Raw genomic sequence first — 225580 nt, forward strand, 5'->3', positions numbered from 1 at the left:
GCGCGCCCCGAGTTCGCCGAGGCGGGTCTCGTCGAGCGGCTGTGCGAGCCGGAGCGGCAGGTCATCTTCCGGGTTCCGTGGCAGGACGACCGCGGACGGGTGCGGGTCAACCGGGGTTTCCGGGTCGAGTTCAACAGTGCGCTCGGTCCGTACAAGGGCGGTCTGCGCTTCCATCCGTCGGTCAACCTCGGCGTCGTCAAGTTCCTCGGCTTCGAGCAGATCTTCAAGAACGCGCTGACCGGTCTCGGCATCGGGGGCGGCAAGGGCGGCAGCGACTTCGACCCGCACGGGCGCAGCGACGCCGAGGTCATGCGGTTCTGTCAGTCCTTCATGACGGAGCTGTACCGGCACATCGGCGAGCACACCGACGTGCCGGCGGGTGACATCGGCGTCGGCGGCCGGGAGATCGGTTACCTCTTCGGCCAGTACCGGCGCATCACCAACCGCTGGGAGGCCGGGGTCCTCACCGGCAAGGGCAGCGGCTGGGGCGGCTCGCTGATCCGCCCGGAGGCGACCGGCTACGGCAACGTGCTGTTCGCCGGGGCGATGCTGCTGGAGCGCGGTGAGGACCTGGAGGGGCAGACGGCGGTGGTCTCGGGCGCCGGCAACGTCGCCATCCACACCATCGAGAAGCTGCACGCCCTCGGTGCCAACCCCGTGACCTGCTCGGACTCCTCCGGCTACGTCGTGGACGAGAAGGGCATCGACCTTGAGCTGCTCAAGCAGGTCAAGGAGGTCGAGCGGGGCCGCGTCGACGCGTACGCCGAGCGTCGGGGCGCTTCGGCCCGCTTCGTGCCCGGCGGCAGCGTGTGGGACGTCCCCGCCGACGTCGCGCTGCCGTCCGCCACGCAGAACGAGTTGGACGAGAAGGCCGCGGCCACGCTGGTCCGCAACGGCGTGAAGGCGGTCTCCGAGGGCGCGAACATGCCGACGACGCCCGCGGCCGTCCAACTCTTCCAGCAGGCGGGTGTCGCCTTCGGCCCCGGCAAGGCGGCCAACGCGGGCGGCGTCGCGGTCAGCGCGCTGGAGATGGCGCAGAACCACGCCCGTACGTCCTGGTCGGCGCAGCGGGTCGAGGACGAGTTGACGCTCATCATGAACGACATCCACGCCACCTGCCACGAGACCGCCGAGCGCTACGGCGCCCCCGGCGACTACGTGACGGGCGCGAACATCGCGGGCTTCGAGCGGGTGGCGGACGCGATGCTGGCGCAGGGCGTGATCTGACGCCGCGGGCGACTCCGGCAGCCGCGGCACCGGTCCGGCTGCCGGCGGAACGAAGGGGCACCGCCGTCGTTTGCGCCACCGTGCGACACGGGGAGGATCGCCGCACGGAATCGGCGGTGAGCGGCCCGGGGCCGCCCGCCCGGCGCTGAGGAGAGCGGTATGGAGATCGGGGTCTTCCTCCCCATCGGCAACAACGGCTGGCTCATCTCGAAGAGTTCTCCGCAGTACATGCCGACCTTCGAACTGAACAAGACCGTCGCGCAGCGGGCCGAGGAGCACGGCTTGGACTTCGCCCTGTCGATGATCAAGTTCAAGGGCTTCGGTGGTGAGACGGGGTTCTGGGACCACTGCCTGGACTCGTTCACCCTGACGGCGGCCCTGGCTTCGGTGACGGAGCGGATCAGGCTGTACGCGTCCGTCCCCGTCCTGGCCCTGCCCCCGGCGGTCGCCGCCCGGATGGCGGTGACCGTCGACGCGATCGCCCCGGGCCGGGCCGGCGTCAACATCGTCACGGGCTGGGCCCCGGCCGAGTACGCGCAGATGGGGCTGTGGCCCGGGGACGAGCACTTCGCCAACCGCTACGCGCGCGCCGCCGAATACGTCACCGTGTTACGGCAGTTGTGGAGCGACGGCAGCAGCGACTTCACGGGCGACTTCTACCAGATGGACGGCTGCGTGCTGTCGCCGCGCCCGGCGAACGGGCACATCGACGTCCTCGCCGCGGGGCAGAGCGGTACGGGGATGAAGTTCGCCGCCGAACACGCCGACGCGAACTTCATCCTGGGCAGCGGGGTCAACACTCCCCTGGCGCTCGCCCGCTCCACCGCCGTGCTCGCCGAACAGACGCGGGCGACGGGCCGCGACGTCGGTGCGCTCGCGCTCTTCATGGTCATCGCGGCCGATACGGACGCAGCGGCGCAAGCGAAGTGGCGGGACTACCACGACAACGCCGACCTCACTGCCCTCGGGTACGTGACGGAGCAGACGGCGGCGGACCGGGTGGCCGGGGACGCGTCGACCGCACGAATCGTGGCGCTGCCCGAGGGCGCCGTGAACCTCAACATGGGAACGCTGGTGGGCTCCTACGAGTCCGTCGCGCGGATGCTCGACCAGATCAGCGAGGTCAACGGCGTCAAGGGCGTCATCCTCGTCTTCGACGAATTCATCGAGGGCATGGAGGACTTCGGCACCCGCATTCAGCCGCTCATGAAGTCCCGCACCGCTGCGTCCAGGAAGAACTCCAGGAAGAGCTGAGGGACAGCGCGCGCCTCGTCGCCGTGCGTCCCGGGACGCACGGCGCGTCAGACGTCCTTCCCGAAGACGAGCACCTCCGTGGAGCCGACGCCCAAGGGTGCCAGGAAGCTGCCCTGGAGGGTGCAGCCGAGGGTGGCGAAGAGGTCGACGCAGGTGCCGCGGGGCAGGGGGGCCGGGTAGGAGCCGTGGCCCGTGCCGCCCTTGATCGCCCAGGTGCGCACCGCGTCCGGGTCCAGGCACTCCTCCGTCATGACGTCGAAGACGATCCGCCCGCCGGGGCGCGCGACGCGCGCCATCTCGAAGAAGTAGCGGGCGGCGCAGAGGAAGGTCACGGTGTTGAAGACCTTGTGGGCCTGGACGAGGTCGACGCTGTCGTCCGGCGTCGGGGCGAGGCTGGAGCCCTCGGTCGGGCGGGCGACCACGCCGAACGTCTCCACCAGGTAGTTCGCCCAGGGCCCGGCCGTCTCGTAGATCTCGTAGCGGGCCGGTGTGCACTCCTTGAGCGTCTTCTCCAGGTACCGCCCGGACCCGGGGCCGATCTCCAGGACCGTCTTCGGCCCACCGGCGTAGACGCCGAGGGCGCGCAGTTCGTCGATGGTGTGCTGGGTGGCGCCGGGCGTCCCGTTCATGACCTGGTCGATGTGGTCGCCGACCGAAAGACCGGCCGCCCGCGCGGCGCGCATCGTGGCCTCGAACGGGATGAAGTCGTCCACGCCGCCCCGGTGGGTGGTGCGCACGATGTCGAGTCCGGTGCGCGCCAGGAGGCGCTTGGCTCCGGACTTCACTGCGGATGTGGCTCTGTCGGCTGCGCTCATGAAGGGTGGCCCTCCAGGTCGTCTCCACCGGTGCGGGTTGCTTCAGCGGGGTCGCGGTCCCGCCGTGGTGGTGTGCAGCCACGGACGGGCCGCAGACGCGATGACACGGCCCGCCGCACGGCGAAACCGCGTTGTCGTCTCCCCCTTCCGGTCAGCATAGGATCGCGGGCGCGCACGCGCAGCGGGACGGTGAATTCGCCTTCGCACGAAGGGAGTTCGGGAGGGAGAGGGCCGTGGAAAACGGTGGGCAGGTGATCGACCGGGCGGAGCCCGCGGTGCTGCCGCCAGCGCTGCGCGCCGGGCTCGCGCTGGTCGCGGTGGTCGCCGCGCTGGTGGTCGTCGCGGTCGGGGGCTGGTACGCGGGCCACGGCCGGCCCGGTGCCGTGGACGCGTGGATCCAGCCCGCGGTGGACGACGCGGGGGCACCATGCCGGCGCATCGCGCTGGCCATCGACTTCTTGGGCGAGCCGATCGGAGCGGCGGTGCTCGTCGGGGCCGCCGTAGTGGGCTGCCTGCTGCTGCGGAGCCCGCGGGCAGCGGTGCAGTTCGTCGGCGGTGCCGGTGTGGCCGTGGCGGCGACGAAGCTGCTCAAGCCCCTGGTGGGACGCACCATCCACGGCGACAACCTGTCCTATCCGAGCGGGCACACCGCCTTCCTGACCGCGTTCGCCCTCACCGCGGCGCTGCTCGCGGCCGGCCGGATCGGGCTCGGCCCGCGGGCCGGGGCGCTGTTGGTGCTCGCGGCCGCGCTGGCAGCCGGCGCCGCCATGGGCTGGGCGCAGGTCGCCCTGGGCGCTCACTACCCGACCGACGTCCTCGGCGGTTGGTGCACCGCCCTGGCGGTGGTGCCGGCCACGGGGTGGCTGGTAGACCGGTGGAAGGCGGGCTGACCCGGCGTCACGCCAGTCGGCGGAAGACGGGCTTCACCGGTCGTCCGCCCAGCCAGGGCGTGGGGTCCTCCGCGTCCAGCGCCTTGCGGTAGACCGCACACGCCCGGGCCACCGTCTCGACGGTGTGCTCGATGTCGGCGTCCGTGAGCGCGCTGCTCACCACGAACGACGGCGCGAGCACCCCGCCCGTGAGGAGTTGGCGCAGGAACAGCGTGCGGTACGGCTGCGACGGCTGCCGGTTCTCGTCGAGGGTGGCGAAGACCAGGTTGCTGGCCCGGCCGCGTACGACGACGTGGTCACCGACGCCCGCGCCGGCCGCCGCCTCGCGGACCCCGGCGGCCAACCGCTCCCCGATGGCGTGCAATTGAGCGGTGACGCCCTCTTCGACGTAGGTGGTGAGCACGGCCATCGCGGCGGCCAGCGAGTGCGTCTCCGCGCCGTGCGTGGTGGACAGCAGGAAGACCCTGTCGTCGGTGTGCCGCAGCCCGCCACGCTCCATGAGTTCGCGGCGGCCGGCCAGGGCGGCGACGGCGAACCCGTTGCCCAGTGCCTTGCCGAACGTGGAGAGGTCGGGGACGACCCCGTACAGGCCCTGGGCGCCCGCCTCGGACCAGCGCAAGCCGGTGATCATCTCGTCGAAGACCAGGACGCAGCCGTGCCGGTCGGCCAGTTCGCGCAGTCCGGCGAGGTAGCCGGGCGGGGGTTCGGCGTGGGCGGCGGGTTCGAGGATCAGACAGCCGATCTCGCCTGCGTACCGGGTGAGGAGTTCCTCCGTGGCGGCCAGGTCCCCGTAGGGGAAGGCGACGGTGAGTTCGCTGGTCGTCGTCGGAATGCCGGCGGACATCGGCGTGGTGGCGATGAACCAGTCGTCGACGGAGAAGAAGGGGTGGTCGGCGCAGACGGCCACCCGGGGGCGGCCGGTGACGGCGCGGGCCAGGCGCACCGCGGCCGTGGTGGCGTCGGAGCCGTTCTTCGCGAACTTCACCATCTCGGCGGTCGGCACGGTGGCGAGGAGGAGTTCCGCGGCCTCCGCCTCCAGGACGGAGGGCCGCACGAAGTTGCTGCCGCGGTCGAGTTCGCGCCGGACCGCCTCGACGACGCGCGGGTGGGCGTGGCCGAGGCTGACCGAGCGCAGGCCGGAGCCGTACTCGACGTAGCGGTTGCCGTCGACGTCCCACACGTGGGCGCCGCGGCCGTGGCTGATGACCGGGGCCAGGTCCTCGGGGTACTGGTCGTCGCCCTTGGCGTAGGTGTGCGCGCCCCCGGGGATCAGGGCGTGCAGCCGCTCGTTCGCGGCCCGCGACCGCGGCAGGCTGAACTCTTCGCTCTCCACGGTGGTCTCAGTCCTCCTGCTGCTTCAGCACCTGGGCGAGGCTCGGCGCCCCCCGGTCCCGCCGGGACATCGAGGTGGGCGGCAGCGGCCAGTCGATGGCCAGCTCAGGGTCGTCGAAGGCGATCGTCACGTCCTCGGCCGGGTCGTGCGGGCGGTCGATCCGGTACGAGACGTCCGCGGTCTCGGTCAGCGCCTGGAAGCCGTGCGCGCACCCCGCCGGGACGTACAGCGTCACCTGCGTGTCGCCGGACAGTTCGAAGGAGGCCCGGCCCAGGTAGGTCGGGGAGTTCGGCCGCAGGTCCACGATGACGTCGAAGACCTTCCCGTACGAGCAGCGCACCAGCTTGGCTTCGCCGGCGCCGGAACGCAGGTGCAGTCCGCGCAGCACGCCCCGGACGGAGCGGGACAGGCTGTCCTGGACGAAGGCGTCCGGGTCGAGCCCGATCGAGCGGACCGCGTCGGCGTCGAAGGTGCGGCAGAAGAAGCCGCGTTCGTCGGCGTACGGCGTCGGTTCGAAGAGGTACGCACCGGCGATCGCCGGGACTTCGGTCGCCTTCATGGGGTCTCCCGCAGAGCGTGGGCGTGGGTGTCGGGGTGGGTGTCGGTGCGGCCGGGCGGCGGGAACAGGGCCGCGGTCAGGGCGGCGAACTGGTGCTCCAGCCGGCGGGCGGCCGCCGCGTTCCGCTCGGCGAGGGTCCGCCGTAGCTCCGTGGACCGCTGCTGGAGCGCCCGGAACTGTTCGAGCAGCCGGTCGGCGTCGACCTCGCGGGCGGGGTGGCAGTACGCCTCCAGCCCCATCTGGGCCATCAGCGCGTCGCTCTTCACCGCGTAGCTCAGCGCGAGCGTCGGAGTGCCGGCCTTCAGCGCGCACACCAGGTTGTGGTACCGGGTCGCCACCACCGCGTCGGCCGCCGCCGCCTCCGCCATCAGATCGGCCAGGGAAGCCGTTTCGGCGGCGCTGACCAGCGGCGAGTCCACCGCCTGGAGGATCGCGGCGACCACCGAAGCGTCGACCTCGTCGCCGGTGAGCAGCCTCACCCGTCGGCCGTCCTCGACCAGCGCGCGCACGAACCGGGTCGTGCCCGCCAGGTAGCGCCGGTGGATCTCCTCGGCCCGGGCGCGGTCGTCGTCACCGCCGTGGAAGTCCATCACGCCGACGCAGACCGTGCCGGACGGGCCCGCGGGCGCGCCCGCCTCCGGCGTCGGCAGCGCGAAGGCGAGGTCCGGGTAGACCTCGTCGTGCGCGGTGTCCACGCCCATCGCCCGCATCGCGTCACGGGACGGCGCGTCCCGGTAGGACCGGTAGGCGGCCAGCCGCGCGGAGCGGCGCACCAGGGCCCGGGTGGGTCTGCTGCCGATCGCCGCGGCGCCCACGCTGACCAGCGCGACCTTGGTGCCGAAGAGCCGACCGCTGGCGCAGAGCAGGAACAGCGCGTACGGGAAGCCCCACGGCCGCAGCGGCAGCGTGGCCTCCAGGACGCCCATGCCCGGCACGATCACTACGTCGTGCCGGCGCACCCAGGCCGCGGTGCGGAAGGCGTCGACGAGCTTGCCCAGGCCCTTGCCGGCGATCGCGCCGACGCGCGACGCGGTCCGATACTCGCCGCGGTACCAGTGCAGCCGCGTCGCGGGGATCGAGTACCGGGCGGCGACGACCTCGGGTCCGCCGCACAGGGCGTCCACGGCCGCGTCCGGGTGCGCGGTGCGCAGATACCCGAGGACGGCTTCCAAGGATCCGTCGTTGCCGAGGTTCCCGGAGCCGAGCAGGCCGAACACTCCGACGCGCACCGCCCTGTTCGGCGGCTTCACGCCCGCCTGCCTTCGCGGCCGGCGACGAGGGCGTCCACGGAGACGGTGAGCCGGCCGGGGTCGACGGGGGCGCGGTCCTCGACGCGCTCGCCGGCGCCCGGGCGGACCCGGCTGGTCAGCCAGGCGAGCAGGTGGCGGCGGCACGCGCGCCGTTCGGCCGGGGACAGCGGCGCGCGCCGGATCGCCGCGACGAAGCCCCACACGTACTCGGCGAGCAGTCGGGGCGTCGGGTGCAGCCGGCCCGCCCGGCGCGGGTCCAGGTTGACGCACCGGGAGCGCTTGGAGGGGTTCGCCCGCTCGGCGCGGGTGGGGTGGTCGCGGCGGAAGTACAGCAGCTCCGGCACCTGGTGGAAGCGTCCGTGCAGGGTGATCTCGGCGACGAAGGTGCGGTCCGCGTGGTGGTAGCTGTCGTGCGGCTTCACCCGGCGCAGCACGTTCGCCCGCATCACCCCGTAGAAGTCGTCGCCGCCGGGCTCGAACAGCAGGCTGCGGAAGCGCTCCGGCGCGTGCGGCGAGTCGGTGGCGAGGCCGTACGCGTACGGGACCTTCACCCGGCCGTCGCCGTCGATGACGGCCTGGCCGGTGTGGGCGAGGATCACGTCGGGGTGCTCGTCGAGCGCGTCGACGCAGGCCCGCAGCAGGTCCCTGGCGTACAGGTCGTCGTGGGAGGCCCATTTGAACAGCTCGCCGCGGCACTCGGTGAAGACGTAGTTGTGGTTGGGCGCGGCGCCGATGTTCCGGGGCAGCCGGAGGTAGCGGATGCGCGGGTCCCGGGCGGCGTACCGGCGGCAGATGTCCTCGGTGCCGTCGGTCGACGCGTTGTCGGAGATGACCAGTTCGAAGTCCTCGTAGGTCTGGCCGAGCAGGGCGTCCAGGGATTCGGCGAGGTACTCCTCGCCGTTGTACACCGGCAGACCGATGCTCAGCCGGGGGTGGTGACCAGTGCCGGTCATGGGGTCCTCACTTCACGGATGGTGTTGTGGTGGTGCTCGCGCAGGGCGGACCGCAGGTGCAGCCACCACACGGCGGAGCCGCTGAGCGTCGCGGCGGCCACGCCCCAGGCCGAGCCGACGGTGCCGGCGACGGCCGCCCCGCCGAGTCCGCCGCCGACGTAGCAGGCGGAGGCGAACAGTTGGCAGCGCAGGCTGCGCCGGGCGGCGCCGAGCGCGCGCAGCCCGGCCGCCGCGCCCACCCCGAGGCCGGCGCCGGCGACGCCGAGGGTGGCGGGCACGATCAGTTCGGCGGCGGCGTGCCAGACGTCGCCGAGCACGAACTCGCCGAAGCGGTCCGGCACCGGCAGCAGCGCCGCGCCCCACAGCAGTGCGCCGACGGCCTGCCCGCCGCCGAGCAGCAGGCAGAACGTGCCGAGCCGGTGCGGGGCCTGCCGCAGCACCCGGGCCGCCTCGGCGACGGTGACCAGGGACAGCCCCATCAGTACGGCGAGGAACGGGCCGAGGAGGAGTTCGGCGCCCCGGACCACGCCCACCGCGCCGACGCCGACGATCGCGCCGAGGCCGTACGCCCGCAGTTGGGCCGCGCCGCTGACGCCGACGTTCTCGACCAGGTAGCGGTAGCCGAGGTCGCGGTGGGCGCGCAGCCAGGCGCGTGCTTCGGTGGCCCGGGGCCGGATGCCGGACTGGAGGCAGCCGTACGCCGCGGCGACCGCGGCGGCGGTGCCCCAGGCGAGGACGAACGCGGCGACGTTGCCCGCGCGGGCCGCCAGCACCATGGCGGGGACGAGCGCGAGGGCCCCCAGGAGGTCGTTGACGCACGCCTTGCGCCCGGTGCCGGCGGCGAAGAACGAGAACCGCCAGGCGTCTTGGAGCAGCAGCGCGGGCAGGACGACGCCGAGGCAGGCGAAGGCGTGCCCCACGCTGCCGCCCAGCGCCAGTCCGACGGCGAGGCTGACCGCGCCGACGGCGGTGCCGACGCCGAGCGCGGTGCCCGTCGCCCGGGCCGCCGCCGCCCGCCAGGACGCCTCCGACACCCCGCTGAAGCGGACCATCAGCGGGTCGGTGGCGAGCCCCCGGGAGACGCCGAGCACCACGCCGTAGGTCACCCAGGTCAGGGTGAACGCGCCGAACGCGGAGAGCCCGAGGGAGCGCGCCACGTAGATCCCCACCGCGAAGTTGGTCATGCTGCACACCGCCTGGTCGGCCAGTCCCCAGGACAGCCGGCCGGCGACGGCCCGTCGGGCGGTCGGCCTGGCTCGGTCGGCCCCGGCCGCCTCGGTGCTCGTCTGCTCCTTCCCGGTGGTCATCGCCGTCACGCCTTGATCAGCCCGGCGGCGCTCAGGGCGTCGGCCGCGTCCGCGACGGTGTCGAACGGCAGCCCGGACCGCTCGGCGACGTCCAGCAGGGCGTGTTGCCCGTCGGCGAGGTTGAGCACCCACAGCATCGCCATCTGGGCCTGTTTGGCGTCGCTGCGGCCGCCCAGCGAGTCGTACAGCCCGCGCCGGCCCAACTGCGGTTCGCCGTAGGGGCTGAGGTTGAGGTAGCGCCGGTTGCGGTCGAGCACGGCGCATGCCTCGCGGCAGACGGCGAGGGTGTCCGCCAGTGCGGCCGGGGAGACGAAGTCCGGATCGTCGGCCGAGGTGTGGTACTCGGGGTAGCCGGCGTACGGGGTACGGCTCAGCGAGCCCACGCCGAGGTCGAAACCGGGTGAGCAGAACTGTCGCTCGTCGTATCCGTAGGGGGTGAACTCCTTGATGGTGTGCGGGCGTTCGGAGGTGGCCAGCACGTGCCGCAGCACCCGGTCGATCTCCGCGTCCCCGCGTCGGCTCTTCTTGTACGTGAGGTCGCCGCGGTCGCCGGCGCAGGCCAGCACCAGCCCGTGTTTGACCCGGTCGATCCGCTCCGCGTTGCGGGCGAGCCAGGTGATCGCCCCGATGGTGCCGGGGGCGAACAGGAACCGGTAGGTGTACCAGGGCTCGCGCTCCGCCAACTCCCGGGCCAGGTGGGTCGCGACCGCGATGCCGGCGAGGTTGTCGTTGGCCAGCGAGGGGTGGCAGACGTGGGTGGAGACGATCACTTCGTCCGGGACCCGCCCGGGGACGACGTGCTCGGCGTAGGTGAGGTGGCCGTCGGCGAGGGTGGAGTCGATCCGCACCTCGTACTCGCCGTCCGGCAGCGCGTCCAGGGTCTCCTGGGCCAGGCAGAACCCCCACTGCGGCTGGTAGTAGCTGGTGCGGTAGGGCACCCAGGTCGGGTGGTCCGGCAGGGTGTGCAGGTGTCCGCGCAGCTCGGCCAGCGGCATGGTCGCCGACACGGGGACGCTGTAGCCGAGGACGTGCAGGCTGGACGCGGCGAAGTCGACGACCCGGTTGCCGGCGGCGTCGGCGACGTAGGCGTCCCGGACGTTCCACTCCTTGGGGACCGTCCAGTCGAGGACCTGCGTCCCGGTCGGCACCTCGTGCACCTGGAGCGGTACGTACTCGTCGACGATCTCCAAGGTGGCGCGGACGCCGTCGCCGGTGATGCTGCGGCACAGCGGGTACAGCCGCTCCACCAGGGCGTGCATCTGCTCGCCCGGCCCGGTCATCGGCGCCACCGCAGGGTGTCGTCGACGGCGTCGGATTCGGTGGCGGCGCGCAGCACGGCCAGCCGGGTGAAGCGACGTTCGAAGTCCTCGCGGGTCAGCCCGTGCTTGCGGTAGGCGTCGGCGAGTTCGACGGCACCCTGCTGCACCGTCCACTCGCAGTCGAAACCGGGCACGGCGGCGCGGAACCGGGAGAAGTCCACCCGGTACGAGCGGGGGTCGGCGCCGGTCTCCCCGGTGATGACCACCCGTGAGCCGTCGACGGCCTCGGCGACCTGCCCGGCGATCTCGGCGACGGTGACGTTGTTGGCCTCGCTGCCGATGTTGAACGCCCGGTCGTGGACGGCTTCCCGGGGTGCGTCGAGCGCAGCGGTGAAGGCCCGGGCGATGTCCTCGGCGTGCACCAGCGGGCGCCAGGGGGTGCCGTCGGAGAGCACCAGGACCTCGCCGGACAGCAGCGCGTGGCCCACCAGGTTGTTGAGGACGATGTCGGCGCGCAGCCGGGGCGAGTGGCCGAAGGCGGTGGCGTTGCGCATGTACACCGGGCTGAAGTCGCCGTCGGCCAGCGCGTGCAGGTCGTCCTCGACCCGCACCTTGGACTCCGCGTACGGGGTGACGGGGCGCAGCGGGGCGTCCTCGCTCACCAGGTCGTCGCCGCCGGCGGCGCCGTACACCGAGCAGGTCGACGCGTACAGGAAGCGCCGCACTCCGGCGTCGCGGGCGAGGCGGGCGAGGCGTACGGACGCGTGGTGGTTGATGTCGTAGGTGAGGTCGGGCGCCAGGGCCCCCAGCGGGTCGTTGGAGAGCGCGGCGAGGTGGATCACGGCGTCCACCCCGGCGACGTGTTCCGCGGTGACGTCGCGCAGGTCCACCCGGTGGCCCGCCGGGTCCACGGGCGGCGGGCCCAGGACGCAGTCGGCGAACAGGCCGGAGTCGAGTCCGACGACGTCGTGGCCGGCGGCGGTGAGCACCGGGGCCATCACGGTGCCCAGGTAGCCCTGGTGTCCGGTGAGCAGCACGCGCAAGGTTCAGTCCCCCAGGTCGAGAGTGAGTTTGGTGACGGCGAACGCTTCGGCGTAACGCGCGTGGCATTCGATGCCGCGGATCCGCGCGAGCCCGAGGAACGCCTCCCGGTCGTACCAGGGCCGGTGGCGCTGCGAGGGGTAGTGCTCCTGGAGCAGGTGCACCTTGCGTTCGGCGGTCGTCGGTGACAGCGGCTGGTAGGCGGTGGGGCGGCCGAGGTCGCCGTCCCACTTGACGATCTCGTAGCCGAGTACGAGGTGGTCGCGGAAGGCGGTGGTGACGAGCTGCGCGAGGCCCCGGTGGTCCTGGTGCGCGTCGTCGGTGCGGGGGGCCAGCACGAGGTCCGGTTCGATCCGGGCGCGCAGTTCCTCGACCGCGGTCTTGGCCTCGTCCCACTGGGCCGGCAGTCGGCCGTCGGCCAGTTTGAGGACGGTCAGCCGCAGGTCGGCGCCGGGGCAGAAGGCGGCGAGGGCGGCCCGTTCCTCCTGTTCCCGTTCGGTGCCGCCGCCGGTGAGCACCAGTGCCTCGACGCGGATGCCGGGGCGGGCGAGACAGGTCGCGAGCAGCGTGCCGCCGGCGCCGATGGCGATGTCGTCGCAGTGCGCGCCCACCGCGACGAGTCGGTCCAGGCGGTCGGAGCCGAGCCGGATCACGCGGTCCTCGCCTCTGCGCCGGCGCGCTCCCACACGCTCCAGGGGCGGTCGCCGCGGGCGTAGGCGGCGTCGAGCGCGGCCCGCTCCTTCACGGTGTCCGTCGGCTTCCAGAAGCCGCGGTGCTGGTACGCCACCATCCGCCCGCGCTTGGCGAGTTGGCCGCAGCCGTCGGCGACGAGGTCCCCGCCCTCGGGGATGTGGTCGAAGATCTCCTGGCGGAGGACGAAGTAGCCGCCGTTCTCCCACAGCGGCAGTTCGCTGACCGCGGTGATGCCGCCGACGAGGCCGTCTTCGCCCAGGTCCACGCAGTGGAACGAGGACTGCGGCGGCACGACCATCATCGACGCACCGGCGTCGCGCCGGGTGAACTGGTCGATCATCTCGGGCAGCGGGGCGTCGGTGAGCACGTCCGCGTAGTTGGCGAGGAACATCTCGTCGCCGTCCAGGTGGTGGCGCACCCGGCGCAGCCGTTCCCCGATCGGCGACTCCATGCCGGTCTGCACGAAGGTGATCTTCCAGGAGGCGATGTCGGTGGAGAGCAGTTCGGTGCGCCCGCCAAAGAGCACGAAGTCGTTGGACGTCGTCTCCTCGTAGTTGAGGAAGAAGTTCTTGATGTGGTGGGCGCCGTAGCCGAGGCAGAGGACGAACTCGGTGTGCCCGTAGTAGGCGTAGTAGCGCATGACGTGCCAGATCAGCGGGCGCGGGCCGACCATCGCCATCGGCTTGGGCACGTCGTCGGCGGCGCCGCTGCGCATGCGCAGCCCGTAACCGCCGCAGAAGAGTACGACCTTCATGCTGCAACCTCTTTCAAGACGTGGCCTCGACGACGCTCAGTTCCGGGATGGGGAAGACCAGCCGGCCGCCCCACTCGTGGACGAAGGAGAGCTGCTCGACCAGTTCGTCCCGCAGGTTCCAGGGCAGGACGAGCACGTAGTCCGGTCGGTCCGTGCTGATCTGTTCGGGCGGCAGGATCGGAATGCGGGTGCCGGGGGTGAACCGGCCGTGCTTGTAGGGGTTGCGGTCGACGGTGTACGGGAGCAGGTCGGGCCGGATGCCGCAGTGGTTGAGCAGGGTGTTGCCCTTGCCGGGGGCGCCGTAGCCGACGACCGTCTCGCCGCGGTCGGCGGCTTCGACGAGGAACCGCAGGAGGTCCCGACGGACCTTGGCGACCCGGGCGGAGAACTCGGTGTACCCGGACAGCTCCTGGAGCCCGGCGGCCTTCTCTCGCGCCAGCACGTCGGAAACCCGACGGGTCGGTTCGCCGGCCGCCTCGGTCGGCCGGGCCCACAGCCGGATCGAGCCGCCGTGCGTGGGCAGCAGTTCGACGTCGACGAGGGAGAGTCCGCCGCTGGCCAGCGCACGGATCGCGGCGGCGACCGTGTAGTACTGGAAGTGCTCGTGGTAGATCGTGTCGTACTGGTTCTGCTCGATCAGGGTCAGCAGGTGCTGCACCTCGATGGAGACCCAGCCGTCGTCGGCGACCAGGGCGCGCAGGCCCCGGGTGAAGCCGACGACGTCGGGGATGTGCGCGTACACGTTGTTCGCCACGACCAGGTCCGCCGGGCCGTGTTCGGCGCGCACGCCCGCGCCGGTGGCCCGGTCCAGGAAGGCGGTGAGCGTCGGTACGCCCGCTTCCCGGGCCGCGGCGCCGACGTTCACCGACGGCTCGATGCCCAGGCACCGGATGCCGCGGTCCACCAGGTGCTTCAGCAGGTAGCCGTCGTTGCTCGCCACCTCGACGACGAAGGCGCCCTGCTCCCCGGGGTCGAGCCCGAGCCGTCCGACGGCGTCGGTGACGAAGGTGCGCGCGTGCTCCACCCAGGACGTCGAGTACGAGGAGAAGTACGCGTACTGCGTGAACGTCTCCTCCGGGGTGATCAGCGGCGGGATCTGCGCGAGCCAGCAGTCGGTGCAGACCCGCAGGTGCAGCGGGTACGCCGGCTCCGGCCGGTCCAGTTCGTCCGCGGCGAGAAAGCTCTCGCACGGCGGGGTCGCGCCGAGGTCGACGACGCTCGCCGTCGCCGTCGAGCCGCACAGTCGGCATCGTGTCATCTGCTGTCCCCATCCCTGCCCGCGCGGGTCGCCCGCGACGGGCCAGTGCTTCCACCCTTGCTCGGCGGCGGGCCGTCCCCGCCGCCGGACCGCGCCGCGATCGCGGCGCGGTACCCCTCTTCCAGGCGCGCCAGCCCGACGGCCGGGCTGAAACCCTGCTCGTAGCGGCGTCTGGCCGCTTCGCCCAACTCCCGGTTGCGGCCCGGTTCGGCCGTGATCCGGCGCAGGCAGGACGCCAGCGATGCGGCGTCGTCCGGCCGGTGCAGCAGCCCGGTCTTCCCGTCCTCGACGAGTTCGACGAAGGCGCCGTGGCCGGCGGCGACGGCCGGCACCCCGGCCGCCATCGCCTCCACGACCACCAGGCCGAACGCCTCCAGCCACGTCGAGGGAGCCACCACGGCGACCGACTCGGCGATGACCTGCCGGCACTGCTGCGGGTCGTACAGGCCGACGTAGCGCACGTCGTCCCGGCCCGCCGCCCAGGCGGTCACCTCCCGCTCCAGCGGGCCCGCGCCGGCGATGACGAGCGGTACGCCCGCTCCGCCGTCCGCGGCGATCTCGTCCCACGCGGTCATCAGCAGCCGTACGCCCTTCGCCTCGGCGAGCCGGCCGAGGTAGAGCAGGTGCTCGCCGGCGCCCGATCGGCGGGCGTCGAGGTCTGGGTCTGGCACGAAGTTGTGCTTCACCCGGAGCCGTTCGGCCGGCATGCCGGCCCGCACCAGGACGTCGCGCTGCGCCGCGGAGATGCAGAAGAACCGCTCCACGCCGGTCCACCAGCGGCGCCGGTTGACCGCGAGGCTGACCGCGAGCGGCACCGCGGCCAGCCGGGAGTTCCGGTAGCAGCCGTGTCGTACGGCGGGCAGCGGCGCCCTGCCGACGCACTCGGTGCACGGCCGGCCGTCGCGTTGCAGCGTGCCGGGCGGGCAGACCTGGTTGTAGTTGTGCAGCGTGGCGACGGCGGGCACGCCGGCGTCGGCGCAGGCGGCCAGCACCGCGGGCGACAGCAGCGGGAACACGTTGTGGACGTGCACCACGTCGGGTCGTTCGCGGCGCAGCCGGGCGGCGAGTTCGGTGCGGACCGACGGGTTCCACGGCACCAGCAGCGGCACCGCGACCTTCCCCGGCAGGGACCGGGCGGCGATGTCGTCGCTGCGCCGCTCGAACACCTCCACCCGGTGGCCGGCCGCGCGCAGCAGCGCCACCTCCTGGTCGACGACGTTGTTCTCACCGCTCGGCTGCGCCGACGAGTAGCGGTTGTGCACCACGAGGACGTGCATGCTCAAGGACGCCTCCGTTCTTGGTCCCGGCGCGGGATGCGTGGTCGAGTTCGTCGGGGGGTTGCGGACGCGATCGGGGGCGCGGCCGCTGCGGGCGCCGCCAGCAGGGACGCGGCCACCGCCAGGTGCAGCAGGTAGGGCGAGGCGTCGCCCAGCCCGGCTTCGGTGTACGAGGCGATCGCGCAGTAGCTGATCAGGAAGATCGCGCAGGCCCTGGGCAGCGACGGCGGCCGCAGCAGGGCGACGCCGCCCAGCACGAGGACGACCGCCGCCACCAGCACCACGCCCGTCAGGCCCTGTTCGTGGTAGACGGCGAGCCAACTGTTGTCGATGGGGAGCCCGCCGAAGGACTTGTCGCCCAGGCCCACGCCGAACACCTCCTTGGCGGTCGACCGCGGCTGGGCCAGCAGTGCGTCCCAGACCTTGGCCCGGCCGGTGAGGCTGGTGAAGTTCTCCTGGCTCTGGCCGCGTAGGAACCACGCCCGCAGCGCGGGGGCGAACCCGACCGCGGCCACCGCGGCGCACACCACCGTCCAGGCGAAGAACCGACGGGCGGCGGCGCTGGTCAGCACGAGCGAGCCGATGGCCAGCGCCAGCCCGATGAGCAGGCCGAGGGTGGCGGTGCGGGTGTGGGTGAGCGCGAGCATCACCAGCGACGCCACGATGACCAGCGCGGCGCTCTTCCGGTCGGTCCGCCGGCCGAGGGCGAGCAGCACGGTGAGCCCGATGATGACGGCGGCGTACTGACCGATCTGCGGCGGGGTCAGCGGCCACAGCGCGCCGACCAGCCGGCCGCCGTACAGCTCCGGCATGGCGGCACCGGGAGAGACGACCGCACCGGCCGCGACCGAACCGAGCACCGCGAAGTACATCCGTATGTGGTGCCGGACGAAGGTCAGTTCGCCGTTCCACCAGCGGCTGAGCAGCCACAGGGACCCGATGAAGAGCGCCAGCCGGGCGCAGCGGAACAGGGCGCCGAAGCCGGCCTCCAACTGGACGCTGGAGAGCACGCTCGGCACCAGCAGCAGGGTGAGCAGCAGCAGGAAGGCGCTGGGTCGGATGCGGAGCCGCAGGTTGAGTGCGAGCGCCAGGGCGAACGCGGCGACCAGCGCGCCCATGGTGACCATCTGGATGAGGGAGCGGGGCAGCGGGATGACGGTCTTCGCCCCGGCGGAGCCGAGGGTGTTGAGGACCAGCAGGCCCCAGGCGACGCCGACGGTCTTGGGCGTGCGGGCGGGCCGGCCTTCCGTTGCGTCCGCTTCGTCCGGCGCTCCACCGGGCCGCAGTTCGCCCACGTCAACCACCGGCCCGCGGGTCGAGGGTGCTGCCGGCGTCCTGGTCGTAGGGCGCGGACTGCCACTGGCCGAAGTCGAGCACCCGGCTCGGGTCGTGGGCGACGAAGGTCCACGGTCCCAGGTAGACGTTGTCGCGCCAGCGGTTGCGCTGCCGGTGGGTGATCGCGTCGGCGACCTGCTCGCCCTGGTAGGGCGACCAGTCGGGATAGGTGCCGTAGTTCGCCAGCACCGCCATCCGGTCGCACTTGACGGAGCACTTGAGGACGGACTTGTCGAGCACGAAGCGGTTGTCGTGGACGTCCACCCGCTGGGTCTTCCAGCGGCAGTCGGCGTACAGCGGCGCGGTGGCGATCGCCGGCCGGGCGCAGCGCGCGGCGCGCGGCACCAGCAGGGTGCAGTGGCCGGCGGAGGTGTTGGCGGGGCTGTTGCAGAACCGGTCGGCGTTCTCCCACAGGGTGATGCCGGACCAGTTGTCCTCCAGCACGTTCCGGTGGATCTCGATGCGGTCGGTGCGGGCCTTGATCCGCGGTTCGCCGCCGGACTCGGACACGTACACCGTCGCGAAGGGGAAGCTGTCGCCGCGGTCGGCGTGCCGCCGCCCTTCCACCCAGTTGTTGCGTCGGATGGTGTTCTTCACGATGACCGCGTTGTAGCTGGTCTCGTAGATCAACGCGGCGCCGTCGTTGGCTTCGATGAGGTTGTCCTCGAAGCGGAAGTCGTTGTTGTTGGTGTCGGCCCACAGGCCGGCGCCGCGGTTGTCGTGCACCCAGTTGCGGCGCACGTCGGCGCCGTTGACGGCCCAGAACTTGATGCCGGCGGTGCAGCCGCAGCCCGGTCGCTTGCGCTCCCAGTCGTCGGTGTTGTTGCCGGTGATCTCGTTGCCCTCGACGACCAGGCCCGTCAGGGGGCCGGTTGCCTTGTACGCGTTCATGCCGTACTGGCCGTTGCCGCGCAGACAGCTCGCGCTGACCCGTTGACGGGCGCCGGCCATCAGCCCGGCGCCGGAGTTGTGCTGGATGGTGGTGTGCTCGATCGTCCAGCCGTCGGCCGAGTCGTGGTTGACCACGCCCTCGTTGTGCGGTGCGACGAAGCCCTGCACGGTGAGGTGGCGGATGGTGACGTCGGGGGCGCTGCCGCCGAACGCGTACTGGTTGGTGCGCCGGCCGTCGAGCACCGCGCCCGGCGCGCCGAGGTAGCGGTTCCCCGGTCGGGGGATGACCTGGGAGTAGCGGTCCGGCGGGAGCCGGTGCGCGCCGGGACGCAGCCAGAACGTGGTGTTCGGGGGGTTGTTGCGGGTCTTGGCGGCGAGGTCGCCGACCACCGAGGGGTCCACCGGCACCGCGCCCGGGGGCGCCTGCGCCGGCCCGGCCGCGGGCTCGGCGCACACCCGGGCCGCGGACCGGGCCGCGGACGGCGCGCCGGTCGGCTCCGTCGGGGCGCCCTGGGTGCCCTGGGTGCCCACGCAACTGCCCGCCAGCAGGGCCGGCGCCGCCACCGGCACCGCCCAGTTCCGCCACTTGATCACCACGCCCCCTCTCCCTTCCCCTCTTCTGGACTAGTCGCGGAACCTGAGCACGGTGGTGAACTCCTGCGCGCCGTCGACGAAACCGCTGCCGACGAGCGTGGTGGTGGGCTCCTTGCGGCCGAAGCCGGCCGAGTACCAGCCGAGCGGCGGTTCGGTCTCGCCGCGGTGCGCCCGCCAGTGGAGCTCTGCGGGGAGTTCGAGCACCGCGGAGCGCTCGTCGCCGTCGCAGCTCCAGGTCAGTACGGCCCGGTCGCCCGTCAGTTCGGCGGTGACCGCCGGCCCGAGGTGGAAAGCGAGGCGCGCGGCACGGCGCGGGCCGCCGCGCACCGCGTCGACGATCCTCAACTCGCGGCGTGCGGCCGTCAGTTCCACGCTGCGGCGGTGCACCGTGCTCCCGTAGCCGTCGTGCTCGGCGCTCCAGCGGGCCGTTTCCGCGTCGGGCGCGTCACACGTGCCGGATGCATCGGACGCGTCAGATGTGTCGCACGCGTCGGCGACCAGGACGCGACTGCGGGCGTGCCGGGTCCACAGGAAGGGGCCGCCGGAACCGGACTGGTCGGCGTCGTCCAGTTGGAGGGTGTTGTGGCCGAGCGTCGAGCGGAAGTACTGCCGCCACCGCGGCTCGCCGTGGTAGCAGTACGTCCCCGGGTCCGCGAGCACGTCCACCCCGTCGTGCCGGACCTCCACGGACAGCGCGTCCGCGTGGGCGTGTGCGGCGATGGACAGGAAGCCGTGCGGGCCGCCGTCACAGCGGCACCAGATCTCCTCGGGGCCGCGCAGGATGGTGAGCCCCGCGTCGGCGAAGTGGGCCGGCCTGCGGGCCGGTCGGATGGCGGTCGGCCGCGCGGGCCGGATGAGTGCGGCCAGCAGCGGGGTGCGCACGTCGGTGCCGGTCACGGCCGGCCACCAGGAGAGCCGGCCGAAGACGGCGTCCCCGGTGGCCAGCAGGGAACCCCAGCGGTCGGTGCCGGCGCCGTCGACGACCAGGCCGTGCCCGTCGTCCGCGTCGCCCTGGCGCGGCGGCCGTAATCGACCGTCGACGACGGCCGCGAGCGCGTCGGTCATCCGCAGCAGCACCAGTCGGACGGGGTCGGGGACGGGTACGCCCGCGGCGTCCGCCTCCGCGACCGCGGCCAGCCCGAGTTCCAGTACGAGTCCGTGGTACTCGCTGGCCAGTTCGCGGTTGAGGCCGGAGGCGAACGTGTTGCCGCGCAGGTGCCGCTCCAGCGACCGCAGCGCGTCGGCGCGCCACTGCGCGGAGGTGGGGAACCAGTCGAACGCGCAGGCCGCGGCGAGCTGCCCGGCCGCCTCGGCGATGACGTGGTTGTTCGCCGAGGACCCCCGGCTGGGGAAGGCGGCCAGCCAGCGCTGGTGGTGCCAGATCTGCTGCACCGCCACCGGGTCGTCCTCGAACAACCCGGCCGCGCCCGGCCAGCCGTCGAGCAGTCGACGGATCCACACCCACGCCAGCAGCCGGATGCCCAGCTCGATGCCGCTGGTCCAGTGCACTCCGCGCAGCGGCTCGTTCGTCGCCCACCAGGACCGCAGGTGCGCGGCGACCCGCTCGGCGTACGCCTCGTTCCCGGTGACCGCGTACGCGGCGGCCAGCACGGTGAGGTGGTGGTGGCGGGACAGCTCCCAGATCTGCTTGACGTCCCCGACCGCCTCCTCGTCCCGGTAGGGCACGTCGAAGGCGTAGCCGCCCGGCGCCCGGCGCCCGGTCTTGGGGTCGTACCACCAGTCCGGGTCCACCAGGTCGGCGCGGTCCACCCCGAAGTACGTGACGTGTCCCGCCATCAGCCGGTCCGCCTCGACGACCAGGCGCTTGGCGGCGTCCGGCGGCACCGATGCGAGCGTCCCGGCGGGCAGGGCGGCGGTGAACCGGGCGCCGGTCGGCGTCGGGGCGGCCGGCACCCCCGACCGCCAGCGCCGTCGGCGCACCGCGTCGCCCACCCGGCCGCCGACCTCCTGCGGCCCCATCCGGGACAGCCGCCGCAGGTACCAGCCCGCACTTCCCGATCGCACCGTCATCGCGTCGCCGCCAGCGTCACCGGTGCGCCACTGGCCAGGCTGCTCTGCACGGCGAGGGTGGCCGCCGTGGTGGCGACCAGCGACTCCAGCGGGACCGGCATCGGCCCACCGGTCCGCACGGCTTCGAGGAAGGCGTCCAACTCGGCGCGCTGGCCCTTGTCCCGGGCCTTGGGCAGCCGCGAGCTGACCCACCGCTTGCGGCCGTAGACGGACGCGCGGACGAAGTCGTCGAGCCGTAGCGCCCGGCCGTCGGCGACCAGGTCCAGGGTCTCCTTGGGGAAGCCGCTCGGGCCGGTGGTGACGTAGCTGATGGTGGCGGTGGACCCGCCCGGGTAGCGCAGCACGACCTGGAGGTCCTCGCCCCCGGGCGTGGCGAGCGCGTAGACCGAGACGGGGTCGGCCGCCAGCAGCCAGCTCGCGGTGTCGATGAAGTGGCCGCCCTCGCCCACGAACCGGGAGCCCTCGGTGGCCTGTTGGAGGTACCAGCTCCCGTGCCCGAGCCGGCCCGCGTTCACCAGGTAGCGCACGTTCGCCGGGCCGGTGCGGGGGCCGAACCGTGCGCCGGCCTCCCGCAGCAGCGGGGCGAACCGGCGGTTGAAGCCCACCTGCAACCGGTCGTTGCCGGACTCCTCGACGGCTGCGAGCACACCGGCCAGCCCGTCCTGGTCGAGCGCCAGCGGCTTCTCCACGAACACCGTCTTGCCGGCCAGCAGCGCCCGGCGGGTCAGCTCGGCGTGCGAGCTGTGCCGGGTGACCACGAACACCGCGTCGACGGAGGGGTCTTCCAGTACGGAGTCCAGCTCGCAGCTCGCCTCGGCGAAGCCGAACTTCTGCTTCGCGTTGGCCGCGGACAGCGCCGTCGTGGTGACGACCTTGGCCAGCTCCACGCCGTCGCGCCCGGTCAGGTGCGGCAGCAGCATCGACGTCGCGTAGTTGCCCGCGCCGACGAACGCCAGCCGCACCCGGCCCTTGGCGGGCCGGGCCGGGGCGGACGCCGCGGCGCTGCGCCGCACGGCGGGCACGGCCAGTTCCGGGGCCGTCGGCTCTTCCTGCGGCGCGTGGTCGGGGTAGCGGAACAGCACGGCCACGGCCTTCAGGTCGCCGTCCTTGAGGCTTCGGTACGTCTCCACGGCGTCGTCGAAGTCGGCGACGTGGGAGATCAGGGGCTCCACGTCGATCCGGTCGCGGGCCAGCAGATCGAGGAAGCACGCCAGGTTGCGGCGCTCGGTCCAGCGCACGTAGCCGATCGGATAGTCCCGGCCCGCGAGTTCGTACTCCGGGTCGTAGCGCCCGGGGCCGTAGCTGCGGGAGAACCGTACGTCCAGCTCCTTCTCGTAGTACGCGTTCCACGGCAGGTCCAGGCGGCACTTGCCGATGTCGACGACCCGGCCGCGGTCGCGGCTCAACTCGGCAGCCAGCTCCACGGGCTGGTTGCTGCCGCCGCCGGCTGCCAGGTACACCTGGTCCACGCCGTGCCCGCCGGTGAGTTCGGCGACGGCGTTCACCACGGCCGCGGAAGCGGGGTCGCCGCAGGCCGCGGCGCCCAGGCGCTCGGCCAGCTCGCAGCGGGCCGGGTCGGGGTCGACCCCGACGACGGTGGCGCCCGACGCGGTCAGCAGTTGCACCACCAGTTGGCCGATCAGCCCGAGGCCGATGACGAGCGCCACGTCGCCGAGTTGCGGTTCGCCCTGACGCACGCCCTGCATCGCGATCGAGCCGACGGTGCCGAAGGCCGCGTGCCGGGGCGCGAGGCCGTCCGGCACCCGGGCGTAGAGGTTCTTCGGCACCCAGTTCAGCTCGGCGTGCAGCGCGTGCTCGTTGCCGGCGCAGGCCACCAGGTCGCCGACGGCCACGTCCTCGATTCCGGCGCCGACCTCCTCGACCACCCCGCACAGCGAGTAGCCGAGCGGGGTGTAGGAGTCCAGCTTGCCCATCACCTTGCGGTAGGTGGCGGGCAGGCCGTTGGTGGCCACGCTCTGCATCACCTTGGCCACCTGGTCCGGCCGGGAGCGGGCCTTGCCCAGCATCGACATGCCGGCCTCGGAGACCTTCATCAGCTCGGTGCCGGTGGAGATCAGCGAGTAGCCGCTGCGCACCAGCACGCCGTCCGGCTTGCACCGCGGCACCGGTACGTCGAGCAGCGCCAATTCGCCGCTCTTGTAGTTCTGCACGACCTGCTTCACCCGAGCTCCTCTTGTTCCTACGCCGTCTGTCACTGCCGTCGAACCGTCTGCCGCGGGTCGTCAAGCCGCCTGGCTCCGGCCGGAGCCGGAGGTCGCGCTGCGGTACCAGTACTCAAGGGTCAGCACGTGCCACAGGTGCTTGGAGAAGTCCCGCCGTCCGGCGGCGTCCTCGGCGACGAGCCGTTGGAGCGCCTCCCGGCGCAGGAATCCGGACCGTACGAGCACTCCGTCGTGCACCACCTCGCGCACCAGCGGCGCCAGGTCCCGGCTCATCCAGGCCCGCAGCGGCGCGCTGAACAGGCCCTTGGGCCGGTACACGATCTCCCGCGGCAGGATCGAGGTGGCCGCCTCCTTGAGCACGGCCTTGCCCTGCCGTCCGACGATCTTGCGGTCGCCGGGGACCGCGAACGCCGCCTTGACGACTTCGACGTCCACGTACGGCACCCGCACCTCGGTCGACGCGGCCATGCTGGAGCGGTCCGTGTAGGCGAGGTTCAGGCCCGGCAGGAACATCCGCGCATCGCCCAGGCACATCCGGTTGACGTGGTCGTCGAGGTCGTTGTCCCGGTAGACGTCCGCGTGCTCGGTCAGCACGTCCTCCACCGTCTGGGCCAGGTCCGGATCGACCAGGTCGAGCAGTTCCGCCCGGTCGTACATGGTGTAGCTGCGACGGAACGCGGTCTCCTCCGGCAGTTCGGCGAAGGACAGGAACCGCTTCGCGAACCGCACCGACCGGTACCCCCGGCGCGAAGTGGCCACCGGCAGCCGGTCCACGGCCCGGTGCAGACCGCGCCGCAGGGGCCGCGGGACGCGCTGGTAGCGCAGGGCGAGCAGATTGGCCAGGTGCTTGCGGTACCCGGCGAACAGCTCGTCGGCCCCCATGCCCGAGAGCATCACCTTGACCCCGGCCTCCCGGGCGGCCGAGCAGATCAGGAAGGTGTTGATCGCGGCGGGGTCGCCGATCGGCTCGTCCAGGTGGTACGTCATCTGCGGCAGCAGGTCGAGCACCCGCGGGGCGATCTCGATCTCGTGCAGGTCGACGCCGAACTGCTCGGCCACCCGCCGGGCGTAGCGCAGGTCGTCGGGCATCGCCTCGAACTTGGCGTCCTCGGCGCGGAACCCGATGGTGTACGCGGAGATCCCGGGCCGGTCCCGGGCCGCCAGCGCGGTCAGATAGCTGGAGTCGAGCCCGCCGGAGAGGAACGTCGCCACGGGGACGTCGGAGAGCAGGTGCCGTCGGCTGGACTCCGCGACGACGGCGGCGACGTCCGGCACCTCGCCGCTGCGGGCCCGCTCCCGGGCCTCGCGGGCGACGTCCTTGAGGTTCCAGTACCGACCGCGCTCCACCCGGCCGTCGGGTCGGCACCGCAGCCAGCTCCCCGGCGGCAGCTTCTCCGCCTCGCGGAACGCACAACGCGAGTCCGGCACCCAGTAGTACAGCAGCGAGGCCACCAGGGCGGCGTGGTCGACCTGGAGGGTTCCGCCGGTGACGGCGGCGAGCGCCTTGAGTTCGGAGGCGAACACCAGGCCCGTGCCGCGCCGCAGCAGGAACAGCGGCTTGATGCCGAGTTGGTCGCGGGCGAGGACCAGTTCACCGGTCCGTTCGTCGAAGACCGCGAAGGCGAACATGCCGCGCAGCCGGGGCAGGCAGTCGGTGCCCCAGCGCCGCCACGCCTCCAGCAGCACTTCGGTGTCGGAGGTGCCGCGGAAGCGCACGCCGGCGCCGGCGAGTTCGGCCCGCAACTCGGGCGCGTTGTACAGCTCGCCGTTGTAGGTGAGGGCGAGGCCGCCCGAGACCATGGGCTGGGCGCCGGTCTCCGACAGGTCGATGATCGCCAACCGGCGGTGCCCGAGGTGCACGTCGCCGTCGGCGCCGTCGGCCACCGGGTGGCTGTAGCGGCCGGCCCCGTCCGGGCCGCGGTGGGCGAGGACGTCGGTGAGCCGGTCGGCCACGACCCGTCCGTCCGGCCATCGGTAAGTCCCTGCGATGCCACACATGTGCTACCGCGCCTCCTGGTCGCTGTCGGGGATGCTTGCGGCCGGCGTGGACTGCGGCTCCGGCCGCGGCCGGTCCGCTCCGTTGAGCCGGGCGGACGGCTCCGGCCGCCCGGCTCGGCGTCGCCGGGCGGACCGCTCGTGGTGGCCGCGCAGCGCGGTCCGCTGCCCGTCCCACAGCGTGCCGTCGGTGCGGTCGCGCGGGTCGGGGTCGATCAGCACCACGCCGATCACGGGGACGCGCTGGTCCGCGAGTTGGCGGGCCACGGTGTGCAGCCAGGCGGCGCTGCCGTGCCCGGCGCGTACGACGAGCACGGTCTGCCCGCCGAGGTACTGGAGGTCGGTCCAGGCCGTGCCGGGCGCCACCGAGCCGACGCCGAGCCGACGCGCGTCGTGCGGCACGGTCTCGACGGCGTCCCCGCTGATCACGGTCGGGCCGTCGGGCCGGGCGCGCAGGTGCGCCCCGGGCAGCCCGTCGACGATGACGACCGGGCCCTCCTCCGCCAGGGTCGCGGCCACGTCCAGGGCGATCGCGCTCGTGCTGCGGGCGCACCCCAGTTCCAGCAGCGACACCCCTTCGCCGGCGCCGCGCACGGCGCGGGCGAGGGTCACCTTGAGCCGTTCCCGTTCCGCCCGGGCCCGCTTGCGCCGCCACGGCCGGATCCACCGGGCCGGTGGGCGGCGCGCCTCCGCGATGACCGAGGCGCCCAGGTTCGCCGCGATCTCCCGGCGCAGCACGGGGCGGTCCGCCACCACGGTGCCGACCGCGGCCAGGACGAGTCCGACGACGAGCCCGAGTGCGGTGCCGATCGCAGCGTTGGTGACGACGGCCTTGGGCAGGGAGTGGTGCACGGCGCGCGGGCCGTCGACGATCTGGGTGCCGGCGACGAGCCGGGGCGTGCCGGTGCGTGCCTCCGCCGCGCGCTGGTCGAAGTCGGTGATCCGGGAGTTGAGTTCGGCGCGGCGGGCGAAGAGGGACTCGATGCTCGCCGACGCCTTCGCGTCGCTGTCCGGCGACCGGGCGCCGATGGCCTTGTTGACCTCGGCGAGCTCCGTGCGCATGCGGTCGCGCTGGTCGAGCAGGGCCTTGGCCTCGGCCTCGGCGGCTTCCCGCATCCGCCGTACGTGGTCGGCGACGAACGCGTCGGCCAGCGCCTTGGCCCGGGCGACGGCCTGGGCGTCGCTGTCGGCGCTCACGTCGATCTGGAGCAGGTTGTTGGTCAGGCCGGTGCCCCGGTACTCCTGCATGAAGTCTTCGGGTTTGTCCGGGGAGTTGAGGGTGCGCAGGGCTTCGGCGGCGATCCGGGTCGTCCCCAAGAGTGCGACGTCGGTACGGATCAGGGTTCCGGTGTCGTTCGGCTGGTCTTCCTGGTGGGCGACCAACACCTTGGTCACCGCGCTCGGCGGCGGCGGCAGCAGGACGGCGAGCGCCACGCCGGCCAGCAGCCCGAGGAGGGCCACGGCGCTCCACAGGCGACGGCGACGGCGCACCGCCACCACGAGCGCGTGCAGGTCCAGCAGCGGAGCGGCGGGCGCCGGCTCCGTGGTCGTGCTCGTCGTCACACCGGCTCCCCCGTCGCAGGGCCACGGGCCGCGAGCGCCGGGCCGGCGCCGTCCGGCGGGAGGTCGGCGGATTCGGCGGGAAGGGCTCGCACCGGGCCGGCGACGACGGCGCCGACGACCTCGTGGCCGCCGTCCGCGCACGCCTCGGCGATGCCGGCGAGTTCCCCCGCGGTCCAACTGCCCGCGCTGAGGACGACCAGGGCGCCGGGCTCGGTGTCGCGGTCCGGCACCATCGGCTGGGATACCGAGACCTCCACCGTCCGCAGCGCGGGGCCCGTGGGCTTCCTTTCGGCCTCGGTGACGAGCTGTTGCGCGGCCCGCCGGGCGATGTCGTCGCCGTCCGGCACGACCACCAACAGTTCCCGCGCGGACGGGTGTTGGTCGCGCAGGCGGGCGCACACCCGCTGGTAGCGGATTCGCCTGCTGGCCCGGTCGCCGGACGCGTGCGGTACGGCGACGTCCCACCGGACGTGGAGGCCCAGCAGCCGGCGCAGCCGGGCTCGCGGGCCACCGTCCTGCGGCTGCTGGACGCGCCGTTGCGCGGGCACGTCGACGGTGCCCAGCAGCGTCGAGCCCAGCGCCGCGGCGATCTCCGCTTCGGTGCGCAGTCGGCGGTCCGTCCGTGCGGCGGCGAGGTGGCCGACGACCGCGACGACGACGAACAGCAGCGCCCCCGCGGCGATGAGGTGCGTCCTCGTCGGCGGCGCTGCGCCGGTGGGCCGCTCGGCGGGACCCATGACGACCATGCCCGCCTTGGCGGTCGCCGCCTCGGCCTCGTCGAGCTTCTTCATCGCCTCCTCCAGCGCGGTCCGCAGCTTCTCCAGCGCGGTGCGGGCCTGCACGCCCTCCACGGTCCGGCCCGGGTCGGCCGCCTTGGCGAGGTCGGTGATGCGGCGGCTGGTCTCCAGCACCTGTTGCCGCAGCGCCTCGGGTCCGGTGGGCGCTTCGGGATCGGTGCCGGCGCCGGCGATCCGCGCGGCGAAGGCGACGAACTGCTGGGCGGACCGGTCGGCGAGCTGCTGTGCACGCGCCGGGGTTTCCGCCGTGCCGGAGATCTTGATGATGTTCCCGTCCGTGGTCTTGGCGCTCACTCGGTCCCGTAGCCGGTCGCCGCTGACGCCCCGCCAGCCGAGGGCTGCGGCCGTGCGGTCGACCACCGCCGAGCTGGTCGCGATCTCCACCTGGGTCAGCAGCTCGCGCTGCTCCCACTGCCCGGGCAGCAGGACCGACGCCGACGCGGTGTAGCGCGGGGGAAAGAGCACCGAGGTGCCGTAGCCGACGAGTGCGCCCAGGACGGCGAGGGCGGCGAGGAGCCGCCAGCGCCGACGGAGGATGAGCCCGATCGTGACCAGCCGTATGGTGTCATCGCTCAACGACGCGGCCACTTCGCTGTCCTGATCGGGCGGCCGCCCGCCGACACCGGAGCGCGGTCGCGGCAGGCGGCGGCGTAGCCGGCGAGGAGCGAGGCTTGGGAGTTCCGCCAGGCCAGCGGCCCGTTGATGCGCTCCTGGCCGATTTCGCCCATCCGGGCCCGCTTCTCCGGGTCGTCCAGCAGCATCGCGACGAGCTCGGCGAACGCGGCCTCGTCGTTGGCGGGCGCGTAGAGCGCAGCGTCACCGGCCGAGACCCGCGCCTCCTTCAGGTCGAAGGAGACGATGGGCCGTCCCATCGCCATGTACTCCAGGACCTTGTTCATCGTCGACACGTCGTTGAGCGGATTGCGCGGGTCGGGCGAGAGGCACACGTCGGCGGTGGAGAGGTAGCGCACCAGGTCGGCATCGGGGATGCGCCCGGTGAACTGCACCTGGTCGGCGAGCCCGAGCCGCTGCGACAGCTCCACCATCGCGTCGAAGGCGTCGCCGGAGCCGACGAACACCGCGTGCCAGTCGGTCCGTCCGATCTCGTCGCGCAGCTTCGCCAGCGCCCGCAGCGCGTAGTCGACGCCGTCCTGCGGACCCATCACTCCGAGGTAGCACAGCAGGTGCTGCTTGCCGTTCTTCAACTCGTCTTCCGGATCGACGGGTTGGAACCGGTCGGTCTGGGGTGCGCTGCGCACCACGAAGACGTCGTCGGGGTGCTGGCCGCCACGGCGCACGGCGACGTCCCGGTAGCTCTCGTTCGTGGCGAGCACGACGTCCGCGGCCCGGTACGTCATGCGTTCCAGCGCGCACACGGCGCGGTACAGCAGGTCCTTGCCCCGGTCGAACCGGGACAGGTACAGCTCGGGCACCAGGTCGTGCTGGTCGAAGACGAACCGGGCGCCGCGTCGCTTCAACCACAGCGCCGGCAGGAACAGCAGGTCGGGCGGGTTGCAGGCGTGCACCACGTCGACCGGGCCGACCTTGCGGGCCAGCCGGGCCGTGTGCCACAGCGCCGTGCCGTACTCCCGCAGGTAGCCGGCGGGCCCTCCGGTGGCGGCCCGCAGGGGGTAGCGGTGGATCCGCACCCCGTCGACGACCGCCTCCGCTTCCGTGTCCCGCTTGCGCCCGCGGGGGCAGATGACGTCCACCTGCCAGCCCGCGTCGCGCAGCGTCGTGCACTCCTGCCACACCCGTCGGTCGAAGGGCACCGACAGGTTCTCCACCAAGATGAGCGCGCGCCGGTTCGTCCGGTCGCCGCCGTCTGCGTCACCAAGCAAGGCCCATGTACCCCGGTTCGGTCCGGCGCACGTCGGCGTCGGGAAGGCGGACGAGATCGATCAGCACGGGGCCGTCGCCGTGCGGCAGTGCCGAGAGGACGGCGGGGTCCTTGGTGCCGACCAGGCACACCTCGGCGTGGTCGAGCACTTCGTCGACGGAGTCCGCGAGCAGGTGCGCGAGGTGCGGCAGGCGCGTCTCGATGTACTCGCGGTTCGCGCCGAGCAGCCGGGACAGGCTCACGTTGGCGTCGTAGATCTTCAGGTCGTACCCCTTGCCGAAGAGGCGTTCCGCCAACTCGACGAGGGGGCTTTCGCGGAGGTCGTCGGTGCCGGGTTTGAAGGAGAGGCCGAACAGGCCGGCCCGGCGCTTGCCGGTGCGCTCCACCATCTCCACCGCGCGTTGCAGGTGTGCGGAGTTGGAGGGCAGAACGTGGGAGAGGATCGGCACCGCGACGTCGGCGCGCTGGGCCGCGTGGACCAGGCTGCGCAAGTCCTTCGGCAGGCAGGAGCCGCCGAAGGCGAAGCCGGGCCGCAGGTAGGCGGGGCTGATGTTCAGCTTGCGGTCGGCCAGGAACACGTCCATCACCTGGTGCGAGTCGACGCCGAGCGCCTGGCACACCGCGCCCAACTCGTTGGCGAAGCCGACCTTGAGGCCGTGGAAGGCGTTGTCCGCGTACTTGATCGCCTCGGCGGTGGGGATCGGCACCCGGAACACCTCGCCGGGCAGTCCGTCGTACAGCGCCAGCACCGCGTCGCCGCTCTGGGTGTCGAGTTCGCCGACGACGGTCTTGGGCGGGTCGAAGAAGTCCCGCACGCTGGTGCCCTCGCGCAGGAACTCGGGGTTGACCGCGACGCCGAAGTCCACCCCGGCGGTGCCGCCGACGCTCTTCTCCAGGATCGGCACGAGGAGGTCGGTGCAGGTGCCCGGGAGCATGGTGCTGCGGAAGACGACGGTGTGCCAGCCGCCCCGTTCGGCCAGTGCGGCGCCGATCTGCTCGGTGACCCGCTCCAAGTAGCTGGTGCACAGGCTGCCGTTGGGCTCCGACGGGGTGCCCACGCAGATCAGCGACACCTCGCTGTTCACGATCGCCTCGCGGACGTCGCGAGTGGCCCGTAACGCTCCGGTGCGCACCACGTCGGCGGTGAGTTCACCGATCCGTTCTTCGACCACCGGGGCCTTGCCGTCGTTGACCAGGTCGACCTTCACCTGGTTGACGTCCACCCCGATGACTTCGTGCCCCGTGCTGGCCAGGCACGCGGCCGACACGCAGCCCACGTAGCCGAGCCCGAAAACGCTGACCTTCATGCCCCGTCCCTCCGACCGGGCAGACCCTCGCGGCCTGCCGTCCGCACCCCGGCCCGCCGATGCTCCCCGCGCATCAGTAGGCCCCCTGCCCGTAGACCACCGCACGCAGCGTCTTCCACAAGATCACCGTGTCCAGGGCGAGCGACCAGTCCTCCACGTACCGCAGGTCCAGCCGGACCGCTTCCTCCCACGGCAGGTCGCTGCGCCCGCTGATCTGCCAGAGGCCGGTGAGCCCGGGTTTGACCAGCAGCCGCCGTCGGATGTCCGGGCCGTACGCCGCGGACTCCTCAGGCAGCGGGGGCCGCGGGCCCACCAGCGACATCGATCCGCCGAGCACGTTGAAGAGCTGCGGGAGTTCGTCGATGGAGTACCGGCGCAGCACCGCGCCCACCCGGGTCACCCGGGGGTCCCGGCGGAGCTTGAACAGCAGTCCCGCGCCCTCGTTGCGGTCGGCCAGCGCGGCCCGCGCCCGGTCCGCCCCGGAGACCATGGTGCGGAACTTGAGGATGGTGAACTCGCGGCCGTCCTTGCCGACCCTGCGCTGCCGGTAGAACGCGCCGCCCCGGCTGTCCAGCGACACGAGCAGGCCCACCAGCACCATCAGCGGTGCGAAGAGCATCAGCAGGACCGCCGCGCCCATCCGGTCGACGACTTCCTTGACCGCCCGGCGGCCCCCGGTGAAGGTCGGCATGTTGACCCTCAGCAGCGGTATCCCGAGCACCGCGTCGACGTGCAGCCGCGGGCCGGCGACCTCCATCAGGACCGGGGCCACCACCATCTCGGCGTCGCTGCCTTCGAGGTTCCAGGCCAGCCGTTGCAGCCGGTCCGGTGACCAGTGCGGGTCCGGGGTGACCGCGACGACGCGGTAGCCGTCGCGGCGGACGTGGTCGGCGACGTCCGCGAGCCGGCCGACGACCGGCACTCCGTCCAGTCGGTCGCCGTCGGGCCCGAGGCCGTCGGTGGTGCACACCGCGTCCACCCGCCAGCCGAGGTGCGGGAACTTGCGGGCCCTGCCGATCAGATCACGTACGGTGGCCGGGCTGCCGGCCGCGAGCACCGGTCTTAGGCACCGCCCTTCCTTGCGCTGTTTGTGCAGCCACAGTCGCAGCAGATAGCGCCCGGTCATGGTGACCAGTGCGAGGGCGGGGATCGCGACGAAGATCCAGAGTTTGATGTTGCGCGAGGTGAGGGCGATTCCGCCGAGCGCCAGCACGACGGCCGCCGTGGACAGTGCCCGGCCGAGCCGACGGAACTCCTCGGCGCCCTGGCCGAGCACCGCCGGCGCCCACGCCCGGCTCACCGCGAGCGCTCCCAGCACCAGCAGTTCGGTGCCGAAGGCGAGGATTCCCCACTTCTCGTGCCAGTTGGCCGCGTCGCGGGCCCCGAATAAGTTGCCGATCGTGGCCACCACCAAGGCGGTGGCCACCGTGTCGCCGGCGATCACGGTACGGCGGTACCGCTCTTCCCAGTCGATCGCGCCCTGACTGATCGTCCCGTCCGCCAGCCTCCCGTGCGCCGACGTGAACGGGTTGACTAATCCCCCCTGCTCCACAGACCCCCCCAGGCCATCAGCGGTTCTCCGTGTTCGCCCGACACCGTTTCCTCCCCCTGGGAGGCCCCCGCCTCCCGCGCCGTGCTGTTGCTCCCCTCGGAAGGCCCCCGCCTTCCGCGCATGACGTGCCGGCTGTTCAGTGGTGCGCTACGAACTCACCCGGCGGCGGATCGCCCGTCCTGCCGGGTACTCAACGTGCACGAGGGACCTTCGCGGCCCCGGGCGCTCCCCGCACCCGAAGCCCCTTGCGGACCCGAGAATCGATCACCCCCACGGCGGCGCGGGGGACGCAACTGCTGGTCATCCGGAACGAGAGACCAATAGATCACCATTGTTCGCCTCGTGTCCGAACATCTGAAGCACGGTCAATCTAGACCATCGAGGCCGACATGGAGAGGGGATGTGTGGAATTCGTGTTCAAGCTTTGAAACTCGCCCCGCCACCCCGTGGTCGTCCGTGACCGTTCGACGGCGACGGCATCGGCCATGAGCTGCGAAGAAGCCCCTTCGACCACCCCTGCGCCGGCGTCCGTTCGAGCACACCGCGCCCGCACACGGACGCACGATCGTCACATCTCGGCGTCGAGTTGTACGTGTTCGACCCCCTCGTCCAGGAAGTCGACCAGGGCCCGGGCTTCGGCGTGGACGGCCTCCCGCTCCGGGCCGGTGAGGGGGCGCAGCGGGCTGATGCGGAGTCGGCGGTCGCGCACGGACCAGGTGGCGGTGGTGCGTCCGTCGACGAGGACCATCCGGTGGCCCTCGACGGACAGGCCGAGGTGCGGCGCGTCGATGATCCGGCTGCGGTCGTGGTAGCCGAGGACGGCGTTGTCGAAGGCCGGCAGGAACCGGACCGGGGCAGGGGTGTCGGGGTCCGGGCGCGGTGCGTCGGGCAGGTCGAGCAGTTCCCGTCCGCGTTCGTCGCGGAAGACGACGAGTTCTTCACGGACGGCCTTGACGGCGGCGGGCAGACCGGCGAGGCCGCACCAGGCGCGGAGGTCGGCGCTGGCGGCGGGCCCGTAGGCGGCGAGGTAGCGGCGCAGCAGTTGCTGCCCGACGGGGTCCCCCTCCTCGGCGGGCAGGGGGTCGACGTCTCGTGCCAGCCAGGTCGTCAGCGGCAGGTTGCGCACGCCGGCCTTCTGTTGCCACAGGCCGCGGGGCGGGAGTTGGGCCATGGGGACGAGGCCGGCCACGAGCAGTTCGCCCAGCGCCCGGCGCGGCGGTCCGGGCCAGCGGTCTTCGAGGGCCCGTACGAGTTCGGCCATGGTGCGGGGCCGGCCGTCGGCGAGGATCGCGCGGCCGGCTGCGGCGACCTCGTCCAGGTCGACGTCGGCCAGTTCGCGTCGGTAGGTGCCCAGCACCCGCTGGCGCAGCATGGCGTCGTGGCGGGCGCGCCACGCGAGCGCGTCGTCTGCGGTGACGAGGTGCACGGTGCGGCGCATGAGGTGGGTGCGCACCACGGTGCGGCCGGTCAGCGCGGCGTCCAACTGTCCGGGCGCGAAGCCGGCCAGCCGGGACCAGAGTCCGATGAACGGCTCCTGCGGTTCCTGCGCCTGGAGTCCGCACAGGTGGGCCACCGCGGCGGGCACCGACTGGGCGCTGCGGTGGAGCAGGTGTTGGCGGGCGAGGGTGGCGCGGTTGAGGGCGCGGCTGTCGAGAACGGTCGTCGGCACGGCGGCCCGGTCTCCTTCGGTTGCGGTACGGATACGGGTACGGCTGCTGTTCGGGTGCGGCGCCGGCGCCGGCCGGGCCGCCCCGGGTGCCGGGGCGGCCCGGCCGGGCGCGGACGCCATCGGCCCTTCGGCCGGTTTCAGCCGTTGTACGGGGCGGTGACGTCCAGGACCCAGGTGACGCCGAAGCGGTCGGTCAGCATGCCGTACAGCGGCGCCCACGGCGCGGGCTCCAGCGGACGCACGACGGTCGACCCCTCGCCGAGCCTGCCCCACAGGGCGCTGATCTCCTCGGCGTCGTCGCCGCGCACGGAGACGAAGAACGGGTTCTCGCCCTGGTTCCAGGGCAGGTGGGAGGGCACGTCGTAGGCCATGACGTGGAAGCCGTCGGCGCCGGCCACCTCGCCCCACATCACCCAGTCCGCCTCGCCCTCGTGCTGGACCGCGCCCGCGTCCCGGTAGCTGACCGCGACGGTGCGTCCGCCGAAGACGGATTGGTAGAAGTCGAGCGCGGCACGGGCGGCGCCCCGGAAGTTCAGATGGGTGGTGGTCGTGACGGACACGTTCCACTCCTTGCGTCGTTGGCTTGAATGCACCGCGGCCCGTGGGGCCGAAGCGGCGTCGGCCGGCCCGGACGGCCCGGGCGGCTCGTTCGCCACCGTCGCACGGGCAGAGGACAGGTTCTGTCCTGTACTGCGGGGAGACTGGAGTCATGCAGAAGACGTCCGCACGGCTGCTCACCCTCCTGTCCCTGCTCCAGGCGGGCCGCGGCTGGTCCGGCGGGGAGCTGGCCGACCGCCTGGGGGTGACCGTGCGCACCGTGCGCCGGGACGTGGACCGGCTGCGCGAACTGGGCTATCTGATCACCACGGTCAAGGGGCCGGCGGGCGGTTACCTCTTGGAGGCCGGCCGTCGCATGCCGCCCCTGCTGTTCGACGACGAGCAGGCCGTCGCCCTGGCCGTGGCCCTCCAGACCGTGGCCACCGGCACCGCGGTGGCCGACGACGCGGCCCGCGCCCTGGCCACCCTGCGCCAGGTCATGCCGCCGCGGCTGCGCGACCGCATGGAGCTGCTGCGCATCACGGCGGTCCGGCCGCCCGCGGGCTACGACGCGCGTCAGGGCGACGGCGACGTCGACGCACGGGTCCTGCTGGACCTCAGCCGCGCCGTCCGCGGTCACGAGGAGCTGCGCTTCTCCTACGCCAGGGGCCCCGGCTACTCAAGGGCCCCGGACGCCGCGGCCACCGGCCCCGCGACTTCCGAGTCCACTGCATCCGGGCCCACCACCGTGCCGCCCACGGCTGAATCCCGTCGGGTCGAGCCCCACCACCTGGTTGCCTGGCGCCACCGCTGGTACTTGGTGGCCTGGGACCTCGACCGCGCGGACTGGCGCACCTTCCGCGTCGACCGCATCCGCCCGCGCACCCCCACCGGCCCCCGCTTCACCCCGCGCCCGCTGCCGGGCGGCAGCGTCTCCGCCTTCGTCACCGGCAGGTTCCGCGGCAGCGGCGAGACCGACGGCGGCGACGGCCGCGGAGCCGCCACCGACTGGCCGTGCCGGGGCGAGGTGGTCCTCCACCTCCCGGCCGCCTCGGTCGCGCCCTTCGCCGAGGACGGAGTCGTCGTAGAACTCGGCCCGGACCGCTGCCGGCTCACCCTCGGCTCCTGGTCGTGGACCGCACTCGCCGCCGCCTTCGGTCGCTTCGACGCGGACATCGACGTCATCGGCCCGCCGGAGCTGGCCGCCGCCTTCGCCGCCCTCGCCGCGCGCTACGCCCGCGCGGCGGCACCGCGCCGGCCCTGATCAGCGGGATCGGACCTGATCGGGGGAATGGCCCAGATAGGGGGAAAGGCCCCGATCAGAGGGAGTGGAGCAGGGCGAGGGTCTGTTGGAGCTCGTTCCGCAGCGCCCGTCCGGCCGCCTCGGGATCCCCCTGTTCGACGGCGCTGACCAGGTCGGCGTGGCCCGCGTCGCCGTGATTCGCGTCGGCGGAGCGCAGGCCGAGCAGTTCGACCAGATCGAGCAGCCGTCGCTCCAGCACCGGGACGAACTCGGCGAACAGGCCGGTGAGCACCGGATTGTGGGCCGCGTCGACCACGGCCCGATGGAGGGCGATGTCGGCCGCGACGAACGCGGCGTCGCCGTCGTTGGCGGCGTCGCGGCGCCGGGCGAGGGCCCCGTGGAGCGCGGTGACGTCCTCCTCGGTCCGGCGTTGCGCGGCCAATTGCGCCGCCTCCACCTCGACGAGCAGCCGCACTTCGTAGACGTCGGTGATGGCGGCCCGGCGGAGCTGGGTGGACCAGTCCTCCTTGGGCTTGGTCGCGATGACGAAGACTCCGGACCCCTGGCGGGCCTGCACCAGCCCGGCGCCCGCCAGTGCGCGCAGGGCCTCGCGGACGGTGGAGCGCCCCACGCCGAGCGACTTGGCGAGGGTGGTCTCACCGGGGAGCTTCGTCCCCACGGCCCACTCGCCGCCGGTGATCTGGTCGCGCAGGTGCTCCGTGGCCTGCTCGACCAAGGGGGACGGCCGCAAGGCGCCGAGTGACATACGGGGTTCACCCTTCCTGAATTCCTCAGGTTGTCTGAGGACCTGAGGTGTGGCTACTGTACCTCGCATGCTGGTGCACGAGTTCCTTCTCCTCGGCTGCCGCTGCGGGGCCCTGCACGACCGGCACCCCGCAGCGGGGGACTGGGCCGAGCCGGTCGCACGATGGCAGACCGAAGGAAGTTCCGCACATCATGGCAGCCCCCTCCCGACGCACCGCGTTCCCCACCCCGTCCGCCCCCGCCGGTGACGTACCGGCCGACGCACCGCACTGGAACCCGCAACGCCCCAGCGCGATGCCGCACCACCGCTACCGGCCCGCGCACCACCGGGTCGCGGTGCCCCTGACCGACCGCACCTGGCCCTCCCGACAGATCGAGCGCGCCCCGCTGTGGGTGCCGGTCGACCTGCGCGACGGCAACCAGGCGCTGGCCGAACCGATGGACACCGCACGCAAGCGCCGGATGTTCGACCTCCTGGTCACCATGGGCTTCAAGGAGATCGAAGTCGGCTACCCGTCCGCCAGCCAGACCGACTTCGACTTCGTGCGGCACCTCGCCACCGGCGACGCCGTCCCGGACGACGTGACCGTCTCCGTGTTCACCCCGGCCCGCCGGGACCTGATCGACCGGACCTTCGACGCCGTCGTAGGGCTCCCCCGCGTCCTCGTCCACCTCTACACCGCGACCGCGCCCACCTGGCGGAACGTCGTCCTGGGCCGCTCCCGCACCGAGGTCCACCGGCTGATCGTGGACGCCGCCGGCCAACTGGTGCGCAGGGCGGAGGAGCGACCGGACGCTCAGATCCGGTTCGAGTTCTCCCCGGAGGTCTTCAACCTCACGGAACCGGACTTCGTCCTGGAGGTCTGCAACGGCCTGACCGAACTGTGGGAGGCGAGCCCGGACCGTCCGGTGGTCCACAACCTGCCCGCCACCGTCGAGATCGCCACCCCCAACGTCTACGCGGACCAGATCGAGTACATGGACCGCCATCTGACGCGCCGCGGTTCCGTGATCCTCTCCGTCCACCCGCACAACGACCGCGGCACCGGCGTCGCCTGCGCCGAACTCGCCGTACTCGCGGGGGCGCAGCGCATCGAGGGCTGCCTGTTCGGCAACGGCGAGCGCACCGGGAACGTGGACCTGGTGACCCTGGCCCTCAACCTGTACGCGCAGGGCGTGAACCCGATGGTCGACTTCTCCGACATCGACGCGGTCCGCGAAGTGGTGGAGCACTGCAACCGGCTACCGGTCCACCCCCGCCACCCCTACGGCGGCGACCTGGTGCACACCGCGTTCTCCGGCACCCACCAGGACGCCATCGCCAAGGGCCTGGCCCACCACGCGCGGCAGGCCGCCGAGCGGGGCGTCGCACCGGAGGACGCGCCCTGGGAGGTGCCGTACCTGCCCATCGATCCGGGCGACGTCGGCCGGACGTACGAGGAGGTCATCCGCATCAACTCGCAGTCCGGCAAGGGCGGCATCGCCCACCTCCTGCGCCTCCACCACGGCCTGGACCTGCCCCGTTCGCTGCGCCCCGACTTCTCCCGCACGGTGCAGCGCGTCACCGACTCCACCGGTCGGGAGCTGGGCCACAAGGAGTTGTACGAGCTCTTCCACACCGCCTACATCGCCCCGGCCCTGGACGGCCCCGTCCTCCTGGAGTCATGGCGCGCCACCGAGCCGGCCCCCGGCGAGCACCGGTTCGTCGGCACCCTGCGCACCGACGGCGTGGAGCGCTCCTGCCGCGGCACCGGCAACGGACCGCTGTCCGCCCTCACCGATGCACTGGGCACCACGGGCGTGACCGTCGACATCCTCGGCTACGCCGAACACGCCACCGGCACCGGCCCGGACAGCCCCGCCGTCGCCTACGTCGAGTGCCGGGTGGACGGAGTGACCCTCTGGGGCGCCGGCTGGCACACCTCCGTGCTGACCGCCTCGGTCCACGCGGTCATGGCCGCCGTCAACCGCCGTGCGCAGGGCGCCTCATGACCACGGCACCCGTGCTCCAGGCGCAGGACGTGGCGGTCGTCCGCGACGGCAGCACGATCCTCAGCGAGGTGTCCTTGACCGTGCGGACCGGTGAGCACTGGGCGCTGCTCGGCCCCAACGGCGCCGGCAAGACCACCCTGCTCGCCCTGCTCGGGGCGCTCGTCCACCCCACTCGCGGCACGGTCGAGGTGCTGGGCCACCGGCTGGGCCGGGTCGACCTGCGGCAGCTGCGCTCCTGCGTCGGGCACGTCAATCCGCGACACGACCTGCGCTCGGCCCGCACGGTCCACGACGTGGTGCTGACCGGCGTGACCAACACCCTGGAACCCGTCCCCCGCTGGGCCCCGACCCCCGAACAGGTCGCCCTCGCCGACCGTCTCATCGACCTGCTCGGCCTCGGCCACCGCCGCGAGGCCCGATGGCCGGCCCTGTCCCAGGGCGAGCGGGGTCGCACCCTGATCGCCCGGGCGCTGATGCCCAGTCCACGGCTGCTGTTGCTGGACGAACCCGCGACCGGTCTCGACGTCGCCGGCCGCGAGCAGCTCGTCGAACGGCTCGACACCTTGCAGCACACCCACCCGGACCTGGCATCGGTCCTCGTCACCCACCATCTGGAGGAACTCCCCCCGGGCACGACCCATGTCCTGCTGCTGCGCGACGGCCGCGCCCTGGCCTCCGGTCCCGTCGACGAGGTCCTGACCAGCGACCAGATCAGCAAGTGCTTCGATCACCCGGTCCGACTCACCCGCACCGAAGGCCGCTGGGCCGTGACCGCGCATCCCGCGCCCCGATCGCGGCTCCGCTGAGGCGCCCGGTCACGGCGACCCGAGTTCACGCTCCCCGAGGGGCTGGAAGCAGCGCTCGACGTCGGCGTCGGTGACCTCGGTCAGCACGGCGGGGCGCCAGCGCGGGTTGCGGTCCTTGTCGACGATCTGGGCGCGGATGCCCTCCACCAGGTCGGGGCTGGTCAACAGGGCGCAGGAGACGCGGTACTCCTGTGCCAAGACCCGTTCCAGGGAGCCGAGTCCACGGGCCCGGCGCAGCGCGGCCAGGGTCACCTTGAGCGCGGTGGGCGACTTGGCGAGCAGCGTCTCGGCGGTCGCCTTCGCCGCCGGTTCGCCGTGGTCGAGCAGCCGCTCGACGACCTCCTCCACGGTGTCGGCCCCGTAACACCCGTCGATCCATGCCCGCTGCCCGGTCAGTTCGCCGGGCGGCGGTGGCTGGACGTGTCGGGCGAGCGCTTCTGGCACGGTCCGGTGGGCGAGGTCGTCGAGAAGTTCCGGCAGGGCACGGGACGGTACGTAGTGGTCGGCGAGTCCGCACAGCAGGGCGTCACCGGCCCCGACCGCGGCGCCGGTGAGGGCCAGGTGGGTGCCCAGTTCGCCGGGGGCCAGCGCCAGCAGATGGGTGCCGCCGACGTCGGGGACGAAGCCGATTCCGGTCTCGGGCATCGCGACCCGGGAGCGCTCGGTGACGATCCGGACGCTGCCGTGCGCCGAGACGCCGACGCCGCCGCCCATCACGATGCCGTCCATGACGGCGACGTACGGCTTGGGGTAGCGGGCGATCCGGGCGTTGAGCCGGTACTCGTCCCGCCAGAAGGCGGCGGACGCGGTGCCGTCGCCGTCGCGGGCGTCGTCGTGGATCGCCCGGATGTCACCACCGGCGCACAGGCCGCGCTCCCCCGCCCCGGCGATGACCACGGTCTCGACCGCCGGATCCCGTTCCCACTCCGTCAGCGCCCGGTCGATGCTGCGCACCATCTCGTGGGTGAGCGCATTGAGGGCCCGGGGCCGGTTGAGGACGATGCGGGCCGCCCGCCCCGCGGTGCTCAGCAGGACGGGCCTGTCGATGTCGGTCATCCGAACGCCTCCGTCGGTCCGCGAGCCACGACGGCTCGCAGGAGGGCGCCGCTCGACGGCGCACTCCCCGGCCGCACTGGCGGGACCGTGCCGGATTCTCACCGGCTTCCCCGCGCCGCGGTCCTCGCCGGCGACTATATGTTTGGACGTCCTACCAAATCCAGCCCGTCGACCGCCCCGGCACGCCAGCGCCGCCGACGCGTCCCGCGGTCGCTGGTTCGAGCCGGGCGACGACAACGGCTGGCAGCACACCGTGAAGGACTCATCCTCCGCCGGCCGACGCCTTCATCAGGCCCGGCAGGGCGCCGGCGACCTCGTGCAGGCGCTTCGGTCACCACCGAAAGGGTTCGGAGCCGGCCAGCCGGTGCAGGGAGAGTGGGGCGGAGCGCCACCGACGGAAGCAAGGCCGGCTTCGCCCTTCGTGCTCGCCGCGGGAAAGGAGGCTGCGGCCGTCGAAGCCGGGGCCGTACGTGCCCGTCCGGTCCAGCGCCGAGGCAGCACCCGATCACGACAGGAGGGCCGACATGGCCGTGGAACCGCACAATGGCGTGAGCGTCTCGACCTCCGAGCGCCCGAACGAACTCGTGCTCCTCGTTCCGGCCCGCGCTACGTCCCGTACTTCCTCACCGCAGTTGGCGACCGTGGCCACGCCAGCCGATCTGGTGGACCGGATGCACCAACTGAAGGTGGCGTCGGGGCTGACCTACCGACAGATCTCGGACCGCGCTCGCGAGGCGGGCGACTTCCTGCCGTCGAGCACGCTCGCCGGTGCCCTCGCACGGCACACCCTGCCGCGCGCAGAGCTGGTCGCGGCGTTCGTCCGCGCCTGCACCGACGACGAGCAGACGGTCCAGTCCTGGACCCGCGCCCGGAACGCGCTCACCCTCCGTACCACCCCGACGCCCCGCCGACCACCTACTGCCCCCGACCCCGGCGCCGGGCCCTCCTCCTCACCGGCCGGCCACCGGCGTGCCGCAGACCACGGACGTCGACCGCTGCTCGCCTTCGTCCTGGGCGCCCTCTTCGCGGCCACCGTGTCGCGGGCCGTCACCCGAAGCCCGCAACGGTTTGCTGACGGAGTCCCGGAAGCCGCCTGACGCAGGAGTCACCACCATCGCCCGCTGGAGAATCCGCAGTCACCCTTCACACGACGGCCAGGGAGAAAACGCGTGTTACGTTTCCACTTCACCCCGGAGGACCTGGCTCGCACCCGTGTGGTCGCCACCTGGGGCCCGCTGGGCGAGACCTTCTTCAGTCTGATGACGTTGCAGCAGTCCCACATGGGTTCCGCCTTCGCGGGGTGGCGCGAGCGGCTGTTCGACGACCCGCTCGCGCACCGGACGCTGCGCAACCCGGCCACCACGCTCTTCCGCGGCGGCGTCCTCGACCTCTTCACCCTCACCGGCCACGCAGCCACCCTGGACCAAGGGCTCGAAGCCCTCGTCTCCGCCCGCCCGCGCCACTTCGCAGCAGAGCTCGCGGACGCGGAGGAGAGCCATGCCTTCTACTTCCCGGCCGCGTCGTCGTGGGCGGGCGCACGCTGGGGCGACCCGGCACGCGAACGCGGCGACCGCAACGACCTCGTCAACTTTCTCCGCGAGTACCACGACACCGCCGTCCTGCCTTACTGGAAGCGCATGCACGCACGACTCGCGGCAGAGCAAGCCGCCCTCGCTCGTACCCTGGCCGAAAGGGGCATCGACGCGATGCTGGCCTCACTCCCGGCGGGATTCCGCTGGCGCCCCCCGGTGCTTGAGGTCGGAAGGGGCCCGGTGACGGGGGAATCACGCCTCGGCGGCCGCGGCATGATGCTCGTTCCGTCGATCTTCTGCCAGAACCGACCGACGTCCTACGTCAGTGCTTCGGACGAGCAGATACCCGTCCTGCTCTTCGTGCCCCTCGTCCGCAACGTCTCCGACACGGCACGCGTGCTCGCCGACGACACGGCGGAACTCGCCGCCCTCGAAGCCCTCCTCGGGCGCACCCGCGCCCGCGCCCTGGACGCCATCGGCCGGGGTCCGTGCACCACCGGGCAGCTCGCCGAGCGACTCTCCGTCTCCCTCCCCAACGCGAGCGAACACGCCACCATCTTGCGCAACGCCGGTGTCATCTCCACCACTCGCCACGGCAGCGCCGTCCTTCACACGCTCACCGCACTCGGCACCACCCTCCTCAACGGCGGATAGCTCGCTGCACCTGCGCGGGGCGACTTCGTGGATCGCGCCCGCACGGGCCAAGAAGCCCTCCCCGCCTCAACCGTCCAGAAGCCGACGAGGTTGGATGGCACCATGATCGGGCGACAGCGGGGCAAGAAGAGGCGAACTCCCGTCGGCACGCCGAGGGACATCACCCTGTTCTCGACGCCAGAAGGCTGGCGTCACAGCGTCCGCACGGTGGAAGGCGGAACGCTCTGCGGGCGCCTGGTCGACGTGCCGGTCGACGCCAGCCCAGCCGAGGCGCAGGGCGCAGCAGCGGCCGTGGTGGCGGGGCTCGCGCACGACTTCCACGGAGCTCACATCGACGTGATCTGGGACCCAGCGGGGGAACCAGGGTCCTGGACCGCCCAGGTGCTCATGGTTGCGTCCCTGCCGAACACCCGTGATTGGGCGACAAGCCCAGCGCAAGCCTGACCCGATGGTCCGGCCCACCCGGAGCGCGTGAGCTGAGCATTGGGCACGCGCGCTCCCGACCCGCCCGCCTATCACGATGGAAGACATGATGAGTGGCATCCTCCCTGCCTGGACCGCCATCACCGACTGGCTGGCGGCCCACGCACCCGCTTCGCACGCCGCCCTACAGCCAGGCGCCACCCCGTCGGACGTCCGTACCGCCGAAGCCGAACTGGGCGTTGCCCTGCCCGCCGATCTGATGGCGCTGCTCGCCGTGTGCAACGGAACGGTCGACGCCTCCGCGCTGGAGCGCGATCCGGACGAACACGACCCGGGGCTCTTCGTCGCGCAGCACCATCTGCTGCCCTTGGCGGAAATCACGGCGGTCCGCGAAAGCGTGGGCGGCCCCGAGGACTTCTGGGGTGCCTGGGTGCCCTTCGCCGTCGCCGACTACTCCCTCGCACCGTGGGGCGGCCTGGCGATCGACCCCGACGGCCGGCTCGCCGGATTCAGCCTGGCCAACGGCGAACCACCGGCACTGCTTGTCGCCCCCGGACACCGCACTCTCGCCGAGTTCCTCGACGCCCTGGCCGAAGCCCTCACCCGAGGCACCGGACCGCTCACGGGCGAGATCCAACCCGGCCTGCACCACGGTTCACCCGGCTGGGGACGACCACCGGGAGGCGGCGCGCCGTTGCCCCCTGCGCGCCCCGGGACCGGACCGACGGACTGAGCCCGGCGACGAGGCGGCCCCTGACAGCGGCTGCGTCAGCGCGCCCTAGGTGTATTGCCCTGTGAGGTTGGGGACGCGGCTGGCGGGTGGTTTGCCCGCGAGTGCGGTGCGGACCGCCGACGTACCTCTGAGCGCGGCCATTTCCTTCGTCCCCTGCACGACTCGGCATGCCCCCGTGTCCTGGTCGACGAGGATGGGCCAGCTCCCGCCGATCCTGATCTGGCGCCCCTCTTCGTCCTTCGCCGTGGGGTACCAATTGAAGCCGTAGACGCCGGTGACGGCCGGCGTGGCCCACAGACGGAGCTGGAAGCCCCACTCGTCCCAACGGTCGGTCAGGGTCCGGCCGAAGTCTTCCGCGAGCCTCCGCGCTTCGCTCTCCTCCAAGACGCTCCCTTCATCGCTGCCACCGGTGGGGGTACAGACGCTACGCCGGTGCCACCGCAGGCAAACCTCCGGCGTACGGCAATGCGACGAAGGTTGTAGTCCACGCGACCTGACACGGTCACCGGCATGGGACCTTCGCCCCGAAGCATTGCTTGGCGAGCAAAGTGATCGGCAGAGTCTGGTTCGGGCCCGTTCCAACGATCAGCGTGTGGAGGCATTCGCCCGTGCTGCGATTCCAGGTACTCGGCCGTCTATCCGTCACCAACGAGCTGAGCGACTGCACACCGACCGCACCCATGGCACGGCGCGTGCTGGCGCAACTGCTCCTGCACGCCAACAACATCGTCATGCTCGACGCGATCATCGACGAACTGTGGGGTGACAAGCCGCCGAAGAGCGCCGTCCCCACCGCGCAGACGTACATCTACCAGCTCAGACGACAGTTCGAGCCGTGGGTGGCCAAGAACAGGGTCGAAGACGTCCTCGCCACGTGCGGTGCGGGCTACATGCTTCGGGTGGCCCCGGACCGGCTGGACCTGGCGGCGTTCCTCCGGCTGACCAAGCAGGGGCGCACCGCGCTCGACGCCGGTGACGCGGCCACTGCGGGACGGCTGCTGCGGCAGGCGCTCAACCTGTGGTCGGGGCCGCCGCTCGCCGACGTGACGGCGGGCCCGTCGATCCAGGCGCACGTCGTGCGCCTCACGGAGCAACGGGCGCACGCCGTCGAACTGCGCATCCAGGCGGATGCGATGCTGGGCCGGCACCGGGAACTCGTCGGCGAGTTGAAGGCCATCCTCCTGTCCGACCCGCTCAACGAGTGGTACCACGCTCAGTTGATCAAGGCGCTTGCCTCCAGCGGCCGACGGAACGAATCGCTGATCGCGTACCAGCACCTGCGCAGCACGCTGTCGAACGAACTCGGGCTCGAACCGTCGGACGTGTTGAGGGAGTTGCATCGAGAGGTCCTGGCGGGACGCGACTCCTGGTCGGACTGGGCGGTGTCGTAGTCGTGGGAGTCCCGCTGGGACGTCCCGCCCTACCGGGGGGAGACGGTGCCGGATCGGGGATCGCCGGGGAACGATCCTCGATCGCGCAGGTGCCCACTACACCCCTCGCACAGCATTCCTATCCAGCACGGGCGATGAGCCCGATGGAAACTGCCTTGTTGACCGCGTCGAGCCGGGACCGAGCACCCAGCTTCGTGAAAATGGCCCCCAGATGACGCTTCACCGTACCCTCGGCGATGGTCAATCGCCGCGAGATCTGGCGATTGCTCATCGCCTCGCTCACCAGGGTCAGGATCTCCAACTCCCGCCTGGTGAGCATCTCCAGGTAGTTCGACGCCGAGGCGATGGAGGTCAGCACTTCGGCGGACACGTGCAGCACGATGCGAATGTCGTCTGCGCACACCGCGCGGATGCTGGCCACCAGGTCGGCCCGGCTCACCCACTTGTTCAGATAGCCACGGACACCGCAATCGAGCAGTTGGCGCACCAGCACCGGCACTTCGTCCATGCTGACGATCAGCACTCTGGAGTTCGGAGATATCGAGTGGATTGAATTCACGATGTCGGCGATCGGCTCGCCGGGGACGTTCGCGTCCAGCAACACGACGTCGGGTTGCTCCATTTTGCATTGCAAGATGCCGCACGCCCCGTTGTCGGCTTCGCCGACGACGGTCATATCGCTTTCCATTTCGAGCACTTCGCGCATCACTTCGCGCAGCAGCGTATGGCCGTCGATCAGGACTATACGCAGCCGACCTCTATGGTCAGGCCGCATGGCCCGCCCCCGACTGCACGGAGACTCTCCACACCAGTGGCGAAATTTCTGCAACGCGGCGCACCAGTAGGCGTCGAGCAAGCAGTCGAGCGTGCCCCGCGGAGCACGCGATTAAGTTGACACAAGTAACCAAAGCAATTCCGGAGGCCGCCCGTCTTTCGCCGCGCCGGCTCGGAGCAAAGGCATACGCCAGCATTTTGATGGCATCGCCGACGGCGCAACTTGCGCTTTCCACTGACACCCGTGCCACAGAATCCGCCATTGATCCCCCATATCACATGTTGGCTGGCATGTGACATACCGTAGTCCGCCGTCCAGCCCCCTGACAAGATCGACGTGTAGTGATCACGTCATAACACTGCCCCTATCGACACCCCCTAAACAGGGAGGTATCGCCGTGCAACATCCGAGAGAGAACGCTCAAGTTCAGCCACGGAGTACACCGCGACCTTTCCCGGTCTGCCCTGCTGCGAGGCTGGAACAGTTCGTTCCGTAGGAGAATTCAAGACACCCCGGGCCGCTTCGGCGCCAATGCCGCCGCGCGCGCCCCGGCCAGCCTCCCCGGGCATGCGCAGTTCCTTTCCGGCCACAGATTGTTTGAGATTGCGCACCCCCACTTCGACGCCCGAACGATAGTCGTGTACATGCCGTTGACGGTCATCTCAAAATCTGGACAAAGAAGCGTCCCGCAACATCGCCGTCACACGGATCGCATCGAGGTCGCCGGCTCGACGGGGACGGCCGGGTGCCCGTTCGGTGAGCACCCGCGCACCGCGTCGATTCGGCGTCGATTCGGCATCGAAGGCGGCGGCGCACATTTGACGAGACATCAAAAAGGCGAACGGCCCGACCGGCGGGGATCGACGGCCCGCTCGGCACCGCACTCCTGACGCACCTGTGTGAAACAAGGAAATGGATCGATGACCGGCATACCCCCTGTGACCGCGTACCCGCTGCCCACCGATGGCGATCTCCCTTCCCCCGCAGTGGACTGGAGCCTCGACCCCGAGCGATCCGTCCTGCTGGTCCACGACATGCAGCGGTACTTCCTCAGGCCGCTGCCCGGAAGCCTGAGCGATCCGCTCGTGTCCCACACGGCGCAACTGCGCGACCGCTGCACCGCTCTGGGCGTCCCCGTCGCCTACACCGCTCAGCCGGGCGGAATGAGCAAGGCCGAACGCGGTCTGCTCCACGACTTCTGGGGCCCGGGGATGCGCACGACTCCCGAAGACCGTCAGATCGTCGACGCCCTCGCACCGACCGACATCGACTGGACGTTCACCAAGCGGCGCTACAGCGCGTTCTTCAGGACCGATCTCCTCAAGCGCATGCGCACCGCGGGCCGCGATCAGCTCGTCCTGTGCGGCGTCTACGCCCACGTCGGCGTCCTCGCCACCGCGCTCGACGCCTTCAGCCACGACGTACAGCCGTTCCTCGTCGCGGACGCCACCGCGGACTTCTCGCAGGAGTACCACCGGTTGGCCCTCGACTACGCGGCCGAGCGCTGTGCCCTGGTCACCACGGTGAAACGGGTCCTGACATGACGGGCGGCGAGCCCGACGGCCGTGCGGAAGGCGGCGACCACCGCGAGACCGATGTGCTCCGCCGGGAGATCGATGTGCTCCAGCGGGATACGGACGTGCTCCAGCGGGTGCTGGCCGGGCAGGCGGACGCGTTCGCACTGCTGTACCGACCCGGCGTCACCGGCCCGGACGTCATGGAGGTCGTCGAGGGCACGGTGGCCTTCCCCGCCGCGCTCGCGGACATTCCCCTGCCGCCGGCCCCCGGCTCGGACTCGGCCGCTGAGCCACGGCACGACGTGCTGGTACTCCTTCCCTACCGGCAGCTCGTCGAGCGCGGATTCGCCTGCGTCGACGACGGAACGCCACTGGTGGCCATCGACATCACCCACCAGCAGCGGTTGCCGCTGGCCGAAGCGCTGACGCGCATCCCCCAGGTGCCGACCCGACTGTCGGGCGGCGGCTTCGACGTGGACGACGAGGCGTACGAGGAAGTGGTGCGCAGCATCGTCGAGGAGATGATCGGTACGGGCCAGGGGGCGAACTTCGTCATCAAGCGCACGTACGTCGCGGACATCACGGACCACGGCCCGCACGTCGCCCCCGCGCTCTTTCGCCGGCTCGTCGAACGGGAGTCCGGTGCGCACTGGACCTTCCTGATCCACACCGGCACCCGGACCCTCGTCGGCGCCTCACCCGAGCGGCACGTGAGCCTCGAACTCGGCACCGCCGTGATGAACCCCATCAGCGGCACCTACCGCTATCCCCCGTCGGGTCCCACGTTGGAAGGCGTGTTGGAGTTCCTGCGCGACGGCAAGGAGACCGACGAGCTGTACATGGTCCTGGACGAGGAACTCAAGATGATGGGCCGCATCTGCGACGCGGGCGGCCGGGTCGTCGGCCCGCGGCTGAGGGAGATGGCCCGGGTGGCGCACACCGAGTACCTGATCGAAGGCACGACCGACCGCGACGTCCGGGACGTCCTGCGCGAGACGATGTTCTCGCCCGCCGTGACCGGGAGCCCGCTGGAGAGCGCCTGCCGGACCATCCGCCGGTACGAACCGGAGGGCCGCGGCTACTACAGCGGCGCAGCGGCGCTCATCGGACGGGACGCGCACGGCAGCCGCGCGATGGACTCCACGATCCTGATCCGTACGGCGGACATCTCCGCCACGGGCCGCGTCGGCATCTCCGTGGGCGCCACGATCGTGCGGCACTCCGACCCCGGGTCCGAAGCGGCCGAGACGCGGGCCAAGGCCGCCGGGCTCCTGGCCGCGCTCAACGAGGAACCGCGGCGCTTCGCCGGCCACCCGAGCGTCCGCGAAGCGCTGGAGCTGCGCAACGAGGCGATCGGTTCCTTCTGGCTCGCCGGCGACGCCGGGCGCACCGGTCCGCACCCGCGGCTGGCCGGCGCCCGTGCCCTCCTGGTGGACGCGGAGGACTCCTTCACCTCGATGCTCCAGCAGCAGCTCACGTCCCTGGGCCTGGAGGTGACGGTCCGCCGCTTCGACGAGGACGGCTCGCTGACGGACCACGACCTCGTGGTGATGGGCCCCGGGCCCGGCGACCCCCGGGACACGACGGACCCGAGGATGCGGCACCTGCACGCGACGGTGGACACCCTGCTGCGCCGCCGTCACCCGTTCCTCGCGGTCTGTCTCAGCCACCAGGTGCTCGGTCTGCGGCTCGGGCTGCCGGTGCGCCGCAAAGCGGCACCCAGCCAGGGGGTGCACCAGGAGATCGACCTGTTCGGCGCCGCCGAGCACGTCGGCTTCTACAACACCTTCGCACTCGCCTGTGAGCACGACGTGTTCGCCGCGGCCGAGGTGGGCGCCGTCCAGGTGAGCAGGGACGCCGTCAGCGGGGAGGTCCACGCGCTGCGCGGCCCGGGCTTCACCTCCGTGCAGTTCCACCCGGAGTCCGTGCTCACTCACGGCGGTCCACGCATCGTGGGCACGGCCCTGGCCGACGTCCTGGATCGGGCGTCCGTCATGGCGGGCTGATCGGACGTCCCGCCCACGCCGCCCGCGGCGCCCCCTGTGACGAGTGAGGAGCCCATGCACCAGTACGTCGTCGTCGACGCCTTCTCCGCCCGCCCCCTGAGCGGCAACCCCGTGGCCGTCGTTCTGGAGGGCGACGACCTGACCGCCGAGCAGATGCAACGGATCGCCCGGGAGATGAACCTCTCCGAGACCACGTTCGTGCTGCGTCCCCGCGACCCCGACGGTGACGCCCTCATACGGATCTTCACCCCGGTCAACGAACTCCCCTTCGCCGGACACCCGCTCCTGGGCACCGCCGTGGCCCTGGGCCGCCGCGCCGGCACTGACCGGCTGCGGTTGGAGACCGCCATGGGCGTCATTCCCTTCACCCTGGAGCACGTCGGCGAACGGGTGGCCCGGGCGAGCATGAGCCAGCCGGTGCCCTGGTGGAAACCGTTCGACCGGACCGACGAACTGCTGGACGCGCTGCGCATCGGCGCGTCGGCCCTTCCCGTCGAGATCTACGTGAACGGCCCGCGGCACGTCCTCGTCGGGCTCGACAGCGTGGCGGCCCTGTCGCAGGTCAGCCCCGATCACCGCGCGCTGTCGTCCTTCGCGGACCTGGCGGTCAACTGCTACGCCGGCAGCGGGAGCGCCTGGCGCAACCGGATGTTCTCGCCGGCCTACGGGGTGGTGGAGGACGCGGCCACCGGGTCCGCGGCCGGCCCCATCGCCATCCATCTCGCACGGCACGGCCTGAGCCCGTACGGGCAGGACACCCGCATCACCCAGGGCGTCGAGATCGGCCGCCCCTCGCTCATGGAGGCGCTGGTGCACGGGCAGGGCGACCACGTCGATTCCGTCGAGGTCGGCGGCCACGGAGTCGTCACCGCCGAGGGGGTGCTCCATGTCTGAGCCCCATCTGCCGCCCGCGGCCCCGGACGGCGGCCGTCCGCACGCGACGCGGTCGGAGTCGCTCACCGGGACGCATGAGGTGCCCTTCCCCGAGTACCACGTGCCGCCGGTCGAACCGATGGGCCTGCTGGCCGCCTGGCTCGAACGCAGCGCGTCCCTCGGCGTTCGGGAGCCGCGCGCGCTGTCGCTGGCCACCGCCGACGCTCGCGGCCGCACCTCGTCGCGCGTCGTCGTCCTCGGCTCGGTGACCGAGGACGGCATCGGCTTCGTCAGCCACGCCGACAGCCGGAAGGGGCGGGAGCTGGCCGAGAACCCGTGGGCGTCGGGCGTCCTGTACTGGAGGGAGACCAGCCAGCAGATCACGCTGGCCGGCCCGGTGCACCGGCTCCCGCACTCCGACGCCCGGGCCCTGTGGGAGGCGCGGCCCGTCTTCACCCACGCGATGAGCTCCGCCTCCCGGCAGAGCCGCCCGCTGGAGGGCCCCGCCGACGTGGCCGAACTACGCGTCAGGGCACGGGCGCTGGGCGCGTCGCAGCGGGCGCTTCCGTGCCCCGAGACGTTCGCCGCCTACCGGCTCGTGCCCGCCGCCGTGGAGTTCTGGGCCAACGGCACCGACCGGCTGCACGAGCGGCTGCGTTACGAGCGCACGGCCGACGGCTGGAGGGTCGACCGGCTCCAGCCGTGAACCACCGCTCTGAGGCGGGCGGACCCCCCGGGCCTCCCCGGGGGCTCGCCCTCAGCCGGCGGGCACCGCCTCGACGACCGAGGCGTGCGAGGAGGTGTCCGCCACCCCGACGACCGTGAACCCCGCGGCCGCCAGCAGCGCTTCGTACTCCGCACGGGTGCGGCCCCGCCCGTTGAGGACCGTCATCATCAGCACGTCCCCGGTCTTGCCGGCGTGGGGCTCGTTGCCCGGCGGGATCAGCGCGTTGACGACCAGCAGGCGGCCGTGCGCGGGCATGGCCGCGCGGCACGTCCGCAGGATGCGCACGCACTCGTCGTCGCGCCAACTGGCCAGTACGTGTTTGAGGAGATAGACGTCGGCGCCGGACGGCACCGAGGAGAAGAAGTCCCCGGCCACGGCGGTCCACCGACCGGCCAGCTCGGGGAGGTCGAGTTCGTGTCCGGCGACCACGGATTCCAGATCGACCAGGGTCCCCGTCATGTGGGGGTTGCGCAGCAGCACGGTGCGCAGCAGCCCGCCGCGCCCGCCGCCGACGTCCACGGCGCTCCTGCATCCGGCGAAGTCGAAGGCATCGACCACCTTGTTGCTGAGCACCTGCGAGAAGGCGGCCATGCTGGAGTTGAACGCCCGGGCGAGCCGCGGGTCGGCGGCCACGTGGTCGTAGAAGGGGACACCGCGGATGGACTCGAACGCGTTGGTCCCGGTGCGCACCGCCTCGTGCAACTGGGCCGCCGACTGCCAGAAGACCGGCTCGCCGCGGACCAGGACGTAGTCGCGCAACGACTGGGCCGCGTCCGTACGCAGCAGTCGCGCGGACGGCGTGAGGTGGAAGCAGCCCGCCTCGTCCTCCCGGAACACCCCCTTGGCGGCGAGCAGCCTGAGGACCCGGTAGAGGTACGGGCCGTCCACGCCCGCTGCCGCGGCGAGTTCTCCGGCCGTGCGCGGACCGTCCGTCAGGTGGTCGGCTATGCGGAAGCGGGCGGCGGTGTTCAGGGCGGCCGAGTAGAGGTAGCCCAGCGAGAGTTCGAGCAGCTCGTCCGTGGCCTGTGCCGCAGCAGCGGAGCCGGGGTCGTGCCCGGCGTCGGCGCCGTGCGGGGTGTCTGCCGCGGGCCGCGGGGCCGCGGTCTCGCGGAGGGTGCCTGCCATGGGTGATCTCCCCTTTTCCTGATGTTCTCCGACTCCTCTGACCTGCGCCGGTGACGGGTCCACGGGGGCCCGGGCCGGCGCCCGCAGTCTGCCGGGGAGCCTTCGGGGGCCGTTCGAGAGTCAGGCCAGCACCGCGCCGTGTCCGTCGACCGGGACGACGGGGACGGCGTCCCTCGATCGATCCTCAATTCGGCGTCAAACGGCGGCGGTCATGATCCACGTGTCCATGCGCGTGCCACCGGAGTCACGGCCGCATGAGCCGTTCCTCAGCCGTTCCTTCCGGAGCATCCGGATCAACAGCCTCTTAAGGACACATCATGGTCACCAGAAGACGTGTGCTCGGCGCAGGGCTCGCCACCGCTGCCGTGGCTTCGACGGGGGCCGCGCTGGTCCCCGTGCTCACCAGCAAGGACGCGGCCGACACCGCGGCCAAGGCGGCCGCGCCGCCGCCCATCGTGCCGTTCCAGACGGCCATGCCGCTGATACCCGTGGCGCAGCCGACGTCCACCACCGGTGGGGTGGACCGGTACGACATCAGCGTGGTCACCGCCACCAAGCAGATACTGCCGGGCCTGAACACCCAAGTGCTCACCTACGGCGGCCAGTTCCCCGGTGCGACCATCAAGGCGCGGAAGAATCGCCCCGTCGTCATCCACCAGCACAACGGGCTCACCGTGCCGGTGGCGCGCCATCTGCACGGCGCCTCGGTGGAGCCGTACAGCGACGGCGGTCCCATGGACCTGATCGCGCCCAACAGCACGCGGGTGTACACCTATCCCAACCAGCAGCCGCACGCCTCGCTCTGGTACCACGACCACGCCCACCACCTGGAGTCGGAGAACGTCTACCGCGGCCTCCAGGGCAGCTACCTCATCGGCGACGACGTCGAAGACGCCCTGCCGCTGCCCAAGGACGCGTACGACGTGGTGGTCCAACTGCGGGACGCGCGCTTCGACGCCGCCGGTCAACTCGTCTACACCATGGGCGACCGCACCCGCACCACCGTGCTGACCAACGGCGTGCCCTACCCCTACTTCGAAGTCGCCGCCCGCAAGTACCGCTTCCGCCTCGCCAACACCTCCAACCAACGCTTCTTCACCCTCCGTCTCTCCGGCAACACCAACATGATCCAAATCGGCTCGGACGGCGGCCTGCTACCCGCCCCGCACACCACACCCTCCCTCTTCATCACCTCCGGCGAACGCGCCGACATCGTCATCGACTTCTCCACCTTCGCCCTCGGCACCCAGATCTTCCTGGAGAGCGTCGCCAGCAACGGCACGGCCGAACAGATCCTGCGCTTCGACGTGACCCGCACCGCCAGCGACCCCAGCTCCATCCCCCCGGTGCTACGCACCCTGCCCCCGCTGCCCACGCCCACCGCCCAGCGCACCATCGTGATGCGGATGGACGAGGACGGCCGGCCCAACCCCCAAGCGTTCATGGACGACAAGGTCTACGACCACAACCGCATCGACCAGCACATCCGCTTCGGCGCCAGCGAGGTCTGGACGGTCACCAACGCCAACACCAGGGCCCCGCACAACTTCCACATGCACCTGGTCCAGTTCCGGGTGATCGAACGGAACGGGGCCGCCCCGGGACCGGCCGAGGCGGGGCTGAAGGACACCGTGGCGGTCATGCCGGGCGAGACCGTGAAGCTCCAGGCGACCTTCGACACTTACGCCGGGGAGTTCGTGTACCACTGCCACATGCTCGACCACTCCGCGATGGGCATGATGGCCACGATGAAGATCGCCTGAGCTGCGGGGCGTCCGCTCGCCCGCGAAGCGCCGGGCGCGCGGTCACCGGTCCGCATGCACGGCGGGCGGTCGACGACGCGTGGGCGAGCGGACGGACGGCTCGAAACGCGGCAGGGCTCGGTCACCACGGTCCGGTGGACGGCCAGCAGATCGGGGCCGTCCGCGCGGTGACCGAGCGCAGTCGGGGCGATACCGTCGAACCCGTTCTGCCGCACGGCCACCTGCTCCCCACGCTCCAGGAGTACGTCATGAGCACCGTCGTCCCACCGCATGCGCTCCACGGCTCGGGCCCGCACAAAGTGCTCGCCCTGCACGGCTGGTTCTCCGATCGGAGCAGCTACCTGCCGCTCTTCCCGTACGTGGACACCGAACGCTTCGCCTGGGCTGCGATGGACCAGCGCGGCTACGGCGAGGCCCGCGAGCTGCCCGGCCCGTACACCACCGAACGCATCGCCCGCGACGCCCTCGCCCTCGCCGACCACCTGGGTTGGAGCACCTTCTCCGTCATCGGACACTCCATGGGCGGCAAGGCGGCCCAGCACGTCGTCGCCCTCGCTCCGGACCGGGTGCGGGCGCTGGTCGGCATCTCCCCCGTCCCCGCCTCGGGCGCCGGACTCTCCGACGCCACCTGGGAGTTCTTCGCCTCCGCCGCCGACGACCCCGCCGTCCGGCGCGCGATCATCAGCACCACCACGGGCGACCGGCTGCCGGGCCCCTGGCTGGACCACATGGTGCGGCTGTCCCTCGCCAACTCCACCCGCGACGCCCTCGCCGGGTACTTCCCCGACTGGGCCGGGACGGACCTGTCCCCGCTCGTCCGGGGCAGCGCCGTGCCCGCACTCGCCGTCGCCGGGGCCCACGACCCCGCCCTCTCCCCGGACGTCATGCGCGCCACCTGGCTCCAGCACTTCCCCCGCGCCACCCTCACCGTGCTCCCCGACGCCGGGCACTACGCCATCGACGAAGCCCCGCTCGCCCTCCTCGCCCACATCGAGAACTTCCTCGCCCCGCTCACCCCCGCGATGGGCGGCTGACCCGTCGAAGGGACCGTCCGGCGCCCGCTACCGCGCCACCGGAGACGCCCCGCCCGCGGCGGCCCGGGTGACCGCAGACGGCAGACCCGCGCGGACCGAGGTGATCAGGGCCAGGCTGGCATCGCGCGCGGCGGCGCTGCCCTCGGCGGGCGTGCTGCCCGCGCGCTGGCCGAGGACGACGCCGAGGACGAGCCGGGAGACGCCGGCGACCTCCTGGGTGGCGGCCCAGACGAGGTTGCCGCCCGCCGGGGTGGAGGAGCCGGTCTTGAGCCCGACGACTCCGTCCCGGCCCAACAGCTTGTTGGTGTTGGCGAGCCGTACGCCGCCGGGCGGCGTCACGGCGGGCGTGGCCACGATCGCGCGGAAGGCCGGGTCCTTCATGGCGGCGCGGGCCAGTTTCATCTGGTCGTCGGCGGTGCTGCGGGTGTCGGACTCGATCCCGCTCACCCCGGTGTAGGTGGTGCGGTCCATCCCGAGCGCGGCGGCGGTCCGGTTCATCTTGGCGACGAACGCCTCCTGGCTGCCCGCGTCCCAGCGGGCCAGCAGCCGGGCCACGTTGTTGGCGGAGGACACCATCATGATCTCCAGCAGTTCACGCTGGGTGTAGGAGCGTCCGGCCAGGACGGGTGCGGCCGACTCGACGGCGGAGAACGCCTCGTCGGCGGCCTGCTGGTCGGCGACGATGCTCGCGCCGGCCCCGCCGGCCTTCATCGGATGGTCCTTGAGGATCACATGGGCGGTCATCACCTTGGTGACGCTGGCGATCGGGACGGGGGTCTGCCTGCCCTTGGTGCCGAGGCTGCCGATGCCCTCGACGGCCACGCTGGCCTGACCCTCGTTCGGCCAGTCCAGATCCATGGCCACGGCGACGTCGGAGCCGGAAGGCCCTTCGTCGTCGGGCCGGGCGCACGCTCCGACGAGCAGCGCGCCGACGACCAGGAGGACGGGGAGCAGACGGCGGGGCCGGGCTCCGGGGCCCGGTCGGATGGAGCGGCGTACGGCGGACATAGAGGACACCTCCGGTGGTTCTGGGTGCGGTCGGGCACCCGGAACCACCTTCGGGGAGTCGCTCTTCGGTACCGGTGCGGCGCTGTTTCCACCGCCGCGTAGCTGCGTTGCCGTTTGGTTTCGTTCCGCGCCGACGGCCGTGCGGCCTTACGGGGCACGCGGGACGGACCCGGATACGGGCTACAGGTCGAGGGTGGCGACGGCGCCGCCGTCCGGGGCGTTGGCGAAGGCCAGCCGGGCGCCGAGCACCCCGGCCTGCCCCTGGGCGACGGTCAGTCCGAGCCCGTGCCCGCGCCCCCGTTCGCTCGCGCCGGTGCGGAACCGCTGCGGCCCCTCGTCGAGCAGCGCGGCGGGGAAGCCGGAACCGTGGTCGCGGACCGTGATCCGGTTCCCGGTGACGGTGATCCGGACGGGCTCGGCGCCGTGCCGTTGGGCGTTGACGACGAGGTTCACCACGATCCGTTCCACCCGGCGCGGATCGGTCTCCACCCGGACGTCGTCTCCGGCCGGGACCGTGACCGTGACTCCGGGGCCCGCTTCCAGACGCCGTACGACGTCGGTGACGAATTCGCCGAGCGGCACGGCGTCGCGATCGGCCCGTTCGACACCCGCGTCGAGGCGCGAGACCTCCAGCAGATCCTCGACCAGCGCGTTCAGCGCCCGCACCCGGTCCCGGAGCAGGAGGGCCACCTCGTCGTCCTCGGGCAGCAGTCCGGCGGTGGTGACCAGGCCCATCAGTGGGGTGCGCAGTTCGTGCGCGACATCCGCGGTGAACCGCCGCTCGTTCTCCAGTCTGCGCTGGAGCGCCGCGGCCATCTCGTCGACGGCGGCCGACATCTCCGTGACCTCGTCGCGGGCGCGCCCGGGGCTGCCGATCCGGGCGTCGAGGTCGCCGTCGGCGATCGCCCGGGCGGTGCGGGCACCGTGGCCCAGGCGCCGCACGACCGGTTCCATGGCCAGCGCGGCGAGCGGGACGACGACGGCGAGGGCGACGAGGACCGAGGTCACGATGGAGCGGTCCTGGAGTTGGAGGCTGCGCTCCTCGAAGAACATGTCCGTCCTGGCGGTCAGGATCCTGCCGTCGTCGACGGCGGTCGCCGCCCACATCCAGTGCACGTCGGGCTTGTCGACCTGGTACCAAATGCCGGTGTCCCCGCCCCGGCGGCGCTGTTCGGCCAGATCGCGCAGCAGCGGTGCGGGCGTCTCGTCCGGGGTGCGGATGTCGACGCCCGGCAGCCGTTTCCCCTGCCGCTGGTACCGCTCCTTCGCCGTCTCCAGTTGGGTCGCGGCCCGCTCGCGTCCCACTCTGTCCATCCGGTCCCGGTTGGCGTCCCGGACCAGGAGGGCGATCACGACGGCGACGGCACAGCAGGCGAGGGCGGTCAGCGCGGCGATCTTCCAGCGCAGGGCGCGGGGGTTGAAGAAGCCCACGGCGATCAGCCGCGGACGAGTTTGTAGCCGAAGCCGCGGACGGTCTCGATCCGGCCGCTGCCGATCTTCTTCCGCAGCCGCAGGACGCAGAGGTCCACGACGCGGGTGTCGCCCTCCCAGCCGTAGTCCCAGACCTCGCGCAGCAGCTTGCGGCGGTCGAGGACCACTCCGGGGGCGGCGGCGAACTCCAGCAGCAGACGGAGCTCGGTGGGGGTCAGGGGGACGATCTCGCCGTCCCTGCGCACCTCCATGCCCCGGGTGTCGACGCTGAGGTCGCCGAAGACCAGGCACCCGGCGCCGTCGCGCCCCGCGGCGCGGACGGGCGGGGCGGCCGGCCCGGGCGGGTGGAAGGTGGCGCGGCGCAGCAGGGCGCGGATGCGGGCGACCATCACCGCGGTGTCGACGGGCTTCACCACGTAGTCGTCGGCGCCCGCCTCCAGACCGGCCACCACGTTGAGGGCGTCGCCGCGGGCCGACATCATCAGCACGGGCACCTGGCTCTGCTCGCGGATCCGGCAGCACAGGCCGATCCCGTCGAGTTCGGGCAGCATGACGTCGAGGATCAGCAGGTCGTGGTCGCCTTCGCGGAAGGCGTCGAGACCGCCGAGTCCGTCGGCGGCCACCGTGACGCGGTAGCCGTAGCGCTCCAGGGCGAGCTGGACGGAGCGCCGGATGGCGTCGTCGTCCTCGACGAGGAGGACCCTGAGGGGGTCCGGGACCCGGGGTTCCGACACACCGCTCACTTGGCCGCCTTCGTTCATCCGACCCTCGTATCGTAATCAGTCGCCCGACCTCCTCGGCACCGGGAAGCGGGGGTCACAGCTTCAGGGACGCGGCGACGGGCAGGTGGTCGCTGCCGGTGGCGGGCAGGGTCCAGGACCGGCGCGGGGTGATCCCCTTCACCCGGACGTCGTCGATGCGGACCGCGGGGAAGGCGGCGGGCCAGGTGAAGCCGAAGCCGTCGCCGGCCTCCTGCTGGGCCGAGCGGAGCGCCGAGAAGACGGGGGCGAGCGCCGTGTCCCGGGAGGTGCCGTTGAAGTCGCCCATCAGCACGATCCGGGGCAGGGGCTCCGAACGGAGCGCCGCGGCCAGGACCCGGGCGGCCTCGTTGCGGCGCTCGGTGGTGAATCCGGCGGCGGGATGGACCCGTACCGACGCGAGATGGGCGACGTAGAGCGCGACGGGCCCCCGCGGGGTGTCGGCCGTGGCCCGTACCGCGCGGGTCCACGGCATGATCGGCACCGCCGCCACGTCCTTCAGCGGATAGCGGCTCCACAGGCCGACCCCGCCTCGTACCGCATGGTGCGGGTAGGCGCCGGCCAGTGCGCGTTCGTACACCTCCACGGAGTCCGTGGGCAGCTCCTCCAGCGCCAGTACGTGCGCGTCCACGGCCGCCAGGGCGCGCGCTGTGCCCGCCGGGTCCGGGTTGCCTTCGTCCACGTTGTGGCTCACCACGGTCAGATCGCCGCCGCCGGTGCTCTTGTCGGTGAGGGTCCCGCCGAAGAGCACCGCCCAGACCACGGCGGGCACGAGGGCCGCGACGGCCGCGAGGCGGGAGCGGCGGACGGCTGCCAGCCCGAGCAGCACGGGTACGGCGATGCCCGTCCAGGGCAGCAGCGTCTGGAAGAGGCTGCCGAGATTGCCGAACCCGTGGGGAATCCGGCCGTTCAGCGCCATCAACCCCGCCCAGAGCAGCCCGACGGCTGCGAGCACCCGGCCCCGGGGCCGGGGCCGGGCGGGGGCGCCCCGCTGCTCCGGCGCCGGGTCGGTAGCGGGCTCAACGGGTTCAAGGGCTGTCGGAGCGCTCGGCACGTGCGGTGTCTCCCCATCTGGCGTCCACCCGGTTCCGGGTACGCCACCAGCCTCGGGGAGACGGACTTCTGCCTGGCCGACGGCGTGCTTCGGCGCTCGCGCGACTCCGTATCAACCACGTATCGACGCATGCTCCAGGTTTCCTCGCGACGGGCCGTGGCAGTCGCATCTCAGACGGTTCTCGCAGCGAATGGGAGGAACGACCGTGATACTTCTGGGGCTTGTTCTGCTGATCGTCGGCATGGTGACCGGCATCGGGTTCCTGTGGACCGTCGGGGCCGTTCTCGTCGGCGTGGGCGCGGTGCTGTGGGTCCTGGGGGCCGTGGGGCGGACGGTCGGGGGCCGGCGCCATTATTGGTGAGGAGCCCGGCTCCGCGCATCGCGTCCTGAAGGAGGCGCACCTCCGGTTGCCCCGGAGTGCAGGTGGAACCCCACGTGCCCGGCCGGACACGGCCGACAATCTCGTCTCCGAGGGCCTGATCGAACGCCGCTACGGGGACGTCGAAGTCTCCCTCGCGGCCCTGCTCACGGAGGCGGCGACCACGCCCCACGACCCCGAAATCCACCTGCTCCCACCTGCTGGAGCGGTTCCCACCCGACGGCAGTGACGACGTGGCCCTGTCGGCCGTGCGCCTCCGCTCCAGCCGGGCAGCCGAGCAGGTCGTCGCCGAGTGACGAGTCGCCGTCAGCGGTCGGGTGACGAACGGCGGTGATCGTACGGTCGACGTGTGACTCCGGGTGGGCGAACCCCCGGCGGTCGGCCAGTGGAGTGGGCCTGCTCGGCGCGGGGCCGTTTCGGGAAGGAATCAACGCATCCGTGTCGGGGCACTCGGCGGAAGCACTGATGTGCAGATGTCCGAGAGCGAGAGAGGGTCGTGCATGCCTGGAACGCCGTCGATAGTGGCCGCACCGGCCGACCTGGGCCAAGACCCCCTCACCGCGCGCGACGTCGCGCATGCCGTCGGCACCGTTCTGGAACAGGTCCTCGACGCACGCCTGCGTCAGTCCCGTGCTGTCGATCCCGTCTTCGCCCGGGAGTTGGCCGACCTGCTGGCCACGCTGGTCCAGCGGGGCGGGAAGCGGTTGCGCACGGCGTTCACGCACTGCGGATGGCGTGCTGCGGGCGGGTCGGGTGACACCACCGAGGTCCTGCGGACCGGGGCCGCCCTCGAACTGCTGCAGGCGTGCGCCCTCGTGCACGACGACGTGATGGACGGATCCGTACAGCGCAGGGGCGCACCGGCCGTGCAGGTGCAGTTCGCCCGCAGGCACTGGTCCGCAGGCATGCACGGTTCGGCGGAGTCGTTCGGCGCCTCGGCCGCCGTACTCGCCGGGGACCTGGCGCTGGCTTGGGCGGACGACCTGCTGACGGAGACGGCACTCGGCACCCCGCACGGCCTCCACCTGCATCAGGAGTGGAAGGCGATGCGCACCGAGATGGTCGCCGGACAGTACCGCGACCTGCACGCCCAGGCGGCTCGTTCGTCCGGTGCCGACGAGGCGCTGACCATCGCCACCTTGAAGAGCGCTCTGTACACCGTCGCCCGGCCCCTCGCGCTGGGTGCCGCGCTGGCGGGAGCCGATGAGCACGTGCTGGACGCCCTGCGGGCGGCCGGCCGGTGCGCCGGGCTGGCCTTCCAGCTCCGTGACGACCTCCTGGGAGCCTTCGGCGACCCGGCACTGACCGGCAAGCCCGCCGACGACGACCTGCGGTCCCGCAAACTCACCTACCTTCTCGCCGTCGCCCTGCAACTCGCCGACGCCGCCGGTGATCACCAGGCCACCGCGAGACTGGCTCCGGACGCAGCCCCGACCTCCGCGTACGCCGTGGACCAGGTGCGAGCGGCACTCAGGCGCACCGGAGCCCACGACCTGGTGGAGGCGAAGATCGAAGAGCTCACGTACATCAGCCTCGGCCACTTCGAACGCACTGGCGCACACCCGGCCGTACGCCGCGAGTTCGCGGCGCTGGTCCACGGTGCCACGGGCGTTGCCCCTTGCCGTGCGGAGGAGGTCGCGTGAAGAGGGTGCCGGGGCCGACCGACCACGTCGTCGTGGTGGGTGCCGGGCTGTCCGGACTGGCCTGCGCCCTGCACTTGCTGGGTGCGGGCCGTCAGGTCACGCTCGTCGAGCGGGACGCGGGTCCCGGCGGCCGGGCCGGCCGGGTGCACTTGGGCGGATACGGGATCGACACCGGCCCCACGGTGTTGACCATGCCGCAGCTGGCCGACGAGGCGTTCGCCGCCGTCGGCGACAGCCTGTACCGCCGGGTCGAGCTGACGGCTCTGCATCCGGCCTACCGGGCGTGCTTCGCGGACGGGTCATCGCTCGACGTGCACACCGACGGTGAGGCGATGGAAGCGGCGGTCCGGCGCTTCGCCGGACCGGGTGAGGCGGCCGGCTACCGCGACCTCCGCCGTTGGCTGGAGCGCCTGTACCGGACGCAGATGCGCCGCTTCATCGACACCAACTTCGACTCGCCCTTCCAACTGCTGCACCCGGACCTGGCCCGGCTGGCAGCGCTGGGCGGCTTCGGACGGTTGGACAGCCGCATCGGCCGCTTCATCACCGACGACCGCCTGCGCCGCGTCTTCTCCTTCCAGTCGCTGTACGCCGGCGTGGCCCCGGCCCGGGCGCTCGCGGCCTACGCGGTGATCGCGTACATGGACACCGTGGCCGGCGTCTGGTTCCCGAAGGGCGGCATGCACGCGATCCCCCGCGCCATGGCGGACGCGGCGGCGGACGCCGGCGCCGATCTGCGCTGGACGGCCGAAGTGAGCACGCTGGAGCGCTCGGCCGGTCGCGTGCGCGCCGTCCGCCTGACCTCCGGCGAACGGATCCCCTGCGACGCGGTGGTGCTGACGTGCGAGCTGCCCGCTGCCTACGAGTTGCTGGGACGTCGGCCCCGTCGTCCGGTCCGTCTGCGTCATTCACCGTCCGCCGTGGTCCTGCACGCGGGCACCGACCGCACCTGGTCCCACCTCGCCCACCACACGATCTCCTTCGGCGCCGCGTGGGGGCACACCTTCGACCAGCTCACCCGCAGGGGCGAGCTGATGAGCGACCCCTCCCTGCTGATCACCCGTCCCACGACACACGACCACGCCCTGGCACCGCCGGGACGACACCTGCACTACGTGCTCGCCCCCTGTCCCAACACCGCGGTCGGCCCCTCGGCCGCCACCTGGCGAGACCTCGGTCCCCGCTACCGCGACCGCTTGGTCGCCGAATTGGAACGCCGGGGCCTGGACGGGTTCGCCGACAGCGTCCAGGAAGAACTCCTGGTGACCCCGCTCGACTGGGAGGAGCAGGGGCATGCGGCCGGCAGTCCCTTCTCGGTCTCCCACACGTTCGCCCAGACCGGACCGTTCCGCCCGCGCAATCTCGTCCGGGAGGTGGAGAACGTGGTGCTCGCCGGGTGCGGGACGACACCGGGCGTCGGCGTACCGACCGTACTCATCAGCGGCAAGCTCGCCGCCGCACGCGTGACCGGGGGAATCGGCCCCCGGCCCGCCCGCGCGCGCCCGCCCCTGACCCGGGCCGACGAGTCCTTCGTGCCGGCTTCGGCAGGTGCCGATGACCCGTCGTGAACTCGACGCGGCAGGGATCGTCGACCCCGTGCTGCGCACCGCCTACACCCGCTGCCGACAGCTCAACGCCCGTCACGGCAAGACCTACTTCCTGGCGTCCCGTCTCCTGCCGCTCGAACGCCGCGCGGCCGTGCACGCCCTGTACGGCTTCGCCCGCTGGGCCGACGACATCGTGGACGACCTCGACGCTCACCGGACGGCCAAGGAGCGTGACCGGCTGCTGCACCGGCTGGAGCACGACCTCGCGGACGGGCTGGGCACCGGCGTGGGCGACGAACCGGTGGTCCGAGCCGTCGCCGACACCGCCAGCCGGTACGACATCGACCACGCGCTCTTCGTCGACTTCCTGTCCTCGATGCGGGCCGACCTGACCGTCACGGACTATCCCACCTACGCCGACCTGCAGGGCTACGTACACGGTTCAGCGGCGGTGATCGGCCTACAGATGCTGCCGGTCCTCGGTACCGTCACGCCCCGTCAGGAGGCGGCGCCGCACGCGGCAGCGCTCGGCGTGGCGTTCCAGCTCACCAACTTCCTGCGGGACGTGGGCGAAGACCTCGACCGGGGCCGCATCTACCTGCCCGGGGACCTGCTCGCCGCCCACGGTGTGGATCGGCCGCTCCTGGAGTGGAGCCGACGCACCGGACGCCGCGATGCGCGGGTCCGCGCCGCTCTCATCGCGGCTGAGGCCCTGACGCGGAACGTGTACCGGACGGCGGAGCCGGGCATCGCCATGCTCGATCCGCGGGTGCGTCCGTGCATTCGCGCCGCGTTCACCCTCTACCGCGGAATCCTCGACGCGATCGCCGAGCAGGACTACACCGTGCTGCACCGTCGTGCGGTGGTGTCGCGCCGACGTCGTGCGGCCACGGCGGCGGCCGGCGTGCTGCACGTGGCCGGTGCCCGGTGGCGCGCCCGCAACCCGGGCCGCGTGGTTCTTGCAGGCGGTCAGGCAGTCGAGTGGAAGGGAACCGTGCGGTGAGCAGGGGGACGGGCGACGAGCATTGGGTCCCACCGTTGCGGCGTCGGCGTCGCAACCCGGACTGGGCGGCGCAGGCACCGACCTGGCGTCAGGCGCGACCGTCGCTCATCGCCGACGCGCTCAAGCGGGCGTCTGCCCGCCCGTCCGGCAACTGGTTCGTCATCGGCCCCTCCCGGAACATGCGCGCGGGCCACCGCCCGTACGGCAGGACGGTCGGTGGTGTGGAGGTCGTGCTGTGGCGCTCGGACGACGGAGGGCTGCACGCGGGGCCGGGCGTCTGCCCGCATCTGGGCGCTCCCCTGCGCGACAGCCGGGTGGTGTGCGGCACGCTGGTCTGCCACTGGCACGGGCTTGCGCTGGACGGTTCTCCGTTCGCCGGCTGGCAGCCGTTCCCCGTGCACGACGACGGCGTACTGGTCTGGGTACGGCTGGACGAGGTGGGTGGAGAGGAACCCACTGAGCTTCCCGTGGTGCCCGAGCGGCCGGCGACGGGCAGCGGGGTGGACGCGGTGTTCACGGCGGTGGGGCGGTGCGAACCGCAGGACGTGGTGGCCAACCGACTCGATCCGTGGCACGGCTCGTGGTTCCACCCGTACTCGTTCGTCGACCTGTCGGTCGTGGGGGAGCCGCAGGGCGAGGAGGACGACGCCTTCGTCGTCGACGTCTCCTTCCGGGTGGCCGGGCGCCTGGTGGTACCCGTGCGGGCCGAGTTCACGGCGCCGGAGCCGCGTACCGTCGTCATGCGCATCAGTGACGGTGAGGGGGTCGCCTCCGTGGTGGAGACGCACGCGACGCCACTGACCGGGTTGGACCACGAACGTCCGCGCACTGCCGTGGTCGAGGCGACCGTCGCCACCTCGGACCGGCCCGGCTTCGCCCTCGCCCGTGCCGCAGCCCCCGTGCTGCGCCCGCTGATGCGCCGTACGGCCGGGCGCTTGTGGCGCGACGACCTGGCCTACGCCGAACGGCGCTGGACCCTGCGCAGCACCGGCCGGTTCCCCGGGTGAGCGGCGTGGCTTTCCGCACCCGCTGCGGGCGCGGAAGGCCACCCGTCAGGGGGACGGACGATCGCCCGCGATTCCCCCGAGGGTCCGGAGCAAGCGGGAACGGCCCGATCGCGGGACCGTCCACAGCACTTGTCCCTGCACCCCCCAGTCGGCGAGCAGGGCGTTCGCAGCGAGGAAGCCGGTGGTGGCGGCCCGTTCCATGAGGGCGACGGGCAGGTCGCAGCGAATCGCGTCACCGGCCAGGGTCAGCCACGCGTGGGGCGTGCGCACGGTGGGGCGCCGGTGGTGGGAGCCGGCCTCGAAGAACGGGCAGTCTGAGCGCCACTCGTGCCGAGCGTCGACGACGCGTGCCTCGCGGGTCTCCGGATACACCTGGTGCAGCCGGTCGACGAGCATGTTCTGCACGTCCTTGCGTTCGGCCGCGGGATCGACGGCGTAGGCGTGCAGTTCCACGACCGAGCCCCCGGCCCGCGCGGCCCAGCGGGACGCCTCGCCCTCGTACCGCTCCAGGACGCTGACGTTGTCGAGCCCGCCGTAACCGCTGGTTCCAAGGAACCCGGGCCGGTCGTCGCGGACCGGTCGGTCGAGCCAGAGCCGGGACACGAGGAACGGCGGCGCGGCTCGCAGGGCGGCGACGCCATCACGCCAGTCGGCGGTGCCCAGGTCGGGTGAGGCGGCGACGGTCTGCCGCAGTCCTCCGGTGTCGAGGGCGAGAACCACGGCTTGGTGGCGATCGGTACCGGCATCGGTGCGCACGTCCGCTCCCCCGCCGTCGCGGGGACGGACTTCGTGCACGGGGGTGCTGGTGCGCACGCTCGCTCCGAGGCGCTGGAGGTAGGTGCCGAGCGGGTCCCAGAGCGCCTGGGGAAAGGGCTCGGTCGGTACGTCGAAGAGCAGGCCCTCGGCGGATCCGAGGAAGTAGATGTGGAACATCAGCTGCAGTTCCGCGGCGGACATCTCCCGCGGGTCGGCGAAGAAGCTGCGCGAGAACACCTCGAAGGCCAAGTGGTGCGCGGCTTCGGGGAAGCGAACGCTTTCCAGGAAGGCGGTGGCGGTGACGTCGTCGAAGCGTTCGTACACGTCGGGCACGCGGACGTCGAGGAGCGGGAGCGCGGCAAGGGCGTCCATGGCGGCGAGGTCCCGCCAGCCGAAGGTGGGGCTCAGGGCGACGAATCCGAGCGCGCTGAGGGGCGGGGTCCGCGGGATGCGGGCGAAGCTGTCGGTCAGGCCGCCACTGTGCCGCAGGGGGTAGTCGGGCAGCGGGGTGAGGCGTGACAGGGCGGGGTCGGTGCGGCGGAGCAAGCCGCGAAGGTTGTAGTACTGGCGGAAGAAGGCGTGGAACCCACGGGTCATGGTTGCGCCAGAGCCGTCCGCCAGCGTGGTGCGTCGACCGGCCAGTCGGCCGCCGAGTGCGTCTTCCTTCTCGTACAGGGTGACGCGGGCGCCGCGTTCGGCCAGCAGGGTGGCCGCGGCCAGACCCGCGATTCCGCCGCCGATCACCGCGACGGACGGCGCGTCCCCGTGCCGGAAGCGCGCTGCGCCGGGAGCGGGGAACAGGGTCTCGGCCTTGCGGTCGCGGCCTCGTCGGGCGGCGGGAGGGCGGCGGGCGGTCACTGTGCGCCCTCCCCCGTCGTGGTCGAACCGCCGTTGCGGGCGAGGAAGGTGTGCACGATGCCTGTCTGCCATCCGGCGACGGGGGCGACGTGCACCGAGGTCAGGCCGGCGCGGTTCAGTCGGGCGGCGAATTCGGGGGCGGTGTCGAAGGCGATGACGCTGCGCCAGAGATGGCGGTAGAGCGCACGGTCGCCGGTGAGTGTGCCCGCGGGGATGACGAGCCCTTGGCACACCGCCGTCCACAGCGCCCGGTGCACCCGAGAACCGCTGAGGCTGTACTCGTGGGCGGCGAAACGCCCACCCGGCCGCAGCACGCTTCGAACGGTCTCCAGGACCGTGTCCGGGTCGGTGACGTTGCGGAACAGGTAGGCGGCGAAGACCGCGTCGAAGGGTCCTTCGCCGGCCGTTGCGAGTTCCTCGGCAGTCAGGTGGAGGAAGCGCACGCGTGCGGGCCACGGTTTGGACAGTGCGCGGCGCAGCATGCCCGCGGAGGCGTCCACGGCCGTGACCCGGGCCTGTGGCGCGGCCGTGAGCAGGGCCCGGGTGGAAGTGCCCGTACCGCAGCCGAGGTCGAGCAGGTGGAGTCCCGCTCCGTCGTCGGGGAGCCTGAGGCGGCGGGCGGAGCGCAGCAGATCGGTGCGGTAGCCGGGGTTGAGGGAGGTCAGGTTGTCGTAGGTGTGGCAGGCGTGGTCGAAGGCGCGGGCCAGGTCGTGGTCGCGCAAGAGGCTCATCGGTGACTCTCTCCGATTCGTGCGACGGGCTGGGAGCGGCGGGGCAGGAAGGGCAGTTCGGCTGCCGTGCGCAGCATCGGCCGGGTCGGGGTGCACAGCCCGATGCCCCACTCCTCCCGCAGTGAGGTGGTGCCGTCGAGGAAGCGCAGCAGGCACTCGGCCGGGACGCGGCGGAACAGGTCGGTGAAGAAGTCCGGGCCGTTGATGCGCCCGGTGTCCAGAGCACGCAGGAGGATCGCGTCCATGGCCAGCGCCCGCCGACCGTGGGGTGCGGGAACGGTCCGGCGTCCCCGGCGCAGGGCGGAGGCGATGGCTCTGCTCTGTCGTTGCACCGCGGCGAAGGTGTAGCCGGTGGCCGGACGAGTGGCGCCGCCCGCGGTGCCGATGCGGTTCACGGCCCCGTTCCGTCGTGGGAAGCGGGCGTCGGTCATGGGGATGGCCCCTTGCTCCGTCTGCTCCACCGTGAGCGCGCCGAGCCCGAGGGTGCGGCGGCAGTAGTGGTCGAGCGCCGATTCGTACGCTTCGGTGGTCAGCACCTTGCGTGAGAACTCCGTGTACTCCACGAGCGCTCGGTCCGGCGCCAGCGGCAGGACGTAGCCAAAGGCGAGCCCGTGTGCCGGCTGGGGGACCCGGAAGTCCATCAGATCCGCGACCGCCGGATCGAACCGGTCGGCTCCGGTGCGTACGAACCAGCCCCGGAAGTGCTGCAACAAATGCGTGCGTGCCGGCGGCAGGGCAGGCAGCGGTCTTGAGTCGAACACCCGGCGGGCGTGCAGCGTCAGGCCCCGGCCTCCCGGCAGGGTGCAGCGGACCTCCGCCCCGCCGGGCACGGCGTGCACGGCCTCCACCGTCGCGCGCAGGACACGCCCGCCGTCCGAACTGGCCAGACGGCCGTGGACCATGCGTTCCAAGTCGGTGGAGCGCACCATGCGGTAGGTGAGCGGGGCCGGTTCGACGGTGACCGGGCTGCCGTCGGCTCCGTGCACGCGAAGTGCGGACCAGGAGGCGCTGACGGCCTCTTCGAGTCCGTCGACGCCCGCGTGCCAGTAGCACCAGGTCCGCTCCGCCGGACGCAGCGGTCCGGCCGGCGGCTCGACCACGGTCACGGTGGCGGCGCCGGATTCCGTCAACCGGTGCGCGAGGCTGAGGCCGGCCGCGCCTCCCCCGACGACGACCGCATCGGACGCTTCGGCGCCGCGGGGGGTCACCGTGCTCGCCGTCCGACGACGGGCGTTCCGTCCGGCCGCGTACGCAGCACCTCGGCGTCCGCCGGCAGTGCACCGACGGCACCGGCCAGCCGAGGCGGGACTTCGCCGCTGCCCGGCGGCGACGTCGTACGGACACCGTTGAGCTCCACACTGCCCTCCTGGAACAGAACTGACGACGCCGATCGGTGTGTACTTCGGGCCCTGACCCCACCGTGGATGCGGTCGATCACGAATGGCCCGCCACCGTCATCGCCGCCGTCCCGAGTCGGCGGACACCTCCCGCGCGGCGCGCGCGCCCGACGCCAGGGCGCCCTGCACGGAGCCGGTTGCCCGGTAGTCCCCGCACACGTGCCTACCCGGGCCGAGGCGGGTGGTACGGCTCAGTGGCCAGGGGGGAAGCATGGCCGGTAGCGCGCCCTCGACGGTGTAGGCGGCGATCTGCTGCCAGTCGCTCGTGTCGACGCCGTACAGTTCGGCCAGACGACGGAGTACCGCCTGTGCCCGGCCGGGGAAGTCAGTTCCCAGCACGGAGGTGGAGACCAGCCCGGTGCCGCGGGGCGCGTAGCCGGGAGCCACCTCACTGAGTGCGCAGGTGTTCAAGAGCGCTCCGGCGCTGTCCACCATCAGGGTCGGTTCGGCGGTCGGCGTACCGTCGGTGGCGTGGTAGTAGGTGGTGACGGTACGCGTGTCCGGCACGGTCAGCCCCGGCAGCAGGCGCGCGGCGGTCGCCGCGTCCGTCGCCACCACCACGTTGCGGGACGGAACCTCACTGCCGTCGCTCAGCAGCACTCCGGCGTCGGTGACCTCCGCGACGGCGGCGCCCAGGCGCACGACGCCGTCGGGCAGGTCGGCGGCGAGCCGGGCGGGTACGGCGCCGATGCCCCTCGCCGGCAGGCACAGGGACCCGCGGACCATGCTGCGCCAGACGAGGTGGAAGTAGCGCGCGGAGGTCTCCAGTCGGTCTTCGAGGAACACTCCGGACAGGAACGGCCGGAGGACGTCGGCGATCACGCCGTCCGACACTCCGGCCCGGGTCAGGGCCGTGGAGGTGGAACGGTCCCGGCGCCGTCTGACGGTGGATGCGGGCAGCACGGCGTCCCGCACGGTGAGTGCCGCCAGCGCGGTCAGGTCGCGGGCCGAGAAGACCCGTCCCGGCAACAGGGCGCCCACCGCCCCCGGCTCCCTCGTCGGATCGGCCACACGGACGGGCCCGTTCGGTGTGTGGACGATGAAGCCCGCTGTGAACGGCCGCAGCCGCAGGCTCTTCAGGTCCAGGCGTCGCTTCACCTGCGGGTAGGAGGTGTTGAACACCTGGAACCCACGGTCCAGCAGGAACCCGTCCTTCCGGTCCGTGCGCATCCTGCCGCCCACGCCGTCGGACGCCTCCAGCAGAGTCACCCGCCAGCCGGCACGGCACAGGTCCTGTGCGCACGCGAGGCCGGCCAGACCCGCACCGACGACGACGGCGCTCGGTGCCTGACGGTGTTCGTGGCTCATGTTGCTCCTCGCTCGACGCACTGTCCGCGGCGCACGGAAGTCGGGGGCTGTTCGCTCGGACCGTCGCCCCGGCCAGTACCCGGTTCGGTCAGAGTCAGACCCCGTCGACGTGACACCGAGCGGCGGCCGATCGACGACGGGTGGCACAGCCACGACCGCAGGGACCAGCGGACCACGTTCGGTCGGGCAATGCCAGGCGCCACGGCCGACTCGGATGACGACCCGTCACGGGGCGACCACCGATTCCAGGGCGGCGACGGCCTCGGCGAGTCCCGCCGGACGCGCCAGACCGGCCACCGTCTGGCCCGTCCAGCCCGGTCCGAGGGTGAGGACGACCGGTCTGCGACGGGCGCCCCGCACGCCCCACTCCATGCCGGCCACGTGCTGAGCCAACGGCCTGCTGGCGGTGGTACGGGATTGCGCCCACAGCCCCACTGCGGCGGGACCGGTCCTGCGCACCGCGGCGACGAGCGACTCGACGGGCAGGGCACCGCCGAACATCCGCACGGGAACGCCCCGCTCCGCCAGCGCCGCGGACAGCACTTCCAGCGGCAGGGTGTGGTGCTCCCCCGGTAGGCAGGCGAGCACCGTGGTGGCTCCGGGACGATCGGCGACCGCGATGGGCGCGGTGCGCCGCAGCGCGCCGGAGACGTGCCAGGAAAGGAAGTGTTCGACCTCCACGTACTTCTCCCCCGACGTCTCCCACTTGCGGCCGACGGCCTGGAGCGTCGGCACCATCACCTCGGTCCAGGCGGCGACCAGTCCGTGCTGGGCGATCGCGGTGCACAGCAGCTTGTCCAGTGCGGCAGCGTCGAGGCGCAGGGCGGCCCGGGCGATGCCCCTGCACTCCTGCCGTACGTCGCCGAGCCGCAGCCCGCTGCCCGCACGGCTACGGCCGGAAGCCGGGGAGCGCGCTGCCCCGTCGGCCGTACGCCCGGCCGAGACCGTCGTCGGTGGCTCCCCCCGGCGTGCCAGGTGTGCGGCTTCGGCCGGCGGCACACCGGTCGCCGTCCATGCGCACATCAGCTCCAGCCGCGCCACGTCCCTCGCGGTCCAGCGCCGGTGTCGACCACCTGCGCGGGCTTCGGGCCCGAGCCCGTAGCGGCGGTCCCAGGTACGGATCGTGGTGGGGGCAACTCCGAGACGCCGCGCCACCTCTCCGGTGGTCAGCCCGCCGGCCCGGGGGCCGCCTTCGCCGTCCCGGTTCTCGCCGTTTCCCATCTCCGCCCCCACGCCTTCGCCGTACGACGCACAAACGATGCATGTTGCCTGCGTCATTTGTGCGCCCAAGACTAGCCAGCACGCGCATGGCGGCCAGCCGGCGGCCCGGCGAACTTGCCGTACGGCGGACGACCTTTCGCCCCCGGCACGACACACGGCAGGAGGAATCAGGCCATGATCACGACCACGCGACCGACCGCCCCCCTCGCCCCGCCCATGGACGAGTCCCGGCACGAGGAGGATCTGGCCCGGGGCCTCGTCGCCGCCGACGACGAGGCGTTCGCGGCCATTTACCAGCGCTGGGGCTCACTCGTCCACACCATGGCCACCCGCTCCCTCGGCGACGCCCACGAGGCCGAGGACGTGACCCAGCAGGTCTTCGTCGGCGCCTGGCGCGGTCGGCACGGCTTCCGGCCGGAGCGGGGCCCGCTCGGCGCCTGGCTGGTCGGCATCACCCGCCGCAAGATCGTCGACGCCCTGGCGGCCAGGACGAGGCGCCTCGCCCTCGCCGACTCCGCCGCGCAAGACGCCACGCCCACCCGACTGGTGCAGGCCGCACCCGACGACGTACTGGACCGCGTACTGCTCTTCCAGGCCCTGTCTCGGCTACCGCGCGCCCAGCGGGAAGTGCTGGGCATGACCTTCTACGAGGACCTGACCCAAGTACAAATCGCAGAACGCACCGGTGTCCCCCTGGGCACGGTCAAGAGCCACGCCCGCCGGGGGCTGCACCGGCTGCGCACGGTGATCGACCAGGACGGCAAGGACGGCCCCACGCCTCCCTGTTGAAACGGTTCTCGTCGATGGCGTCGTTCAGGACCGAGCCGATCGAGATCGTCCTGGGATCGGCCGCCCGATCTCCGGCCCGACGCCGGGCCGGTCGTAGCACCGACGGGTCAGCTGGTGGGCTCGTCGGGGGCGGGGTGTTCGGGGTGGACGTCGTGTCCACGGGGCCGTCCCCTGGGATGCGTGCCGGCCTCGTCCGTGTCCGGCAGTTCGTCGTCCTCGGCCGGTGCACCGGGCACGGGGACCGCCAACGGATCCTCGCCCTCGTCGTCGCCTGCCTGGAGGTCCTGGGGATCCCGGGGCAGCGGTTCGTCCTGCTTCTTCCCGTCCTGACGTTCCGTCACGGTCGTCACCCTCCTGCGTGTCGTGCGGCGGGGACGCCCACGCCGCGCTCGGCGGCGATGCCGCCCCAGACTCCGTTCGTCTGCCCCGTGCCACGGGCCCAGCGGGCGCACTGCGCCGCCACCGGACAGCGTCCGCACACCTCCCGCGCTGCTCGGACCTGCTCGGCGCCGGGTCCGGTGGTGCTGATGGGGAAGAACAGATCGGGATCGGCCACGTCCGCACAGGCGGCGTCCCGCTGCCACTCCATCGCGTCACGTCCACCGGATTCGACGAACCGTGTTCCGGGATTCGCCCTCACGCCCGCCCCTCCCTTCGCTTCGTCGCCTCATCTGTCTCTTGCGGGTATCCGGAAAGACGGCCGGTAAACGGACTCCGTCACTCTCAGTGGCCTCCAGGGCGGTCCGGGGGTGGGCCGCCCGTCTTCGTCCCCGGGTACCCCCGGGGCGAGGATTCGTCCGGGCACGGCAGTGCGCTACCGCTGGGCCGACCGGCGAGGGTCGGGGCCCTTGGCCGTGCATCGAGGGATCGCCTCGTGCCCTCCAGCGTCCCCCGGCCTCGTCCTCCTCGGGGGTCTACCGTGGTACGGAGGGGGGTGTCACGAAGGAGCAGTCATGATCATCCTTGGATTGATCCTGCTGATCGTGGGCCTGATCGTCGGCCTGAGCATCCTGTGGACGATCGGCATCGTGCTCATCGCCGTCGGCGTCCTGCTCTGGGTGCTCGGTGCGTTGGGCCATGCCGTGGGCGGCCGACGACATTACTGGTAGTCGAGCCGGAGCACACGAGACGGGTTTGGTGCGAGCAGGTTGGCGCTCGGCCCCCCGCCCGCTTCGGCGCCGCCCCAAAGAGTCCTCCTCCTACGCCTTTCCTCCCGCGCCACGGTCCGTATCCGCGGTCTTCGGGTTGCGGAGCACTTCGGGCGGGGCCGCGTCGCGGGGCGCAGCGCGGACACCTCGCGCCAGGTGCGGCGGTCGTCTCCCAGCAGCAACGTCCCGGGCACAGAGGAGAGGAGGGCCGTGCGTCTACCGTCCGAGGGCGCGGGCGAGCTGCTGCTTGTTCATCGTGGACCGGCCTTCGACGTTCCGCTTCTTCGCCTCCTCGTACAGCTGGTCCTTGGTGGGGCCCTGCGCCCCGCTGTGGGAGCGCTGTCCCCCGCGCCGGGAGGCCGACTCGGGGTCGCGCAGCGACGCCCGGCTCGCCGTCTTCGACTCCCCGGCGCGGGCGCGTTCCTTGTTGACGGTGCGGGCCGCGATCTCCTCCGCCCGCCGCGGCGACTCGCCGCGCTTGCGCGCGGACTCCTTGACGTGTTCGTACTGCCGTTCCCTCTTGGCACTGGAACCTCGCGACATCTCCGCTCCTCCTCACTCCTTCACGGCTGGTGACGGTCCGCCGCCACGTACCCAGCATGGGCCGGACCGATGCACAGGTCGCAACCGGCGCGGGCGCGGCCGGCCGCGTACCGCCACCCCCACGGGTAACCGCCCCGTCGTCTCCCGTGCTTCCGGTCCGGCGGAGCACGGGCCCGACAACGAGGCGGTGTGACGGCGGGTGCCCGGGGTACCCGGCAGGACATCGTCCTCCCGCACGTGCAGGACGGACCCACGGGTGAGGGACGTCCTCGGCAGGGCCGTGTCGTGTTCCGTTCCGACGTCCTGGCGATGTGCGGCCCCGACGCCCCCGCGTCCACGCACCACTGCGGACGATCCGCGTGGTGGCCTTCCCGTAGACCGGTCGGTTCCGGGCATCACGATGGGTTTACGCCTGCAATGGTCGGGCACTCGGTGAACGTTTCCGACGGTCCCGCTTCGGATCGCCCGTCACGACTCAGGAAAGGGAGCGGTCACCATGGCGAAGGACGAGAAGGCCAAAGCCAAGGCCCAGCAGGTGAAGGGGAAGGTCAAGAAGGAGGCCGGCCGCTTGGTGGGGGACGACAGCGCTGCGGCCGAGGGCAGGGCGACCGAGGCGAAGGGCCACGCCCGGCAGGCGAAGGAGAAGGTCAAGGACACCTTCAAGCGCTGACGGGCCGGGAACGGGCTTGCGTCCCGGCCTCGGGAGTTTCGGGCTTCCCTACGACGAGCGAAAGCCAGGTACGACCAGCGAAAGCCAGGGACGCGTTCACGCTTCTGCCAGGGCCCGTCGGCGCAGGTGGGCGCAGGTGGTGGCGAGAATGCGGGAGACGTGCACCTGGGAGACCCCGAACTCGGCGGCGATGTTCTCCTGCGTCATGCCGTGGAAGAAGCGGAGGTAGAGCACGCGCCGCTCGCGTTCGGGCAGACGCTCGATCAGCGGCCTGACCGCCTCGCGGTCGACGACCACGTCCATCCCCGGATCCGGTGACCCAAGGGTGTCCGCCAGGTCGCCCGCGCTGTCGGCCGTACCGCTCAGGGGCGCGTCGAGGGAGAGCGTGTTGTGGCAGTGCAGTGCCCGAAGGCCGTCCCGTACGTCGTTCTCGGACAGGTCCGTGTGATCGGCCAGGTCCGTCACAGCGGGCTCGCGGCCGTCGGCGGACAACTCCTGGCGTGCCACGCGCACCTTGTTGCGCGCCTCCTGAACGCCCCGGGGGACGTGCACGGCCCAGGAGAAGTCGCGGAAGTGGCGCCGGACCTCACCCGTGATGGTCGGCACCGCGAAGCTCTCGAAGGCCACCCCTCGATCCGGGTCGTACCGGTCCACGGCCTTCACCAGCGCCAACGCGGCGACCTGCCGCAGGTCGTCCATCGGTTCCCCCTTCCCGCGGTACCGCGACGCGATCCGGTGCGCCATGGGCAACCACGCCTCCGTCACCTCCTCCCGCACCCGATCGCGCTCCTTCCCTTCGGGCAGCGCGACGAGGCGGCGGAACGCGGCCGACGTGTCGGGCGCGTCATCATGCGTGCGCGTACGGCGAGTTGCACGGCAGGTGGGCGTGCTCATGAGACCGCTCCTCAAGATCGGGATTCACGGTTCAGCACAGGGGGCCTCAACGGGGCCACTGGGAGCGAGCACGCGCGGCTCGTCACCTCTGGAGACGGGTCCGGAAAGGGACCTGCCCTGCGGTGTGCCTGCGTTCTGAAGCACTTCAGTCACTTGTACCTCTCCCCCACCCTTCCAAACCCCTCCCCTCCTTGCGCACCCCGCGCGCGACGTGCCGCCGAACCACTTTCAGCGAGCGGCGGACTTCAGGGAGCGGCGGAGCTGTCGCGCTCCCCGCTCGGGCCGCGGAGCGCCTGCCGGACGGACCAGAGCACGGCAACCAGCGGTACGGCCACGACCGCGCCGAGCACGCCTGCCGTAATGGCCCCTCCGACCACGGAGAGCGCCACCACGACCGGGTGCAGCCGGACGGCCCAACTCATGATCAGCGGGTGCAACAGATGGCCCTCGATCTGACCGATGAGCACGATGAGGACCACCACGATGCCCGCCACCAGCGGCCCCTTGGACGCGAGCGCGATCACCACCGCGACGGCCAGCGCGATCGGCGAGCCGATCAGGGGGACGAACGCGGCGAAGAACTCCAGCAGGGCCAGCGGCAGAGCGAGGGGCACGCCGAGCAGGGTGAGTGCGAAGCCGACGAGGATCGCGTTGGTCGTGGCGACGAGCAGCACGCCGTGGGTGTAGCCGGTGAAGGTCCGCCAAGCGGCCCGAGCCGCCACCGAGGTGCGGCGGCGGAAGCGCGACGGAAGCTCGGCGCAGAACCAGCCCCAGTACCGCTCGCCGGAGTGGATGAAGAAGACGGCGCAGAACACTGCGAGGGCGAGCACGGTCAACACCTCGACCACCCGGCCGGCACCGCTGAGAGCGGTGCTCACGATGGCGGAGCGGTGTGTCGTGAAGAAGTGTCCGAGTTCGGACTGGAGGTCGTCCAGGAAGCGCGGGGAGATCCGGAGCGGCGGCTGCTCCAGCAGGTGCACGATCCGGTCGAACCCGCTGCGGAACTCCCGTGCCAGCGTGTTCTGCTGTCCCGCGACGACCTCCCCGACCAGTGCGAACGCACCGAGGACGAGGACGACGCTGCCGGTCACGGCCACACCCACGGCGAGCGCGCGGGGCAGCTTCCGGTCCAACAGGTCTGCGACGGGCCGCAACACGGCCGTGGCCACGAGCCCCAGGAACACGGCGAGGGCGATCTGGTGGAAACGCCCGAGCACGGAGAAGGCCCCGAGGACGACGACCGCCACCACGACGACGCGCCAGGCGTACGCGGCGGCGACCCGCAGGCCATCGGGCACGCCCCGGGGCGGGGTGGGGCCGGACGGTGACACCGGCGGCTCGGCGCGGCTGGACATCCCTTTGCTGTACCTCCGCCGCCTGGTGCGACCACCTGGAGGCCGGTCGGTTCACCCGGAGGGCACCGCGCGGGTCCGCTGACCGGTCGGACCCGACTGCGGGCGATCGGGGTGCTCACCCCGTCGTGCCGTGCCGGTCGTCGGGTGCGGTTTCACGCTGCCTCGGCGAGCGCGTCGACGATGCCGTGAGATTGCCTTCGTCCGTACGGTCTTCATCGCCTCGCCCGGGGTGGGGGCCGGGCCGGCCAGGATGGCGCCGGGCCGTCGCCGCGGGCACCATCTCGCCGGCCGGTATGCGGCCTGGTCACAGGTGCGCTTGCAGGAACTCCCCGAGCGCAGTCCTGGTCATCGGACCGCTCGTGGCCGCGATCGCCTCTCCCCGGTCGATCAGCACGAGGGAGGGCGCGCCGGTGACAACGTACCGCCGTACGGGGCCGGGGCACCTCGCGATGTCGGCCCGCACGACGATCAGCCGGCCCTGGTGGGCGTCGGCCACCTCGCTGACCAGGGGATCCATTTCCTTGCATGCTGCCGCGGCCTTGGGCCACACCCCGTGGAAGTACGCGAGCACCGGAACGTCCGCCCTCGCCAGGATGAACTCGAACTCCGCTTCCTCCCGGGGTTGATGGACCCTGTTCGCCACCGGCACTCCTCGACTCATGGTGTTTCCGACCGCGGCTGCGCGCACCGCCCGTCAGCGGGCCCTGCGCACTCGGCCGGCCTTGCGGGCCTCCGCCATCATGCGGGCCTCCGCGGCCTTCCGGGATTCCTTCGGGGGGCGGCCCGCGCGGGTGCCCAGACCCAAAAACGCCGCGTTCCCGCTCTTCGTCCTGTCCTGCACCGGCGGGCGCTTCGCGCCTGTGATGCTGGTCAGCCGCTCCTCGCCGGAGCGAACCTGAGTGACGGTGGGCCGGATGCCGGCGTCCGACATCATCCGGTTCACGTCCCGGCGCTGGCCGGGCGTGACCAGCGTGACCACCCTGCCGGACTCCCCGGCGCGCGCGGTGCGCCCGCCGCGGTGGAGGTAGTCCTTGGGGTCGGAGGGCGGATCCACGTTGACGACGAGGTCCAGGTGCTCGACGTGGATACCACGGGCAGCGACGTTGGTGGCCACCAGCACCGTGATCCTGCCGTCCTTGAACTGGGCCAGCGTGTGCGTGCGCTGCGGCTGTGACTTCCCGCTGTGCAGGGCACCCGCCTGTACGCCGCTGCTCCGCAGGTGGCGGGTGAACTGGTCCACACCGTGCTTGGTGTCCAGGAACATCAGCACCCGCCCGTCCCGGGCCGCGATCTCGGTGGCCGTCGCGTACTTGTCTGCGGGATGGACGTTCAGTACGTGGTGCTCCATCGTGGCGACCGAGCACTCCGCCCGATCGACCGTGGCGAGCACCGGCTCGCTCAGGTAGTGCCTGACCAGTTGGTCGACGTTGCGGTCGAGCGTCGCGGAGAACAGCATCCGCTGCCCGCCGGGGGGCATCCGGTCCAGGATCTCCGAGACCTGTGGCAGGAATCCCATGTCGCACATCTGGTCGGCCTCGTCCAGAACCGCGATCCGCACCCGGTCCAGGTGGCAGTCCCGCCGGGCGACGAGATCGGTCAGCCGTCCCGGCGTCGCCACCACGACCTCGACGCCCTCCCGGAGCAACGCCGTCTGCCGGCTGATCGCCAGCCCGCCCACCACGGTCGCCGAGCGTAGCCCGAGCGCCTTCGCGTAGGGCGCCAGTGCCTCGCTCACCTGCTGCGCGAGTTCCCTCGTCGGCACCAGGACCAGCGCGAGGGGGCGCTTCGGTTCGGCGCGCCGGCCCGCCGTACGTGTGAGGAGGGCCAGCCCGAAGGCGAGGGTCTTTCCCGATCCGGTCCGCGCGCGGCCGAGGACGTCCCGGCCGGCCAGGGCGCTCGGCAAGGTGGCCGCCTGAATCGGGAACGGCTCCCGCACCCCGAGCTCCGCCAGCACCTCCATCAGCTCGACCGGCAGTTCCAGCGCCGCGAAGGACCCGGCCGGCGGGAGACCGGGCGCCGGCGCCCCCGGCATCGAGAGCTCGCCCCGCGGGGCCCTCGCCTGGTCGGACCTGCCTGGTCCGGAGCGGCCTGAGGCGGACTGCTTCGCCTTCATGGGGTCCTTCCTCGTTTCGGCGCCCCTGAACGGACCGGGGCCCGTACCTTGTCCGGCACGGGCCCAGGATGACTGCGAGCGTGACCACGACCTTACCAGCGCGGGCCTCGCACCGGCTGCTCCACGGCCCGGCGGCCGCCGCCGGACCCGTCGGCCCGCACGCCGTCCCCGACACGACGGCCGCTCCCAGGACATTCTTGATCAACTCGATCAGCCGAGGAAGCTCAACCGAACCTGGCGGTTGACGTGGTCCACGTTCGTGTCCGCCAACCTCCGTTAGAGCAACCTCAGCCTATCCGGATGGCAACGCACGCCAGTCCAGCCGTGGCTGTCACCTCGCGGGGCGGCCAGCACGGCTGAAGCATCCGCTCGGCGTGCGGTGGCGGGCCGTTTCCAGCCCATCACACCTGCGTCACGGCTTCCTTGCCACCCGGTCACGAGTCGTAGCGTTCGGTCACCACCATCGCCGTCCCTGCGAGTACCGCTCCCGCAGGCGCCTCAGCCCACTCGGCGAGCAGCAGCGGCTTCTCGTCCACGGACTTCAGCAAGTGAGCGATCTCCTCGGCGGTCGGCGCGACCGGAAGGGCACAGCCGACCATGTCGTGGCCTGTCGCGCTGGTGTGGTTCCCGGGCTCCTCCTCGGGATCGTCCGGCACCCAACGGCCGACCTCGATCTCCCACGAAGTCTCGTCGTCGTCTGGTTCCGGCGCTTCGATCGTCAGGTAGAAGCCGTCGGAGTCGTACGGCTCCGCGAAGAGACGACAGCTGGGGTCGTCGAGTGAAGCCCACTCGGCACCGCCCTGTGAGTGCGCGGTGACCAGCACCCGGAGGGCAGCGACCGCATTCTCCCGTTCCTCCGAGGTGAATCCCGACTCTCGTCGGTCGAGCTGCTCGCGCGTCTCGTCGCTCAGCGTGTCCAGCCCGTCGTCGTACTTCACAAAGGGGTGACCGAATTCCCAGCGGCGCTCGGTCTCCGGATCCTCCTCCGAGGAAGTTCCCGAAAAGTCCGCGAGTCCTGCCTGCAACCCGTGCTTCTCTGACTCCAGTTCGGATCGGATCGCCCTGCTGACCGTGTCGGGGAGAGCCGCCACGGCACTTTCCAGGTCGGCAAGCGCCTGGTGAAGCCGCAGGCAGACGTACTCGTACCACAGACTGTGGGCGCCGCCGAGAAGAGCGGTGCGGGCAGCTGGGTCGGTCAGCGCGGCGAGATGCGTGCCCGGGTAGTAGCCCACACGCCGTTCCCGGCGGTCGTGGATGCTGACGGGGGCGGTGGCGAAGGCGGAGATCCGATTGAGGGCGTCGACGACCGGAACCGCAAGGCGAGGCTCGGCAAGACTCGTAACAGTCTTGGACACGACGCCGTCCGGGCCTAGGTAGGTCGCCAGGATCTGGGTCTTTCCACGGGTGGCGTGCTGAGAGTAGATGGTCAAGGAAACGCCTTTCGGCCGTCCGGCACACGACGGCCGGACAGAACAGGTGCGCAGGAAGCAGGAAGAGAGGTGGTGGCGAGGGCGCGTTCCGACGCTCCGTACCTCAAGATGACCGGGGGTGGCCCAGGTAAAAGCGTTCGAATGCGTGTCGCCCGTGAGGTTGTTCACCAGCGCTTCCGATTGATCGGGCCCCGAATGCCGGGATAAGTTCCGCAGGCATGCCCCACCCGGGCCAGTCGGGCCCGGCATACGGGAAACCAAACGGGGAAGAAGACCGCATAAGCACAGGTCTTGCGTGGAAACATCGCCTGCGCTCCTGCATGCCTTCTTCCCCGGCTACGCACCTAGGCGTGTACGTGAAGCGCACTGCTCTGCGCACGGTCGGTGTATCGCCGCGCCGCCGCCGTGGCCTTCGGTATCGCCGCGCGGCCGCCAACGCCGTCACCGCCGCACCGACCTCGACCGCCGTGTTGGTTCCGGTCAACGCTCACCAGTCGACGACGTCCCCCAGTACCCCGGCGGACGTGACACCGCAGTCGATCAGGTCGATCTGGAACGCGATCAAGAACGCGGGCCTGGCGAAGAAGGGCTACACCGGCTTCATGCGGTGGGTCGACAGCCTGTCGAACTTCAACCCGATCAAGTGGGCCATCAAGGCGATGCCGAACTACATGGTCATGGAACTGATCGACTACATCATCCGCAACTACTGACCGAAAACCCACCGCAGAGCCACTGCGGCTGATTTTGCCCTGCCCGCCGGACGGAAGCCGCCGGCGGGCAGGGCCCTGCCCGATCCGAAAGGTGATTCCGTGGCCCTGACCCGCCAAACGGTCGTACGTAATCTCTGGGCGTCGCCGGCACTGTTCATCACCGCGGCCTTCATCGCCTTCATTCTGGTGCGTTCGGATAAGGCCATCAGCATCGGTTGGCTCCTCTACTGGGCTGGCTGGTTACCGCCACTAGCCGCGCTGGTAACGTGCGCGGCCAGTAAGGAAAAGCCAGGCACCGGAGGGATCTTCGCGCTCTGCGTCCTCCTCATCTTCGGTGGCGTCTTCTGGCTCAACCATGGCTGACGCCGTCCGCGCCGAGAAACTGACCTGGCAGCAGCGGGGCAAACGCATCGTGGACGACGTCATGTTGACCGTGCCCGCTGGGACGGTGACCGGCTTCCTCGGGGCGAACGGAGCAGGGAAGACGACCACCCTCCGCCTGATGCTCGGACTGCTCAACGGGCAGGGAACCACCACCTACTTCGGGCGCTCCCTGGCACAGTGGCGGGATCCCGCCCGGGTCGTCAGCGCCGTCATGGGCGGGATTGCAGGACACCCTCGGCACACCCTGACCGCACACCTGCGCATGGTTGCCGCAGGCGCCGGAGTTCCCGACCGGCGAGTCGCCGACGTCATCGAGCAAGTAGGACTCACCGGCACCGCCGACCAACACCTCGCCACGCTATCGCTCGGAATGGCGCAGCGAGCAGGCATCGCCCAGGCACTCCTGGCCGACCCGCCCGTGTTCTTCCTCGACGAACCGACCAACGGACTCGACCCCCACTCCATCCGATGGCTGCGCGACACCCTCCAGAGCATGGCGGCCAATGGGAAGGCGATCCTCGTCTCCAGCCACCTCCTCGCGGAGACACAGCAACTCGCCGACCGGGTCGTCGTACTCGCACGCGGTCGAGTGGTGGCGGAGACCGCAATCGATGATCTGGCCCGACTCGGCGGCGAAGTCACACTTCAAAGCCCTCGGGTCGGTGAACTCGCGGACCCCGTGCAACGGCTGAATGGCACCTTCGTGCTCCTCGATGACGGCAGAGCCACCATCCGAGGCATCAACCGGTTCCAGGTCGGCGACCTCGCTGCCGATCGCGGGATCCCCCTCCACTGGCTCGACGAACGCCCACCCTCGCTGGAGGACTACTACCTCTCCGTCGCCGACGAGGAGTTCCAGATCCCATGACGAAAGAGCTCCCGACGACCCGTGCCCCCAACCCCCGGACGACGGCACTGCGACGGGCCGTCCACTACGAATGGCGCCACCTCTCAGCCCTGCGCTCCACCTGGATTCTCCTGGGAGCGATCGCGGCACTGAGCCTCCTCTGGAGCAACCGCGCCCATCGGCTTGCACGACAACCTGGCACCTTCGACATGGGCAACGGTGACCGCAGTCCAGCTGGACGCCGTCACCCTGCAAATCCCTCTCAGTGCAATCCTTCTTCTGCCTCTGGCAACCGGCCCGATCACCACCGAACTCACACGAGGCACAGCTCGGACAACGTGGCTCACGCTGGCTGATCGGCCGACCGCCTTCTGCGGCAAGCTACTGATCAGCGCGGCACTTGGAGGGGCAGGTGCACTGGTCGGTGCTGCCCTAACCGCCTTGGCCATGACCACCACACTGGCCCTGACCGGACGACCTCATCCCGTATGGGGGCAGACGCTCCCCAGCCTCCTCGGCTACACACTCTTCATGATCTGCTGGCCCGTGATCGCCACATCAGTGGCAGCCCTAGTACGCAATCGCGCCGCCACAGCGATGCTGCTGGTGCTGTGGCCCCTGCTCGGCGAACGGATCACCGCACTACTTCTCCGTGTTGCCAGGCTCGATGTCCTTGCGGGCTGGCTGCCTTTCGGCGCCGGCCGAGCCGCCATGGCCGAAGGTGCCGATACTCTGCCCCAGACAGACCGACCGCTGGTGGACACCCTGGTCGGGAGCGACCTCTCGGCCGGGCCTGGAGCAGCACTATTCCTTGCGTTCACTGTCGTTGCAGCAGTTGTTGGCGCCCGGTCCTACCGCGCCGAGAACGCGAGCTGACCTCGGCGAGGAGGAGACACCAGCCGGAACGCGTCGATGGCGCGTGCTCGTCGAGGAGCCGGGGAGCCGGAGGAACTGCGTCACGCTCGCCCGACCGGGAGTGAGGGGGCTCCGGACCAGCCCGGCGAGTCCGCGCTCGTACGCCCGCACCTGCTCGCGGGCCGCGGCGATCCACGCGCCCAGCTCCCCGCCCGTACGCCAGGTCCCTCTGTAGCCCAACGGTTCGGCCTCCGCACAGGAGAGCCGCTCCAACTCGTGCGCTACGTCGTCCACGACCCCCGTCCCCTACGACCCCCCGGGTCCCCGGACCCAGTGGTGATCCTCGGACCGGGCCCTGCCGCAGCGTCGGGGGTGTGCGGCGACGACCGCCACGAAGACCCCGGGCCGGGCGGGTTTCAGAAACCGGAACTCGTTCGAAGCCCTGCCCCTGGGCCCGAGTACCACTCGGGCGGTGGAGCAAACGGTCCCGACGCGCGGCGTCCGGGAACCACGTCACCTCCGGGCGCGGGCGCGGCACTTGGCCGTGGCAGACAAGTCGGCTTCGGCAACAGTGGCTTCTCGGCCAAGTGCGGTTGGGGATCGGGGCGCGGAACGGAATTCTCCGGGTGGCGGCTGGCCGTTCTGCGGGTGGACCAGTCATCGAAGACGGCGGAACGGCAACCCGCGCGCCGTGCGAGCTCAGCCGGGCCCGCCCTGCGTGGTCGGCGTCGTGCCGAGCGCCGCGAGAGACACCGCGTTCGAAACCTTCACCGACCCCCGCCTCTGCGCAGCCTTCGTCGACCGCCTCACCTTCAACGGCACGATCATCGAGACCGGAACCGACTCCTACCGCCTCGCCAGCACCCGCGCTCGCGCCGAGGAGTCGGCCAAGGCTGGCTGACCTGTGCTGCTGCCTGCCTCGACGGCCCGCCGCCCTCCGGGCGGTGGGCCGTCCTCACCGACCCCAGTCGTTCCGCGCGACAGGCCCACTCAATCCACTGTCCGTGAAGCGGCTGCTTCGATGCCTGACGCCCGCAGCTTCCGGGCCAGGAGCTCCATCTCGGGCAGGGTCCCTGAGTACTGCCCGGTCAGGACCTGCTCCAGCACGGCCCGGACGCCGTCCAGGCCGATGCCGAGTTCCGCCCGCAGCACCCGCATGACGGCGGCGTTCTTCGCCGGCGGGGCTACCTGCAAGCTTGCCCGCCCGTGCTCGGAGAGCAGTCGGCCACGCAGTTCCTCCGGCAGGTCACCGCCACACACCGCCAGGGCAAACCCGCAGGTCGGACACGTCGACTCAACATCCCACCGCAGAGCCTCGCCCACCAGCGCCTGAACACCGCACCACTCTGCCTCAGCACCGCACCCCTGGCAGACAGCGGAGTACCTGATGGACTCGACCAAGATCGATTTTTCCATAATCCCACGCCTCCCGAGGAGAGGTTAGACGGCAGACGGCGAACGTCTCCCCGGGGCTCCGACACGTCCCCCTGACACCCGAGTAGACGATCCAGGCCACGCTGGTCCATGCGTTGACGCCATCTCTCGTGAACATTCCGAGGCGCAGTGATCACCAACTGACGCCCAAACCGGCAGACAAACGCTGCCGCTGAACATGAACAAAGCCACGGCCGTTCATCGACCGCACGCGGAGCCCTGTCGCCCATCCGTACACCCCGTACGCGGGAACCCCCGCGTTCCGGCTACCGGGTCGGGACGTCGCCGCGCGGCTGAGTGAACCGGGCAGGATCGCCTATGCACGACTGGTCCTTCACGGCCTGGCCCGATGGAACAACACTCACCTCACCAGCAACTGGAACCGGGACCGAACTGGCAACAAGGACACGCAGCACGTCTCGACCCCCTGTCCGCTTTCATCCGTGGCCAGCGCTGGCTCCCGGTGCGAGGCCGTGGCGGCACCATCCGCTTCGTCCGGCCAGACGAAGCGTGGCATGCCCCCTCGCCCCTTGAGCAGGAGCCGGCCTTGCCCCGACCGTCCTGCGGCAGCTTCGCCCCCTGTTGGACCACGATCAGGTCCTACGACGGCTGCGTGACGCCGGGTTGCCGACCTGGGGCGACCGCAGGGACAGCGCCAGGCTCGTCGCCACCCTGGGCGAGCTGGTGAAATCGGATGCCGTGGACGACGTCCAGATCGCGAACGCCGATCCCCCGGCGCTTCGCCCGCAACGCCTCCCACCCCACCTACGCGGCCATGCTGGAGGTCGGCCGTGCTCAAAAGACCATCCTCGTCGCCCGCTACCTGAGGCTTCGCGACCTTCAGCGGGGGATCGAGGAGGGCCTGAACGTGATGGAGTCCTCCAACGGCGCCAACTCCGTGATCGCCTACGACAAGGGCGGAGAGATCGCCTCGAACCGGCGCGACGAGCAGGAGATGTTCGTCCTGTACCTGCGAATCTTGCAGTCAGCTCTGGTCTTCGTAAACACCCTTATGCTCCAGGACATCCTGGGCGAACCGGAGTGGGCCATCCTCCTCACGCCCGCCGATAGGCGCGGTCTGACCCCGCTGTTCTGGTCTCACGTACGCCCGTACGGGGAGGTCAACCTCGATATGGACGCCCGCCTCAGCCTCACCGCGGTCACGGTGCCCAGCCCCCGTACGGCGGGCGATAAGGAGTCGGCCGCCGAACGTGCGGAGCGTGAGCCGGTCCACTCCCGTCACGCCCGCAGTGACGGGAGTGCGCCCTCTGTGTGATCCGCCCAACAAAAAGGAGCCGGACGACGGGCAGCCGTACCAGCGGGACTGTCCAATCCTCGAATCGGAACAGCCGGGCGGGTGCCCAAGAGGGCACGCCGCCCGGCTGCGGTCAGTCGGCCGCCGTCGGCTCTACATCCAAGACCGCCTTGCCTGCGATGCGCCGGTCCAGCAGCGCTTGGGCGGCCTCGGTGACACGCTCCCAGGGACCGTGCCAGTCGACCTCTGGGGAAAGCCTCCCTGCTGCCACGAACTCCAGCAGGGTTGACAGGTCCGGGCCGACCTCATGGACGTCACCGAATGTGTTCATCGTCTTGGACGGCCCCATGGAGACCAGCGAGTACGGCGCGAACACCGCCGGTTCGCCGGAAGCCCAGCCTATGTTCTGCACGCCCCCACCGGGGGCGAGGAGTTCCCAGGCTGCGGCCAGTTGTGAACCGCCGACGCCGTCAATGATGAGGTCCACCGGCCGGTCGATGCCTTCCAGGCCGACCACCACTTGGTGGGCGCCCAGCTTGGCCAAGCCGTCGGCGCGCGCCGACGACCCCACCGAGGCGATCACATGGGCACCCCCCAGGGCCGCGAGCTGGACCGCGTAGCGGCCGACGCCGCCGGCTGCGCCGGTGATCAGTACTCGTCGGCCCAGGATGGAGCGGGAGCGCAGCGTGCGTAACGCAGTGATGCCAGCCATCGGCAGCGCGGCGGCGTCAGCGAGGTCGACCTGGGCGGGAACTTCAGCCACCGCAGTGGTGTCCACGGCCATCCGCTGGGCCCACGCGCCGGCACCGAACGCCGTGACCCTGGCTCCTACGGACGGCCCGGTGCCGTTCGCCGCGGCACGAGCTACGACACCGGCGGCGTCGTAGCCGTGAACGGTTCCGGCCGGAAGCCGCCCGGCGAACGCCACCTCGCCGCGGTTGAGCGAGATGTGCTGGACATCGATCACCAGCTGATGCGGTGCTGCCTGGGGTTCTGGGGCCGTCCCGAGACGCAGGGACCCCTGAGCGTCGGGATCAACGAGGAGTGCGCGCATGGCCAGGAGCCTCTCTGTAGGCGTGCATCATTCGGACCGACGGTCCGTTTAATCCCACGACAGTATGCGGACTAGCAGTCCGTCCAGCCGAAGGATGCCCATGCCCGAACAGCGGGTTGTGGCTGTTTCGTGACGGTGAGTTGGTGTCCCGCCGCTCCTGGCCTGGGAGTAGAGGAGCGGCGGGACGATCCACCCGGGTTGCCGCCCTCGGGCCGGGTGGACGGTGGGCCGACCGCGGGGGCGCTACGAGGCCCTGCCTGCACTTCGCACCGTCGAACGCAGGGGTCTGGAGGGTGGTTCGTCGACGCTGGTGTGGTCCGCGGCTGTTCGCAGCTGGGTCCCGGGGGGTGTGCTTGGCGCCGCGGGCCGCGATGCTCCCTGCACGGTGGGGAGGTGGAAGACCTCGGCTCCGGGCGCGCCGAACAGGGGTTGGATCTTCCCGCGGGTCATCCAGGCTTCACACAAGTCACACGAGAATTGCGCTGCTTGGCGAGAGGAAGCCTCGCCGGCCACCGGTCTCGGCGGCACATGGTAGGCGAGGGAGTCCACGGAGAGCGGCGAGTCGCCGGTAGGGGCGCCCGTTGCGGGGGTTGCCGGCAACAGGCGCTCACCTCCTGCTCGGTCAGTAGACGCCGGCCTCCCGTAGGTCGGCAGTGACCTGGTCTTTGAGTTCGGGACAGGCAACGCCCACGGCTGCGACTACGAGCTTTCGGGCCGTGTCGATCTGAGTGCCCCAGGTCTCGCCGATCGGGTAGAACTCACCCTGCTTGGTGTCGAGGAGGTATCCGACGCTGTGTCCCTTGCTCAGCTCGGCGCACCACAGGTCGGGGTACAGGGCGATCTCGTGGTCTGCGGGCGCCGCGTCCTCCGGCCAGTCGGCCGCGGCCGTGGTGCGGGCCGCAGTCAGCCACTCCTCGGTCGGGTCGGCCTCGGGAGCGGAACTGGTCGAGGACGCCACCGCCGCAGACTTGCTGTCGCCTTCGTCGCTGCTGCCACAGGCGGTGAGTGCGAAGGCGACGAGCGCCGCGGTGAAGGCGGCCGGGATGAGTCTGCTGCGCATGGGTCCCCCACGGTGAGTGCGTGGAGATCATCGTGCACGGCGTGGGCGCAGGGCGCGGACAGCGTGTCCGGACCGTGACACGACGAAGCTCGGCTCTGCGCCAGACGTACACGTAACGCCGGCGCACTGCGGGCTCGCTTGTCGATTCGGCTAGCAGTCGTCGTACTTCCATCGACTATACGTGTCATGTTCACGGATCCATGGCTGCTGCTCCTGGTCGAGCAAGGGCGCGTCATCGAAGGCATAGGTGACGTGGGCTGTGTTGCCGTTGATCTGATCGATCTTGAAGCTCTTGATCTCGTGCCCAGTTCCACAGGAACGACACCGGATACGCAGACTGTCCGCGGTCGCCGTCAACACCTCCCCACACTCAGCGCCCTCGACAACTGCCGGGCAGGATCCGACCCGAACCGGGCCAGGACGCCCCGAGCCCTCCAGCGCAGCACGGCGCTCCGCAGCGAGCCGCCGCAGCTCCGCCACGTCGTCCCCCACCGACTCGTACTCGGAGCACGCCCACAGCAAGTTGTTGGCCGAGAACCTGACGTGCTCCGGCACCGCCTGCCCAGGCGACCCGCGCCACGGCGCGACCGTCCACCCAAGCGCCGTCCGCCACGAATCCTCGACCGCAGCGAGACGAGCCCCCACCCCGCCGGCCCCGTCAGCGCCAAGACGTCGATCCGCGGCGGGATCGGAGGAGTCCGCGAACCCGGAGACGGAGGGATGTCTCGGCCCCGAGCCGTGCGAGGGTGATCCGTCGTGTCAGGCGCCCTGCGCGGCGAGGGCTTCGATCTCGATGAGCATGTCGGGGTCGGAGAGGGCGGTGACCTCGGCCAGGAGGCTGGCCGGCCGGCAGTGGACTGCGGCGAGCTCGTCCATGAGAACCCCGTACTGTGCCTTGCACTCGGCCAGGTCGGTGGTGAAGACGCGGATCTGCACCACGTCCGCCATCGTCATCCCCGCTTCGGTGACGGTGTTGCCGAGCCTTTCGATCGTGAGCCTCATCTGGCCCGCCATGTCCCCCTTGTGGACAACGGTTCCCTGGTCGTCCCGCGCCTCGTGGCCCGCGACGAACAACAGGCTCTGGGTCCCGTCGATCCGGACGGCGCGGTTGTACATCAGCTTTCCGCCCACCACGCGCGGACCGATCTCCGTACGGCTCATCTCTGCTCCTTGACTCGTCGTTCCGCCGCTCGGACGCTCCGGTGCCATCGCGCCGTCCCGAGTGACATGCGCACGGTCCGTCACATCACGACCATCACAGGGGGAGGTTTCCGCCGCCTCGGGCTCTTCCCCTCGCGTCGTTCTGTCGTCCGGCGCCTCCGCAAGAATCAGAGATGAGTGATGAGATCTCCAAGCGGACCTCCCGGAATCCGGAGAAACCCGCTCGGCAGAGCTCGGGAAGTGCTGATTTCCGCCATGCTCGACCGCGTGGACGTCCATGTCCTCCACGCGTTGCAGCGGGCTCCGCGGGCCGCCTTCACGAGCGTCGGCGAGGCCGTCGGCGTGTCCGAGTAGACGGCGGTACGACGTTTCCACGTGCTGCGCCGCTTCGGCACCGTGAACGTGGTCAGGCGGGTTCCCGCGGTCGGTTCGTCCTCACCGATGCGGGCTGCCGCCAGAGGGCCGTCACAGCACCCGACTCCACCGCCTGTCCCCCTGGCGGACCCTCGGTCGGCGACATCCGGTCACCACCGGCTCCGCTCGACGGGACCGCGCCCGAGGCGGGTCGGAAATTCCGCGAGAACTCGGTGGAGATGTCGGATTCCGAGCTCTTCCAGGTTCTGGTGGGGGCTGGAACGGAGCTGGCCGGAAGGTGGGGCCGTCAGATCCCACCCCACGCCAGCGAGGAAGCACGTGAGTACTGTCCAGGCGACCGCGACCGCGACCACGATCGGAGCAAGACAGCGAGGGGCGGCCACGCTGGTCATGGCCTGCGTCGGCGTGTTCGTGGCCTACATGCCGGTGACCACGGTCTCCGTGAGCCTGCCGGCCATCCAGCAGGCGTTCCAGGCGACGACCGCCCAGCTCTCCTGGGTCTCGGCCGCGTTCGTGCTGCCGATGGCGGCACTGATCCTCACCGCCGGTGTCATCGGGGACGTCCACGGCCGCAAGAAGGTGTTCCAGGCGGGCCTGGTGTTCGCGACCGCGGGTGCGGTGGTCGCCCTGTCCGCGGACTCGACAGGAGTGCTGCTGGTGGGACAGGCACTGGCCGGGACCGGTGCGGCGGCGTTGCTGCCGAGCACTCTGGCGCTGATCAGCCATGCCGTACCGGACCCGAACAAGCGCGGCAGGATCGTCGGCGTCTGGGCCGCCTCGTTGATGGCGGCACTGGCCGTCGGCCCCTTGGTGGCCGGGGTGATCCTCGACCATGCCTCCTGGCGCTGGATCTTCCTGCCCGCCGTACCCGTGGCCGTAGTCACCCTGGCAGTGTCCGTGCCGTTGCTGACCGACTCGCGGGCGCCCGGCGCGCGCCGGCTGGACTGGCCGGGCCAGTTCGCCGCCGTCCTGGCCATCACCGCCCTGGTGTACGGCGTCATCGAGGGCGGTGCGAACTCCTTCACGCAGGCGCAGGTGGTGTTCGCTCTCGCGCTGAGCGCGGTGAGTCTCGTCGCCCTCGTGCTGGTGGAGCGGCGCAGCACGAGCCCGATGCTCACTCCCGAGCTCTTCCGCAGCGCGGCGTTCAGCGCCACCGCGCTGATCGCCATGATCACCTTCCTGGGGCTGATCGGGTTCTTCTTCGTCCTCAGCCTCTACTTCGGCATGGTGCAGCAGCTCGGCGCCCTCGACACGGCGTACCGCATGCTGGTGGTGACGGCGGTCAGCCTGGTGACCGCGGTGCTGGTGGCCCCGCTGATGCGCCGTGTGCCGGCACATGTCCTGATCACGGCCGGTCTGCTGCTCAGCGCGGGCGCGCTGCTGTCCCTGACCGCCGTCGGCGTGACCACCTCCTTCGCCGCGCTGTCCTGGCGGCTCGCCCTGCTCGGCCTGGGCATGGGCATGGTCATCACCCCGATGACCAACGCCGCCATCGCTTCCGTACCGCTTCGACTGGCCGGGATGGCCGCCGCCGGGAACAACGCCTTCCGCCAGGTCGGCGGCGCCCTCGGCCCAGCACTGATGGGCGTGCTGCTGACCACCCGGACCGTCAGCACGCTGCCCGGACACCTCGCCGACGCCGGTATCGATCCCGCGACGACACAGCGCATCACGGGTGCCGTGGAGTCCGGCGGACTGGGCGCGGTCAGCGGGATGGGCCTAGGACCGCTGGAGGGCCGGGCACTCGGCGCCCTCTCCGACGCCTTCCTCGACGGCCTCTTCCTCTGCCTGGCGGTCTCCGCCTCGCTGACACTGGTCGGCGCCCTCGTCAGCGTCCTCCTGCTGCGCCCGCGCCGGACTCGGGAACACTGACGGCGCCGTGCCGGGGCCATCCGAAGGGCCCGGACTCGCCGTACCAGTCCGGGAGTCCGAGGGCCGCCTACGATGGCCCCGGCCTCCCGCCCATCCCTCCTCCCCCGCTGTCCGGGCGGGCGTGACCCCTGCGGAGCACTCGTGCTGGATCCCCTCGACCGGAAACTGCTGCAGGCACTGCAGCTCGACGCCCGCGCACCGTTCAGCCGACTGGCGCAGGTGCTCGACGTCTCCGACCAAACGGTGGCCCGCCGCTTCCGGCGGCTGCACGCCACCACCCGGCTGAGGATCGTGGGCGTCACCGACGAGACCCGGCTCGGCCGCACCAACTGGCTGGTGCGCCTGGGTTGCGCCTCGGACGGCGCGGCGGACCTGGCTGCGGCGCTGGCGCGACGTCCGGACACCGCCTGGGTCGGCCTGCTCTCGGGCGGGACCGAGGTGCTGTGCGTCATGCAGCCACGCAGCGTCCAGGACCGGGACGAACTGCTTCTCAGCCGACTGCAGCGCACCCGCGGGGTGGTCTCCGTCAGCGCCCAGTGCCTGCTCCACCGCTTCTACGGCGGCCCCCTCGGTTGGCTCGACAAGATCGACGCCCTCGACCCCGAGCAGGAGGCCGCGCTCCGACCGCCGCCCGTCGAACCCGCGAACGGACCCGTCGAGCTCGACGAACCCGCCGTCCGACTCCTGACGGCCCTGCACCGCGACGGGCGGGCCACTCTCACCGAACTCCAGGCGAGCACCGGGCTCTCCGAGTCGGTGGTGAAGCAGCGGCTGGAGCAACTGCGCGCAACCGGAGTGCTCTACTTCACCGTCCAGTACGACCGCCAGACCCTCGGCAACGAGGTGGCGGCCATACTGTGGCTGACCGTGGCACCGGGAGCGCTCGCGGCCGCCGGGAGCGCCCTGGCGGCCCACACCGAGGTGCAGTTCGCCGGCGCCGTCACCGGCCAGGCCAACCTGGTGGCCACCACCCTGCACCGCACCACCGACGACCTCTACGCCTACCTCAGCGACCGGATCGGCGCACTCCACGGCATCCACACCGTGGAGACGGCACTGACCTTGCGTCAGATCAAACAGTTTGCCTGAACGGTGGTCTCCGTGCAGTGCTGGGCCGCCATCGAGCCGGCACCGCTGCGGGTCGACGCGGTGGCACCCGGCCCGGTGGACACCTCGCCATCTGCTGGGCGAGGCCGAGTACCGCGGCTGCCGCGAGGAGGTGCTCACGGGGGACACCACCGTGTGGTCCCGACCCCCGTTCAGGAACCGCCGTGAAGGACGCTCCACAGCCGTCCTTCCGGCGGCCCTCACGTCTGACAACGTACGCCCGCACACATGAGAGCTGTCAGCACATCGGACGTTTCCGCGGATACCCACCGCCGTGGAGTACGGCGGAATGGGCGGGCGCATGGGTGGCCGTCGTGGCTCCGGCGGTGCCCGCCGTACGAGTCCGTTCCGGCACCTCCGGCACGCGGCAGCGCCGGGCAGGGCCGCCCCGGCCTCACACCGTCTGTACGCAGGTGCATTGGCAGACGGCGAGCGTGCCCGCCGCCGCCTCGGTATCCTCCCGGACAGCGGCGTCGCTGATGGTTCGGGGAGCCTCGGCCTTCGCCTCTCGCGGCCACAGCACCAGTGCGGCGACGGCGCCCAGCGCGGCGAGGACGGCGAGGATCGTCCAGGTGAGGGTGAACCCCGATTCCGTGGCTATCCAGCCGGCGACGGGATAGGTGACCAGCCACGCCAGATGGGAGAGCGAGAACTGGGCGGCGAAGACCCCGGGCAGCCGGTTCGGTTCGGCCGAACGGCGTAGCACCCGTCCCGTCGGTGTGACGATCAGTGCCATCCCGCCCCCGATGACCGCCCAGACGGCTGCCGCACCCGCCCAGGTGGTGAGACCGGCCGCGCTCATCGCGACGGCGGCGGCGACGCCCGTCACTAGGACCGCGGCGCCGGTCGTCATCACCGTGCGCTCGGCGATCCGGTCGAGGACGCGGGGCAGCAGGAGCGCGACCAGCAGGGTGCCGCCGCCGGAGGCGGCGAGCATCCAGGCGACGTCGGTCTGGGTTCCGCCGAGTCGGTCGCGGACGTAGTTCACGGTGTTGACCACGACGATCGAGCCCGCGGCGGCCACCACCAGATTCAGCGCCATGATGCCGCGCAGCCTCGGCGTGGCCGCGAAGGTCCGTATCCCCGAAGTGGCGCGGTCCCACGCCCGGGTGTGCTCGCTGGGCCGGGCCTCAGGTATACGTGTCGACACCACGAACAGGGCGGAGACGGCGAACCCGACGGCCGTGCCGACGAAGAGCCAGTTGAAGGACATGAAGGACAGCGCCACACCCGCGAGGACGGGGCTCAGCAGGCTCTCCATGGTGTAGGCGACCTGGGAGGCCGAGAGCGCCCGGGTGAAGTCGGCCTCATCGGTGACGATGTCGGGAATCACCGCCTGGAAGGTGGGCGTGAACGCGGCGGACGCCGCCTGGAGCACACCGATCAGCACATAGATCTGCCAGATCTCCGTGACGAACGGCAACGCGATCACGACCAGGGCCCGGACCACGTCGAGGGCGGTGAGCAGCTTCCGCCTCGGCAGACGGTCGACGTAGGCCGCGGCCAACGGTGCGATCACGACGTACATGACCATCTTGATCGTCAAAGCGGTGGCGAGTACCGCTCCGGCGCTCGGGCCCGCGAGGTCATAGGCGAGCAGCCCCAGCGCGACGGTCGCCAGCCCGGTACCGAAAAGGGCGATGATCTGCGCACTGAACAGACGGCGGAAATCACGCAGCGCGAACAGTCCCACGACTACCTTCCTCCAGGGCAACATACCCCGACGGGGTATTTAGCTGTCATGTATATCGCATCCGCTGGAGGGATCGTCGCCGCTCGCGTCGTGGCCGGTCTCCATGGCAGGGCCTCGGGTCGACCGTGCACCGGGCCGTCCGGAGCCGGGTACCGGCCGGCGCGCGATCGACCGGGGTGCCGGCGCGGCATCCGCTGCACCATCCCGGACAAGGCCGACCAAGTGCGCAACCGCCAGAAGTGAGGCTCCCGCGGTGGCCGGCCACCCAAGTTCAACACCGAGGACTACAAAGCTCGGCACGCTGTCGAGTGCGGCATAAAACGGCATTAACCGCCTCAAAAGGAACCGAGCCGTGGCCACGAGATCCGACAAGGTCGCGGGCCGCTACGAGGCCACTGCCCTCGTAGCGGTCATCAATGAGTGACTGTGACCAGCGCAGTCAGGGATGGCGGACGGGCGACCCGTGGAGTCCTGGCGGTTCAGGGGGTGATGGCATGTTCGGTGAACTGGCCGCAGGAGCGGAACCCTAGGCGGCGGTAGACGGGCTCGCCGTCAGATGATGCCTGCAAGACCGCGATGTGGTGGTCTCGTTCGCGGGCTGTGCGGAGGGCCGCGAGCGTGATGGCACCGCCGTAGCCGCGTCGACGGTGGGCGGCCAGTGTGGAGATGTTGTAGATGCCGGCGACTCCCGCGTGGTGAAACACTTCAGCGGAGCAGACCGGACGGTTCTCCACGTAGCCCACCAGGTACCGGGCCGGGCAGTGCGCGGCCAGCGCCTGCGGGGCGGCCTGAGCGAAGAAGCGTCGGACGGTGTCAGCGGGCGGGTCCCAGTTCGCGGCAAGAACCAAGGCGTAGTCGGCAAGCTGTTCGGGCGTGGCCACCGTCTGGATGTCCAGCCCCTGGACGGTGGGTGGCGGCAGGGCGTCGTCCAACTCGGCCCACATCGCCGTCTCGCGTTCGGAGGCCGGCAGACCTGCCGCCGTCAGGAGGGTGGTGAGGTCCAGCGGCGTCGAAGCGGGCCCCACCCACCAGGAGAAACGCCGGCCGGTGCGGGCCAGCGACTCAGCGGTCTCGGCGATACGTGCCGTAGCGTCGGCGGCGGTGAATCGGGCCGCGGCAACGATGTTGAAGGTGTCGTCGTCCAGGCCGCTGTCCGCGACAAGCAGGTCACCAGCCTCCGCGACGGCAGCACCAGCCATACTCCGGTGCAGGTGACAGGCATGTTCCGCCAGGTTCTGTTCCATCCTGTCGGTCAAGTCGGCTTCATCAAGAAAATGATCACCCATGGCGATTGATCCCAGCATGACCGGGCGAAGACCGCATGCGATTTTGGGCCGTGTCGCGCTGACGACCAGCACACTCGAAACGCGCCCTTAGCGGACCGCACCGGCGGTATCGCGGCCCCTGTGGGCCACCCGTCGCACGATCGGGATCATGTGGAGCCGGGCAAGAGCGTCCGGGACGGCTGGATGGGTCCTCCTTGGTCCGGGGCGGACGCACGACGTGCCCGCAGTCCTGCCGGGTCCGGACGGCGATCGAGATCCGCTCGCTGACCCTGCGGTCGAGCTTGGCGCGCCCCATGGCACGGCTCAGCGGGAGGTAGCCGCCCAGGACGGCGGGGCACGACGGGTCGGGGGCCTCCCGGCCGTGCCCTGTGCAGCGGAGGCCGGTCGATGATGTTCACGCCGGTCAGTGGTGGCCGCGGCGATGGCTCGGGTGCACGGGGACGGCGGGCGGGGTGGCCCGTAGCGTGAACTCGGCCGTCCGGACGATGGCCTCGCGCTGGAAGTCAAGGTAGGGGCGGGGCAGTTGCCGCACGTCGGCGCGACCGCCGTGAAGGTGGCCCCGGGTCCCGGTTCGGTGGCGCCGTCCCCGGGTTCGCCCTCCGGGTGGACGTGGACATGACCGAGGTCGCCGGCCCTCAGCGCGACCAGGTGCCCGTAGTCGCCGAGATAGGACTGGAGGTCGGCGACGGGCCGTCCGTCACGGTGGACGGTGAGGGTCAGGTCGCTCGGCTCGCCGGGGTACGAGGTCTCCGTCGAGGGTGACGGTGTACGCACCGGCGCGGGCGGTGCGGGTGCCCCAGGGAGCGGCTGGGGAGCGTACGCCCCGACGACCGCGGCGGAGATGCCCAGCGTCATGACCCCGTGATGGCCGGCCGGGTGGATGCCGGCGAAGAACCGCCAGCCCCCCGGCGTCAGGGTCAGCCCGATGCTCCATACGCCACTCCGGCCCCTTTCGGGGTGCACGTGCTGGAAGCCGGTGGCGTCGCGGCGGACCGCGATGAGGTGGGGTATTTCCGCCAGGGAGATTTCCCCGCACGGCGCGTCGTCGCGGGAGCCCGCCCCCGAGCGCGGGGCCAGCCCGGAGGGCTGGGGCGGCCGAGACCGGGGCGATCCCGCGACGCAAGCCCGAGCCCCCGAGAGATGGACGAACGAAGCCATCGTGACGCGGATCACATACCCCCCGGGGGAATCAAACGGGGAGGCCGCCGGTTGCCGGAACCAGAAAAAGCAACGCTCGTACACTTTTCTGGATGGTAGTCATGTCGTCACCCACCGCAGCACCCCCAGGAGCCGGCCGGCACCTGGGGCTGGCCCTCACCGTCATCGCCTCGGCCCAACTGATGGTCGTGCTCGACGGCACGATCACCAACATCGCGCTGCCGAGCCTCAAGGAAGACCTCGACATCTCGGCCTCCGGGCTCGCCTGGGTCGTCAACTCCTACGTCCTGGCCTTCGGCGGGCTCCTGCTGCTCGGCGGCCGCATCGGCGACCTGTTCGGGCGGCGCCGGATATTCCGAATCGGCATCGCGCTGTTCACCCTCGCGTCACTGCTCGGCGGCTTCGCGACCAGCCAGGAACTGCTGATCGCGGCACGCGTGCTCCAGGGTGTGGGCGCGGCCGTGGCGGCCCCGACCGCGCTGTCACTGATCGCCACGACCTTCCCCGAGGGCGCGCCACGGAACAAGGCGATGGGGGTGTACGCCGGGATGTCCGGCATCGGAGCGACTGTCGGCCTGCTGCTCGGCGGCGTACTCACCGAGTACCTCGACTGGCGCTGGGTGTTCTTCGTGAACGTCCCGATCGGCCTGGCGGTCCTGCTCGGCACCAAGGTCCTCGCCGAGAGCGAGCGGGTACGCGGGCGCCTCGACGTGCCCGGCGCTGTGACCGGGACCGCCGGTCTCGTCTCCCTCGTCTACGCGATCACCCGGGGCGGCGAGCACGGCTGGACGAACAGCAGCACGCTCGCGCTCTTCGGCGTGGCCGCCGTCCTCCTGGCCGCCTTCGTGTTGCTCCAGTCCAAGGTCGCGGCACCGATGATGCCGCTGCGCCTGCTGGCCGACCGGAACCGGGCCGGCTCGTACGTGACGATGCTGTTCATCGGTGCCGGCATGTTCGCGATGTTCTACTTCCTCTCCCTCTACATGCAGCAGGTCCTCGGCTTCAACGCCCTGGAGACCGGTCTGGCCTACATTCCTTTCAGCCTCGGCATGGGCATGGCCACGAGCACCGGTTCGAAGCTGGTGGCGAGGTTCGCGCCGCGCACCTTGACGATTCCCGGTCTGGCGCTGGCCGCCGCGGGGATGCTGTGGTTCGGCACGATGACCCCGGACTCGTCCTACTGGGCACACCTGATGCCCGCCATGGTCATCACCTCCATCGGCCTGGGAACCGCCTTCCTCCCCATGACCCTCGGCGCGGTCTCCGGCGTTGGCCACCAGGACGCCGGCATCGCGTCGGCGCTGCTCAACACCGCCCAGCAGATCGGCGGAGCGATCGGCCTGGCCGTCCTGGCGACGGTCTCCACCACCATGGCCGACGACAAGCTGCCAAACGCGGACGGCGCCTACTACCAGGCGCTGGCCACCAAGGACACCAGCCTGCTCGAACGCGCCGCGAGCGCGCTGACCGACGGCTACACCGCGGCCCTGGTGGGTTCGGCGGCCCTGATGATCGCGGGCATCGCCGTGGTCGGGCTCGCCGTCAACGCCAAGCGCCCCCAGCCCGCTACGGCCGACCAGCCGGCCCCCGTGCACATGGGCTGACCTAGGAAGACGGCCGGGCCCGGGAGAGAACCCCGGGCCCGGCCGTCCACGTACGATCACCACCCCGGTCACCCGAGGAATGAGGAACACCACATGCCGGAGAAGACCCGCAAGGGCGAGCGCACCCGCCTGCGCATCCTGGAAGCGGCGCGCCAGGAATTCGCCCGGCACGGCTACGAACGCGCCACCATCCGCGGCATCGCGACAGCCGCGGAGTGCGACAAGTCCTCGGTCATCAAGTACTTCGGCACCAAGCAGCACCTCTTCCGCGAAGCCGTGGAGTGGCAGGCGTCCTTCGACCCGTCCGAACTGGAAGTCTCCGACCGGCAGGGCGCTGAGTACCTCCGGACCATGCTCGCGGACTTCGCCGGGCCGCAGCACGACCCGATGCTCGCCCTGCTGCGCGCAGCGATGACCAACGAGGAAGCCGCGCAACTCCTCCGCGAGAAGGCGACCGCAGGCGCGGTGGACCCGCTGGCCGAGGCCATGGACGGCCCGAACGCCCAACTGCGGGCCGCCCTCCTGTCCGCGACCCTGTTCGGCATCGCCGTCCAGCGGGAAATGCTCAAGATGCCCTACCTCGCCGAAGCCGACCTGGACGACGTACTGCGGCTCTCCGGCCCGATGCTGCGCCACCTGCTGGAGCCGCCGACGGACCGGCACCACCCGCCCACTCCCTGAGACCCGGCGCCTTCAGGCGCTGGCCACACGGCATGCTCCGGCTCTCGGAAGGTGACATGTCAACGGCCGACTTGGACTGGCGACCAAGAACGACACCCCGCGCTGGCTCAACCCCGAGGAGCAGGACGCGTGGCGCGGATCGTCAGCCTGCACGAGAAGCTGGGCGCCCGGCTGTCCCGCCACGTGCAGGCCGAGTCCGGCCTATCCGCCGCCGACTACATGGTCCTCGTCAACCTGACAGACGTCCCCGACGGCAAGCTGCGCTTCCTCGAACTGGCCAAGGCGGCGGAGTGGGAGAAGAGTCGCATGTCCCACCACATCGGGCGGATGGAGAAGCACAGGCTGGTGGCCGGGGAGGAGTGCGCCGAGGACGGCCGGGCGGCAGTCATCGCCATCACTCGGGCGGGCCGGGAGGCGATGACTGCCGCCGCACCGAAGCACGTCGAGGCGGTGCGGCGGATGTTCATCGACCCGTTGACCCCGCAGGAGTTGAAGACCTGCGCGCGACTGACGAAGCGCATCCTGCCCGGTGGCCGCCTCCCTCGTCGCTGTCACTCCCCCGGGTCTCCCGACGGAGCCCCGCATCCCGCATAACGAGCCGCGTCGCGGCAGTTCGGCACGGTGAGCGAACTGGTCACGCGACGTCACTGCTTCCTTGCTGCGCAGTGTCTGCTGCTCTCGTCAACGAGGACACAGAGGTCCCCGATGAACTCGTCGTAGTCATCCGGGTCGTCAAGGTGCTCCTTGCTGGGTGGTCCTTCGATCCACTGGCGCCACAGGCCGTCGGGAGCGAGAAACCGGGACGCATGGTCGGTGCCGAGTTCGGTGTCGAGGTGCAGCAGCGCGCCGATGGCCACTATCTGGTCGTAGTAGAGGTCGGGGCGGCGCAGGTATCGGTCGAGGTAGGCGACCAGGAGGTCGGCGTCGGCAGGGGTGCCGAAGGTGGCCAGGGCGACGCAGTACGCCTGCCCGGCGTAGGGCCCTTCGCTAGCGAGGAGGAGTTCGCCGAGGCGTTCACGGAACTCGTCTTTGTGCGCGACGGCGACGAGCCAGGCCGCGGTCTTGCGCTCTCGCCATCCGGCTTCGAGCAGGATGGTCAGTTCACTGGACGTGATGTCGCCGGCGGCACGACCGAGCTTCTTCGTGAACTCGGCACGTTCACGTCGGGACATGCGCAGGAGGCTGCCGCCGAGTTTGAGATAGCGCCGGCCGGGCGTGACATAGCGGCGGATCAGAGCGAGCAACTCGGGATCGTCCCAGGTACGGCGCATAGCCGCATCCTGGTCCTACGCGAAGCCCTTCGGCCAGCCAATTGCGCAGCCACGCTATGTGCGTTCGGCAACAGTGCCGCACCCTGGCAGGGCGTGCATCGCTGAGTTGCTCGCCCCGGCCGTGACGCACTGTCGTCACAAGCGCCCCGCTGTCCCGCATCTTGTAACCGGTGTTGAGGCAGTCGACGACGTTGCGACCGAGCCGGTCCACCGCGGCGGCCACGAGGCCGTCATACGGGCCGCGCTCGTCGCGGAGCCACGGACCGAACTTCGGACGGGTCATCGGGTCCGTGGCGCCCGAGACCTCCCAGTCGTCGACCCAGCCGATGATGTGTCCACCGATCGAAGCGGCAGCGGTGAGGACGTCCGTCCGCTGCCGTTCCGGGGAGGTCGTGGCGAGCTTCATCCGGGACGGCCGACGGACGCCGAGCAGGCACTTGCCGCATCCGTCGCAGGGTCGTTCGATCAGGTCCAGGTCCGTACCGCGCACGGTCTCTCCGTTTCGAACGCGCAGAGTACGGACATATGACGGCCGCTCCCAGGGTGATCTTGATCAGCCGAGGAAGCTCAACCGAACCTGACGGTTGACGTTGTCCACGTTCGTGTCGACGAGGCAGACCGATTGCCACGTCCCCAATTCCAACCGGCCTGCGATCACCGGCAGCGTCGCGTGCGGTGGCACCAGGGCCGGGAGGACGTGGTCGCGGCCGTGGCCGGGGGTGCCGTGGCGGTGTTGCCAGCGGTCGTCGGACGGCAGGAGGGTGTGGAGCGCGGTCAGGAGGTCGTCGTCGCTGCCGGCGCCCGTTTCGATGATCGCGATGCCGGCCGTGGCGTGCGGGACGAAGACGTTCAGCAGGCCGTCGCGGCCGTCCGCGGCCTGGAGGAGGAATCGTTCGCAGGCGCGGGTCAGGTCGGTGACCGTCTCCGTCGCGCCGGTGGTGATCTGGAGCGTCGTCGTGCTGAAGGATCCGGGCATGGGGCCATTGTCGCCGTTCGGCCGGCGGGAAGAATCTCCAAGAGCCGCGAGTTGGTAGAAGCATGAACAACTTCGGGGCGCGGGACGTGGACGTGGTCGTTGTCGGCGCCGGGCAGGCCGGGTTGTCCGGCGCCTATCATCTGCGGCGCGTCGGGCTGGTGCCGGGACGGGACTTCGTGGTGCTCGACCACTCCCCCGAGCCCGGTGGCGCCTGGCAGTTCCGCTGGCCGTCCCTCACGTACGGCAAGGTGCACGGCATGCACGCGCTGCCGGGGATGGAGCTGACGGGCGCCGACGACGCGCGTCCGTCGTCCGAGGTGATCGGGGAGTACTTCGCGGCGTACGAGGAGCGGTTCGGGCTGCTGGTGCAGCGGCCGGTGGACGTGGCGGCGGTGCGGGCGGGCGAAGGGGGACGGCTGCTGGTGGAGACCTCGACGGGAAGTTGGTCGGCGCGGGCGCTGATCAACGCGACGGGCACCTGGGACCGGCCGTTCTGGCCGCGTTACCGGGGGCAGGAGACCTTCCGCGGGCGGCAGTTGCACACGGCCGGCTATCCGGGGCCCGAGGAGTTCGCCGGACTGCGGGTGGTCGTGGTCGGCGGCGGGGCGTCCGGGACGCAGCACCTGTTGGAGATCGCCGAACACGCGGCGGAGACGACCTGGGTGACCCGCCGGCCGCCGGTCTTCCGCGAGGGGCCGTTCGACGAGAACGTGGGGCGGGCCGTGGTGGCGAAGGTGGACGAGCGGGTGCGGCTCGGACTGCCGCCCAAGAGCGTGGTGTCGGTGACCGGGCTGCCGCTCAACGACGCGCTGCGGGCCGCGCGCGAGCGCGGGATCCTGGACCGGTTGCCGATGTTCGACCGGATCACGCCGACCGGGGTGACCTGGGACGACGGCCGCACGGTGGAGGCCGACGTAATCCTGTGGGCCACCGGCTTTCGCGCGGTGCTCGACCACCTGGCGCCGCTGAGGCTGCGCGAGCCGGGCGGCGGGATCCTGATGGACGGCACCCGTGCGGTACGGGACGAGCGCGTCCATCTCGTCGGGTACGGGCCCTCGGCCTCGACGATCGGCGCCAACAGGGCGGGGCGCGCTGCGGTGCGCGAGATCAAGGAACTGCTGGAGCGGGCGCCCGCGCTGGTGTGAGGCGGACGCCCGTCGATGTGAGGCGGTACGTCCCTTGATGCCAGGCGGTACCTCCGTCGGTGCGGCGGCGCATCCGTCACGGGACGACGGGCGCCGCCGTACGGGCGTCCCTGCGGACCAGTTCCGCATAGCGCCCGTCCAGCGCGAGCAGCGTCTCGTGGTCGCCGCGCTCCGCGATCCGGCCGGCGTCCAGGACCACGATCTCGTCCGCGTCCCGGACGGTGGACAGCCGGTGCGCGATGGTGATCGTGGTGCGGCCGGCCGAGAGCGCGTCGATGGCGTCCTGGACGGCTTGCTCGGTGCGGGTGTCGAGGGCGCTGGTCGCCTCGTCGAGGATCAGCACCGGCGGGTCGCGCAGGATCGTGCGGGCGATGGCGAGCCGCTGCTTCTCGCCGCCGGAGAAGCGGTAGCCGCGTTCGCCGACCACCGTTTCGTAGCCGTCGGGGAGACCGGCGACGTGGTCGTGGATCTGGGCCGCCCGGGCGGCCTCCTCGATCTCCGCGTCCGTGGCGTCCGGCTTGGCGAAGCGCAGGTTGTCGGCGACGGAGGCGTGGAAGAGGTACGTCTCTTGGGAGACCACGCCCACCGCGCGGGCCAGGGTGTCGAAGTCCAGGTCGCGCACGTCGACCCCGTCGAGCGTGACGCGGCCGCCGGTGACGTCGTAGAGGCGGGGCACCAGATAGCTGAGCGTGGACTTGCCGGAGCCGGTGGGGCCGACGACGGCGAGGCTGCCGCCCGCCGGGACGCTCACGTCGACCCCGTCGAGCGTGAGCGCCGACTGCTGGGGGTCGTACGCGAAGTCGACGCCCTCGAAGCGCACTTCGCCGCGGACCTTCGCCAGCCGCACGGGCTCGTCGGGCTCGGTGATGTCGACGGGCAGGTCGAGGTATTCGAAGATGCGCTGGAACAGGGCGAGGGAGGTCTGGATGTCGACGCCGGTGGACAGCAGGCTGACCGCGGGGCGGAACAGTCCCTGCTGGAGGGTGACGAAGGCGACCAGGGTGCCCAGGGAGATCGTCGCCCCGCCCTGGAGGGCGAAGCCCGCGGCCCAGTAGATCAGGGCGGGCATCGCGGCCATCACGATGCCGATGGTCGACATCCGCCAGCGGCCGGCGAGGCTGGCGCGCACTTCGAGGTCGACCAGACGCTCGGACTCCGCCGCGAAGGAGCGGGTCAGCGAGTCGGCGCGGCCCATGGTGCGGCCGAGCAGGATGCCGCTCACCGAGAGCGACTCGGTGACGGTCGCGGCCATGGCCGCCATCTGCTTCTGCCGTTGGGTGGTGATCTTCTTGCGCTCGCGGCCGACCCGGCGGCTGATCCAGACGAAGACCGGCAGCATGAGCAGCGAGACGAGCGTGAGCCGCCAGTCCAGCGCGAGCATGGCGACGACGGTGGCGACCACGGCCGTGAGGTTGGAGACCAGGGAGGTGGCGGTGGAGGTGACCGTCGCCTGCATCCCGCCGATGTCGTTGGCGATCCGGGACTGGACCTCGCCCGTGCGCGTGCGGGTGAAGAACGCCAGCGGCATGCGCTGGAGCTGTGCGTAGACCGCGGTGCGCAGATCGTGCATGACCCGCTGGCCGACGGTGGTGGATATCAGGGTCTGGAGGACGCCGAAGACGCCGGTCAGCACGGCGATGAGGATCATGCCGAGGGCGAGCAGGGTGAGCAGGCCCGTACGGCCCTGGGGGATCGCGGTGTCCAGGATCGCCTTGAGCAGGAACGGGGAGGCGACGGAGACGAGGGACGCCGCGCCGACGAGCAGCCCGACGAGGGCGAGCCGGCCGCGGTAGGGGCGGAAGAGCCGGAGGATCCGCCGCACCTGGGCGGGCGGCTGCTCCGGCTGCTTCGCCGGTGGTGTCCAAGTGATCGTTTCGGGGCGCATGGTCTCCTTCGCGGGTCGTGGGCTCCGGGGCCTTCCTCTCCTTCGGCCCTGCACGGTGGGCCGGCCTCGACGCGGTCCGGCTGGCTCCTATCGGCCGCGCGGGCGCGCGCGACCTTTGCGAGCGTAGCTCACTGTTACCTATGTACACAATGAATGAGGTCCTGTTATTGTTCCCGCATGACCGCCCCCGATCCCGACGGCCTGCTGGCCGAGCAGTTGCTACGGCTCAGCAGACGGCTCCACCGCAGCCAACAGCGGCAACTGGAGTCGGCCGGGATCGCCATCACACCCGCACAGTCCCGGCTGCTGCGGGTGCTCGCGCACTACGACGAATCGCCCCGGATGGCCGACCTCGCCGCCCGTCTTGAGGTGGTGCCGCGCGCGGTCACCAGCCTGGTGGACGGGTTGGAGGCGAGCGGTCGGGTCCGCCGCGCCCCCGACCCGACCAACCGCCGGGTGATCCGCATCGAACTCACCGACACCGGCCGCGCCACCCTCCGGGCGCTGCATGTGGCGCGCCGCGCCGCCGCGGAGGACATCCTCGCCCCCCTGAGCGCCGAGCAGCGCACGGCGTTCGGCGGACTGCTGTCGACGTTGGTCGACGGCGCGGGCATGCAGGACTGCTGAAGGCCCGGCCGCGCCGGTCCTTCGGCGCGGCCGACCGCCACGGCGCCGAGAGATCCAGAGATCAGCTCCAGCCAAGAGGGGACCGTCGACCATGCCGGACCTGCCGCACCGACCGGAGGCAGCGCACCCGCAGCCCCGGCCGCCGCACCTGCCCCGTCCGCCGCACCTGCGGCTGCCGCTGCTGGAGCCCGACCCCGCCGCGCTGCGGCCGCACGAGCCCCGTAGGCCGGCGGCCGACCGCGTCCCCGACGACCTCGCCCACGGCGCCGACGTGCGCCTGCGCGACGACCTGACCCGGCTGCTCGGCCCGGACAAGGCCGACAACGTGCTGTGGAAGGTCTCCGACCTGGTGAAGTACGCGTCGGACGCCAGCCCCTACCGCTTCCTGCCCCGGGTGGTCGTGATCGCCGAGGACGTCGCCGACGTCTCCGCCGTCGTCGCGTACGCCCGCGCCGAGGGCCGGCACGTCGTCTTCCGCGCCGCCGGCACCTCGCTCAACGGCCAGGCCCAGGGCGAGGACGTGCTCGTCGACGTGCGCCGCCACTGGACGGGCGTCGAGGTGCTGGACGACGGGGCACGCGCCCGGGTCCGGCCGGGCACCACGGTCTTCCGCGCCAACGCCGCCCTCGCCCGGCACGGCCGGGTGCTCGGCCCCGACCCGGCCAGCTCCATCGCCTGCACCGTCGGCGGCGTGGTGGCGAACAACGCGTCGGGCATGACCGCCGGCACCACCCGCAACTCGTACCGCACGGTCGCCTCGCTCACCTTCGTCCTGCCGTCCGGGACGGTCGTGGACACCGCGGCCCCGGACGCCGACGAACTCCTGGCGCGCGCCGAGCCGCGACTGTGCGAACAGTTGATGGCCCTCAAGGCGGAGATCGAGGCCGACGCCGAGCTGACCGCCCGCATCCGCGCCAAGTACGAGATCAAGAACACCAACGGCTACCGGCTGGACGCCTTCCTCGACGGCCGTACGCCGGTGGAGGTCCTGCGCGGTCTGATGGTCGGCTCCGAAGGCACCTTCGGCTTCATCTCCGAAGTCGTCTTCGACACCCTGCCGCTGGACCGGGCGGTCTCCACCGCGCTGCTGTTCTTCCCCTCCCTGCCCGCCGCCGCCGCTGCCGTCCCCCTCTTCAACGAAGCGGGCGCGCTCGCCGTGGAACTGATGGACGGCAACACCCTGCGCGCCTCAGTGAGCGTGGCCGGCGTCCCCGGCGACTGGGCGCAGTTGCCGAAGGAGGCCGCGGCGCTGCTGGTGGAGTTCCGCGCGCCGGACCGGGCGGGGCAGGAGGCGTACGAGCGGGCCGCCGCCCGGGTCGTCGAGGGGCTGGAGCTGATCGCGCCGGTGCCCTCCGTGCGCAACGAGTTCACCCGGGACGCCGCGACGATCGCCGGCTACTGGAAGGCCCGCAAGGCGTTCGTGACCGCGGTCGGCGGCGCACGCCCGGCCGGGACGACCCTGATCACGGAGGACTTCGCGGTGCCGCCGGCACGGCTCACCGAGGCGTGCGAGGCGCTGCTCGAACTCCAGACGCGGCACGGGTTCGACGCCGCCGTGGCCGGCCACGCCGCCCACGGCAACCTGCACTTCCTCCTCGCCTTCGACGCCGGCCGCCCCGCCGACGTCGACCGCTACGCCGCCTTCATGGACGACTTCTGCCGGCTGACGGTGGAACGGTTCGACGGCTCTTTGAAGGCCGAGCACGCCACCGGCCGCAACATCGCGCCGTTCCTGGAGTTGGAGTGGGGCCCGCGCGCCACCGAGCTGATGTGGCGCACGAAGCAGGTCATCGACCCCGACGGGGTCCTCGCACCGCGGATCGTGCTCGACCGGGACCCGCGGGCGCACCTGCGCGGGCTGAAGACGATCCCGCGCGTGGAGGACGTCGCCGACCCCTGCATCGAGTGCGGCTTCTGCGAACCGACCTGTCCGAGCCAGGACCTGACCACCACGCCCCGCCAACGGATCGTGCTGCGGCGGGAGATGATGCGCCAGCCCGAGGGGGCACCGGTCGAGGACGCGCTGCTCGCTTCGTACGGCTACGACGCGGTCGACACCTGCGCCGGCGACTCCACCTGCAAGCTCGCCTGCCCCGTCGGCATCGACACCGGTGCGCTGATGAAGGACATGCGCCACCGCCGTCACTCGGCGCGGGAGGAGCGGATCGCGGCGCTCACCGCCCGGCACTTCGCCGCGGTGGAGACGTCGGCGCGGCTCGCGGTGGCCGCCGCCGAGCGGGTCGGCGACCGGCTGCTGTCGTCGGTGACCGGGCTGGCGCGCAAGGCGGTGCGGCCCGACCTCGTTCCGCAGTGGCTGCCGCAGATCCCGGGGGCCGCGGCCCGCGAACTGCCCCGCACCCGGCGGTCGGAGGCGACGGCCGTGTACTACCCCGCGTGCGTCAACCGGATCTTCGGCGGCCCCGGCGATCAGCGCGGGCCGGCCCGGGGCGGCGCCCGGCGCGGCCCCTCGCTGCCGCAGGCCGTGGTGGCGCTGTCGGCCCGCGCCGGCAAGCCGGTGTGGATCCCCGAGGACGTGACGGGCACCTGCTGCGCCACGATCTGGCACTCCAAGGGGTACGAGGAGGGCAATCGGCTGATGGCCAACCGGATCGTGGAGGCGGCCTGGGGCTGGACCGCAGGGGGCACCCTGCCGCTGGTGGTGGACGCCTCGTCCTGCACGCTCGGGATCGCGCACGAGGTGGTGCCGTACCTCACCGACGACAACCGTGAGCTGCACCGGGAACTGACCGTGGTCGACTCGCTGGTGTGGGCGGCCGACCACCTGCTGCCGCACCTGACGGTGGTCCGCAAGACCGGCTCGGCGGTCGTCCACCCGACGTGCTCGATGGAGCACCTGGGCGACGCAGCGCAGTTGCGGGCCCTGGCCGAGGCGTGCGCCGAGGAGGTCGTGGTCCCCGACGACGCGGGCTGCTGCGCCTTCGCGGGCGACCGGGGCATGCTGCACGAGGAGCTGACGGAGTCGGCGACGGCCAAGGAGGCGGCGGAGGTCACGTCCCGGCACTTCGACGCGCATCTGAGCGCCAACCGCATGTGCGAGATCGGGATGGACCGGGCGACCGGCCGCTCGTACTACTCGGTGCTGTTGGAGCTGGAGCGGGCCACTCGGGGCGGCAGCGCCTGAGGCAGCAACACACGGCTCGGAGCAGCACGGGTCCCAGCTCGGGTCGGGTCGGGTCGGGTCGGGTCGGGTCGGGTCGGGTCGGGTCGGAAAAGATGAGTATCCGTACTCTGATGGCGGCCCGGCCGGCCCAGAAGACTGAGTGCATGGCCAAACGAACCCGCCTCATCCACCATCTGTTGACGACCCTGGCGCTCACCGGGCTGGCGGCGGCTGCGTGGGCCGCCTGGCTGGGCTGGGACCAGCAGCGGGACGTGCAACCCGACGGGTACGCCACCGGCCCGTACGAAGCCTGGCAGGTGATCGGGCTCGTCTTCACGCTGCTGGCGCCGGTGTACTGGGCGGCTGCGCGGTCGTACGTGCCGGCGGCGGTGGTCGGCACCACCGCCGGACTGGCCGGCGCCGCCTACTACGACTGGTCGGACGACGCCAGCGGGCTCTTCGTGATCGGCGTCGGTCTCATCGCGCTGGGCACCCTGGCCGCGACCGGTCTCGTCTCGGGCCTGGTCGCGTCCTGGAAGTTGCGGGCCCGCCTGGAACCCGGCCACTGAACAGGGCCCGTCGGACACTGCTTTGCACACGGTCGAGGCACCCTCCTTGGGGGGTGCCTCGACCGCTGTTCGCGTTCTGCCGTGACCACCCGTCCCAGACGCCCTCTTGCGCATCAATGGCCCCACCATCCATCGTGCTCACCGAGGTTCACCATCAGCCGCGCACCATCAGCTCCCCTGGAGGCTCGATGAACGACGCAGCCACACCGAACCACGGCGCCGCAGACGGCGCCGACAACGATGTCTCCCCCAGCCGCCGTTCCGTCCTGCGGACGACGGCCGGGGTGGCCGGGGCCGGGCTCGCGCTCGGCGCGGTCGGCGCAGCGCCGGCCTCGGCCGCGGGCGCCGCGACCGCGGCCGGTGCCGCCGACCACCGGCCGCCACAGCAGTCCGCTCCTCCGCGCAAGGGCCCCACGATGGCGGGCGTCCCCTTCGTGCGGCGCAGCACCGTACGGGTCGGGATCATCGGACTCGGCAACCGCGGCAGCAGCATGCTCGGGGTCTTCCTCGCGCAGCCGGGCGTGAAGATCGTCGCCCTGGCCGAGCCGGTCCGGGAGAAGGCCGAGCGCGCCGCCGCGAAGGTGGTGGCGGCCGGCCAGCCCGCGCCCGCGATCTACGCGAAGGACGAGGACGACTACCGCCGGCTCTGCGAGCGCGGCGACCTCGACCTCGTCTACGTGGCCACGCCCTGGGAGACCCACTTCGCCATGGCCAAGGCCGCGATGCTGGCCGGCAAGCACGTGGGCGTGGAGTGCCCCGTCGCGATGCGCCTGGACGAACTCTGGGCGCTCGTCGACCTGTCCGAGCGCACCCGGCGCCACTGCATGCAGTTGGAGAACTGTTGCTACGGCCGGAACGAACTCAGAGTGCTGCGGATGGCGCACGCGGGGCTGTTCGGCGAACTGCTGCACACCGCCGGGGCGTACAACCACGACCTGCGCGACCTGCTGTTCGACCCGGACTACTACGAGGGCCCCTGGCGGCGGAAGTGGCACACCCGGCTGCGCGGCGACCTCTATCCGAACCACGCCTTCGGCCCGGTCGCCAACTACCTGGACGTCAACCGCGGCGACCGCGCGGTCAGCATCGTCAGCTTCGGCACCCCGGCGCTGGGCCTCGCCGAGTACCGCGCGGCGAACAAGCCCCCGGGCGACCCGAGCTTCAAGGAGACGTACACCTCCGCCGACCGCACGTTCAGCATGGTCCGCACCGCGAAGGGGCGGGTGATCCGGCTGGAGCACGACGTGTCCACCCCGCACCCGTACAGCCGGATCAACAGCCTCGGCGGCACCAAGGGCGTCTTCGAGGACTATCCGGCGCGGATCTACCTGGAGCCCGACCACAGCAACCACCAATGGGGGGATTTCGGCCGGTACGCCGACTGGGACCACTGGCTGTGGAAGGAGCACGCCAACCCGCCCGGCGGCCACGGCGGCATGGACTACCTGATGGTGTTCCGGTTGGTGCAGTGCATGCGGCTCGGACTCGTGCCTGACTTCGACGTGTACGACGCGGCGACCTGGACGGCGCCCGTTCCGCTCAGCCATGCGTCGATCAGGGCCCAGGGCGCTCCCCAGGAGATCCCCGACTTCACCCGCGGCGAGTGGCGCAAGGCCCGATCGGGAATGGATTCGGCCAAACCCGTGGAGTAAGGGAACGGCCGTCGCGGACGGCCCGCACCCGTCGCGGTGCGGGCCGTCCGCCCCGTTCGCACGACGCCCGACACACCCCTGACGCGCCCTTGACGCCCGCCCTGACCTGGCCGACTGCAATTGGTCATACAAAAGGTCCGCAGGCCGCCCGAAAACCGATTGCGCAACCGGGTCGCGGGGAGCGAACCTGTCACGGTTTGCGCCAACTTTCGATTCGTGCTGGGACGCCATGCAGATCCAAGACCTTCCGTACAAAGATCCCGGCGATCCCGACATACGGTCCGGCACGCGCTTCATGGTCTGGCTCTTCAGGAACCAGCTCGACGGCCAGGCCAGAGCGCTCGGCTGGGGTCTGCTGAACCAGCTCTGCATTGCCGCGCTCTCCGTCGGGACGGGCTTCGCCGTGCAGGCGGTCGTCGACGGGGACGGCACGCAGCTCCTGTACGCCGGCGGGCTGATCGCCCTGCTCGGCGTCGGCATCGCCCTCGGCGAGACCATGCTGCACCGGTCCGCGGTGACCAACTGGATCACCGCCGCGGCGCGGGTCCAGCAGTTGCTGGCCCGCAAGACCGCGGAGCTGGGCTCGGTGCTGACCCGCCGCGTCGCGGCCGGCGAAGTGATCGCGGTCTCCACCGGTGACGTGGAGAAGATCGGCTGGTTCGTCGAGGCGTTCTCCCGGTTCGCCGCCGCCGCCACGACCCTCTTCGTGGTCACCGTGAGCCTGCTGGTGTACCAGCCCGCGCTGGGCGTCGTCGTCGCCATCGGCTATCCGGTGCTCGCGCTGGCCGTGCTGCCGCTGCTGCCGCACGCCAGCCGGCGCGCCGACCTCCAGCGGGAGAAGGCCGGCTACGCCACCGAGCTGGCGTCCGACACCGTCGCCGGGCTGCGCGTGCTGCGCGGCATCGGCGGCGAGGAGCTCTTCCTCGGCCGCTACCGCACGGCGTCCCAGGAGGTGCGCCGGGCCGCGGTCCGCACCGCCCGCATGTGGTCCGTGATCTCCATGGTCCAGGTGTTGCTGCCGGGCGCGCTGATGCTGACGGTGGTCGCGTACGGCGCGAAGCTCGCCCTCGACGGCAAGATCACCGTCGGCGAGCTGGTCACGGTGTACAGCGCGGTCCTGCTGACCATGCACCCGCTGCGCAACATCGAGGAGATCGCGCTCGCGTACTCCTACTCGAAGCCGTCGGCGAAGCGGGCCGCCCGGGTGCTGGCCCTGCGTCGTACCCACACGACCACCGCGCAGCCCGCCGGAGCGGCCGGGGAGCTGCCCACCGGCGACCTGCACGACCCCCGCACCGGCCTGGTCGCCCCCGAGGGACTGCTGACCGCGGTCGTCTGCGGCGACCCGGATGCGGCCGGTGCGCTCGCGGACCGCCTCGGCGGCCACCCGGTGTCCGACGAGGCGCCGGCCGACGACGCCGACGAGACCGCCGACGCCACCGCCGCGAAGGCGCCGGCGTCCGTCCTGCTCGGCGGCGTCCCGCTGGACGAGCTGGCGCTGGACGACGCCCGATCCGCCGTGCTCGTCCAGGACAAGGACCCGGTGCTGCTCTCCGGCACCCTGCGGGAGCTGCTGGAGATCCCCGCTTCGGGCCAGGTCTCCGCGGCGGACGCGCTGGAGGCCGCGCAGTGCGCCGACGTGCTGCACGCCCTGGCGCAGGCGTCCGCGGGCGCCGACGGCGCCGGCGACCCGATGGAGACCCCCATCACCGAGCGGGGCCGCTCGCTCTCCGGCGGACAGCGCCAGCGCCTCGCCCTGGCTCGATCGCTGGTGACCGACCCGGAGGTGCTGGTGCTCGACGAGCCGACGTCGGCCGTCGACTCCCACACGGAGGCGCGGATCGCGGCCGGTGTGAAGCGGCTGCGCGCGGGCCGCACCACGGTGGTCTTCGCCTCGTCGCCGTTGCTGCTGGACCTGGCGGACCGCGTCGTCCTGGTGGACGGCGACGACGTGGCGGCCGTGGGCACCCACCGCGAGCTGATGCGCAGCGAGCCGCGCTACCGGGCCGTGGTCGCCCGCGAGACCAGCGACGAGGTCGAGCGGAAGCTCACGGACCGGTCGGCCGCCACGGGATCCGCCTGAGCCCGACGTCGTTCCCTCCCCCCACCTCCCCCACACCCCCGTTTCATCCACACCAAGCACGCGATCTCAGGAGGAGCGACGATGTTCCGGGTGAAGCCGCCGGCGTACGATCCGGCGGCCCCCGAGTCGGCGACGACGCTGCCGGTCGGCAGCAGCGCGACCGTACGGGCCTATGTGCGCATGCTGCTTCAGCGGCACCGGCGCGCCTTCGCCGTGTTGATCACGGTCCAGGCGATCGCGGTGATCGCCTCCATGGTGGGTCCCTATCTCCTGGGCTCCGTGGTGGACCGACTCGACGACGGCGTCGAAGAACTCCATCTGACGCGCACGGTCGCGGTGTTCGCGACCGCGCTGGTGCTCCAGGCGCTGTTCGTGCGCATGGTGGCGCTGCGCGGGGTGATGCTCGGCGAGGAGATGCTGGCCGATCTGCGCGAGGACTTCCTCGTGCGGTCGGTGCGGCTGCCCCCGGGGGTCCTGGAGCGCGCCGGCACGGGTGACCTGCTCTCCCGCATCACCACCGACATCGACCGGCTCGCGAACGCGATGCGGGAGGCCGTACCGCAACTCGCCATCGGCGTGGTGTGGGCGGGGCTGCTGCTGGTCGGCCTGACCGTCACGGCGCCGCCGCTGGCGATCGCGGTGGTCATCGCCGCGCCGCTGCTGATCGTCGCCTGTCGGTGGTACTTCCGTCGGGCGCCGGCCGCCTACCGGGCCGAGGCGGCGGGGTACGCGGCGGTGGCCGCCTCCCTCGCGGAGACCGTCGACGCGGGCCGCACGGTGGAGGCGCACCGCCTCGGCAACCGCCGGGTGACGCTGTCGGACCGGCGGATCAAGGAGTGGACCGCCTGGGAGCAGTACACGATGTACCTGCGCTCGGTGCTGTTCCCCGCGGTCAACGCGACGCACATCACGGTGCTGGGTTCGGTGCTGCTGATCGGCGGCTTCTTCGTGCTGCGGGGCTGGCTGGACATCGGCCAGCTCACCACCGGCGCACTGCTGGTGCAGATGCTGGTGGAGCCGGTGGGCATCGTCCTGCGCTGGTACGACGAGCTCCAGGTGGCCCAGGTGTCGCTGGCGCGGCTGGTGGGCGTGCGGGAGATCGAGCCGGACGCCGGCGACGACGGCATCCGGCCCGAGGGCCGCGCGGTCCGCGCCGACGGGGTGCGCTTCGGGTACCGCGAGGGCGTGGACGTGCTGCACGACGTGACGCTTGCGGTGGAGCCGGGCAGCCGGGTCGCGCTGGTGGGCCCGTCGGGCGCCGGCAAGTCGACCCTGGGCCGGCTGCTGGCGGGGATCTACGGACCCCGGACGGGTCGGGTGGCCCTCGGCGACGCCGAGCTGTCGCAGATGCCGGCCGAGCGGGTCCGGGAGCACGTGGCTCTGGTCAATCAGGAGCACCACGTGTTCGTCGGCACCCTGCGGGACAACCTGCGGCTCGCGCGCACGGACGCCGACGACCCGGCGCTGTGGTCGGCGCTCGACGCGGTCGACGCCGAAGCCTGGGCCCGGGCGCTGGAGGACGGCCTCGACACGGAGGTCGGCTCGGGCGGGTTCGCGCTGACCCCGGCGCAGGCGCAGCAGATCGCGCTGGCCCGGCTGGTGCTGGCGGATCCGCACACGCTGGTGCTGGACGAGGCGACGTCGCTGCTCGACCCGCGCGCCGCGCGCCATCTGGAGCGCTCGCTCTCCCGGGTCCTTGAGGGCCGTACGGTCGTGGCGATCGCCCACCGGCTGCACACCGCGCACGACGCGGACGTGATCGCGGTGGTGGAGGGCGGTCGGATCAGCGAGTTGGGGCACCACGACGAGTTGGTGGCGGCCGGTGGCGCGTACGCGGCGCTGTGGCGCTCCTGGCACGGCTGACCAGGCCGACCCGGCAGTACGCACGACGGTGGCACGGCCCCGGCGCCTGAGCGGTAGGCGCCGGGGCCGTGCCGTGTGCGGCGCACGCTTCGTGGGGCTCGGGCGTGCGCGGGTGGGGGTGGCTCGCGGGTGGGCGTGCTCGGGCCTCAGGCGCCGACGAGTTCCGCCTTGTTCATGGCCAGGACGACCCGGCCCTGGGTGCCCTGCTGCCCGCCGTCCTCAGTCGCGAACTGGGCCGCGCCGCCGATGAGGAAGCCGCCGATCAGCACGGGGGCCACCTCGCTTGCCGCGGGGCGCGACGCCGCCCCGTCCGGCACGACCATCTTGGCGAGCTGGCCCGCGCCACCGATCAGGAACGCGGAGGCGGCGATGCCGCTCAGGGCCAGGGCGAGGCGGCGACGGCGCATGGGCACTCCCGGGGGCAAACGGGCCGCCCGGCGGGCGGCGGCGGACGTCGCCGAGGCGGCGGCTGGAGGGACGGTACGGCCCCGCTGCCCGCGCGCGCCAGACCCCTGCGCGTACCGCCCGGGCTCCGTGGCAAAGCGGTGACGCTCCCGTGCCCGGACCGGAACGCTCCGCATCGCCCCCCGCGGCACCCGGCCGTCGGTCAGATCACGTTGAGCGCCGCTGCCCCGCCCACTCCCCCGAGCAGCATGAAGACCGGCATCAGCACCTTGATCTCCACCCAGCTCCCGGCGCGGAACCGGAGCGCCTTCGGCGGCCCGACGGGGTACCAGCGCTTGCTGCCGATCGGGATCGGCCACAGGACCGGGCAGCCGGAGACGGTGAGGGAGTCGCCGATGTCGTGCACGATCGCGCCGAGGACGATCGGCAGCCCGAGCCACAGGTACTCCTGCCCGGGCGCGGTGAACAGCCAGTCGGAGCCGTTGCCCGGCTTGTCGAGCACCCCGGCGAGGATCCACGCGCTGGTGGCGCCCAGCAGCCACACCAGGACGTCGCTGGAGACCCGCGCGGCCCGCCACAGCAGCCCCTCGACCGCGAGCACCAGGTGGACGAAGAGGATCGCGAGGACGGCCCACCGGCCGCCGGTCACGGCCAGGGCGGACGCGCCGCCGCCGATCAGGACCGCCCAGAGCCAGGTGTGCGTCAGCGTGCGGTGGCCGCCGGTGCGCCGTTTGTCGCCGGGCTTCTTGGTCGCCTGGTAGACGGCGTACGAGAGTTTGTCGACGATCTCGCACAGGGTCCGGGACACCGGGCCGAAGGACCGCGATATCGTCGCCGCCTTGTGGTCGAGGTCGGGCGCGAGCGCCGCCCCGGCGCAGATCAGCGCGCCGACCACGAGCACCGGCCAGGGCATGGGGTGACCGGCCGCGGCGGTCGCCGCGCCCACCCCGAGCCAAGCCGCCGCCCCGGAGAGTGAGTGCGCCGGTCCCATCATGGTGTGATCCCCGCCCCGTGGCCGTACGCGCACCCGGTGGCCTGCGTACGGCTGTCGCTGTTGTGGTGAAGCCAGTTGACGCGTCAGGGTACCTTTCGTGATCTTCCGATCGCCCGGCGGATCCCGAACCGGGGTGAAGGTGCGGCCCCGAGCCAGGCAAGATGGGGGCGTGACCCTTATCGATCAGCTGCCGCCGGACGCCGACCCCGATGCCCTCTTCGAGTCCTTCTCATCCTGGGCCGAGGGCCGGGGCATCTCGCTCTACCCGGCGCAGGAGGAAGCGCTGATCGAGGTGGTCTCGGGCGCGAACGTCATCCTGTCCACGCCCACCGGCTCGGGTAAGTCGCTGGTGGCGGCGGGCGCGCACTTCACCGCCCTCGCCCGTGACGAGGTCACCTTCTACACCGCGCCCATCAAGGCGCTGGTGTCGGAGAAGTTCTTCGACCTGTGCAAGATCTTCGGCACCGAGAACGTCGGCATGCTCACCGGTGACGCGTCGGTGAACGCGGACGCCCCGGTGATCTGCTGCACCGCCGAGGTGCTGGCCTCCATCGCGCTGCGCGACGGCAAGGACGCCGACATCGGCCAGGTCGTGATGGACGAGTTCCACTACTACGCGGAGCCGGACCGCGGCTGGGCGTGGCAGATCCCGCTGCTGGAGCTGCCGCAGGCACAGTTCGTGCTGATGTCGGCGACCCTCGGCGACGTCTCCCGCTTCGAGGGGGACCTCACCCGGCGCACCGGTCGCCCCACTGCGGTGGTCCGCTCGGCGACCCGCCCGGTCCCGCTGTCGTACGAGTACCGGCGCACCCCGATCACGGAGACCCTCACCGAGCTGCTGGAGACCCGGCAGGCGCCGGTGTACATCGTGCACTTCACCCAGGCCGCTGCGGTGGAGCGGGCGCAGTCGCTGATGAGCATCAACATGTGCTCGCGCGAGGAGAAGGAGCAGATCGCCGCGCTGATCGGGAACTTCCGCTTCACCACGAAGTTCGGCCGCAACCTGTCGCGCTACGTCCGGCACGGCATCGGCGTGCACCACGCCGGCATGCTGCCCAAGTACCGTCGACTGGTGGAGAAGTTGGCGCAGGCGGGCCTGTTGAAGGTGATCTGCGGCACGGACACCCTCGGCGTGGGGGTGAACGTCCCCATCCGCACGGTGCTGTTCACCGCCCTGACCAAGTACGACGGCACTCGGGTGCGCACCCTGCGGGCCCGGGAGTTCCACCAGATCGCCGGCCGCGCGGGCCGCGCCGGCTTCGACACCGCGGGCCTGGTGGTGGCGCAGGCGCCCGAGCACGTCATCGAGAACGAGAAGGCCCTCGCGAAGGCCGGCGACGATCCGAAGAAGCGCCGCAAGGTGGTCCGCAAGAAGGCCCCGGAGGGCTTCGTCGCCTGGTCGGACACGACGTTCGAGAAGCTCATCGACTCCGAGCCGGAGCCGCTGACCAGCCGGTTCAACGTCACGCACACCATGCTGCTGTCGGTGATCGCCCGGCCGGGGAACGCCTTCGACGCGATGCGCCACCTGCTGGAGGACAACCACGAGCCGCGTCGCAACCAGCTCCGGCACATCCGCCGCGCCATCGCGATCTACCGGTCGCTGCTGGACGGCGGGGTGGTGGAGCGGCTGCCGGAGCCGGACGCGCAGGGCCGCATCGTGCGGCTGACCGTCGACCTCCAGCAGGACTTCGCGCTCAACCAGCCGCTGTCCACCTTCGCGCTGGCCTCCTTCGAGCTGCTGGACCCGGCGTCGCCGTCGTACGCGCTCGACATGGTCTCCGTCGTGGAGTCCACCCTGGACGACCCGCGGCAGATCCTCGCGGCCCAGCAGAACAAGGCGCGCGGCGAGGCGGTGGCCGCGATGAAGGCGGACGGCGTCGAGTACGAGGAGCGGATGGAGCGGCTCCAGGAGGTGACGTACCCCAAGCCCCTGGAGGAGCTGCTGTGGCACGCGTACAACGTGTACCGCAAGAGCCACCCGTGGGTCGGTGACCACCCGGTCTCGCCGAAGTCCGTCGTCCGCGACATGTACGAGCGGGCGCTGTCCTTCACCGAGTTCACCTCGTTCTACGAGCTGGCGCGGACCGAGGGCATCGTCCTGCGCTATCTGGCGGGCGCCTACAAGGCGCTGGAGCACACCATCCCGGACGACCTGAAGTCCGAGGACCTCCAGGACCTGATCGCCTGGCTCGGCGAGATGGTGCGCCAGGTGGACTCCAGCCTGCTGGACGAGTGGGAGCAGTTGGCCAACCCGGAGGTGGAGACCGCCGAGGAGGCCCAGGAGAAGGCCGACCAGGTCCGCCCGGTCACCGCGAACGCCCGCGCCTTCCGGGTGCTGGTGCGCAACGCCATGTTCCGCCGGGTGGAGCTGGCGGCCCTGGACAAGGTGGGCGAGCTGGGCGAGTTGGACGCCGACGCGGGCTGGGACGCGGACGCCTGGGGCGAGGCGATGGACGCGTACTGGGACGAGTACGAAGAGCTGGGCACCGGGCCCGACGCCCGCGGCCCCAAGCTGCTGCTGATCGAAGAGGACGAGCCGCACGGACTGTGGCGGGTGCGGCAGGTCTTCGCCGACCCGAACGGCGACCACGACTGGGGCATCAGCGCCGAGGTCGACCTCGCGGCCTCCGACGAAGAGGGCCGGGCGGTCGTGCGCGTCACGTCCGTCGGGCAGTTGTGAGGGGCGGGACGGCCATGGGAGGCGTGCGATGACGAACCCGGCGGAGCGCCTGGTCGACCTGCTCGACCTGGAGCGGATCGAGGTGAACATCTTCCGCGGGCTGAGCCCGAACGAGTCGCTCCAGCGGGTCTTCGGCGGCCAGGTCGCGGGCCAGGCGCTGGTGGCGGCGGGCCGCACCACGGACGGGGAGCGCCCGGTGCACTCCCTGCACGCCTACTTCCTGCGGCCCGGCCGGCCCGGGGTGCCGATCGTCTACCAGGTCGAACGGGTCCGCGACGGCAGGTCGTTCACCACGCGCCGGGTCACCGCGGTGCAGGAGGGCCGGACGATCTTCAACCTGACGGCCTCCTTCCACCGGCCGGAGGAGGGCGGCATCGAGCACCAACTGCCGCCCCGGCTGGACTTCCCCGACCCCGAGACCCTGCCGCGGCTGCCGGACGAGATCCGGGCCCACCTCGGCGCGCTGCCGGAGGCGCTGGAGCGGATGGCGCGCCGACAGCCGTTCGACATCCGCTACACCGAGCGGCTGCGCTGGAGCCCGGCGGAGGTCGAGGAGAAGGAGTCCGACCCGCGCAGCGCGGTGTGGATGCGCGCGGTGGGACCGCTGGGGGACGACCCCCTGGTGCACACCTGCGCGCTGACGTACGCCAGCGACATGACGCTGCTGGACGCGGTGCGCATCCCGGTCGAACCGCTGTGGGGCCCGCGGGGCTACGACATGGCGTCGCTGGACCACGCCATGTGGTTCCACCGCCCCTTCCGCGCGGACGAGTGGTTCCTGTACGACCAGGAGTCCCCGATCGCGACGGGCGGCCGCGGGCTGGCCCGCGGCCGCATCTACAACCGCGCGGGCGAACTGCTCGTGTCGGTGGTGCAGGAGGGCCTGTTCCGCCCGCTGGACCGGTGAGCGTTCCAGCATCCCGAGGACCTGAGGAGACGAAGCATGACCACGTTGCACGACATCCCGCTCCAGACGCTGACCGGTGAGCCCACGTCCCTGGGCGCGTACCGGGGTTCGCTCGTCCTGGTGGTGAACGTGGCCTCGCAGTGCGGTCTGACGCCGCAGTACGCGGGGCTCGAACGGCTCCAGAAGCAGTACGCCGACCGCGGCTTCACCGTCGTCGGCGTGCCGTGCAACCAGTTCGGCGGGCAGGAGCCGGGCAGCGCGGAGGAGATCGGGACGTTCTGCTCGGCGACGTACGGGGTGAGCTTCCCCGTGCTGGCCAAGACCGAGGTGAACGGGGCGGGGCGGCACGCGCTGTACGCGGAGTTGACGAAGGCGCCCGACGGGGAGGGCGAGGCGGGTGACGTCCAGTGGAACTTCGAGAAGTTCCTGCTGGACGGGGAGGGCACGGTGGTGGCCCGCTTCCGCCCCCGCACGGACCCGGAGTCCCCCGAGGTCCTCGCGGCGATCACCGCCCGCCTCCCCGAGTAGCCTCCGCGCGCTCACGCCCACAGAAGCCCTCGCCGCTTCTGCTGCGCGGCGCCCGGCGGCGTCTGGCATTCGCGCCGTTTCCCTGTAGGTGCCCTGGTCGCTGCGGCCTGGTGGTGGGCTTGTCGCGCAGTTCCACCCCCTATGCCCAGAGGGCATGGGGGGAACCCCAGCGCCCCTGTTTCGCTGCCCCGTCACCTTCTCCGCGGGCCGGAGGCGGAGGTCTTTTAGGGGCGCGGGGAACTGCGCGAACAGCCACGGCGGACCCGCGGAGACGAACGCTCCCGCGGGGAAACGGCGAGGGTGTCCCGGGGCGCGGGCGCTCCCGCAAAGAGCTAGCGGATGGGGACGCCGGAGAGGGCGCGGGCGATGACCAGGCGTTGGATCTCGCTCGTGCCCTCGAAGATCGTGTAGATCGCCGCATCGCGGTGCATCCGCTCCACGGGGTACTCCCGGGTGAACCCGTTGCCCCCGAGGATCTGCACCGCCTGCGCCGTGACCTTCTTCGCGACCTCGCTGGCGTACAGCTTCGACATCGAGCCCTCCGCCGCCGTGAAGCGCTGGCCCGTCGCCGCCATCCACGACGCCCGCCACACCAGCAGCCGCGCCGCGTCGATCTGGGTGCGCATGTCCGCGAGTTGGAAGGCGACGCCCTGGTTGTCGATGATGGGGCGGCCGAACTGGGTGCGGGTCTTCGCGTAGTCGAGGGCGACCTCGTACGCGGCGCGGGCGGTGCCGACCGCCATCGCGCCGACGGCCGGGCGGGACGCCTCGAACGTCGCCATCGCCGCGTTCTTCACCCGCTCGTCCCCCGCTCCCGCCGCCGCGTTCTTCGCCCGCTCCCGGGCCCGGGCCAGCCGCTCGTCCAGCTTCTCCTTGCCGCCGAGGAGGCAGTGGCCGGGGACCCGTACGCCGTCCAGGACCACCTCCGCCGTGTGCGAGGCCCTGATGCCGTGCTTCTTGAACTTCTGGCCCTGGCTCAGGCCGGGGGTGTTCGGGGGGACGATGAAGGACGCGTGGCCCTTGGTGCCGAGCGCCGGGTCGACGACCGCGACGACGACGTGGACGTTGGCGATGCCGCCGTTGGTGGCCCAGGTCTTGGTGCCGTCGAGCACCCACTCGTCCTTGGCCGCGTCGTACTCGGCGCGGGTGCGCATCGCCCCGACGTCGGAGCCGGCGTCGGGCTCGGACGAGCAGAACGCGGCGAGCTTGACGTCGTCGACGTCGCCGTACATCTGGGGGATCCAGGTGCCGATCTGCTCGTCGGTGCCGTTGGCGAGCACGCCCACCGCGGCGAGCCCGGTGCCGACGATGGACAGGGCGATGCCGGCGTCGCCCCAGAACAACTCCTCCATGGCGAGCGGAATGCCGAGCCCGGTCGGGTCGAAGAACTGCTGGGCGTAGAAGTCCAGCGAGTAGATGCCGACCTTGGCCGCCTCCTGGATCACCGGCCAGGGGGTCTCCTCGCGCTCGTCCCACTCGGCGGCGGCCGGGCGGATCACGTCCGAGGCGAAGCCGTTCAGCCAGTCGCGAACCTGCTTCTGTTCGTCGTTGAGTTCAAATGCGAACTCCGCCATGTCCCCTCCAGGAATGCGAACGCCTGCCGCACGTTACTTGCGGTAACCGCAGTCTGTTACCGCGTAGTAGAGCGTGTCAACCGGTCCCGGTCGCGAACACTGCGCCCGCGCGGGGGTGTTAGTTTGCGCAGGCGTGACGCAATTGGCTCGGGCGGGGAGATCGACGATGGAGACCACACGGCAGTCGGCCGAACAGGACCGGTCGGCCGAACGGCGCCGGCGCGAACTGCTGGAGGCGGCGGACCGGGTGGTGCTGCGGGACGGCCCGGGCGCGTCCATGAACGCGATCGCCGCCGAGGCCGGCATCACCAAGCCCATCCTCTACCGGCACTTCGGCGACAAGGGCGGTCTGTACCGGGCGCTGGCCAAACGGCACACGGACGCGCTGCTGGCCTCCCTGCGCGCGGCGCTCGACGCGCCGGCGGACCGGCGCGAGCGGGTGGAGGCGACGCTCGACACCTATCTGGCCGCGATCGAGGCGCGTCCCCAGGTGTACCGCTTCCTGATGCACCCGGCCGACGACCCCGCGGACGCCCCGCACCCCGTCGGCAGCGCCGGCGCCGAGCCCGCACCGGGCACCGAGGCGCGCTTCGACGTCGGCCGGCACTCCGCGCCGCTGCTGCGACGGCTCGGCGAGGAGTTGGCGCAGGTCATCCACGACCGCGTCGACCTCGGCCCGGACGCCGAACGGCTGGCCCGCGTCTGGGGCCACGGCATCGTCGGCATGATGCACGCGGCCGGCGACTGGTGGCTCGGCGAGCGCCCCTGCTCCCGCGCGGAACTCGTCACCGGCCTCGCGGACCTGCTGTGGGGCAGGCTCGCCGCGGCCTCCGACCGCGCGGGCGGCCCCGGCTTCTGACCCGCCCCGAGCGCGCTGCGACCGCGCACCCGCCCTACGACCACCGCGACCGCGCCACCGCCCGTCGGAGCTTGCGGTGGCGCCAGCCCGAGAGGCGGTCGGCGTACACGACGCCGTCGAGGTGGTCGGTCTCGTGTTGCAGGCAGCGGGCGAAGAAGCCGGTGCCGGTGACGCTGACGGGCTCGCCCGCCACCGTCGTCCCCTCGACCACCGCCCGGTCGTACCGCGACGTCCCCGCTTCCAGGCCCGGCAGCGACAGACAGCCCTCGGGGCCGCGCACCTCCACCCCGTCGGCCGCCACCAACCGGGGGTTGACCAGGTGCCCGACGTGACGCACGTCCTCGTCGTCGGGGCAGTCGTAGACGAACACCCGCAGCCCGACCCCCACCTGATTGGCCGCCAGCCCCACCCCGCGCGCCGCGTACATCGTGGCGAACAGGTCCTCGACGAGCCCGTGCAGTTCGGGGCCGAAGTCGGTGACGGGTTCACAGGGGGCGTGCAGGACCGGGTCGCCGAGCAGGCTCAAGGGCCGTACGCGTCCGGAACTGCCGGGGATCGGCCGGTTTCGCATGCGCGCAAGCGTACGTTCCGGTCGGTGTGCACGTCCGCCGCGGTGCCGCGGTACAGGTGGCGGCCCGGACCTGGATAGGCTGGGGGCGACCGATGCAAGGAGGATCAAGGACGATGTCCAGCAACTCGGAGCCACTGACGCCTCGCGCCAAGCTCGCCGTGACAGCGGGCAAGGCAGCGGCGGCGGTGTCACGCGCGGCGGGACGCGGTAGCGGTTCGGTGATCGGCGGCCGGGTGGCGCTCAAACTCGACCCCGACCTGCTCGGGCGGCTGGCGCAGCACCTGGACGTCGTCCTCGTGTCGGCCACGAACGGGAAGACCACCACCACGCGACTGATCGCCGAGGCCCTGCGGGCTGCGGGCCCGGTGGTCTCCAACGCGCTCGGCGCCAACATGCCCGCCGGCATCACCTCCGCGCTCGCGGGCGGCTCCGACGCCAAGTTCGGTGTGATCGAGGTGGACGAGAAGTACCTGTCGGGCGTGGCGCGCGACGTGACGCCGAAGGCGGTCGCGCTGCTGAACCTCTCGCGCGACCAGTTGGACCGCGCCGCGGAGACCCGGATGCTGGCGGAGAAGTGGCGCGAGGGACTGGCGGGCACCAAGGCCACCGTGATCGCCAACGCGGACGACCCGCTGGTGGTGTGGGCCGCGTCCTCGTCCCCGCACGTCGTGTGGGTCGCCGCGGGCCAGGAGTGGAAGGACGACGCCTGGTCCTGCCCGTCCTGCGGCGGTGTGATGCAGCGCCCGGGCGACGACTGGTTCTGCGGCGAGTGCGGCTTCCGCCGACCCGCCCCGAGCTGGGTCCTCAGCGGTGACCACGTGCTCGACCCGCACGGCTCCGCCTGGCCGATCCACCTCCAGCTGCCCGGTCGCGCCAACAAGGCGAACGCCGCCACCTCCGCCGCCGTCGCCGCCTGCTTCGGCGTGCCGCCGCAGGTCGCGCTGGAGCGGATGTACCAGGTCCAGGCCGTCGCCGGCCGCTACGACGTGGTGCACTTCGAGAACCGCGAGCTGCGGTTGCTGCTCGCGAAGAACCCGGCCGGCTGGCTGGAGACGTTCTCCCTGATCGACCCGCCGCCCACCCCGGTGATCCTCGCGGTGAACGCGCGCGGCGCCGACGGCACCGACACCTCCTGGCTCTGGGACGTCGACTACACCCGGCTCACCGGCCACCCGATCATGGTCATCGGTGACCGTCGGCTCGACCTGGCGGTGCGGCTGGAGGTCGCGGGCCAGGACTTCCGGGTCTGCGACACCGTCGACCAGGCCGTCGCGATGGCGCCGCCCGGGCGGATCGAGCTGATCGGGAACTACACCGCCTTCCAGGACGTCCGCCGCCGCGTCGGCAACTGATCCGGACCCCTCCCAAGGCAGCACTGCGACGACTGAGAAAGGCTTTCGAGCATGGCCGACAGCAGCCTGCGGCTGGTCTGGGTCTACCCGGACCTGCTGTCCACCTACGGCGACCAGGGCAATGCGCTGGTCGTGGAGCGCCGGGCCCGCCAGCGCGGGTTGGACGTGATGCGCATCGACGTGCGCAGCGACCAGCCGATCCCCACGTCCGGCGACATCTACCTGATCGGCGGCGGCGAGGACCGTCCGCAGCGGCTGGCGTCCGAGCGGCTGCGCCGCGACGGCGGGCTGAACCGGGCGGCGGAGAACGGCGCGATCATCTTCTCGGTCTGCGCCGGATACCAGATCCTCGGCCACGAGTTCATCAACGACCTCGGGCAGCGCGAGCCGGGCCTCGGACTGATCGACGTGGTCTCCACCCGGGGCGAGGGCGAGCGCTGCGTGGGCGACGTCCTCGCGGACATCGACCCCCGCTTCGGGCTGCCGCAGCTCACCGGGTTCGAGAACCACCAGGGCGTCACCCACCTCGGCCCCACCGCCCGCCCCTTCGCCCGGACGGTCCTCGGCCGGGGCAACGGCACGGGCGACGGCACGGAGGGCGCGTACAACGACACCGTCTTCGGCACGTACATGCACGGCCCGGTGATGGCCCGCAACCCGCTCATCGCTGACCTGCTGCTGAAGCTGGCGCTCGACGTGAACGCGCTGCCGTCGCTCGACGACCGCTGGTACGACGCGCTGCGCAACGAGCGGATCACCACGGCGACGCAGCAGCCGGCGTAGTCCTCCTGCGTCCGGGCACCGCGCCCGGGCCGGGGGGCGTCCCATCTGCCGGACGCCCATTCGTTCCGGGGCGCCGTGCGCCGGTAGGGTGAGCGTCGATCAAACCGGACGACGTGGTCCGGGTGTCGGCCCACGTTGCAAAGGTAATTCGGGCAATGCGCATTGGTGTGCTCACCTCCGGCGGCGACTGCCCCGGTCTGAACGCCGTCATCCGTTCCGTCGTGCACCGTGCGGTCGTCGACCACGGTGACGAGGTCATCGGCTTCCACGACGGGTGGAAGGGCCTCCTGGAGTGCGACTACCGCAAGCTCGACCTGGACGCGGTGGGCGGCATCCTCGCACGCGGCGGCACCATCCTCGGCTCGTCCCGGGTGCGGCCCGAGCACCTGCGCGACGGGGTTGAGCGGGCCAAGGGCCACTGCGCCGACCTCGGCCTCGACGCGGTGATCCCGATCGGCGGCGAGGGCACGCTGAAGGCCGCGCACCTGCTGTCCGAGGGCGGGCTGCCGATCGTCGGCGTCCCCAAGACGATCGACAACGACATCGCTTCCACCGACGTCACCTTCGGTTTCGACACCGCCGTGGGCGTGGCGACCGAAGCGCTGGACCGGCTGAAGACGACCGCCGAGTCCCACCAGCGGGTGCTGATCGTCGAGGTCATGGGCCGGCACACCGGCTGGATCGCGCTGCACTCCGGCATGGCGGCCGGCGCGCACGCCATCGTGGTGCCCGAGCGCCCCTTCGACATCGAGGAGCTGACCCGCCGGGTCGGTGCCCGGTTCGAGGCCGGGAAGCGGTTCGCGATCGTCGTCGTCGCGGAGGGCGCGAAGCCCCGCGAGGGCACGATGGCGTGGGACGAGGGCGACAAGGACGTCTACGGCCACGAGCGCTTCGCCGGTGTCGCCCGACAGCTCTCCACGGAGTTGGAGCGCCGGCTCGGCAAGGAGGCGCGGCCGGTGATCCTCGGCCACGTCCAGCGCGGCGGCACCCCGACGGCGTACGACCGGGTGCTGGCGACCCGGTTCGGCTGGCACGCGGTGGAGGCGGCGCACCGCGGGGAGTTCGGCATGATGACCGCGCTGCGCGGTACGGACATCACGATGGTCCCGCTGGGCCGGGCCGTGGAGACGCTGAAGACCGTTCCGCAGGAGCGGTACGCCGAGGCCGAGTGCGTCCTGTGAACGCGTAGGCGCACGGCCGGCAGGCCCGACGCTCCGTGGAACCGCCCCCGGCCGAAGTCCCGGCCGGGGGCGGTTCTACTCTGGTTCGGCAAGCGCACCGCCTGGATGTATGCACGAATCGGGAGCCACCGGATGGATCACAGCGGGCACGGCACGTCGATGGACCTGCCGCCGTTCACGCTGGAGCGGGGGTTGGAACTCTCCCCCGAGCCGTTCTTCCTGGTCGGCGGTCTGCTGGCGCTGGCGCTGTACGGCTGGGGCGTGGTCCGCCTGGTGCGGCGCGGTGACGCGTGGCCGGTGGGCCGCACGGTCTTCTTCGTGCTCGGCGTGCTCACGGTGCTGGTGGCGATGTGCACCAAGCTCAACGACTACGGCATGGTCATGTTCAGCGTGCACATGGTGCAGCACATGATCATCAGCATGGTGTCGCCGATCCTGCTGCTGCTGGGCGCGCCGGTGACGCTGGCCCTGCGGGCGCTGCCGGTGGCGGGCCGGGGTCGGACCGGGCCGCGGGAGCTGCTGCTGGCGCTGCTGCACAGCCGGTACATGAAGGTCGTGACCCACCCCGTCTTCACCATCCCGATCTTCATCGCGAGCCTGTACGGCCTGTACTTCACCCCGCTGTTCGACACGCTGATGGGGTCGAAGGCGGGGCACATCGGGATGATGGTGCACTTCCTCGCCGTGGGCCTGGTCTTCTTCTGGCCGATCATGGGCGTGGACCCGGGGCCGCACCGGCCGGGGTACGTGATGCGGATGCTGGAGCTGTTCGCTGGGATGCCGTTCCACGCCTTCTTCGGGATCGCCCTGATGATGGCGAGCTCCCCGATGGTCGAGGCGTACGAGAACCCGCCGGCGTCGCTGGGGATCGACGTGCTGGCGGACCAGAGCGCGGCGGGCGGCATCGCGTGGGCGTTCAGCGAGATCCCGTCGGTGTTGGTGCTGATCGCGCTGGTGTACCAGTGGTACCGCTCGGACCAGCGGCAGGCGCGGCGCACCGACCGTGCGGCCGACCGGGACGGCGACAAGGAGCTGGCGGCGTACAACGCCTATCTCGCCTCGCTGCACGCCCGCGGCGAGCGACGGCCGGCCGGGCGGTAGCGCTCGACGCGGGTGTCGGGTGACGATTGGCCCACGGAGTGGTCGTCGTCCAGGGAGGACGCGCATGTCGGGTGCCACGAGAACGATGGGTGTGCTCACCGTGTCGACCGTGGTGGTCGTGACCGCCTACACGGCGGCGCTCGGGAGCAACGGTTGGCTCTGGTTCGGCTGCGTGGTGCTCACGCTGCTGACCGTCGGCGTGGTCGCGGCCCGCGGGAACTGATCTGCAAAAACGATCCGCTGGTTCCTTCGGGCCGTACTCGGGCCGTCGCGCCACGCGTCCCCCGCCGTGCCGTCGACGGTCGGCAGGGGCGCGCTGGCGGGCACCGGCGCCACCGGGGCGCGAACGGCGCGCCGTAGGTGCTCGGCCTGTTTGACGCGTCGGGTGAACCAGATGACCTTGCCCTCGTCGGTGCCGCAGGTGCCCCAGCTGTCGCTGAGGTGCGCGACGGCGGCGAGCCCGCCCTTCGTCGGGCAGGAGCTGGTCATCCGGGGCAGGCGCGGGTCGCGGTCGGCCACCGAGGTGATCAGGTGCCGACCGGTCCAACGCAGCTCGATCCGGCACGTCCGGTCGCCCGGAACGTGTCGGACGACGTTCTGCAGCAGGGCGTCGACGGCCCGGCACACCGGACCTACGTGGGCTTCGAGGTCCCAATGGCGCAGGTGCGCCGCGAGAATCCGGCGGACCTGGGGGATCCGCTCCAAGGTTGCCTGCACTTCCATGGTGTAGCGGCAGGCGGCCTCACTGTGCATGGCCGTGGCTCCTCACCGCGCCGGGCCGTCCTCTCCAACGTCGGGACCCCCGGGTGACGGAGAGTGCACGCCTAACGCTTCTGGGTCACTGACCAGGGTGACCCCGGGGGCCGTTCGCCGCAACACGTCCCCTTCCGTCGCCCGGGTGGAGCAGCCGGGCCGGCCGCGGTCGCGGGCGGCTACCAGGGGGCGGTGTGCGCACATAGGATGACCGCGTTCCCACCGCCCGTACGACAGGCCCCAGGGACGGCCAAGCCCGGCTCCGCACCGCCCGTCCCTCCTGTGAAGGAGCACCCCGCCGTGTTCTACAACGTGCTCAAGTACGTCTTCCTGGGGCCGCTGCTGCGGTTGCTGTTCCGCCCCCGCATCGAGGGTCTGGAGCACGTCCCCGAGGAGGGCGCGGCCATCGTCGCCGGGAACCACCTGTCGTTCTCGGACCACTTCCTGATGCCGGCGATCCTCAAGCGGCGCATCACCTTCCTGGCGAAGGCGGAGTACTTCACCGGGCCCGGCGTCAAGGGGCGGCTGACGGCCGCGTTCTTCCACAGCGTGGGCCAGATCCCGGTGGACCGCTCCGGCAAGGAGGCGGGGCAGGCCGCGATCCGCGAGGGGCTCGGGGTGCTGAGCAAGGGCGAGCTGCTGGGGATCTATCCGGAGGGCACCCGTTCGCACGACGGGCGGCTCTACAAGGGCAAGGTCGGCGTCGCGGTGATGGCGCTGCGGGCCGGGGTGCCGGTGGTGCCCTGCGCGATGGTGGGCACCTTCGAGATCCAGCCTCCGGGCCAGCGGCTGCCGAAGGTCCGGCGGGTCACGGTCCGCTTCGGCGAGCCCCTGGACTTCTCGCGCTATGCCGGGATGGAGAACGAGAAGGCGGTGCTGCGGGCGATCACCGACGAGATCATGTACGCCGTCCTCAAGCTGTCCGGCCAGGAGTACGTGGACCGGTACGCGTCCGAGGTGAAGGCGGAACTGGAAGAGGCGAAGAAGGCCGAACGCCGCGCGACGTGACCGTGCGAGGTGTGCGCGTGGGGCGGCCGGAGGTGTTCCGGCCGCCCCACGGGCGTGTTCGAGGCCGCGACGTTACGGCTTCGGCACCGCGTGCGGGTCGCAGGTGACGTTGCGGTCGTCCAGCGCCCCGCTGAGCAGGTACGCGTCCACGCGCTGGTTGACGCAGGCGTTGGCGATGCCGGTGACGCCGTGCGAACCGGCGTTCTTCTCCATGATCAGGCGCGAGCCCTTCAGCCGCTTGTGCAGCTCGTAGGCGCCGCCGACCGGGGTGGCGGCGTCCCGCTCGGCCTGCACGATCAGCACGCCCGGCAGCCCCTTGCCGGACTTCACGTCCACGGCCGGACCCTGGCGGGTCGACCAGGTCGCGCACGGCAGGTTCATCCAGGCGTTCGCCCAGGTCATGAAGGGGTAGTCACGGTGCAGTCGGGTGTTGTCGCGGTCCCAGCGGCGCCAGTCGGTGGGCCACTTGGCATCGGCGCACTCGACGGCGGTGTAGACGGCGTTGCCGTTCTCGGCGCGGACGTTGCCCGCGGTGTCCGCCATGTCCGGTGCCGCGGCGTCGACGAGCGCCTGCACGTCACCGGCGACGTACTTGCTCCACACGCGCGCGACGGGCGCCCAAGAGGAGTCGTAGTACGGCGCGCTCTGGAAGAAGCCGGTCAGCTCGGCCGGTCCGACGACCCCGCCGAGGGGCGCCTTCTTGGCCGCGGCGCGCAGCTTCTGCCACTGCGCCTCGACCTTCGCCGGGGTGTCGCCGATCTTGTACGTGGCGTCGTTCGCGGCGACCCACGCCTTCCAGTCGTTCCAGCGCATCTCGAAGGCGACGTCCTGGTCCAGGTTGGCCTGGTACCAGATCTTCTGCCGGGACGGGTTGACGACGGAGTCGACGACCATGCGGCGGACGTGGCCGGGGAAGAGGGTCGCGTACACGCCGCCGAGGTAGGTGCCGTAGGAGACGCCGAGGAAGTTCAGCTTCCGCTCGCCCAGCGCGGCCCGCAGCACGTGCAGGTCGCGGGCGGTGTTCGCGGTGGTCATGTGCGGCAGCATCCACCCGCTGCGCTCGGCGCAGCCGTCCGCGTACTCGGCGGCGAGCTTGCGCTGGGCCCGCTTGTCGGCCTCGCTGTCGGGCACCGGGTCGGCCTTGGGGGCCTTCACGAACTCCTGGGGGTCGACGCAGGAGATCGGGGTGGAGCGGCCGACGCCGCGCGGGTCGAAGCCCACGAAGTCGTACGCCTTGGCGACGTTCGCCCAGATCGGGTTCTTGCCGGTGACCCGGGTGGGGAAGCGCAGTCCGGAGCCGCCGGGGCCGCCGGGGTTGTAGAACAGGGCGCCCTGGCGTTCGGCCGGGGTGCCGGTGTTGCCGATCCGGTCGACGGTGATGGTGATCTGTCGGCCGTTCGGGCGCTGGTAGTCCAGCGGCACGGTCACGGTGCCGCACTGGATCGGCTTGGGGAGCCCCCAGTCGGCGGGGCAGTCCGCCCACGCCACGCCCCGGTCGGCGGCGCGTTCGGCGGCGATGTTCACGCCGCGCTCCTCCAGGTGGCCGCCGCGACCCCCGCTCGCGCTGGCGGTGGGGGCGGCTATGGCGCCCGCGATGAGGGTGCCCGCCATCAGAGTGCCGGCCGAGCCGAGCACCGCTGTGCGTCTCACGTGGAACTCCCCTTCTGTCGTCCAGTCCTTCGGGGATCCTTCCGTCTGAGGGGGCTTGGGGAACAGGTCGTACGCGTGTTCTTTACCTAACCCATAACCGGTGCGCCGAGTCCCGCTCAGCGGTGCAGTGCTGACGGTCCGTTTCGGGCGCTTCGCCTGGTCAGCCGCGGTCTTCGGCGCGCTGCGCGGCGTCCAGGACCGCCCGCAGCAGCCGGGCGTCCGGTGCGACGGCGGTGACGAGGGCGGCCGGGCCGGCGAGCGGAGTGAGGACGGCGGTGTCGCCGAGGAGCCGGGCGCGCGGCGGCTCGGTCTCGTACGCGGGGTCGACGATCAGCAGTTGGCCGACGGCCCGGTGGCCGCCGATGACGGCGCCGCCGTCCCAGCCGCCGGGCGCACCGGGGCCGTACCGGCCCTCCTGGTCGAGCACGGTGCGTCCGGCGCGTCGGACGGTGAGCCGGCTCCACACCGTGCCGGGCTCCTCCCGGTGGCGGCCGAGGACGTGTTCTTCGCGCAGGACGAGCCGGGCGGTGGGCGCGAGTTCGACGCGGGTGGCGGTGCGCAGGTCGCTGCCGCGGACGCAGACGACGGGCTCGGGCAGCCAGTGCAACCGGGCGCCGTCGCCGACGGTGAGGTGCAGGTCGTAGTGGGCGGGCGCACCGGTGGGGCCGGGCAGGGAGAGCGTCGCGGCGGCGGAGCCGACCTCCAGCCGGGCGCCCGCGCGCACCTCGGTCTCGACGGCCAGCCGGTCGCCGCCGAGCGGGGCGCTCATCGCGCCGACGATGACGACCCGCTGCCGTCCCGGGGTCAGCGATCGGGTGCGGCGCGGGGCCAGCGGCCCGGCGCCGGCGAGGACCGGCAGTCCGGTCCGGTCGGCGACGACGCGGGCCGTCGCCCGGACGCTCACGCGGTCCAGTCGGCGAGCCGGGCGCGCACCCAGTCGGCCACCGGCGCGGCCCCGTCGGGTTCGCGCAGGGAGGTGAGGACGACGGGGAGTTCGCCGCGCTGCGCACGGGCGTCGTCGGCCATCCGTCGCAGGTCGGAGCCGACGTACGGGGCGAGGTCGGTCTTGTTGACGACGAGCAGGTCTGCGGTGGTGACGCCGGGGCCGCCCTTGCGGGGGATGTCGTCGCCGCCGGCGACGTCGATGACGAAGAGTTGGGCGTCCACCAATCCGCGGGAGAAGGTGGCGGTGAGGTTGTCGCCGCCGGACTCGACGAGGATCAGGTCGAGCGGGCCGACGGCGTCCTCCAGGTCCTCGACGGCTTCGAGGTTGGCGGAGATGTCGTCGCGGATCGCGGTGTGCGGGCAGGCGCCGGTCTCCACGGCCTGGATGCGCTCGGGCGGCAGCACCGCGGCGCGCAGCAGGAAGTCGGCGTCCTCCCGGGTGTAGATGTCGTTGGTGACGACGGCGAGGGAGTGCCGCTCGCGCAGGGCCGCGCACAGGGCCGCGACCAGCGCGGTCTTGCCGGAGCCCACGGGGCCGCCGAGGCCGATCCGCAGGGCGCGCCGACCGCCGTCGGGGCGTCGGGCATCGGCGCTGACGGCGGCGGCGCGGTCGTGGCGGTGGCTGTCGAGGTGCACGGGCGGCTCCTGTTCGGGTCGGTTCTGCTTGTTGGTCGAGGGCGTCGGCAGGCGGCAGGCGTCTCGACGTCGGCGGTGGCGATGGCGGTGGCGATGGCGGTGGCGTCAGGAGGCGAAGAGGCGTACGGGCCAGGTCGCGTGCTGCTCCGCGGTGATGTCGAGCAGCGGGGCTGAGGCGGCGGGCAGGGCGTCCACCCCGCGGTGGGCTGCCGCGCCGGCGCGCTCCGCGACCTCGTCCAACTCGGGCGCGAGCCTGGCGAGCACCGCCGTCGCTTCGTAGGGGTCGAGCCCCAGCAGGCGTACGGCGGCGGTGGCGGGGCCGCTGACGGTCTCGTACGCGACGGCGCCGGCGGCGTCCTTCGGCCCGATGCCGGCGCTGAGGGCCAGCACCCCGAACACCACCGGCTGGTGCGCGCCGCGCGGGCGGGCCGCGGCGAGCGCGTCGAGGCGCGGGCCCGGCCAGGTGGCGCGCCCGGCCCTGAGCAGTTGGCGGCCGAGCCTGCGGGCGGCGGCGCGCAGCGCCGGGGACGGGGTGCGGGCGTCTGCGGCGTCGTCGAGCGCGAGCGGGTCGTGGCCGATCGTCGCCGCGGCGGCGATGGCTGCCGAGGTCAGCCCGGTCGTGTGCAGCCGGCCGCGGCAGAACGCGGCCAGGGACGGGCCGTCGTGGATGCGGCCGGCGCGCACGGCGGCTTCGGCGCCGCCCGAGTGGGCGTGCCCGCCGGCGGGGAAGCGTCCGTCGGCGAGGACGAGGAGCGCGGCCCGGCTCGTCCCGCCCTCCCCCGTTCGTTCGCCGTCGGATGTGTTCATGGCGTCCATCGCGTTTTCATGAGGTGGTCCTAGAAGAGGAAGTAGCGCTGTGCCATGGGGAGTTCCGCGGCCGGCGCGGGCTCGACGCGTTCGCCGTCGATGGTGACGCCGAAGGTGTCGGGGTCGACGACGACCCGGGGCAGGGCGTCGTTCTCGCACATCGCGGCCTTGGTGAGCCGTCGGGTGCCGGCGATGGGGACGAAGGGCTTGTGCAGGGCGAGCCGTTCGGGCAGTCCGTCGGCGATCGCCGCTTCGGAGGTGAAGGTGAGGGAGCCGGTGGACCCGGCCCGGCCGAGCGCCCCGAACATGGGTCGCGGCAGTACGGGTTGGGGAGTGGGGATCGATGCGTTGGCGTCGCCCAGCTGCGCGTACGCGATCTGTCCGCCCTTGAGCACCAGCAGCGGTTTGACGCCGAAGAAGGCCGGCTCCCACAGCACCAGGTCGGCGAGCTTGCCGGGCTCGACCGAGCCGATCTCGGCGGCCATGCCCTGCGCGATCGCGGGGTTGATGGTGTATTTGGCGACGTAGCGGCGGACCCGGTGGTTGTCGGCGGGCCCGTCGCCGGGCAGCGGGCCGCGCCGCCTCTTCATCACGTGCGCGGTCTGCCAGGTCCGTAGCACCACTTCGCCGATGCGCCCCATGGCTTGGGAGTCCGAGGAGATGATCGAGATGGCGCCCAGGTCGTGCAGGACGTCCTCCGCCGCGATGGTGGTGGGGCGGATGCGGGACTCGGCGAAGGCGAGGTCCTCGGGCACGGCCGGGTTGAGGTGGTGGCAGACCATCAGCATGTCCAGGTGCTCGTCGACCGTGTTGACGGTGTGCGGCCTGGTCGGGTTGGTGGAGCTGGGCAGGACGTGGGGCTCGCCGACGACCGAGATGATGTCGGGTGCGTGCCCTCCCCCGGCGCCTTCGGTGTGGTACGCGTGGATGGTGCGGCCGGCGATCGCGGCGAGGGTGTCCTGGACGAAGCCGGCTTCGTTGAGGGTGTCGGTGTGGATGGCGAGTTGGGCCCCGCTCCCCTCGCAGACCTCCAGGCAGGCGTCGATGACCGCGGGGGTGGCGCCCCAGTCCTCGTGGATCTTGAACCCGACGGCGCCGCCGCGCAGTTGGGAGTGCATGGCCTCGCGCGATGTGGTGTTGCCCTTGCCGAGCAGCCCGACGTTGACCGGCAGTCCGTCCAGCGCCTCAAACATCCGGCTGAGGTGCCAGGGGCCGGGGGTGACGGTGGTGGCCTTGCTGCCCTCGGCCGGCCCGGTGCCGCCGCCGACGAGGGTGGTGACCCCGGTCGCCAGCGCCTGGTGGACGAGGGTGGGCGAGATGAAGTGGACGTGCGCGTCGACGGCGCCCGCGGTGACGATGCGTCCGTTGCCGGCGATGACCTCCGTCTCGGGGCCGATCACCAGGCGGGGGTGGACGCCGTCCATGGTGTCGGGGTTCCCTGCCTTGCCCAGCGCGGTGATCCGACCGTCCCTGATGCCGATGTCCGCCTTGACCACGCCCCAGTGGTCGATGACGAGCGCCCCCGTGACGACGGTGTCGGGCGCGCCATCGGCGCGGGTGGTGCGCGCCTGCCCCATGGACTCGCGGATCACCTTGCCGCCGCCGAACACGGCCTCGTCGCCGGCGCGCCCGGGTCCGCCGCTGCGGTCCTCTTCGACCTGGACGAAGAGGTCGGTGTCGGCGAGCCGGACCCGGTCGCCGGTGGTCGGGCCGTAGAGGTCCGCGTACGCCCGTCTGCTCAGCTCAGCCACGGTCGGCTCCGCCCTCGGCGTCCAGCGCGCCGCCGGCCGCGCCGCGCAGCCCCGGCACGGTCCGCGCCCCGGCGATCGGCACGAGTTCCACCTCCACGGGGATCCCCGGCTCGAAGCGGACGGCGGTGCCGGCGGCGATGTGCAGACGCCGCCCCCAGGCCGCGGCCCGGTCGAACTCCAGGCCCGGGTTGACCTCGGCGAAGTGGTAGTGGGAGCCGACCTGGACGGGCCGGTCGGCGGTGTTGACGACCAGGGCGCGGGTGACGTCGCGCCCTTCGTTGATGCGTACGGGCCCTTCGGCGCAGCGCAGTTCTCCGGGGATCACCGGTGCGCCTCAGCCGATCGGGTCGTGGACGGTGACGAGCTTGGTGCCGTCCGGGAAGGTGGCCTCCACCTGGACGTCGTGGATCATCTCGGGGACGCCCGCCATCACCTCGGCGCGGGCCAGCACCTGACGGCCGGACGCCATCAGCTCCACGACGGTGCGCCCGTCGCGGGCGCCTTCGAGGACGTGGGCGGTGATCAGGGCGACGGCCTCGGGGTGGTTGAGCCGCAGGCCGCGCGCCCGGCGCTGCCGGGCGACGTCGGCGGCGACGTGGACGAGCAGCCGTTCCTGCTCGTGCGGGGAGAGTTGCACGGTGCCACCTCACTCGTCGGAACGGCCCCGGGGACGGGCCCCGGGGGCGTCGGGAGGTGAACACGTTAAGACGGCGCCTTTTCGGGCGCGTTAACCAGCGTTACGGCCGGGTGCACGCTCCATCGACATCACCGCGCGCAGTCCGCTCTCCAGGACGTCGACGCTGACGTTGCCGAACAGCGCCTGCTGGGTGATGAACCCCTGCGCGGTGGCGATCAGGGTGCGGGCCACGTGGTCGGCGTCGGCCTCGTCGGACATCCAGCCGTGGGCGCGGTACGCCTCGACGAGCTGCACCCAGGCCGAGCGCAGGGTGCCGTACCCCTCGTCGAGGACGGCCGCGAGCCGTTCGTTGCGCAGGGTCTCGGTCCACACCTGGATGACGAGTCGGGCGAACGCCTGCCCGTCGGCTCCCTCGACGTGGTCGTACAGCACCCGGCGCAGGACGCGGCCGATGAGCACGTCCGGGGTGGGGGGCGGATCGACGCGGGCCGCCTCGGTGAAGGCGCCCCTGACCACGTCGAACACCTCGTCGGCGATGGCCTCGATCAGCTCGTCCTTGCTGCGGAAGTAGCGGTAGACGGCGCCGGCGGACAGGCCGACCTCGCTGAGGACGTCCTGCATCGAGGTGGCGTGGAAGCCGTTGCGGGCGAAGCAGCGCGCGGCGCCGTCGAGGATCTGACGGCGCCGCGCGTCGAGGTGCTGTTGGGAGACGCGAGCCATGCCGCCAACTTAAAACGAACATTCATTCTTGACAAGGCGACCCGGCCGGAGGAGCCTGGGCCCCATCGGTAAAACGAACGATCCTTCTCTTTAATTCGCCGTCCGTCGCCCCGTGCGCCCCTTGACCTTCGGCGCGCCCAGAAGTGAGGAACCGCCGTGTCCAGCACCTCTCCCACCGTGGCCCCGCCCCGCGACCCCGGACCGAGCCCGGCGCGCCGGGCGGTCGCCGTACTGCTCCTGGTGCCGGTGGTGGTCGCGGCGGCGCTCTGGGCCTTCGCCTGGCCGGGCGCCCGCACCGCGCCGCGCGACCTGCCGCTCGGCGTCGCCGGGCCGGCCGCGGCGGTCGAACCGATCGCCCGGTCGCTGGAGCAGAAGGAGGGCGCCTTCGAGGTCCACCGCTACGGGGACGAGGCGGCGGCCCGCGCCGCGATCGAGGACCGGACGGTGTACGGAGCGGTGGTCGCCACGCCCGACGGACCGCGGCTGCTGACGGCTTCGGCGGCCAGCCCCGTGGTGGCCGGACTGCTGCGGGAGGCCGTCGCGCCCGGCGCGCCCGAAGGGCGTCCGGTGCCGGTGACCGACGTCGTCGCCGCGCCGAGCGGCGATCCGCGGGGCGGTGTGCTGGCCGCGACGGCGCTGCCGCTCACCTTCGCCGGGATCGCGTCCGGCGCGCTGGTCACGGCCTTCAAGCTGCGCCGGGGGCCGGCGGCTGCGACCCTCGCCGGCGCCGCCGTCCTCGCCGCGGTCACGGTGACCGCCCTCGCCCACGACTGGCTGAACGTGCTGACCGGGTCCTGGTGGGGCGAGGCGGGGGCGGTGGCGCTCACGGTCTTCGCCGTCGGCGCGGGCACGGCGGGCCTCGCCGCGCTCGCCGGCCCCGCGGGGATGGCGCTCAGCAGCGCGCTGATGGTACTGATCGGCAATCCGTTCTCGGGCGCTGCGAGCGCCCCGGAGCTGCTGCCGGAGCCGGCCGGGCTCATAGGCCAGTGGCTGCCGCCCGGCGCCGGCTCCCAACTGCTGCGCTCGCAGGCGTACTTCGACGGGAACGGCAGCGGAGGTGACGTGCTGGTGCTGTGCCTGTGGGCGGGGCTGGGGCTCGCCGCCCTCCTGTTCGCCCGACGCCGGGCGGGCGAAGGGGTGCCCGCCGTCGCGTAGCGCGCCGCGGGGGCGCGACTACCGCCGCCCCGGCCGCATCCGGACGATCAGCGTCCGGCGCCGGGGTGGCGGTGCTCGGCGGTCAGTCCGAAGCGTCCCCGCTCCGCGTTGCCGGGCGCGGTGGTCCCGAGCGACGAGACCGAGCTGATCACCTGCTCGTCGTCGCCGGCCCGGTCCAGCTCTTCGAGCCGTTCGAGGTCTTCGGAGGAGACCAGCGCCACGAGCGGCTTCCCGTGCCTGGTGACGACGACGCGCTCACCGCCGTACACCACGCGGTTGATCAGTTCGGCCAGCTCAGCGCGGGCTTGCGTCACCGGAATCTCGTAGGCCATGCCCTTCAGCTTAGTGCGCACCCCCGCGAGCCACCTGCCTCACGCAGATGTGCGAAGCGCCTGGTGAGAACGCGCCCCGACCACCGCGACGGGCCGTGACCCTGCGGGCGTGGCGGACCCCCGGCGTCTCCGTTTCGCCGCCCTCGTCCTTCGCGAGGCAGCAGCGACCTACGGGCAGCGCTCTTCGTTCTTCACCGTGCCGAAGTTCAACTCGGTGTCCTTCGGGACCTTCTTGCCCGCCGCGGGCTCCTGGGTGCAGACCTTCCAGTTGCGGTCCCAGAGCTGGTTCCGACGCTCGCCCGTGCTGTCGTGCGAGGTCAGCCTGAGGAAACCGACGGACTGGGCCGCGTCCTGGGCGGCCTGGAGCCCCATGCCGACGAAGTTCGGCACGGGCGCCGCACCGGAGTCGCCCGCGGCGTTCGCAGCGCCGGTGGTGATACGGGGCGTCGCGGCGGGCGCGGCGGTCATCGCGGGAACCGGCGCCGCGCCGCCCCGGGGCGTGACCGTGACGGTGGGCCCGGGCGCGGCCCGGCCGTCCTGCCCCGCGTCGTCGCCCCCGCCCGACGCACCGATGCCGACGCCCATGAAGAAGAGGACGGCAGCTCCGGGAATGACGAAGCGCTTGCGCGCCCAGCCGGGTCCCTGCGGCTTCGGAGCCTGCCCGCCCCACGGCGCCTGCTGCGGCTGCCCGCCCCACGTCATGCGATCCCCCCACGGAAGTTCTTTCGAGGGCCCGAACCTAACCGCGCCGGATCGGTGCAGACAGGCCGACCGACAGAAGGTGATGGATTCGTGATCATCATGTGGAGTTTCCGTGCCGCTCTTCACCTCTGGCGCGTGCACGCACCGCGAGAAATGCCCCCTGACCAGCAAACCAGCCGCCGCCTTCAGAGGCAGCCCTCTTTTTGCGCTTCTGTACGTCCTGTACATTTCTCACAGATAGCGCGCCGCCGAGAACCACCGAGAGGTACGCCGTGATGCAGCCCGCCGCCCGATACGTCCTGCCGCAGTTCACCGAGCGCACCGCGCACGGGAACCGCACTCTCGACCCCTACGCCAAGCTGCTCGAAGAGCGGATCGTCTTCCTCGGCACGCCCGTGGACGACACCGCGGCGAACGACGTGATCGCCCAACTGCTGTACCTGGAGTACGCGGCGCCGGAGCGGCAGATCTCGCTCTACATCAACTCCCCGGGCGGCTCGCTCAGCGCCATGTCCGCGATCTACGACACGATGCAGGTGATCACCTGCGACATCGAGACGACCTGCATCGGGCAGGCCGTCTCGACCGCGGCGCTGCTGCTGGCCGCGGGCGCCCCCGGCAAGCGCCTGGCCCTGCCGGGCGCGCGGATCGTGCTCCAGCAGCCCGGGCTCGACGAACCGACCCGGGGCATGCCGTCGGACCTGGAGATCGAGGCGCGGGAGATCCTGCGGCTGCGCGCCCTGATGGTGGAGTTGTTCGCCCGGCACACCGACCGGTCCGCCGAGCAGGTCGCGGCCGACCTGGAGCGCGACACCTTCCTGGACGCGGCGACGGCCAAGGAGTACGGGCTGGTGGACCACGTGATCGGCAGCCGCAAGTCCTCGTTGGCCGGCCGCGGCTGACGGGAGGCGCGCCGTGCCCCGTCCCGAACCGCCGCCACTGCCGCCGCTGCCGGCGCTGACCCGCGCCGAGGCCGACCTGATCGACGGCTATCTGCGCGTCGTGGACCTGGTGGGACGCATCAACCCCAGCCGCGGCGACCTCACTTACTCCTCGCTGCGCGCCGCCCAGGCGCTGGTGGCGCAGGCGATCGCGGTCAAAGACGCCCTGGCGCTGATGCACGAACGCGGGGAGGACGCCCTGCACGCCGCCACCCTCGCCCGGGCGCTGCGGGTGCTCGACGGCGAGCGGCGGGCCCTGCGGGTCACCATCCCTGACGAGTCACCCCCGTGACGGCTCGTCATCCGACACGTCAACCGCCATCCGGGTTCCCACCGGGATACCTCGTTTGATGTAGTCGCGACATCTCCGGTCGATACGCTCAAGTTGCGCGGGACGACGATCCCTCTAGCGGAATGTCCTATTCCAGTGCTGGTACGAGCCTCCCCCGGTGTCCACAACCGACGGGAAAATGCGGCGCGTCCACCTGAATGGCGCATTCGTGTTGAAACTCACATACCGCCGTTTTGACTCGGAAATCCGGCATTGCGTGGGACAAGATCCCTGGGACGACAAGCCCCCGTCACCTCGGCGGGGCGGTCCGAACGGACGCCGAGTCCTGCCGCCGTTCCGGATGACTGGTCGACAGGAGTGCTTCGGCAGGAGTGGAGGACCCGAGCAGTACGGGACGGCCGGTGCGCCGGACGTTCCTCGGGGTGAAGCCGCGACAGCGGCCGGGCACCTTCGTCCGCCCGAACCCGACAGGTCACCCTTCACAGGCGGCTGACGAAGGGTTGCGCATGACTGCGCAGATGAACGTCCCGTTCCTGATCGGCCGGGCGGGCGCGGTTTCCGCGCTGACCCTCGCCGCACTCGGTGGCTCGATGCTCGTACCGGGCGGCACGTCCGAGGCCCAGGCAGCAACTGCACACGCGGGCAAGGCGCTCAAGGTCGCCGCGGGCAAGAAGGGTGCGCCCTACCGGTGGGGCGCGGCGGGCCCGCGCCGCTTCGACTGCTCCGGCTTGACGCTCTATTCGTACAAGAAGGCCGGCAAGAAGCTGCCCCGGACCGCCCAACAGCAGTACAACTCCACGCGTCGGGTCTCGACCGCCAACAAGAAGGTGGGGGACCTCGTGTTCTTCCACTCCGGGCGGAGCGTCTACCACGTCGGGATCTACGCCGGGAAGGGGAAGATCTGGCACTCGCCCAAGCGGGGCTCCTGGGTGAAGCTGGACAAGATCTGGAGCAGGAGCGTGTCGTACGGCCGGGTCCGCTGACGGCGGTCCGCTGACGCTTCGAGCGCGCCGGGCCGTCGGCCTGTCGGTCAGTCGGTTCGACGGGCCGGCCAGGGCAGGGTGACCCAGACCGTCTTGCCGCCGTCCGCGGTCGGCTCGACGGTCAGTCGTCCACGGCTGTGCGCCGTGAGGCTGCGGATGATGACCAGGCCGCGGCCGTTGTCCTGGCGCACGGCCGCGGGCAGCCGCTGGGGCCACCTCGGGTGGCTGTCCGTCACCCCGAGGCGCAGTTCATCGTCCCGCTCCAGCAGCACGTCCACCCGGAAGGTGGGCGACTGGCCGAAGGTGTGCTGCACGGCGTTGGTGGTGAGTTCGGAGACGATCAGCCGGATCGTGTCGAGGGCGTCCGACCCCGCGGGAAGCCCCCACCCCGTCACGGCGCCGGTGACGAACCTGCGGGCCACGGAGACCGAGGCGGGCTCGGTCGGCAGGGTGATGGCGGCTTCCTGGAGGTCTGCCATGGCGACGTCGTCCCTTTCCACCGGGGCCGTGCTCCGACTTCGTAGCCGATGGATGCGCGGACGGCCGCGGACAGTGCTTCGCGCGCCACACTGCCACTCATCGCGGTACCGGGTGAGGCGATCCGCCAAGATGCGTAGGGATTCATCGCCCGAAGCGGTGAACTCTACGACGCAAGGCCGTTTTTGGACACTCCCCGCGCGCCCGGGGGCGCCGTGCGCACGACGGTCTCCACCGCAGCGGCGATCTGTTCCCCCGTCAGATCGGCGCGGGCGGTGAGCCGGAGCCGGGAGATCCCGTCGGGCACCGACGGCGGGCGGAAGCAGCCCACCCGCAGCCCGGCGGCACGGCAGTCGGCGGCCCAGCGCAGCGCCGCTTCCGGCGCTGGTGCCCGCACGGACACCACGGCGGCGTCGGGGCGCACCGCCATGAGGCCCGCCGCGCTCAAGCGCTCGTACAGGTCCCTCGCCGCCGTGCGCACCCGGCCGGCGCGCCCGGGCTCCGCGCGCAGCAGCCGCAGGGCGGCGAGGGCCGCACCGGCCGCCGCGGGGGCGAGTCCGGTGTCGAAGATGACCGTACGGGCGGTGTTGACCAGGTGGTCGATCACCCGGGCGGGGCCGAGCACCGCGCCGCCCTGGCTGCCGAGGGACTTGGAGAGCGTGACGGTGGCCACCACGCCACTGGCGCCGGCGATCCGGGCCGCGTGCGGCGCGCCGCGCCCGCCGTCGCCGAGCACCCCGAAGCCGTGTGCGTCGTCGATCAGCAGGGCCGCGCCCCGCCGGGCGCAGACGGCGGCAAGTTCGGCGAGCGGCGCCGCGTCGCCGTCCACGGAGAAGACGGAGTCGGTGACGGCCATGGCTCGGCGGCCCGGGTGGGCGTCCAGGGCCTTGCCGACCGCTTCGGGGTCGGCGTGCGCGCTGATCGCGGTCCCGGCCCGGGACAGTCGGCAGCCGTCCACGATGGAGGCGTGGTTGCCGGCGTCCGAGACGATCAGGCCGTCGCGCCCGGACAGCGCGGTGACGGCCGCCAGGTTGGCGGCGTAGCCGGAGGCCAGCACGAGGGCGGATTCGAAGCCGCAGAAGGCGGCGAGTTCCCGTTCGAGTTCGGCGTGCAGGGCGGTGCTGCCGGTGACGAGGCGGGAGCCGGTGGAGCCGGCGCCCCAGCGGCGGGCGGCCTCGCCCGCGGCTTCGGTGACCCGTGGGTGGCGGGTGAGCCCGAGGTAGTCGTTGCCGGCGAGGTCGAGCAGGTCGCCGTCGGCGGGGCGGGGGCTGAGCGTGCGCACGAGACCGGCCCGCTCCCGGTCGCGGGCCGCGTCGTCGAGCCAGTGGAAGGGGTCTGGGTGCAAGGCGTTCGGCTCCTCGTACGGCTCGTGGCGCAGGCCGCGCTTTTGTAGGCAGCTCACAGACCCTAATCGCCGTCGCCCGGGTAACCCATGTGGTCATACACACACTTCGTCGCGGCGCTGTTGTGAGGTTTCGACTTTCCCCGGGGGAGTTCGGTAGGCCAGGATCGGCGCCATGGACCTTCTGGACACGCTGGTGGAGAAGGGGCTGCGGCGCGAGCTGCCGACCCGGGAAGAAGCGCTCGCCGTCCTGGCGACCTCCGATGACGACGTGCTCGACCTGGTGGCCGCGGCGGGCCGGGTGCGCCGCAAGTGGTTCGGCCGTCGGGTGAAGCTGAACTACCTCGTCAACCTCAAGTCGGGCCTGTGCCCCGAGGACTGTTCGTACTGTTCGCAGCGGCTCGGTTCGACGGCGGGCATCTTGAAGTACACCTGGCTGAAACCCGACGAAGCGTCCGAGGTCGCCGCCGCCGGGGTCGCGGGCGGTGCGAAGCGGGTGTGTCTGGTCGCCAGCGGTCGGGGGCCGACGGACCGGGACGTCGACCGGGTGTCGAAGACCATCGAGGCCATCAAGGAGCAGAACGAGGACGTGGAGGTGTGCGCCTGCCTCGGACTGCTCTCCGAGGGGCAGGCGGAGCGGCTGCGCGCGGCGGGCGCCGACGCGTACAACCACAACCTCAACACCTCCGAGGACACCTACGGGAAGATCACCACCACCCACACCTACGAGGACCGGGTCGACACCGTGCAGCAGGCGCAGGCCGCCGGTCTGTCGGCGTGCTCGGGGCTGATCGCCGGCATGGGCGAGAGCGACGAGGACCTGGTCGACGTGGTGTTCGCGCTGCGTGCGCTGGACCCGGACTCGGTGCCGGTGAACTTCCTGATCCCCTTCGAGGGCACTCCGCTGGCGAAGGAGTGGCACCTCACCCCGCAGCGGTGCCTGCGGATCCTCGCGATGGTGCGGTTCGTCTGCCCGGACGTGGAGGTGCGGCTGTCGGGCGGGCGCGAGATCCATCTGCGCACGCTGCAGCCGCTGGCGTTGCACGTGGTGAACTCCATCTTCCTCGGCGACTACCTGACCAGCGAGGGACAGGCGGGGCAGACGGACCTCGACATGATCGCGGACGCGGGCTTCGAGGTGGAGGGCGCGGGTACGACGACGCTGCCGGCGCACCGGGCGGGCGGCGGCTGCGGTTCGCCCTGCTCGGCCCCCGGGTCGGCCGTCACGGAGGCTGAGAAGTCCGAGGAAGGCACGGGCCAGCGCACGGACGCCGGGCGCCCGGACCTGGTGGCGGTGCGCCGCCGGGGCGCCGGCACCGAGGTGGCCCCCAATGCCTGAGGCCCCGGCCCCCGTGGACGTCGCCGAGTTGCTGGCGCTGGACCGGGCGCACGTGTGGCATCCGTACGGGCCGATGCCCGGCCGGACGGACCCGCTGGTCGTGGAGTCCGCGGCGGGCGTGCGGCTGCGGTTGGCGACGCCGGTGCACGGGCACCGCGAGGTCGTCGACGGCATGGCGTCCTGGTGGTCCGCGCTGCACGGCTACAACCACCCCGTCCTGAACGAGGCGGCGCGCGGGCAGTTGGAGCGGATGAGCCATGTGATGTTCGGCGGGTTGACGCACGAGCCCGCCGTGCGGCTGGCCGAGCGGCTGGTGGAGATCACCCCCGAGCCGCTGCGGCACGTCTTCCTCAGCGACTCGGGCTCGGTCTCCGTCGAGGTCGCGGTGAAGATGTGCCTCCAGTACTGGCGCTCGACGGGCAACCGGACGAAGCGCCGGCTGATGACCTGGCGCGGCGGCTACCACGGCGACACCTGGCAGCCGATGTCGGTGTGCGACCCCGACGGCGGCATGCACGCGCTGTGGAGCGGGGTGCTGCCCGAGCAGGTCTTCGCGGACGCGCCGCCGGCGGCGTACGAGCAGGCGTACGCGGACCACCTGCGGGAGTTGGTGGCCCGGCACGCCCACGAACTGGCGGCGGTGATCGTGGAGCCGGTGGTGCAGAACGCGGGCGGGATGCGCTTCCACTCCCCCGCGTACCTGCGGGTGCTGCGCGAGGCGTGCGACGAGCACGACGTCCTGCTCGTCTTCGACGAGATCGCCACCGGCTTCGGCCGCACCGGGACGCTCTTCGCCGCCGAGCACGCCGGCGTGAGCCCCGATGTGCTGTGCCTGGGCAAGGCGCTGACCGGCGGATACCTCTCCATGGCGGCGACCTTGTGCACCTCGCGGGTGGCCGACGGCATCTCGCGGGGCGAGGTGCCGGTGCTCGCCCACGGGCCGACGTTCATGGCCAATCCGCTCGCCGCCTCCGTGGCCCTGGCCTCCGTCGACCTGCTGCTGTCGCAGGACTGGGCCGGGGAGGTGCGTCGGATCGAGTCCGCGCTGCGCCAAGGGCTCGCCCCGGCGACGGCCCTGCCCGGGGTGGTCGACGTGCGCGTCTTCGGCGCGATCGGCGTCGTCCAACTCGATCACGCCGTCGACATGGCGGCGGCCACGGACGCGGCGCTGCGGCACGGCGTGTGGCTGCGGCCGTTCCGGGACCTGGTGTACGTCATGCCGCCGTTCGTGATGGACGACGAGGACCTGGCGACGGTCTGCACGGCGGTGCTGGCGGCGGCGTCGGCGTCGACGGCCGCGGTGGCTGGCGTGGCGGTGCGATGAGCCGGCCCTTCTGCCTTGCCCCGGCTGGCGCGTCAGCACCGTGATGCGCGTGCGTTGATGGCGTCTGCGGCCCGGTGGGCGCTGCTGGCGCAGTTCAGGCCGCTACGCCCTGCGGGTGATGCCGTTGCTTTTGCGGGCGCGGCCCCGCCGTGCACGACCAAGCGATCACGGCGACCGCGGCCCGGTGGTGGGCCGCGGAGACCGACGCTCCCGCAGAGGCACGGCGGCCACGTCCAAAGGCACAAGGAAGCGCAGACGAGACCTCATGGCCATGCCGTCGGCGCGGCGAGCAGTGGGGAAGAAGAGGAACGGAACGCATGAACGTGATCGTGGTCTCGGGCACCGGGACGGAGATCGGGAAGACCGTCGTCACCGCGGCGATCGCGGCGAACGCCCGCCGGAGCGGCCGGAGCGTCGCCGTGGTGAAGCCGGCTCAGACGGGCGTACGGGTCGACGAGCCCGGTGACGTCGACGAGGTGGCCCGACTCGTCGGCGCGGTGTGCACCCTGGAACTGGCGCGCTATCCGGAGCCGTTGGCTCCGGCGACGGCCGCCCAGCGGGCCGGCGCGGCGACGGTGGGGCCGCAGGACGTGGCGGACGCGGTGGCGAAGGCCGCGACGGAACACGACCTGGTGCTGGTGGAGGGCGCGGGCGGACTGCTGGTGCACTTCGACGCGGCGGGCGGCACGCTCGCGGACGCCGCCCGGCTGCTGGGCGCGCCGGTCCTCGTCGTCGTGCCGGCCGGGCTCGGCACGCTCAACGGCGCCGCGCTGACGGGCGAGGCGCTGCGCGCCCGGGGGGTGCGCCAACTCGGTCTGGTCGTGGGCAGTTGGCCCGCGACGCCCGACCTCGCGGCGCGGTGCAACCTGGCGGACCTGCCGACGGTGGCGGGGGCGCCGCTGCTGGGGGCGGTGCCCGAGGGGGCGGGCGGGCTCGCCCCCGACCTGTTCCGCGCCCGGGCCGCCGACTGGCTGGCGCCGACGCTCGGCGGGCGCCTGGACGCCGCGGCGTTCGCCGCGTCGGCGGCGCCCCCGCCGCCGGTGGGCACGCTCCGGCACTGAGCGGTGTCCCGGGCCCGGCATCGGGGGACAATGGCCGTGACGCACCGCCCCCTTCGAGGAGGCCCGTGATGCCCCGTCCGCAGTCGACCGCGCCCCGCGACGCGGTCCACCACCCGGTCTTCGCCCGCTTCTACGCCCGCTTCAGCGTGGCCGCCGACGAGCGGGCGGGGGTCGGCGCCCACCGGGAGGAGCTGCTCGCCGGTGCGTCCGGGCGGGTGATCGAGATCGGCGCGGGCAACGGCCTGAACTTCGCGCACTACCCGTCGGCGGTCTCCGAGGTCGTGGCCATCGAGCCGGAAGCCACGCTGCGGACGCTGGCGCGCCGGGCGGCCCGTGCGGCGGAGGTCCCGGTCGACGTGGTCCCGGGCGCGGCGGAGGCGCTGCCGGTGAAGTCGGAGGCGTTCGACGTCGCCGTCGCCTCGCTGGTGCTGTGCTCCGTACGGGACCTGTCGCGCTCGCTCCGGGAGGTCCGGCGGGTGCTGCGCCCCGGCGGCGAGCTGCGGTTCTTCGAACACGTCCTGGCCCCGACCCGAGGCATGGCCCGGGCCCAGCGCGCCCTGGACCGTACGGTGTGGCCCTGGCTCTTCGGCGGCTGCCACACCGCACGGGACACCCTGGCCGCGATCGAGGCGGCCGGTTTCGAGCTGGGTGTGCACCGGCGGCTACGGGTGCCGGAGCGCGGCCTTCAGGTGCCGTCGTCCCCGTGCGTGATCGGGGTGGCGCACAAGCCCTTCGCGGACCCGGACTGACCGCGACGGCCTCGGAGCCGACGGTGACGCCGTCGCCGCCGCGCCCGGCTGCGCGGAGGACCCGCGCCTTCGCCGCGCCTCGGTCGCGCCCGGAGGCCGCGGGTGCCCCGAAGCGGCTGGACGGATGCGCCGAGGCAACGGCACTGCCGGCCCGCAAGGACGCGCGCTGCCGCAGACGCAGTACTGGGGATCGGCAACGGTTCGGCCCGTCCGCGGGCCGAAAGCCGGTGGCAGCGTCGAGGCGGCGCGTGCTTGGCTCGGGCCATGAAAGAGCTGCGCATTCGCAACGCCGACACTGCCGACGCCGATGCCGTCCTCGCCTTCTGGAAGGACGCGGCCGAGGGGACGAGCATCACGGACGACGTCGACGGCGTGACCCGCCTGATCGACCGCGACCCCGCCGCCCTGATCCTGGCCGAGACGCCCGAAGGCGAGCTGGTGGGTTCGGTGATCGCCGGTTTCGACGGCTGGCGCTGCTCGCTGTACCGGCTCGCGGTGCTGCCGACGCACCGCCGGCAGGGCATCGCGAAGGTGTTGCTGGAGGCCGCCGAGGAGCGGTTCGCCGCCGTCGGGGGGCGGCGCGGGGACGCCATGGTGCTGGAGGTGAACGAGCGGGCCCAGCGGGCGTGGGCCGCGGCCGGGTACCACCGGGAGGACCGCTGGCGCCGCTGGGTCAAGCCGTACGGGACGGCCGGCGCCGCCTCCGTCGGGGCCGCGCACGGGGCGTGAGGCCGGGGCCACGGCGGGAGGCCGCGCGAGGAGGATGACACGATGGACCGGGCACCCCCGCGGGGCGGTGCCCGGTCCGTTCCGCTTCCATCCCTGCCGGTCCCTCCGTCGCCACTTTGCCGACCCTTTACGATGGGGTGGATCACAGCTCCTTCCCAACGAAAGGTGTGAGCGTCCCGTCCATGGACGAGCCTCCTAGTAGCAGACCCGTCAGCAGCTCCGAACGACATCGCGCGGCCCTTGCGTCCCTGCCCGATCATGGGACGGAGGTGACCCGATGACCGAAGTGCTCCTCCTCTTCGTGGCGGTGCTGCTCTGCTTCGCCTGCGGCATCTTCGTCGCGGCGGAGTTCTCCCTCACCACGGTCGAGCGCAACGACCTCGAACAGGCTGCGGCCCGTGGCGAGCGCGGCGCGGCCAGCGCCCTGAAGGCCGTGCGCGGCCTCACCTTCCAGCTCTCCGGCGCACAGCTCGGCATCACCGTGACGAACCTGATCGTCGGCATGCTCTCCGAGCCGTCGATCGCCAAGCTCATCCGCGGCCCGGTCGAAGACCTCGGCCTCTCCCCCTCCGTCGCCTCCTCGATCGCGCTCGTGCTCGGCACGGCGCTGTCCACGGTCGTCCTGATGGTCGTCGGCGAGCTGGTCCCGAAGAACTGGGCCATCTCCTCGCCGCTCCAGGTGGCGAAGGTGGTGGCACCCGCGCAGCGGCTGTTCACGGCCGCGTTCAAGCCGCTGATCAGCCACCTCAACAACACCGCCAACCGCATCCTGCGCCGGCTCGGCATGGAGCCGACGGAGGAGCTGGCCTCGGCGCGCAGCCCGCAGGAGCTGGTCGCGCTCGCCCGGCACTCCGCCAAGGAGGGCGCGCTGGAGGCGGACACCGCCGAGCTGTTCGTGCGCACCCTGAACCTGGCCGACCTGACCGCGGAGAACGTGATGACCCCCCGCGTCCAGGTCACCGCCCTGGAGGTGCAGGCGACCGCCGAGGACGTGGCCAACGCCACCCGGGCGACCGGTCTGTCCCGCTTCCCCGTCTACCGGGGGAACCTGGACACCGTCGTCGGCATCGCCCACATCAAGGACGTGCTGGCCGTCCCGGCCGAGCTGCGTCCCCGGCTGAGCGTGTCGGAGGTGCTGCGCGAACCGCTGCTGGTGCCCGAGACCCTGACCGTGGACCGACTCCTCGACCAGCTCGGCGGCCGATCGACGATGGCCGTCGTCATCGACGAGTACGGCGGCACGGCCGGCGTCGCGACGATGGAGGACATCGTCGAGGAGGTCGTCGGCGAGGTGCACGACGAGCACGACCCGCACGTGACGTCCGACCTGGCCCCCGCGGGCCGGGACGCGGACGGCCGCACGCTGTGGTCGGCCGACGGCGCCGCCCGCACCGACCAGTTGGAGCGGGTGGGCCTGAAGGTCCCGGAGGGGCCGTACGAGACCCTCGCGGGTCTGGTCGCCACCGAACTCGGCCGCATCCCGGTCGAGGGCGACCGGATCGACCTCCAGGGGTGGCGACTGGACGTGGTGGACGCGTCGGGGCGGCGCGCCGCCCGGGTGCTGCTGCACGCGCCCCTGCCCGTCGAGTCCGATGAGCAGGGCCAGTCCGCCGCGAACACCGGGGAGGCCGGCCGATGATCGCCGTCCAGTTGCTGATCGGTCTGTTGACCCTGGTGGTCAACGCGTTCTTCGTCGGCGCCGAGTTCGCCCTGATCTCGGTGCGCCGCAGCCAGATCGAGCCGGAGGCCGAGGCGGGCAACCGCCGGGCCCGCAGCGTGCTGTGGGGTCTGGAGCACGTGTCGGCGCTGCTGGCCGCGGCCCAGCTCGGCATCACCCTGTGCACGTTGGTCCTCGGCATCGTCGCCGAGCCCGCCATCGCCCACCTGCTGGAGCCGGTCTTCCACTCGCTGGGCGTGCCGGAAGGGGCGATCCACCCGATCTCCTTCGTGATCGCGCTGGCGCTCGCCACGTATCTGCACATGCTCCTCGGCGAGATGGTGCCGAAGAACATCGCCCTGGCCGAGCCCACCCGCAGCGCGCTGATCCTCGGCCCGCCGCTGGTGGCGGTGGCCCGGGCGCTGCGCCCGGTGATCTTCACGATCAACGCCTTCGCCAACACCCTGCTGAAGCTGCTGCGGGTGGAGACCAAGGACGAGGTCGCGGCGACCTTCTCGGACGACGACCTCGCCCGGATGGTCGTGGACTCCGGTGACGCGGGTCTGCTGGACGACCGCGCCGCGGAGCGGCTGCGGGACGCCCTGGAGCTGGGCCGCCGCCCGGTGCGGGACGTCGTGATGCCGGCCGAGCGGGTGGTGTACGCGCAGGCGGGGACCACCCCGGAGCAGTTGGAGCAGCTCTCCGCGGAATCCGGGTTCTCCCGCTTCCCGGTGATCGACTCCAGCCGCACCATCCTCGGCTACCTGCACGTGAAGGACGCCCTGGACGCGGCTCCGCGCGACGTGGCCTTCCCGGTCGCGGCCATGCGCCCGATCGCCCGGGTGCGCGCGGTCACCCCGCTGGACGACGTGCTCACGGCGATGCAGCGGAGCCGGACCCACCTGGCGGCGGTCCTCAACGAGGACGGCACGCCGGAGGGCCTGGTGACCATGGAGGACGTGCTGCGGGAGCTGGTGGGCCGGTCGGACTGACCGGTACCGCCCGCCGACGAGTCGAGCGGCCCGTTCCGCACCCCGCGAGGGGCGCGGGGCGGGCCGCTCGCGCGTGGGGGCCGACGGGCGCGCCGGTAGGATCGATCGACCATGGCGCAGATCACCGACTTCACCAGTTTCGTCGCGGTGGGCGACTCGTTCACCGAGGGCATGTCCGACCGGCTGCCCGACGGCTCCTACCGGGGCTGGGCCGATCTCCTGGCCGCCCGCCTCGCTGCCCGGTCGCCCGGGTTCCGCTACGCGAACCTCGCCGTGCGCGGCAAGCTCATCGGGCAGATCGTCACGGACCAGGTCGGCGCCGCGGCCGGGATGCGGGCGGACCTCGTGACGCTGGTCGGCGGCTTGAATGACGTGCTGCGGCCCCGGGTCGACATGGGCCGGGTCTGCGGGCTGCTGGAGGAGGCCGTGGAGACGCTGGGGCCCTCCTGCCGGCAACTGGTGCTGATGCGCAGCCCGGGGCGGCACGGTCCGGTGCTGGACATGGGCCGCGCCCGGATGGAGGAGCTGTACGCCCACATCGAGGTGCTGGCGGAGCGGCACGGCGCGGTCGTGGTGGACCTGTACGGCGCGCCGGCGCTGGGCGACCCCCGGATGTGGGACGCGGACCGGCTGCACCTGACGGCCGAGGGGCACCATCGGGTGGCCGAGGCGGTCTGGCAGTCCCTCGGGCTCACCGCGCAGGAGGACTGGAACGCCCCGCTGCCGGCTGCCGCACCGGCAGCGTGGCTGGCGCGCCGGACGGACGACGCCCGGTTCGCCCGGCGCCACCTGGGCCCGTGGATCGGCCGCCGCTTGACGGGCCGCTCATCGGGCGACGGCCGCGCGGCCAAGCGGCCCGAGCTGCTCCCGTACGAGCCGCCGCGCGAGCCGTAGGCCCTTGGGGAGCGCGGTAGCACCATGACAAGCATGCAGCGACGGCGCCTGCGGCCCGGTGATGGGCTTGTCGCGCAGTTCCTCGCGCCCTAAAGACCTCGCCTCAGCCGGCAGACGAATGACGGAGGCAGCGAGACAGGGGCGCTGGAGGTACCCCCGTGCCCGCAGGGCACAGGGGTGGGAACTGCACGACGAGCCACCCACCGGCCAGTGGAGACCAACGCGCCCGCAGGGAAACGGCGGCTGCGTCCAGAGACTCATCGCGGGCGCGGTGGAGTCGTTCGGCGGCGGGCTGGAGGATCGCACAACCGGGGGCGGCGCGCTGGCCTGCGCAAATCGACAGTAGAATGCGGCCACGTGACTGCTGTGTCTGCGAAGCCCCGCATCCCGAACGTCCTTGCCGGCCGCTACGCCTCCGCCGAGCTGGCCTCCCTGTGGTCCCCCGAGCAGAAGGTGGTGCTGGAGCGCCGGCTCTGGCTCGCGGTGCTCCGTGCCCAGCGCGACCTGGGGGTCGAAGTACCCGAGACGGCCCTCGCCGACTACGAGCGGGTGGTCGACCAGGTCGACCTGGCGTCCATTGCCGAGCGCGAGAAGGTCACCCGGCACGACGTGAAGGCGCGGATCGAGGAGTTCAACGCGCTCGCCGGCCACGAGCAGGTCCACAAGGGCATGACGTCCCGGGACCTGACGGAGAACGTGGAGCAGTTGCAGATCCGGCTCTCCCTTGAGCTGGTGCGCGACCGCACCGTGGCGGTGCTGGCCCGGCTCGCCCGCCTCGCCGCCGACCACGCCGAGCTGGTGGTGGCGGGCCGTTCGCACAACGTCGCCGCCCAGGCCACCACCCTCGGCAAGCGCTTCGCGACGGCGACCGACGAGCTGCTGGTGGCCTTCGGGCGGCTGGAGGAGCTGATCGCGCGCTATCCGCTGCGCGGCATCAAGGGCCCGGTCGGCACGGCGCAGGACATGCTGGACCTGCTGGGCGGGGACGCGACGAAGCTGTCCGAGCTGGAGCAGCGGGTCGCCCGCCACCTGGGCTTCGAGCGGGCGTTCACCTCGGTCGGCCAGGTCTATCCGCGCTCCTTGGACTACGACGTCGTCTCCGCCCTGGTGCAGTTGGCCGCGGCGCCGTCGTCGCTGGCGAAGACGGTGCGGCTGATGGCCGGCCACGAGCTGGTGACCGAGGGCTTCAAGCCCGGCCAGGTCGGCTCGTCCGCGATGCCGCACAAGATGAACACCCGCTCCTGCGAGCGCGTCAACGGCCTGATGGTGATCCTGCGCGGCTACGCCTCGATGACGGGCGAGCTCGCCGGCGACCAGTGGAACGAGGGCGACGTGTCGTGCTCGGTGGTGCGCCGGGTCGCGCTGCCGGACGCGTTCTTCGCGCTGGACGGACTGCTGGAGACCTTCCTCACCGTCCTCGACGAGTTCGGCGCCTTCCCTGCCGTCATCGCCCGGGAGCTGGACCGCTACCTGCCGTTCCTGGCCACCACCAAGGTGCTGATGGGCGCGGTGCGGGCCGGGGTGGGCCGCGAGGAGGCGCACGAGGCCATCAAGGAGAACGCGGTGGCCGCCGCGCTCGCCATGCGCGAGCAGGGCGTGGAGCGCAACGAACTGCTGGACAAGCTGGCGGCGGACGAGCGGATCCCGCTGGACCGGTCGGAGCTGGACGCCCTGATGGCCGACAAGCTGTCCTTCACGGGCGCCGCGGCCGACCAGGTCGCCGCGGTGGTGCGGGCCGTCGAGGAGGTCGTCGCCCGGTATCCGGAGGCCGCCGGCTACGCGCCCGGCGCGATCCTCTGACCGGACCGCCGATGCCCCTGCCGCCGCCCGAGGAGCTGCGGGCCGCCCGTGACGGCGTCATCGACGACGTCGCGGCGCCCGGGCTCTCCGTGTTGTTCTGCGGAATCAACCCCAGCTTGATGTCGGCGGTGACGGGCCACCACTTCGCCCGCCCGGGCAACCGCTTCTGGCCGGTGCTGCACCTGTCGGGGTTCACGCCCCGGCAGCTGCGGCCGGCCGAGCAGCGGGAGCTGCTGACGTACGGGCTCGGCATCACCAACGTGGTGGCGCGGGCCACCGCGCGCGCCGACGAGGTGAGCGCGGAGGAGTTCCGCGAGGGCGGGCGGCTGCTGGCGGCGAAGGTGGCGCGGCTGCGGCCGGCGTGGCTCGCGGTCGTCGGCGTCACCGCTTACCGCACGGCCTTCGGGGACCCCAAGGCCAGCATCGGCCCGCAGGAGCGCCGGATCGGCGGTACGCGGATCTGGGCGCTGCCGAATCCGAGCGGGCTGAACGCGCACTGGACGGCGCAGACGATGGCCGAGGAGTACGCCCGGCTACGGGAAGAGTCCCGGTGAGCCCGGTGAGCCGGGTGGTGCCCCGGTTAGCCGCGCCGGCTCCTGTGACCCGAGGGCAACGGGCCGCCGCGGGCGCCTCGGTGCCCCTCGTCGATCACGCCCTGATCGTGCACCCCGCGCGGCCAGCGAGTACCATCCGGCAGACGATGTGCCCGGGCTGTTCGAGCCGGGGCTGGAAGGACACACGGTGGGGCGGCTGACCGGCGGAGACCCGTCCTTGCTGCGGCGGATCAACTCCGCGGTGGTACTCCATGCGCTGCGGGACTCGGGCTCCCCCACGCTCACGGACCTGACCCGGTTGACGGGTTTGTCCCGGCCCACGGTCGAGGGCGTGGTGGAAGGGCTCATCGAGGCGGGCCTGGTGGCCGAGAGCGTGCCGGAGGAGGGCGGCGCCCGGCGTCAGGGCCGCCCCGCGCGCCGGTTCCGGTTCCGGGTCGAGGCGGGGCACCTGCTGGGCATCGAGATCGGCCCGCACCGGGTCGCCGCGCTCGTCTCCGGTCTCAACGGCCGGATCATCGGCGCCGCGTCCCGGGAGGTGTCGGAGACGGCGTCCGCGGACGACCGGCTGGACCGGGTGCGGGTGGTCATCGCGGACGTGCTGCGGCGCACCGGCGTCTCCCGGAACAACCTCCGGGCGGTCGGGGTCGGCTCCCCCGGCATCGTCGAGGCCGACGGCACGGTACGGCTGGGCGTGGCGCTGCCGGGCTGGACGGGCCTCCCGCTCGGCCAGCGCCTCCAGCGCTCCTTCCGCTGCCCGGTGCTGGTGGAGAACGACGCGAACGCCGCGGCCGTCGCGGAGCACTGGAAGGGCGTCGCGAAGGACTCCGACGACTTCGTCTTCGTCCTGGCGGGGCTCAGCCCCGGCGCGGGCTCCCTGATCGGGGGGCGGCTGCACCGCGGCTTCGGCGGCGCGGCGGGCGAGATCGGCGCGCTGCACCTGTTGGGCCGCGAATCGCGGCCGGAGACGCTGCTGTCGCCCACGGACCAGGCCCTGCGCCCGCTCGACGAGCATGCCGTGGCCGAGGTCTTCACGCTGGCCAAGGGTGGTGACGCCCGGGCGCAGGCCGCCGTCGACCGGTTCATCCAGCGCCTGGTGCACGACGTGGCCGCGCTCGTCCTCGCCCTCGATCCGGAGCTGGTCGTCATCGGGGGGTGGGCCGCAGGGCTGGACGGCCTGCTGCCCCCGCTCCGCAGCGAGTTGGAGCGCTACTGCCTGCGCCCGCCGCAGGTGGTGCTCTCGCTGCTGGGGGAGGCCGCGGTGGCGACGGGCGCGCTGCGGATAGCCCTCGACCACGTCGAGGAGGAGCTGTTCGCGGTGGAGGGCACGGCGTCGGCCCGCGGCTGAGCCCCGCGCCGCACCGCCCGCGTACGCCCGCACCCGCCCGCGTACACCGCAGGGACCGCACACGAAGCCGCCCCGGGGATGTCTCCCACGGGGCGGCTTCGACGTTCGACCGGGTGCGCTGTCGCGACGGGGCGCGTCAGGAGGCGCGCCGCTCCTCGCCGTGCGCGTGCACGTCCGCGTCGTGGTGGCTTATCCGTACGTCGCCCGAGTCCCCGAAGGTGAGCCGGCAGGTGTCCGCGCGGTAGGTGGCGACGGAGACCGCGACCGTACGGCCCGCGGAGAAGTACCGGGTGGTGACCACGAGGACGGGGGCGCCGGGCAGCCGGTCCAGTTCCCGTGCGTCGTCGGCGCGGGCCGAGCCCAGTTCGACCGCGCGGTCCTGTCCTTCGAGGTCGAGCCGGTGGAGTTCGCGCAGGACGCGGCGCGCACGGGCTTCGCTGGACGGGGCGTCGATGGCCGACAGCTCCGGGACGGACGCGGCCGGCACGTACAGCAACTCGGCGGCCAGCGGCTGGCCGTGGGAGGTGCGCAGCCGGCGCAGGGCGTACGTCGCCTCGTCGGGCGCGGTGCCGAGCGCCCGGGCGACGGCGGCCGGCGGGGTCGCCGTGTCGCAGTCGTAGGACTGCCAGCCGTCGTGCGTGCCGGCGCCGGGCCAGGTGTGCTGCGTGGTGGAGACGTCCACGCCCTGGCGCGGGGGTGCGACCGTCGTCCCGACGCCGCGACGGCGCTGGAGACGGCCCTCCAGTTCGAGTTGCTCAAGTGCCTGGCGGAGCGTGGCGCGGGCGACGCCGAAACGAGCGGCCAGATCGCGCTCGTTGGGCAGGATCTCCCCCACCGCGAAGTCCGAGTCGAGCGCCTCCCCGATGACGTTCTTCAGCTGCCAGTACTTGGGCTCCGGAACAGATTCCAGCTGCGTGGTCCCCACCCTGATCCTCCGCAATCGCCGTGTCGGCGGCGGCTATTCCGCGCCTTTGTTTTTTAAAGGTTCCTGCACTATCCCTGCGACCATAGGGCGGGCCGGAACCTTGGTCAAGACCAATCCTGCTCCGGTCACGCTCTGAAGTCGACCGTATCCGCTGAGCGTTCACGAGCTGTTAGCACCTCGGTGAAAGAGATGAACAACACCGTGCGGAGGTTTCCGGACAGCCGGACGGGTGTACGGCCGAAACCACCGGCGGTGCGCGGTGGCCGGTGCGGCGACGGCGCGCGGTGGCCGGTTCGCGGTGGCCGGCGGTCGGCGATCCGCGGGGCCGGTGGGCGGCGGGGCGTCAGAGCCGGTGGGCGGCGGAGTCCGCCATGCCCCCGAGCTTGTCGGGGTTGCGGAACAGGTAGACGCAGGCGATCCGGCCGTCGACGAGGCTCAGTTGCAGCACCAGGTCGGGGGTGCCGGCGGAGAGGACGAGCAGGGCGGGGGCGCCGTTGGTCTCCACGATCCGCACTTCCATGTCCGGCAGTTGCTCCGTGCCCACGGCGGCGAGGAAGCGGCCGACCTTGTCCCCGCCCTCGATGACCCGCAGCGGCGCCTTCGACTTGCCGCCGCTGTCGCTGACGAGCCGTGCGTCCGGCGCGAGGAGGGAGAGCAGGCCGTCGAGGTCGCCGCCGGAGGCCGCGGTGAGGAAGCGCTCCGTCACGGCCCGGGCCTCGACCGGGTCGGTGTCGTAGCGGGGCCTGCGCTCCGCGACGTGCTTGCGGGCCCGGCTGGCGAGTTGACGCACGGCCGGCTCGGACCGCTCCAGCGCTGCGGCGATCTCCTCGTACGGGAAGGCGAACGCCTCGCGGAGCACGAACACGGCGCGTTCGGCCGGGGAGAGCGACTCCAGGACGACGAGGACGGCGAACGAGACGGTGTCCGCGAGGACGGCGCGGTCCGCGACGTCGGCGGCGGGGGCGGTGCCCGCCGGGTCTGCGGCGGCGGCGCCGGTGGCGACCGGTTCGGGCAGCCAGGGCCCCACGTACGTCTCGCGGCGGGCGGCGAGTTGGCGCAGCCGGTCGAGGGCGAGCCGGGTGGCGACGCGTACGAGGTAGGCGCGCGGTTCGCGCACGTCGGCACGGTCTTCGGCGGACCAGCGCAGCCAGGCGTCCTGGACGACGTCCTCGGCGTCGGTGAACCGGCCCAGCATCCGGTAGGCCACCCCGGTCAGCAGGGCGCGGTTCGCTTCGAAGGTCTCGGTCAAGAAGTCGCTCGCCACAGAACCAATCCCAACCGAAGCGGGGCGCAAATGTCCAGGCGGTTGCGCCCGACGGGCGCGTTGGCGGGGCGCGCCGACGCGCCCGTGCGGTCAGCGGCGGTGGTCGTCGGGGAGTTCCCCGTCGCGGGCGAGGCACGGCGCCTGCGCCGGGGCGACGTCGGCGGTCGGGGACGCGTCGACGGTCGGGGACGCGTCGACGTTTGAGGACAGGTCGACGGCCGGGAGCGCGTCGGCGGTCGAGGGCTCGCCGGAGGTCGGGGCCGGGGATCCGTCGGGCCGGTCGGGGTCCGTCGTCGCGCGGGCGCCGAAGAAGCCCGAGCCGAGCGCCGCCCCCGCGGCGACCAGCAGCCCGCCGGCGGCCTGCGCGGGCCCGAAGGAGCCCGCGCCCACCCACGGCGCGGTGAGCGCGGCGGCGACGGGGATCATCCCGGTGAAGAGGGTCGCCCGCTCGGCCCCGATCCGCTGCACGCCCATGTACCAGACCACGAAGCCGATGACGGTGACCACCGCGGCCTGCCACAGCAGCGCCATCGCCTCGACGCCGGTCGGCACGCGCACCAGGGCCGTGCCGTCGACGACCACCCCGATCAGCGCGGATTCCACGGTGGCGACGGCGCACACGGCCGCGGTCAGGAGCCGCGGCCCGAGCGGGCGCAGCACCGGGACGGCGAGGACCGCGAAGCCGACCTCGCCCACGAGCGCCGCCACCGACCAGACGACGCCCAGGGCGTCGGTGCGCCCCCAGCCCTGGACGGTGAAGGCGCCGGCGGCCACCAGCAGCGCCCCGTACAGCACCGGGCCGGTGGGGCGCCGGTCGTTCATCAGGGGCACGAGGACCGCGACGATCACGGGTGCGCAGCCGACGAAGACGCCCGGCACGGCCGGCTCCGCGGTGCGTTCGGCGGCGAGCACGGCCAGGTTGAAGCCGACCATGCCGACGCCGGCGACGAGCGCGATCCGCCCCCACTGGCGGGGGGTGAGCGCGCGTACGGGCGCGAGCGCGGCCCGCCCCCCGAGCAGGGGCAGCAGCAGGAGGAAGGCGAGACCGTAGCGCAGGGCCTGACCGCCGGCGTACGGATAGTCGCCGAGCAGGCTGTTGGCGGTGAACGAGGCGCCCACGAGGCCGTAGGCGAAGGTGACGTAAACGATGCCCCGCAGTGCGCCGGAGCGGGAGGGCGCCCCGGGCCGGGCCGGGGTCACACGGGTCTTCGGGCGGTCCATGGTTCCGACGCTAGGGATCGTCGCGGTCCCCATTAAGGTCCACTTGCATGACGTCATCGGGGACCACTTCAGGGGACGGCGGCACGACCGGGGCGGCCGACGGCACGGCGGACGCGGCCGGCGCGGTCGGCGGGCCGGCCTGGGAACTGCTGCTGCCGGCCGCGGGCGCGCCCGCGCGCCGCCGCGGCCGGGCCCTCCAGGCGGCGCTGCGGGACGCGGTGCGCTCGGGCAGGCTGGCGGCCGGCACCCGACTGCCGTCCAGCCGGGCGCTCGCCACCGACCTGGGCGTGTCGCGCGGCCTGGTCACCGAGGCGTACGAGCAGCTCACGGCGGAGGGGTACCTGCGCAGCGACCGCGGCTCGGGCACCTGGGTCGGGGAGGCGGCGCGCGCCGGGCTCCCCGGCGCCCCGGGTCCCGCGCCCCGCACCTCGTCCACCCGCGTCCACTTCCACCCGGGCCAGCCGGACCTGGCGCTCTTCCCCCGCTCGGCGTGGATCGCCGCGTACCGGACCGTCCTCGGCGACATGCCGCACCGCGCGCTCGGCTACCCCGATCCGCGGGGACTGCCGGCGCTGCGGACCGCGCTCGCCAAGCTGTTGACCCGGCGGCGCGGGGTGGTGGCCGACCCGGACTGCCTGGTGGTGTGCTCCGGGGTGACCCAGGCGACGACCCTGCTGGGGCTGGTCGCCCACGGCCACGGGGAGCGGTCGATCGGCGTGGAGGACCCGGGGAGCCCGGTGCACGGCCCCGTGTTCACCGCCTCCGGGCTGGGGATGACCGCCCTGCCGCTGGACGACGAGGGGCTGGCGATGGAGCCGCTGCGCCGCTCGGAGGTGCGCACGGTGATGGTCACGCCCGCCCACCAGTTCCCCACCGGAATCGCGTACTCCGCGCGCCGCCGCGTCGAGCTCCTCGACTGGGCGCGGTCCGTGGACGGCCTGGTCGTCGAGGACGACTACGACGGCGACTTCCGCTACGACCGCGCCCCGGTCGGCGCCCTCCAGGGCCTCGACCCCGAGCGGGTCGCGTACACCGGCTCCCTCAGCAAGTCCCTGGCGCCCGGCCTGCGCATGGGCTGGCTGCTGGTTCCCCCGCGCCTGCTGGAGGAGATCGCCGAGCGGAAGCGGACCATCGACCTCGGGGAGCCCTCGCTCGACCAGTCGGTGCTGGCGCGCTTCGTCGAGCGCGGCGACTACGACCGCCACCTGCGGCGCTGCCAACGGGCCTACCGGGAGCGTCGGGACGCCCTCGTCGCCGCGCTCGCCGAGCACTTCCCCGGCACCGAGGTCAGCGGAATCGCCGCCGGTCTGCACGTCATCGCCCGGCTGCCCGAGCAGTACGGACCCGAGGACGGCTTCCCGGCCCGGGCGGCCCGCGCGGGCGTGGCCGTACGCCCCCTCGCCCAGCACGAAATGACCCCGACCCCCCAGCAGTCCGTCCGGCTCGTCCTCGGCTACGCCCACCTCACCCCGGCCGAGATCGCCCGCGGGGTGGCCCTGCTGGCGGGGGCGACGACGCCGGCCGGGGGCTGAGGGGGCGGGCTGCGGCTACTTCTTGCGGGCGATGGTGAGTCCGTCGGCGATGTGGACCATGGTGGCTTCGACGCGTTCGTCGGTGCGGACGCGTTCGTTGAGCCGTCGGACGGCCCGGGTGGTCTCGGCGGTGTCGTCGGGGTCGATGACGCGCGCGTGGTAGAGGACGTTGTCGACCAGGATCACTCCGCCGGGCCGGACGCGGGGCACCACCTGTTCCCAGTAGGCGGTGTAGTTCTCGTAGTCGGCGTCGATGAAGGCCAGGTCGTAGGTCGGCTGCTCGGGCAGGGTCTTGAGGGTGTCCAGGGCCGGGCCGATCCGGAGCTCGATGCGGTCCTGCACCCCGGCGGCCTGCCAGTGGCGGCGGGCGATCCGGGTCCATTCCTCGCTGATGTCCAGGCAGGTCAGACGGCCGTCGGCACCGAGTCCGCGGGCGATGGCCAAGGCGGAGTAGCCGGTGAAGGTGCCGATCTCCAGAGCGGTGCGGGCGCCGATCAGCTTGGTCAGCAGGGTCAGGAAGGCGCCTTCGTCGGGGGAGATCTGCAGTCGGGCGTCGTGCCCGAGGGCGGCGGTCTCGGCGATCAGCCGGGCTTGCACGGGGTCGGGCGGGGTCCCGTTGGCGCACAGGTAGTCGAACAGCTCGTCCGACAAGGGCGTGGGCGTTCGAGTCATGGTCAACGATCCTGTCGACGAGCCGAGTTGGGGCGGGTACGAGTTCGAGGCGGGGTCGAGGTCGGCGCGGCGCGCGTTCGGGCGCGGTCGTTGCTCGGCGCGTAAGGCGTCAGTCCCGGGCGGGCGGCTGTTCATCTGGGGTTCGCGCCGGCGTTCTCGGCGGGCAGTAGGCATGGGCACGGGCCCGCTCGCAGGTCGGCACGCGGTCCCGGCTCGAACCCGCTGCCCGTTCGTCCCCGTCGTTCCCTGGAGGCTCCGATGACGACATCTCCCGAGCACCCGTCGCGTCCCGAAGGCGGCCCGGTCACCGGGCGGCGGGCGCTGTTGCGCGGCACGGTGGCCGCGTCCGCCGCGTTGGCGCTGCCCGTGGCGGCCGCCGCGCCCGCGTTCGCGCTGGCGGGGCGGCCGCGGGCCGGCTGGGGGGTGCAGGTCGGTGACGTGACCGCGTCGTCCGGGCTGGTGTGGGTGCGCTCGGACCGGCCGGCGCGGATGGTCGTGGAGACCTCCGCGACCGAGTCGTTCCGACGGGCCCGCCGGCAGTACGGGCCGCTGCTCGGGCCCGGCACGGACCACACCGGCACCACCGCGCTGCGCGGGCTGCCGGCCGGCGAGGAGGTCCACTACCGGGTCCTGCTGGCGGACCCGGACGACCCCCGGCGGGTCGGGGAGCCGGTGTACGGCACGTTCCGCACCGCTCCGCAGCGCCGCAAGCAGGACGTGCGCTTCCTGTGGTCCGGGGACATCGCCGGGCAGGGCTGGGGCATCAACCCGGACATCGGCGGCTACCGGGTGTACGAGGAGATGCGCCGGCTGGACCCGGACTTCTTCCTGTGCAGCGGGGACACGATCTACGCGGACGGGGTCATCGAGCCGACCGTACGGCTGCCGGACGGGCGCGTCTGGCGGAACGTCACCACGGTGGAGAAGTCCCGGGTGGCGCAGTCCCTGGACGAGTTCCGGGGCAACTTCCGCTACAACCTGCTCGACGAGAACGTGCGGCGCTTCAACGCGCAGGTGCCGACGGTGGCGCAGTGGGACGACCACGAGGTGCGCAACAACTGGTACCCGGGGCAGATCCTCGACGACCCGCGGTACGCGGAGAAGGACGTCGACGTGCTCGCCCGGCGGGCGATGCGGGCCTTCGCCGAGTACTTCCCCGTCTCCACCCTTCCGGCCCGCGGCGGGCGCGGGCACGGCGGGCGGATGCACCGGGTCGTACGCCACGGGCCCCTGCTGGACGTCTTCGTCCTCGACATGCGTTCGTACCGCAACGCCAACTCGCCCGGCCGGCAGGCCGACGACGAGCAGGGGATCCTGGGCGCGGAGCAGTTGGCGTGGCTCAAGCGGGAGCTGGTGCGCTCCCGCGCCGTGTGGAAGGTGATCGCCGCGGACATGCCGATCGGTCTGGTGGTCCCGGACGGCTCGGCGGACTTCGAGGCGATCGCCCAGGGGGACCCGGGCGCCCCGCTGGGCCGGGAGCTCCAGATCGCGGAGCTGCTGCGGTTCGTCAAGCACCGTCGGATCACCGGCACGCTCTGGCTCACCGCCGACGTGCACTACACCTCGGCGCAGCACTACTCGCCCGAGCGGGCCGCGTTCCGGGACTTCGCGCCCTTCTGGGAGTTCGTGTCCGGGCCGCTGGCCGCGGGCGGCTTCCCGGCGAACGCCCTGGACGCGACCTTCGGGCCGGAGCGGGTGTTCGTCCGGGCCCCGGAGCGGGCGAACGTCTCGCCGATGGAGTCGCCGCAGTACTTCGGCGAGGTGCAGATCGACGGCGGAAGCGGCGAGCTGACCGTACGGCTGCGGGCCGAGGGCGGGACGGTGCTGTTCACCAAGGTGCTCCAGCCGGGCCGGGTGGGGCAGTAGCCGTACGGGCGGGGCGGCGGCGGCCGGCCGGGGCGTTGTCAGTGCGTACGGGCAGAATGCCGGCACCGGCCGCGACCGCCCCGGCCCGTCGTCGAAGGAGCCCCGCATGTCCGACGTCCCGCGCCCCGAGGCCACCGAGCCCGGCACCGGCCCCGGCGCCCCCGAACCGGCCCCCGACGACGTCTCGGCCCTTGGCCGGCTCGCCGCGGCGGGGGACGTGACCGTACGCGTCGACGGGCGGGATCTCGTGGTGATGGTGGACCAGTCCGGCTCCGCCCAGCGGTCGACGCCGGAGGAGGTCGCCGCGCTGCTCCCGCGGGTGCGCTCCGTGCTCGCCGACTTCGCCGCGGTCCGCGAGCGGGCCACCGCGTTCCTGTGGGAGTGGGGCGCGGAGGGCGAGGAGACGGAGGAGGAGCGGGCGGGGTTCCACCGGGACGTGCTCCCCGGCACGCTCACCCTCACCGTGACCGACGCCCGTGAAGCCCGGTTCGCCGTGCACTTCGACTCCCGGAACGAGGCGTATCTGCTCGACGGCTACTGGCCGGCGGTCCACCTGGACGCCGATCTGCATCCGGACCGGGTCACCATCGAGGCGTAGGGCATCGAAGCGAAGGAGGCGTGAGGGGTTGTCGGCGGTGCAGGGGGTGTAAGGAGTCCGTCAGCAGCCGCGGCCGATCACGCGATTGCCCTCCGGAGGGCCGTGGCGCTGTTGGATCATGGGTGATCATGTGGCCCCCACCAACGCCTAAATCACCCATAGGACAGCAAATGCACGCTTTACCCATCAGTCACACATCGTTCGTGATCACGCAACACACCACGGCCACAGTGGTGCACATGACTGATGCGACCCCCGCGAAGAGTGGCCGCCGGCACCACCACTGGCGGCGGGACCTCGTCGAGTTGGCCGCGGTGTTCACGGCGGTGGTCGTCGCCGACGTGGTCGCCCACCTGGTGGGGCACACGCCCGACGGCCCGGCCCTCCTCCTCGCCGCAGCCGTGGCCCTCGTCGCCACCGCGATCTTCCACACCTGGTGGGCCCGGCGCCTACGCCGCTACCGCCACGACCCCGCGCCGACCGCCCACGAGACCGCCGACGGCCAGGGCTTCGTCAACGGCCAGAGCGACGCCGACGACCCGAGCGACCCCGACGACCGGGCAGCGACCGCCCTGTGGCGGATGCGCACCACCGTCCGCGACGCCCCCGGCAGCCTCGCCGCCCTCTGCAAGGCGCTGGCCGACCTCTCCGTGGACATCCTCTCCCTCCAGACGCACCCCCTCGCCGACGGCACCGTGGACGAGTTCCTGTTGCGTGCCCCCGCCGCCCTGCCCCCGGAGCAGTTGAAGCGGGAGGTGGCCCGGGCCGGTGGACAGGACACCTGGGTCGAGCGCGCCGACGCCCACGACCTCGTCGACGTGCCCACCACGGTGATCGGCCTCGCCACCCGCACGGCGCTGGACACGGCGGAACTTCCGCTCGCACTGCGCCAGTTGCTGGGGCGGTGCACCATCCGCTCCCTGCCCGCCGTCTCCCCCACCGGACGCCCGACCGGCCCGCTACCGCCCGAGGAAGGCGTCCTGGACGGCACGGTGCTGCGGCTGCGGGACCCCCGCGGCGGCACGATCGTCGTCGAGCGACCCCACCTGCCCTTCACCCCGACGGAGTTCGCCCGGGCCCGCGCACTGGTGGAGCTGGACGCCCGGATCGGCCCTCGGGTGCCGGGCGCGAAGGACGTGCTCACCCTCCCGGAGGGCGGCCGGATCGTGGTGCGCCGTGCCGACCAGGGCGATCTGGCCGCCGCCCGCGACATGCAGGACCGCTGCTCGGAGCGGACCTTGCGGATGCGCTACCACGGGCCGGTCGGCGACGCCCACCGCTACCTCGACCACCTGCTGAGCCCCCGACACGGCCGCACCCTCGCCGTCGAGAGCCCGTCCGGCGCGCTCGTCGCCCTCGGCCATCTGCTGTGGGACGGGGACGAGACGGAGATCGCCCTGCTGGTGGAGGACGCCTGGCAGCGCCGGGGCATCGGCGGCGAGTTGCTGACGCGCCTGGTCGCCCTCGCCCACGAAGCCGGCTGCGGTCAGGCGTACGCCGTGACCCAGTCGTCCAACACCGGCATGGTCGCCGCCATGCGCGGCCTCGGACTGCCCCTGGACTACCAGGTGGAGGAAGGCACCCTGGTGATCAGCGCGGCCCTGGACGCCGCGCCGGCGGACCCGCAGCCCCGGTACGAGCAGGTCGATCGCTGACGGGGCCGCAGCCCGGGCCCCTCGCAGGCCGCGCGCTCACGCGCGCCTCACATCCGGCCGCAGCAGCGTCGATATCGCGCCAAAGATCCGCCGAGAGCCCGGCCCGCGGCTCCGACCCGGTGCGCAGCACGCCGGGTCGGGCCCCGGCAAGGGCGACGCGCCGACCACCGGCGCAACGACCAGGATCGGGCGCCCGACGGCACGGCCGAAGAGCGGCGGCGCGCCGCGCCGGCCGCCCGAGGACCCTCGACTCCTCCGGCGGTTGGCTCGATCGGGTGATGACACGGCGCCCGCACCGTGCTTCCGAAGCCCCGGTCGGGGCGCGCCCCGGACCCCGTACGGCCCGCGTGCGGTGCCGTTCCGCCCCGCGCGGGCGCCGCGCGGCCCGTTCGTCCGGTCGATGACCAGCCATCGGCCGACCGTCGCGCCTGCTGCCGCTCCCGCACGATGGTGACGCGGACGCCCCACTCATAGAGGATGTGTGCATGTCAGTAACCCCCAGCAGCCCGCTGCCCCGTCAGGTCGCCGACGCCTACGTCGACGCACTCGTCGCCCTCGACCCGATCACCGGTACCTATCTCGGAGTCAAGGACAGCTCAAGCCGTCTTCCCGACTATTCGCCCGCGGGCCAGGAGGAGCGCGCCGAGCTGGCCCGGCGCACCCTCGCGCAGCTCGACGCGGCGGAGGGGCTGCCCGGGGCCGACAGCGACGCGGAGCGACGGTGCGGCAGGCTGCTGCGGGAGCGACTGACCGCCGAACTCGCGGTGCACGAGGCCGAGGAGGGGCTGCGCACGGTCAGCAATCTGCACTCGCCGGTGCACTCGGTGCGCGACGTGTTCACGGTGACCCCGACCGAGACCGAGGAGGACTGGGCGCGGGTCGTCGAGCGGCTGCACGCCGTCCCCGCCGCGCTGGACGGCTACCGCGCCGCCCTCGAACTGGGCGTGGAGCGCAAGCTCTTCGGCGGCCCGCGGGCCACCCGCACCTGCATCGGCCAGCTCACCGAGTGGATCGGGGGCGACCGCAGTTGGTTCGGCGCCTTCGTCGCGCCCGGGCCGGAGTCCCTGCGCGCCGAGTTGTCCGCCGCCGCCAGCGTCGCCACCGACGCGCTGGTCGTGCTGCGGGACTGGCTGCGCGATGCGTACGCCCCGGCCGTGGCCGACGCGTCGGACACGGTGGGCCGTGAGCGCTACGCCCGCTGGTCGCGCTACTTCAACGGCACCGACCTCGACCTCGACGAGGCGTACGCGTACGGCTGGTCCGAGTACCACCGGCTGCTCGGCGAGATGCGGGCCGAGGCGGAGGAGGTGCTGCCGGGGGCGGGCCCCTGGCAGGCGCTGGCCCACCTCGACGAGCACGGCCGCCACATCGAGGGCGTGGACGAGGTGCGCGACTGGCTCCAGGGCCTGATGGACGAGGCCATCGACGCCCTCGACGGCACGCACTTCGAACTCGCGGACGACGTGCGGAAGGTGGAGTCCCGCATCGCGCCGCCGGGCAGCGCCGCCGCCCCGTACTACACCAGCCCGTCCGAGGACTTCTCCCGCCCCGGACGGACCTGGCTGCCGACGATGGGCGCCACCCGCTTCCCGGTGTACGACCTGGTGTCGACCTGGTACCACGAGGGCGTGCCCGGCCACCACCTCCAGCTCGCGCAGTGGGTGTACGTCGCCGACCAGCTCTCCCGGTACCAGGCGTCGGTCGGCATCGTCAGCGCCAACTGCGAGGGCTGGGCGCTGTACGCGGAGCGGCTGATGGACGAGTTGGGCTTCCTCTCGGGCCCCGGACTGCGCCTCGGCTACCTCGACGCCCAGATGATGCGGGCCTGTCGGGTCATCATCGACATCGGGATGCACCTGGAGCTGGAGATCCCGGCGGACTCGCCGTTCCACCCGGGCGAGCGCTGGACGCCGGAGCTCGCGCAGGAGTTCTTCGGGGCCCACAACGGGCGGCCCGCGGACTTCGTGGAGAGCGAGTTGACCCGCTATCTGTCCATGCCCGCGCAGGCCATCGGCTACAAGCTGGGCGAGCGGGCCTGGCTGCTGGGGCGGGAGAACGCCCGCCGGGCGCACGGCGACGCCTTCGACGCGAAGGCGTGGCACATGGCGGCGCTGTCCCAGGGCTCGCTGGGCCTGGACGACCTCGTCGACGAGCTCTCCCGGCTGTGAGGGGTGCCGGCCCCCGGTGAGGGGCGCGACGGGTGGTGGGGCGGGTGCCCGCCCCACCACCCGGGGGCTGGACTCGTCGTTCGTCCATTGCTGCGTGGTGCGTCACATGCCGGTGGTGGTGAACGGGAGGCACCGGAACGGCTTGGAGTGTTCCAGGTCGAGCCGGCTGAGGACGAGTTGGGCAACGTTCGGGTCGACGGCCAGGCCGAGGTGGCCGGCCGAGCTGAGCGTGGGTGCCAACGTGAGGAAGTTGTCCCAACTGTTGACGCCGAGACCGTGGACGAGGACCACCGGCCCGGGGTGGGCGGCGCTGGGCTGACAGGACCAGTCGTTCCACCCCGACCACCCCGACTAACGTGGAGAGTCGGCCGATGCCGCCGTCGCCAGGGTGGTCGAAGCGAGCGCCGGCAGCACGAGTGCCGTCAGGAACGTGCGGAGTTTGGCCATGAGGCAACTCCCTGTTCGCGGATGAGGTAACCGGAAAGCAGAGCACGAGCCCTTGTTGAGAACAAGGCATCTTTTCCCAAGAGGGAAACCAGACTCGACTCAACGATCCGAAGGGCTTTCCGCGAAGCGAGGCGCAGACGTGACGGAACGTCAGGATGCGGGGAGGTCGGAGCTGATCACCGTGTAGAAGCGGTCGAGCCCGTCCTGAAGAGATGCTCGACCGGTGGGCCGCGCGGTCCCGGTGTCCAGGAGCCAGTCGGCGATGATGTCGAACAGGCCGCCGATCAGCCCCATCGCCACCGCGTGCGCGTGCGGGCCCGCCGCGACACCCAGCCGCTGCCAGACCGTCTCGGCGAAGGAGGCCGCCCACCGGCGGTTGGTACGACGGTGCGCCTCCGCCAGCGGCGTCACCGCCCGCCCCTCGCCGAACGTCACGCGCGCCACCCGCACGTCGTCCACGAAGGCGTCCGCGAAGTGCCGGATCAGCCCCCGCGCGGCCTCGTTCTCGTCCTGGTCGTCGCCCAGCGCGTCCAGCTTCGAGGTGAGACGTCCCGCCACGTCAACGACGATGCGATCGAGCAGCGCCAGGTACAGGGCCTCCTTGCTCGCGAAGACCTCGTAGAAGCTCTTGGTGCCGACGTACACCTGCTTGCAGATCTGCTCGATCGAGGTGTCCTGATACCCCGTGTTCCCCTCGGGTGGCACCCCTCCCGTGGCGCATCGGCCGTATCACGGGAGATCACGACGGCACGGGGGAACTCGCAGATCTTCGACCCCGTCAGTCCCATCGGAGTACGAGGACCGCCCCTGGATCGAACATGCCGTCGAACTCCGAGGCTGACGCGACCGTCGACAACGAGGAGTCACACATTGATCCGTGTCGCACGCAGGGCAGTTGCCGCCACAGCCCTGGCGCTGTTAATGGCGATCCCCACGCAGGCGCATGCCGAACCGCCCGACACCCCCCGGGCACATGGCTCCGCGTCGCCCAAGACGTTCTGGGAGCCGGGGGGACCCGGAGCCGCCCGGCTCCCGGAGGGCTGGCGGATCACCGGGCCGGGAGAGGACCGGGCACTGGTGTGGCGGTCGCCGCAGCGGGTGCCGACCGGGGATGCCCGCGTCGAGTTCTACGCCGGGGACCGCCTCGTCGGCCGACCCACCCCACAGCGCGACGGGCACACCTTCACCTTGAAGCTCGCCGACGCCCGATGGGGGGCCGGCGAGCCGAGTGACGTCGCGCGCCTGCGGGTGATGGCCGCCGGCCGGCGCCTCGACGTCCCGCCGGGTGACCGGGGCCCCGGCCGGACCCAGCCGTCGGAGCGCCCCGGCGCCGCGCCCGCGCAACTGCCCGTCAATCCGGTCGACCCCGGGGCCCGCGGGCCGTACCGCACGGTCAGTAGCGCATACGAGTTGCCGTCGATCAGGCTCCCCGGCTTCGCGGAGCCGGTGGAGATGCAGGGATTCGTCGTGGCGCCGACCGGTGCTCCGGGCAAGCGCCCGATGGCACTGTTCCTGCACGGCCGGCACCAGACGTGCTACAACGCCAGCGGTCAAGGGAACCTCTACTGGCCCTGTCCGCCGGGTTGGAAGCCCGTACCGAGCCACCGCGGGTACCGTGACAGCCAAGAACTCCTGGCTTCCCAGGGCTATGTGACGGTGTCCGTCTCCGCGAACGGCATCAACGCGCAGGACGTTTTCGCCGTCGACGACGGCGCGCAGGCCCGCTCGTCCCTGGTCCGGCACCACCTGGCCCAGTGGGCCGACTGGGCGGCCCACCACGATCGCGGCCCGGAGTCCGTCCGCGCGATGACGGCGGCCGACCTGTCCAAGGTGCTGCTCATCGGCCACTCCAGAGGCGGTGAGGGCGTCAACCGGGCCGCGCTCGACAGCCTGCACCGACCACCCGCCGACCAGGGCGGGTACCAGGGACCGGTGCGCTGGCGCATCCGCGGCACCGCCCTGATCGCCCCCACCGCCTTCGGCCAGAACCCCGCCCCGGACGTTCCGTCGATGACCCTGCTGCCCGCTTGCGACGGGGACGTCAACGACCTCCAGGGACAGCTCTACGTCGACGGCACCCGGGGCGTCGGCAGCGGCACCGCGCTGCACAGCTCGGTCTACGTCGTCGGAGCGAACCACAACTACTTCAACAGCGAGTGGACCCCGGGACAGGCCGAAGCCCCGGCCAGCGACGACTTCCACGAGATACCCAACCAGCCGGACGCGGTCTGCTCGCAGGGCGCACCGACCCGGCTGACCCCCGCCCAGCAGCAAAGCGCCGGCGCCACGTACCTCGCGGCGGCGGCCCGGCTGTTCGTGGCCGGCGACGACCGGGTGCGCCCGCTGCTCGACGGCACGGGACACCGTGCCCCCTCCGTGGGCACCGCGCGGGTCCTCGCCCACGCCGTCGGCGGCAACCGCACCCCCCTGGTCCTGCCCGACGCGGAAGCCGCCCCGACGGTTGAGGGCGGCCGGCTGTGCCGCCAGGTCGACATTGACCTCGCCACCCAGTGCCTCCCGCTGTGGGGCGAGCCGCAGTCACCCCACTTCGCACCCTGGCGTGTCCTGCCGGAACTCGGCCGGCAGACGATCACGGCCCGGTGGACGCAGCCGGGCACACCGGTGCGCGTGCGCCCCGCCGCTCCGGTCTCCTTGGCAGGCGCGCACTCGGTGGCGCTGCGGATCGCGGTGCCCCCGAACACCACGAGTACCCGACTCGACGTCGCCCTCACCGATGCCTCCGGACGTCGCAGTGACCTCGGCCAGGTCACGGTCGACGGGCTGCCCGGGACCGACCGCACCGCTTCCGTCTGGGCCCAGGAGGTGCGGCTGCCGCTGTCCGCCGCTACCGGGGCCGGAGTCGACCTGGCACGCGTGGCGGCCCTGGAGCTGACCCCGCGCGGAGGTCCGGGACAGCTGTGGCTGATGGACGCCTGGGGCTGGCGCGCCGGCACCCCCGAGACACGGCCCGCCACCCTGCCGCGCATCGACGTCGGACAGTTGACGGTCCAGGAGGGCGACACGGGCGAGCGAACCTATCGCGTCCCAGTGCACGTCAGCGGCGAGGGCAGTGGCCAGGTCCGGCTCACCGACCCCGCCGGGGAGCAGCGGTTGGTCACGGTGCGCCCCGGCACCAACTCCGTCGACGTTCCCGTCACGGTCCGGGGCGACACCTTGTACGGCAGGGACGAGTCGCACACGGTCGCCGTCAAGGCGGTGCGGAACGCGGCCGTGGGCTCGGACCTCGGCAGCATTCAGGTCGTGGACGACGACGCCCCGCCCAGGGTCGATGTCACGGCGGTCGCGGACCGTGTCACCGAGGGGCAGCCACTGGCTTGGCGCGTCACGCTGTCCGCACCGGTGGAGTTCCATCTGTGGGACGTGTCGCTCGTCGTCGAGCCGGTGACCGGCGGTCCTGAGTTGTCCACGACGGACGTCCCGGCGGCGTGGCTCGACCAGCGCTTCGGCGCCTCCCCACTGCCAGAGCGGCCACTGTCCCGCGTACACGACAGGCCGGCGATCGAATTCGAGATCCCCCGGGGACAGACGAGTACGGAGGTGCAGGTGCCGACGGTCGCGGACGGCATCGGCGAGTCGGAGGAGGCCCTGCGACTGCGGGCGCGGACGAGCTGGGAGCTTGCCGAAGGACCAGTGGTGACCGGAACGGTCCGCGACCCGTCCTGACAGGGCAGTCGCACGGCTGGCCCGCCGATCGGCACCGCGCCGAACGGCGGGCCGGCCGACGACCGCACCTCACAGCGCCGTAACCCGTGGGGAGAAGCGGGGAATCGACTCGTCAGCGCCTGAAGCCGCCCTCCGAGTTGATCACCTCGCCGGTGATCCACTCTGCCTCGTCCGTGGCCAGCCAGGCGATCAGCCGGGCCGGGTCGTCCGGCATGCCCCAGCGCCCGCTGGGGAACCGGTCGGCGATCGCCCGGTAGTCGTCGCCGTCCATGTAGTCCGTGTCCACCGGGCCCGGGTTGACGGTGTTGATGGTCACGCCGAGCTCCCCGAGATGGGTCGACAGGGAGCGGGTGACGGACGCCAGCGCCCCCTTGCCCAGGCCGTACGCCAACTCCCACGGCATGCCGCCGGCGATGTCCTGGCCGGAGGTCATCGTCACCACCCGCCCGCCGGGGGTGCCCGCGGGCAGCGCGGCGCGCAGCCGGGCGAACTCCTTGACCATCAGCACCACGGAGCGCACGTCGACGGCCCAGTGGGCGTCGAGGTGGCGCACGTCGATCTCGTCGAGCGTGCCGTCGAAGCCGCTGAGCGCGTGGTTGGCGACCAGGACGTCGAGCCGGCCGCCGAGTTCGTCGGCGGCCCTCTCCACCAGGGCGGCGGGCGCCGCCGGGTCCGCCAGGTCGGCGGGGCCGTGCACGACCACGGCTTCGGGGTCCGCGAGCGCGGCGCGCACCCCTTCGACGACCGCTTCGATGCCGCCCGGCTCGGCGCCCCACGGCTTCTGCGCGTCGTGGGACATGTGGTGGTGCAGATAGACGCTCGCGCCGTACGCGGCGAGCCGGCGGGCCACCGCGTACCCGATGCCGCCTCGTCTGCTCGCGCCGGTCACCAGCGCGGTGCGCCCGCGCAGGGGAAGGGGGTCTCGCCGTAGGGAATGGGGTTCGGGATGGGGAAGTTTGGGCACGGTGCCCCATCCTGGGTGTTCGGTCGGCCCCTGTCACATGGATTTCCCCCGCCCGGGCCGCGGGCGGCCGGCCCGGGTCAGTCGCCGGCCGCGCCGAGCCGCAGGCGGACGGCGGAGCCGGACCGTTCCTTGACCACCTCCAACTGGGTGGGGATGCGGCGGCGCAGGTCCGGGACGTGGCTGACGATCCCGACGCTGCGGTCCCGCTCCCGCAGCGAGTCCAGTACGTCCAGCACCTCGTCCAGGGTCTGTTCGTCCAGGCTGCCGAAGCCCTCGTCGATGAAGAGGGTGTCCAGTCGGACGCCGCCCGCCTCGTCGGTGACGACGTCGGCGAGGCCGAGCGCGAGGGCGAGCGAGGCGAAGAACGCCTCGCCGCCGGAGAGCGTCGCCGTGTCGCGCGCGCTGCCGGTCCAGGCGTCGAGGACCCGCAGGCCGAGCCCGGCCCGCTTGCTGCCGGCGCGGGCGTCGGAGTGGGTGAGGGTGTAGCGGCCGGCCGACATCCGCTGGAGGCGAGCCGTGGCGGCCGCCGCGACCTGCTCCAGCCGGGCGGCGAGCACGTACGACTCCAGGCGCATCCGACGTTCGTTCGCGGCGGAGGTGCCCGCGGTGAGCGCGGCGAGCCCGGCCACCCGGTCGTACTCCGCGCGCAGCGGGCCGAGGGCCCGGTGCTCGGCGAGGGCCTGCCGGGAGAGCGCGGCCAAGTCCGTGCGGCGCTCCTGCGCGGCGGCGAGCGCGGTCGAGGCGTCCCGCAGGGCGCGTTCGGCGACCGCGAGGTGCGCGGCCGCCGCGTCCGGGTCGGCCGGGGGCAGTTCGGAGGCGGCCCGGGCCGCCGGCTCCGCGAGGCGGTCGGCGACGGCCGCCGCTTCGGTGCGCCAGGTGTCGACGCGGCGCTGCAACGCGCGGTGGGCCGCGTCGCCGAGCAGGGCGTCGGCGGCGGCGCCCGGGGTGTCGAAACCGGCGCGGTAGGCGGTGTCCGCCGCCTGTCCGTCGGTGTCCTTCACGCGCCGGGCGGTGGCGTCGCAGGCCCGTACGGCCTCGGCGGCGTCGGCGAGGAGCAGCACCCGGCGCTCCCACTGCGCGGCGCGCTCGGCGACGCTGCGCGCCCCGCCGCGGGCCCGCTCCACCTCGTCGGTCAGCGCGGACTGCTCCCGGTCGAGCGCTTCCCGCTCGGCCGTGCGGGCGGCCTGGCGCTGCTCGATCTGCTGGCGGGCCGCGGTCCGCTCGGTGTGCTCCCGCTCGATCCGGTCCAGCGCTTCGCGGGCCGCGTGGGTGCCGGCGGCGCTGTCGTGGGCGGCGCGGTGCTCGCGTTCCAACTGGGCGACGAAGGAGGCCAGTTCGGATTCGGGGGTGTCGTACGCATCGGGCTCGGCGGGTGCCGGACCGTCGGGGGCGCCGTCGACCCGGGCCTGGCGGCGGGCCGCCTGGCGGGCCTCTTGCAGCACGGCGAGGGCGCGCTCGGCTGCGCCGGCGGCCTGCTGGGCGCGGGTGTGGGTGCGGTACGCCGCTTCTTCTTCGGCGGGCGAGACCTGGTCGTCGGTGGTGGGGGCCGGGGCGGGGTGGTCCGGCGAGCCGCAGACGGCGCAGGGGGCGCCGGGCTCCAGATGCGCGGCGAGTTCGGCGGCGATGTGCGCCAGGCGGCGTTCCTTGAGGTCGAGCCAGCCGTCCTTGGTGGTGAGCGCCGTGTCGTGGGCGGTGCGCAGCGCCTGCTCGGCGTCGGCCACCCGCGCGGTGAGGCGGTCCCGCTCCCGGGCCGCATGCAGCCGTCGGCGGGCGGGGTCGAGGCGGCCGGCCAACTGCTCGGCTCGGGTGGCCGCTTCCTGGGCCCGGGCCACCCGCTTCTGGTGCGCACTGCGCAGCGCGGGCCAGCCGGCGAGCCACTCCTGTGCGTCCTGGAGGACGTCGTCGTCGGCGCGGGTCGCGCGGTCGAGGGCGGTGCGCTGGCGGGCGATCTCCTCGGCGCGCCGCTCGGCCCGGCGGGCGGCCTCCAGGCCGCCGAGGTCTCGGCGGAGCCGGCGCTCCTCGTCGGCCAACTGCTCTGCGCCCGCCTCGGTCAGCTCGGTCGGCAGCGCGGCGCGGACGCCGTCCAGTGCGGCCTGGGCGGCGCGGTGGTCGCGTTCGGCGTCGTCCCGGAGGGTGAGGGCGGGCGCCACCCGCTCCGCGCGGCGGGCCAGCTGCATCCGGGCCACCGCGGCGTCGTGGTCCGCCCGGCCCGCCGTCAGTGCTTCGTCGCGGCGGCGTGCGTCCTCGTGGCGCTGTTGGAGCCGGTGCTGTTCGCGGGCGGTGTCGAGGGCGGCGCGGGCGGCGCGCTCGCGCGCCTCGGCCGCGGCGAGGGCGCTGTCCGCGACGGCGTGCCGCTCCTGCGCGCCCGCGCGGGCGACGGCCGCCCAGGCGAGGACGGCTTCGGCGAGCCCGGGGTCCCCGGGCGCCTGGGTCGGTACGGGCCAGTCGTCGGCGACGCCGGCCGCGGCCTGCTCCATCTTGTGCAGCGCCGCGAGGAGCCGCTCGTCTCCGGTGCGCACCCGGGCTTCCGCGGCGCGCCGTCGATCGGCCAGGCGCTCTTCGACGGCGGCGAAGCGGCGGGTGTCGAAGAGCCGGCCCAGGAGCCGGCCGCGGGCTTCGGCGTCGGCCCGTAGGAAGCGGGCGAAGTCTCCTTGCGGCAACAGCACGACCTGGCAGAACTGCTCGCGGCTCATGCCGCCCAGCAGTTGGGTGATCTCCTCCCCGATCTCGTCGTGGGAGCTGCTGAGCGCCTTCCACTCGCCGCTCGCGGGGACGTACTCGCGCAGCCTGCTCTGGGCGCGCTCGGTGGTGAACCCCTGGCCCTTCTTCTTCGGGCGCGGCTGGGCGGGGCTGCGGCGGATCTCCAGCCGGCGCCCGCCGACGGTCAGGTCGAGGAGGACTTCGGTGGGCAGGTCCGCGGGCGCGTGGTCGCTGCGCAGCGCGGCGCCGGGGCCCTGCCGGGCGCCGGGCACGGTGCCGTACAGCGCGAAGCAGACCGCGTCCAGGACGGAGGTCTTGCCCGCGCCGGTCGCTCCGTGCAGGAGGAAGAGGCCGTCGGCGGTGAGGGCGTCGAAGTCGATCTCCTGGCGGGCGGCGAAGGGGCCGAACGCGGTGACGGCGAGTCGGTGCAGCCTCATCCCGCGGCCTCCGCCCCGGCGATCCGCACCTCGTCGAACGCCGCGCGCAGCACGGTCCGTTCCTCCTCGTCGGGGCCGGTGCCGCCGCGCACGTGGGTGACGAAGTCCTCCGCGATCTCCACGTCGCTGCGGCCCCGCATCCGCTGGGCGTACGACACCGCCGAGTCCTGCGGGTCGCGTTCGGGGGCGAAGACGATGCTGAGGACGTGCGGGAAGCGGGCGGTGAGCCTGGCCATGGGCTCGGCGGGGCGGACCGGGTCGGTCAGGGTGGCTTCGACGAAGGCGTCCTCGTGCCGCTCGTGGGCGGGGTCCTCCAGCAGCTCCGCGAGGCGTCCGGAGAGCCGGGCCAGCGGCCGGGGCACGGGGCAGTCGATGCGCTCGGCCGTCACGGAGCCCTCGGCGTCGAGCTCGACCAGCCACGTCGTCTTGCGGTGGGTGGCTTCGGAGAAGGAGTACGCGAGGGGGGAGCCCGAGTACCGTACGCGCCCGGTGATGGTCTGGCAGCCGTGGAGGTGGCCCAGGGCCACGTAGTCCACGCCGTGGAAGGTCTCGGCGGGCACCGCGGCGACCCCGCCGACGGTGATGTCCCGCTCGCTGTCGCTGGCCTTGCCGCCGACGACGAAGGCGTGGGCGAGGACGACGGAGCGGGTGCCGGTCGGGCGGGCGGCGAGGTCGGCCCGCACCTGCTCCATGGCCGCGGCGAGCACGGTCTCGTGGCGTGCCTTGTCGACCCGGAAGTCGTCCTTCACCAGCACCGGTTCCAGATAGGGCAGTCCGTAGCACGCCACGTCGCCGTGGGCGTCGGCGAGCACGACGGGGGCGGCGCAGCCGGCGGGGTCGGTGCGCAGATGGATGCCGGCGCGCTCGATGAGGCCGGCGCCCACGCCGAGGCGGCGCGCGGAGTCGTGGTTCCCGGAGATCATCACGGTGGGCACGCCGACGTCGGCGAGCCGGTGCAGCGCGCGGTCGAAGAGCTCGACGGCGGCCAGCGGCGGCACCGCCCGGTCGTACACGTCGCCCGCCACCAGGACCGCGTCCACCTCGCGCGCGCGGGCCGTCGCCACCAGGTGGTCGAGGAACGCGGCCTGGGCTTCGAGCATGCTCACCCGGTGCAGGGAGCGCCCCAGGTGCCAGTCCGAGGTGTGCAGGAATCTCATGATCCCCGAGCGTAACGGCGGGGTGTGACAGCCCGGGTGGCTTCTGGGATTCCGGCAGCCGCGGGGGCCCCGCCGGCCTCAGGCGTCGCCATACGCCTCACCGCCGAGTTCCAGCGCGGCCGTTCCGGCGGTGACGTCGGCGAGCCAGGCGCGGAAGGCGTCGGTGTCGGCGTCCGGCAGCCCGATCTCGATGGTGACCTGCTCCGCGTAGCGGACGTCCCGCACGGCGCGGCCGGTGGCGCGCAGGTCGTTCTCCAGCTTCCCGGCCCGCTGGTGGTCGACGGTGACGACGGCGAGCCGGAAGCGGCGCCGGGTGCGGGTGCCGATCGCGTCGAGGGCTTCGCCGACCGCTCCCCCGTACGCCCGGATCAGCCCGCCGGCGCCGAGCTTGACGCCGCCGTAGTAGCGGGTGACGACGGCGACGGCGTAGCGGACGTCGCGCCGCAGCAGCATCTGGAGCATCGGCACTCCTGCGGTGCCGCCGGGCTCCCCGTCGTCGCTCGCCTTCTGTACGGAGGCGTCGGCGCCGATCACGTACGCGAAGCAGTTGTGGGTGGCGGTCGGGTGCTCGCGGCGGATGCGGGCGACGAACGCCTGCGCCTCCTCCTCGGTCGCGGCGGGGGCGAGCGCGCAGATGAAGCGCGATCGGTTGATCTCGGTCTCGTGGACGCCCTCGCGGGCCACCGTCCGGTACTGCTCCTGCATCCGCCCACCCTATGCTTCACCCGTTCGAGGAGGTGCGGAGGGGAATGCTCCGCACGGGCGGTCCGTTGTCGAAGGCATGTACGCAGACGACGAGACGATCCGCAGGATCCTCACTTCGACGGGCCCCACGTGGGCGGTGGTCGGCCTGTCCAACAACGAGTCGCGGGCGGCGTACGGGGTCGCGCGCGTCCTCCAGCGCTTCGGCAAGCGGATCGTCCCGGTCCACCCCAAGGCGGAGACGGTCCACGGCGAGCAGGGTTACGCGTCCCTGGCCGACGTCCCCTTCGACGTGGACGTGGTCGACGTGTTCGTCAATGCGGAGCTGGCGGGCGCCGTCGCGGACGAGGCGGTGGCCAAGGGGGCGAAGGCGGTGTGGTTCCAGCTCGGCGTGGTCGACGAGGCGGCGTACGAGCGCACCCGGGCCGCCGGCCTGGACATGGTGATGGACCGCTGCCCCGCGATAGAGATCCCGCAGCTGGACTGACGCCGCCGGTCGACACGGACTCGTGCCGTGGCGGGCCCGCCACGGCACGATGTCAGACGCCCAGGCCCTCCAGGACGACCGCGCCCGGCAGTACGGCGAACGCCTTGCCCGGGACGATCAGCTTGCCGCGGCGCCGTCCGCTGCCGATGAGCACCCACGGGGTGTCGACGACGGCGGAGTCCACCAGGACGGGCCAGTCCGCGGGCAGTCCGACGGGGGTGATCCCGCCGTACTCCATCCCCGTCTGACCGGTCGCGGCCTCCCGGGAGGCGAAGGACGCCTTGCGCGCGCCCAGGTGCTTGCGGACGACCCCGTTGACGTCGGCCCGGGTGTGCGAGAGCACGACGCAGGCCGCGATGGTGGACTCGCCGGCACGCTTGCCGGCCACCAGGACGCAGTTCGCGGACTGCCGCAGCAGCTCCTCGCCGTGGTGTGCCACGAAGTCGGCGGTGTCGGCGATCGCCGGGTCCGTGTCGACGTAGATCAACTGGTCCGCGGGGACGTCGCCGGTCCAGTTCCGTACGGCGTCGGCGACCGGGGGGACGAGCTGGTCCAGGCAGTCGGGGGCGGGGCGGGGGTTGTCGAAGGAGCCGATGGGTGCGCGCATTCCCGCACGCTAACAGCGCCCGCGCCCGGGCGGCCAAGCCGTTCGACCCGTGGGTGGACGGCGTGATCCGCGGCGGGGCCGGGGAGTTGGGCCCGGGCGTTCACCGGGGCGGCGGGCTCAGGGCACGGGCGGCACGGAGACCGCCATCGTGACCTCCGTGGGTTCGTCGCCGTCGTTGCGGTAGGCGTGCGGGAGGTTGGACTCGAAGGTCGCGGACGCCCCTGCGGGCACGGCGTGCGCCACTCCGTCCACGACCAGCGTGAGGACCCCCTCGGTGACGTGCAGCAGCTCGATCGTGCCGCTGGGGTGCGCGTCGGACGAACTGCCCTCGCCGGGCATCAGCCGCCACTTCCACAGCTCCAGCGGACCGCGCTTCTCGACCCCGATCAACAGGCTGCTGGAGCTGCCGTCGGGGGTGCTCCACATCCGCACCGCCCGGTCCGCCGGGACGATCCGGACCTGGGGCCCCTGGTCGTGGTCGAGGAGGGTGGCGATGCTGATGCCGAGGGCGTCGGCGAGCTTCACCGTGGTGCCGACGCTGGGGTTGGTCCTGGCCTGTTCGATCTGGATGACCATGCCCCGGCTGACCCCCGAGCGGGCGGCGAGGGCGTCGAGGGTGAACCCCCGCTCGCTGCGCCACCGCTTGAGGTTCCGGGCGAGCGCCTGGGTGAGCTGATCGAGGTCAGACACATTCCATCCAATAAATTGAATCCGAAGGTGCAAAATCTTGCACTACGGTGTGCTGCACCACCACGTCCAGCACACTGCACTGCGAGGTCTTCCCATGGTCGCACTCTTCGCCCTGACCACCGCACTCCTGATGGGCCTCGCGGACTTCGGGGGCGGCCTGCTGACGCGACGGGCCCCGGCCCTCACCGTCGTGGTGGCCTCGCAGACCATCGCGGTCGTCGTCCTCGGCGCGATCGTCGTCGCGACCGGCGCCTGGCGGGAGAGCGGCCCGCAACTCTGGTACGCGGTGGCGGCCGGCGTGCTCGGCCCGCTCGCCCTGCTCTGCTTCTACCAGGCGCTCGCCCTCGGCCCGATGGGCGTGGTGTCCCCGCTCGGCTCCCTGGGCGTGGCCGTGCCCTTCGGCGCGGGGCTGTTGATGGGCGAGCGCCCGGGCCTGCTCCAGGTCGCCGGCGTGGCGGTCGCGGTGGCCGGCATCGTCCTCGCCGGCGGCCCGGAACTGCGCGGTGCACCCGTCCGCCGGCGGGCCCTGATGCTGACCCTGGGCGCGGCGTTCGGCTTCGGTGCGGTCATGACGTTGATCGCCGAGGCGTCGTCGACCCTGCCGGGGCTCTTCCTCGCGCTCTTCGTCCAGCGCCTGACGAACGTCGCGGTCGGCGGCGCCGCGCTGTGCGCGACGGTGCGGCGCGGTTCGCCCGCCCTGCCCGAAGAGGGCGGGTTCCGCGTGCTGTGGACCTCGCTGCCGCTGCTCGCGTTCGTCGGCCTCGCGGACGTCGCCTCCAACGGCACGTACTCGCTGGCCGCCCAGACGGGACCGGTGACGGTCGCCGCCGTCCTGTCGCATCTGTACCCCGTGGTCACCGTGGTCGCGGCGCTGGTCCTGCTCAGGGAGCGGCTGCGCGGCGTCCAGGCGACGGGCGCGGGCCTCGCGCTGGCCGGCGCCGTCCTGCTGGCCACCGGCTGAGCCGGCGGGCCCGCCCGCGCTTCACTGCGCCCGACGCTCCGCATCGCCGAGGGCCAGCAGTTGCTCGGGGGTGATCCCCTCCGGTATCGGCACGGGAGCCGGGGTGCGCAGCGGCGGCTCCCAGCCGCGCACCGGGTCCCAGCTCCGTACGATCCGGGCCGGCGCGCCCGCGACCACCGAGTGGTCCGGGACCTCGCCGCGGACCACCGCACCGGCCGCAACGACGACGTTGCGCCCCAGCCGCGCGCCCGGCAGGACGACGGCGCCGGTGCCCAGCCAGCAGCCGGGGCCGATCTCCACCGGTGCGGTGCGCGGCCACTGCCGGCCCACCGGCTGGTGCGGGTCGTCGTAGCTGTGGTTGGTCGAGGTGATGTAGACGTAGGGCCCGCAGAAGGTGTCCTTGCCGATCGTCACCCGGGTGTCCGCGACGACGTGGCTGCCCCGTCCCAGCACCACGCCGTCGCCCAGGGTCAGGATCGGGTCGGGCCCCAGGTCGAGCCCGGGCATCATGCCGGCGGTGAGGGTGACCTGCTCGGCGATGATGCAGTGGGCGCCCAACTCGATCCACCGCTCCCCGAACACGGTGCCCTGGGGGAACGCCAGCCGGGTGCCGGGCCCGAAGGTCCTGAAGCACAGCCGACCGGGCCGGTCGGCGGTGACGGCGCCGGCGTCCGTCGCCCAACCCCACGCGCGGTGCAGCCCGCGGGTCACCGCCCCCCGCCACCAGGCGGAAGGCGACGGGAACGAGAACGTGTTTCTGTTCTTGGGCACCCGGCCACGGTAGTCCGCCGGGGCGCGGGCGTTCAGACCCGCGCCCTGTGATGTTCGCCCCACGAGCGCGCTGTTCGCCCCCCCACGCGCCGGGAGACCCTCCTGTCGCGGGGCCCATTTATCACGATCCCGCCGCCCGTACGGCGACTTCGGCGCGAAGTCCTCCGTTCTGTGGGCGTCCGCGCCATCCGGGCACGCCCCCGGCGCCCCGTGGCTAGCATGAGCGCCACCTACTTGCGGAAGATCACCGTCAACTTCGGGCTTCCCCCTGGGTGTTCGGCCGTCGGCGCCTCGGCCGGACCGCATGACCCGACAGTCCTCAGTCCTCCCGTCAGTCCTCCCGGCTTCGCACCGGATCGCCCCCGGACTCCAGACTCCAGCAGCGAGGGACCGAATGTCCGTGCCAGTCGCCCGGAAAACGCACCGGATACGCACGTCACCGCCGTCCGCGTACGCGCCGGCCTCCATCGCGGTGGCCACCGCCGCGGCCGGTGTCGCGATCGCCGCGGCCCCGGCGTCGGCCCGCACCTTCGTCGCGGTCACGGTCGCCGTCGCCTGGGCGTGGTTCTCCACCGCGGTCGTCGTCGGCGCCGTGACCGCCCGCAGGCTCCGCGGCGCAGAGGCGACGGCGCGCGTGGACGCCGCGTCCCTGCGCGCCCGGGCGGTGCGCGCCGACGCCGACCTCGCCCAACTCCTCGACGTCACCCTGCCCCTGGTCACCCGGCGGCTGCGGGACGGCGAGCGTGCCGACGCGGTGCTCGCCGGGGTGCCGGCGCCCGCCCACGCCAGGCTGCGGAGCCTGCTGCAGACGTACGCCGTGGAGGTCGACACCGGCGAGCGGGTGGCCAGGTCCGCCACCGCCGACAGCGTCGCCGCGGTGCGCCGGCTGACCCGCGCCACCGACGAGTTGGACCGGCTGATGACGGTCACCCTGCCCGACGCGGTCGCCCGGCTGCGCTCGGGCGCCTCCGCCGACACCGCGCTCGCCGCGCTGGAACCGCCGGACGACGACCGGCTCCGGGTCGTCCTGGACTCCGTCGTGCGCGAGTTCGCGGTGAGCGAGCGCCGGGCCGCCGCCGTGATGGGCGCCGGCACCAAGACGCTCAGCCAGGTCCAGGCGAAGGCGGTGAGCATGCTCGCCGACCTAAGGGAGTTGCAGGATCGTCACGGCGGGGAGATCTTCGGCGATCTGCTGCGGCTCGACCACAACACCTCCCAACTGGGGCTGTTGGCCGACCGGCTGTCGCTGCTGATGGGCGGTCGCACCAGCCGGACGTGGAACCGTCCGATCCGTACGGAGAGCATCCTGCGCGGCGCCGTCGGCCGGATCGCGGCGTACCGACGCGTCCGGCTGCACGTCTCCGGCAACGCCAAGGTCGTCGGGTACGCCGCCGAAGCCGTGATGCACCTCCTCGCCGAACTGATGGACAACGCGGCGAACTTCTCGCCGCCCATCGACGAGGTCCACGTGTACGTGGAGGAGCGCACCGCGGGGCTCGTGGTCACCATCGAGGACAGCGGGCTGAAGATGTCGGAGGCCGCGATGCGCCGGGCGGAGGAAGCGGTCTCCGGCCGCGCCACCAACCTCGCGTACCTGCGCAGCACCCGGATCGGGCTCGTCGTGGTCGGACTGCTGGCGGTCAAGTACCACCTGACCGTCACCTACCGACCGTCGTCCCGCGGGGGCACCGGCGTGGTGGTGCTCTTCCCGCCGCAACTGCTGCACCAGGAGCAGGTCGGCGCCGACCCGGAGGACGAGTTCGCCCAGCTCACCCGGGACGTCCCGGCCCCGACCCAGACCACGGCCGAGGCGTACGCGCACGACGTGCTCGCCGCCCCCGCCCCGGTGGGGCTCGACCCGGTCCGGCCCGACGTCGTGGCCCCCTTCGACGTCGCACCGCCGCCCGCCTCGCCGCTGCTGCCCCTCCAGGGCTCGCCCCTGGCGACCCCGAACGGGCTGCCCGTGCGCCCCCGCGGGCGCACCATGGCCGCCGCGGACCGCCGCCGGCCCGAGTACGACGCCGTACCCGACGCCGCGTCGGGCGGCGCGGCGTCGGGGTCCGACGGCGCCGGGGCCCTGCGGAGCCGGCCCGCGCGCGACGTGGGCGCCCGGTTCAGCGCGTTCCACCAGGCACGACGGCGCCCCGGCCCGTCCCCGGACGCCGCCGGAGCACCGTGAGGGCGGCCCCGGGCCCGTACGTGCGCCCGCCGCCCGCACCGCGACTCCCCCGACCCACCCCCCGACGACGGACAGGAGGAACGGGCCGGTCCCCCGGACGACCACCGGGAGCACCCGCCCCACCCCGACGATGCAGCAGACCACCGACACCAGCTTGACCTGGCTCCTGGAGGGCCTCCTCGAACGAGTCCCGGGCACCCGGCACGCCCTGGTGCTCTCCCGCGACGGGCTGAAGCTGTGCTGGAGCCCGCACCTCACCCTCGACCAGGCCGATCAACTCGCCGCGATCTGCTCGGGCATCCAGGCCCTGGCCCAGGGCGCCTCGGTGGAGTTCGGCGACGGCTCCGGCGGCGTGCGCCACTCGATGACCGAGTTCCACGGCGGGCTCCTCTTCATCGTCGAGGCCGGTGAGGGCGCCCATCTCGCGGTGGTCGCCGAGGACGGCGCCGACCCCGGCGCCGTCGGCCACCACATGACCGAACTCGTCGACCAGATAGGGGAGCACCTGCGCGCCGAGCCGCGCGTCCGGGCCGCCCGGGAGAGCTCCCCCTCATGATCCGCCGCCCCGTCGACCTGGGGGAGCCGGACCGGCTGTACACCGTCACCGGTGGCCGCAGCCGCGTCTACGACGACCACGCCCGCACCTTCGACCTGGTGACCCTGGTCGTCAGCGAGTGCGAACCGACGCCGGGCATGCAGTCCGAGCACGTCCGGATCCTCACGCTGTGCCGGCATCCGATCTCCGTGGTCGAGATCTCGGCGGAGCTGCGGCTGCCGGTGACGGTGGTCCGGATCCTGCTCGGGGACCTGCTGGCGACGGGGCGGATCACCGCACGACGGCCGAGGACGGCCGGCCCGCGCGCCGGGCTGCCCGACACGGCCCTGTTGGAGGAGGTGCTCGTTGGACTCCGCAACCTTTGACCCGCCCACCGGCCCGGGAGCCGTCGGCACCGCCGAAGCGGCCGAACTTCCCGGCCGCACCCCCCTGACCGACACCGCCGACACCGGCCTCAAGATCGTGATCGTGGGCGGCTTCGGGGTCGGCAAGACGACCCTGGTGCGCTCCGTGAGCGAGATCCGACCGCTGAACACCGAAGAGGTGATGACGCAGGCGGGCGTCGGGGTCGACGAGACCGCCGGGCCCATGACGAAGTCCACCACGACGGTGGCCTTCGACTTCGGCCGGATCAGCCTCAACGAGCGGATGGTGCTCTACCTGTTCGGCGCGCCCGGGCAGGAACGGTTCTGGTTCCTGTGGGACCGCCTCTTCGCCGGCACGCTCGGCGCGGTCGTCCTGGTGGACACCCGCCGGATGAGCGACTCCTGGTACGCGATCGACCGGCTGGAGAGCCACGGCACCCCGTTCGTCGTCGCGGTCAACCGCTTCGACAACGACCCCGCGGCCTTCACCCTGAAGGAGATACGCCAGGCGCTGTCGCTCGCTCCGCACGTGCCGATGGTCGACTGCGACGCCCGGGTCCGCGCCTCCGGCAAGCACGTCCTGATCAGCCTCGTCAACCACCTCCACGAACTGGCCACGGCCCGGGAGACGACCCCATGACCGACCTCGCCGGGCCCCGGGACCACGCCCCGACCCCCGGGTTCCGCACCGCCGACCCCGACTCCGCCGCCCCGCCCGTCGACGGCGGTGCGCCGCCCGGCTGCCCGGCGCGCGTCGCGCTCAGCGGGCTCGGCTACCAACAGACTCCTTCGCAGTTGTACCGGGCGCTGCGCAGCGAGCACGGGGCCGTGGCCCCGGTGCTGCTCGACGGCGACGTGCCCGCCTGGCTGGTGCTGGGGTATGCCGAAGTGGCCCATGTGACCAGCCATGACGAGTTGTTCGCCCGGGACTCCCGGCGCTGGAACCAGTGGGCGTCCATCCCCGCCGACTGGCCCCTGCTGCCGTACGTCGGGTACCAGCCGTCCGTGCTGTTCACCGAAGGGGCCGAGCACCAGCGGCGCGCCGGGGTGATCACCGAGGCGCTGGAGGCCGTCGACCAGTTCGAGCTCTCCGAGGGCTGCCGCAGGATCGCGAACCGGTTGATCGACGCCTTCGCGGGCGGTGGGCGCGCCGAGTTGATGTCGCTGTACGCGCACGCCCTGCCGATGCGGGCCGCCCTGTTGATGTGCGGCATGCCGATGGACGGCGCGGACACCGAGGACCTGGTGCAGGACCTGCGGATCTCGCTGGACGCGCACGAGGGCGACGACCCGGTCGCCGCGTACGCCAGGGTCGGGGAGCGGCTGCACCGGCTGGTGGAGGAGAAGCGGGCGGCGCCGGCGCCGGACGTGGTCTCCCGGATGGTGGCGCACCCGGCGGGACTCACCGACGAGGAGTTGGTCCAGGACCTGATCAGCGTGATCGCGGCGGCCCAGCAGCCGACGGCGAACTGGATCGGCAACGCCCTGCGGCTGCTGCTCACCGACGACCGGTTCGCCCTGAACGTCTCCGGCGGTCGGCTGAGCGTGGGGCAGGCGCTGAACGAGGTTCTCTGGCTGGACACCCCGACGCAGAACTTCATCGGCCGCTGGGCGGTGCGCGACACCCGGCTCGGCGGCCGGCAGATCCGGGCCGGGGACTGCGTGGTGCTGGGGCTCGCCGCCGCGAACACCGATCCGCAGATCTGGCCGGAGGGGCACGTCGGGGCGGAGAACTCCGCCCACATGTCCTTCAGCAACGGGGAGCACCGCTGCCCGTATCCGGCGCCGCTCCTCGCGGACGTGATCGCCCGGACGTCGGTGGAGACGCTGTTGGAGCGGCTGCCGGACACGGTGCTCGCGGTGGAGCCGACGGAGTTGGCGTGGCGTCCGTCGATCTGGATGCGGGGGCTGACGTCGCTGCCGGTGCGCTTCACCCCAATCGTCCGCTGAACGCCCCGCGCCCTTGCGCCGCTGGACGCAGCCGCCGTTTCCTGCGGGGCGTGTTGGTCTCTGCGGCGACCCAGCCGGGCGGGCCACGCGGGGCCTGGGGGCGTGGTCTAGGTCGCGGATTGGGCGGCGGGGGTGAAGCGCACCGGCAGGGAGACCGGCCCGCGGGTGAACACGCCCTGCTCCCGCGGTTCGAAGCCGTCGGCGAACCTCAGGTCGGGCAGGTCGTCGAGGAGTTGGTTGAGGCCGGTCTCCACCTCGGCCTTGGCTAGCAGCGCCCCGACGCAGAAGTGCCGGCCGAGGGCGAAGGCGAGGTGGTCGGCGGCGGCGGAGAAGGCGGTGGTGGCGTTGAGGTCGTCGCGGAAGACGTCGAAGCGGTCGGGGTCCCGGTAGCGTTCGGCGTCCCGGTTGGCGGCGCCTATCAGACAGGTGACGGTGGCTCCCGCGGGGATCGTGCCGCCGCTGACGGTGACCTCGGTCGCGGTCTGCCGCATGATCATGTGGACGGGCGGGGTGTGGCGCAGCGTCTCGGCGAGCGCCCGTCCGATCAGGCTGCGGTCCTCGCGTACGGCGGCGAACTGCTCGGGGTGCGCCAGCAGGCTGGTGAGGGTGCTGGAGATCGCCTTGTCGGTGGTCTCGCCGCCGGCCGACAGCAGCAGGCTGCAGAAGGACTTGATGTCCTCGTCGCTCATCCGCACCCCGTCGATCTCCGCGTTGCACAGGGTGGAGAGCAGGTCGTCGCCCGGGTTCTCGCGGCGCTCCCGGATGATCGGGATCATGTAGTCGGCGAACTCGCCGCGGGTGCGCAGTCCGGCGGCGTGGACCTCGGGGTCGGCGGCCAGGTTGCCGAGGAAGGCGACGATGCTGGTGTACCAGCCGTGGAAGCGGTCGTGGTCGGCCTTGTCCAGGCCGAGCATGTCGGCGATGACGTTGACGGGGAAGCGGGTGGCGAAGGCGTCGACGAGGTCGGCCTCGCCGCGGTCGCGGAAGCCGTCGATCAGCTCCCGGGAGTTGCGCTCGATGACCGGGAGGAACTTCTCCTGGAGGTCGCTGCCGCGGAATGCGGGGGCGACCAGGGCCCGGCGCACCGCGTGCTCCCGCCCGCTGAGTTGGACGATGGTCTTGCCGTGGACGGGTTCGAGTTGCCAGTCGTAGTTGTCCGTCGTGTAGGCCGCGCCGTCCTTGAAGGCGCGGGCCACGTCCTCGTAGCGCGACAGGACGTAGCTCTGGGTGGGCTCGTGCCAGATCAGCGGGAAGTCCTCGCGCATGGTGCGGTACGCCGGATACGGGTCAGCGGCGAAGTCGGGCGAGAGGATGTCGGGTATCTGCTGGGCGGTGGCCATGGGACTCCTCGACAGTGTGACGGCCGTCTCACGCCAGGCTAGGGCCATTCCGTGGGATTGCATCCGGGCCGGGCGGGGCCGTCCTCAGGTCAGGGGGCGCGCTTCGCGGTGCTGACGGGCCAGTTCCACGTACATCACCGCGTTGGTCTTGATCAGCTCGCGCTCTTCGTCCGTCAGCGGGCGCTTGACCTTCGCGGGCACTCCGGCGACCAGGGAGCCGGGCGGGACCTCCATGCCCTGGGGCACCAGCGCGTTCGCGGCCACGAGCGAGCCGGCACCGATGCGGGCGCCGTTGAGCACGGTGGCGCCCATGCCGACGAGCACGTCGTCCTCGACGGTGCAGCCGTGCAGGACGGCGTTGTGCCCGACGGTGACGCGTTCGCCGACGGTCACCGGGAAGCCGGGGTCGACGTGGACGGTCGAGTTGTCCTGGATGTTGGAGTCGGCTCCGATGACGACGGGGCCGCAGTCGGCGCGCAGCACTGCGTGGTACCAGACGCTGGCGCCCGCGGCGAGGGCGACGTCGCCGACGACGACGGAGGTGGGCGCGGTGAATGCGTCCGGGTCGATGGCGGGTTCCCGGCCGCCGACCGCGGCGATCCACGGGGTCGTCGTCATGTGCCGTCTCCTAGGTCGTCTGACACGTGGCGTCGTCCGCCCTCGGGGACGGGCCGCGGGGTCATGATCCCCCGTGCAGCGCCGGGGCGCCTCCGCCACGTCCCGCCCGCCGTGCTCAGGCGTTGGGGCGCAGCGTCCACACGATGGTCATCTCGCCGGTCACCGCGCCGTCCGCGCGCTGGATCTCCACCCGGACGTCGAACTCGGGGCGCTGGCCGGCGTCGAGTTCGGCGATGACGTCGGCCACCGGGCGGCCGAGCGTGGCGGTGGCGGTGACTTCGCCCTTCGCCAGCTTCTTGTAGCCGATCTCGGCGCGGACGGCGAGGGGCACGGCGCGGTGCAGTTGGTCGCCGAAGGCGGCTATCACGATCGCGCCGCTGGCGGACTCGGCCAGGGTGAACATGGCACCGGCGTGCGGTCCGGCGACGTGGTTGTGGAAGTCGGCCTGGTCCGGCAGGCGCAGGACCGCGCGCTCGGCGGTGGTCTCCACGTACTGGAGGTTCAGGGTCCGGACCATCGGGACGGTGGCGGTGAGCATCTCGCCCACGGTCATTTGGTCAGCGCTCATGGCCGCGATGTTACCCATCGGTAGTAGCCTTGGCCATCCCTTGCCGACCATCACCTTCGCGGGCGTCCGTGGCAGCCTTTCGGCCATCCCTCTATGGTTACTCGCCATGTGGCCAGGACAGCAGCCGCCCGGGGGCGAGAACCCGCAGCACCAGAACCCGTACCAACAGCCGGGGTATCCGCAACAGCCGAACCCCTATCAACAACCGGGTCATCAACAGCCGGGGCATCAACAGCCCGGTTATCAACAGCCCAATCCGTACCAACAGCCCACCGTGTCGCAGTACGCCGTCCCCGGCCCGCCGCAACCGCCCCAGCCTCCGCAGGAGAACAAGAAGAAGACCGCGCTCGTCGCGATCGTCGCGGTGGCCGCCGTGGTCGCCACGGCCGCGGTCACCGGGGTCGTCGTGTTGCGTGACGACGACGGCGACCGCGACGGGTCCGACAAGGGCGCCGGTGCCGCGTCGTCGGCGCCGCCCGCGTCCGCTTCCCCGTCGGAGCCGGCGAAGGAGCCCTCCCCCACCGCGGACGACAATCCGCGCGGCGGGGCCACGGCCCGGCCGACGATCGCCGGTTGGAAGGTGGTCGTCAACCCCAAGCACGGCACGATGTTCGACGTGCCGCCGGAGTGGGAGTTGCAGGGCGCCGGGGTGAGCACCGGCTTCAGCGACGAGAAGAAGGGCGACGGCTCCCCCGTCGTCGCGATGTCCGCGACGGCGCACCTGAAGAACAAGTGGTGCGAGGCGGATTCCAACGGGGACGGCAAGAACGAGACCTGGCGCCTGGCCTCGTCCGGCACGAAGGGCGGCAAGGGCGCCAAGGACACCGCGACCGCCGCGTCCAACGAGGCGGTGAACTGGGTCTGGGCGGCCTATGCGCAGACCGAGCCGAAGGGCGTCGTGCGGGCCACCACCGCGAAGTCGTACACCACCAAGTCCGGGCTGGTGGGCAGCGTGGCGACGGCGACGGCGGTCGGGACGAAGAAGCCGACGAAGTGCGACACGGACGGCAAGGCGATCGCCTTCAGCTTCAAGGACGCCGCGGGCGAGATCAAGTCGTGGGTGCTGTACGCGAACACGGGCGTCAAGGAGGAGTTGCCGGAGGCGACGATCCAGCAGGTCCTGAGCACCGTGCGGCTGACGAACCCCTCCGGGTCGTAGCCGCCCGCCGTCGAGCCGGAGAGCCGACGGGCCGACGGGCGGGTGTGGGCGTCAGCCGATGCTGAAGGACCCGCCCGGCGGCTCGGGCGACGGCTCGGCGGCGTCGTCCCGCACGGGCCGGGCGTCGCCCGTCAGCCGGGCCAGCGCCGCCCCGTGCTCGACGCGGGCGGGGAAGGCGTCCGCGGCCGTGCGGCGGGCCAGCGCCGCGGTGACCTCGGCGTCAAAGGGCCGGCGCGAGGCGAGCAGCAGGACGTTGCCGAAGCGGCGCCCGCGCAGCACGGCGGGCTCGGCGACCAGGGCCACGTCCGCGAACACGGCCGCGAAGGTGGCGAGTTGGGAGCGGAGGAAGGCGAAGGGGGAACCGTCGGCGAGGTTGCCGGCGTAGATGCCGCCCGGGCGCAGGACGCGCTCCGCGGCCCGGGCGAACTCCACGGACGTCAGATGGGCCGGGACGCGCGAGCCGCCGAACACGTCAGCGACGAGCACGTCCACGCTCTCCTCCGGGGCCGCCGCCACGAAGGCGCGGGCGTCGTCGGCGTGCACCGCGACGCCCGCGCCGTCCGGCAGCGGCAGGTGCTCGGCCACCAGGGCGAGCAGCCCGCGGTCGGCCTCCACGACGTCCTGCCGGGAGCCCGGCCGGGTCGCGGCGACGTACCGCGGCAGGCTGAGCGCGCCGCCGCCGAGGTGGAGCACGTCGAGCGGGGCGCCCTCGGGTGCGCAGGCGTCCAGGAGGTGGGCGATGCGGCGGGTGTACTCGAACTCCAGGTGGGTGGGCTCGTCGAGGTCGATGTACGACTGCGGCGCGCCGTCGACCGTCAGCAGCCAGGCCCGCTCGCGGTCGACGTCGGGCAGCAACCGGGCCGTGCCGTGGTCGACGTCGCGGACGACGGGTATCGCCTCGTGCTCGTGCTCTTCCTCGCCCTCGGCTGCTGGCGGTGTCCGTCGTCCGTGCTGTGCGTGCTGGTCCACGCGTCCATTGTGAACGCCGCGGGCACCGCCGACGTCGGCGGTGCCGGGGTGCCCGTCCCCCGGGCGGGAGGACGGGCACCCCGGCAGCACGCGGTCAGCCGACCTCGGTCACCGTGCCGGCGCCGACCGTACGACCGCCCTCACGGATCGCGAAGCCCAAGCCGGACTCCAGCGGCACCGGCCGCCCCAGCTCGACGGTCATGGTGACCGTGTCACCGGGCCGGGCGACGGCCAGCGCGCCGAGGTCGACGTCCCCGACGACGTCCGCGGTGCGGATGTAGAACTGCGGCCGGTAGCCGGTGGCGACCGGGGTCGTCCGGCCGCCCTCGCGCCCCGACAGCAGATACACCTGCGCGGTGAACCTGCTGCTCGGCGTGGTGCTGCCGGGCGCCACGACGACGTGCCCGCGGCGCACCGCGTCCCGGGCGACGCCGCGCAGCAGCAGCGCGACGTTGTCGCCCGCCTCGGCGGACTCCATCGGCCGGCCGAAGGTCTCCAGCCCCGTGACGACCGTCTCGACGTCGGCGCCGAGCACCTGCACCCGGTCGCCGACGCGGACCGTGCCGCGTTCGATCGCGCCGGTGACGACCGTGCCGCGGCCGGTGATGGTCAGCACGTTCTCCACCGACAGCAGGAACGGCGCTTCGGTGTAGCGCACCGGGACGGGGACGTAGGTGTCCACGGCGTCGAGCAGCGCCTCGACGGACGCGGTCCACCGCGGCTCGCCGCGCAGCGCGCCCAGCCCGGAGACCCGGACGACCGGTGCGGCGTCCCCGCCGTACCCGTGCTGGGTCAGCAGCTCGCGGACCTCCAGCTCCACCAGGTCGGCCAGCTCGTCGTCCGCCACGTCCGCGTAGCTGAGCGCGACGACGACGTGGTCCACGCCGACCTGGCGGGCGAGCAGCACGTGCTCGGCGGTCTGCGGCATGACGCCGTCCAGCGCGGACACGACGAGGATCGCCCCGTCCAGTTGGGCGGCGCCGGTGACCATGTTCTTGACGTAGTCGGCGTGGCCGGGCATGTCGACGTGCGCGTAGTGCCGGGTGTCGGTCTCGTACTCGACGTGCGCGATGTTGATGGTGATGCCGCGGCGCGCCTCCTCGGGCGCCCGGTCGATCCGGTCGAACGGCACGAAGCGACCGGTGCCGCGGTCGCTGAGCACCTTGGTGATGGCGGCGGTCAGGGTGGTCTTGCCGTGGTCGACGTGGCCCATGGTGCCGATGTTGAGGTGTGGCTTGGTGCGCGAGTACGGCGTCTTGGGCCCGGTGGTGCGGGTGTTGTTGGCGGCGGTGTTCGTGTTCTTCATCGGTGATCGTCCTCGAAGCTCGTGGCGTGGTGAGGACCCCTGGATGGTGCCGACCCTCCCCCTGTGGGGTCCCGCCGGACGATCCGGGAAGGGTCAACCTCGGGCGCCGCCGACGAGGAGAACGGCAGCCCCCAGCGGCGCCGCGACTGCGGCGCTCTCTGCGGTGGAGGCGTACCGGAACATGCGTCGATCATGGCCCTCGCACCGGGGGCGCGTCGACTGGTTTTCGGGTGCCCGAGCGGCCGGCGGCCCCGGGGGCGGAGCGGTGCGAACCGCGGGGCGCAGCGCGGTGGATCGTACGGAGTGAGGCCCCGGTTACGGCGATCACCGACCCCCGTCGGTTACTCTCCCCGGATGTTCGAGCCCGCGCCCGCTCCCGCGCCCTCCCCCGGTCTCGCCGTCCGCTGCGCCCGGGTGTTGTTCTCCCCGTGGTCCCGGCTGTCGCTGCTGGCGCTGGTGCTCGCCACGGCCGGTGCGCTGGTGGTGGCGTACGAACCGCAACGGCTGCTCTCCGAGGGATGGCCGCCGGTGCAGTTGGGCGGGGTGGCCGCGGTCGTGCTGTTCGCCGTGGCGTACGGGGCGTGCACCGCGGCCTTCGTGCCGCGGCCGCTGCTGAACCTGGCGGCCGGTGCGCTCTTCGGCTCCCAGGTCGGGCTGGTGTCGGCGGTGGCGGGCACGGTGTTCGGAGCGGGCATCGCGTTCGGCCTGGGTCGGCTGTTGGGGCAGGACGCGCTGCGTCCGCTGCTGCGCGGGCGCTGGATGAAGGCGGCCGACCACCAACTCAGTGCGCACGGGTTCCGTTCGATGCTCGCGGTGCGACTCTTCCCCGGTATTCCGTTCGCCGCCGCGAACTACTGCGCCGCGGTCTCCCGCATGGGTTATGCGCCCTTTTTGCTAGCCACGGCCATCGGTTCGATTCCGAACACCGCCGCTTATGTGATCGCGGGCAGTCGGGCGGGGTCGCCGACTTCGCCGGCCTTTGTCATCTCGACCGGATTCATCGTGGTTACCGGGCTGATAGCCACGGTGGTCGCTTGGCGCAAGCGCCACAGGTTGGGCCGGAATTAACCATTCGTTCACCCCTTCGGGGGCACGCACGTGCGCATCACTCAAGGGCGCTACGCTTCGCGCCGTCAGACCGCGATCATTTCTTCGCTTCTTGGGTGGCGTAGTTCTTCATGTCTTGGTTCGAAGCATTCATCCTCGGACTCGTCCAGGGGCTCACCGAATTCCTGCCCATCTCGTCGAGCGCACACCTTCGACTGACCGCCGCATTCGCCGGCTGGCACGATCCGGGTGCGGCGTTCACCGCCATCACTCAGATCGGCACCGAGACCGCCGTGCTGATCTACTTCCGCAAGGACATCGCCAGGATCGTTTCCGCGTGGTTCCGCTCGCTCACCGACAAGTCGATGCGCAGTGACCACGACGCGCAGATGGGGTGGCTGGTCATCATCGGCTCCATTCCGATCGGGGTCCTCGGCATCACGCTGAAGGACCAGATCGAGGGACCGTTCCGCGATCTGCGGCTGATCGCGAGCACGCTGATCGTGATGGGCATCGTGCTCGGCATCGCGGACCGCCTCGCCGCCCGCGACGAGGCCGGCGGCCGGCACCGCGCGGTCAAGCAGCGCAAGACCCTCAAGGAACTGACCGTCAGGGACGGCCTGATCTACGGCTTCTGCCAGGCGATGGCGCTGATCCCGGGCGTCTCCCGCTCGGGCGCCACCATCAGCGGCGGTCTGCTGATGGGCTACACCCGGGAGGCCGCGGCCCGCTACTCGTTCCTGTTGGCGATCCCCGCGGTGCTGGCGTCCGGGGCGTACGAACTCAAGGACGCCGGGCAGGGGCACGTGTCCTGGGGGCCGACGATCTTCGCGACACTCATTGCGTTCTTCGTCGGATATGCCGTGATCGCGTGGTTCATGAAGTTCATTACGACGAAGAGCTTCATGCCGTTCGTGATCTACCGCATCCTGCTCGGCATCCTCATCTTCGCCCTGGTCGGCGCGGGTGTGCTGAGCCCGCACGCGGGCGAGTCAGGGGGCTGAGGGGGCCGCCGGAACGACTCGGCGGGGTGGGGCGGCCCGTACGGAAGGTGCCCCCTCCCTTACCCCGCGCGACGCGTCGTACGGCATGAGCTTCGTCACCACCCAGCGCTTCACGCCGTTCGTGGCCAACCGGGCAATCTCACACCCCTATGTCCGACATACGACCCTTTTCTCCTGGCCGAACGGGGTGCGCAGGGCCCCTTCCCGGGCGCCGGCAGCGGTCAACGGGCGCCATCGCCCGGGTTCGCCGCCCGGCCCGAGGCCGTAACCTGAGGGCATGTCCACCCTCCCGAGCGAGTCCGAGGCCGCCGCTGCCTCGTCGTCCTCCCCGTCCGCCGCCGAACTGAACGCACGCATCCGCGAGCTGTGGGCCGACGGGCGGCTTCCGGAGGAGAAGCGCGGGGAGTACGAGGCGCTGGTGCTGAAGTGGGCGACCGCGCTGGCGCACGTCGAGCGCGCGGCCTGACGCCGGCGCCCCAGCCGCTCCACCGGCCCCGGTCCCCTCTTTCGGATCTTGCTCGGCTCTCCTGCCGGCTCGGCTAGCCTGACTGCACGATGAACCCTCTGACCACGTCTTTGGCCACGCCCTGGGGCGACTTCCCGCTCGCCCGCTTCCCCGAGGACCCCCGCGACCAGCTCCGCGCCTGGGACGCCGCCGACGAGTACCTGCTCCGGCACCTGGACGAGCAGGGCACCGACCTCACCGGGGCGGTGACCGTGCTCGGCGACCGGTGGGGCGCGCTGACCGTGGCCCTCGCCGCCCGCGGCGCCGCGCCCGTACAGATCACGGACTCCTTCCTCGGCCAGCGGGCCACCCGCGCGAACCTCGCCCGCAACGGCCTCGCGCCGGACGCCGCGGACCTGCTCACCACCCGGGACGAGCCGCCGAAGCGGATCGACGTGCTGGTGGTACGGGTGCCCAAGAGCCTGGCCCTGCTGGAGGACCAGCTCCACCGGCTCGCGCCCGCCCTGCACCGGGACACCGTCGTCGTCGGCACCGGCATGGTCAGTGAGATCCACACCTCCACGCTGCGGCTCTTCGAGCAGCTCGTCGGGCCGACCCGCACCTCGCTCGCGGTGCGCAAGGCCCGGCTGGTCTTCGCCGCCCCCGACCCGTCGCCCGCTCGACCGTCGGACCCGTGGCCGCTGCGGTACGCGCTGCCCGACGGCATCGGGACGATGGCGGGCCGCACGGTGACCAACCACGGCGGCGTCTTCTGCGCGGACCGGCTGGACATCGGCACCCGGCTCTTCCTCGCCCACCTGCCCGAGCGGCAGGGCCCGCTGGACGTGGTCGACCTGGGGTGCGGCAACGGCGTCGTCGGCACCGCCGTCGCGCTGGCCAACCCGGACGCCACGGTGACCTTCGCCGACGAGTCGTTCTCCGCGGTGGCCTCCGCCGAGGCCACGTACCGCGAGAACGTCGGCCCGGCCGGCGCCGCCCGCTTCCTGGTCGGCGACTGCCTGGCGGAGCTGCCGGACGCCTCGGTCGACCTGGTGCTGACCAACCCCCCGTTCCACTCGCACCGGGCGACGACGGACTCCACCGCCCGCCGGATGTTCTCCGACGCCCGGCGCGCGCTGCGGCCCGGTGGCGAGCTGTGGGTCGTCGGCAACCGCCATCTGGGCTACCACGTGCGCCTGCGCCGGCTCTTCGGCGACTGCGAGGTGGTGGCGAGCAACCCGAAGTTCGTGGTGCTGCGCGCCACGGCCGGCCCCGCCCGCGTCCGCCGTTCGCGTGCCGGCGCGCGCTGACTGACCTGCACGGGTCTTGGCCACGGGGGGCTCCTGTCCGACACTGAGCCGATGACGCAGCGCGTGGATCTTTCGACCGTGATGGACCGACTCGCCATCGACGACCTGGTCACGGGGTACGCGGTCGCCGTGGACGACGGCGACTGGAGCGCCTTCCGGGCCCTGTTCACCGACGACGGGCGAGTGGACTACCGCAGCCCGGGCGGCATCGAGGGTCCGGTGGCGGAGGTGGCGCATTGGCTGGCGGAGTCGATGCGGCTGTTCTCCGTGCGCCAGCACCTCATCGTCAACCGCCGGGTGACCATCCAGGACCTGGGGGGCTACCCCGGCGACCGGGCCGAGGTGCAGGCCGACTACGTGAACCCGATGCGGTTCGAGTCGGGCGAAGACCTGGTGGGCGGCGGGCGGTACCGGTTTTCGCTCACCCGTACGGACGACGGATGGCGGCTGAGCGGCGTGGTGGTGAAGGAGCTTTGGCGGCGCACCGGAGGCGACCGGAGCTCCTGACGACGGGCGGGTCCCGCGGGACGACGGGCGTTTGTCCAGGCCCCGGGCCGCGCACACACTGAGGAGGGGCGCCCCGCGGGGCGCACCGCTCGCCGTACCGCGAAGGCGCGCCGTCTTCGCCGCCGCCGAGGGCAATGTCGTCGTGGGCAGTGCCGAGGAGTCGCCGCATGCGGATGCCGGCCACGCGCAAGAGGGCCGTTGCCGCGCTCCTCGCGGGCGCGCTGCCGGTGTTCTCCTTCCCCGCGCCCGCGCTGTGGTGGTTGGCGTACGTGGCCCTGGTGCCCTGGCTGCTGTTGCTGCGCACCGCGCCGACGGGCCGCCGGGCCGCCTTCGAGGGCTGGCTCGGGGGCACCGGCTTCCTGCTCGCCGTGCACAGTTGGCTGGTGCCGAACCTGCACGTCTTCATCGTGCTGCTGGCCGCGCTGCTCGGGTTGCTGTGGGCGCCCTGGGGTTGGCTGGTGCGCGCCCTGCTCGGGGCGACGCCGTCGCTGGCGCGGGCCGCGGCGGCGGTCGCGGTGCTCCCGTCGGGCTGGCTGATGATCGAGCTGGTCCGCTCGTGGCAGGGGCTCGGCGGGCCGTGGGGGCTGCTGGGCGCCAGCCAGTGGCAGGTGTCGCCCGCGCTGCGGCTGGCGTCCGTGGGTGGGGTGTGGCTGGTGAGCCTGCTGGTGGTGGCGGTGAACACGGCAGTCACCGTGGCGATCGCGCTGCCCCGGGCTCGGCTCGCGGGCGTCGCAGCCGTGGTGCTCTGCGCGCTGGTCACCGGTGCCGTGGCCGCGTGGGCGCCCCGTCCGCAGATCACCGGGCACGCGCGGATCGCGGTCGTCCAGCCGGGGGTGATCCCCGGGGCGGACCGGCGCCTGGCGCGTGAGGAGGAGCTGACGCGCACGCTCGCCGGGCAGCGGCTCGATCTGGTGGTGTGGGGCGAGAGCAGCGTGGGCGAGGACCTGTACGCGCGCCCCGGGCTGACGGCGGACCTCGCGGCGCTCTCCCGTGACGTCGGCGCCGACCTGCTCGTCAACGTCGACGCCCGGCGCGCCGGCGCGACCGGTGCCGACGGCGGGATCTACAAGAGTTCGGTCCTGATCGGGCCGCAAGGGCTGACCGGACAGCGTTACGACAAGATGCGGCTGGTGCCCTTCGGGGAGTACGTCCCGCTACGCCCGGTCCTCGGCTGGGTGACGTCGGTGGGCCGGGCTGCGCGGGAGAACCGGCTGCGCGGTACGCACCAGGTGGTGATGGACCTGCCGGGCGGCGGCCCGCGCATCGGGCCGTTGATCTGCTTCGAGACCGCCTTCCCCGACATGAGCCGGAGCCTGGCGAGGAAGGGCGCCCAACTCCTGGTCGCTCAGTCGTCGACGTCGACGTTCCAGGACAGTTGGGCGCCCGCCCAGCACGCCTCGCTGGGGGCGCTGCGGGCGGCGGAGACGGGGCGGTCGATGGTGCACTCGACGCTGACCGGGATCAGCGCGGCGTACGCGCCGGACGGCGCCCGCGTCGGGCGGTGGCTGCCGGTGCACAGCAGCACGGTCGAGGTGTTCGAGGTCCCGGTGGCACGGGGCACGACACCGTTCGTGCGGTACGGCGACTGGGCGGTGTACGGCGCCCTCGGCATGCTGGCCGCCCTGGGCGCCGCGGTGGGCGTCCGGCGGTTCAGCGGGCCTGGGCGAGGGCGCTGACGACGACCTGTTCGCACAGTTCGTGGGTGCGCAGCGCGTCCTGGGCACTGGGCACCTTGCCCGCGCGCACCGCGTCGAGGAAGCCCAGCGTCGCCTGCTCGATGCCGCGTTGGCGGGCCACCGGCACCCAGTCGCCGCGGCGGCGCACGCTGGGCTGTCCCTTGTGGTCCACGACCTCCGCGAGGTTGCGGACCTCGCGCTTGGTGTCCTGTCCGGAGACCTCCAGGATCTCTTCGGTGGAGCCGCTGAGGTGGTTCATCACCCCCACGGCGGTGAACCCGTCGCCGGAGAGTTGGAGCAGCACGTGGTGCATCAGGCCGTCGACGACCCTGGCGCGGACGTCGGTGTGCGTGACCGTGCCGGGGACGAGGAAGCGCAGGGTGTCGACGACGTGGATGAAGTCGTCGAAGACGAAGGTGCGCGGGTTCTCGGGCAGGCCGACCCGGTTCTTCTGCATCAGGATCAGCTCGCGCGGGTGCTCCGCGCACTGGGCGTAGCCGGGCGCCAGGCGGCGGTTGAAGCCGACGGCCAGGCCGGTGCCGCTGGACTCGGCGAGGGCCACCAGGCGCTGTGCGTCGGCGAGTTCGTACGCGAGGGGCTTGTCGCAGTACGTGGGCACGCCGGCCCTCAGCAGCGCCTCGACGATCTCGGGGTGCGTGGCGGTCGGCGCGTGGACGAACGCCGCGTCCAGGCCCTGGTCCAGCAGGGCTTCCAGGGTGGCGTGCCGCTGGGCGTCGGGGACGCGGTGGGCGTCGCCGACCCGGGCGAGGGTGGCCGGCGTGCGGGTCTGGAGGTGGAGTTCGACTCCGGGCGCGGCGCCCAGGACGGGCAGGTACGCCTTCTGTGCGATGTCTCCGAGACCGATGCAGCCGACCTTCACGAAGCCTCCTGGGCGCGCTCGTCGTTCACCCGTTCTGGGCCCGGCCAGCATACGTGTGCTGCGGTGGCCGCCAGTCGGCGATCCCGTCGAAGGCGCGTACGACGGCCCCGGGGCCGAGCCGGCCGGCGAGCGCCAGGACGCCCTCGCGCAGTCGGACGGCGGGGGCGCTGGAGAGTTCCTGGACGCGGAAGACCCGCGCCGCCTTGCGGACGATCGTCGAGGTGCGGGGCAGTCGTTCGGCGCTGTACGCGGCCAGTGCGGCTCCGACGTCGGCGCCCGGGGCGCAGTGGTGGGCGAGGACCACGCCGTCCTCGACGGCCTGGTTGCCGCCCTGGCCGAGGGAGGGGGCCATGGCGTGGGCGGCGTCGCCGACCAGAGCGGTGCGCCCGCGGTGGAAGGCGGGCAGCGGGTCGATGAGGTGGTGCACGTCGTGGCGGAGCACCCCGTCGGGGGTGGCGGCGGCGATGAGGGCGGGCACGGGGTCGTGCCAGTCGCCGAAGCGGCGCAGCAGTTCGGCCCGTTCGTCCTTGAGGCGCTGGCCCTCGGGGGCGGTGGCCGCCCCGTACGCGTAGACGCGGCCGTCCTTGAGGGGTTGGCTGCCCCAGAGCTGGCCGGCTCCCCAGGTCTCGTGGGGCTGGATGACGGGCTCCGGGCCGGGCACCACGATGCGCCAGGTGGTGAAGCCGGTGTAGCGCGGGCCGGGGTGGTGGGGGAAGAGCGCACTCCGTACCGAGGAGTGGATGCCGTCGGCGGCGACGACCAGGTCCGCCGTCAACTCTCCGTCGGCGGTGGTGACGACGGCGGGCCGCCCGCCGGGCGCGCCCGGGTCGCTGACGCGTGCGGCGCTGTCGGTGTGCAGGGCGGTCGCGGGCAGCCGGGCGGCGATGAGGTCGATGAGCGTGGAGCGGTGCAGCGGGACCATGGGGCCGCCGAAGCGCCGGGCCACCGCAGCGCTGTCGAGTCGGTTGAGCCACCGTCCGCTCGGGGTGCGCAGCCCGCCGGTGCCCTGCCAGGTGGAGAGTCGGCGGACGTCGTCGCCGACGCCGATGACGTCGAGGGCCCGTTGGGCGTTGGCCGCGAGGCCGATGCCGGCGCCGACGGGGTCCAGCGAGGGCGCGCGCTCCAGAACGGTGACGTGCCAGCCGCCCTGGTGGAGGGCGACGGCTGCGGTGAGACCTCCGATGCCGCTGCCTATGACGACGGCGCGGGGCTGGGACATGGGGCACCTCACATCCTTACTACAGGTGTAGTGGGCGCTTCGACGTTACTACAGCTGTAGTGCGGGAGGTAGGTTGGGGTTCATGAGCCGACCCTCGAACTCCGGCGCGCCGGACTCCCCGTCGACCCCGGCGCGGCGAGGCACGCCGACGGGCTCGCGCGCCGCGCTGATCGCCGACACGGCCCTCCGACTGCTGGCCGAGCGCGGGATGCGCGGGCTGACCCACCGGGCGGTGGACGAGGCCGCGGGGCTCCCACAGGGTTCGACGTCCAACGGCGCCCGCACTCGACTGGCCCTGCTGGAGGCGGCGGTCGGCCGACTGGCGGACCGGGAGGCGAGGGTGCTGGGGTTGGACGAACTGCCGTGCCCCGGCAGCGACATCGAAGAGTTCACCGACGCCCTGGCCCTGGCCCTGCACCGGCTGCTGACCCAGCACCGACCGCTGGTCCTGGCGCGCTACGAGTTGGCCCTTGAGGCCACCCGCCGACCGGAGTTGCGCACCGTCTTCGACGCGGCGGGCGAGGGCATGCGCACCCCGCTGATCGCGATGATGTCCGGCGCCGGCTCCGCCGAGCCCGAGCGCCACGCCCTCTCACTGATCGCCTGGGCCGACGGCCTGATGTTCACCTGCACCGCCGGGTCGTACCACTCGGCCGCGCCGGGCCTGGCTGAGTTGCGCACCGGCTTCCGCGAGGTGCTGGGCGGCATGCTCGGCTCCACCACCGGGACCTGACCGGCAACGCCGCCGACGCGGCCCGGCCGGCGTGCGGGCCGAGTTCCTCGACCACTGCGGCCTGGAGCAGCCCTGGGGCTTCACCCAGCGCTTCCTGGCCCGCCTGGACCGGTTCGACCGTGCCGAATGGGAAGTCGCACCGGACGTCGTCGCAGCACCGAACGGACCGCTCACCGGGCGGCGGGCCCAGGCATTCCCGCAGCCCGGTGGCGGGTCGAGCACGCCAAGAGCGCTCCCTCGGCCGCGAAGCTGTCCGCGCCGTGCCGTCACCCCCGCGCAGCCGTCTTCGACGGCCTCGGGCGCCCCTGTCACCGGAGGCTGATCGGCCTGTCACCCATGTGGACCAATGTCGGCCCGTCCCATCGCGAACGACCCCCACGACACAGCAGAGTTGCACAGGTGCAGCGAACGACGAGCGCCCGCGCCGGCCGGGCCGCCTCAAGAACGACCCTGTTGACCCTGACGACGGCGGCGAGCGCCGCACTGGGGCTCACGATGACCGGCTGTGTGGCCGTGGAGCCGCGCCGACCTCCCGCGCCGGCACCGCACAGCAGCCCGCAGAGCACGCCCCCGGCCACCGGACCGCAGATCGCGCAGGGCCCGGCGCGGGAGGCGTTGGGGTCGCCCGCGACGCCGACGACCTCCTCCCGGCCGCGGCCGGCGGACGCGTCGCCCCACCGCGCACCGCTGCCGCAGCCGCCGCGGCAGCGGTCGGCCGATGCGGAGCGCAACCCCCACCAGCCGCCCCCGCCGGCGCGCCCGGCGGCACCGGTGCAGCCCGCACCCCTCCCCGACGTCTGCGGACTGGCGGAGACCTACGGGAGTTGGAACCGCGACAGCGCGCAGGCAGGCATGTGTCGGGACGCGTACCGCCCCTGAGGCCCGGTCGACCGGACGGGCCCGCCCCGCTCCCCCGCGGTCACGTCCCGTCCAGTCGGTCCGCCACGCGCTCGATCGCGGCCAGCACCCCCCGCCCGTACCCGTCGTCGCGCAGGGCGCTGCTCGCCCCGCGCGCCCGGGCCAGGTGGAGCCGGGCCGCGCTCAGGTCCTGGAGCTTCACGTAGTCCGCGGCGAGATCGAGGTGGAGCGCGGGGTAGAGCGCCGCGAGCGCGGCCGCCCGGTCGACGGGGCGCTCCTGGGCCAGCGCGTCAGCCGCCGCGAGGGCCCGCAGGTCCCAGGCGAGTTCGTCGCCCGGGTCGTCCTGGGCGTCCGCCAGGTAGCGGGCGAGGGTGCACCGCTGGAGCGGGTCCCCCGTCTCCCCGATCTCCGCCCAGAGCGCGCCGAACCGATTCCGCGCCTCCTCGCGGTCGCCGCCGTGCAGCAGCATCGCCGCCTGCCCGATCCGGGTCATCACCGCTTCGTCGGACGTCCGCTGCTGTGCCACCTGGGCCTCCCGCTCCGTGCGGCGCCGGACGGGAGCCCGGCGTGCCGCTGCGACCGACGCTAACGGCCGCACCGGCGAAACCCCGACAGGCTCGGGCGACGCCCCGGGTCCGTCAGCCGGGCGCCCGGCTGACGGACGGCGCCACTTCCGGACCCGACCCAGAACCTCAGCCGATGTTGGGGATGCGCCAGTCGATCGGCTCGTGCCCCTGCGCCGCGACGGCTTCGTTGATCTGGGTGAAGGGGTGCGAGCCGAAGAACTTCTTCGCCGACAGCGGCGAGGGGTGGGCACCCTTCACGATCACGTGCCGGCTCTCGTCGATGAGGGGCGCCTTCTTCTGCGCGTAGTTGCCCCACAGGACGAAGACGGCCGGGTCCGGGCGGTCGGCGACGGCGCGGATCACCGCGTCCGTCACCTTCTCCCAACCCTTGTTCTTGTGCGAATTGGCCTCCCCGGCACGCACCGTCAGCACCGCGTTCAGCAGCAGGACGCCCTGCTCGGCCCAGGGCATCAGATAGCCGTTGTCCGGGACGGGCAGACCCAGCTCGGCGTGCATCTCCTTGTAGATGTTCCGCAGGGAGGGCGGGGTCTTGACGCCCGGCCGCACCGAGAAGCACAGGCCGTGCCCCTGGCCCTCGCCGTGGTACGGGTCCTGGCCCAGGATGAGGACCTTGACCCGCTCGTAGGGCGTGGCATCCAGGGCGGCGAAGACCTCCTCGCGCGGCGGGTAGACCGGGCCCTTCGCGCGCTCCTCCTCGACGAACTCGGTCAGCTCCTTGAAATAGGGCTTCTGCAGCTCTTCGCCGAGGACGCCGCGCCAGGACTCGGGCAGCAGGTCGGTGTCGGTCACGTCAAGAACCTCCGGAATGCGTTGCGTTACCGAGCACAGAACCTACCCGGAGCCACTGACAACGGCCCCGGCGTCCGAGAGGCGGACGCCGCGCAGCCACTCCCAGGGCAGTACTTCCCGACGCCGACGCCGGGCCGTACCGGGGCCGCATCGGCCGGCCCGCCAGTCAGTCGGTCACCAGTTGCCCTTGCGGTACAGCTCCCACACCTGCATCACCGTCTGCGGGTCCAGCGCCCGCTCCCCGCCGCCGATCTCCTCGGTGACCGCCACGAACAGCTTGCCCTGCCACAGCGGCAGCAGCCGCACGTCGTCGACCAGGATCTGCTGCGCCTCGTCGAAGTACTTGAGCACCGCGCCGCGGTCGCTCTCGCGCCGGGACTCCGGCAGCAGCTTCCCGGTGATCTCCGGGCTCTCGTAGGGGGTGTTGAGCGCATTGCTGGTGCCCACGAAGGGCGCGATGAAGTTGTCCGGGTCGGGGAAGTCGGGGAACCAGCCGCGGCCGAAGACCGGGTACGCTCCGGAGGCGTACTCCTTCTGGAAGTCCGTCCACCGCTTGCCCTGTATAGTGATCTTGAAAAGTCCGGACGCTTCGAGCTGCCGCTTGATCTCGGCGAACTCGGCGGCGGTCGCGGCCCCGTAGCGGTCCGTGGTGTACGTGAGCTGGAGCGACACGGGCTCGTCGATGCCGGCCTTCTCCAGGATCTGCCGCGCCTTGGACACGCTGGGGTCGCCGTAGCGGTCGAAGAACTTCGTGGTGTGGCCCGCGATGCCCCGCGGGACCATCGAGTACAAGGGTTCTGCGGTTCCCTTGTAGACCTTGTCGACGAGCATCCCCCGGTCGATGACCTGGGCTATCGCCCGACGCACGGGCAACTTGTTGGCCGTGGGGTCCTTGGGGTTGAAGACCAGGTAGCGGATGTCGGCGCCGACGCCCTCCACCAGCCGCAGGTGCTTGTTCTCGGGGAGCGCCTTCTGGAGTTCGATCACGTCGTCCGCGGTCATCCCGCGGTAGACCGCGTCGATCTTCTTCTCCTTGAGCGCGCGCATCATCAGCTCGGAGTCCTGGTAATAGCGGATGCTCACCGAATCGTTCCTGCGCTTGGCGAAGCCCTTGTACGACCCGTTCGCCTCCAACTGGGCCCGGTCCTTGCGCACGTAGTTCTTGAGCGTGTACGGACCGGACCCGATCACCTTGTCGTCCTGGCGGACCTTGTCGGCCGGGTACTCGCCGGGCGCCACGAGGGACATCGCCGGCGTCGCCAGGACGTAGGGGAAGGTCGTGTCGGGGGACTTCAGCCGGAACCGCACGACCCGGTCGCCGACGGTGTCCACCGAGTCGAGCGAGCTGAGCAGGGCCTTGGGGCCCTGCGGCGCGGAGATGGTGCGGATGCGGTCGATGGAGTGCTTGACGGCGGCGGCGTCGAGCTTCTCCCCGTTGGAGAAGGTCATCCCCTTGCGCAGCTCGCACTGGTACAGCTGGTTGGCGGCGTCGGTGAAGGTGCAGGTGGCGGCGTCCGGCTGGGGGACGTTGCTGCCGGAGGGGAAGCTCAGCAGGGTCTGGAAGACGTTCCGGTACAGCTCCCACGAGCCGTCCCAGGTGGCAGCGGGGTCGAGCGAGGAGGGTTCGCTGATCGTGCCGACGGAGATCTTCTGGTCGCCGCTCGTTTCGGCGTCGGAGAACAGTCCGCACCCGGCCAGCAGCGACATCGACGCAAGGGCCGCAGCGCCCCGCAGACAGGTCCGATAGAACACGTGCGCACGCTCCTCGTTCAGCCGTGGGTCGGCCGACCATACCGCAGCACCCCGCCGGGTCAACCTGTGGTGTCGACGGGGCACTTGGGCGGGAACTTCACGAAGGGCATGAACCGGTGCACTTCACCCGGCCCACCTGGGCTTTCGGGCTGGAACGCCGGCTGGCGGCCGGGCTCAGTTCACGTGAATGTTGAGGAACATCCCGCCGTCCACCACCAAGGTCTGCCCGGTGATCCAGCCCGACTGGTCCGAGGTGAGGAAGGCCGCCGCGCCGCCGACGTCGTCCGGCACCCCGAGCCGGCCGAGCGGGTACGCGGCGGCGGCCTCGGCCTCCCGCCCGCCGTAGAGGGCCTCGGCGAACTTGGTCTTGACGACCGCCGGTGCGATCGCGTTGACCCGTACGCCGGGGGCGAACTCGTGCGCCAGTTGCAGGGTCAGATTGACCATCGCGGCCTTGCTCATGCCGTACGCGCCGACGTAGGGCGAGGGGGCGAGGCCGGCGACGGACGCGATGTTCACGATCGCACCGCCGTGTTCGCGCTGCCAGGCGCGATAGGTCTGCTGTGCGAAACCGAGCGCCGAGACCACGTTCGTCTCGTACACCTTGCGCACCACGCCGAGGTCCACCTCGGCGATCGGCCCGTACACGGGGTTGGTGCCGGCGTTGTTGACCAGGAAGTCCACTCGGCCGAACGCCTCCATCGCGCGCTCCACCGCGACCGCTTGGTGGGACTCGTCGTGCGCCTTGCCGGGGACCGCGATGGCGCGGTCCGCGCCCAGTCGGTCGACCGCTTCACGCAGCGCTTCCGCGCCCCGCCCGGTGATGCAGACCCGGTCGCCCCGGGCGACCAGGGCCTTCGCTACTGCATATCCGATGCCCCGGCTGGCGCCGGTGACCAGGGCGACCTTGCCGCTGTCGGGAACGTCCGTCGTCATCTCGCGCCCCTCCGGGTCAGTTGAGCGGTCCGCCGGCGACGTACAGCACCTGACCGGAGACGAAGCCCGCGTCGTCGTCGGTGAAGAAGGCGATCGCGCGGGCGACGTCCTCGGGGCGGCCGACGCGCTGGACGGGGATCTGCGAGGCGGCGGCCGCCTGGAAGTCCTCGAAGCCCATGCCGACGCGGGCCGCGGTCTGGGCGGTCATGTCGGTGGCGATGAAGCCGGGGGCGACGGCGTTCGCGGTGATGCCGAACTTGCCCAGTTCGATCGCGAGCGTCTTGGTGAAGCCTTGGAGGCCGGCCTTCACGGCGGAGTAGTTGGCCTGGCCTCGGTTGCCGAGCGCGGAGGACGAGGAGAGCGAGACGATCCGGCCGAAGCCGGCGTCCACCATGTGCTTCTGGCACGCCTTGGCCATCAGGAAGGCCCCGCGCAGGTGGACGTTGACCACGGTGTCCCAGTCCGCCTCGCTCATCTTGAAGAGCAGGTTGTCGCGCAGGACGCCGGCGTTGTTCACCAGCACCGTCGGCGCGCCGAGTCCGGCGGCGACCCGGGCGACGGCGGCCTGCACCTGCTCCGCGTCGGAGACGTCGCAGCCGACGGCGAGCGCCCGGCCGCCCTGCTTCTCGACGGCGGCGACGGTGTCGGCGCAGGCGCCCTCGTCCAGGTCGAGGACGGCGACGGCGCGGCCCTGGGCCGCCAGTCGGACCGCGGTGGCCGCGCCGATGCCGCGCGCGGCACCGGTCACGACGGCGACGCGCTGCTCGTTGGTGGACATGTGCTTCTCCTCAGCCCTCGGTGTGCCCGGCCCTCGGTTGCGAGCGTTCGGCCGCAACGCGTGCGCCAGGTGGATGAGCGACCGCTTAGTAGCCGCTCGCTGACGTGACGCTAGAAGCCGCGGCACCCGGTGTCAACGGCCTCCGGGGTGCGCCGGGGGCGCGCTGCACCAAGGGCTGACGGGCCGTCATCGCACGAGGAGCCGCACCAGCCGTTCCAGCTCCGCCTGCGGATCGGCGGTGAGTCCGGTGTGCACGGGCCCGGGCTGCACGACCGTGGAGCGCGGCGCCACCAGCCAGCGGAAGCGCCGCCCGGCGTCGTCGCCCGACGCCTGCCCCGCGTCGTCGCCGCCGCGGCAGACCCCTTCGACGGCGTGCAGCGCGGCCCGTACTCCGTCGGTGTCCGCCGCCGGGTCCAGCGCCCCCAGCTTGGCGACGTCCAGATGGGTCAGGGCACCGATGAAGGAGTGGGCCCGGCAGTAGACGACGACACCCGCGTTGAAGCACTCGCCGCGCTCGACCCGCGGGACGACCCGCAGCAGCGCGTACTCGAAGACCGTCCGCTCGCTCATGCGCCTGCTCCCCTGTTCGCGGGCCGACCGGTCAGCCACCCCGGGGCCTGCGAGGGGCGCGACTTGGAGGGGGCGTTCAGCGTGATCCGCTCGTGGATGGTGGCGGCGCGCGGCAGCAGGGCTGCGACGTAGGCGCGCCGCACGCCGTCCGTGTCCTCGAAGCCGGGTTCGTCGACCAGCCACTCGTCCGGCACCTCGGCCGCGACCTCGGTCAGCAGTTCCTCGGTGACGAGCGGGGCGAGCTTCGCCGCGGCGGCGGCGACGTCCGGCTTGAAGGGGGCGAGGGCGTGGTCGGACGCGTCGTACCCCTTGGCGGCGGAGGCCGCGGCGCCCGGCCAGTTGTGGTGCCAGATCATGGTCGCGCCGTGGTCGATCAGCCACAGCTCCCCGTGCCACACCAGCATGTTCGGGTTGCGCCAGGACCGGTCCACGTTGTTGATCAGCGCGTCGAACCAGACCACGCGGCCCGCCTCGACGGGGTCGACCTCGTACGCGAGCGGATCGAAGCCGATGGAGCCCGGCAGGAAGTCCATGCCCAAGTTCAGCCCGCCGCTGGCCTTCAGCAGCTCCTGCACTTCCTGGTCCGGCTCCCCGAGCCCGATCACCGGGTCCAGCTCGATGGCCACCAGATCGGGCACGCGCAGCCCGAGCCGCTGCCCGAGCCGTCCGCAGATGACCTCGGCGACGAGGGTCTTGCGGCCCTGCCCGGCGCCGGTGAACTTCATGACGTACGTACCGAGGTCGTCGGCCTCGACGATCCCGGGGAGCGAACCGCCCTCACGCAGGGGCGTGACGTAGCGGGTCGCTGTGACTTCTGTCAGCATTTCCCCAGGCTATACGGGGCAGGTCCCTGGCAATCCGCGGAAGGACACTGCGGCGTACAGCCGGGCGGGACCCGCCTCCTCAGCCCTGGGGAGAACCTGCAGAGTTTCCACCGACAGCCCCTAACTCCCCAGAAGCCCGTCGATGACCGCATGCCCACTTCTTCCCGGCCCCCGGCATGAAGTGGGCATAGCAGCGGAGCGTGACCGTCGGCGAGGAGTGCCCGAGCCGGCGTCACCTCGCACTCCCCCGCGTATCGTCTGCATCTGGTGTCGGACGCGGAGGACGCCTCGTGCGCAGTCGACGTCCTCCGGGCTCAGCCCCAGCACCTCGCCCTGGCGGAGTCCGCACCCCAGCCCGGCGAGAACGGCGATCTTGCTGCGCGGGCTGATGACATCGCGGACACGAAGCGCCCTTGCCAACGGCCACGCCTCACGTCGCCCCTGTGGCGCCTTGGGCCACTGCACGGACTTGGCGTGCATCGGATTGCGGGCTATCCGCTTGTCGTCATCGGCCGCCTCCAGAATGGAGGAGAACTCGGACAGGATGCCGCGCTGATAGTCGACCGAGGAGACAGTGGACTCCAACGTCGCTATGTACGCGCGCAGTTCCGCTGACGTGATGTCCTGAGCGGGAGCTCGCCTAGGTGCGGAATGATATGGAGTCGCGTTCGCCGCTCCTGATTATCCTGGGTCTTCGGGGCGCCCCTTCTACCTGGCGTCCAGTGCAACGCGATGTAGTCGGCCAGCGTGATGGACCCATCGCGCGGGTCTACGAACTCGCCCCGCTCCTCGTCGGTGGCGGCCCGTCGAAGCCACGCCTTGGCGTCCTCCAGGGTGCCGAACGAGCGGTCCCGGACGCCGGGGATGTCAGCGACCTTGTACCGCTTCCCTTTGCCATAACGGATGGTTCGTTCCCTCTTCCCCGTTTCCGGATCCTTCTTCTTGATCCAGCGGTCTTCGATGTAGCCGGCCAGGGGGCCTCCTTGTCCAGGGGCAACGGCGTGATACGGCGTGTAACGCCTCAGATGTTGGCGGGGCGGCTGAACCGTTGCCCCGGAATGGCGGCCACCGGGTTCAGGGCGGTGTTGGAGCGGGAGTCGGCCTGTTCCTGTTCACGGATCCAGGCGTCAAGGGCTTCCCGGCGGTACATGACTCGGCCACGAGACCCCACACGGAAGCCGGGGTCCCTGCCGACGGTGGCGCCAGACGTAGAGGGTGTGGGGTGATAGACCGAGGTACTTAAGGGTCCGGACGATCACCGGTTTGGTGCACCGGTGATCGTCGGCTATGGGTGTGCGCCGGGTTCCACGGCTCCGGTCGGGGTAATGCTGCTCGCAGGGACGGGAGTTCTGCTCAGCCGGGGTTCGGGAGAGCTTCGAGTCGTGCCAGGGCGTCGGTGATCACGTCGGTCCAGGGCCAGTGGCGCGCGAACCGCAGGTGCCGGCGGCGGGCGGTCGTGACGATCTGGGCGGCGAGCGGGTGGAGATCACGGCCCAGGACTGGGTGAGGTTGCGGGCGGGGGCGGTGCCGTGGAGATGTAGGCGAGGTGGTCGCGGGGGCGGCGTTCCAGAGGGGTCAGGAGGGTGCCGCTCAGGATGGCGAGCATCCGGCGAAGGTGGGGCCGCCTGTCAGGAGTGATCGGTGCATCGGCGTCGCCTTTCGGTTCCGGCAGGTGGCAGGCCCGCAGCGTGAAGTCTGCGCCGCGGGCCCGGAGTGCGGACGGGTCAGTGAGATGCGTCCCCGACGTTCGCTCGGCTCGGCTCGCGCTGCGTGGCACTGGTGGGCGGGGGCGTCGGCCGGGTGAGCTTCTCGCCCTCGATGTCGACCTCCGGCAGGGCCCGGTCCAGCCAGCGGGGCAGGGACCAGGCGCGGTCGCCGAGGAGGGCGAGCGCGGCGGGCACGATCGTCATGCGGACGACGAAGGCGTCGAAGACGACGGCGACCGCCAGACCGAAGCCCAGGGACTTGATCATGGAGTCGTCGGAGCCGACGAAGCCGGCGAAGACCGAGATCATGATCAGGGCCGCGACGGTGACGACGGTGGCGCTGTGCCGGAATCCGCTCACGACGGCGGCCCGGGCGTCGGCGCCGTGGACGTAGGACTCCCGCATCCGCGTGACCAGGAACACCTGGTAGTCCATGGCGAGGCCGAAGACGATGCCGACCATCAAGATGGGCATCAGGCTCATCACGGGACCGGTCTGCTCCAAGCCGAACAGGTTCTTGAGCCAGCCCCACTGGAAGACGGCGACGAGCGCGCCGAGGGAGGCCAGCACGGACAGCAGGAAGCCGAGGGCCGCCTTGAGGGGGACGAGGACGGAGCGGAACACCAGGATCAGCAGCAGGACCGCCAGCGAGACGACGAGTGCCAGATAGGGCAGGATCGCGGCGCTGAACTTCGCGGAGATGTCGATGTTGAGCGCGGTTGTGCCCGTCACCAGGGCGCGTGCCCCGGTGTCGGATTCCATCGTGTCGGCCAGGCCACGGATCTCGTCGACGAGTTCTTCCGTGGCGTCGCTGTCCGGGGCGCTCTTGGGGACGACGGTGAGGATGGCGGTGTCGCGCGCTTCGTTGAACGCGGCCGGGGTCACCGCCGCCACGTCGGGCCGGGCCGCGAGGGTCTTGCCGAGTTCCGCAGCGCCGTCGCGGGCGACGGCGGGGTCGCGGTCGTCGACGGTCACGGTCAGCGGGCCGTTGACGCCGGGGCCGAACGACTGCGCCAGCATGTCGTACGCCTTGCGCTGGGTGGAGGAGGCGGACTTGGAGCCGTCGTCGGGCAGTCCGAGTTCGAGCTTGGTGGCGGGCAGGGCGACGACTCCCAGGGCCAGCACGGCCAGGACCAGGGTCCTCGCGGGCTTACGCAGGACGTGGCTGATCCACCGCTGGCTCAGCGGCGTACGGCGCGGACCTGCGGCCCTGACGGCGGGCCGCTTGCGGGCCTTGCCGTGGACGCGTTCCCCGGCGAAGCCCAGCAGGGCGGGGACCAGGGTGGTGGCGACGAGGACCGCGACGACGACGGCTCCGGCGGCGGCCAGGCCCATCTCGGTGAGGATGGGCAGGTTCACCACGGCGAGCCCCGCGAGGGCGATGACCACGGTCAGCCCGGCGAAGACGACCGCCGATCCGGCCGTGCCGTTGGCTCGGGCCGCGGCCTCCTGCGCGTCGTGGCCGTCTGCACGCTCAGAGCGGTAGCGGGAGACGATGAACAGGGCGTAGTCGATGCCGACCGCGATGCCCAGCATGGAGGCGAGGGCGGGTGCGTTGCTGTTGAGGCCGAGGGGCTCGTTGAGGGCGGTGATGGCGGCCAGGGTGATGCCGACGCCGACCACCGCGGTGAGCAGGGGCAGGCCGGCGGCGACCAGGGAACCGAAGGTGATCACCAGGATGACGGCGGCCAGGGCGAAGCCGACGGCCTCGGCCGTGTGACTCATCGCGGGGGGCGCCAGGGCGTTGCCGGACGCCTCGACCGTCAGCCCGCGGTCCCGGCCCGAGTCCAGGGCCTTCTCCAGGCCGTTGTGGTCGCGGTCGGTCAGGTCCGTGTCCTTGGCGGTGTAGGTGACCTGGGCGTAGGCGGTGGTGCCGTCGGCGCTCACCGCGCCGGCCGCGAAGGGGTCGGTGACCTGGCCGACGCGGTCGGAGGACTTCTCCGCGTCCGTCAGGGTCGCTTCGAGCGCGGCCCGGTGTTCGGCGGCGCCGATCTTCTCCCCGTCGGGGGCCCGGACGACGACGCGGGCGGTGGCCCCGTCGGCGTTGGCGGCCGGGAACTTCTCCGCCAGCAGGTCCATGGCCCGCTGGGCCTCGGTGCCCGGCAGCGTGATGGCGGTACTGGCGGACCCCGAACTGCTCGCGGCGCCGACCCCCACGGCACCCAGGACGAGCGTCCACAGAAGAACGACCAGCCAGCGCCGCCGGAAGGCGGCGCTGCCGATCCTGTGCAGGTACGTAGCCATGCGGGTGATACTCCGAATCGAAGGGTGCAGATGGGCGTGTGGTGCCACCGGCGCGCGGAAGCACAGCGGATTCCGGGCGGAGAGGAATCTGCGGGCCGGTGGGCGGACATGCCGGGGGGAGGCACGGCCTTGAGGCCGCGTCTCGGCACGGTGAAGTCGCCGGCCGCGCGCCGGGGCGCGCGCGACCGACTGCGAGCGGTGCTTTTGGGGAGCCGGTTACGGCTCCGGGGCGTTCAGTTCACCCGGTCGTCACTCGACGGCGGGCACAGCCGCGAGCGCCGGTAGCAGAACCGTGTCGATGACGTCCATGAGCTGCTTCTCGGTGGCCGGGGAGCCGTAGAGGATGTCGATCGCGAACCAGGGGCCGAACACGAGCCGGTCGGCGAGGGCGATCACGGGATGGCCCGCGACGATCTCCCCCCGGGCCACGGCCCGCTTCAGCAGTCCGGTCAAGCCGTCGATGACGGGGTGCAGCAACACCTTCCGGACCAGCTCCATCAGGTCCTGGTCCTGCACGATGGCCGGCGGCAGCGACGCGAAGGTCTCCCGGTCCGGGTCACCGGTCACCAGCAGATGCACGTAGGCCGCCAGGTCGCCGCGGAGGTCGCCGGTGTCGATCTCCGCGAAGGCCGCCAACTGCTCCTGGCCGTGTGCCTTCCAGGCGGCGACGACCAGTCGCGGCTTGCTCTCCCACTGCCGGTAGAGCGTGGCCGTACTGCACTTCGCCCGTCGGGCCACCTCCGCCATGGTGACGTGGTCGTACCCCACCTCGCCGACCAGTTCCGCCGTCACCCGCAGCAGCTCCTGCTCCCGTTCCGGGGTGAGCTTGCGCCGGCGCGACGCCTCGGGTGCCTCGGCCATGACGCTCCTGATCCGGTCGTTCGTTGCTGACACCCGAACCGTACCCGCTCCACTTATCGAAAATCAAATTTTCGAAAACGAGGTTTTCGATGTTTCTCCGGCCTCGTCGGACGGCTCAGGAAAGCCCCGGGAGGCCACGAACAGCAGCACCAGCAGCGCCGCGGCGGCAGCTGCCGCCGCACCGAGGAAGACGTACTCGACCGCGGCGTCCACCGCGCGGCGCAGCCGGTCCGCGGCGTCGGGCGGGAGGGCGGACGGGTCGTTCACGGCCCGGCCGACGGAGTCGGCGTCGCCGTCCCCGAGGCGGGACGCGAGCACGGCGTTGGCCAGCGCGCCGAAGAGGGCCGCGCCCACGGTCTGGCCGATCTGCCGGCAGAAGAAGACCGAGGCGGTCGCCGTGCCGCGTTCGGAGTGGAGCACCGAGGACTGCACGCCGATGAGCAGCGGGAGTTGGAACAGCCCGAGCGCCCCGCCCAGCAGCAGCATGATCAGGGCGGGGTGCCAGGGCTCGCCCGGATGGGGGAGGAAGAAGAAGGAGCCCAGGACCAGGCTCGTCAGCGCGGCCCCGATCGCCGCGGTCAGCCGGAAGCCGATGCGCTGGTAGACCCTGCCCGAGAGGGCCGCGCTGACGGGCCAGCTCAGGAGCATGACGGTGAGGACGAATCCGGCCCGGGTGGGGTCGAGGCCGAGCACGGACTGACCGTACGTCGGGATGAAGACGTTCGGCGCGATCATCAGCACGCCCAGCGCACCGAACGACAGGTTCACCGCCGCGATGGTGCGCCGCCGCCACACCCAACCGGGAATGATCGGGTCGGTGGCGCGTCGCTCGACGACCATGGTCACGGCGACCATGGCAGCGCCACCGGCGAACAGCGCCAGCGACGGCGTCGACAGCCACGGCCAGGCGACCCCGCCCTGAACGAGCGCGGTGATCAGCAGCGCGCCGGAGCCGAAGAGGGCGAGGGCGCCCGGCCAGTCCACCGTGGCGGGAACCTTCTCCCGCCGGGGCTCGTGCAGATGACGGACGATCAGCCAGAGGGCCACGGCGCCGACGGGGAGGTTGAGCAGGAAGATCCAGCGCCAGTCGGCGTACTCGGCGACGGCGCCGCCGATCGCGGGACCGGTGACCGCCGAGCCGGCCCACACCGACGACAGCCTCGCCTGGATCTTGGGGCGCTGCTCCGCCGGGTAGAGGTCGGCGGCGATGGTCTGCACGGTGCCCTGGAGCGCTCCGCCGCCCAGGCCCTGGATGATCCTGAAGGCGATCAGGGACGTCATGTTCCAGGCGGTCGCGCAGAGCAGGGAGCCGATCAGGAAGACGCCGATCCCGATGACCAGGACCGGTTTTCGGCCGATGGTGTCGGCGAGCTTCCCGTACACCGGCAGGGTGACGGTGACGGCGAGCAGGTAGCCGGCGAAGACCCAGGAGAAGGCGGAGAACCCGCCGAGGTCGCCGACGATCTGCGGTACCGCGGTGGAGACGACGGTCACGTCGAGCGCGGCGAGCGCCATCCCCAGCATCAGGGCGGCGACGACCGTGCGGCGTCCTCGTGGGGCACCGCCCGGCGCTGTCTTCTCGACCTTCTCGACAGGGTCGGCCGTCCCGCGCTCTCCCGCCACCTCGAACTCCTCTCGCCGGACACCGCAGACCCCGCCCTCCGGGCGGACCGCGCTCCTTTCCGGACATCCCTAAAGACCGAGGTCCTTGGCGATGATCGACTTCATGACCTCGCTGGTCCCGGCGTAGATCCTGCTGACCCGGGTGTCGGCGTAGAGCCGGGCGATCGGGTACTCCAACACGTAGCCGTAGCCGCCGTGGAGTTGGAGGCACTTGTCGATGACGCGCCCCGCCGTCTCCGTGCAGAACAGCTTGGCCTTCGCCGCGTCGGCGGCGGTCAACTGCCCCTGACCGTGCAGTTCCACCGCCCGGTCGGCCATGCATTGCGCGGCTGCCACCTCCGTGGCGCACTCGGCGAGGACGAACTTGGTGTTCTGGAAGGAGGCCACCGGCTTGCCGAAGACCTCCCGCTCCCGCACGTAGTCCGTGGCGAAGGCGACCGCAGCCGCGGCCGACGCGCAACTGCCGACCGCCGCGCCCAGCCGCTCCACCACCAGGTTGTGCGCGAGGTAAGAGAAGCCGCGGCCCTCCTCGCCGAGGAGGTCGCCCACCGGGACCCGCACGTCGTCGAAGGAGAGTTCGGCGGTGTCCTGCGCCCGTAGGCCGATCTTCTCCAGCTTGCGGCCGACCCGGAAGCCCTCGCTGGTCGTGTCGACGCACAGGATCGACAGGCCCGCCCGGCGGTTCGCGGGGTCGTACGGCGCGGTGCGGCAGACCACGAGGATCCGATGGGCCTGCGCCCCGCCGGTGATGAAGGTCTTGGCGCCGTTGAGGACGTAGTGCGAGCCGTCCGCCGAGAGCTCCGCCCTCGTGCGGATCCCCGCGAGGTCGGACCCGGTCCCGGGTTCGGTCATCGCGATCGCGGTCATCATCTCGCCGGAGAGGAAGCCCGGCAGCCAGCGCTGCTTCTGCTCCTCGCTGCCGAACTCCAGCAGGTACGGAAGCACGAGCGCGGTGTGGACGACGTCGGCGCCGAAGCTGACCCCGGCCCGAGCGCACTCCTCCCGGATCACCATGGAGTGGCGGAGGTCGACGACGCCCGCACCGCCGTACTCGACGGGCACCTGGATGCCGAAGACGCCCAGGGCGCCCAACTTGCGATAGAGCTCCAGCGGTACGTGGCCCTGGCGCTCCCAGTCGGCGTAGTGGGGGACCACCTCCTCGGCGATGAACTTCCGGATGACCGTCCGGAAGTCGTGGTGGTCCTCGGTGAAGATGGTCCGGCGCATGCTGGCGGTCCTTGTCCGTCGTCCGGTGGGTTCAACGGCCGTGCACTCCCGTGCGAAGAGAGCGGAAGAGGCGGCATGGGGGTCTCCGACGGCGCACCAAGTGAACGGCCGTTGGGAAAATCCCTCCCGAACCTCCTGTCACTCCTCTTGGGTCCGCTGCTGAAGTCTCGCCTCATACCTCGGCAGAACCGGGACTTCCTTCGCCGTGAGATGGCCCGTCGGAAGAGTTAAGTTAATACAAGCTAACAATGTGGTCCAGAGGTTCCCAGGGTGTGCGGCCCGCTCTTCGAGGGTGCGGAGCCTCATGGGCGACAATGGCGCCATGCGATCCGAGACGTCTGCGCGCACCCGCAACCCCTGGGGAGAGGGCGACCGGCTGCGCGGGGAGATCCTCGACGCGGCGAGCCGTCTCCTGTCCGGTCTCGACGGCGAGGACGCGCTGACGATCCGCGGGGTGGCCCGCGCGCTGGGCATCGCGCCCGCCAGCATCTACCAGCACTTCTCCGACCGGGCGGCGCTGGTGCAGGGGCTGCTGGAGTACGAGTACGAGCGGCTCGGGGCGGCGATGCGGGAGGCCGACGCCCGGGTGGGCGAGGCCGATGCCGTCGACAGGATCCGTGCCCAGGCGCACGCGTACTGCTCCTTCGCCCTGGAGAATCCGGGGCTCTACCGGCTGATGATGAACCTCGGGGCCCAGCGCGCCGAGGCCGACCAGCGACCCGAGGGCGGGCCGCTGGTGGAGCTGTTGGACGAGTTCACCCTCGCTTTCGAGCGGTGCGAACAGGCCGGGCACCGGCTGGGGTTGCCGGTGCGACGGGCGGCCGGCCTGGTGTTGGTGACCGCGCACGGCAGCGTGCTCCTGGCCCAGGGCAACCGAGCCCGCGCGGCGGCCGTCCAGCAGTTCGTCGACGAGGCGCTGTCGCTGATCTTCATCTGACGCGTGAGGGCGGTTTCGGTCCGAGTCGTTTCTTGACTGCCCGTTCTGGGCGGGGGCGTCTCCTTTTGTCGACCCTTCATCGACATGTGACCTGCATCACGGGATCTCTTGGCGTGCGAGTTGGCTAACATTCGTTCGGAGAGTTACCGAACGACTGTTAGCTAACTGTCCGTGACGCATAGGGAGGCCCCGTGACGATCACCGCCGAAACCCCCGATTTCACCATGAAGCGATCCGGCCGGTGCCCCTTCGACCCCTCACCGGCGCTCACCTCGTACCGGCACGAAGAGCCGGTGAAGCGGGTGAAGATCTGGAGCGGCGAGTCCGTGTGGGTGGTCACCCGCTACGACGACGTCCGCACCGTCCTGTCGAGTCCGCATGCGAGTTCGGACGCGGACCTGCCGGGGTATCCGGCCACCTCGGCGGCCGGGCGGGCCCGCCGACGGGAGGACAAGCCGTTCGTCGTGATGGACGATCCGCAGCACGCCCGGCAACGCCGCATGGTCTCCCCGGAGTTCATGGTGAAGAAGATGCAGGCGCTGCGCCCCAGGGTGCAGGAGATCGTCGACGGCCTGATCGACGAGATGCTGGCCGGCCCCAAGCCGGTGGACCTGGTCCAGGTGTTCGGGCTCCCCGTACCCCTGCTGGTGATCTGCGACCTGCTCGGCGTCCCGTACGCCGACCGCGATGAGTTCCAGGCCCGCGGCAACGTCCTGACCTGCCGGGAATCCACACCCGAGCAGATGATGGGCGCGGTCCGGGATCTGCTGACCTATCTGGCCGACCTGGTCGACCGCAAGGACGCCGCACCCGAGGACGACCTCCTCAGCCGGCTGACCGTGGAGCAGGTCCGCACCGGCGCGATCACCCGTGAGGAAGCCGCCAACATGGGGCTGATGCTGTTGCTCGCCGGGCACGAGACCACCGCGAACATGATCGCGCTGAGCACCACCGCACTGCTCCAGAACCCGGAGCAGTTGGCGGAACTCCGCACCACCGAGGACCAAGCACTGATCGACAACGCGGTCGAGGAGATGCTGCGCTACCTCACCGTCGCCCAGATCGGCCTGCGCCGGCTCGCGCTGGAGGACATCGAGGTGGGTGGCCAACTGATCCGCAAGGGCGAGGGCATCATCCTCTCGGTGGACGCGGCGAACCGGGACGCGTCCGCGTTCGCCGAGCCCGACGTGATCGACCTGCACCGCAAGGCCCGCCACCACCTCGCGTTCGGATACGGAATCCACCAGTGCCTCGGCCAGCCGCTGGCACGGGTCGAACTCCAGGTGGTCTTCCGCACCCTCTACCGCCGCATCCCCACGCTCCGCCTCGCGGCGCCGCTGGAGGAGCTGAACTTCAAGCACGACATGACGGTCTACGGAGTGCACGAACTCCCCGTGACCTGGTGACACGAGAGTGGTGAACAGCATGAAGGTAGTCATCGACGAGGAGAAGTGCGTCGGAGCCGGACAGTGCGTCTTCGCCGCGCCCGAGGTCTTCGACCAGCGCGACGAGGACGGGATCGCCGTGCTCCTGGACGAGGACCCACCCGCCGAGCTGGGCGAGTCGGTACGCGAAGCCGCCCGGATCTGCCCGGCGCTGGCGATCGAGCTGGACGAGTCGTGACGCTCTCCCGGGTGGTCGTCGTCGGCGCATCGGCGGCCGGGCTGACGGCCGCGGAGACGCTGCGGCGCGAAGGGTTCGCCGGCGAGCTCACCGTCATCGGCGACGAACACCGCCTCCCCTACGACCGCCCGCCCCTGTCCAAGCAGGTGCTCAGCGGGAACTGGGAGCCGGAGCGGGTCGCCCTGCGCCGTCGCGAGGCCCTGGACGCACTCGGCGCGCGGTGGCTCCTGGGCCGGCGCGCGATGGCGCTCGACGTCGCGGCACGCACCGTCACGCTGGCCGACGGCGACGCCGCGCCGTACGACGGGCTGGTCATCGCGACCGGCGTGACGGCCCGTCGGCTGCCGTACGGTCACCGACTGCGCGGCGTCCACGTGCTCAGAGGGCTCGACGAGGCGCTGGCCCTGCGGGCAGCGCTGGGCGACGGGCCGTCGCTCGTGATCGTCGGCGCCGGGTTCCTCGGAGCCGAAGTCGCCGCGGTCGCCCGCGGGTTGGGCTGTCGTGTCACCCTGGTCGACCCGCTGCCCGCACCGATGGTGCGTCAACTGGGCAGCGCCGTCGCCGAACGCGTCGCAGAACTGCACCGGGCCAACGGCGTCGACCTGCGGTGCGGCACGAGCGTGGCCGGACTGACGGAACGCGACGGCGCCGTGACCGGGGTCCGACTGGGCGACGGTACGCATCTGCCCGCCGACCTCGTACTGGTCGCCATCGGCTCGGTCCCCGCCGTCGACTGGCTCCGCGACAGCGGACTGCCCCTCGGCGACGGTGTGCTCTGCGACGAGTTCTGCTCCGTCGCGCCCGGCATCGTGGCGGCCGGCGACGTGGCCTCCTGGACGCACCCCGCGTACGGCAGGATGCGCGTCGAACACCGGATGAACGCCACCGAGCAGGGCGTGGCCGCGGCCCGCACCCTGCTGGGGGAGCGGGTGCCGTTCGCCCCGGTCCCCTACTTCTGGACGGACCAGTACGACGTGAAGATCCAGGCGTACGGCCGCACCGGACAGGACGCCGGGTTTCGGGTGGTCACGGGCTCCTCCGACCAGGGGCCGTTCGCCGGCGTCTACGGCGACGGCGAGCGGATCACCGGCGCCGTGACGTGGAACCTGCCCCGCGCGGCCCGTGAGCTGCGCCCGCTGGTGGCGCAACGGGCGCCCTGGCCCGCCCCGGTCGCCTGACGGCCGTCGGGGCCGGGGGGGGGGGGGGGGGCCCCCCCCCCCCCCCCGGGGGGGGGGGGGGGGGGGGGGGGGGGGGGGGGGCGCGGGGGGGGGGGCCGCCCCCCGGGGGGGGGCCGCGGGGGGGCGGGGCGCGGGGGGGGGGGGGGGGCGGGGGGGGGGGGGCGCCCGGCCCCCCCCCCCCCCCGGGGGGGGGGGGGCGCCCCCCCCCCCCCCCCGGGACCGGGTCAGCGCCGGTCGTAGAGCGCCTCGATCTCGGCGGCGTACTTCTCACCCACCACCTTGCGCCGCACCTTCATCGTCGCCGTCAACTCGTCGCCGTTGGGCTCCCAGAACGTCGGGAGGACGACGAAGTTCCTGACCTGCTCGACCCGGGACAGCCGTGCGTTGCCCCGCTCGATCCCGGCCGCCACCACCTCGCGGACCTCCGGGGCGCGGGACAGGGCCTCCGGACCGTCGGCCGCGATCCCCCGGGCGGCGGCGAAGGCCGCGGCCTCCTGCGGTTCAAGGGTGACCAGCGCGGTCACGTACGGCCGGCCGTCGCCGATCGCGACGACCGACCCCAGCAGCCCGCACTCCAGCCGCAGCGCGTTCTCGATGTTCGCGGGCGACATGTTCTTGCCCGACGAGTTGATGATGATGTCCTTCTTGCGGTCCACGATGCTGACGAAGCCGTCGGCGTCGATCGTCGCGATGTCGCCCGTGTGCAGCCAGCCGTCCGCATCGACGGCCTCGGCGGTCCTGGCCGGATCGTTGCGGTAACCGCGCATGACCCCAGGACTGCGGATGAGGAGTTCCCCGTCGTCGCCGAGTCTGATCTCCATCCCGGCCTTGGGCTTGCCGACCGTGCCCAGACGCATGTGCCCCGGGCTGTTGGCGATCCCGGACGCCGCGCACTCCGTCATCCCGTAGACCTCGTACAGCGGCAGCCCGATCGACAGGTAGAACTCCAGGGCCTCGGGGGAGATCGGGGCGCCACCGGAGGTGGTGTACCCGAGCCGGTCCAGGCCGAACGAGGCGCGCAGCGGCGCCAGGAACTCCCGGGTGGCGCGCTCGTGCTCGGCAGCCAGCTCCGGTGGCACGGGGCTGCCGGCGAGCTCCAGCCGGACCTTCTCGGCGCCGACGCCCAGGGCCCACTCGGCCAGCGCCCGGCGCTCGTCCCGCAGCGCCGCGATCTCCTGCTCGATCGCGGCCTTCAGCTTGTACCAGATCATGGGCACGCCCATGAACATGGTGGGGTGCACGTCCTTGAGGACGTTCGTGACGGTCCTGCCGTCCCGGACGGTGGTCACCGTGGCACCGCTGGCCATCGGCACGTAATGGCCGGACCAGCGATTGGCGAGGTTGGCGTCCGGCAGGTAGGAGATCACATGGCCGTGGTGGTCGGCGCCGAAGACCTCCTGCTGGAGTCGTGCGCTGCCGCCGACGGAGAAGAGGACGTTGGCGTGGGTGAGTTCCACGCCCTTGGGCCGGCCCGTGGTTCCCGAGGTGAAGATGAGGGTCAGCAGGTCGTTGCGGGTGACGGCCCGCCAGGCGGCGTCGAAGTCGAAGCCGCGGCCCGGAGCGGACTCCAACTCCTCCAGGGAGAGCGTGTCCTCGTCGCCGCCGTCCAGGCACACGACGCGCTCGACCGCGGTGCCCACGGCGGCTGCGCGGACCTTCGCCAGGAACTGCTCCTCGCACACGACGACGCGGTTGCCGCCCGCGGCGAAGAGGAAGGCGATCTGCTCCGGCGGGTAGGTGTTGTAGATCGAGAAGGAACTCGCCCCGAGGTGCATCACGGCGGCGTCGAGCAGATTGAACTCCGGGCGGTTGGTCAGCATCATCGCGACCGTGCTGCCCCGGCGCACGCCGATCCCGGCGAGCCCGGCCGCGATGCGCCTCACCCGGCGGTCGTACTCCCGCCAGGTGATGCTCGTGCTGCCGTCAAAGGAGCGCACGGCGACCTCGTCGGGCCGGGCGGCGACCGTGGCCTGGAACACCGCGCACAGGCTGCCTGCGTCCTGCACTTGTCCGGGAGACAGCATGACGGTCATCTTCGACTCTCCGTATGTCCTGTGGATCGGTGGGTCCTGCGGGGCGGTCTCGTGGATCATCGGTGCGGCGTGGACGAGCGGGGGCGACGGTCGCCGTCCTCGCGGCTCTTCAAGAACGCCTCGACCGCCCGGGCGTGATCGCCGGAGGCGAAGCACTCCTTCTCGGCGGCGAGCGCGTGGTCGAAGACGAGGTTGGCGGTGTCCAGCAGGATCTTGTTCAAGGCGGCCTTGGTGCCCTGGACGGCGCGGACGGGCCCCGCGGCGATGCGGGCCGCGAGCGCGTGCGCCTCGGTGAGCAACTGATCGGGTTCGACCACCCGGTTGATCAGCCCGATGCGCTCCGCCTCGGCGGCGGTCAGCTTGTCACCGGTCAGCAGGTACTCCTTGGTCCGTGCCATCCCCACCAACCAGGGCCAGGCGATGACGCCCCCGTCGCCCGCGACGACGCCCACGGTGACGTGGGGGTCGGCGATGATCGCGGTCCGGGAGGCGATCACCGTGTCGCAGAGGAGGGCGAGGGTGGCGCCGAGGCCGACGGCGGGGCCGTTGACGGCCGCGACGATCGGCTGGGGCAGCTCCAGCAGGTTCATCACGATCTTCCGCGCCTCCTTGAAGAAGGCGTCGAGTTGCGGGCCCGCCCCCATCCGCTCCCCCTTGAGGTTTCCCCCCGCGGAGAACGCCTTGCCCTCACCGGTGAGCACCACGGCCCGGACCCGGTCGTCCCGGGCGATGTCGGCGAACGCCGCGGTCACCTCCGCGTGCATCTCGACCGTGAGGGAGTTGTAGAGCTCGGGGCGGTTGAAGCGCATCGTCAGCACGTGGCCGTCGAGGTCGAACGTCAGGTGCTTGTACGAGGAGTAGCGCTCGGCGGCGTTCATGTCGTTCCCTTCCGAGGATGTGGGGACGTGAGGTGAAGAGGGGGCGGGGCGGAGGGGGTGCGCAGCTTCGCCGACGACCGTGCGTGCCGGTCAGTCGGTGCGGGCCGCGCCTCCGTAGGCGGCGACGAACGCAGCGGCGTTGCGCTCGGGATCGATCAGACGGGCGGCGACGAGGGAGCCGACGATCATGACGACGCCCAGCAGGGTGAAGCCCTGGGCGTACCCGGCGCTCGGGGTGGCGGCGCCGTCGAGCAGCCGCCCGAGCAGCAGCGGGCCGATGACCCCGCCCATGCTGTAGAAGGCGACGACGAAGCCGATGACGGTACCGCGCTGCTTGGGCGGGATGACGTCCGACAGGGCCGCCCAGACCACGCCCTGGGCGGCGCCGCTGAGGGCTGCGCCTGCGATGATCAGGGACATCTGGAGCGTCCCGCGGTCGAGGACGGCGAAGGCGACGGTGCTCGCGCCGCCGGCCAGGACGAGGACCGAGCCGAGGACCCCCCGGGCGAGGCGGTTGCTCACGCCGCGCTTGGTCAGCGCCCGCGAGACCACCCCGGTCACGACCATCATGACGGCGCCGGCGAGGTAGGGCAGGGTGATGAGGCGCCCGGCGGTGACGGCGTCGTACCCGAGCCCTTCGCGCAGGTACAGGGGGAGCCAACTGACCTTGATGGCGGTGCTGCAGTAGGTGACGAAGAAGAGGACCGCGATCCCGATGACCGTGCCCGAGGTCAGCAGGGCCCGGTAGGGGACCCGCTCGGGCAGTCGGCTTGAGGGCGTCGGGACCTCGGCCGCCTTCTCCGGCCCGTCACGGCCCATGGCGAACCAGACGACCACCCACACCAGACCGGCGGCGGCCGTGACGGCGAAGGCCGCGTGCCAGTCGTACTCCAGGACGACGGCGGTGATGACGGGGGCTGCGGCGATCGGCCCGAAGGACGCGCCGGCGGCGACGACGGAGGTGGGCAGGGCACGCTTCTCCGCCGGGAACCAACTGTGGGTGACCCCGAAGGCCATGGCGGCGGTGGGGCCTTCGGCGAAGCCGAGGAGCATGCGGGAGACGATCAGGACGGCGAAGCTGGTGCTCCAGATCATGGGCAGCAGGCTGATCACCCAGATCAGGGCGACGGCACCGAGCAGCCAGCGCGCCGGGAACCTGCCGACGAGGACGCTGCCGAGGACCGCGCCCAGCGCGTACAGCCAGAAGAAGCTGCTCTGCACGACGCCGAACTGTCCGGAGTCGATGCCGATGTCACGGATCATCTCCACGCCGGCGAGGCCGACGACGACCTTGTCCGCGTAGCTCAGCAGCATGAAGAAGAAGAGTGTGACGACGATGATCCAGGCGCGGCGATCGACGCGCCGCCTCGGGGGAGATGGTGGATTTGCCGTGGAAAGACCTCGGTCGACAGCCATGGCGATCTTCCTTGTGGATGAGCGAGGGCAGGAAGTTCCTCAGCGTGAAGGGGACGGAGTCGCCGGGGGAGTTCACCGGATCGAAACATTTCCGCCGAGTTGGAGTTAACCACCGGCGTGATCTCGACACAAGACATCGGACAGGACTAACTGTCGAATCCCGTTAACTTAACGGTCTCCTGGTCGCTGCGGAGTCACTGAAATGGCTGGTCACGCTGGAAGCGTGGTCAGTGATTGCCATCGAGCAATCTCTATGTCTTCGAACAGCAAGTTGCGCGACGCTGGTTCCGGAGGCATGGGAAATGAGGTTGCAAGAGTATTGATGCGCGAGTAAGTGACTGCTACATGAGTCAGTTCGGAATGCGGGGGGTGAATTCAACCCGCGATCGGGGAGGTCCTCTTGTCCGGCGGGGTGAGTCCCAGCACGGCACGGCCGATGACGACCAGTTCCCCCTGGGACACCGGGCGGATACTCAGCCCGCTGACCCGACGCAGGGAATTGACCACCGTCTGCGCCGTCAGGGCCAGCAACTCGGCCTCCTGCGGTGACAGTTCCGGGCGGTGGCGGGTCAGTAGGGCCGCCCATTCGGTCACGTAGTCCCGCTGCATGCGACGCACCACCTCCCGGTCCTCGGGCGGCACGCTGACCATCTCGATGACGAGCGCGCTCATGGCGTCGCCGTGCACCGCGTTGATCCGTACGAAGGAGCGCAGGGCCATGTCCAGGGCCCGCGCCGGATCGTCGGTCGAGCCGAGTGCCGCCGACAGGTCGAACAGCATCGCTTCCAGGCAGCGGGTCAGCACGGCCACCAGGATCGCCGACTTGCTCGGGAAGTGGTGGTAGAGGCTGGAGGCGGCGAGCCCCGCGGCCTCCAACCCGATGTCGTCCATGCCGACGTTCTGGTAGCCGCGCTCCGCGAAGAGCCTGATCGAGGCCGCGAGCACCGCTTCGCGTCGGGACGCCGGGGTCAGCCGGCCGCGGGGCACGGGCAGTTCGGGCCCGGCGACCGCACCGGCGAGCGGAAGCCCTTCCGCACGGCACACGGCGAGCGCCGCGGCGACCATCAGGGAACGGATCTGGGCGGGCTCCGCCTTCACGGCCTGGTAGTTCACACCGACCAGGGCGCCCAGCGCGGCCCACAGCAGCAGGTCGACCTCGTCGGACGGAAGCTCGGGGCGCGCTGCGGCGATGGCGTCCCGCAGGGGCCGGACCTTGGCGGCGTGGCGCCCCATCAGCTCGTGGCGTCGCTCGGGCGGCAGGTGCCTCAGTTCCCGTTCCCACAGCAGCCTGGCGTGGCGGCGGTCCAGCATCGTGGCGACGACGACGTCGAGGGTCCCGGGCAGATCGCCGTACGAGGCGCGGTCCGGGAGGATGCCCTCCTCCACGACGTCCAGCAGGGTCGCGAACAGCAGGTCCTGCTTGCTGCGGAAGTGCCGGTACAGCGCCGGGCCGGTGATGCCGACCGCTTCCGCGATGTCCGTCATCGCCACCTGGTGGTAGCCGGACTTCCGGAACTGTTCGGCGGCAGCAGCGACGATCTGCTGCTTGCGGTCGCGTGGTCGCCGGGTCCGCGGGCGGGGAGCGTCGGTCACCGAGGCGGCCTCCTCATGTGTGCACGCTCCTGGCCGGTTGCCCGGTGGGGAACCCGCCGACCGGCGCGGACGCACTCGGCGCCGACCATGCTAGCAGCGGGCCGGGACGCGCCCCAGGGACTATCGATACAGGTGCACGACCTGTCCTGACATGAACGCCGAGTCCTCCGAGACCAGATATCTGACCAGTCCCGACACGTCGCCAGGGGTACCGATCCGGGCCAGGAGCTCCTCCTTGTTCGGGACCTCGCCGATCCGTTGTCGGGCCCGCCCGGTGGCGATCGGTCCGGGCGCGACGCAGTTGGCCCGGATGCCCTGCGGAGCCAGGTCCTTGGCGAGGTAGCGGGTGTAGTGCATGACGGCCGCCTTGCTGATCCCGTAGTGCGCGTAGCCGCCGCTCCCGGTGACCTCCACTCCGGTGACGGAGCCCATGGTCACGACGGAGGCGTTGGTCGAGCCGCGGAGCGCGGGGAGGGCCGCGGTGACGGTGGTGACGGTGCCGTGGAGGTTGCGGCGCATGACCGTGTCCAGGTCGTCGAGATCGATCTGGGAGGCCCGGTTGCCGTCGAGCGGCCCGCTTCCTCCACCGGCGTTGCACACGACGGCGTTCAGGCCGCCCCACTCCTCCCGGATCCGCGTCACCAGGCCGTCCAGCGCCGCCCGGTCGGTGGTCTCGGCCTGTGTGGACAGGACGGGTGCGCCCAGTGCCTCCAACTCGGCCGCGACGGTGTCGTCCAGCCCCTCCGCCGCGAACTCCCGGTAGCACTCGAAGTCGACGTCCACCACCGCGACGGCGTATCCGTCGCGCGCGAGGTCCACGGCGATCCTCCTGCCGATGCCGCGTGCGGCACCGGTGACCAGTACGGACTTGTCGATGTTCATGGGACGAACCCCTCTTTCCGTTTCTCCGAACTGTTCGGACTTCCGCGTTACGGACTTCCGCCGTTCCGCTGTTGCCCACGGCCCCGGGTGCGGTCTCCGGGCTCCCGCCCTCCGTCCGGGACGTCACCCGATGACGCCCCGGGCGCGGAGCCCGGCGATGCGGTCGGCGTCGTATCCGGCCCGTGTCAGGGCGGCGTCGGTGTGGGTGCCGACGGCGGGCGCGGGTGCGGGTTCGGGCGCGGGGGTGCCCCCGAAGCGGGGTGCGGGGGCGGGCTCGACGCCGCCGTGCGCCCCGGTGCGGAAGGTGCCGCGGGCGACGTGGTGGGGATGGGTGGGGGCTTCGGCGAGGGAGAGCACGGGCGTGACGCACGCGTCTCGCCCCTCGAAGGCGCTGGCCCACTCGTCGCGGGTCCTGGTCGCGAAGACGTCCGCGAGGCGCTTGTGCATGGTGGGCCAGGACTCCCGGTCGTACTGTCCGGCGAAGTCCGGGTCGTCCCCGAGGCCCAGGACGCCCAACATCCGTGCGTAGAAGTGCGGTTCCCCGCAGCCCAGCGCCAGGTGTCCGCCGTCGGCGCACCGGTAGACGGTGTACCAGGGGGCCGCACCGTCGATGCCGTTCGCGGCGCGCTCGTCCTGCCAGGACCCCGCCGCCCGGAAGCCGTACACCATGGACAGCAAGGACGCCGTGCCGTCGGTCATCGCCGCGTCGACGACCTGTCCGCGCCCGGTGGCGCGGGCGGAGACGAGGGCGCCGAGGACCCCGAAGGCGAGGAGCATTCCGCCGCCGCCCATGTCCCCCACCAGGTTCAGCGGGACGACGGGCCGGTCTGCCGTGCCGACGGCGTGCAGGGCGCCGGAGAGCGCGATGAAGTTGATGTCGTGCCCGGGCTCGTGGGCCTTCGGCCCGTACTGTCCCCACCCGGTCATCCGGCCGTACACCAGTCGCGGGTTGCGCGGCAGGAGGTCGTCCGGGCCCAGCCCCAGGCGCTCGGCGACGCCCGGCCGGAAGCCCTCGACGAGGACGTCGACGTCGTCGACGAGGCGTCCCACGACCTCGGCCGCCTCGCGGTGCTTGAGGTC

Annotated in this window: 203 protein-coding genes, 3 pseudogenes and 1 riboswitch (2 of these 207 running past the window's edge); of the genes and pseudogenes, 93 read left to right on the forward strand and 113 right to left on the reverse strand. The window is 72.2% G+C overall.

The annotated features are described in order from the left end of the window. Both gdhA and rutA read left to right on the forward strand, forming a co-directional pair. Positions 1-1227, forward strand: partial view of an NADP-specific glutamate dehydrogenase gene (gene gdhA / locus ACH4E8_RS13780; RefSeq protein WP_398448295.1) — the 3' portion only. 114 nt of this gene lie to the left of the window's left edge; the window shows 1227 of its 1341 coding nt (coding positions 115-1341); its start codon lies off the left edge, out of view; the stop codon is at positions 1225-1227. Between the two features lie 159 nt (positions 1228-1386). Next, a complete protein-coding gene (gene rutA / locus ACH4E8_RS13785) occupies positions 1387-2481 on the forward strand; it encodes a pyrimidine utilization protein A (protein ID WP_398447626.1) in 1095 nt (364 codons plus the stop codon). Positions 2482-2528: 47 nt separating this feature from the next. On the opposite strand, the gene ACH4E8_RS13790 is transcribed toward rutA, so the two are convergent. After that, entirely contained in the window at positions 2529-3296 is a 768-nt protein-coding gene (locus ACH4E8_RS13790) for a methyltransferase domain-containing protein (protein ID WP_398447628.1), read from the reverse strand. Between the two features lie 233 nt (positions 3297-3529). On the opposite strand from ACH4E8_RS13790, the gene ACH4E8_RS13795 reads away from it, so the two are divergent. Next, a complete protein-coding gene (locus ACH4E8_RS13795; RefSeq protein ID WP_398447630.1) occupies positions 3530-4186 on the forward strand; it encodes a phosphatase PAP2 family protein in 657 nt (218 codons plus the stop codon). Positions 4187-4193: 7 nt separating this feature from the next. On the opposite strand, the gene ACH4E8_RS13800 is transcribed toward ACH4E8_RS13795, so the two are convergent. The 23 genes from ACH4E8_RS13800 to ACH4E8_RS13910 all read right to left on the reverse strand — a co-directional run bounded on the left by ACH4E8_RS13800 (position 4194) and on the right by ACH4E8_RS13910 (position 34187). After that, positions 4194-5519 (reverse strand): glutamate-1-semialdehyde 2,1-aminomutase, encoded by a 1326-nt coding sequence (locus ACH4E8_RS13800; protein ID WP_398447632.1) that lies wholly within the window; start codon positions 5517-5519, stop codon positions 4194-4196. A gap of 7 nt (positions 5520-5526) precedes the next feature. Continuing rightward, the gene (gene rfbC / locus ACH4E8_RS13805; protein ID WP_398447634.1) at positions 5527-6078 is read right to left on the reverse strand and encodes a dTDP-4-dehydrorhamnose 3,5-epimerase; all 552 of its coding nucleotides are present in this window, start codon (positions 6076-6078) and stop codon (positions 5527-5529) included. Beyond that, positions 6075-7328: a polysaccharide pyruvyl transferase family protein gene (locus ACH4E8_RS13810; RefSeq protein ID WP_398447636.1), complete on the reverse strand. Its 1254-nt coding sequence runs from the start codon at positions 7326-7328 to the stop codon at positions 6075-6077. Before ACH4E8_RS13810 ends, rfbC begins: the two co-directional genes overlap by 4 nt. Then, on the reverse strand, positions 7325-8281 hold the full coding sequence (locus ACH4E8_RS13815; RefSeq protein WP_398447638.1) for a glycosyltransferase family 2 protein: 957 nt from the start codon (positions 8279-8281) through the stop codon (positions 7325-7327). Before ACH4E8_RS13815 ends, ACH4E8_RS13810 begins: the two co-directional genes overlap by 4 nt. Next, entirely contained in the window at positions 8278-9588 is a 1311-nt protein-coding gene (locus ACH4E8_RS13820) for a hypothetical protein (protein WP_398447640.1), read from the reverse strand. Before ACH4E8_RS13820 ends, ACH4E8_RS13815 begins: the two co-directional genes overlap by 4 nt. A 5-nt stretch (positions 9589-9593) precedes the next feature. Continuing rightward, positions 9594-10877 (reverse strand): DUF4910 domain-containing protein, encoded by a 1284-nt coding sequence (locus tag ACH4E8_RS13825; protein ID WP_398447642.1) that lies wholly within the window; start codon positions 10875-10877, stop codon positions 9594-9596. Continuing rightward, positions 10865-11890: an NAD-dependent epimerase/dehydratase family protein gene (locus ACH4E8_RS13830; protein WP_398447644.1), complete on the reverse strand. Its 1026-nt coding sequence runs from the start codon at positions 11888-11890 to the stop codon at positions 10865-10867. Before ACH4E8_RS13830 ends, ACH4E8_RS13825 begins: the two co-directional genes overlap by 13 nt. 3 nt (positions 11891-11893) lie before the next feature. Then, positions 11894-12541, reverse strand: coding sequence for a PIG-L deacetylase family protein (locus tag ACH4E8_RS13835; RefSeq protein WP_398447646.1), 648 nt, complete (start codon positions 12539-12541; stop codon positions 11894-11896). Then, positions 12538-13335 carry a glucose-1-phosphate cytidylyltransferase gene (locus ACH4E8_RS13840; RefSeq protein ID WP_398447648.1) on the reverse strand — a complete coding sequence of 266 codons (798 nt, stop codon included), beginning with the start codon at positions 13333-13335 and terminating at the stop codon, positions 12538-12540. The genes ACH4E8_RS13835 and ACH4E8_RS13840 overlap by 4 nt, the downstream gene beginning before the upstream one ends. Before the next feature lie 13 nt (positions 13336-13348). Continuing rightward, the gene (locus ACH4E8_RS13845; protein ID WP_398447650.1) at positions 13349-14593 is read right to left on the reverse strand and encodes a class I SAM-dependent methyltransferase; all 1245 of its coding nucleotides are present in this window, start codon (positions 14591-14593) and stop codon (positions 13349-13351) included. Beyond that, positions 14590-15870: a glycosyltransferase gene (locus tag ACH4E8_RS13850; RefSeq protein ID WP_398448297.1), complete on the reverse strand. Its 1281-nt coding sequence runs from the start codon at positions 15868-15870 to the stop codon at positions 14590-14592. The genes ACH4E8_RS13845 and ACH4E8_RS13850 overlap by 4 nt, the downstream gene beginning before the upstream one ends. A 2-nt stretch (positions 15871-15872) precedes the next feature. After that, entirely contained in the window at positions 15873-17156 is a 1284-nt protein-coding gene (locus tag ACH4E8_RS13855) for an O-antigen ligase domain-containing protein (protein ID WP_398448299.1), read from the reverse strand. A 10-nt stretch (positions 17157-17166) separates the two neighbouring features. After that, a complete protein-coding gene (locus tag ACH4E8_RS13860; protein ID WP_398447652.1) occupies positions 17167-18693 on the reverse strand; it encodes a right-handed parallel beta-helix repeat-containing protein in 1527 nt (508 codons plus the stop codon). A 27-nt stretch (positions 18694-18720) separates the two neighbouring features. After that, the gene (locus ACH4E8_RS13865; RefSeq protein ID WP_398447654.1) at positions 18721-20721 is read right to left on the reverse strand and encodes an alginate lyase family protein; all 2001 of its coding nucleotides are present in this window, start codon (positions 20719-20721) and stop codon (positions 18721-18723) included. Continuing rightward, entirely contained in the window at positions 20718-22904 is a 2187-nt protein-coding gene (locus ACH4E8_RS13870) for a bi-domain-containing oxidoreductase (RefSeq protein ID WP_398447656.1), read from the reverse strand. The genes ACH4E8_RS13865 and ACH4E8_RS13870 overlap by 4 nt, the downstream gene beginning before the upstream one ends. A gap of 60 nt (positions 22905-22964) precedes the next feature. Further along, on the reverse strand, positions 22965-24902 hold the full coding sequence (gene asnB / locus ACH4E8_RS13875) for an asparagine synthase (glutamine-hydrolyzing) (protein ID WP_398447658.1): 1938 nt from the start codon (positions 24900-24902) through the stop codon (positions 22965-22967). A gap of 3 nt (positions 24903-24905) precedes the next feature. Further along, positions 24906-26462 carry a Wzz/FepE/Etk N-terminal domain-containing protein gene (locus ACH4E8_RS13880; RefSeq protein ID WP_398447660.1) on the reverse strand — a complete coding sequence of 519 codons (1557 nt, stop codon included), beginning with the start codon at positions 26460-26462 and terminating at the stop codon, positions 24906-24908. Continuing rightward, positions 26459-27835 carry a Wzz/FepE/Etk N-terminal domain-containing protein gene (locus ACH4E8_RS13885; RefSeq protein WP_398447662.1) on the reverse strand — a complete coding sequence of 459 codons (1377 nt, stop codon included), beginning with the start codon at positions 27833-27835 and terminating at the stop codon, positions 26459-26461. Before ACH4E8_RS13885 ends, ACH4E8_RS13880 begins: the two co-directional genes overlap by 4 nt. Beyond that, complete coding sequence (locus ACH4E8_RS13890; RefSeq protein WP_398447664.1) at positions 27832-29100, reverse strand: glycosyltransferase family 4 protein; 1269 nt, start codon at positions 29098-29100, stop codon at positions 27832-27834. Before ACH4E8_RS13890 ends, ACH4E8_RS13885 begins: the two co-directional genes overlap by 4 nt. Further along, positions 29090-30406, reverse strand: a complete 1317-nt coding sequence (locus ACH4E8_RS13895; protein ID WP_398447666.1) for a nucleotide sugar dehydrogenase — start codon at positions 30404-30406, stop codon at positions 29090-29092. Before ACH4E8_RS13895 ends, ACH4E8_RS13890 begins: the two co-directional genes overlap by 11 nt. 73 nt (positions 30407-30479) lie before the next feature. Next, positions 30480-31958, reverse strand: coding sequence for a sugar transferase (locus tag ACH4E8_RS13900; RefSeq protein ID WP_398447668.1), 1479 nt, complete (start codon positions 31956-31958; stop codon positions 30480-30482). 568 nt (positions 31959-32526) lie between these two features. Beyond that, entirely contained in the window at positions 32527-33627 is a 1101-nt protein-coding gene (locus tag ACH4E8_RS13905; protein WP_398447670.1) for a winged helix DNA-binding domain-containing protein, read from the reverse strand. A gap of 137 nt (positions 33628-33764) precedes the next feature. Next, positions 33765-34187 (reverse strand): VOC family protein, encoded by a 423-nt coding sequence (locus tag ACH4E8_RS13910; protein WP_398447672.1) that lies wholly within the window; start codon positions 34185-34187, stop codon positions 33765-33767. A gap of 149 nt (positions 34188-34336) precedes the next feature. Here ACH4E8_RS13910 and ACH4E8_RS13915 point away from each other — a divergent pair, with 149 nt between their 5' ends. Beyond that, positions 34337-35428: a helix-turn-helix transcriptional regulator gene (locus tag ACH4E8_RS13915; RefSeq protein ID WP_398447674.1), complete on the forward strand. Its 1092-nt coding sequence runs from the start codon at positions 34337-34339 to the stop codon at positions 35426-35428. A gap of 55 nt (positions 35429-35483) precedes the next feature. Here the strand turns inward: ACH4E8_RS13915 and ACH4E8_RS13920 are convergent, their stop codons facing one another. Continuing rightward, entirely contained in the window at positions 35484-36173 is a 690-nt protein-coding gene (locus ACH4E8_RS13920) for a FadR/GntR family transcriptional regulator (RefSeq protein ID WP_398447676.1), read from the reverse strand. A gap of 191 nt (positions 36174-36364) precedes the next feature. On the opposite strand from ACH4E8_RS13920, the gene leuA reads away from it, so the two are divergent. Both leuA and ACH4E8_RS13930 read left to right on the forward strand, forming a co-directional pair. Further along, positions 36365-38164: a 2-isopropylmalate synthase gene (gene leuA / locus ACH4E8_RS13925; protein ID WP_398447678.1), complete on the forward strand. Its 1800-nt coding sequence runs from the start codon at positions 36365-36367 to the stop codon at positions 38162-38164. Further along, positions 38161-38970 carry an ABC transporter ATP-binding protein gene (locus ACH4E8_RS13930; RefSeq protein WP_398447680.1) on the forward strand — a complete coding sequence of 270 codons (810 nt, stop codon included), beginning with the start codon at positions 38161-38163 and terminating at the stop codon, positions 38968-38970. The genes leuA and ACH4E8_RS13930 overlap by 4 nt, the downstream gene beginning before the upstream one ends. A gap of 9 nt (positions 38971-38979) precedes the next feature. On the opposite strand, the gene ACH4E8_RS13935 is transcribed toward ACH4E8_RS13930, so the two are convergent. Continuing rightward, positions 38980-40026, reverse strand: coding sequence for an enoyl-CoA hydratase/isomerase family protein (locus ACH4E8_RS13935; RefSeq protein WP_398447682.1), 1047 nt, complete (start codon positions 40024-40026; stop codon positions 38980-38982). A gap of 641 nt (positions 40027-40667) precedes the next feature. Between ACH4E8_RS13935 and ACH4E8_RS13940 the strand changes: the two genes are divergently transcribed. From ACH4E8_RS13940 to ACH4E8_RS13950, 3 genes are all read left to right on the forward strand, one after another. Beyond that, positions 40668-41123: a hypothetical protein gene (locus ACH4E8_RS13940; RefSeq protein WP_398447684.1), complete on the forward strand. Its 456-nt coding sequence runs from the start codon at positions 40668-40670 to the stop codon at positions 41121-41123. Between the two features lie 72 nt (positions 41124-41195). After that, on the forward strand, positions 41196-42212 hold the full coding sequence (locus tag ACH4E8_RS13945) for an ArsR/SmtB family transcription factor (RefSeq protein ID WP_398447686.1): 1017 nt from the start codon (positions 41196-41198) through the stop codon (positions 42210-42212). A 529-nt stretch (positions 42213-42741) separates the two neighbouring features. Further along, the gene (locus ACH4E8_RS13950) at positions 42742-43368 is read left to right on the forward strand and encodes an SMI1/KNR4 family protein (protein WP_398447688.1); all 627 of its coding nucleotides are present in this window, start codon (positions 42742-42744) and stop codon (positions 43366-43368) included. Positions 43369-43413: 45 nt separating this feature from the next. On the opposite strand, the gene ACH4E8_RS13955 is transcribed toward ACH4E8_RS13950, so the two are convergent. Further along, complete coding sequence (locus tag ACH4E8_RS13955; protein ID WP_398447690.1) at positions 43414-43752, reverse strand: hypothetical protein; 339 nt, start codon at positions 43750-43752, stop codon at positions 43414-43416. A 224-nt stretch (positions 43753-43976) separates the two neighbouring features. On the opposite strand from ACH4E8_RS13955, the gene ACH4E8_RS13960 reads away from it, so the two are divergent. After that, positions 43977-44759, forward strand: coding sequence for a BTAD domain-containing putative transcriptional regulator (locus ACH4E8_RS13960; protein WP_398447692.1), 783 nt, complete (start codon positions 43977-43979; stop codon positions 44757-44759). Between the two features lie 118 nt (positions 44760-44877). Here the strand turns inward: ACH4E8_RS13960 and ACH4E8_RS13965 are convergent, their stop codons facing one another. Further along, positions 44878-45615: a response regulator gene (locus ACH4E8_RS13965; protein ID WP_398447694.1), complete on the reverse strand. Its 738-nt coding sequence runs from the start codon at positions 45613-45615 to the stop codon at positions 44878-44880. Positions 45616-46454: 839 nt separating this feature from the next. On the opposite strand from ACH4E8_RS13965, the gene ACH4E8_RS13970 reads away from it, so the two are divergent. From ACH4E8_RS13970 to phzG, 4 genes are read left to right on the forward strand one after another with little or no spacing between them, the layout of a single operon-like run. Continuing rightward, the gene (locus ACH4E8_RS13970) at positions 46455-47078 is read left to right on the forward strand and encodes an isochorismatase family protein (RefSeq protein WP_398447696.1); all 624 of its coding nucleotides are present in this window, start codon (positions 46455-46457) and stop codon (positions 47076-47078) included. Beyond that, a complete protein-coding gene (locus ACH4E8_RS13975; RefSeq protein ID WP_398447698.1) occupies positions 47075-49057 on the forward strand; it encodes an anthranilate synthase family protein in 1983 nt (660 codons plus the stop codon). The genes ACH4E8_RS13970 and ACH4E8_RS13975 overlap by 4 nt, the downstream gene beginning before the upstream one ends. Positions 49058-49111: 54 nt before the next feature. Continuing rightward, entirely contained in the window at positions 49112-49951 is an 840-nt protein-coding gene (locus ACH4E8_RS13980) for a PhzF family phenazine biosynthesis isomerase (RefSeq protein ID WP_398447700.1), read from the forward strand. Then, a complete protein-coding gene (gene phzG, locus ACH4E8_RS13985; protein WP_398447702.1) occupies positions 49944-50636 on the forward strand; it encodes a phenazine biosynthesis FMN-dependent oxidase PhzG in 693 nt (230 codons plus the stop codon). Before ACH4E8_RS13980 ends, phzG begins: the two co-directional genes overlap by 8 nt. A gap of 51 nt (positions 50637-50687) precedes the next feature. Here the strand turns inward: phzG and ACH4E8_RS13990 are convergent, their stop codons facing one another. After that, on the reverse strand, positions 50688-51782 hold the full coding sequence (locus tag ACH4E8_RS13990; protein WP_398447704.1) for a methyltransferase: 1095 nt from the start codon (positions 51780-51782) through the stop codon (positions 50688-50690). Positions 51783-52099: 317 nt separating this feature from the next. On the opposite strand from ACH4E8_RS13990, the gene ACH4E8_RS13995 reads away from it, so the two are divergent. Next, positions 52100-53545, forward strand: coding sequence for a multicopper oxidase family protein (locus tag ACH4E8_RS13995; RefSeq protein WP_398447706.1), 1446 nt, complete (start codon positions 52100-52102; stop codon positions 53543-53545). A gap of 134 nt (positions 53546-53679) precedes the next feature. Next, the gene (locus tag ACH4E8_RS14000; protein WP_398447708.1) at positions 53680-54579 is read left to right on the forward strand and encodes an alpha/beta fold hydrolase; all 900 of its coding nucleotides are present in this window, start codon (positions 53680-53682) and stop codon (positions 54577-54579) included. Between the two features lie 27 nt (positions 54580-54606). Here the strand turns inward: ACH4E8_RS14000 and ACH4E8_RS14005 are convergent, their stop codons facing one another. The 4 genes from ACH4E8_RS14005 to ACH4E8_RS14020 form a co-directional block, all read right to left on the reverse strand. Beyond that, entirely contained in the window at positions 54607-55587 is a 981-nt protein-coding gene (locus ACH4E8_RS14005) for a D-alanyl-D-alanine carboxypeptidase family protein (protein WP_398447710.1), read from the reverse strand. Between the two features lie 180 nt (positions 55588-55767). Next, positions 55768-57018 (reverse strand): sensor histidine kinase, encoded by a 1251-nt coding sequence (locus tag ACH4E8_RS14010; RefSeq protein WP_398447712.1) that lies wholly within the window; start codon positions 57016-57018, stop codon positions 55768-55770. A gap of 5 nt (positions 57019-57023) precedes the next feature. After that, entirely contained in the window at positions 57024-57779 is a 756-nt protein-coding gene (cseB, locus tag ACH4E8_RS14015; protein ID WP_398447714.1) for a two-component system response regulator CseB, read from the reverse strand. 55 nt (positions 57780-57834) lie between these two features. After that, entirely contained in the window at positions 57835-58731 is an 897-nt protein-coding gene (locus ACH4E8_RS14020) for an endonuclease/exonuclease/phosphatase family protein (protein ID WP_398447716.1), read from the reverse strand. 506 nt (positions 58732-59237) lie between these two features. On the opposite strand from ACH4E8_RS14020, the gene ACH4E8_RS14025 reads away from it, so the two are divergent. From ACH4E8_RS14025 to ACH4E8_RS14045, 5 genes are all read left to right on the forward strand, one after another. Further along, the gene (locus tag ACH4E8_RS14025; RefSeq protein WP_398447718.1) at positions 59238-59438 is read left to right on the forward strand and encodes a hypothetical protein; all 201 of its coding nucleotides are present in this window, start codon (positions 59238-59240) and stop codon (positions 59436-59438) included. Positions 59439-59709: 271 nt separating this feature from the next. Then, the gene (locus ACH4E8_RS14030; protein ID WP_398447720.1) at positions 59710-60852 is read left to right on the forward strand and encodes a polyprenyl synthetase family protein; all 1143 of its coding nucleotides are present in this window, start codon (positions 59710-59712) and stop codon (positions 60850-60852) included. Further along, positions 60849-62420, forward strand: a complete 1572-nt coding sequence (gene crtI / locus ACH4E8_RS14035; RefSeq protein WP_398447722.1) for a phytoene desaturase family protein — start codon at positions 60849-60851, stop codon at positions 62418-62420. The genes ACH4E8_RS14030 and crtI overlap by 4 nt, the downstream gene beginning before the upstream one ends. Beyond that, positions 62407-63402 (forward strand): phytoene/squalene synthase family protein, encoded by a 996-nt coding sequence (locus tag ACH4E8_RS14040; RefSeq protein ID WP_398447724.1) that lies wholly within the window; start codon positions 62407-62409, stop codon positions 63400-63402. The genes crtI and ACH4E8_RS14040 overlap by 14 nt, the downstream gene beginning before the upstream one ends. Beyond that, a complete protein-coding gene (locus ACH4E8_RS14045; RefSeq protein WP_398447726.1) occupies positions 63399-64409 on the forward strand; it encodes a DUF5914 domain-containing protein in 1011 nt (336 codons plus the stop codon). Before ACH4E8_RS14040 ends, ACH4E8_RS14045 begins: the two co-directional genes overlap by 4 nt. 45 nt (positions 64410-64454) lie before the next feature. Here the strand turns inward: ACH4E8_RS14045 and ACH4E8_RS14050 are convergent, their stop codons facing one another. From ACH4E8_RS14050 to ACH4E8_RS14075, 6 genes are all read right to left on the reverse strand, one after another. Then, positions 64455-66023, reverse strand: a complete 1569-nt coding sequence (locus tag ACH4E8_RS14050; protein ID WP_398447727.1) for an FAD-dependent oxidoreductase — start codon at positions 66021-66023, stop codon at positions 64455-64457. Continuing rightward, a complete protein-coding gene (locus ACH4E8_RS14055) occupies positions 66020-66754 on the reverse strand; it encodes a class I SAM-dependent methyltransferase (RefSeq protein ID WP_398447729.1) in 735 nt (244 codons plus the stop codon). Before ACH4E8_RS14055 ends, ACH4E8_RS14050 begins: the two co-directional genes overlap by 4 nt. Further along, positions 66751-67962, reverse strand: a complete 1212-nt coding sequence (locus ACH4E8_RS14060; RefSeq protein ID WP_398447731.1) for a lycopene cyclase family protein — start codon at positions 67960-67962, stop codon at positions 66751-66753. Before ACH4E8_RS14060 ends, ACH4E8_RS14055 begins: the two co-directional genes overlap by 4 nt. Continuing rightward, on the reverse strand, positions 67959-68111 hold the full coding sequence (locus ACH4E8_RS14065; RefSeq protein ID WP_398447733.1) for a hypothetical protein: 153 nt from the start codon (positions 68109-68111) through the stop codon (positions 67959-67961). Before ACH4E8_RS14065 ends, ACH4E8_RS14060 begins: the two co-directional genes overlap by 4 nt. A 97-nt stretch (positions 68112-68208) precedes the next feature. Continuing rightward, on the reverse strand, positions 68209-69459 hold the full coding sequence (locus ACH4E8_RS14070; protein ID WP_398447735.1) for an NAD(P)/FAD-dependent oxidoreductase: 1251 nt from the start codon (positions 69457-69459) through the stop codon (positions 68209-68211). Between the two features lie 225 nt (positions 69460-69684). After that, positions 69685-70680: a MerR family transcriptional regulator gene (locus tag ACH4E8_RS14075; protein WP_398447737.1), complete on the reverse strand. Its 996-nt coding sequence runs from the start codon at positions 70678-70680 to the stop codon at positions 69685-69687. 174 nt (positions 70681-70854) lie between these two features. Here ACH4E8_RS14075 and ACH4E8_RS14080 point away from each other — a divergent pair, with 174 nt between their 5' ends. Further along, positions 70855-71469, forward strand: a complete 615-nt coding sequence (locus ACH4E8_RS14080) for an RNA polymerase sigma factor (RefSeq protein WP_398447739.1) — start codon at positions 70855-70857, stop codon at positions 71467-71469. Positions 71470-71576: 107 nt separating this feature from the next. Here the strand turns inward: ACH4E8_RS14080 and ACH4E8_RS14085 are convergent, their stop codons facing one another. Both ACH4E8_RS14085 and ACH4E8_RS14090 read right to left on the reverse strand, forming a co-directional pair. Then, entirely contained in the window at positions 71577-71810 is a 234-nt protein-coding gene (locus ACH4E8_RS14085) for a hypothetical protein (protein ID WP_398447741.1), read from the reverse strand. 5 nt (positions 71811-71815) lie between these two features. Further along, complete coding sequence (locus ACH4E8_RS14090; protein ID WP_398447743.1) at positions 71816-72058, reverse strand: WhiB family transcriptional regulator; 243 nt, start codon at positions 72056-72058, stop codon at positions 71816-71818. 364 nt (positions 72059-72422) lie between these two features. Between ACH4E8_RS14090 and ACH4E8_RS14095 the strand changes: the two genes are divergently transcribed. Continuing rightward, the gene (locus ACH4E8_RS14095) at positions 72423-72578 is read left to right on the forward strand and encodes a DUF6131 family protein (RefSeq protein WP_398447745.1); all 156 of its coding nucleotides are present in this window, start codon (positions 72423-72425) and stop codon (positions 72576-72578) included. Between the two features lie 255 nt (positions 72579-72833). Here the strand turns inward: ACH4E8_RS14095 and ACH4E8_RS14100 are convergent, their stop codons facing one another. After that, entirely contained in the window at positions 72834-73160 is a 327-nt protein-coding gene (locus ACH4E8_RS14100) for a plasmid stabilization protein (RefSeq protein ID WP_398447746.1), read from the reverse strand. A gap of 496 nt (positions 73161-73656) precedes the next feature. On the opposite strand from ACH4E8_RS14100, the gene ACH4E8_RS14105 reads away from it, so the two are divergent. Then, positions 73657-73830, forward strand: coding sequence for a CsbD family protein (locus tag ACH4E8_RS14105; RefSeq protein WP_398447748.1), 174 nt, complete (start codon positions 73657-73659; stop codon positions 73828-73830). Positions 73831-73926: 96 nt separating this feature from the next. Here ACH4E8_RS14105 and ACH4E8_RS14110 read toward each other — a convergent pair whose 3' ends face one another. From ACH4E8_RS14110 to ACH4E8_RS14130, 5 genes are all read right to left on the reverse strand, one after another. Continuing rightward, positions 73927-74724, reverse strand: coding sequence for a SigB/SigF/SigG family RNA polymerase sigma factor (locus ACH4E8_RS14110; RefSeq protein ID WP_398447750.1), 798 nt, complete (start codon positions 74722-74724; stop codon positions 73927-73929). A 245-nt stretch (positions 74725-74969) separates the two neighbouring features. Further along, the gene (locus ACH4E8_RS14115; RefSeq protein WP_398447752.1) at positions 74970-76079 is read right to left on the reverse strand and encodes an AI-2E family transporter; all 1110 of its coding nucleotides are present in this window, start codon (positions 76077-76079) and stop codon (positions 74970-74972) included. Between the two features lie 304 nt (positions 76080-76383). Next, on the reverse strand, positions 76384-76722 hold the full coding sequence (locus tag ACH4E8_RS14120; protein WP_361544153.1) for a thioredoxin domain-containing protein: 339 nt from the start codon (positions 76720-76722) through the stop codon (positions 76384-76386). Positions 76723-76773: 51 nt separating this feature from the next. Further along, the gene (locus tag ACH4E8_RS14125; RefSeq protein ID WP_398447754.1) at positions 76774-78192 is read right to left on the reverse strand and encodes a DEAD/DEAH box helicase; all 1419 of its coding nucleotides are present in this window, start codon (positions 78190-78192) and stop codon (positions 76774-76776) included. A gap of 434 nt (positions 78193-78626) precedes the next feature. Then, positions 78627-79622, reverse strand: a complete 996-nt coding sequence (locus tag ACH4E8_RS14130) for a hypothetical protein (RefSeq protein ID WP_398447756.1) — start codon at positions 79620-79622, stop codon at positions 78627-78629. A 350-nt stretch (positions 79623-79972) separates the two neighbouring features. On the opposite strand from ACH4E8_RS14130, the gene ACH4E8_RS14135 reads away from it, so the two are divergent. The 5 genes and pseudogenes from ACH4E8_RS14135 to ACH4E8_RS14155 all read left to right on the forward strand — a co-directional run. Continuing rightward, positions 79973-80335: a hypothetical protein gene (locus ACH4E8_RS14135; protein WP_398447758.1), complete on the forward strand. Its 363-nt coding sequence runs from the start codon at positions 79973-79975 to the stop codon at positions 80333-80335. Between the two features lie 99 nt (positions 80336-80434). Next, a complete protein-coding gene (locus ACH4E8_RS14140) occupies positions 80435-80698 on the forward strand; it encodes a hypothetical protein (RefSeq protein WP_398447760.1) in 264 nt (87 codons plus the stop codon). Further along, on the forward strand, positions 80691-81587 hold the full coding sequence (locus tag ACH4E8_RS14145; protein ID WP_398447762.1) for an ABC transporter ATP-binding protein: 897 nt from the start codon (positions 80691-80693) through the stop codon (positions 81585-81587). Before ACH4E8_RS14140 ends, ACH4E8_RS14145 begins: the two co-directional genes overlap by 8 nt. A 198-nt stretch (positions 81588-81785) precedes the next feature. Continuing rightward, on the forward strand, positions 81786-82442 hold the full coding sequence (locus ACH4E8_RS14150; RefSeq protein ID WP_398447764.1) for a hypothetical protein: 657 nt from the start codon (positions 81786-81788) through the stop codon (positions 82440-82442). 739 nt (positions 82443-83181) lie between these two features. Further along, positions 83182-83322, forward strand: a pseudogene (locus tag ACH4E8_RS14155) (AAA family ATPase); the annotation flags it as partial. Between the two features lie 89 nt (positions 83323-83411). Here the strand turns inward: ACH4E8_RS14155 and ACH4E8_RS14160 are convergent. Continuing rightward, positions 83412-83615 carry a hypothetical protein gene (locus ACH4E8_RS14160; protein WP_398447766.1) on the reverse strand — a complete coding sequence of 68 codons (204 nt, stop codon included), beginning with the start codon at positions 83613-83615 and terminating at the stop codon, positions 83412-83414. A gap of 1015 nt (positions 83616-84630) precedes the next feature. On the opposite strand from ACH4E8_RS14160, the gene ACH4E8_RS14165 reads away from it, so the two are divergent. Further along, positions 84631-85131, forward strand: a complete 501-nt coding sequence (locus ACH4E8_RS14165) for a Tn3 family transposase (protein ID WP_398447768.1) — start codon at positions 84631-84633, stop codon at positions 85129-85131. 112 nt (positions 85132-85243) lie between these two features. On the opposite strand, the gene ACH4E8_RS14170 is transcribed toward ACH4E8_RS14165, so the two are convergent. The 4 genes from ACH4E8_RS14170 to ACH4E8_RS14185 all read right to left on the reverse strand — a co-directional run bounded on the left by ACH4E8_RS14170 (position 85244) and on the right by ACH4E8_RS14185 (position 88385). Beyond that, entirely contained in the window at positions 85244-86077 is an 834-nt protein-coding gene (locus tag ACH4E8_RS14170) for a zinc-binding dehydrogenase (protein ID WP_398447770.1), read from the reverse strand. 709 nt (positions 86078-86786) lie between these two features. Further along, positions 86787-87224, reverse strand: a complete 438-nt coding sequence (locus ACH4E8_RS14175) for a hypothetical protein (protein ID WP_398447772.1) — start codon at positions 87222-87224, stop codon at positions 86787-86789. Between the two features lie 150 nt (positions 87225-87374). Further along, positions 87375-87779: a hypothetical protein gene (locus ACH4E8_RS14180; protein ID WP_398447774.1), complete on the reverse strand. Its 405-nt coding sequence runs from the start codon at positions 87777-87779 to the stop codon at positions 87375-87377. A gap of 204 nt (positions 87780-87983) precedes the next feature. Continuing rightward, entirely contained in the window at positions 87984-88385 is a 402-nt protein-coding gene (locus tag ACH4E8_RS14185; protein WP_398447776.1) for a Rid family hydrolase, read from the reverse strand. Positions 88386-88625: 240 nt separating this feature from the next. Between ACH4E8_RS14185 and ACH4E8_RS14190 the strand changes: the two genes are divergently transcribed. The 3 genes from ACH4E8_RS14190 (at position 88626) to ACH4E8_RS14200 (ending at position 91721) form a co-directional block, all read left to right on the forward strand. Beyond that, positions 88626-88739, forward strand: coding sequence for an AsnC family protein (locus tag ACH4E8_RS14190; RefSeq protein ID WP_398447778.1), 114 nt, complete (start codon positions 88626-88628; stop codon positions 88737-88739). 339 nt (positions 88740-89078) lie between these two features. Continuing rightward, entirely contained in the window at positions 89079-90632 is a 1554-nt protein-coding gene (locus tag ACH4E8_RS14195) for an MFS transporter (RefSeq protein WP_398447780.1), read from the forward strand. A 141-nt stretch (positions 90633-90773) separates the two neighbouring features. Continuing rightward, positions 90774-91721: an Lrp/AsnC family transcriptional regulator gene (locus ACH4E8_RS14200; RefSeq protein WP_398447782.1), complete on the forward strand. Its 948-nt coding sequence runs from the start codon at positions 90774-90776 to the stop codon at positions 91719-91721. Between the two features lie 412 nt (positions 91722-92133). Here ACH4E8_RS14200 and ACH4E8_RS14205 read toward each other — a convergent pair whose 3' ends face one another. Both ACH4E8_RS14205 and ACH4E8_RS14210 read right to left on the reverse strand, forming a co-directional pair. Then, the gene (locus ACH4E8_RS14205; RefSeq protein ID WP_398447784.1) at positions 92134-93432 is read right to left on the reverse strand and encodes an MFS transporter; all 1299 of its coding nucleotides are present in this window, start codon (positions 93430-93432) and stop codon (positions 92134-92136) included. A gap of 479 nt (positions 93433-93911) precedes the next feature. Next, positions 93912-94676: a GNAT family N-acetyltransferase gene (locus ACH4E8_RS14210; RefSeq protein WP_398448301.1), complete on the reverse strand. Its 765-nt coding sequence runs from the start codon at positions 94674-94676 to the stop codon at positions 93912-93914. A gap of 1292 nt (positions 94677-95968) precedes the next feature. Here ACH4E8_RS14210 and ACH4E8_RS14215 point away from each other — a divergent pair. From ACH4E8_RS14215 to ACH4E8_RS14225, 3 genes and pseudogenes are all read left to right on the forward strand, one after another. Further along, the gene (locus tag ACH4E8_RS14215) at positions 95969-97480 is read left to right on the forward strand and encodes an MFS transporter (protein ID WP_398447786.1); all 1512 of its coding nucleotides are present in this window, start codon (positions 95969-95971) and stop codon (positions 97478-97480) included. 93 nt (positions 97481-97573) lie between these two features. Beyond that, positions 97574-98161 carry a TetR family transcriptional regulator gene (locus tag ACH4E8_RS14220; RefSeq protein ID WP_398447788.1) on the forward strand — a complete coding sequence of 196 codons (588 nt, stop codon included), beginning with the start codon at positions 97574-97576 and terminating at the stop codon, positions 98159-98161. 76 nt (positions 98162-98237) lie between these two features. Continuing rightward, a pseudogene (locus ACH4E8_RS14225) lies at positions 98238-98755 on the forward strand (MarR family winged helix-turn-helix transcriptional regulator). Between the two features lie 50 nt (positions 98756-98805). Here ACH4E8_RS14225 and ACH4E8_RS14230 read toward each other — a convergent pair. The 3 genes from ACH4E8_RS14230 to ACH4E8_RS14240 form a co-directional block, all read right to left on the reverse strand. Further along, entirely contained in the window at positions 98806-99432 is a 627-nt protein-coding gene (locus tag ACH4E8_RS14230) for a DUF6000 family protein (RefSeq protein ID WP_398447790.1), read from the reverse strand. Then, complete coding sequence (locus tag ACH4E8_RS14235) at positions 99320-99838, reverse strand: recombinase family protein (protein ID WP_398448303.1); 519 nt, start codon at positions 99836-99838, stop codon at positions 99320-99322. Before ACH4E8_RS14235 ends, ACH4E8_RS14230 begins: the two co-directional genes overlap by 113 nt. A gap of 147 nt (positions 99839-99985) precedes the next feature. Beyond that, positions 99986-100408 carry a secondary thiamine-phosphate synthase enzyme YjbQ gene (locus ACH4E8_RS14240; RefSeq protein ID WP_398447792.1) on the reverse strand — a complete coding sequence of 141 codons (423 nt, stop codon included), beginning with the start codon at positions 100406-100408 and terminating at the stop codon, positions 99986-99988. Between the two features lie 62 nt (positions 100409-100470). Between ACH4E8_RS14240 and ACH4E8_RS14245 the strand changes: the two genes are divergently transcribed. Then, on the forward strand, positions 100471-101553 hold the full coding sequence (locus tag ACH4E8_RS14245; protein WP_398447794.1) for an NAD(P)-binding domain-containing protein: 1083 nt from the start codon (positions 100471-100473) through the stop codon (positions 101551-101553). 76 nt (positions 101554-101629) lie between these two features. Here ACH4E8_RS14245 and ACH4E8_RS14250 read toward each other — a convergent pair whose 3' ends face one another. Then, a complete protein-coding gene (locus ACH4E8_RS14250) occupies positions 101630-103438 on the reverse strand; it encodes an ABC transporter ATP-binding protein (protein WP_398447796.1) in 1809 nt (602 codons plus the stop codon). A gap of 177 nt (positions 103439-103615) precedes the next feature. On the opposite strand from ACH4E8_RS14250, the gene ACH4E8_RS14255 reads away from it, so the two are divergent. The 6 genes from ACH4E8_RS14255 (at position 103616) to ACH4E8_RS14280 (ending at position 113353) form a co-directional block, all read left to right on the forward strand. Next, a complete protein-coding gene (locus ACH4E8_RS14255; RefSeq protein WP_398447798.1) occupies positions 103616-104065 on the forward strand; it encodes a MarR family winged helix-turn-helix transcriptional regulator in 450 nt (149 codons plus the stop codon). A gap of 172 nt (positions 104066-104237) precedes the next feature. Then, a complete protein-coding gene (locus ACH4E8_RS14260) occupies positions 104238-107207 on the forward strand; it encodes an FAD-binding and (Fe-S)-binding domain-containing protein (protein WP_398448305.1) in 2970 nt (989 codons plus the stop codon). 143 nt (positions 107208-107350) lie between these two features. Then, positions 107351-107755: a hypothetical protein gene (locus tag ACH4E8_RS14265; RefSeq protein ID WP_398447800.1), complete on the forward strand. Its 405-nt coding sequence runs from the start codon at positions 107351-107353 to the stop codon at positions 107753-107755. 188 nt (positions 107756-107943) lie between these two features. Beyond that, positions 107944-109407 (forward strand): Gfo/Idh/MocA family protein, encoded by a 1464-nt coding sequence (locus tag ACH4E8_RS14270; protein WP_398447802.1) that lies wholly within the window; start codon positions 107944-107946, stop codon positions 109405-109407. Positions 109408-109636: 229 nt separating this feature from the next. Beyond that, positions 109637-111490 (forward strand): ABC transporter transmembrane domain-containing protein, encoded by a 1854-nt coding sequence (locus ACH4E8_RS14275; protein WP_398447804.1) that lies wholly within the window; start codon positions 109637-109639, stop codon positions 111488-111490. 81 nt (positions 111491-111571) lie between these two features. Continuing rightward, positions 111572-113353, forward strand: a complete 1782-nt coding sequence (locus ACH4E8_RS14280) for an ABC transporter ATP-binding protein (protein ID WP_398447806.1) — start codon at positions 111572-111574, stop codon at positions 113351-113353. A gap of 146 nt (positions 113354-113499) precedes the next feature. Here the strand turns inward: ACH4E8_RS14280 and ACH4E8_RS14285 are convergent, their stop codons facing one another. Beyond that, entirely contained in the window at positions 113500-113760 is a 261-nt protein-coding gene (locus ACH4E8_RS14285; RefSeq protein WP_398447808.1) for a hypothetical protein, read from the reverse strand. A gap of 200 nt (positions 113761-113960) precedes the next feature. After that, positions 113961-114752, reverse strand: coding sequence for a metal-dependent hydrolase (locus ACH4E8_RS14290; protein WP_398447810.1), 792 nt, complete (start codon positions 114750-114752; stop codon positions 113961-113963). 169 nt (positions 114753-114921) lie between these two features. Here ACH4E8_RS14290 and ACH4E8_RS14295 point away from each other — a divergent pair, with 169 nt between their 5' ends. From ACH4E8_RS14295 to ACH4E8_RS14305, 3 genes are read left to right on the forward strand one after another with little or no spacing between them, the layout of a single operon-like run. Continuing rightward, positions 114922-117435, forward strand: coding sequence for a DEAD/DEAH box helicase (locus ACH4E8_RS14295; RefSeq protein ID WP_398447812.1), 2514 nt, complete (start codon positions 114922-114924; stop codon positions 117433-117435). Between the two features lie 28 nt (positions 117436-117463). Further along, the gene (locus ACH4E8_RS14300) at positions 117464-118342 is read left to right on the forward strand and encodes an acyl-CoA thioesterase (protein ID WP_398447814.1); all 879 of its coding nucleotides are present in this window, start codon (positions 117464-117466) and stop codon (positions 118340-118342) included. A gap of 36 nt (positions 118343-118378) precedes the next feature. Beyond that, a complete protein-coding gene (locus ACH4E8_RS14305) occupies positions 118379-118870 on the forward strand; it encodes a glutathione peroxidase (protein ID WP_398447816.1) in 492 nt (163 codons plus the stop codon). Between the two features lie 332 nt (positions 118871-119202). Here ACH4E8_RS14305 and ACH4E8_RS14310 read toward each other — a convergent pair whose 3' ends face one another. Then, positions 119203-120444 carry an acyl-CoA dehydrogenase family protein gene (locus ACH4E8_RS14310; RefSeq protein WP_398447818.1) on the reverse strand — a complete coding sequence of 414 codons (1242 nt, stop codon included), beginning with the start codon at positions 120442-120444 and terminating at the stop codon, positions 119203-119205. 166 nt (positions 120445-120610) lie between these two features. Here ACH4E8_RS14310 and ACH4E8_RS14315 point away from each other — a divergent pair, with 166 nt between their 5' ends. After that, the gene (locus ACH4E8_RS14315) at positions 120611-121303 is read left to right on the forward strand and encodes a TetR family transcriptional regulator (protein ID WP_398447820.1); all 693 of its coding nucleotides are present in this window, start codon (positions 120611-120613) and stop codon (positions 121301-121303) included. 34 nt (positions 121304-121337) lie between these two features. Here ACH4E8_RS14315 and def read toward each other — a convergent pair whose 3' ends face one another. Beyond that, the gene (gene def / locus ACH4E8_RS14320) at positions 121338-121874 is read right to left on the reverse strand and encodes a peptide deformylase (RefSeq protein ID WP_398447822.1); all 537 of its coding nucleotides are present in this window, start codon (positions 121872-121874) and stop codon (positions 121338-121340) included. Between the two features lie 113 nt (positions 121875-121987). Here def and ACH4E8_RS14325 point away from each other — a divergent pair, with 113 nt between their 5' ends. From ACH4E8_RS14325 to ACH4E8_RS14340, 4 genes are all read left to right on the forward strand, one after another. Further along, on the forward strand, positions 121988-123226 hold the full coding sequence (locus tag ACH4E8_RS14325) for a MurT ligase domain-containing protein (protein ID WP_361545864.1): 1239 nt from the start codon (positions 121988-121990) through the stop codon (positions 123224-123226). A gap of 51 nt (positions 123227-123277) precedes the next feature. Next, positions 123278-124009, forward strand: a complete 732-nt coding sequence (locus ACH4E8_RS14330) for a type 1 glutamine amidotransferase (protein WP_398447824.1) — start codon at positions 123278-123280, stop codon at positions 124007-124009. 155 nt (positions 124010-124164) lie between these two features. Next, positions 124165-125190 (forward strand): 6-phosphofructokinase, encoded by a 1026-nt coding sequence (locus ACH4E8_RS14335; RefSeq protein ID WP_398447825.1) that lies wholly within the window; start codon positions 124165-124167, stop codon positions 125188-125190. A gap of 132 nt (positions 125191-125322) precedes the next feature. Beyond that, positions 125323-126291, forward strand: coding sequence for a cytochrome c oxidase assembly protein (locus tag ACH4E8_RS14340; RefSeq protein ID WP_398447826.1), 969 nt, complete (start codon positions 125323-125325; stop codon positions 126289-126291). A 126-nt stretch (positions 126292-126417) separates the two neighbouring features. Here ACH4E8_RS14340 and ACH4E8_RS14345 read toward each other — a convergent pair whose 3' ends face one another. After that, positions 126418-127044 carry an ATP-binding protein gene (locus tag ACH4E8_RS14345; protein WP_398447827.1) on the reverse strand — a complete coding sequence of 209 codons (627 nt, stop codon included), beginning with the start codon at positions 127042-127044 and terminating at the stop codon, positions 126418-126420. Positions 127045-127344: 300 nt separating this feature from the next. On the opposite strand from ACH4E8_RS14345, the gene ACH4E8_RS14350 reads away from it, so the two are divergent. Beyond that, the gene (locus tag ACH4E8_RS14350; RefSeq protein WP_398447828.1) at positions 127345-128052 is read left to right on the forward strand and encodes a lysophospholipid acyltransferase family protein; all 708 of its coding nucleotides are present in this window, start codon (positions 127345-127347) and stop codon (positions 128050-128052) included. 72 nt (positions 128053-128124) lie between these two features. Here ACH4E8_RS14350 and ACH4E8_RS14355 read toward each other — a convergent pair whose 3' ends face one another. The 8 genes from ACH4E8_RS14355 to ACH4E8_RS14390 all read right to left on the reverse strand — a co-directional run bounded on the left by ACH4E8_RS14355 (position 128125) and on the right by ACH4E8_RS14390 (position 135198). Further along, on the reverse strand, positions 128125-129702 hold the full coding sequence (locus ACH4E8_RS14355) for an alpha/beta hydrolase (RefSeq protein ID WP_398447829.1): 1578 nt from the start codon (positions 129700-129702) through the stop codon (positions 128125-128127). Positions 129703-129862: 160 nt separating this feature from the next. Then, positions 129863-130606 (reverse strand): urease accessory protein UreD, encoded by a 744-nt coding sequence (locus ACH4E8_RS14360; RefSeq protein ID WP_398447830.1) that lies wholly within the window; start codon positions 130604-130606, stop codon positions 129863-129865. Beyond that, positions 130603-131283, reverse strand: a complete 681-nt coding sequence (ureG, locus tag ACH4E8_RS14365; protein ID WP_398447831.1) for an urease accessory protein UreG — start codon at positions 131281-131283, stop codon at positions 130603-130605. The genes ACH4E8_RS14360 and ureG overlap by 4 nt, the downstream gene beginning before the upstream one ends. A 105-nt stretch (positions 131284-131388) precedes the next feature. Beyond that, positions 131389-132090, reverse strand: coding sequence for an urease accessory protein UreF (locus tag ACH4E8_RS14370; protein ID WP_398447833.1), 702 nt, complete (start codon positions 132088-132090; stop codon positions 131389-131391). A 29-nt stretch (positions 132091-132119) separates the two neighbouring features. Then, positions 132120-133841 (reverse strand): urease subunit alpha, encoded by a 1722-nt coding sequence (locus tag ACH4E8_RS14375; protein ID WP_398447835.1) that lies wholly within the window; start codon positions 133839-133841, stop codon positions 132120-132122. Then, positions 133834-134166: an urease subunit beta gene (locus tag ACH4E8_RS14380; protein ID WP_398447837.1), complete on the reverse strand. Its 333-nt coding sequence runs from the start codon at positions 134164-134166 to the stop codon at positions 133834-133836. Before ACH4E8_RS14380 ends, ACH4E8_RS14375 begins: the two co-directional genes overlap by 8 nt. Before the next feature lie 9 nt (positions 134167-134175). Further along, on the reverse strand, positions 134176-134478 hold the full coding sequence (locus tag ACH4E8_RS14385; protein WP_398447839.1) for an urease subunit gamma: 303 nt from the start codon (positions 134476-134478) through the stop codon (positions 134176-134178). A gap of 90 nt (positions 134479-134568) precedes the next feature. Beyond that, positions 134569-135198 carry a TetR/AcrR family transcriptional regulator gene (locus ACH4E8_RS14390; RefSeq protein ID WP_398447841.1) on the reverse strand — a complete coding sequence of 210 codons (630 nt, stop codon included), beginning with the start codon at positions 135196-135198 and terminating at the stop codon, positions 134569-134571. Between the two features lie 156 nt (positions 135199-135354). Here ACH4E8_RS14390 and ACH4E8_RS14395 point away from each other — a divergent pair, with 156 nt between their 5' ends. Beyond that, positions 135355-136353 (forward strand): ABC transporter permease, encoded by a 999-nt coding sequence (locus ACH4E8_RS14395; RefSeq protein WP_398447843.1) that lies wholly within the window; start codon positions 135355-135357, stop codon positions 136351-136353. 47 nt (positions 136354-136400) lie between these two features. On the opposite strand, the gene ACH4E8_RS14400 is transcribed toward ACH4E8_RS14395, so the two are convergent. Both ACH4E8_RS14400 and ACH4E8_RS14405 read right to left on the reverse strand, forming a co-directional pair. Further along, positions 136401-136685, reverse strand: coding sequence for a type II toxin-antitoxin system Phd/YefM family antitoxin (locus ACH4E8_RS14400; RefSeq protein ID WP_398447845.1), 285 nt, complete (start codon positions 136683-136685; stop codon positions 136401-136403). Between the two features lie 168 nt (positions 136686-136853). Next, a complete protein-coding gene (locus tag ACH4E8_RS14405) occupies positions 136854-137387 on the reverse strand; it encodes a PASTA domain-containing protein (protein WP_398447847.1) in 534 nt (177 codons plus the stop codon). Between the two features lie 272 nt (positions 137388-137659). On the opposite strand from ACH4E8_RS14405, the gene ACH4E8_RS14410 reads away from it, so the two are divergent. From ACH4E8_RS14410 to ACH4E8_RS14420, 3 genes are all read left to right on the forward strand, one after another. Further along, positions 137660-138289, forward strand: a complete 630-nt coding sequence (locus tag ACH4E8_RS14410) for an ATP-dependent Clp protease proteolytic subunit (protein WP_398447849.1) — start codon at positions 137660-137662, stop codon at positions 138287-138289. Positions 138290-138302: 13 nt separating this feature from the next. Further along, positions 138303-138620 carry a hypothetical protein gene (locus ACH4E8_RS14415; RefSeq protein ID WP_398447851.1) on the forward strand — a complete coding sequence of 106 codons (318 nt, stop codon included), beginning with the start codon at positions 138303-138305 and terminating at the stop codon, positions 138618-138620. A gap of 306 nt (positions 138621-138926) precedes the next feature. Beyond that, a riboswitch (cyclic di-AMP (ydaO/yuaA leader) is annotated at positions 138927-139123 on the forward strand. Between the two features lie 3 nt (positions 139124-139126). Beyond that, entirely contained in the window at positions 139127-139603 is a 477-nt protein-coding gene (locus ACH4E8_RS14420) for a C40 family peptidase (protein ID WP_398447853.1), read from the forward strand. Between the two features lie 47 nt (positions 139604-139650). Here the strand turns inward: ACH4E8_RS14420 and ACH4E8_RS14425 are convergent, their stop codons facing one another. Together ACH4E8_RS14425 and ACH4E8_RS14430 are read right to left on the reverse strand one after the other, a co-directional pair. Beyond that, complete coding sequence (locus ACH4E8_RS14425) at positions 139651-140082, reverse strand: ATP-binding protein (protein WP_398447855.1); 432 nt, start codon at positions 140080-140082, stop codon at positions 139651-139653. Between the two features lie 164 nt (positions 140083-140246). Then, positions 140247-141425 carry an 8-amino-7-oxononanoate synthase gene (locus ACH4E8_RS14430; RefSeq protein WP_398447857.1) on the reverse strand — a complete coding sequence of 393 codons (1179 nt, stop codon included), beginning with the start codon at positions 141423-141425 and terminating at the stop codon, positions 140247-140249. Positions 141426-141597: 172 nt separating this feature from the next. On the opposite strand from ACH4E8_RS14430, the gene bioB reads away from it, so the two are divergent. From bioB to ACH4E8_RS14485, 11 genes are all read left to right on the forward strand, one after another. Beyond that, the gene (gene bioB, locus ACH4E8_RS14435) at positions 141598-142761 is read left to right on the forward strand and encodes a biotin synthase BioB (protein ID WP_398447859.1); all 1164 of its coding nucleotides are present in this window, start codon (positions 141598-141600) and stop codon (positions 142759-142761) included. Further along, a complete protein-coding gene (locus tag ACH4E8_RS14440) occupies positions 142754-144085 on the forward strand; it encodes an adenosylmethionine--8-amino-7-oxononanoate transaminase (RefSeq protein ID WP_398447861.1) in 1332 nt (443 codons plus the stop codon). Before bioB ends, ACH4E8_RS14440 begins: the two co-directional genes overlap by 8 nt. 317 nt (positions 144086-144402) lie before the next feature. Then, entirely contained in the window at positions 144403-145146 is a 744-nt protein-coding gene (gene bioD / locus ACH4E8_RS14445; RefSeq protein ID WP_398447863.1) for a dethiobiotin synthase, read from the forward strand. A 68-nt stretch (positions 145147-145214) separates the two neighbouring features. Then, a complete protein-coding gene (locus tag ACH4E8_RS14450) occupies positions 145215-145895 on the forward strand; it encodes a class I SAM-dependent methyltransferase (RefSeq protein WP_398447865.1) in 681 nt (226 codons plus the stop codon). 264 nt (positions 145896-146159) lie between these two features. Then, a complete protein-coding gene (locus tag ACH4E8_RS14455) occupies positions 146160-146624 on the forward strand; it encodes a GNAT family N-acetyltransferase (RefSeq protein ID WP_398447867.1) in 465 nt (154 codons plus the stop codon). A gap of 277 nt (positions 146625-146901) precedes the next feature. Next, positions 146902-148263, forward strand: coding sequence for a hemolysin family protein (locus ACH4E8_RS14460; protein WP_398447869.1), 1362 nt, complete (start codon positions 146902-146904; stop codon positions 148261-148263). Beyond that, positions 148260-149273 carry a hemolysin family protein gene (locus ACH4E8_RS14465; protein ID WP_361963316.1) on the forward strand — a complete coding sequence of 338 codons (1014 nt, stop codon included), beginning with the start codon at positions 148260-148262 and terminating at the stop codon, positions 149271-149273. The genes ACH4E8_RS14460 and ACH4E8_RS14465 overlap by 4 nt, the downstream gene beginning before the upstream one ends. Positions 149274-149384: 111 nt before the next feature. Continuing rightward, positions 149385-150167, forward strand: a complete 783-nt coding sequence (locus ACH4E8_RS14470; protein ID WP_398447871.1) for an SGNH/GDSL hydrolase family protein — start codon at positions 149385-149387, stop codon at positions 150165-150167. 366 nt (positions 150168-150533) lie between these two features. Next, positions 150534-151967, forward strand: a complete 1434-nt coding sequence (gene purB / locus ACH4E8_RS14475; RefSeq protein WP_398448307.1) for an adenylosuccinate lyase — start codon at positions 150534-150536, stop codon at positions 151965-151967. Positions 151968-151978: 11 nt separating this feature from the next. Then, the gene (gene mug / locus ACH4E8_RS14480; RefSeq protein ID WP_398447873.1) at positions 151979-152521 is read left to right on the forward strand and encodes a G/U mismatch-specific DNA glycosylase; all 543 of its coding nucleotides are present in this window, start codon (positions 151979-151981) and stop codon (positions 152519-152521) included. 187 nt (positions 152522-152708) lie between these two features. Continuing rightward, a complete protein-coding gene (locus ACH4E8_RS14485) occupies positions 152709-153866 on the forward strand; it encodes an ROK family transcriptional regulator (RefSeq protein WP_398448309.1) in 1158 nt (385 codons plus the stop codon). 136 nt (positions 153867-154002) lie between these two features. Here ACH4E8_RS14485 and ACH4E8_RS14490 read toward each other — a convergent pair whose 3' ends face one another. The 3 genes from ACH4E8_RS14490 to ACH4E8_RS14500 form a co-directional block, all read right to left on the reverse strand. Further along, entirely contained in the window at positions 154003-154791 is a 789-nt protein-coding gene (locus ACH4E8_RS14490; RefSeq protein ID WP_398447875.1) for a GntR family transcriptional regulator, read from the reverse strand. A 343-nt stretch (positions 154792-155134) separates the two neighbouring features. Next, a complete protein-coding gene (gene sigJ / locus ACH4E8_RS14495) occupies positions 155135-156055 on the reverse strand; it encodes an RNA polymerase sigma factor SigJ (protein ID WP_398447877.1) in 921 nt (306 codons plus the stop codon). Between the two features lie 90 nt (positions 156056-156145). Continuing rightward, entirely contained in the window at positions 156146-157276 is a 1131-nt protein-coding gene (locus ACH4E8_RS14500; protein WP_398447879.1) for a DMT family transporter, read from the reverse strand. 47 nt (positions 157277-157323) lie between these two features. Here ACH4E8_RS14500 and ACH4E8_RS14505 point away from each other — a divergent pair, with 47 nt between their 5' ends. After that, positions 157324-158808 (forward strand): PLP-dependent aminotransferase family protein, encoded by a 1485-nt coding sequence (locus ACH4E8_RS14505; RefSeq protein ID WP_398447881.1) that lies wholly within the window; start codon positions 157324-157326, stop codon positions 158806-158808. Positions 158809-158823: 15 nt separating this feature from the next. On the opposite strand, the gene ACH4E8_RS14510 is transcribed toward ACH4E8_RS14505, so the two are convergent. Next, positions 158824-159480: an O-methyltransferase gene (locus tag ACH4E8_RS14510; protein WP_398447883.1), complete on the reverse strand. Its 657-nt coding sequence runs from the start codon at positions 159478-159480 to the stop codon at positions 158824-158826. A 258-nt stretch (positions 159481-159738) separates the two neighbouring features. Here ACH4E8_RS14510 and ACH4E8_RS14515 point away from each other — a divergent pair, with 258 nt between their 5' ends. The 4 genes from ACH4E8_RS14515 (at position 159739) to ACH4E8_RS14530 (ending at position 165767) form a co-directional block, all read left to right on the forward strand. Then, positions 159739-161346, forward strand: a complete 1608-nt coding sequence (locus tag ACH4E8_RS14515) for an alkaline phosphatase D family protein (RefSeq protein WP_398447885.1) — start codon at positions 159739-159741, stop codon at positions 161344-161346. A 106-nt stretch (positions 161347-161452) separates the two neighbouring features. After that, positions 161453-161944: a hypothetical protein gene (locus ACH4E8_RS14520; RefSeq protein ID WP_398447887.1), complete on the forward strand. Its 492-nt coding sequence runs from the start codon at positions 161453-161455 to the stop codon at positions 161942-161944. 239 nt (positions 161945-162183) lie between these two features. Then, a complete protein-coding gene (locus ACH4E8_RS14525; RefSeq protein ID WP_398447889.1) occupies positions 162184-163599 on the forward strand; it encodes a GNAT family N-acetyltransferase in 1416 nt (471 codons plus the stop codon). A 485-nt stretch (positions 163600-164084) separates the two neighbouring features. Continuing rightward, complete coding sequence (locus tag ACH4E8_RS14530; RefSeq protein ID WP_398447891.1) at positions 164085-165767, forward strand: DUF885 domain-containing protein; 1683 nt, start codon at positions 164085-164087, stop codon at positions 165765-165767. A 192-nt stretch (positions 165768-165959) separates the two neighbouring features. Here ACH4E8_RS14530 and ACH4E8_RS14535 read toward each other — a convergent pair. Next, positions 165960-166109: pseudogene (locus ACH4E8_RS14535) on the reverse strand (lipase); the annotation flags it as partial. A 255-nt stretch (positions 166110-166364) separates the two neighbouring features. Next, the gene (locus tag ACH4E8_RS14540) at positions 166365-166919 is read right to left on the reverse strand and encodes a TetR/AcrR family transcriptional regulator (RefSeq protein WP_398447893.1); all 555 of its coding nucleotides are present in this window, start codon (positions 166917-166919) and stop codon (positions 166365-166367) included. A gap of 216 nt (positions 166920-167135) precedes the next feature. Here ACH4E8_RS14540 and ACH4E8_RS14545 point away from each other — a divergent pair, with 216 nt between their 5' ends. Further along, complete coding sequence (locus ACH4E8_RS14545; RefSeq protein WP_398447895.1) at positions 167136-169898, forward strand: hypothetical protein; 2763 nt, start codon at positions 167136-167138, stop codon at positions 169896-169898. Between the two features lie 112 nt (positions 169899-170010). Here ACH4E8_RS14545 and ACH4E8_RS14550 read toward each other — a convergent pair whose 3' ends face one another. From ACH4E8_RS14550 to ACH4E8_RS14565, 4 genes are all read right to left on the reverse strand, one after another. Then, positions 170011-170862, reverse strand: a complete 852-nt coding sequence (locus tag ACH4E8_RS14550; RefSeq protein ID WP_398447897.1) for an SDR family oxidoreductase — start codon at positions 170860-170862, stop codon at positions 170011-170013. A gap of 77 nt (positions 170863-170939) precedes the next feature. Beyond that, positions 170940-173999, reverse strand: a complete 3060-nt coding sequence (locus ACH4E8_RS14555; RefSeq protein ID WP_398447899.1) for an AAA family ATPase — start codon at positions 173997-173999, stop codon at positions 170940-170942. Then, a complete protein-coding gene (locus tag ACH4E8_RS14560) occupies positions 173996-175156 on the reverse strand; it encodes an exonuclease SbcCD subunit D (RefSeq protein ID WP_398447901.1) in 1161 nt (386 codons plus the stop codon). Before ACH4E8_RS14560 ends, ACH4E8_RS14555 begins: the two co-directional genes overlap by 4 nt. 78 nt (positions 175157-175234) lie before the next feature. Beyond that, a complete protein-coding gene (locus ACH4E8_RS14565) occupies positions 175235-175861 on the reverse strand; it encodes a YigZ family protein (RefSeq protein ID WP_398447903.1) in 627 nt (208 codons plus the stop codon). Between the two features lie 76 nt (positions 175862-175937). Between ACH4E8_RS14565 and ACH4E8_RS14570 the strand changes: the two genes are divergently transcribed. Continuing rightward, the gene (locus tag ACH4E8_RS14570) at positions 175938-176345 is read left to right on the forward strand and encodes a CoA-binding protein (protein WP_398447905.1); all 408 of its coding nucleotides are present in this window, start codon (positions 175938-175940) and stop codon (positions 176343-176345) included. Positions 176346-176397: 52 nt separating this feature from the next. Here ACH4E8_RS14570 and ACH4E8_RS14575 read toward each other — a convergent pair whose 3' ends face one another. Then, positions 176398-176952 (reverse strand): YbaK/EbsC family protein, encoded by a 555-nt coding sequence (locus ACH4E8_RS14575; protein ID WP_398447907.1) that lies wholly within the window; start codon positions 176950-176952, stop codon positions 176398-176400. Between the two features lie 117 nt (positions 176953-177069). Next, positions 177070-177642, reverse strand: a complete 573-nt coding sequence (locus ACH4E8_RS14580) for a helix-turn-helix domain-containing protein (protein WP_398447909.1) — start codon at positions 177640-177642, stop codon at positions 177070-177072. 94 nt (positions 177643-177736) lie between these two features. On the opposite strand from ACH4E8_RS14580, the gene ACH4E8_RS14585 reads away from it, so the two are divergent. Then, the gene (locus tag ACH4E8_RS14585) at positions 177737-178603 is read left to right on the forward strand and encodes an EamA family transporter (RefSeq protein WP_398447911.1); all 867 of its coding nucleotides are present in this window, start codon (positions 177737-177739) and stop codon (positions 178601-178603) included. A gap of 21 nt (positions 178604-178624) precedes the next feature. On the opposite strand, the gene ACH4E8_RS14590 is transcribed toward ACH4E8_RS14585, so the two are convergent. After that, complete coding sequence (locus tag ACH4E8_RS14590; protein WP_398447912.1) at positions 178625-179374, reverse strand: acyltransferase; 750 nt, start codon at positions 179372-179374, stop codon at positions 178625-178627. A 394-nt stretch (positions 179375-179768) separates the two neighbouring features. On the opposite strand from ACH4E8_RS14590, the gene ACH4E8_RS14595 reads away from it, so the two are divergent. The 5 genes from ACH4E8_RS14595 (at position 179769) to ACH4E8_RS14615 (ending at position 184424) form a co-directional block, all read left to right on the forward strand. Continuing rightward, a complete protein-coding gene (locus ACH4E8_RS14595) occupies positions 179769-181553 on the forward strand; it encodes an ATP-binding protein (RefSeq protein WP_398447914.1) in 1785 nt (594 codons plus the stop codon). 130 nt (positions 181554-181683) lie between these two features. Then, positions 181684-182109, forward strand: coding sequence for a roadblock/LC7 domain-containing protein (locus tag ACH4E8_RS14600; RefSeq protein WP_361963358.1), 426 nt, complete (start codon positions 181684-181686; stop codon positions 182107-182109). After that, positions 182106-182474, forward strand: coding sequence for a DUF742 domain-containing protein (locus ACH4E8_RS14605; RefSeq protein WP_398447916.1), 369 nt, complete (start codon positions 182106-182108; stop codon positions 182472-182474). The genes ACH4E8_RS14600 and ACH4E8_RS14605 overlap by 4 nt, the downstream gene beginning before the upstream one ends. Next, positions 182455-183114, forward strand: a complete 660-nt coding sequence (locus ACH4E8_RS14610; protein ID WP_398447918.1) for a GTP-binding protein — start codon at positions 182455-182457, stop codon at positions 183112-183114. Before ACH4E8_RS14605 ends, ACH4E8_RS14610 begins: the two co-directional genes overlap by 20 nt. Beyond that, complete coding sequence (locus ACH4E8_RS14615; protein WP_398447920.1) at positions 183111-184424, forward strand: cytochrome P450; 1314 nt, start codon at positions 183111-183113, stop codon at positions 184422-184424. The genes ACH4E8_RS14610 and ACH4E8_RS14615 overlap by 4 nt, the downstream gene beginning before the upstream one ends. 107 nt (positions 184425-184531) lie before the next feature. Here the strand turns inward: ACH4E8_RS14615 and ACH4E8_RS14620 are convergent, their stop codons facing one another. From ACH4E8_RS14620 to ACH4E8_RS14630, 3 genes are all read right to left on the reverse strand, one after another. Next, positions 184532-185764, reverse strand: coding sequence for a cytochrome P450 (locus ACH4E8_RS14620; RefSeq protein WP_398447922.1), 1233 nt, complete (start codon positions 185762-185764; stop codon positions 184532-184534). Positions 185765-185848: 84 nt separating this feature from the next. After that, entirely contained in the window at positions 185849-186382 is a 534-nt protein-coding gene (locus ACH4E8_RS14625) for a gamma carbonic anhydrase family protein (protein ID WP_398447924.1), read from the reverse strand. Between the two features lie 115 nt (positions 186383-186497). Further along, positions 186498-186935 (reverse strand): DUF4442 domain-containing protein, encoded by a 438-nt coding sequence (locus ACH4E8_RS14630; protein ID WP_398448311.1) that lies wholly within the window; start codon positions 186933-186935, stop codon positions 186498-186500. A 121-nt stretch (positions 186936-187056) separates the two neighbouring features. Here ACH4E8_RS14630 and ACH4E8_RS14635 point away from each other — a divergent pair, with 121 nt between their 5' ends. Further along, positions 187057-188109, forward strand: coding sequence for a hypothetical protein (locus ACH4E8_RS14635; RefSeq protein ID WP_398447926.1), 1053 nt, complete (start codon positions 187057-187059; stop codon positions 188107-188109). 51 nt (positions 188110-188160) lie between these two features. Here ACH4E8_RS14635 and ACH4E8_RS14640 read toward each other — a convergent pair whose 3' ends face one another. Next, the gene (locus ACH4E8_RS14640) at positions 188161-189003 is read right to left on the reverse strand and encodes a spermidine synthase (RefSeq protein ID WP_398448313.1); all 843 of its coding nucleotides are present in this window, start codon (positions 189001-189003) and stop codon (positions 188161-188163) included. Positions 189004-189172: 169 nt separating this feature from the next. Beyond that, positions 189173-190384 (reverse strand): elongation factor Tu, encoded by a 1212-nt coding sequence (tuf, locus tag ACH4E8_RS14645; RefSeq protein WP_398447928.1) that lies wholly within the window; start codon positions 190382-190384, stop codon positions 189173-189175. Positions 190385-190738: 354 nt separating this feature from the next. Here tuf and ACH4E8_RS14650 point away from each other — a divergent pair, with 354 nt between their 5' ends. From ACH4E8_RS14650 to lnt, 6 genes are all read left to right on the forward strand, one after another. After that, positions 190739-191452, forward strand: a complete 714-nt coding sequence (locus ACH4E8_RS14650) for a TVP38/TMEM64 family protein (protein WP_398447930.1) — start codon at positions 190739-190741, stop codon at positions 191450-191452. A gap of 110 nt (positions 191453-191562) precedes the next feature. Further along, complete coding sequence (locus ACH4E8_RS14655; RefSeq protein WP_398447932.1) at positions 191563-192435, forward strand: undecaprenyl-diphosphate phosphatase; 873 nt, start codon at positions 191563-191565, stop codon at positions 192433-192435. Positions 192436-192712: 277 nt separating this feature from the next. Beyond that, positions 192713-192901 (forward strand): hypothetical protein, encoded by a 189-nt coding sequence (locus ACH4E8_RS14660; RefSeq protein WP_398447934.1) that lies wholly within the window; start codon positions 192713-192715, stop codon positions 192899-192901. 89 nt (positions 192902-192990) lie between these two features. After that, positions 192991-194190, forward strand: coding sequence for a methyltransferase (locus tag ACH4E8_RS14665; RefSeq protein WP_398447935.1), 1200 nt, complete (start codon positions 192991-192993; stop codon positions 194188-194190). Positions 194191-194241: 51 nt separating this feature from the next. After that, a complete protein-coding gene (locus ACH4E8_RS14670; protein WP_398447937.1) occupies positions 194242-194697 on the forward strand; it encodes a nuclear transport factor 2 family protein in 456 nt (151 codons plus the stop codon). 167 nt (positions 194698-194864) lie between these two features. Then, a complete protein-coding gene (gene lnt, locus ACH4E8_RS14675) occupies positions 194865-196373 on the forward strand; it encodes an apolipoprotein N-acyltransferase (RefSeq protein WP_398447939.1) in 1509 nt (502 codons plus the stop codon). Here lnt and ACH4E8_RS14680 read toward each other — a convergent pair. After that, positions 196348-197253, reverse strand: a complete 906-nt coding sequence (locus tag ACH4E8_RS14680; RefSeq protein WP_398447941.1) for a Gfo/Idh/MocA family protein — start codon at positions 197251-197253, stop codon at positions 196348-196350. The genes lnt and ACH4E8_RS14680 overlap by 26 nt on opposite strands. Before the next feature lie 25 nt (positions 197254-197278). Continuing rightward, on the reverse strand, positions 197279-198472 hold the full coding sequence (locus ACH4E8_RS14685) for an FAD-dependent monooxygenase (RefSeq protein WP_398447943.1): 1194 nt from the start codon (positions 198470-198472) through the stop codon (positions 197279-197281). Positions 198473-198554: 82 nt separating this feature from the next. Here ACH4E8_RS14685 and ACH4E8_RS14690 point away from each other — a divergent pair, with 82 nt between their 5' ends. Both ACH4E8_RS14690 and ACH4E8_RS14695 read left to right on the forward strand, forming a co-directional pair. Continuing rightward, positions 198555-199205, forward strand: coding sequence for a TetR/AcrR family transcriptional regulator (locus ACH4E8_RS14690; RefSeq protein WP_398447945.1), 651 nt, complete (start codon positions 198555-198557; stop codon positions 199203-199205). A 399-nt stretch (positions 199206-199604) separates the two neighbouring features. Next, positions 199605-200084 (forward strand): hypothetical protein, encoded by a 480-nt coding sequence (locus ACH4E8_RS14695; RefSeq protein WP_398447947.1) that lies wholly within the window; start codon positions 199605-199607, stop codon positions 200082-200084. Positions 200085-200124: 40 nt separating this feature from the next. Here ACH4E8_RS14695 and ACH4E8_RS14700 read toward each other — a convergent pair whose 3' ends face one another. The 12 genes from ACH4E8_RS14700 to ACH4E8_RS14755 form a co-directional block, all read right to left on the reverse strand. Next, on the reverse strand, positions 200125-200556 hold the full coding sequence (locus tag ACH4E8_RS14700) for a hypothetical protein (RefSeq protein WP_398448315.1): 432 nt from the start codon (positions 200554-200556) through the stop codon (positions 200125-200127). Positions 200557-200755: 199 nt separating this feature from the next. Then, positions 200756-201439, reverse strand: coding sequence for a uracil-DNA glycosylase (locus ACH4E8_RS14705; RefSeq protein WP_398447949.1), 684 nt, complete (start codon positions 201437-201439; stop codon positions 200756-200758). A gap of 174 nt (positions 201440-201613) precedes the next feature. Next, positions 201614-203191, reverse strand: coding sequence for an ABC transporter substrate-binding protein (locus ACH4E8_RS14710; RefSeq protein WP_398447951.1), 1578 nt, complete (start codon positions 203189-203191; stop codon positions 201614-201616). Between the two features lie 174 nt (positions 203192-203365). Further along, entirely contained in the window at positions 203366-204127 is a 762-nt protein-coding gene (locus ACH4E8_RS14715; RefSeq protein ID WP_398447953.1) for an SDR family oxidoreductase, read from the reverse strand. 16 nt (positions 204128-204143) lie between these two features. Further along, positions 204144-204905, reverse strand: a complete 762-nt coding sequence (gene fabG, locus ACH4E8_RS14720; RefSeq protein WP_398447955.1) for a 3-oxoacyl-ACP reductase FabG — start codon at positions 204903-204905, stop codon at positions 204144-204146. Positions 204906-205091: 186 nt separating this feature from the next. Beyond that, positions 205092-205475, reverse strand: a complete 384-nt coding sequence (locus ACH4E8_RS14725) for a DUF3037 domain-containing protein (RefSeq protein ID WP_398447957.1) — start codon at positions 205473-205475, stop codon at positions 205092-205094. Continuing rightward, positions 205472-206299: a HipA family kinase gene (locus ACH4E8_RS14730; protein ID WP_398447959.1), complete on the reverse strand. Its 828-nt coding sequence runs from the start codon at positions 206297-206299 to the stop codon at positions 205472-205474. Before ACH4E8_RS14730 ends, ACH4E8_RS14725 begins: the two co-directional genes overlap by 4 nt. 1021 nt (positions 206300-207320) lie before the next feature. After that, positions 207321-207449 (reverse strand): hypothetical protein, encoded by a 129-nt coding sequence (locus ACH4E8_RS14735; protein ID WP_398447961.1) that lies wholly within the window; start codon positions 207447-207449, stop codon positions 207321-207323. Between the two features lie 574 nt (positions 207450-208023). Then, positions 208024-210249, reverse strand: coding sequence for an MMPL family transporter (locus ACH4E8_RS14740; RefSeq protein WP_398447963.1), 2226 nt, complete (start codon positions 210247-210249; stop codon positions 208024-208026). Between the two features lie 249 nt (positions 210250-210498). Then, positions 210499-211110: a TetR/AcrR family transcriptional regulator gene (locus ACH4E8_RS14745; RefSeq protein ID WP_398447965.1), complete on the reverse strand. Its 612-nt coding sequence runs from the start codon at positions 211108-211110 to the stop codon at positions 210499-210501. Positions 211111-211173: 63 nt separating this feature from the next. Next, on the reverse strand, positions 211174-212733 hold the full coding sequence (locus ACH4E8_RS14750) for an MFS transporter (protein ID WP_398447967.1): 1560 nt from the start codon (positions 212731-212733) through the stop codon (positions 211174-211176). A 69-nt stretch (positions 212734-212802) separates the two neighbouring features. After that, positions 212803-213960, reverse strand: coding sequence for an acyl-CoA dehydrogenase family protein (locus ACH4E8_RS14755; RefSeq protein ID WP_398447969.1), 1158 nt, complete (start codon positions 213958-213960; stop codon positions 212803-212805). 322 nt (positions 213961-214282) lie between these two features. On the opposite strand from ACH4E8_RS14755, the gene ACH4E8_RS14760 reads away from it, so the two are divergent. The 4 genes from ACH4E8_RS14760 to ACH4E8_RS14775 all read left to right on the forward strand — a co-directional run bounded on the left by ACH4E8_RS14760 (position 214283) and on the right by ACH4E8_RS14775 (position 217698). After that, positions 214283-214897 (forward strand): TetR/AcrR family transcriptional regulator, encoded by a 615-nt coding sequence (locus ACH4E8_RS14760; protein WP_398447971.1) that lies wholly within the window; start codon positions 214283-214285, stop codon positions 214895-214897. Between the two features lie 224 nt (positions 214898-215121). Beyond that, the gene (locus ACH4E8_RS14765) at positions 215122-216303 is read left to right on the forward strand and encodes a cytochrome P450 (protein WP_398448317.1); all 1182 of its coding nucleotides are present in this window, start codon (positions 215122-215124) and stop codon (positions 216301-216303) included. 19 nt (positions 216304-216322) lie between these two features. Next, positions 216323-216520, forward strand: coding sequence for a ferredoxin (locus tag ACH4E8_RS14770; protein ID WP_398447973.1), 198 nt, complete (start codon positions 216323-216325; stop codon positions 216518-216520). Further along, complete coding sequence (locus ACH4E8_RS14775; protein WP_398447975.1) at positions 216517-217698, forward strand: NAD(P)/FAD-dependent oxidoreductase; 1182 nt, start codon at positions 216517-216519, stop codon at positions 217696-217698. Before ACH4E8_RS14770 ends, ACH4E8_RS14775 begins: the two co-directional genes overlap by 4 nt. Before the next feature lie 224 nt (positions 217699-217922). Here ACH4E8_RS14775 and ACH4E8_RS14780 read toward each other — a convergent pair whose 3' ends face one another. From ACH4E8_RS14780 to ACH4E8_RS14805, 6 genes are all read right to left on the reverse strand, one after another. Continuing rightward, the gene (locus ACH4E8_RS14780) at positions 217923-219722 is read right to left on the reverse strand and encodes an AMP-dependent synthetase/ligase (protein ID WP_398447977.1); all 1800 of its coding nucleotides are present in this window, start codon (positions 219720-219722) and stop codon (positions 217923-217925) included. Between the two features lie 65 nt (positions 219723-219787). Next, entirely contained in the window at positions 219788-220609 is an 822-nt protein-coding gene (locus tag ACH4E8_RS14785; RefSeq protein ID WP_398447979.1) for an enoyl-CoA hydratase/isomerase family protein, read from the reverse strand. A 90-nt stretch (positions 220610-220699) separates the two neighbouring features. Continuing rightward, the gene (locus tag ACH4E8_RS14790; RefSeq protein ID WP_398447981.1) at positions 220700-222025 is read right to left on the reverse strand and encodes an MFS transporter; all 1326 of its coding nucleotides are present in this window, start codon (positions 222023-222025) and stop codon (positions 220700-220702) included. Between the two features lie 375 nt (positions 222026-222400). Continuing rightward, positions 222401-223618 carry a TetR/AcrR family transcriptional regulator gene (locus ACH4E8_RS14795; RefSeq protein ID WP_398447983.1) on the reverse strand — a complete coding sequence of 406 codons (1218 nt, stop codon included), beginning with the start codon at positions 223616-223618 and terminating at the stop codon, positions 222401-222403. A 120-nt stretch (positions 223619-223738) separates the two neighbouring features. Beyond that, positions 223739-224500, reverse strand: coding sequence for an SDR family NAD(P)-dependent oxidoreductase (locus tag ACH4E8_RS14800; RefSeq protein ID WP_398447985.1), 762 nt, complete (start codon positions 224498-224500; stop codon positions 223739-223741). Positions 224501-224623: 123 nt separating this feature from the next. Beyond that, positions 224624-225580 carry the 3' portion of a CaiB/BaiF CoA transferase family protein gene (locus ACH4E8_RS14805; RefSeq protein ID WP_398447987.1) on the reverse strand. 216 nt of this gene lie beyond the right edge of the window, so the window shows 957 of its 1173 coding nt (coding positions 217-1173); its start codon lies off the right edge, out of view — the gene reads right to left on this strand; it ends in the stop codon at positions 224624-224626.

The organism is Streptomyces sp. NPDC017979 (genome assembly GCF_044328175.1).
Lineage (GTDB): Bacteria > Actinomycetota > Actinomycetes > Streptomycetales > Streptomycetaceae > Streptomyces.

Excerpts from the sequence above, each read along its gene's own strand:
- rutA (WP_398447626.1), top strand. The coding sequence starts at position 1,387 with ATGGAGATCGGGGTCTTCCTCCCCATCGGCAACAACGGCTGGCTCATC.
- ACH4E8_RS13790 (WP_398447628.1), bottom strand. The coding sequence starts at position 3,296 with ATGAGCGCAGCCGACAGAGCCACATCCGCAGTGAAGTCCGGAGCCAAG.
- rfbC (WP_398447634.1), bottom strand. The coding sequence starts at position 6,078 with ATGAAGGCGACCGAAGTCCCGGCGATCGCCGGTGCGTACCTCTTCGAA.
- ACH4E8_RS13815 (WP_398447638.1), bottom strand. The coding sequence starts at position 8,281 with ATGACCGGCACTGGTCACCACCCCCGGCTGAGCATCGGTCTGCCGGTG.
- ACH4E8_RS13820 (WP_398447640.1), bottom strand. The coding sequence starts at position 9,588 with ATGACCACCGGGAAGGAGCAGACGAGCACCGAGGCGGCCGGGGCCGAC.
- ACH4E8_RS13840 (WP_398447648.1), bottom strand. The coding sequence starts at position 13,335 with ATGAAGGTCGTACTCTTCTGCGGCGGTTACGGGCTGCGCATGCGCAGC.
- ACH4E8_RS13845 (WP_398447650.1), bottom strand. The coding sequence starts at position 14,593 with ATGACACGATGCCGACTGTGCGGCTCGACGGCGACGGCGAGCGTCGTC.
- ACH4E8_RS13850 (WP_398448297.1), bottom strand. The coding sequence starts at position 15,870 with ATGCACGTCCTCGTGGTGCACAACCGCTACTCGTCGGCGCAGCCGAGC.
- ACH4E8_RS13865 (WP_398447654.1), bottom strand. The coding sequence starts at position 20,721 with ATGACGGTGCGATCGGGAAGTGCGGGCTGGTACCTGCGGCGGCTGTCC.
- asnB (WP_398447658.1), bottom strand. The coding sequence starts at position 24,902 with ATGTGTGGCATCGCAGGGACTTACCGATGGCCGGACGGACGGGTCGTG.
- ACH4E8_RS13895 (WP_398447666.1), bottom strand. The coding sequence starts at position 30,406 with ATGAAGGTCAGCGTTTTCGGGCTCGGCTACGTGGGCTGCGTGTCGGCC.
- ACH4E8_RS13915 (WP_398447674.1), top strand. The coding sequence starts at position 34,337 with ATGCAGAAGACGTCCGCACGGCTGCTCACCCTCCTGTCCCTGCTCCAG.
- ACH4E8_RS13920 (WP_398447676.1), bottom strand. The coding sequence starts at position 36,173 with ATGTCACTCGGCGCCTTGCGGCCGTCCCCCTTGGTCGAGCAGGCCACG.
- leuA (WP_398447678.1), top strand. The coding sequence starts at position 36,365 with ATGGCAGCCCCCTCCCGACGCACCGCGTTCCCCACCCCGTCCGCCCCC.
- ACH4E8_RS13930 (WP_398447680.1), top strand. The coding sequence starts at position 38,161 with ATGACCACGGCACCCGTGCTCCAGGCGCAGGACGTGGCGGTCGTCCGC.
- ACH4E8_RS13935 (WP_398447682.1), bottom strand. The coding sequence starts at position 40,026 with ATGACCGACATCGACAGGCCCGTCCTGCTGAGCACCGCGGGGCGGGCG.
- ACH4E8_RS13950 (WP_398447688.1), top strand. The coding sequence starts at position 42,742 with ATGATGAGTGGCATCCTCCCTGCCTGGACCGCCATCACCGACTGGCTG.
- ACH4E8_RS13970 (WP_398447696.1), top strand. The coding sequence starts at position 46,455 with ATGACCGGCATACCCCCTGTGACCGCGTACCCGCTGCCCACCGATGGC.
- ACH4E8_RS13975 (WP_398447698.1), top strand. The coding sequence starts at position 47,075 with ATGACGGGCGGCGAGCCCGACGGCCGTGCGGAAGGCGGCGACCACCGC.
- ACH4E8_RS13980 (WP_398447700.1), top strand. The coding sequence starts at position 49,112 with ATGCACCAGTACGTCGTCGTCGACGCCTTCTCCGCCCGCCCCCTGAGC.
- phzG (WP_398447702.1), top strand. The coding sequence starts at position 49,944 with ATGTCTGAGCCCCATCTGCCGCCCGCGGCCCCGGACGGCGGCCGTCCG.
- ACH4E8_RS13990 (WP_398447704.1), bottom strand. The coding sequence starts at position 51,782 with ATGGCAGGCACCCTCCGCGAGACCGCGGCCCCGCGGCCCGCGGCAGAC.
- ACH4E8_RS13995 (WP_398447706.1), top strand. The coding sequence starts at position 52,100 with ATGGTCACCAGAAGACGTGTGCTCGGCGCAGGGCTCGCCACCGCTGCC.
- ACH4E8_RS14005 (WP_398447710.1), bottom strand. The coding sequence starts at position 55,587 with ATGTCCGCCGTACGCCGCTCCATCCGACCGGGCCCCGGAGCCCGGCCC.
- cseB (WP_398447714.1), bottom strand. The coding sequence starts at position 57,779 with ATGAACGAAGGCGGCCAAGTGAGCGGTGTGTCGGAACCCCGGGTCCCG.
- ACH4E8_RS14030 (WP_398447720.1), top strand. The coding sequence starts at position 59,710 with ATGCCTGGAACGCCGTCGATAGTGGCCGCACCGGCCGACCTGGGCCAA.
- ACH4E8_RS14040 (WP_398447724.1), top strand. The coding sequence starts at position 62,407 with ATGACCCGTCGTGAACTCGACGCGGCAGGGATCGTCGACCCCGTGCTG.
- ACH4E8_RS14055 (WP_398447729.1), bottom strand. The coding sequence starts at position 66,754 with ATGAGCCTCTTGCGCGACCACGACCTGGCCCGCGCCTTCGACCACGCC.
- ACH4E8_RS14070 (WP_398447735.1), bottom strand. The coding sequence starts at position 69,459 with ATGAGCCACGAACACCGTCAGGCACCGAGCGCCGTCGTCGTCGGTGCG.
- ACH4E8_RS14075 (WP_398447737.1), bottom strand. The coding sequence starts at position 70,680 with ATGGGAAACGGCGAGAACCGGGACGGCGAAGGCGGCCCCCGGGCCGGC.
- ACH4E8_RS14080 (WP_398447739.1), top strand. The coding sequence starts at position 70,855 with ATGATCACGACCACGCGACCGACCGCCCCCCTCGCCCCGCCCATGGAC.
- ACH4E8_RS14090 (WP_398447743.1), bottom strand. The coding sequence starts at position 72,058 with ATGGAGTGGCAGCGGGACGCCGCCTGTGCGGACGTGGCCGATCCCGAT.
- ACH4E8_RS14095 (WP_398447745.1), top strand. The coding sequence starts at position 72,423 with ATGATCATCCTTGGATTGATCCTGCTGATCGTGGGCCTGATCGTCGGC.
- ACH4E8_RS14100 (WP_398447746.1), bottom strand. The coding sequence starts at position 73,160 with ATGTCGCGAGGTTCCAGTGCCAAGAGGGAACGGCAGTACGAACACGTC.
- ACH4E8_RS14105 (WP_398447748.1), top strand. The coding sequence starts at position 73,657 with ATGGCGAAGGACGAGAAGGCCAAAGCCAAGGCCCAGCAGGTGAAGGGG.
- ACH4E8_RS14110 (WP_398447750.1), bottom strand. The coding sequence starts at position 74,724 with ATGAGCACGCCCACCTGCCGTGCAACTCGCCGTACGCGCACGCATGAT.
- ACH4E8_RS14115 (WP_398447752.1), bottom strand. The coding sequence starts at position 76,079 with ATGTCCAGCCGCGCCGAGCCGCCGGTGTCACCGTCCGGCCCCACCCCG.
- ACH4E8_RS14125 (WP_398447754.1), bottom strand. The coding sequence starts at position 78,192 with ATGAAGGCGAAGCAGTCCGCCTCAGGCCGCTCCGGACCAGGCAGGTCC.
- ACH4E8_RS14145 (WP_398447762.1), top strand. The coding sequence starts at position 80,691 with ATGGCTGACGCCGTCCGCGCCGAGAAACTGACCTGGCAGCAGCGGGGC.
- ACH4E8_RS14165 (WP_398447768.1), top strand. The coding sequence starts at position 84,631 with ATGCTGGAGGTCGGCCGTGCTCAAAAGACCATCCTCGTCGCCCGCTAC.
- ACH4E8_RS14175 (WP_398447772.1), bottom strand. The coding sequence starts at position 87,224 with ATGCGCAGCAGACTCATCCCGGCCGCCTTCACCGCGGCGCTCGTCGCC.
- ACH4E8_RS14185 (WP_398447776.1), bottom strand. The coding sequence starts at position 88,385 with ATGAGCCGTACGGAGATCGGTCCGCGCGTGGTGGGCGGAAAGCTGATG.
- ACH4E8_RS14210 (WP_398448301.1), bottom strand. The coding sequence starts at position 94,676 with ATGGAACAGAACCTGGCGGAACATGCCTGTCACCTGCACCGGAGTATG.
- ACH4E8_RS14215 (WP_398447786.1), top strand. The coding sequence starts at position 95,969 with ATGGTAGTCATGTCGTCACCCACCGCAGCACCCCCAGGAGCCGGCCGG.
- ACH4E8_RS14220 (WP_398447788.1), top strand. The coding sequence starts at position 97,574 with ATGCCGGAGAAGACCCGCAAGGGCGAGCGCACCCGCCTGCGCATCCTG.
- ACH4E8_RS14230 (WP_398447790.1), bottom strand. The coding sequence starts at position 99,432 with ATGCGCCGTACCTGGGACGATCCCGAGTTGCTCGCTCTGATCCGCCGC.
- ACH4E8_RS14235 (WP_398448303.1), bottom strand. The coding sequence starts at position 99,838 with ATGAAGCTCGCCACGACCTCCCCGGAACGGCAGCGGACGGACGTCCTC.
- ACH4E8_RS14240 (WP_398447792.1), bottom strand. The coding sequence starts at position 100,408 with ATGCCCGGATCCTTCAGCACGACGACGCTCCAGATCACCACCGGCGCG.
- ACH4E8_RS14245 (WP_398447794.1), top strand. The coding sequence starts at position 100,471 with ATGAACAACTTCGGGGCGCGGGACGTGGACGTGGTCGTTGTCGGCGCC.
- ACH4E8_RS14250 (WP_398447796.1), bottom strand. The coding sequence starts at position 103,438 with ATGCGCCCCGAAACGATCACTTGGACACCACCGGCGAAGCAGCCGGAG.
- ACH4E8_RS14255 (WP_398447798.1), top strand. The coding sequence starts at position 103,616 with ATGACCGCCCCCGATCCCGACGGCCTGCTGGCCGAGCAGTTGCTACGG.
- ACH4E8_RS14265 (WP_398447800.1), top strand. The coding sequence starts at position 107,351 with ATGGCCAAACGAACCCGCCTCATCCACCATCTGTTGACGACCCTGGCG.
- ACH4E8_RS14270 (WP_398447802.1), top strand. The coding sequence starts at position 107,944 with ATGAACGACGCAGCCACACCGAACCACGGCGCCGCAGACGGCGCCGAC.
- ACH4E8_RS14275 (WP_398447804.1), top strand. The coding sequence starts at position 109,637 with ATGCAGATCCAAGACCTTCCGTACAAAGATCCCGGCGATCCCGACATA.
- ACH4E8_RS14280 (WP_398447806.1), top strand. The coding sequence starts at position 111,572 with ATGTTCCGGGTGAAGCCGCCGGCGTACGATCCGGCGGCCCCCGAGTCG.
- ACH4E8_RS14285 (WP_398447808.1), bottom strand. The coding sequence starts at position 113,760 with ATGCGCCGTCGCCGCCTCGCCCTGGCCCTGAGCGGCATCGCCGCCTCC.
- ACH4E8_RS14290 (WP_398447810.1), bottom strand. The coding sequence starts at position 114,752 with ATGATGGGACCGGCGCACTCACTCTCCGGGGCGGCGGCTTGGCTCGGG.
- ACH4E8_RS14300 (WP_398447814.1), top strand. The coding sequence starts at position 117,464 with ATGACGAACCCGGCGGAGCGCCTGGTCGACCTGCTCGACCTGGAGCGG.
- ACH4E8_RS14305 (WP_398447816.1), top strand. The coding sequence starts at position 118,379 with ATGACCACGTTGCACGACATCCCGCTCCAGACGCTGACCGGTGAGCCC.
- ACH4E8_RS14310 (WP_398447818.1), bottom strand. The coding sequence starts at position 120,444 with ATGGCGGAGTTCGCATTTGAACTCAACGACGAACAGAAGCAGGTTCGC.
- ACH4E8_RS14315 (WP_398447820.1), top strand. The coding sequence starts at position 120,611 with ATGGAGACCACACGGCAGTCGGCCGAACAGGACCGGTCGGCCGAACGG.
- def (WP_398447822.1), bottom strand. The coding sequence starts at position 121,874 with ATGCGAAACCGGCCGATCCCCGGCAGTTCCGGACGCGTACGGCCCTTG.
- ACH4E8_RS14325 (WP_361545864.1), top strand. The coding sequence starts at position 121,988 with ATGTCCAGCAACTCGGAGCCACTGACGCCTCGCGCCAAGCTCGCCGTG.
- ACH4E8_RS14330 (WP_398447824.1), top strand. The coding sequence starts at position 123,278 with ATGGCCGACAGCAGCCTGCGGCTGGTCTGGGTCTACCCGGACCTGCTG.
- ACH4E8_RS14335 (WP_398447825.1), top strand. The coding sequence starts at position 124,165 with ATGCGCATTGGTGTGCTCACCTCCGGCGGCGACTGCCCCGGTCTGAAC.
- ACH4E8_RS14340 (WP_398447826.1), top strand. The coding sequence starts at position 125,323 with ATGGATCACAGCGGGCACGGCACGTCGATGGACCTGCCGCCGTTCACG.
- ACH4E8_RS14345 (WP_398447827.1), bottom strand. The coding sequence starts at position 127,044 with ATGCACAGTGAGGCCGCCTGCCGCTACACCATGGAAGTGCAGGCAACC.
- ACH4E8_RS14370 (WP_398447833.1), bottom strand. The coding sequence starts at position 132,090 with ATGAACACATCCGACGGCGAACGAACGGGGGAGGGCGGGACGAGCCGG.
- ACH4E8_RS14390 (WP_398447841.1), bottom strand. The coding sequence starts at position 135,198 with ATGGCTCGCGTCTCCCAACAGCACCTCGACGCGCGGCGCCGTCAGATC.
- ACH4E8_RS14400 (WP_398447845.1), bottom strand. The coding sequence starts at position 136,685 with ATGGCCTACGAGATTCCGGTGACGCAAGCCCGCGCTGAGCTGGCCGAA.
- ACH4E8_RS14405 (WP_398447847.1), bottom strand. The coding sequence starts at position 137,387 with ATGACGTGGGGCGGGCAGCCGCAGCAGGCGCCGTGGGGCGGGCAGGCT.
- ACH4E8_RS14420 (WP_398447853.1), top strand. The coding sequence starts at position 139,127 with ATGACTGCGCAGATGAACGTCCCGTTCCTGATCGGCCGGGCGGGCGCG.
- ACH4E8_RS14425 (WP_398447855.1), bottom strand. The coding sequence starts at position 140,082 with ATGGCAGACCTCCAGGAAGCCGCCATCACCCTGCCGACCGAGCCCGCC.
- bioB (WP_398447859.1), top strand. The coding sequence starts at position 141,598 with ATGGACCTTCTGGACACGCTGGTGGAGAAGGGGCTGCGGCGCGAGCTG.
- ACH4E8_RS14440 (WP_398447861.1), top strand. The coding sequence starts at position 142,754 with ATGCCTGAGGCCCCGGCCCCCGTGGACGTCGCCGAGTTGCTGGCGCTG.
- bioD (WP_398447863.1), top strand. The coding sequence starts at position 144,403 with ATGAACGTGATCGTGGTCTCGGGCACCGGGACGGAGATCGGGAAGACC.
- ACH4E8_RS14450 (WP_398447865.1), top strand. The coding sequence starts at position 145,215 with ATGCCCCGTCCGCAGTCGACCGCGCCCCGCGACGCGGTCCACCACCCG.
- ACH4E8_RS14455 (WP_398447867.1), top strand. The coding sequence starts at position 146,160 with ATGAAAGAGCTGCGCATTCGCAACGCCGACACTGCCGACGCCGATGCC.
- ACH4E8_RS14460 (WP_398447869.1), top strand. The coding sequence starts at position 146,902 with ATGACCGAAGTGCTCCTCCTCTTCGTGGCGGTGCTGCTCTGCTTCGCC.
- ACH4E8_RS14465 (WP_361963316.1), top strand. The coding sequence starts at position 148,260 with ATGATCGCCGTCCAGTTGCTGATCGGTCTGTTGACCCTGGTGGTCAAC.
- ACH4E8_RS14470 (WP_398447871.1), top strand. The coding sequence starts at position 149,385 with ATGGCGCAGATCACCGACTTCACCAGTTTCGTCGCGGTGGGCGACTCG.
- mug (WP_398447873.1), top strand. The coding sequence starts at position 151,979 with ATGCCCCTGCCGCCGCCCGAGGAGCTGCGGGCCGCCCGTGACGGCGTC.
- ACH4E8_RS14500 (WP_398447879.1), bottom strand. The coding sequence starts at position 157,276 with ATGGACCGCCCGAAGACCCGTGTGACCCCGGCCCGGCCCGGGGCGCCC.
- ACH4E8_RS14505 (WP_398447881.1), top strand. The coding sequence starts at position 157,324 with ATGACGTCATCGGGGACCACTTCAGGGGACGGCGGCACGACCGGGGCG.
- ACH4E8_RS14510 (WP_398447883.1), bottom strand. The coding sequence starts at position 159,480 with ATGACTCGAACGCCCACGCCCTTGTCGGACGAGCTGTTCGACTACCTG.
- ACH4E8_RS14515 (WP_398447885.1), top strand. The coding sequence starts at position 159,739 with ATGACGACATCTCCCGAGCACCCGTCGCGTCCCGAAGGCGGCCCGGTC.
- ACH4E8_RS14520 (WP_398447887.1), top strand. The coding sequence starts at position 161,453 with ATGTCCGACGTCCCGCGCCCCGAGGCCACCGAGCCCGGCACCGGCCCC.
- ACH4E8_RS14525 (WP_398447889.1), top strand. The coding sequence starts at position 162,184 with ATGACTGATGCGACCCCCGCGAAGAGTGGCCGCCGGCACCACCACTGG.
- ACH4E8_RS14530 (WP_398447891.1), top strand. The coding sequence starts at position 164,085 with ATGTCAGTAACCCCCAGCAGCCCGCTGCCCCGTCAGGTCGCCGACGCC.
- ACH4E8_RS14545 (WP_398447895.1), top strand. The coding sequence starts at position 167,136 with ATGGCGATCCCCACGCAGGCGCATGCCGAACCGCCCGACACCCCCCGG.
- ACH4E8_RS14555 (WP_398447899.1), bottom strand. The coding sequence starts at position 173,999 with ATGAGGCTGCACCGACTCGCCGTCACCGCGTTCGGCCCCTTCGCCGCC.
- ACH4E8_RS14560 (WP_398447901.1), bottom strand. The coding sequence starts at position 175,156 with ATGAGATTCCTGCACACCTCGGACTGGCACCTGGGGCGCTCCCTGCAC.
- ACH4E8_RS14565 (WP_398447903.1), bottom strand. The coding sequence starts at position 175,861 with ATGCAGGAGCAGTACCGGACGGTGGCCCGCGAGGGCGTCCACGAGACC.
- ACH4E8_RS14570 (WP_398447905.1), top strand. The coding sequence starts at position 175,938 with ATGTACGCAGACGACGAGACGATCCGCAGGATCCTCACTTCGACGGGC.
- ACH4E8_RS14575 (WP_398447907.1), bottom strand. The coding sequence starts at position 176,952 with ATGCGCGCACCCATCGGCTCCTTCGACAACCCCCGCCCCGCCCCCGAC.
- ACH4E8_RS14585 (WP_398447911.1), top strand. The coding sequence starts at position 177,737 with ATGGTCGCACTCTTCGCCCTGACCACCGCACTCCTGATGGGCCTCGCG.
- ACH4E8_RS14595 (WP_398447914.1), top strand. The coding sequence starts at position 179,769 with ATGTCCGTGCCAGTCGCCCGGAAAACGCACCGGATACGCACGTCACCG.
- ACH4E8_RS14600 (WP_361963358.1), top strand. The coding sequence starts at position 181,684 with ATGCAGCAGACCACCGACACCAGCTTGACCTGGCTCCTGGAGGGCCTC.
- ACH4E8_RS14605 (WP_398447916.1), top strand. The coding sequence starts at position 182,106 with ATGATCCGCCGCCCCGTCGACCTGGGGGAGCCGGACCGGCTGTACACC.
- ACH4E8_RS14615 (WP_398447920.1), top strand. The coding sequence starts at position 183,111 with ATGACCGACCTCGCCGGGCCCCGGGACCACGCCCCGACCCCCGGGTTC.
- ACH4E8_RS14620 (WP_398447922.1), bottom strand. The coding sequence starts at position 185,764 with ATGGCCACCGCCCAGCAGATACCCGACATCCTCTCGCCCGACTTCGCC.
- ACH4E8_RS14625 (WP_398447924.1), bottom strand. The coding sequence starts at position 186,382 with ATGACGACGACCCCGTGGATCGCCGCGGTCGGCGGCCGGGAACCCGCC.
- ACH4E8_RS14630 (WP_398448311.1), bottom strand. The coding sequence starts at position 186,935 with ATGACCGTGGGCGAGATGCTCACCGCCACCGTCCCGATGGTCCGGACC.
- ACH4E8_RS14635 (WP_398447926.1), top strand. The coding sequence starts at position 187,057 with ATGTGGCCAGGACAGCAGCCGCCCGGGGGCGAGAACCCGCAGCACCAG.
- tuf (WP_398447928.1), bottom strand. The coding sequence starts at position 190,384 with ATGAAGAACACGAACACCGCCGCCAACAACACCCGCACCACCGGGCCC.
- ACH4E8_RS14650 (WP_398447930.1), top strand. The coding sequence starts at position 190,739 with ATGTTCGAGCCCGCGCCCGCTCCCGCGCCCTCCCCCGGTCTCGCCGTC.
- ACH4E8_RS14655 (WP_398447932.1), top strand. The coding sequence starts at position 191,563 with ATGTCTTGGTTCGAAGCATTCATCCTCGGACTCGTCCAGGGGCTCACC.
- ACH4E8_RS14660 (WP_398447934.1), top strand. The coding sequence starts at position 192,713 with ATGTCCACCCTCCCGAGCGAGTCCGAGGCCGCCGCTGCCTCGTCGTCC.
- ACH4E8_RS14665 (WP_398447935.1), top strand. The coding sequence starts at position 192,991 with ATGAACCCTCTGACCACGTCTTTGGCCACGCCCTGGGGCGACTTCCCG.
- ACH4E8_RS14670 (WP_398447937.1), top strand. The coding sequence starts at position 194,242 with ATGACGCAGCGCGTGGATCTTTCGACCGTGATGGACCGACTCGCCATC.
- lnt (WP_398447939.1), top strand. The coding sequence starts at position 194,865 with ATGCGGATGCCGGCCACGCGCAAGAGGGCCGTTGCCGCGCTCCTCGCG.
- ACH4E8_RS14685 (WP_398447943.1), bottom strand. The coding sequence starts at position 198,472 with ATGTCCCAGCCCCGCGCCGTCGTCATAGGCAGCGGCATCGGAGGTCTC.
- ACH4E8_RS14690 (WP_398447945.1), top strand. The coding sequence starts at position 198,555 with ATGAGCCGACCCTCGAACTCCGGCGCGCCGGACTCCCCGTCGACCCCG.
- ACH4E8_RS14700 (WP_398448315.1), bottom strand. The coding sequence starts at position 200,556 with ATGACCCGGATCGGGCAGGCGGCGATGCTGCTGCACGGCGGCGACCGC.
- ACH4E8_RS14715 (WP_398447953.1), bottom strand. The coding sequence starts at position 204,127 with ATGACGACGGACGTTCCCGACAGCGGCAAGGTCGCCCTGGTCACCGGC.
- fabG (WP_398447955.1), bottom strand. The coding sequence starts at position 204,905 with ATGTCCACCAACGAGCAGCGCGTCGCCGTCGTGACCGGTGCCGCGCGC.
- ACH4E8_RS14725 (WP_398447957.1), bottom strand. The coding sequence starts at position 205,475 with ATGAGCGAGCGGACGGTCTTCGAGTACGCGCTGCTGCGGGTCGTCCCG.
- ACH4E8_RS14730 (WP_398447959.1), bottom strand. The coding sequence starts at position 206,299 with ATGCTGACAGAAGTCACAGCGACCCGCTACGTCACGCCCCTGCGTGAG.
- ACH4E8_RS14735 (WP_398447961.1), bottom strand. The coding sequence starts at position 207,449 with ATGTACCGCCGGGAAGCCCTTGACGCCTGGATCCGTGAACAGGAACAG.
- ACH4E8_RS14740 (WP_398447963.1), bottom strand. The coding sequence starts at position 210,249 with ATGGCTACGTACCTGCACAGGATCGGCAGCGCCGCCTTCCGGCGGCGC.
- ACH4E8_RS14745 (WP_398447965.1), bottom strand. The coding sequence starts at position 211,110 with ATGGCCGAGGCACCCGAGGCGTCGCGCCGGCGCAAGCTCACCCCGGAA.
- ACH4E8_RS14755 (WP_398447969.1), bottom strand. The coding sequence starts at position 213,960 with ATGCGCCGGACCATCTTCACCGAGGACCACCACGACTTCCGGACGGTC.
- ACH4E8_RS14760 (WP_398447971.1), top strand. The coding sequence starts at position 214,283 with ATGCGATCCGAGACGTCTGCGCGCACCCGCAACCCCTGGGGAGAGGGC.
- ACH4E8_RS14765 (WP_398448317.1), top strand. The coding sequence starts at position 215,122 with ATGAAGCGATCCGGCCGGTGCCCCTTCGACCCCTCACCGGCGCTCACC.
- ACH4E8_RS14770 (WP_398447973.1), top strand. The coding sequence starts at position 216,323 with ATGAAGGTAGTCATCGACGAGGAGAAGTGCGTCGGAGCCGGACAGTGC.
- ACH4E8_RS14780 (WP_398447977.1), bottom strand. The coding sequence starts at position 219,722 with ATGCTGTCTCCCGGACAAGTGCAGGACGCAGGCAGCCTGTGCGCGGTG.
- ACH4E8_RS14785 (WP_398447979.1), bottom strand. The coding sequence starts at position 220,609 with ATGAACGCCGCCGAGCGCTACTCCTCGTACAAGCACCTGACGTTCGAC.
- ACH4E8_RS14790 (WP_398447981.1), bottom strand. The coding sequence starts at position 222,025 with ATGGCTGTCGACCGAGGTCTTTCCACGGCAAATCCACCATCTCCCCCG.
- ACH4E8_RS14800 (WP_398447985.1), bottom strand. The coding sequence starts at position 224,500 with ATGAACATCGACAAGTCCGTACTGGTCACCGGTGCCGCACGCGGCATC.